Source organism: Dialister sp. i34-0019-2H8 (assembly GCF_042846925.1).
Taxonomy (GTDB): domain Bacteria; phylum Bacillota; class Negativicutes; order Veillonellales; family Dialisteraceae; genus Dialister.
Map to the genome: position 1 here is coordinate 1,104,045 of NZ_BAABYQ010000001.1, position 230,207 is coordinate 1,334,251.

General features: G+C 50.6%; 222 protein-coding genes, 2 tRNA genes, 2 other RNA genes, 1 pseudogene and 1 riboswitch (2 of these 228 cut by a window edge). Of the genes and pseudogenes, 84 read left to right on the forward strand and 143 right to left on the reverse strand.

Annotation, left to right across the window (positions count from 1 at the left end; translation table 11 throughout):
• From ACGG9R_RS04605 to ACGG9R_RS04640, 8 genes are all read left to right on the forward strand, one after another.
• On the forward strand, positions 1 to 864 hold the 3' portion of the coding sequence (locus ACGG9R_RS04605; RefSeq protein WP_390152041.1) for an Abi family protein. Its footprint begins 138 nt before the window's first position; only the last 864 of its 1,002 coding nucleotides appear in the window; its start codon lies beyond the left edge, outside the window; its stop codon occupies positions 862 to 864.
• 1,132 nt (positions 865 to 1,996) lie between these two features.
• A complete protein-coding gene (locus ACGG9R_RS04610; RefSeq protein WP_390152044.1) occupies positions 1,997 to 4,063 on the forward strand; it encodes a TonB-dependent receptor in 2,067 nt (688 codons plus the stop codon).
• Between the two features lie 16 nt (positions 4,064 to 4,079).
• On the forward strand, positions 4,080 to 5,138 hold the full coding sequence (locus ACGG9R_RS04615) for a FecCD family ABC transporter permease (protein ID WP_390152046.1): 1,059 nt from the start codon (positions 4,080 to 4,082) through the stop codon (positions 5,136 to 5,138).
• Complete coding sequence (locus tag ACGG9R_RS04620) at positions 5,135 to 5,905, forward strand: ABC transporter ATP-binding protein (RefSeq protein WP_390152049.1); 771 nt, start codon at positions 5,135 to 5,137, stop codon at positions 5,903 to 5,905. The genes ACGG9R_RS04615 and ACGG9R_RS04620 overlap by 4 nt, the downstream gene beginning before the upstream one ends.
• Positions 5,902 to 6,918, forward strand: a complete 1,017-nt coding sequence (locus tag ACGG9R_RS04625) for a FecCD family ABC transporter permease (protein WP_390152052.1) — start codon at positions 5,902 to 5,904, stop codon at positions 6,916 to 6,918. The genes ACGG9R_RS04620 and ACGG9R_RS04625 overlap by 4 nt, the downstream gene beginning before the upstream one ends.
• A complete protein-coding gene (locus ACGG9R_RS04630) occupies positions 6,915 to 7,949 on the forward strand; it encodes an ABC transporter substrate-binding protein (protein WP_390152055.1) in 1,035 nt (344 codons plus the stop codon). The genes ACGG9R_RS04625 and ACGG9R_RS04630 overlap by 4 nt, the downstream gene beginning before the upstream one ends.
• Before the next feature lie 408 nt (positions 7,950 to 8,357).
• Positions 8,358 to 8,540 (forward strand): hypothetical protein, encoded by a 183-nt coding sequence (locus tag ACGG9R_RS04635; protein WP_022106032.1) that lies wholly within the window; start codon positions 8,358 to 8,360, stop codon positions 8,538 to 8,540.
• Positions 8,541 to 8,672: 132 nt separating this feature from the next.
• Positions 8,673 to 8,792 (forward strand): helix-turn-helix domain-containing protein, encoded by a 120-nt coding sequence (locus ACGG9R_RS04640; RefSeq protein WP_390152058.1) that lies wholly within the window; start codon positions 8,673 to 8,675, stop codon positions 8,790 to 8,792.
• A 70-nt stretch (positions 8,793 to 8,862) separates the two neighbouring features.
• Here ACGG9R_RS04640 and ACGG9R_RS04645 read toward each other — a convergent pair whose 3' ends face one another.
• Complete coding sequence (locus tag ACGG9R_RS04645) at positions 8,863 to 11,214, reverse strand: heavy metal translocating P-type ATPase (protein WP_390155083.1); 2,352 nt, start codon at positions 11,212 to 11,214, stop codon at positions 8,863 to 8,865.
• A gap of 29 nt (positions 11,215 to 11,243) precedes the next feature.
• Entirely contained in the window at positions 11,244 to 11,978 is a 735-nt protein-coding gene (locus tag ACGG9R_RS04650; RefSeq protein ID WP_390152061.1) for a hypothetical protein, read from the reverse strand.
• Positions 11,979 to 12,555: 577 nt separating this feature from the next.
• Between ACGG9R_RS04650 and ACGG9R_RS04655 the strand changes: the two genes are divergently transcribed.
• The 10 genes from ACGG9R_RS04655 to ACGG9R_RS04700 all read left to right on the forward strand — a co-directional run bounded on the left by ACGG9R_RS04655 (position 12,556) and on the right by ACGG9R_RS04700 (position 21,181).
• The gene (locus tag ACGG9R_RS04655) at positions 12,556 to 13,305 is read left to right on the forward strand and encodes an amino acid ABC transporter ATP-binding protein (RefSeq protein ID WP_022106034.1); all 750 of its coding nucleotides are present in this window, start codon (positions 12,556 to 12,558) and stop codon (positions 13,303 to 13,305) included.
• A gap of 15 nt (positions 13,306 to 13,320) precedes the next feature.
• The gene (locus tag ACGG9R_RS04660) at positions 13,321 to 14,013 is read left to right on the forward strand and encodes an amino acid ABC transporter permease (protein WP_390152064.1); all 693 of its coding nucleotides are present in this window, start codon (positions 13,321 to 13,323) and stop codon (positions 14,011 to 14,013) included.
• A 247-nt stretch (positions 14,014 to 14,260) separates the two neighbouring features.
• Complete coding sequence (obgE, locus tag ACGG9R_RS04665) at positions 14,261 to 15,547, forward strand: GTPase ObgE (protein ID WP_390152067.1); 1,287 nt, start codon at positions 14,261 to 14,263, stop codon at positions 15,545 to 15,547.
• 320 nt (positions 15,548 to 15,867) lie between these two features.
• Positions 15,868 to 16,158, forward strand: coding sequence for a ribosome assembly RNA-binding protein YhbY (gene yhbY / locus ACGG9R_RS04670; RefSeq protein WP_022106037.1), 291 nt, complete (start codon positions 15,868 to 15,870; stop codon positions 16,156 to 16,158).
• Positions 16,145 to 17,287, forward strand: coding sequence for a glutamate 5-kinase (gene proB, locus ACGG9R_RS04675; protein WP_390152071.1), 1,143 nt, complete (start codon positions 16,145 to 16,147; stop codon positions 17,285 to 17,287). The genes yhbY and proB overlap by 14 nt, the downstream gene beginning before the upstream one ends.
• Positions 17,288 to 17,653: 366 nt before the next feature.
• Entirely contained in the window at positions 17,654 to 18,256 is a 603-nt protein-coding gene (gene nadD / locus ACGG9R_RS04680; RefSeq protein WP_390152074.1) for a nicotinate-nucleotide adenylyltransferase, read from the forward strand.
• Between the two features lie 34 nt (positions 18,257 to 18,290).
• Positions 18,291 to 18,875 (forward strand): bis(5'-nucleosyl)-tetraphosphatase (symmetrical) YqeK, encoded by a 585-nt coding sequence (gene yqeK, locus ACGG9R_RS04685; RefSeq protein ID WP_390152076.1) that lies wholly within the window; start codon positions 18,291 to 18,293, stop codon positions 18,873 to 18,875.
• Positions 18,876 to 19,017: 142 nt separating this feature from the next.
• Entirely contained in the window at positions 19,018 to 19,890 is an 873-nt protein-coding gene (locus tag ACGG9R_RS04690) for an LCP family protein (protein WP_390152079.1), read from the forward strand.
• Positions 19,891 to 19,939: 49 nt separating this feature from the next.
• Positions 19,940 to 20,296 (forward strand): ribosome silencing factor, encoded by a 357-nt coding sequence (gene rsfS, locus ACGG9R_RS04695; protein WP_390152081.1) that lies wholly within the window; start codon positions 19,940 to 19,942, stop codon positions 20,294 to 20,296.
• Positions 20,297 to 21,181 carry a S1 RNA-binding domain-containing protein gene (locus tag ACGG9R_RS04700; RefSeq protein ID WP_390152083.1) on the forward strand — a complete coding sequence of 295 codons (885 nt, stop codon included), beginning with the start codon at positions 20,297 to 20,299 and terminating at the stop codon, positions 21,179 to 21,181.
• A gap of 315 nt (positions 21,182 to 21,496) precedes the next feature.
• Here the strand turns inward: ACGG9R_RS04700 and ACGG9R_RS04705 are convergent, their stop codons facing one another.
• A complete protein-coding gene (locus ACGG9R_RS04705) occupies positions 21,497 to 23,230 on the reverse strand; it encodes an NFACT family protein (RefSeq protein WP_390152086.1) in 1,734 nt (577 codons plus the stop codon).
• A 480-nt stretch (positions 23,231 to 23,710) separates the two neighbouring features.
• Between ACGG9R_RS04705 and dapF the strand changes: the two genes are divergently transcribed.
• Complete coding sequence (gene dapF, locus ACGG9R_RS04710; protein WP_390152089.1) at positions 23,711 to 24,544, forward strand: diaminopimelate epimerase; 834 nt, start codon at positions 23,711 to 23,713, stop codon at positions 24,542 to 24,544.
• A gap of 89 nt (positions 24,545 to 24,633) precedes the next feature.
• Positions 24,634 to 25,527 (forward strand): YicC/YloC family endoribonuclease, encoded by an 894-nt coding sequence (locus tag ACGG9R_RS04715; protein WP_390152092.1) that lies wholly within the window; start codon positions 24,634 to 24,636, stop codon positions 25,525 to 25,527.
• Between the two features lie 66 nt (positions 25,528 to 25,593).
• Here the strand turns inward: ACGG9R_RS04715 and queF are convergent, their stop codons facing one another.
• Complete coding sequence (gene queF / locus ACGG9R_RS04720; protein WP_390152095.1) at positions 25,594 to 26,088, reverse strand: preQ(1) synthase; 495 nt, start codon at positions 26,086 to 26,088, stop codon at positions 25,594 to 25,596.
• 85 nt (positions 26,089 to 26,173) lie between these two features.
• Positions 26,174 to 27,751 (reverse strand): Ppx/GppA family phosphatase, encoded by a 1,578-nt coding sequence (locus ACGG9R_RS04725; RefSeq protein ID WP_390152098.1) that lies wholly within the window; start codon positions 27,749 to 27,751, stop codon positions 26,174 to 26,176.
• Positions 27,752 to 27,973: 222 nt separating this feature from the next.
• Here ACGG9R_RS04725 and ACGG9R_RS04730 point away from each other — a divergent pair, with 222 nt between their 5' ends.
• Both ACGG9R_RS04730 and ACGG9R_RS04735 read left to right on the forward strand, forming a co-directional pair.
• Positions 27,974 to 28,867 carry a cytochrome d ubiquinol oxidase subunit II gene (locus tag ACGG9R_RS04730; RefSeq protein ID WP_390152101.1) on the forward strand — a complete coding sequence of 298 codons (894 nt, stop codon included), beginning with the start codon at positions 27,974 to 27,976 and terminating at the stop codon, positions 28,865 to 28,867.
• A gap of 72 nt (positions 28,868 to 28,939) precedes the next feature.
• Complete coding sequence (locus tag ACGG9R_RS04735) at positions 28,940 to 29,113, forward strand: tryptophanyl-tRNA synthetase (protein WP_390152104.1); 174 nt, start codon at positions 28,940 to 28,942, stop codon at positions 29,111 to 29,113.
• 100 nt (positions 29,114 to 29,213) lie between these two features.
• Here the strand turns inward: ACGG9R_RS04735 and ACGG9R_RS04740 are convergent, their stop codons facing one another.
• A complete protein-coding gene (locus tag ACGG9R_RS04740; protein ID WP_390152106.1) occupies positions 29,214 to 29,417 on the reverse strand; it encodes a hypothetical protein in 204 nt (67 codons plus the stop codon).
• A gap of 142 nt (positions 29,418 to 29,559) precedes the next feature.
• On the opposite strand from ACGG9R_RS04740, the gene ACGG9R_RS04745 reads away from it, so the two are divergent.
• Complete coding sequence (locus tag ACGG9R_RS04745) at positions 29,560 to 29,775, forward strand: hypothetical protein (RefSeq protein WP_390152109.1); 216 nt, start codon at positions 29,560 to 29,562, stop codon at positions 29,773 to 29,775.
• A gap of 40 nt (positions 29,776 to 29,815) precedes the next feature.
• Here ACGG9R_RS04745 and ACGG9R_RS04750 read toward each other — a convergent pair whose 3' ends face one another.
• From ACGG9R_RS04750 to ACGG9R_RS04775, 6 genes are all read right to left on the reverse strand, one after another.
• Positions 29,816 to 30,070, reverse strand: a complete 255-nt coding sequence (locus ACGG9R_RS04750; RefSeq protein ID WP_322350240.1) for a pro-sigmaK processing inhibitor BofA family protein — start codon at positions 30,068 to 30,070, stop codon at positions 29,816 to 29,818.
• A gap of 146 nt (positions 30,071 to 30,216) precedes the next feature.
• Positions 30,217 to 30,807 carry a recombination mediator RecR gene (recR, locus tag ACGG9R_RS04755; protein ID WP_390152111.1) on the reverse strand — a complete coding sequence of 197 codons (591 nt, stop codon included), beginning with the start codon at positions 30,805 to 30,807 and terminating at the stop codon, positions 30,217 to 30,219.
• The gene (locus ACGG9R_RS04760; protein WP_022106053.1) at positions 30,807 to 31,133 is read right to left on the reverse strand and encodes a YbaB/EbfC family nucleoid-associated protein; all 327 of its coding nucleotides are present in this window, start codon (positions 31,131 to 31,133) and stop codon (positions 30,807 to 30,809) included. The genes recR and ACGG9R_RS04760 overlap by 1 nt, the downstream gene beginning before the upstream one ends.
• A gap of 111 nt (positions 31,134 to 31,244) precedes the next feature.
• On the reverse strand, positions 31,245 to 33,173 hold the full coding sequence (dnaX, locus tag ACGG9R_RS04765) for a DNA polymerase III subunit gamma/tau (RefSeq protein ID WP_390152115.1): 1,929 nt from the start codon (positions 33,171 to 33,173) through the stop codon (positions 31,245 to 31,247).
• A 69-nt stretch (positions 33,174 to 33,242) separates the two neighbouring features.
• Positions 33,243 to 33,483: signal recognition particle sRNA large type (gene ffs / locus ACGG9R_RS04770), an RNA gene on the reverse strand.
• Between the two features lie 12 nt (positions 33,484 to 33,495).
• Positions 33,496 to 33,843, reverse strand: coding sequence for a hypothetical protein (locus tag ACGG9R_RS04775; RefSeq protein ID WP_022106055.1), 348 nt, complete (start codon positions 33,841 to 33,843; stop codon positions 33,496 to 33,498).
• 327 nt (positions 33,844 to 34,170) lie between these two features.
• On the opposite strand from ACGG9R_RS04775, the gene cobU reads away from it, so the two are divergent.
• The 12 genes from cobU to ACGG9R_RS04835 all read left to right on the forward strand — a co-directional run bounded on the left by cobU (position 34,171) and on the right by ACGG9R_RS04835 (position 50,138).
• A complete protein-coding gene (gene cobU, locus ACGG9R_RS04780; RefSeq protein WP_390152118.1) occupies positions 34,171 to 34,761 on the forward strand; it encodes a bifunctional adenosylcobinamide kinase/adenosylcobinamide-phosphate guanylyltransferase in 591 nt (196 codons plus the stop codon).
• A gap of 8 nt (positions 34,762 to 34,769) precedes the next feature.
• Positions 34,770 to 36,293, forward strand: a complete 1,524-nt coding sequence (locus tag ACGG9R_RS04785) for a cobyric acid synthase (protein WP_390155086.1) — start codon at positions 34,770 to 34,772, stop codon at positions 36,291 to 36,293.
• Positions 36,294 to 37,274 carry an adenosylcobinamide-phosphate synthase CbiB gene (gene cbiB / locus ACGG9R_RS04790; protein ID WP_390152121.1) on the forward strand — a complete coding sequence of 327 codons (981 nt, stop codon included), beginning with the start codon at positions 36,294 to 36,296 and terminating at the stop codon, positions 37,272 to 37,274. It abuts the gene before it with no gap.
• A 4-nt stretch (positions 37,275 to 37,278) separates the two neighbouring features.
• Positions 37,279 to 38,028, forward strand: a complete 750-nt coding sequence (locus tag ACGG9R_RS04795) for an adenosylcobinamide-GDP ribazoletransferase (RefSeq protein WP_390152124.1) — start codon at positions 37,279 to 37,281, stop codon at positions 38,026 to 38,028.
• Complete coding sequence (locus tag ACGG9R_RS04800) at positions 38,016 to 38,870, forward strand: hypothetical protein (protein ID WP_022106667.1); 855 nt, start codon at positions 38,016 to 38,018, stop codon at positions 38,868 to 38,870. Before ACGG9R_RS04795 ends, ACGG9R_RS04800 begins: the two co-directional genes overlap by 13 nt.
• Positions 38,871 to 39,002: 132 nt before the next feature.
• Positions 39,003 to 40,082 carry a pyridoxal phosphate-dependent aminotransferase gene (locus ACGG9R_RS04805; RefSeq protein ID WP_390152128.1) on the forward strand — a complete coding sequence of 360 codons (1,080 nt, stop codon included), beginning with the start codon at positions 39,003 to 39,005 and terminating at the stop codon, positions 40,080 to 40,082.
• Positions 40,083 to 40,128: 46 nt separating this feature from the next.
• Positions 40,129 to 40,779: an alpha-ribazole phosphatase gene (cobC, locus tag ACGG9R_RS04810; RefSeq protein ID WP_390152131.1), complete on the forward strand. Its 651-nt coding sequence runs from the start codon at positions 40,129 to 40,131 to the stop codon at positions 40,777 to 40,779.
• Between the two features lie 255 nt (positions 40,780 to 41,034).
• Positions 41,035 to 42,063: a substrate-binding domain-containing protein gene (locus ACGG9R_RS04815; protein ID WP_390152134.1), complete on the forward strand. Its 1,029-nt coding sequence runs from the start codon at positions 41,035 to 41,037 to the stop codon at positions 42,061 to 42,063.
• 299 nt (positions 42,064 to 42,362) lie between these two features.
• Positions 42,363 to 46,076, forward strand: a complete 3,714-nt coding sequence (gene cobN / locus ACGG9R_RS04820; RefSeq protein ID WP_390152137.1) for a cobaltochelatase subunit CobN — start codon at positions 42,363 to 42,365, stop codon at positions 46,074 to 46,076.
• Positions 46,063 to 47,115 (forward strand): radical SAM protein, encoded by a 1,053-nt coding sequence (locus ACGG9R_RS04825; protein ID WP_390152140.1) that lies wholly within the window; start codon positions 46,063 to 46,065, stop codon positions 47,113 to 47,115. Before cobN ends, ACGG9R_RS04825 begins: the two co-directional genes overlap by 14 nt.
• Positions 47,116 to 47,206: 91 nt before the next feature.
• On the forward strand, positions 47,207 to 48,235 hold the full coding sequence (locus ACGG9R_RS04830) for an ATP-binding protein (protein WP_022106661.1): 1,029 nt from the start codon (positions 47,207 to 47,209) through the stop codon (positions 48,233 to 48,235).
• Entirely contained in the window at positions 48,225 to 50,138 is a 1,914-nt protein-coding gene (locus ACGG9R_RS04835) for a VWA domain-containing protein (protein ID WP_390152144.1), read from the forward strand. The genes ACGG9R_RS04830 and ACGG9R_RS04835 overlap by 11 nt, the downstream gene beginning before the upstream one ends.
• Before the next feature lie 153 nt (positions 50,139 to 50,291).
• Here the strand turns inward: ACGG9R_RS04835 and galU are convergent, their stop codons facing one another.
• The 3 genes from galU to ACGG9R_RS04850 all read right to left on the reverse strand — a co-directional run bounded on the left by galU (position 50,292) and on the right by ACGG9R_RS04850 (position 52,578).
• Positions 50,292 to 51,173 (reverse strand): UTP--glucose-1-phosphate uridylyltransferase GalU, encoded by an 882-nt coding sequence (gene galU / locus ACGG9R_RS04840; RefSeq protein WP_390152147.1) that lies wholly within the window; start codon positions 51,171 to 51,173, stop codon positions 50,292 to 50,294.
• Positions 51,174 to 51,238: 65 nt separating this feature from the next.
• On the reverse strand, positions 51,239 to 52,231 hold the full coding sequence (gene galE, locus ACGG9R_RS04845; protein WP_390152149.1) for a UDP-glucose 4-epimerase GalE: 993 nt from the start codon (positions 52,229 to 52,231) through the stop codon (positions 51,239 to 51,241).
• A 110-nt stretch (positions 52,232 to 52,341) separates the two neighbouring features.
• The gene (locus ACGG9R_RS04850; protein WP_390152152.1) at positions 52,342 to 52,578 is read right to left on the reverse strand and encodes a hypothetical protein; all 237 of its coding nucleotides are present in this window, start codon (positions 52,576 to 52,578) and stop codon (positions 52,342 to 52,344) included.
• A gap of 380 nt (positions 52,579 to 52,958) precedes the next feature.
• Here ACGG9R_RS04850 and cobI point away from each other — a divergent pair, with 380 nt between their 5' ends.
• The 18 genes from cobI (at position 52,959) to ACGG9R_RS04940 (ending at position 75,538) form a co-directional block, all read left to right on the forward strand.
• Positions 52,959 to 53,672: a precorrin-2 C(20)-methyltransferase gene (gene cobI, locus ACGG9R_RS04855; RefSeq protein WP_390152155.1), complete on the forward strand. Its 714-nt coding sequence runs from the start codon at positions 52,959 to 52,961 to the stop codon at positions 53,670 to 53,672.
• A 2-nt stretch (positions 53,673 to 53,674) separates the two neighbouring features.
• Positions 53,675 to 55,048 (forward strand): cobyrinate a,c-diamide synthase, encoded by a 1,374-nt coding sequence (locus ACGG9R_RS04860; RefSeq protein ID WP_390152158.1) that lies wholly within the window; start codon positions 53,675 to 53,677, stop codon positions 55,046 to 55,048.
• Positions 55,049 to 55,151: 103 nt separating this feature from the next.
• Complete coding sequence (cobO, locus tag ACGG9R_RS04865; protein ID WP_390152161.1) at positions 55,152 to 55,706, forward strand: cob(I)yrinic acid a,c-diamide adenosyltransferase; 555 nt, start codon at positions 55,152 to 55,154, stop codon at positions 55,704 to 55,706.
• Between the two features lie 410 nt (positions 55,707 to 56,116).
• Positions 56,117 to 56,656, forward strand: coding sequence for a ribosome hibernation-promoting factor, HPF/YfiA family (gene hpf / locus ACGG9R_RS04870; protein ID WP_022106653.1), 540 nt, complete (start codon positions 56,117 to 56,119; stop codon positions 56,654 to 56,656).
• A 227-nt stretch (positions 56,657 to 56,883) separates the two neighbouring features.
• Positions 56,884 to 59,376: a preprotein translocase subunit SecA gene (secA, locus tag ACGG9R_RS04875; protein ID WP_022106652.1), complete on the forward strand. Its 2,493-nt coding sequence runs from the start codon at positions 56,884 to 56,886 to the stop codon at positions 59,374 to 59,376.
• Positions 59,377 to 59,555: 179 nt separating this feature from the next.
• A protein-coding gene (gene prfB / locus ACGG9R_RS04880; RefSeq protein WP_390152165.1) for a peptide chain release factor 2 occupies positions 59,556 to 60,669 on the forward strand; the annotation gives its coding sequence in 2 pieces (ribosomal slippage) (positions 59,556 to 59,624 and positions 59,626 to 60,669; 1,113 coding nt in all).
• Positions 60,670 to 60,682: 13 nt separating this feature from the next.
• Positions 60,683 to 62,716 (forward strand): DUF5693 family protein, encoded by a 2,034-nt coding sequence (locus tag ACGG9R_RS04885; RefSeq protein ID WP_390152168.1) that lies wholly within the window; start codon positions 60,683 to 60,685, stop codon positions 62,714 to 62,716.
• Positions 62,703 to 63,803, forward strand: a complete 1,101-nt coding sequence (gene csaB, locus ACGG9R_RS04890; protein WP_390152171.1) for a polysaccharide pyruvyl transferase CsaB — start codon at positions 62,703 to 62,705, stop codon at positions 63,801 to 63,803. Before ACGG9R_RS04885 ends, csaB begins: the two co-directional genes overlap by 14 nt.
• Positions 63,800 to 64,633 carry a transketolase gene (locus ACGG9R_RS04895; RefSeq protein WP_022106648.1) on the forward strand — a complete coding sequence of 278 codons (834 nt, stop codon included), beginning with the start codon at positions 63,800 to 63,802 and terminating at the stop codon, positions 64,631 to 64,633. The genes csaB and ACGG9R_RS04895 overlap by 4 nt, the downstream gene beginning before the upstream one ends.
• Positions 64,633 to 65,565, forward strand: a complete 933-nt coding sequence (locus ACGG9R_RS04900; protein ID WP_390155089.1) for a transketolase family protein — start codon at positions 64,633 to 64,635, stop codon at positions 65,563 to 65,565. Before ACGG9R_RS04895 ends, ACGG9R_RS04900 begins: the two co-directional genes overlap by 1 nt.
• A gap of 7 nt (positions 65,566 to 65,572) precedes the next feature.
• Positions 65,573 to 66,259 carry a cell division ATP-binding protein FtsE gene (gene ftsE / locus ACGG9R_RS04905; RefSeq protein ID WP_022106646.1) on the forward strand — a complete coding sequence of 229 codons (687 nt, stop codon included), beginning with the start codon at positions 65,573 to 65,575 and terminating at the stop codon, positions 66,257 to 66,259.
• Positions 66,252 to 67,136: a permease-like cell division protein FtsX gene (ftsX, locus tag ACGG9R_RS04910; protein ID WP_022106645.1), complete on the forward strand. Its 885-nt coding sequence runs from the start codon at positions 66,252 to 66,254 to the stop codon at positions 67,134 to 67,136. Before ftsE ends, ftsX begins: the two co-directional genes overlap by 8 nt.
• Positions 67,137 to 67,138: 2 nt before the next feature.
• Positions 67,139 to 68,305, forward strand: coding sequence for a murein hydrolase activator EnvC (locus tag ACGG9R_RS04915; protein WP_022106644.1), 1,167 nt, complete (start codon positions 67,139 to 67,141; stop codon positions 68,303 to 68,305).
• A complete protein-coding gene (locus ACGG9R_RS04920) occupies positions 68,302 to 69,459 on the forward strand; it encodes a S41 family peptidase (RefSeq protein ID WP_390152175.1) in 1,158 nt (385 codons plus the stop codon). Before ACGG9R_RS04915 ends, ACGG9R_RS04920 begins: the two co-directional genes overlap by 4 nt.
• A gap of 86 nt (positions 69,460 to 69,545) precedes the next feature.
• Positions 69,546 to 69,911, forward strand: a complete 366-nt coding sequence (gene folB / locus ACGG9R_RS04925) for a dihydroneopterin aldolase (protein WP_390152178.1) — start codon at positions 69,546 to 69,548, stop codon at positions 69,909 to 69,911.
• Entirely contained in the window at positions 69,908 to 70,411 is a 504-nt protein-coding gene (gene folK, locus ACGG9R_RS04930) for a 2-amino-4-hydroxy-6-hydroxymethyldihydropteridine diphosphokinase (RefSeq protein ID WP_390152181.1), read from the forward strand. Before folB ends, folK begins: the two co-directional genes overlap by 4 nt.
• Complete coding sequence (gene mfd / locus ACGG9R_RS04935) at positions 70,408 to 73,770, forward strand: transcription-repair coupling factor (protein WP_390152183.1); 3,363 nt, start codon at positions 70,408 to 70,410, stop codon at positions 73,768 to 73,770. The genes folK and mfd overlap by 4 nt, the downstream gene beginning before the upstream one ends.
• Positions 73,771 to 73,936: 166 nt before the next feature.
• Entirely contained in the window at positions 73,937 to 75,538 is a 1,602-nt protein-coding gene (locus ACGG9R_RS04940; protein ID WP_022106635.1) for a polysaccharide biosynthesis protein, read from the forward strand.
• Between the two features lie 222 nt (positions 75,539 to 75,760).
• Here ACGG9R_RS04940 and lexA read toward each other — a convergent pair whose 3' ends face one another.
• On the reverse strand, positions 75,761 to 76,387 hold the full coding sequence (lexA, locus tag ACGG9R_RS04945) for a transcriptional repressor LexA (protein ID WP_022106634.1): 627 nt from the start codon (positions 76,385 to 76,387) through the stop codon (positions 75,761 to 75,763).
• A 226-nt stretch (positions 76,388 to 76,613) separates the two neighbouring features.
• On the opposite strand from lexA, the gene ACGG9R_RS04950 reads away from it, so the two are divergent.
• From ACGG9R_RS04950 to ACGG9R_RS05010, 13 genes are all read left to right on the forward strand, one after another.
• Positions 76,614 to 78,263, forward strand: a complete 1,650-nt coding sequence (locus ACGG9R_RS04950; protein ID WP_390152188.1) for a phospho-sugar mutase — start codon at positions 76,614 to 76,616, stop codon at positions 78,261 to 78,263.
• Between the two features lie 259 nt (positions 78,264 to 78,522).
• Positions 78,523 to 79,947 carry an ISLre2 family transposase gene (locus ACGG9R_RS04955; RefSeq protein WP_390151423.1) on the forward strand — a complete coding sequence of 475 codons (1,425 nt, stop codon included), beginning with the start codon at positions 78,523 to 78,525 and terminating at the stop codon, positions 79,945 to 79,947.
• A 134-nt stretch (positions 79,948 to 80,081) separates the two neighbouring features.
• A tRNA-Pro gene (locus ACGG9R_RS04960) sits at positions 80,082 to 80,158 on the forward strand.
• A 51-nt stretch (positions 80,159 to 80,209) separates the two neighbouring features.
• On the forward strand, positions 80,210 to 81,073 hold the full coding sequence (htpX, locus tag ACGG9R_RS04965; RefSeq protein ID WP_390152191.1) for a zinc metalloprotease HtpX: 864 nt from the start codon (positions 80,210 to 80,212) through the stop codon (positions 81,071 to 81,073).
• Positions 81,074 to 81,083: 10 nt separating this feature from the next.
• Positions 81,084 to 81,503, forward strand: coding sequence for a nucleoside-diphosphate kinase (gene ndk, locus ACGG9R_RS04970; protein WP_390152193.1), 420 nt, complete (start codon positions 81,084 to 81,086; stop codon positions 81,501 to 81,503).
• 362 nt (positions 81,504 to 81,865) lie between these two features.
• Positions 81,866 to 82,504 carry an amino acid ABC transporter permease gene (locus ACGG9R_RS04975; RefSeq protein WP_022106630.1) on the forward strand — a complete coding sequence of 213 codons (639 nt, stop codon included), beginning with the start codon at positions 81,866 to 81,868 and terminating at the stop codon, positions 82,502 to 82,504.
• Positions 82,505 to 83,242 carry an amino acid ABC transporter ATP-binding protein gene (locus tag ACGG9R_RS04980; protein ID WP_022106629.1) on the forward strand — a complete coding sequence of 246 codons (738 nt, stop codon included), beginning with the start codon at positions 82,505 to 82,507 and terminating at the stop codon, positions 83,240 to 83,242. It abuts the gene before it with no gap.
• 431 nt (positions 83,243 to 83,673) lie between these two features.
• A complete protein-coding gene (gatC, locus tag ACGG9R_RS04985; protein WP_022106627.1) occupies positions 83,674 to 83,958 on the forward strand; it encodes an Asp-tRNA(Asn)/Glu-tRNA(Gln) amidotransferase subunit GatC in 285 nt (94 codons plus the stop codon).
• Positions 83,959 to 83,970: 12 nt separating this feature from the next.
• Positions 83,971 to 85,428, forward strand: a complete 1,458-nt coding sequence (gene gatA / locus ACGG9R_RS04990; protein ID WP_390152199.1) for an Asp-tRNA(Asn)/Glu-tRNA(Gln) amidotransferase subunit GatA — start codon at positions 83,971 to 83,973, stop codon at positions 85,426 to 85,428.
• Entirely contained in the window at positions 85,425 to 86,870 is a 1,446-nt protein-coding gene (gene gatB / locus ACGG9R_RS04995; RefSeq protein ID WP_022106625.1) for an Asp-tRNA(Asn)/Glu-tRNA(Gln) amidotransferase subunit GatB, read from the forward strand. The genes gatA and gatB overlap by 4 nt, the downstream gene beginning before the upstream one ends.
• Positions 86,867 to 87,187 (forward strand): hypothetical protein, encoded by a 321-nt coding sequence (locus ACGG9R_RS05000; protein ID WP_022106624.1) that lies wholly within the window; start codon positions 86,867 to 86,869, stop codon positions 87,185 to 87,187. Before gatB ends, ACGG9R_RS05000 begins: the two co-directional genes overlap by 4 nt.
• Positions 87,188 to 87,546: 359 nt before the next feature.
• Positions 87,547 to 88,302 (forward strand): hypothetical protein, encoded by a 756-nt coding sequence (locus ACGG9R_RS05005; RefSeq protein ID WP_390152203.1) that lies wholly within the window; start codon positions 87,547 to 87,549, stop codon positions 88,300 to 88,302.
• A gap of 505 nt (positions 88,303 to 88,807) precedes the next feature.
• Positions 88,808 to 90,796 carry a TonB-dependent receptor plug domain-containing protein gene (locus tag ACGG9R_RS05010; RefSeq protein ID WP_390152206.1) on the forward strand — a complete coding sequence of 663 codons (1,989 nt, stop codon included), beginning with the start codon at positions 88,808 to 88,810 and terminating at the stop codon, positions 90,794 to 90,796.
• A 78-nt stretch (positions 90,797 to 90,874) separates the two neighbouring features.
• Here ACGG9R_RS05010 and ACGG9R_RS05015 read toward each other — a convergent pair whose 3' ends face one another.
• Together ACGG9R_RS05015 and ACGG9R_RS05020 are read right to left on the reverse strand one after the other, a co-directional pair.
• Positions 90,875 to 91,096, reverse strand: a complete 222-nt coding sequence (locus ACGG9R_RS05015; RefSeq protein ID WP_390152208.1) for a DUF1659 domain-containing protein — start codon at positions 91,094 to 91,096, stop codon at positions 90,875 to 90,877.
• A gap of 248 nt (positions 91,097 to 91,344) precedes the next feature.
• Positions 91,345 to 91,563 carry a DUF2922 domain-containing protein gene (locus ACGG9R_RS05020; RefSeq protein ID WP_390152211.1) on the reverse strand — a complete coding sequence of 73 codons (219 nt, stop codon included), beginning with the start codon at positions 91,561 to 91,563 and terminating at the stop codon, positions 91,345 to 91,347.
• A 1,288-nt stretch (positions 91,564 to 92,851) separates the two neighbouring features.
• On the opposite strand from ACGG9R_RS05020, the gene ACGG9R_RS05025 reads away from it, so the two are divergent.
• The 6 genes and pseudogenes from ACGG9R_RS05025 to ACGG9R_RS05050 form a co-directional block, all read left to right on the forward strand.
• Entirely contained in the window at positions 92,852 to 93,319 is a 468-nt protein-coding gene (locus ACGG9R_RS05025) for a type I restriction-modification system subunit M N-terminal domain-containing protein (RefSeq protein ID WP_390152213.1), read from the forward strand.
• A 550-nt stretch (positions 93,320 to 93,869) separates the two neighbouring features.
• A complete protein-coding gene (locus ACGG9R_RS05030) occupies positions 93,870 to 96,095 on the forward strand; it encodes a TonB-dependent receptor (RefSeq protein ID WP_390152216.1) in 2,226 nt (741 codons plus the stop codon).
• A 14-nt stretch (positions 96,096 to 96,109) separates the two neighbouring features.
• Positions 96,110 to 96,541 (forward strand): somatostatin, encoded by a 432-nt coding sequence (locus ACGG9R_RS05035; RefSeq protein ID WP_390152219.1) that lies wholly within the window; start codon positions 96,110 to 96,112, stop codon positions 96,539 to 96,541.
• Positions 96,542 to 96,677: 136 nt separating this feature from the next.
• Complete coding sequence (locus tag ACGG9R_RS05040; protein WP_390152222.1) at positions 96,678 to 98,132, forward strand: hypothetical protein; 1,455 nt, start codon at positions 96,678 to 96,680, stop codon at positions 98,130 to 98,132.
• On the forward strand, positions 98,116 to 98,349 hold the full coding sequence (locus ACGG9R_RS05045; RefSeq protein ID WP_390152225.1) for a nucleotidyltransferase family protein: 234 nt from the start codon (positions 98,116 to 98,118) through the stop codon (positions 98,347 to 98,349). Before ACGG9R_RS05040 ends, ACGG9R_RS05045 begins: the two co-directional genes overlap by 17 nt.
• Positions 98,350 to 98,367: 18 nt before the next feature.
• Positions 98,368 to 98,517: pseudogene (locus ACGG9R_RS05050) on the forward strand (antitoxin); the annotation flags it as partial.
• A 232-nt stretch (positions 98,518 to 98,749) separates the two neighbouring features.
• Here ACGG9R_RS05050 and coaBC read toward each other — a convergent pair.
• The 15 genes from coaBC to ACGG9R_RS05125 form a co-directional block, all read right to left on the reverse strand.
• Positions 98,750 to 99,949 carry a bifunctional phosphopantothenoylcysteine decarboxylase/phosphopantothenate--cysteine ligase CoaBC gene (coaBC, locus tag ACGG9R_RS05055; RefSeq protein WP_390152228.1) on the reverse strand — a complete coding sequence of 400 codons (1,200 nt, stop codon included), beginning with the start codon at positions 99,947 to 99,949 and terminating at the stop codon, positions 98,750 to 98,752.
• Positions 99,950 to 100,155: 206 nt separating this feature from the next.
• Positions 100,156 to 100,356: a DNA-directed RNA polymerase subunit omega gene (gene rpoZ, locus ACGG9R_RS05060; protein WP_022106833.1), complete on the reverse strand. Its 201-nt coding sequence runs from the start codon at positions 100,354 to 100,356 to the stop codon at positions 100,156 to 100,158.
• Complete coding sequence (gene gmk / locus ACGG9R_RS05065; protein ID WP_390152231.1) at positions 100,353 to 101,003, reverse strand: guanylate kinase; 651 nt, start codon at positions 101,001 to 101,003, stop codon at positions 100,353 to 100,355. The genes rpoZ and gmk overlap by 4 nt, the downstream gene beginning before the upstream one ends.
• Positions 101,003 to 101,278, reverse strand: a complete 276-nt coding sequence (gene remA, locus ACGG9R_RS05070) for an extracellular matrix/biofilm regulator RemA (RefSeq protein WP_022106831.1) — start codon at positions 101,276 to 101,278, stop codon at positions 101,003 to 101,005. Before remA ends, gmk begins: the two co-directional genes overlap by 1 nt.
• Before the next feature lie 95 nt (positions 101,279 to 101,373).
• Positions 101,374 to 101,532, reverse strand: coding sequence for a hypothetical protein (locus ACGG9R_RS05075; protein ID WP_390152235.1), 159 nt, complete (start codon positions 101,530 to 101,532; stop codon positions 101,374 to 101,376).
• Positions 101,533 to 101,688: 156 nt separating this feature from the next.
• Positions 101,689 to 101,970: a type II toxin-antitoxin system YafQ family toxin gene (locus ACGG9R_RS05080; RefSeq protein WP_390152238.1), complete on the reverse strand. Its 282-nt coding sequence runs from the start codon at positions 101,968 to 101,970 to the stop codon at positions 101,689 to 101,691.
• The gene (locus tag ACGG9R_RS05085; protein WP_322350589.1) at positions 101,967 to 102,239 is read right to left on the reverse strand and encodes a type II toxin-antitoxin system RelB/DinJ family antitoxin; all 273 of its coding nucleotides are present in this window, start codon (positions 102,237 to 102,239) and stop codon (positions 101,967 to 101,969) included. Before ACGG9R_RS05085 ends, ACGG9R_RS05080 begins: the two co-directional genes overlap by 4 nt.
• 85 nt (positions 102,240 to 102,324) lie before the next feature.
• Entirely contained in the window at positions 102,325 to 102,789 is a 465-nt protein-coding gene (locus tag ACGG9R_RS05090) for a hypothetical protein (RefSeq protein ID WP_390152242.1), read from the reverse strand.
• 347 nt (positions 102,790 to 103,136) lie between these two features.
• Positions 103,137 to 103,796 carry a GIY-YIG nuclease family protein gene (locus ACGG9R_RS05095; protein WP_390152245.1) on the reverse strand — a complete coding sequence of 220 codons (660 nt, stop codon included), beginning with the start codon at positions 103,794 to 103,796 and terminating at the stop codon, positions 103,137 to 103,139.
• Positions 103,797 to 104,186: 390 nt separating this feature from the next.
• Positions 104,187 to 105,044, reverse strand: a complete 858-nt coding sequence (locus tag ACGG9R_RS05100) for an EamA family transporter (protein WP_390152248.1) — start codon at positions 105,042 to 105,044, stop codon at positions 104,187 to 104,189.
• 255 nt (positions 105,045 to 105,299) lie between these two features.
• Positions 105,300 to 106,586: an amidohydrolase gene (locus tag ACGG9R_RS05105; protein ID WP_390152251.1), complete on the reverse strand. Its 1,287-nt coding sequence runs from the start codon at positions 106,584 to 106,586 to the stop codon at positions 105,300 to 105,302.
• Between the two features lie 14 nt (positions 106,587 to 106,600).
• Complete coding sequence (locus ACGG9R_RS05110; protein ID WP_022106829.1) at positions 106,601 to 107,845, reverse strand: adenosylhomocysteinase; 1,245 nt, start codon at positions 107,843 to 107,845, stop codon at positions 106,601 to 106,603.
• Between the two features lie 399 nt (positions 107,846 to 108,244).
• Positions 108,245 to 109,294 (reverse strand): S-methyl-5-thioribose-1-phosphate isomerase, encoded by a 1,050-nt coding sequence (gene mtnA / locus ACGG9R_RS05115; RefSeq protein ID WP_390155091.1) that lies wholly within the window; start codon positions 109,292 to 109,294, stop codon positions 108,245 to 108,247.
• Positions 109,295 to 109,299: 5 nt separating this feature from the next.
• A complete protein-coding gene (mtnP, locus tag ACGG9R_RS05120; RefSeq protein ID WP_390152255.1) occupies positions 109,300 to 110,094 on the reverse strand; it encodes an S-methyl-5'-thioadenosine phosphorylase in 795 nt (264 codons plus the stop codon).
• A complete protein-coding gene (locus ACGG9R_RS05125; protein WP_390152258.1) occupies positions 110,091 to 110,957 on the reverse strand; it encodes an Hsp33 family molecular chaperone HslO in 867 nt (288 codons plus the stop codon). The genes mtnP and ACGG9R_RS05125 overlap by 4 nt, the downstream gene beginning before the upstream one ends.
• A 392-nt stretch (positions 110,958 to 111,349) precedes the next feature.
• Between ACGG9R_RS05125 and ACGG9R_RS05130 the strand changes: the two genes are divergently transcribed.
• Positions 111,350 to 111,556, forward strand: a complete 207-nt coding sequence (locus tag ACGG9R_RS05130) for a cold-shock protein (RefSeq protein ID WP_269479184.1) — start codon at positions 111,350 to 111,352, stop codon at positions 111,554 to 111,556.
• A gap of 106 nt (positions 111,557 to 111,662) precedes the next feature.
• Here the strand turns inward: ACGG9R_RS05130 and floA are convergent, their stop codons facing one another.
• From floA to ACGG9R_RS05245, 23 genes are all read right to left on the reverse strand, one after another.
• Positions 111,663 to 112,628, reverse strand: a complete 966-nt coding sequence (floA, locus tag ACGG9R_RS05135) for a flotillin-like protein FloA (RefSeq protein WP_390152261.1) — start codon at positions 112,626 to 112,628, stop codon at positions 111,663 to 111,665.
• Between the two features lie 156 nt (positions 112,629 to 112,784).
• Positions 112,785 to 113,492, reverse strand: coding sequence for an NfeD family protein (locus tag ACGG9R_RS05140; RefSeq protein WP_390152264.1), 708 nt, complete (start codon positions 113,490 to 113,492; stop codon positions 112,785 to 112,787).
• 156 nt (positions 113,493 to 113,648) lie between these two features.
• Complete coding sequence (gene aspS, locus ACGG9R_RS05145; RefSeq protein ID WP_390152267.1) at positions 113,649 to 115,469, reverse strand: aspartate--tRNA ligase; 1,821 nt, start codon at positions 115,467 to 115,469, stop codon at positions 113,649 to 113,651.
• 176 nt (positions 115,470 to 115,645) lie between these two features.
• Complete coding sequence (hisS, locus tag ACGG9R_RS05150) at positions 115,646 to 116,902, reverse strand: histidine--tRNA ligase (protein ID WP_390152270.1); 1,257 nt, start codon at positions 116,900 to 116,902, stop codon at positions 115,646 to 115,648.
• 479 nt (positions 116,903 to 117,381) lie between these two features.
• Positions 117,382 to 117,843, reverse strand: a complete 462-nt coding sequence (locus tag ACGG9R_RS05155; RefSeq protein WP_055237513.1) for a Fur family transcriptional regulator — start codon at positions 117,841 to 117,843, stop codon at positions 117,382 to 117,384.
• Between the two features lie 88 nt (positions 117,844 to 117,931).
• On the reverse strand, positions 117,932 to 118,987 hold the full coding sequence (locus ACGG9R_RS05160; protein ID WP_390152273.1) for an AI-2E family transporter: 1,056 nt from the start codon (positions 118,985 to 118,987) through the stop codon (positions 117,932 to 117,934).
• A complete protein-coding gene (locus tag ACGG9R_RS05165; protein ID WP_390152276.1) occupies positions 118,984 to 119,625 on the reverse strand; it encodes an MBL fold metallo-hydrolase in 642 nt (213 codons plus the stop codon). Before ACGG9R_RS05165 ends, ACGG9R_RS05160 begins: the two co-directional genes overlap by 4 nt.
• A gap of 38 nt (positions 119,626 to 119,663) precedes the next feature.
• On the reverse strand, positions 119,664 to 120,113 hold the full coding sequence (gene dtd / locus ACGG9R_RS05170) for a D-aminoacyl-tRNA deacylase (protein WP_390152279.1): 450 nt from the start codon (positions 120,111 to 120,113) through the stop codon (positions 119,664 to 119,666).
• A gap of 156 nt (positions 120,114 to 120,269) precedes the next feature.
• Positions 120,270 to 122,492 (reverse strand): RelA/SpoT family protein, encoded by a 2,223-nt coding sequence (locus ACGG9R_RS05175; RefSeq protein ID WP_390155095.1) that lies wholly within the window; start codon positions 122,490 to 122,492, stop codon positions 120,270 to 120,272.
• A 399-nt stretch (positions 122,493 to 122,891) separates the two neighbouring features.
• Positions 122,892 to 124,889: a single-stranded-DNA-specific exonuclease RecJ gene (gene recJ / locus ACGG9R_RS05180; RefSeq protein WP_390152283.1), complete on the reverse strand. Its 1,998-nt coding sequence runs from the start codon at positions 124,887 to 124,889 to the stop codon at positions 122,892 to 122,894.
• Positions 124,890 to 125,166: 277 nt separating this feature from the next.
• Complete coding sequence (folP, locus tag ACGG9R_RS05185) at positions 125,167 to 126,030, reverse strand: dihydropteroate synthase (RefSeq protein ID WP_390152286.1); 864 nt, start codon at positions 126,028 to 126,030, stop codon at positions 125,167 to 125,169.
• Between the two features lie 374 nt (positions 126,031 to 126,404).
• Positions 126,405 to 127,010 carry a hypothetical protein gene (locus ACGG9R_RS05190; RefSeq protein ID WP_390152289.1) on the reverse strand — a complete coding sequence of 202 codons (606 nt, stop codon included), beginning with the start codon at positions 127,008 to 127,010 and terminating at the stop codon, positions 126,405 to 126,407.
• An 89-nt stretch (positions 127,011 to 127,099) separates the two neighbouring features.
• Complete coding sequence (locus ACGG9R_RS05195) at positions 127,100 to 127,765, reverse strand: metal-dependent hydrolase (protein WP_390152292.1); 666 nt, start codon at positions 127,763 to 127,765, stop codon at positions 127,100 to 127,102.
• 55 nt (positions 127,766 to 127,820) lie between these two features.
• Positions 127,821 to 128,411: an ANTAR domain-containing response regulator gene (locus tag ACGG9R_RS05200; protein ID WP_390152294.1), complete on the reverse strand. Its 591-nt coding sequence runs from the start codon at positions 128,409 to 128,411 to the stop codon at positions 127,821 to 127,823.
• A 3-nt stretch (positions 128,412 to 128,414) separates the two neighbouring features.
• Positions 128,415 to 129,833 carry a histidine kinase N-terminal domain-containing protein gene (locus ACGG9R_RS05205; RefSeq protein ID WP_390152297.1) on the reverse strand — a complete coding sequence of 473 codons (1,419 nt, stop codon included), beginning with the start codon at positions 129,831 to 129,833 and terminating at the stop codon, positions 128,415 to 128,417.
• Positions 129,834 to 129,863: 30 nt separating this feature from the next.
• Positions 129,864 to 130,886, reverse strand: coding sequence for a tRNA (adenosine(37)-N6)-threonylcarbamoyltransferase complex transferase subunit TsaD (gene tsaD / locus ACGG9R_RS05210; RefSeq protein WP_390152300.1), 1,023 nt, complete (start codon positions 130,884 to 130,886; stop codon positions 129,864 to 129,866).
• A gap of 156 nt (positions 130,887 to 131,042) precedes the next feature.
• Positions 131,043 to 131,501, reverse strand: a complete 459-nt coding sequence (gene rimI / locus ACGG9R_RS05215; protein WP_390152302.1) for a ribosomal protein S18-alanine N-acetyltransferase — start codon at positions 131,499 to 131,501, stop codon at positions 131,043 to 131,045.
• Complete coding sequence (tsaB, locus tag ACGG9R_RS05220) at positions 131,474 to 132,166, reverse strand: tRNA (adenosine(37)-N6)-threonylcarbamoyltransferase complex dimerization subunit type 1 TsaB (RefSeq protein ID WP_390152305.1); 693 nt, start codon at positions 132,164 to 132,166, stop codon at positions 131,474 to 131,476. Before tsaB ends, rimI begins: the two co-directional genes overlap by 28 nt.
• Positions 132,150 to 132,626, reverse strand: coding sequence for a tRNA (adenosine(37)-N6)-threonylcarbamoyltransferase complex ATPase subunit type 1 TsaE (gene tsaE, locus ACGG9R_RS05225; protein ID WP_390152309.1), 477 nt, complete (start codon positions 132,624 to 132,626; stop codon positions 132,150 to 132,152). Before tsaE ends, tsaB begins: the two co-directional genes overlap by 17 nt.
• Complete coding sequence (locus ACGG9R_RS05230; protein WP_390152312.1) at positions 132,616 to 133,524, reverse strand: patatin family protein; 909 nt, start codon at positions 133,522 to 133,524, stop codon at positions 132,616 to 132,618. Before ACGG9R_RS05230 ends, tsaE begins: the two co-directional genes overlap by 11 nt.
• 101 nt (positions 133,525 to 133,625) lie before the next feature.
• A complete protein-coding gene (gpmA, locus tag ACGG9R_RS05235) occupies positions 133,626 to 134,378 on the reverse strand; it encodes a 2,3-diphosphoglycerate-dependent phosphoglycerate mutase (protein WP_390152314.1) in 753 nt (250 codons plus the stop codon).
• 74 nt (positions 134,379 to 134,452) lie between these two features.
• Positions 134,453 to 135,442: a thiamine-phosphate kinase gene (thiL, locus tag ACGG9R_RS05240; protein ID WP_390152317.1), complete on the reverse strand. Its 990-nt coding sequence runs from the start codon at positions 135,440 to 135,442 to the stop codon at positions 134,453 to 134,455.
• 47 nt (positions 135,443 to 135,489) lie between these two features.
• Complete coding sequence (locus ACGG9R_RS05245) at positions 135,490 to 136,047, reverse strand: isochorismatase family protein (RefSeq protein ID WP_390152320.1); 558 nt, start codon at positions 136,045 to 136,047, stop codon at positions 135,490 to 135,492.
• An 886-nt stretch (positions 136,048 to 136,933) separates the two neighbouring features.
• Here ACGG9R_RS05245 and ACGG9R_RS05250 point away from each other — a divergent pair.
• The gene (locus tag ACGG9R_RS05250; protein WP_390152323.1) at positions 136,934 to 137,500 is read left to right on the forward strand and encodes a carbonic anhydrase; all 567 of its coding nucleotides are present in this window, start codon (positions 136,934 to 136,936) and stop codon (positions 137,498 to 137,500) included.
• Between the two features lie 86 nt (positions 137,501 to 137,586).
• On the opposite strand, the gene ACGG9R_RS05255 is transcribed toward ACGG9R_RS05250, so the two are convergent.
• The 17 genes from ACGG9R_RS05255 to ACGG9R_RS05335 all read right to left on the reverse strand — a co-directional run bounded on the left by ACGG9R_RS05255 (position 137,587) and on the right by ACGG9R_RS05335 (position 158,460).
• On the reverse strand, positions 137,587 to 138,816 hold the full coding sequence (locus ACGG9R_RS05255) for a M24 family metallopeptidase (RefSeq protein ID WP_390152326.1): 1,230 nt from the start codon (positions 138,814 to 138,816) through the stop codon (positions 137,587 to 137,589).
• A 132-nt stretch (positions 138,817 to 138,948) separates the two neighbouring features.
• Positions 138,949 to 139,731: an energy transducer TonB gene (locus ACGG9R_RS05260; RefSeq protein ID WP_390152329.1), complete on the reverse strand. Its 783-nt coding sequence runs from the start codon at positions 139,729 to 139,731 to the stop codon at positions 138,949 to 138,951.
• A 74-nt stretch (positions 139,732 to 139,805) separates the two neighbouring features.
• Complete coding sequence (locus ACGG9R_RS05265; RefSeq protein ID WP_390152332.1) at positions 139,806 to 140,165, reverse strand: ExbD/TolR family protein; 360 nt, start codon at positions 140,163 to 140,165, stop codon at positions 139,806 to 139,808.
• 41 nt (positions 140,166 to 140,206) lie between these two features.
• Positions 140,207 to 140,779, reverse strand: coding sequence for a MotA/TolQ/ExbB proton channel family protein (locus tag ACGG9R_RS05270; RefSeq protein WP_390152335.1), 573 nt, complete (start codon positions 140,777 to 140,779; stop codon positions 140,207 to 140,209).
• A gap of 142 nt (positions 140,780 to 140,921) precedes the next feature.
• Positions 140,922 to 141,515: a hypothetical protein gene (locus tag ACGG9R_RS05275; RefSeq protein ID WP_390152338.1), complete on the reverse strand. Its 594-nt coding sequence runs from the start codon at positions 141,513 to 141,515 to the stop codon at positions 140,922 to 140,924.
• Positions 141,505 to 145,353 (reverse strand): autotransporter outer membrane beta-barrel domain-containing protein, encoded by a 3,849-nt coding sequence (locus tag ACGG9R_RS05280; RefSeq protein WP_390152341.1) that lies wholly within the window; start codon positions 145,351 to 145,353, stop codon positions 141,505 to 141,507. Before ACGG9R_RS05280 ends, ACGG9R_RS05275 begins: the two co-directional genes overlap by 11 nt.
• A gap of 63 nt (positions 145,354 to 145,416) precedes the next feature.
• Complete coding sequence (locus ACGG9R_RS05285) at positions 145,417 to 148,467, reverse strand: TonB-dependent receptor plug domain-containing protein (RefSeq protein ID WP_390152344.1); 3,051 nt, start codon at positions 148,465 to 148,467, stop codon at positions 145,417 to 145,419.
• Between the two features lie 386 nt (positions 148,468 to 148,853).
• A riboswitch (cobalamin riboswitch) is annotated at positions 148,854 to 149,011 on the reverse strand.
• Between the two features lie 264 nt (positions 149,012 to 149,275).
• Entirely contained in the window at positions 149,276 to 150,049 is a 774-nt protein-coding gene (locus tag ACGG9R_RS05290; RefSeq protein ID WP_390152347.1) for a nitrilase-related carbon-nitrogen hydrolase, read from the reverse strand.
• A 117-nt stretch (positions 150,050 to 150,166) separates the two neighbouring features.
• Entirely contained in the window at positions 150,167 to 150,916 is a 750-nt protein-coding gene (locus ACGG9R_RS05295) for an NlpC/P60 family protein (RefSeq protein ID WP_390152351.1), read from the reverse strand.
• 134 nt (positions 150,917 to 151,050) lie between these two features.
• Positions 151,051 to 152,244: a cation diffusion facilitator family transporter gene (locus tag ACGG9R_RS05300; protein WP_390152354.1), complete on the reverse strand. Its 1,194-nt coding sequence runs from the start codon at positions 152,242 to 152,244 to the stop codon at positions 151,051 to 151,053.
• 344 nt (positions 152,245 to 152,588) lie between these two features.
• Positions 152,589 to 152,828 carry a YdbC family protein gene (locus ACGG9R_RS05305; protein WP_022106099.1) on the reverse strand — a complete coding sequence of 80 codons (240 nt, stop codon included), beginning with the start codon at positions 152,826 to 152,828 and terminating at the stop codon, positions 152,589 to 152,591.
• Between the two features lie 186 nt (positions 152,829 to 153,014).
• Complete coding sequence (locus tag ACGG9R_RS05310) at positions 153,015 to 153,485, reverse strand: hypothetical protein (protein ID WP_022106098.1); 471 nt, start codon at positions 153,483 to 153,485, stop codon at positions 153,015 to 153,017.
• Positions 153,486 to 153,568: 83 nt separating this feature from the next.
• On the reverse strand, positions 153,569 to 154,138 hold the full coding sequence (locus ACGG9R_RS05315; RefSeq protein WP_390152358.1) for a hypothetical protein: 570 nt from the start codon (positions 154,136 to 154,138) through the stop codon (positions 153,569 to 153,571).
• Positions 154,139 to 154,220: 82 nt separating this feature from the next.
• Positions 154,221 to 154,868: a ribulose-phosphate 3-epimerase gene (gene rpe / locus ACGG9R_RS05320; protein ID WP_390152361.1), complete on the reverse strand. Its 648-nt coding sequence runs from the start codon at positions 154,866 to 154,868 to the stop codon at positions 154,221 to 154,223.
• Complete coding sequence (gene rsgA / locus ACGG9R_RS05325; protein WP_390152364.1) at positions 154,865 to 155,740, reverse strand: ribosome small subunit-dependent GTPase A; 876 nt, start codon at positions 155,738 to 155,740, stop codon at positions 154,865 to 154,867. Before rsgA ends, rpe begins: the two co-directional genes overlap by 4 nt.
• Positions 155,740 to 157,596: a Stk1 family PASTA domain-containing Ser/Thr kinase gene (gene pknB / locus ACGG9R_RS05330; RefSeq protein WP_390152367.1), complete on the reverse strand. Its 1,857-nt coding sequence runs from the start codon at positions 157,594 to 157,596 to the stop codon at positions 155,740 to 155,742. The genes rsgA and pknB overlap by 1 nt, the downstream gene beginning before the upstream one ends.
• Positions 157,597 to 157,731: 135 nt before the next feature.
• Entirely contained in the window at positions 157,732 to 158,460 is a 729-nt protein-coding gene (locus ACGG9R_RS05335) for a Stp1/IreP family PP2C-type Ser/Thr phosphatase (protein WP_390152369.1), read from the reverse strand.
• 488 nt (positions 158,461 to 158,948) lie between these two features.
• Between ACGG9R_RS05335 and ACGG9R_RS05340 the strand changes: the two genes are divergently transcribed.
• Complete coding sequence (locus ACGG9R_RS05340) at positions 158,949 to 159,212, forward strand: LysM peptidoglycan-binding domain-containing protein (RefSeq protein ID WP_390152373.1); 264 nt, start codon at positions 158,949 to 158,951, stop codon at positions 159,210 to 159,212.
• A 118-nt stretch (positions 159,213 to 159,330) separates the two neighbouring features.
• On the opposite strand, the gene ACGG9R_RS05345 is transcribed toward ACGG9R_RS05340, so the two are convergent.
• The 7 genes from ACGG9R_RS05345 to ACGG9R_RS05375 all read right to left on the reverse strand — a co-directional run bounded on the left by ACGG9R_RS05345 (position 159,331) and on the right by ACGG9R_RS05375 (position 169,211).
• Entirely contained in the window at positions 159,331 to 159,756 is a 426-nt protein-coding gene (locus tag ACGG9R_RS05345) for a peptidylprolyl isomerase (protein ID WP_390152375.1), read from the reverse strand.
• Positions 159,757 to 160,028: 272 nt separating this feature from the next.
• Positions 160,029 to 162,026, reverse strand: coding sequence for an NAD-dependent DNA ligase LigA (gene ligA / locus ACGG9R_RS05350; RefSeq protein ID WP_390152378.1), 1,998 nt, complete (start codon positions 162,024 to 162,026; stop codon positions 160,029 to 160,031).
• Positions 162,027 to 162,250: 224 nt separating this feature from the next.
• Positions 162,251 to 164,467, reverse strand: coding sequence for a DNA helicase PcrA (gene pcrA, locus ACGG9R_RS05355; protein ID WP_390152381.1), 2,217 nt, complete (start codon positions 164,465 to 164,467; stop codon positions 162,251 to 162,253).
• A gap of 207 nt (positions 164,468 to 164,674) precedes the next feature.
• The gene (locus ACGG9R_RS05360; protein WP_390152384.1) at positions 164,675 to 165,601 is read right to left on the reverse strand and encodes a manganese-dependent inorganic pyrophosphatase; all 927 of its coding nucleotides are present in this window, start codon (positions 165,599 to 165,601) and stop codon (positions 164,675 to 164,677) included.
• A 269-nt stretch (positions 165,602 to 165,870) separates the two neighbouring features.
• Positions 165,871 to 167,127 carry a nitrogenase component 1 gene (locus ACGG9R_RS05365; protein ID WP_390152386.1) on the reverse strand — a complete coding sequence of 419 codons (1,257 nt, stop codon included), beginning with the start codon at positions 167,125 to 167,127 and terminating at the stop codon, positions 165,871 to 165,873.
• Positions 167,114 to 168,409, reverse strand: a complete 1,296-nt coding sequence (locus tag ACGG9R_RS05370) for a nitrogenase component 1 (RefSeq protein WP_390152389.1) — start codon at positions 168,407 to 168,409, stop codon at positions 167,114 to 167,116. Before ACGG9R_RS05370 ends, ACGG9R_RS05365 begins: the two co-directional genes overlap by 14 nt.
• Positions 168,393 to 169,211, reverse strand: a complete 819-nt coding sequence (locus ACGG9R_RS05375) for an AAA family ATPase (RefSeq protein ID WP_390152391.1) — start codon at positions 169,209 to 169,211, stop codon at positions 168,393 to 168,395. Before ACGG9R_RS05375 ends, ACGG9R_RS05370 begins: the two co-directional genes overlap by 17 nt.
• A 421-nt stretch (positions 169,212 to 169,632) precedes the next feature.
• On the opposite strand from ACGG9R_RS05375, the gene ACGG9R_RS05380 reads away from it, so the two are divergent.
• Together ACGG9R_RS05380 and ACGG9R_RS05385 are read left to right on the forward strand one after the other, a co-directional pair.
• Positions 169,633 to 170,622, forward strand: a complete 990-nt coding sequence (locus ACGG9R_RS05380) for a sirohydrochlorin cobaltochelatase (RefSeq protein WP_390152394.1) — start codon at positions 169,633 to 169,635, stop codon at positions 170,620 to 170,622.
• A 124-nt stretch (positions 170,623 to 170,746) separates the two neighbouring features.
• Complete coding sequence (locus ACGG9R_RS05385) at positions 170,747 to 171,676, forward strand: ABC transporter substrate-binding protein (RefSeq protein ID WP_390152397.1); 930 nt, start codon at positions 170,747 to 170,749, stop codon at positions 171,674 to 171,676.
• A 507-nt stretch (positions 171,677 to 172,183) separates the two neighbouring features.
• Here ACGG9R_RS05385 and ispG read toward each other — a convergent pair.
• The 57 genes from ispG to ACGG9R_RS05670 all read right to left on the reverse strand — a co-directional run bounded on the left by ispG (position 172,184) and on the right by ACGG9R_RS05670 (position 218,370).
• Positions 172,184 to 173,275 (reverse strand): flavodoxin-dependent (E)-4-hydroxy-3-methylbut-2-enyl-diphosphate synthase, encoded by a 1,092-nt coding sequence (ispG, locus tag ACGG9R_RS05390; RefSeq protein WP_390155098.1) that lies wholly within the window; start codon positions 173,273 to 173,275, stop codon positions 172,184 to 172,186.
• A 118-nt stretch (positions 173,276 to 173,393) separates the two neighbouring features.
• Positions 173,394 to 174,416, reverse strand: coding sequence for an RIP metalloprotease RseP (gene rseP / locus ACGG9R_RS05395; RefSeq protein WP_390152400.1), 1,023 nt, complete (start codon positions 174,414 to 174,416; stop codon positions 173,394 to 173,396).
• Positions 174,413 to 175,573 (reverse strand): 1-deoxy-D-xylulose-5-phosphate reductoisomerase, encoded by a 1,161-nt coding sequence (gene dxr / locus ACGG9R_RS05400; protein ID WP_390152402.1) that lies wholly within the window; start codon positions 175,571 to 175,573, stop codon positions 174,413 to 174,415. The genes rseP and dxr overlap by 4 nt, the downstream gene beginning before the upstream one ends.
• Positions 175,574 to 175,722: 149 nt before the next feature.
• Entirely contained in the window at positions 175,723 to 176,532 is an 810-nt protein-coding gene (locus tag ACGG9R_RS05405; RefSeq protein WP_390152405.1) for a phosphatidate cytidylyltransferase, read from the reverse strand.
• Positions 176,529 to 177,254 (reverse strand): isoprenyl transferase, encoded by a 726-nt coding sequence (locus ACGG9R_RS05410; protein WP_390152407.1) that lies wholly within the window; start codon positions 177,252 to 177,254, stop codon positions 176,529 to 176,531. Before ACGG9R_RS05410 ends, ACGG9R_RS05405 begins: the two co-directional genes overlap by 4 nt.
• Before the next feature lie 157 nt (positions 177,255 to 177,411).
• Positions 177,412 to 177,633, reverse strand: coding sequence for a hypothetical protein (locus tag ACGG9R_RS05415; protein WP_390152410.1), 222 nt, complete (start codon positions 177,631 to 177,633; stop codon positions 177,412 to 177,414).
• Entirely contained in the window at positions 177,630 to 178,187 is a 558-nt protein-coding gene (frr, locus tag ACGG9R_RS05420; RefSeq protein WP_390152413.1) for a ribosome recycling factor, read from the reverse strand. The genes ACGG9R_RS05415 and frr overlap by 4 nt, the downstream gene beginning before the upstream one ends.
• 2 nt (positions 178,188 to 178,189) lie before the next feature.
• Complete coding sequence (gene pyrH, locus ACGG9R_RS05425) at positions 178,190 to 178,918, reverse strand: UMP kinase (RefSeq protein WP_390152416.1); 729 nt, start codon at positions 178,916 to 178,918, stop codon at positions 178,190 to 178,192.
• A 216-nt stretch (positions 178,919 to 179,134) separates the two neighbouring features.
• The gene (gene tsf / locus ACGG9R_RS05430; protein ID WP_022106072.1) at positions 179,135 to 180,013 is read right to left on the reverse strand and encodes a translation elongation factor Ts; all 879 of its coding nucleotides are present in this window, start codon (positions 180,011 to 180,013) and stop codon (positions 179,135 to 179,137) included.
• Between the two features lie 104 nt (positions 180,014 to 180,117).
• Positions 180,118 to 180,873 carry a 30S ribosomal protein S2 gene (gene rpsB, locus ACGG9R_RS05435; RefSeq protein WP_022106071.1) on the reverse strand — a complete coding sequence of 252 codons (756 nt, stop codon included), beginning with the start codon at positions 180,871 to 180,873 and terminating at the stop codon, positions 180,118 to 180,120.
• 460 nt (positions 180,874 to 181,333) lie between these two features.
• Positions 181,334 to 181,679: RNase P RNA component class A (gene rnpB, locus ACGG9R_RS05440), an RNA gene on the reverse strand.
• Positions 181,680 to 181,786: 107 nt separating this feature from the next.
• Entirely contained in the window at positions 181,787 to 182,833 is a 1,047-nt protein-coding gene (locus tag ACGG9R_RS05445) for a Nif3-like dinuclear metal center hexameric protein (protein ID WP_390152419.1), read from the reverse strand.
• The gene (locus ACGG9R_RS05450) at positions 182,830 to 183,510 is read right to left on the reverse strand and encodes a tRNA (adenine(22)-N(1))-methyltransferase (protein WP_390152422.1); all 681 of its coding nucleotides are present in this window, start codon (positions 183,508 to 183,510) and stop codon (positions 182,830 to 182,832) included. The genes ACGG9R_RS05445 and ACGG9R_RS05450 overlap by 4 nt, the downstream gene beginning before the upstream one ends.
• A 112-nt stretch (positions 183,511 to 183,622) precedes the next feature.
• Positions 183,623 to 183,699: transfer RNA gene (locus tag ACGG9R_RS05455), tRNA-Ile, on the reverse strand.
• A gap of 187 nt (positions 183,700 to 183,886) precedes the next feature.
• A complete protein-coding gene (locus ACGG9R_RS05460; protein ID WP_390152425.1) occupies positions 183,887 to 184,297 on the reverse strand; it encodes a hypothetical protein in 411 nt (136 codons plus the stop codon).
• Between the two features lie 11 nt (positions 184,298 to 184,308).
• Entirely contained in the window at positions 184,309 to 184,887 is a 579-nt protein-coding gene (locus ACGG9R_RS05465) for a GH25 family lysozyme (protein WP_390152427.1), read from the reverse strand.
• A complete protein-coding gene (locus tag ACGG9R_RS05470) occupies positions 184,884 to 185,393 on the reverse strand; it encodes a phage holin family protein (protein ID WP_390152430.1) in 510 nt (169 codons plus the stop codon). The genes ACGG9R_RS05465 and ACGG9R_RS05470 overlap by 4 nt, the downstream gene beginning before the upstream one ends.
• A gap of 45 nt (positions 185,394 to 185,438) precedes the next feature.
• On the reverse strand, positions 185,439 to 185,855 hold the full coding sequence (locus ACGG9R_RS05475) for a hypothetical protein (RefSeq protein WP_390152433.1): 417 nt from the start codon (positions 185,853 to 185,855) through the stop codon (positions 185,439 to 185,441).
• 21 nt (positions 185,856 to 185,876) lie between these two features.
• A complete protein-coding gene (locus ACGG9R_RS05480; protein ID WP_390152435.1) occupies positions 185,877 to 186,653 on the reverse strand; it encodes a hypothetical protein in 777 nt (258 codons plus the stop codon).
• Between the two features lie 9 nt (positions 186,654 to 186,662).
• Positions 186,663 to 186,875 (reverse strand): hypothetical protein, encoded by a 213-nt coding sequence (locus ACGG9R_RS05485; protein WP_390152437.1) that lies wholly within the window; start codon positions 186,873 to 186,875, stop codon positions 186,663 to 186,665.
• Positions 186,863 to 187,123: a hypothetical protein gene (locus ACGG9R_RS05490; RefSeq protein WP_390152440.1), complete on the reverse strand. Its 261-nt coding sequence runs from the start codon at positions 187,121 to 187,123 to the stop codon at positions 186,863 to 186,865. The genes ACGG9R_RS05485 and ACGG9R_RS05490 overlap by 13 nt, the downstream gene beginning before the upstream one ends.
• Positions 187,124 to 187,125: 2 nt before the next feature.
• Positions 187,126 to 187,359, reverse strand: coding sequence for a hypothetical protein (locus tag ACGG9R_RS05495; protein ID WP_390152442.1), 234 nt, complete (start codon positions 187,357 to 187,359; stop codon positions 187,126 to 187,128).
• Positions 187,360 to 187,366: 7 nt separating this feature from the next.
• Positions 187,367 to 187,591 (reverse strand): hypothetical protein, encoded by a 225-nt coding sequence (locus tag ACGG9R_RS05500; RefSeq protein WP_390152445.1) that lies wholly within the window; start codon positions 187,589 to 187,591, stop codon positions 187,367 to 187,369.
• A gap of 8 nt (positions 187,592 to 187,599) precedes the next feature.
• On the reverse strand, positions 187,600 to 188,106 hold the full coding sequence (locus ACGG9R_RS05505) for a hypothetical protein (protein WP_390152448.1): 507 nt from the start codon (positions 188,104 to 188,106) through the stop codon (positions 187,600 to 187,602).
• Between the two features lie 11 nt (positions 188,107 to 188,117).
• Complete coding sequence (locus ACGG9R_RS05510; protein ID WP_390152451.1) at positions 188,118 to 188,351, reverse strand: hypothetical protein; 234 nt, start codon at positions 188,349 to 188,351, stop codon at positions 188,118 to 188,120.
• Positions 188,351 to 188,677: a hypothetical protein gene (locus ACGG9R_RS05515; RefSeq protein ID WP_390152454.1), complete on the reverse strand. Its 327-nt coding sequence runs from the start codon at positions 188,675 to 188,677 to the stop codon at positions 188,351 to 188,353. Before ACGG9R_RS05515 ends, ACGG9R_RS05510 begins: the two co-directional genes overlap by 1 nt.
• A gap of 9 nt (positions 188,678 to 188,686) precedes the next feature.
• On the reverse strand, positions 188,687 to 189,586 hold the full coding sequence (locus ACGG9R_RS05520; protein WP_390152457.1) for a hypothetical protein: 900 nt from the start codon (positions 189,584 to 189,586) through the stop codon (positions 188,687 to 188,689).
• A 78-nt stretch (positions 189,587 to 189,664) separates the two neighbouring features.
• The gene (locus tag ACGG9R_RS05525) at positions 189,665 to 199,780 is read right to left on the reverse strand and encodes a hypothetical protein (RefSeq protein WP_390152460.1); all 10,116 of its coding nucleotides are present in this window, start codon (positions 199,778 to 199,780) and stop codon (positions 189,665 to 189,667) included.
• Positions 199,781 to 199,791: 11 nt separating this feature from the next.
• Positions 199,792 to 202,047 (reverse strand): hypothetical protein, encoded by a 2,256-nt coding sequence (locus ACGG9R_RS05530; protein WP_390152463.1) that lies wholly within the window; start codon positions 202,045 to 202,047, stop codon positions 199,792 to 199,794.
• A 3-nt stretch (positions 202,048 to 202,050) separates the two neighbouring features.
• Positions 202,051 to 202,737: a hypothetical protein gene (locus ACGG9R_RS05535; protein ID WP_390152466.1), complete on the reverse strand. Its 687-nt coding sequence runs from the start codon at positions 202,735 to 202,737 to the stop codon at positions 202,051 to 202,053.
• A gap of 2 nt (positions 202,738 to 202,739) precedes the next feature.
• Positions 202,740 to 203,210, reverse strand: coding sequence for a phage protein Gp13 family protein (locus ACGG9R_RS05540; RefSeq protein WP_390152469.1), 471 nt, complete (start codon positions 203,208 to 203,210; stop codon positions 202,740 to 202,742).
• Entirely contained in the window at positions 203,203 to 205,917 is a 2,715-nt protein-coding gene (locus ACGG9R_RS05545; RefSeq protein ID WP_390152472.1) for a hypothetical protein, read from the reverse strand. The genes ACGG9R_RS05540 and ACGG9R_RS05545 overlap by 8 nt, the downstream gene beginning before the upstream one ends.
• Before the next feature lie 2 nt (positions 205,918 to 205,919).
• Positions 205,920 to 206,531 (reverse strand): hypothetical protein, encoded by a 612-nt coding sequence (locus tag ACGG9R_RS05550; RefSeq protein WP_390152475.1) that lies wholly within the window; start codon positions 206,529 to 206,531, stop codon positions 205,920 to 205,922.
• Positions 206,532 to 206,539: 8 nt separating this feature from the next.
• Positions 206,540 to 206,692 carry a hypothetical protein gene (locus ACGG9R_RS05555; protein WP_390152478.1) on the reverse strand — a complete coding sequence of 51 codons (153 nt, stop codon included), beginning with the start codon at positions 206,690 to 206,692 and terminating at the stop codon, positions 206,540 to 206,542.
• Entirely contained in the window at positions 206,689 to 207,030 is a 342-nt protein-coding gene (locus tag ACGG9R_RS05560; protein WP_390152481.1) for a hypothetical protein, read from the reverse strand. The genes ACGG9R_RS05555 and ACGG9R_RS05560 overlap by 4 nt, the downstream gene beginning before the upstream one ends.
• A 10-nt stretch (positions 207,031 to 207,040) precedes the next feature.
• Entirely contained in the window at positions 207,041 to 208,057 is a 1,017-nt protein-coding gene (locus ACGG9R_RS05565) for a major capsid protein (protein ID WP_390152483.1), read from the reverse strand.
• Between the two features lie 11 nt (positions 208,058 to 208,068).
• Positions 208,069 to 208,725: a hypothetical protein gene (locus tag ACGG9R_RS05570; RefSeq protein WP_390152486.1), complete on the reverse strand. Its 657-nt coding sequence runs from the start codon at positions 208,723 to 208,725 to the stop codon at positions 208,069 to 208,071.
• Between the two features lie 2 nt (positions 208,726 to 208,727).
• Positions 208,728 to 209,078, reverse strand: coding sequence for a hypothetical protein (locus tag ACGG9R_RS05575; RefSeq protein ID WP_390152489.1), 351 nt, complete (start codon positions 209,076 to 209,078; stop codon positions 208,728 to 208,730).
• Positions 209,075 to 210,853: a portal protein gene (locus tag ACGG9R_RS05580; RefSeq protein WP_390152492.1), complete on the reverse strand. Its 1,779-nt coding sequence runs from the start codon at positions 210,851 to 210,853 to the stop codon at positions 209,075 to 209,077. Before ACGG9R_RS05580 ends, ACGG9R_RS05575 begins: the two co-directional genes overlap by 4 nt.
• The gene (locus tag ACGG9R_RS05585; protein ID WP_390152495.1) at positions 210,850 to 211,050 is read right to left on the reverse strand and encodes a hypothetical protein; all 201 of its coding nucleotides are present in this window, start codon (positions 211,048 to 211,050) and stop codon (positions 210,850 to 210,852) included. Before ACGG9R_RS05585 ends, ACGG9R_RS05580 begins: the two co-directional genes overlap by 4 nt.
• An 11-nt stretch (positions 211,051 to 211,061) precedes the next feature.
• Positions 211,062 to 212,477, reverse strand: coding sequence for a terminase (locus ACGG9R_RS05590; RefSeq protein WP_390152498.1), 1,416 nt, complete (start codon positions 212,475 to 212,477; stop codon positions 211,062 to 211,064).
• Positions 212,455 to 212,928 (reverse strand): helix-turn-helix domain-containing protein, encoded by a 474-nt coding sequence (locus ACGG9R_RS05595; protein WP_390152501.1) that lies wholly within the window; start codon positions 212,926 to 212,928, stop codon positions 212,455 to 212,457. The genes ACGG9R_RS05590 and ACGG9R_RS05595 overlap by 23 nt, the downstream gene beginning before the upstream one ends.
• A 125-nt stretch (positions 212,929 to 213,053) precedes the next feature.
• Entirely contained in the window at positions 213,054 to 213,299 is a 246-nt protein-coding gene (locus tag ACGG9R_RS05600) for a hypothetical protein (RefSeq protein WP_390152504.1), read from the reverse strand.
• Positions 213,296 to 213,586 (reverse strand): hypothetical protein, encoded by a 291-nt coding sequence (locus tag ACGG9R_RS05605; protein WP_390152507.1) that lies wholly within the window; start codon positions 213,584 to 213,586, stop codon positions 213,296 to 213,298. The genes ACGG9R_RS05600 and ACGG9R_RS05605 overlap by 4 nt, the downstream gene beginning before the upstream one ends.
• A gap of 105 nt (positions 213,587 to 213,691) precedes the next feature.
• Positions 213,692 to 214,192: a single-stranded DNA-binding protein gene (locus ACGG9R_RS05610; RefSeq protein WP_390152510.1), complete on the reverse strand. Its 501-nt coding sequence runs from the start codon at positions 214,190 to 214,192 to the stop codon at positions 213,692 to 213,694.
• Between the two features lie 59 nt (positions 214,193 to 214,251).
• Positions 214,252 to 214,692, reverse strand: a complete 441-nt coding sequence (locus ACGG9R_RS05615) for a hypothetical protein (RefSeq protein WP_390152513.1) — start codon at positions 214,690 to 214,692, stop codon at positions 214,252 to 214,254.
• A gap of 125 nt (positions 214,693 to 214,817) precedes the next feature.
• Positions 214,818 to 215,063 carry a hypothetical protein gene (locus tag ACGG9R_RS05620; protein ID WP_390152516.1) on the reverse strand — a complete coding sequence of 82 codons (246 nt, stop codon included), beginning with the start codon at positions 215,061 to 215,063 and terminating at the stop codon, positions 214,818 to 214,820.
• A 114-nt stretch (positions 215,064 to 215,177) separates the two neighbouring features.
• On the reverse strand, positions 215,178 to 215,918 hold the full coding sequence (locus tag ACGG9R_RS05625) for a hypothetical protein (protein WP_390152519.1): 741 nt from the start codon (positions 215,916 to 215,918) through the stop codon (positions 215,178 to 215,180).
• Between the two features lie 318 nt (positions 215,919 to 216,236).
• Positions 216,237 to 216,644 (reverse strand): HNH endonuclease, encoded by a 408-nt coding sequence (locus ACGG9R_RS05630; protein WP_390152522.1) that lies wholly within the window; start codon positions 216,642 to 216,644, stop codon positions 216,237 to 216,239.
• A 66-nt stretch (positions 216,645 to 216,710) separates the two neighbouring features.
• Positions 216,711 to 216,914 (reverse strand): hypothetical protein, encoded by a 204-nt coding sequence (locus tag ACGG9R_RS05635; protein ID WP_390152525.1) that lies wholly within the window; start codon positions 216,912 to 216,914, stop codon positions 216,711 to 216,713.
• Entirely contained in the window at positions 216,914 to 217,093 is a 180-nt protein-coding gene (locus ACGG9R_RS05640) for a hypothetical protein (RefSeq protein WP_390152528.1), read from the reverse strand. The genes ACGG9R_RS05635 and ACGG9R_RS05640 overlap by 1 nt, the downstream gene beginning before the upstream one ends.
• Positions 217,060 to 217,302: a hypothetical protein gene (locus ACGG9R_RS05645; RefSeq protein ID WP_390152531.1), complete on the reverse strand. Its 243-nt coding sequence runs from the start codon at positions 217,300 to 217,302 to the stop codon at positions 217,060 to 217,062. Before ACGG9R_RS05645 ends, ACGG9R_RS05640 begins: the two co-directional genes overlap by 34 nt.
• Positions 217,295 to 217,492, reverse strand: coding sequence for a hypothetical protein (locus tag ACGG9R_RS05650; protein ID WP_390152534.1), 198 nt, complete (start codon positions 217,490 to 217,492; stop codon positions 217,295 to 217,297). The genes ACGG9R_RS05645 and ACGG9R_RS05650 overlap by 8 nt, the downstream gene beginning before the upstream one ends.
• Positions 217,473 to 217,715, reverse strand: coding sequence for a hypothetical protein (locus ACGG9R_RS05655; RefSeq protein ID WP_390152537.1), 243 nt, complete (start codon positions 217,713 to 217,715; stop codon positions 217,473 to 217,475). Before ACGG9R_RS05655 ends, ACGG9R_RS05650 begins: the two co-directional genes overlap by 20 nt.
• Positions 217,712 to 217,924, reverse strand: a complete 213-nt coding sequence (locus tag ACGG9R_RS05660) for a hypothetical protein (protein ID WP_390152539.1) — start codon at positions 217,922 to 217,924, stop codon at positions 217,712 to 217,714. The genes ACGG9R_RS05655 and ACGG9R_RS05660 overlap by 4 nt, the downstream gene beginning before the upstream one ends.
• A 12-nt stretch (positions 217,925 to 217,936) precedes the next feature.
• Positions 217,937 to 218,134 (reverse strand): hypothetical protein, encoded by a 198-nt coding sequence (locus ACGG9R_RS05665; RefSeq protein ID WP_390152542.1) that lies wholly within the window; start codon positions 218,132 to 218,134, stop codon positions 217,937 to 217,939.
• Complete coding sequence (locus ACGG9R_RS05670) at positions 218,131 to 218,370, reverse strand: hypothetical protein (RefSeq protein ID WP_390152545.1); 240 nt, start codon at positions 218,368 to 218,370, stop codon at positions 218,131 to 218,133. The genes ACGG9R_RS05665 and ACGG9R_RS05670 overlap by 4 nt, the downstream gene beginning before the upstream one ends.
• 43 nt (positions 218,371 to 218,413) lie before the next feature.
• Between ACGG9R_RS05670 and ACGG9R_RS05675 the strand changes: the two genes are divergently transcribed.
• Both ACGG9R_RS05675 and ACGG9R_RS05680 read left to right on the forward strand, forming a co-directional pair.
• A complete protein-coding gene (locus tag ACGG9R_RS05675) occupies positions 218,414 to 218,749 on the forward strand; it encodes a hypothetical protein (protein WP_390152548.1) in 336 nt (111 codons plus the stop codon).
• A gap of 419 nt (positions 218,750 to 219,168) precedes the next feature.
• Entirely contained in the window at positions 219,169 to 219,372 is a 204-nt protein-coding gene (locus ACGG9R_RS05680; protein ID WP_390152551.1) for a hypothetical protein, read from the forward strand.
• Here ACGG9R_RS05680 and ACGG9R_RS05685 read toward each other — a convergent pair.
• The 3 genes from ACGG9R_RS05685 to ACGG9R_RS05695 all read right to left on the reverse strand — a co-directional run bounded on the left by ACGG9R_RS05685 (position 219,335) and on the right by ACGG9R_RS05695 (position 220,222).
• On the reverse strand, positions 219,335 to 219,628 hold the full coding sequence (locus ACGG9R_RS05685; protein WP_390152554.1) for a hypothetical protein: 294 nt from the start codon (positions 219,626 to 219,628) through the stop codon (positions 219,335 to 219,337). The two genes, ACGG9R_RS05680 and ACGG9R_RS05685, sit on opposite strands and share 38 nt — an antisense overlap.
• On the reverse strand, positions 219,621 to 219,950 hold the full coding sequence (locus ACGG9R_RS05690) for a hypothetical protein (RefSeq protein ID WP_390152557.1): 330 nt from the start codon (positions 219,948 to 219,950) through the stop codon (positions 219,621 to 219,623). The genes ACGG9R_RS05685 and ACGG9R_RS05690 overlap by 8 nt, the downstream gene beginning before the upstream one ends.
• Positions 219,951 to 220,018: 68 nt before the next feature.
• Entirely contained in the window at positions 220,019 to 220,222 is a 204-nt protein-coding gene (locus tag ACGG9R_RS05695) for an XRE family transcriptional regulator (RefSeq protein WP_390152560.1), read from the reverse strand.
• A 135-nt stretch (positions 220,223 to 220,357) separates the two neighbouring features.
• Between ACGG9R_RS05695 and ACGG9R_RS05700 the strand changes: the two genes are divergently transcribed.
• The 5 genes from ACGG9R_RS05700 to ACGG9R_RS05720 all read left to right on the forward strand — a co-directional run bounded on the left by ACGG9R_RS05700 (position 220,358) and on the right by ACGG9R_RS05720 (position 224,738).
• Entirely contained in the window at positions 220,358 to 220,723 is a 366-nt protein-coding gene (locus ACGG9R_RS05700; RefSeq protein ID WP_390152564.1) for a helix-turn-helix domain-containing protein, read from the forward strand.
• 249 nt (positions 220,724 to 220,972) lie between these two features.
• Positions 220,973 to 221,959, forward strand: a complete 987-nt coding sequence (locus tag ACGG9R_RS05705) for an Abi family protein (protein WP_390152567.1) — start codon at positions 220,973 to 220,975, stop codon at positions 221,957 to 221,959.
• A 199-nt stretch (positions 221,960 to 222,158) separates the two neighbouring features.
• A complete protein-coding gene (gene dinD, locus ACGG9R_RS05710) occupies positions 222,159 to 223,010 on the forward strand; it encodes a DNA damage-inducible protein D (RefSeq protein ID WP_390152570.1) in 852 nt (283 codons plus the stop codon).
• A 190-nt stretch (positions 223,011 to 223,200) separates the two neighbouring features.
• Positions 223,201 to 223,461, forward strand: a complete 261-nt coding sequence (locus ACGG9R_RS05715; RefSeq protein WP_390152573.1) for a hypothetical protein — start codon at positions 223,201 to 223,203, stop codon at positions 223,459 to 223,461.
• Positions 223,462 to 223,646: 185 nt separating this feature from the next.
• On the forward strand, positions 223,647 to 224,738 hold the full coding sequence (locus ACGG9R_RS05720) for a tyrosine-type recombinase/integrase (protein WP_390152576.1): 1,092 nt from the start codon (positions 223,647 to 223,649) through the stop codon (positions 224,736 to 224,738).
• A 678-nt stretch (positions 224,739 to 225,416) separates the two neighbouring features.
• On the opposite strand, the gene ACGG9R_RS05725 is transcribed toward ACGG9R_RS05720, so the two are convergent.
• The 3 genes from ACGG9R_RS05725 to ACGG9R_RS05735 form a co-directional block, all read right to left on the reverse strand.
• Positions 225,417 to 226,088 (reverse strand): hypothetical protein, encoded by a 672-nt coding sequence (locus tag ACGG9R_RS05725; RefSeq protein WP_390152579.1) that lies wholly within the window; start codon positions 226,086 to 226,088, stop codon positions 225,417 to 225,419.
• Between the two features lie 361 nt (positions 226,089 to 226,449).
• Entirely contained in the window at positions 226,450 to 228,918 is a 2,469-nt protein-coding gene (gene leuS / locus ACGG9R_RS05730) for a leucine--tRNA ligase (protein ID WP_390152582.1), read from the reverse strand.
• Positions 228,919 to 229,225: 307 nt separating this feature from the next.
• Positions 229,226 to 230,207, reverse strand: the 3' portion of a protein-coding gene (locus ACGG9R_RS05735) for an FAD-dependent oxidoreductase (protein ID WP_390152585.1). Its footprint extends 623 nt past the window's final position; the window shows 982 of its 1,605 coding nt (coding positions 624–1,605); the start codon falls outside the window, past its right edge; it ends in the stop codon at positions 229,226 to 229,228.

The window sequence follows — 230,207 nt, forward strand, 5'->3', positions numbered from 1 at the left end:
CAGAAAAAGCGATTGCCTTTTACCTCGTTTCATGAGATCTACGAATTATTTCAGTATGACGCTGCATTGAAAGCATTGATGTACAGCCAGGTTATGTTTATTGAAAGTGCAGTAAAGAATGTCTCTATCAACTGCATTCTGGAAGCAACAAATTCAGAAAGCATACAAACTATGATGGACAATATTGTACTTTCTTTCCGAAATGCGCCGATTTCCTCCACTTTGGATCAGAGAAAAAGATTCCAGCAAAATAAACTGAATTTACAGAAATCGATTCAAACGGATCTTGCAAGAGCTTATAGAATGAACAACCCCAAAATTACTCATTTCTATAATCATATTGGCTATTCCGGCGTACCAGTTTGGGCACTTTTTGAAATCATCATGATGGGAGATCTGGGATTTCTTTTATCGTGCTTGACCAGAGAAGTACGGGAAAGTATTTCCAGAGCTATTGGCTTTAATTTGGCTAGCGATACCAATCGGGAATTGGTCTATAAGTATATCTATACATTGAAGGACTTACGAAATGCAATAGCGCACAATTCAGTCGTTTTTGATGCGCGCTTTCGAAACATAGATCCCTCATCGGCCATGAAACAGTGCCTTATGCAGGATGTTAAATTACCCTATATCAACTTTAAAACGATTGGGGATTATGTGATTTTGATTTGTTATTATCTTGTTGGTTTAGCCATAGAAAAAGAAGAGGTCTTAGCTTTTATAGACAACTTCATCAATGCAACAACTTGCTTTCAGTCTTCTGTCAGTGCGAGTGTATCATCAATGGTCGTACATCCTGATTTAATGAAGCGAATGTCTATCTTGAAGAGTTTTGTTGAAAAAGCGTATGTAAGGCCTTGAAAAAGAGCTGCGAAGATGATACAATCTGAACATGAATTGGGGTATATGTTTGCGGACATATACTTGGAGAGCCGAAGAAATTTGGCTCTCTTTTATTTTGTCTGAATACGCAAATGTATGTTGAAAATTGAAAAAACCCGCCGTATAGCAGGGGGTTGAGGTAGCAAAAAACATCCGGGAAACGCTTTCTGCCTTTACCCAAATGCAGGCGGGACACGGAATCGGCGCCGGTGTGGTTAAATGTACCAAAGTACGAACGTCCTGGCTGTCGTCGGTGCTCGGCCTCGCAGGGGGCAGGGAAGCGTGGAAAGCATGGATTTCCCGGATATTTTTTGTTTGTCTTACATTTTCAGCCTTAGACAGGTGGGGGAAAAAGACTGACATTTCCGTGCCCTGTCCGATGAGCCGGAGCGCAAAGCAAGATCTTCCTTTCGTAAGGCTGCTCTCTGTCGTATTTCTTAGCGCTAATGAATTCTGGAAATCAGAGAACAGCCGCGAAAAGGTGCACACACGATGCGCCCTTGGCTTCATGTCTGTATTGTATACCTTCTTTATGAAAATTGCAAGTCTGCGTCTTACGAGTATCTCACAAGAAATGGTGGATCACTAAAATTTATCAGTTGATAAACGCATATATATAGAATCATATGCCATTCACGAGTTCTTTTATTCACATGGCGGATTATGTCGTGATAAGGAGATATCGGCAGATCGGTCCATGAGAGGGCGTTTCTTATTTTTGCTGAGAAAATGAGATGATCGGGGAACCCATTGCGGATAGCCACCCTTTTACGGGGAATACACCTTATCATATGAAAATTAGAAACAAGAGATACAAGGTTAACAGAAATAAAATTGGATTAAAAACTATTGGACAAAATAAGTAGTTTATGATAGTCTCTTAAAAGGTCATCACTGATCAGGGAATAGGTGATGAGGATTTTCATCTTTGCCGTGGAAACTCGGACACACTGGCTCTTGATGGAGATCATTTTCTTCCCGCTCATTTTACATTTTGAAAAGAGGAGAATGGTTATGAAAAAAGAAATGTATAAGGTGCTCACTGCTGCCCTCATGCTCACAATTTCGGGGGGGGGTAGTAGGTAGTGCCGCTGATACTGTACTAGATACAGTGTATGTATATGGAGATAGAGAACAGGCGGAACTCCAGCCGCTTGGCTCTCTTGCGTATCAGACGCAGAATGTAGGGCTCTTAGGAAATAAAGATGCTCTCGATACGCCATTTACCAGTATGTCGGTAAGTCGTAAATCTATAGATACTTTTGCATCCCCCATGAATGGTGTCATGGATGCATTAGCATTAAATCCATCGGTCAGACCTGTGGGCGCTGGAATTGCGAACGAAGTTTCCATCCGCGGCTTTAAGGTGTCTGACCATTCTTTGTACGTCAATGGCATCCCGGGGCTTTTGAATCAGCAGAAGTTAACAGATGTATATATTGAAAATGCCAATGTCATTTCCGGACCTAATATCGGCGTAGCTGCGACGAGTGCGAATCAGGCGGTTTCCGGTACGATTGATTTCCAGTCCAAGCGTGCACAGTCTACACCGAATACAGATCTAAAACTGACTTATCGCGGCGGATCTTCTTTCCAGCAGATGGTCGATGTAGGCAAACGATTTGGCGATAAGCAGCGCTGGGGTGTTCGTGTCATGGCGGACAACATCGATGGAGAAACAGCGGTAAAAGGGGAAAAGCTGACACAGAGAGACGTCTTCGTTAATATTGACCAGAAAACCACAAATAGCAAGACAAATATTTTGGCTGGCTATAACTATAATAAACAGCAGGGGATGGTTTCATATGGGGTAGGGTTTGATTCTTCCCTTACCTCTTTGCCAAAGCCTTTGGATGGTAGCAAGACTTATGGAACTGACTGGACTTTTAATGAATATGATAACTGGATTTTAGGAATCAATCATGAGCAAAAATTAAATGCGCACATGACTGCTTTCATGAATGCCGGATATCATAGAGAAGATTGGTACGGCTACTTGGATGGCGATCCAAAAATATTAAATGCAAATGGTGATTATAAGGTTTCTGTGGATGTGTATCCACTGGCTGTTACTAGAAAATACATCGCGCTCGGCTTGAAAGGTAAATTTAAAATTGGTGCAAGTGAACATGAATATGTCGCCAGTGTAGATAGAAACTGGGCAACAAGCTATGGCGGAGAATGGAAAAATGCCTTTGGTATAAATACACCCTATTACTCAATACAGGGGAATACGAATCATCCATCTGCAGGTGTTGCGCCAAATACCAATCCATATGCCGCACCATGTCCGAAATACAGAGAAGTAACCATTAATGGCTGGCATCTTTCTGATACCGTTTCTTTCGACAATGGGAAGTACCAGTTTATTGGCGGGCTTCATGGACAGACGTTAAAAAAGCATAGTGTTTCTAATGGCATCAATGGGCCGGAAGCTAAATATGATGCCGTAAGTCCAACATTGGCTTTTTTATATAAACCAACTGATAACTTTAGTGTATATGTGGCTCATACGGAAAACTTCTTCGAAGGTTCTATGGTAAGCACCAAAGTAAGCTCTATGTATGATGCGTATTATGAAAACGCAGGGCAATATTTGGATCCTTATAAATACAAGCAGAACGAAATTGGCTTTAAACTCAAGTCTGGCAACTTACTTCATACGTTAAGTGCGTTTAAAATTGAAAAACCAAATTATGGTGATGTATGGAAAGACGGAAAACTCTACTATGCTGAATTTGGTAAGCAGAAGAACAAGGGGATCGAATACTCCTTTGCAGGTTCTGCAGGAAGCAAATTTGACATTGTGGGCGGGTTTACCTATTTGAATACGAAACAGGCTACCCAGGATGCTAATAATGGCAAATGGGTCAATGGTGTGCCGCAGTGGTCCGCTACTGCAGGCGTAGTTTTCAAGCCGAGCGAGAATGTCCATTATATGGCAAGAGCGCGCTACATGGGGCATTCCTATATTCAGAATGAAAAGCTCAAAGTCCCCTCTTTCTTCCTGTTTGATGTCGGTGCTGACTACACGACAAAGTTGAATGAAACACCTGTGACCTTTAAAGCCATGGTTTACAATTTGTTCGATAAGAAATATTGGAACCCAATGAATAGTAACAGCCTTGCAATTGGTATGCCAAGAACATTCACTCTGTCTGCAGAATTCCGTTTCTAATCCAAAGGAGAAATCTATGAGCAGAACTATCCGCCGGATGCCTCTGGCGATTCTTACGACCATTCTCACCGTTCTGCTCCTCTTCTCCTGTCTCCTCGGACTGAAGCTCGGGTATCTTTCTGTGTCCTTGTCGGGGATCGTATCGATCCTTGCTTCACATCTTTTGGGAAGTGCGCTTCCTTCGGATATTGCGATGGGCATTGCGGATGCGGTCTGGGATCTTCGGCTCCCGCGCATCCTGCTCGCGCTGGCGGTCGGGATGGGGCTTTCGCTGTCCGGCATGGTGATGCAGGCAATGTTTCGCAATCCGATGTCAGACCCTTACATCATGGGCGTGTCCTCCGGGGCATCGCTGGGGGCGGCTTCTGCCGTTTTCTTTGGCGCGGGGGCGGCTTTCGGGGTATCTGCGATCGGATGCGGGGCATTTCTCGGTGCCTTGGCGTTGTCGCTCATTCTCGCCATCGCGGCAGGCCGTGTGGCACCGGGGGATTCATCCTATCTCCTGATCTTTGGTGCGGCGCTGGCGGCAGTCTGCGGCGGGATCACGAGTGTGCTGGTGTATATCGGATCCAATGCGACGGGGATGGATGTGACGCTGTACTGGCTGATGGGCTCTGTTTCCTTCGCGAAACTCCTGCCGACGCTCTCTGTGCTAGCCATCGTGCTTGCTTTCATCATTTTTTTCTCTACACAGGCAAGGATCCTGAATCTGATGCTGGAAGGGGAGGAAACTGCTGTCCCGCTGGGGCGGCAGCTCCTCCCTTTTCGGCGTCTCTATCTGGTGATGAATGCACTCCTGATGGGAAGTCTGGTGACGCAGGCGGGACTGATCGGCTTCGTAGGTCTTCTGGTGCCGCATGGCTGCCGGATGGTCATGGGGGCGTATCACAGGAAGCTCCTGCCTGTATCCGTTCTTTCGGGAGGACTGATGACGGTCTGGGCAGATATCTTAGGACGGATACTGATCCACGGTGTGGATATTCCTTTGGGTGTCAGCTTATCTCTGATCGGTGCGCCTGTATTTCTGGGGATGCTCATCCGGCGTTCGTATCATTTTGGAGGAGAAGGGGCATGAATATTTCAGTCAATCATGTATCTGCCGGTTATGGGGGAAAGCAGGTGCTGAAGGATGTGTCGATTTCCTTCGAAAGCGGACAGCTGACGGGCATCATCGGGCCGAATGGGTGCGGGAAGAGTACGCTTTTGAAGTGCATTTACCGTCTGCTTTCGCCTTGGTCCGGGGATATCCGGATCGGTGATACGGTTTTGAAGGATCTGCCGTATCGTGAAAGTGCGAAGCGCGTCGCGGTACTGGCGCAGCACCACGCAGCCGGCTTTGACTTTGATGTCGAAGAAGTCGTGCTGATGGGGCGCACGCCTTACAAAGGCATTACGGAGGGAAACAATCGCGAGGATCGTGATATCGCGCATCGGGCGATGCAGGAAACAGGCGTGGAAACATTAGCGGAGCAGAGCTTTTCTTTTCTCTCCGGCGGGGAGCAGCAGCGCGTAATGCTCGCGCGGGCTCTCACGCAGGAGACACCTTGTCTCATCCTGGATGAACCGACGAATCATCTGGATATCACCTACCAGCTGCAGATCATGGATCTGGTGAGCTCGCGCCATTTGACGGTGCTTGCGGCCATTCATGACCTGAATATCGCAGCCATGTATTGTGACAAGATCGCAGCGATGAAGCATGGAGAGCTGGTCGCCTTCGGCAGACCTGAAGAGGTCTTGACGGAGGAGCGGATCTGGGAGCTGTATCATGTGAAGGCTGAGGTTTTTCCGCGAAAAGATGGAAGGCCGGCTGTGATTTTTGAAAGAGGGGCCATCGTATGAAGCCGGTCTATCGTGTGATGCTCATCAGCTTTCTCTGCCTGCTCCTGACGCTCTTCTCATTGGGGGTGGGAGAGATCTCCCTTTCACCGGCAGAGACTTGTCATTATTTGTATCTGGCGCTGACTTCGCCGGAAGGAAGTGGAATGGTCGAGCAGGATGTGCTGCAGTTCATCCGTCTGCCGCATCTGGTACTGTCTTTCTTCATCGGGGCAGGACTCGCCGTCTGCGGGGCAGTGATGCAGGCGGTGATGAAGAATCCGCTGGCAGATCCGTATCTATTGGGGATTTCCTCTGGTGCAAGTCTGGGCGCGGTGCTGGCGATCGCACTCGGTATCGGGATGATCGGGAGCTTTGATGGGATCGGCGCCGCGGCTTTTCTTGGCGCCGGACTTGTTTCCCTTCTGATTCTTCTTATTTCTTCGATCAGCGGTAAAGGAGAGGGATTGACACTGCTTCTGGCAGGTTTTGCACTCAATGCAGCCTGCTCGGCTGCTGTGAGCTTCTTTGTCACCGTGGTGGCGGATACGTCGAAGACGCGGTCTATCCAGTTCTGGATGATGGGGAATATCCGTGCTGACTCCTGGATGGCGATCGGCATTTTGGCGATTCTAGTGACGGCTGGATGTTTCTACTTCTTCTCCCAAAGGCGCATCCTCGACCTGATGCTCATGGGGGATGACCTCTCTTTAACCATGGGGCAAAAACTTTCGACGTATCGAAAAGTGTATATCGCCGTCATGGCGCTTCTTGTCGGAGCGGTGGTGTACATGTCGGGTATGATCGGATTCGTCGGGCTCATCATCCCGCACGGCGTACGTCTCCTCGTGGGGAGCAGCCATGGACGTCTTCTTCCGCTGGCGGCGCTTACGGGAGGGACATTTCTCTGCTGGGCGGATATTCTGGGAAGAAATGCGATCTCCGGACTGGAGCTGCCTGTGGGCGTCATGGCCGCACTGGCAGGTTCGCCCTTTTTCCTGTGGATGCTGATATCCAGAAAGCAGGTGAGAAGATGAAGAAGGCTTGGCTTCTCTCGCTCCTTCTGCCGCTCTGCCTATCAGGCTGTCAGTTGCAGAAGTCTCCTCCTGCCGAGGAATATTCGCGCCCCTTTGTGGAGAATATTAAGGTAGAGAACTACTATGAGACGGGGGTGAATCGCGAGTACCTGTCGGATGTGCCGCAGCGCGTGATCGTCATCGGTGCGAATGAAACGGAGACGCTGCTGGATCTTGGTGTCGAAGATGCCATCCTCGCGGCAGATGATGGACAGAACAGTCAGTGGTATGGCATCAAGGCATCGAATGAAAAGGCCTTTCAGTGGCTGCCTCGCATCGGCCGCAGCACGATTCAGGCGGAGCATTTCCTGGAGATGCATCCTGATATGATCATCGCAGAGCAGCAATTCTTCTCGAAAACCCGTCTTGGCAGTACGGACTACTGGAACAGCAAGGGCATCCTCACTATGGTGCCGCTGAATACCACATCGCCGGGCAAGCTGAATCAGGTGGAAACCGTAGAGAAGGAAATGAAATTCATTCGTGATCTGGGGATCATTTTTCACAAAGAGGAAGAAGCAGAGAAAATCGTGAGCGCAACGGAAAACCGGATTCACGATATAGCGAAAACTGTGGAATATCATAAGAAACCGAAAGTCATGATTCTCGATCGTATGAGCATCCTCGCTTCTTATGGGCGAAAGAAGATCGCAGGGGATATGGCTACCTCTATCGGTGGCATTGTCCCGGATACCACGGCGGCGGTCAGTGATGAGATGATGATGAAGCTGGACCCGGATGTCGTCTTTCTCGTCGTGTATCGCGATGAGGAGAAGGAGCTGGCATGGCTCCGAAATAGGCCTGCTTTCCGAAATCTGAATTTCATAAAAAATAACCGTCTCTATGGCATACCGCTGAAATATGTGTATGGCCCGCAGACGCGGACTATCGATGCGATTGGCTATATGGCAGAGCGCATGTATCCGGGTATGTTTGATTTCCCGAAGGAATATGACTTCCATCCGTGTTTCCCTGGCCACTCGTCGCAATGATTTCTTTGAAGTGAGAGGAGCAGGCGAAGCAAATCGTTTTTCCATCGCTTTTTCCCTTGCCTTTTGTTACAATACAAGTAGAAAGGCGGTGGTGCCATGGGACGACTCAAACAGTGGGAAGAACTCACCTGCACCTTCGATTCCTTCGGAAAAAATCTTCCGATGTACACCTTCTGTTGTCTATTGACAACATCGCGGTCATGACGGACAGTCCGATCCCTTATGTGAAAGAAGTAGCCCGCGAAGTGGGATATTCTGTTTGACAAAAAAGAAGCAACGAGCTGAAGGGTTGGGTGCTTCTTTTTTGTCATATGGATATAGGAAAGCAGAAGACCCCTGCTCGTGAGAAATCAAGCGAGCAAAGAAAATGCGGGATGAGTATGTGAATCGCAGCAGGAGGAGAAAGAAATGGATGATTTCGATAGATATCTCAATGAGCAGATGAAGGATCCCGATTTCAAAAAAGAATGGGTTGAGAATGAAGCGCGCTATCAGCTGATGATGATGGTTCTTCGCGCACGGAATGAAGAACACTTGACGCATTTGAGCTGGCGGAGCGCACAGGGCTTCGGCAGTCTAGGGAAACACTGATTCAATCGTTGTTCGATTTTACTCTTGTATTTTCATGTAGCGCAAGGAAGAGCCCTCCTTAAATAGCGAGCTATTTAAGGAGGGCTCTGACGAAGCGTTGTATGAAAATATATGTGAAATCGAATTCTGCGATTGAATCAGCGTTTCCCTAATATCAGCCGCATTGAGAAAGGTCAGTCAATGCCTTCCATTGCTACACTTGCGAAGATTGCGCAGGGACTTGGAAAACGGCTCGAAATCCGTTTTGTATAGTTTTACGCGCAAGCAAAACCCCCGATTTGCCAAAAGGCAAATCGGGGGTTTTCATTTATGTACCCATGAATCAGAACTTCACTCTGAGCAGTCTTACGGCATAGAGGATACAGAGGATGGTGACGCCGGTATCTGCGAAGACGGCGACCCACATATTGGCATAGCCTAGGAGGCCCATGATCATGACGGCGATCTTCACGATGAGGGCGAAGGCGACATTTTCCCAAGCGGTCTTGATGACTTTTCTGGCCACGCGGACGGCTTTGGAGATCGCGTCGACATTCGAATTCAGGAAGACGACGTCAGCGGCTTCGATGGCAGCATCTGCGCCGCTGCCCATAGCGGCGCCTACATCAGCACCGGCGAGGACAGGAGCGTCATTGATGCCGTCGCCTACGAAGAGGACGGAGCCGATCTCTTTTCTGACTTTCTGCATTTCAGAGAGCTTGTCTTCCGGGAGAAGGCCGGCGTGGATGTTTTCGATGCCGACGAGGCTGCCGATGGCTTTCGCGCTCTTTTCGTTGTCACCGGTCAGCATGACGGGGGTGATGTCGAGGGCTTTCAGGTCTTTGATGCCTTCGATGGTGTCGGACTTGATGGCATCGGAGATGGTGATGCGGCCGAGGAGGGTCTTGCCTTTGGCGACATAGACGTCGGTGCCGACTTCTTTGTTTTCCGGAAGGGTTGGGACAGAGATGCCGGAAAGGGCGAGGAGCTTTTCATTTCCGACATAGATGTCTTCGCCGTTCAGGTTGGCTTTGACGCCGTGTCCGGCGATTTCCTGCATGGAGGTGAGCTTGGGAAGAGAGAGACCTTTTTCATTTGCGCAGGTAACGATGGACTGGGCGATGGGGTGGGTGGAGTAGATCTCAGCGGCAGCTGCGAGGGCAAGGATCTCGTCTTCGCTCTTGCCAGCGGTCTTCACGATGCTTCTGACTTTGAATTTTCCTTCGGTCAGAGTGCCGGTCTTATCGAGGACAGCGGCTTTGGTATTCGAGAGGGCTTCCATGACGGTGCCGCCCTTGAAGAGGATGCCTTCTTTCGATGCGGCGCCGATGCCGGCAAAGAAGGAGAGCGGGACGGAGATGACAAGCGCGCAGGGGCAGCTGATGACGAGGAAGGTGAGAGCGGTGTAGATGCATTTATCCCAGTCGGCGCCGAAGAGGAGCGGCGGGAGGACTGCGACGGCGATCGCGACGAAGACGACGATCGGGGTGTACACGCGGGAGAAGCGGGTGATGAAACGGTCAATCTTTGGCTTGCTGGCGACGGCATTCTCGACGGAGTCGAGGATACGGGTGACCATGGATTCTGCGAGGACTTTTTCGACCTGGATGCGGATGGTGCCGGTCATATTGACGCAGCCGGAGTCTACGGGGTCGCCGACGGCTGCGAGGACAGGCTTCGGTTCACCGGTGACGGCGGAGGTGTCGATCTGGGTCTCGCCTTCGGAAATGATGCCGTCAAGCGGAATGCGGTCGCCGGGGCGGATGAGAAGGATATCGCCGACTTCGGCTTCTTCGGCCGGGATGGTCTCAGTGCCGCTTGCGGTCACGCGCTGGACGACTTCCGGGCGCAGGTCGACGGCGTCCATGATCTGGTCGCGGCTGCGGTCGGCAGCGAGGTCCTGGAAATATTCACCGATGCGGTAGAAGAGCATGACGCCGACAGCTTCTGGGTATTCGTGGATCGCGAAGGCGCCGACGGTTGCAACGGTCATAAGGAAGGTCTCATCGAAGAATTCCCCATGGGTGATGTTTTTGAGGGCGGTGTAGACGATGGGACCGCCTAAGATGAGGTAGGAGACGAAGAAGAAATAGTCTCCGATGGAGGCAAGTCCTGCGAAGAGGCCGGCCGGCTGGTAGTGCATCAGCATGCCGATGACGAAGAGGAGGCCGCCGATGGTGAGTTGGCTTTTTTCGCTTTTCAGGCGTTCAAGGAAGGACGCTTCTTTTTTTGCCGCTGACTTTTTCTGCGCTTTGGTCGGGCGCTGTTTCTTTCGGATCTCGGTCGGACTTTCGACCTCGTTGCATTTTCTGGTCAGCTCGGGGATGAGGCTGTCCGGATCTTTGGCGGTGAGTTTCATCGTCTTGGTGGCGAAGGAGATCGAGGCGGAGAGGACGCCGGGCTGGCGGTTCACGAGCTTTTCGAGCTTGACGGCGCAGGCTGCACAGTCAAGGGTGGGGATCTCATAGATCTCTGTCTTGAAATCGCCCTTGTCAGAGGGCGGTACGATGCCGATATTTTCATCGACGGTGCGGCAGACGGAGAGTAGCTGCGGGATGAGATTGTCCGGATTTTCTTTGGAAATGACGCGGAGCTCTTTCTTTGTGAAGGAGACCGAGGCGAAGAAGACGGATGGCATTTCGCGGATCTTCCCTTCCATTTTCGCGGCGCATTCCATGCAGTCGAGGTGCTCCATGTGATAGAGACCGCGTTTGTATTCCTTTCCTAAGAAATCGCACTGGCAGGAGGCAAGGTCTTTGCCGCAGTAGTCGCAGTCTTCTTCGTCGATGCAGTCATGGCAGTGACAGTCGTTCTTGTGCCCGTCATGATGGTGGACGCCCTTGTCATGGAAATGACCGAAGGCGCGCCTTTCATCGATCGCAATGTCGGCATCGCTCTCCATGACATCGATCTTATTGTCCTTGTATTTTGCCATTTCAGGGTCATTCGAGTGGTCATGGCTCTCTTCCGGGATCTCTTCGCAACAGCCACAGCCGCATCCGTGCTCATGGGAGTGGCCTTCGTGGTCATGGTCATGCCCGCAACCGCATCCGTGCTCGTGGGAGTGGCCTTCGTGGTCATGGTCATGCCCGCAACCGCATCCGTGTTCATGGGAGTGGCCTTCGTGGTCATGGTCATGCCCGCAGCCGCATTCGTGTTCATGGGAGTGGCCTTCGTGGTCATGGTCATGCCCGCAGCCACATCCGTGCTCATGGGAGTGGCCTTCGTGGTCATGGTCATGCCCGCAACCGCATCCGTGCTCGTGGGAGTGGCCTTCGTGGTCATGGTCATGCCCGCAGCCACATCCGTGCTCATGAGAGTGGCCTTCGTGGTCATCCCCGCAGCCGCAGCTGTGATTTTCTTCATCTTCTTCGTGGTGTGCATGCTCTTCGGTGCGATGGACGGCTTCCTGTGCCTGATGGCAGTGGCCGCATCCGCAGTGATGTACATGCTTTTCATCGTGTTTTTCCATGGTATATCTCCTTAGCCATAATGGAAGCGTTGCTTCCTGAGCGGTATGATTCTATGGTGCTATTTTAGCATTCTCCAGTTCCAACGTAAACGGAACATGAGAAACACTTTAATATTTCAAGTAGGGGAGAGGGAAACGATAGGTTTAGATAGGACTAAAAAAGAATGAGTTCGAGAGGGGGTAATAAAAATAAGAAAAGAAATGAGAAACGAGAAATGCGAAATGGCGGTGCGGCGCATAAAAAGCAGAAGCGCCGCGGAGTATAAATGAGACAATGTTTGAAAGTGAGTGGGGAGCGGGTTTCCCGTTTGGGAGTTCCAAACATCGTCCGCCTGACCGCGAATGACAAAGATTTCTCGCTTACGCTCGAAATGACGATACGGGGGAGTCTTAAGTCTCCTAGTTTCCTAGTCTCCAGCTGCTCGAGATCCCTAATCCCTAATCCCTAGATACTAGTCCCTCGCTATCAGTCACTAGTCACCTCTAATTGACCCGTAGCTTTTTTATTGACATGCCTGTATATTTATGCTACTATCTTGAATAAATAAGAAGGGTGTGAGGACTATGTCAGATAAAAAAGTCATTTATGAAGTCAAACATTTGCAGAAATCATTCGGCAAGGTCGAAGTACTGAGAGATATCAATATGAAGATCGAGAACGGAGAAGTGTGTACCATTATCGGTCCGTCCGGGAGCGGGAAGAGTACCTTTCTGCGTTGCCTGAATCTGCTGGAAACGCCGACCGGGGGCGAGCTGTGGTTCGAAGGGAAAAAGGTCAATGAAAAAACTGATGTGAAGATGCTGCGCCGCGATGTCGGCATGGTTTTCCAGTCGTTCAACCTGTTCCCGATGTTCTCCGCGGTAGAGAATGTCATGTATGCGCCGGTACATATCAAGAAGCTGCCGAAAGCGGAAGCGAAAGAGGAAGCGATGGAGCTTCTCTCCCGTGTAGGTCTTGCCGAGCGTGCGGATTATTATCCGGGCGAGCTTTCCGGCGGGCAGCAGCAGCGTGTCGCTATCGCCAGAGCGCTTGCGATGAAGCCGAAGATGCTGCTCTTCGATGAACCGACTTCTGCGCTTGATCCCGAGCTTGTCGGCGATGTACTGACCGTCATGAAGGAAGTCGCCTTAGCCGGCATGACCATGGCCGTCGTCACGCACGAGATGCAGTTTGCGAGAAGCGTTTCCAATCACGTCATTTTCATGGATAAGGGCTATATCGTGGAGGAAGGAAATCCCGAAGATATCTTCACCCATCCACAGGAAGAACGGACGCAGACATTCCTGAAGCGTCTGCTCCATGCTGATATTTAAGGAGATGATGCGATTATGGATATGATATTAGATACAGCTGTCAAATATAATGACATTTTCATGTCAGGTGTGAAGATCACCATCATTATTTCTCTTCTGTCCTGCTTCTTTGGTCTCCTTCTCGGGATCATTCTGGCATTCATGAAGATCTCGGGCATCAAGGTCCTCCAGTGGATCTCGACGGCCTATGTAGAAATCATCCGCGGTACGCCGGTCTTGGTACAGATCTCTCTCGTGTTTTTCGGGCTGCCGTTCCTCGGCATCCATTTTCCCAGCTTCCAGATCATGGGCGTCGACTTTGAGAGACTTTCCGCTGGTGTCCTTGCACTGATCCTGAATTCCGGTGCGTATGAGTGTGAGATCGTCCGCTCTGGTATCCAGTCCATCCCGAAGGGACAGCTCGAAGGTGCGATGTCGCTTGGCTTCTCGAAGTGGGAGTCTATGGTGCGCATCATCATCCCGCAGGCGATTCGCAACATCCTGCCCGTCATCGGGAATGAATTCGTCACCCTCATCAAAGAGTCCTCTCAGGTCTCTGTCATCGGTATGGCCGATCTGATGTATACGGCGACCACCATTCAGGGCATCAGCTTCCAGCCATTCCCGCCGCTCGTCATCGTAGCGATCTACTACTTCATCATGACCTTCTTCGTCTCCATGTGCCTGCGCGTCCTCGAGCGCCGCATGAAGGTGAAGAGTGTGAGATAGCAGGAAATTGGAAAACGGTTCTTCGAAAGGAGAACCGTTTTTGATTTTTTGGGGGGTGAGCAGCCCTCTCGCAGCTATACCATGGCATTTGGATGACAGAATCGCCATTTCGCTGTATAATAAAATAGAATTTTTATGTACAGATGGAAAGCGTGAGGCGCTCCGGAAGAAAGCGGGGAATACGGTATTCTTGTATCGCAGCCGGGCTCTTGCGCACCTTCCTTCTATTTCTCAAACGAGGTACTCCATGTTTATCGATAGAGCAAAGATTATTGTAGTCTCCGGTGCGGGCGGGGACGGGATGGTTTCCTTCCGCCGTGAGAAGTATGTACCGCGCGGCGGCCCGTCGGGCGGTGATGGCGGCAAGGGCGGCTCGGTCTTCATCAAAGCGAATAGCGACCTGAATACGCTGATCAATTTCCGCCGTCATAGAAAATTCGCAGCCAAAGCCGGTGCCAATGGCGGCGCCAAAGAAATGTTCGGCAAAAATGCAGAGGACGTCTTCGTCGAGGTGCCGCTCGGAACGATGGTCTATGACAATAAGACCGGCGAACTTCTGGCGGATATGACGCAGAATGGACAGGAAGCCCTCATCGTCAAAGGCGGGCATGGCGGCCGCGGAAATTCCCATTTCGCGACATCGGCTGTCCGTGCGCCTCTTTATGCGGAAAAAGGCGAGCCGGGTGAAGAAAAGGAGCTGCGCCTCGAGCTGAAGGTGCTGGCGGATGTCGGCCTTCTGGGATTCCCGAGCGTAGGGAAGTCCTCTCTCATCCGCAAGGTATCCGGTGCGAAGCCGGAAGTGGCGGCGTACCATTTCACGACGCTGAATCCGATCCTCGGTGTGGTGAATCTGGACTATGAGAGAAGCTTCGTCATGGCAGATATCCCGGGCCTGATCGAAGGCGCAAGTCAGGGGACCGGTCTTGGGGACGAATTTCTCCGCCATGTTGAGCGTACGAAGGTCCTCATCCATGTGCTTGATGCGGCGGGCAGCGAAGGCCGAGATCCATTGAATGATTTCCATATCATTAATAATGAGCTCGAGCTGTATAGCCCGGAGCTTCGTCAGAAGAAGCAGATCGTCGCAGCGAATAAGACCGATCTCATCGATGACCCGAAGAGGCTGGAAGAGCTGAAGGAGGCTATCGAGAAGGAAGGCTATGACTTCTATCCCATCTGCACGCTTTCCGGAGAAGGCACTCGTCCGCTCATGGAAGCCGTGTGGAAGCTTCTGCAGGAGATCCCCGATGTATCCTTCGAATCTCCGGAAAAGGCCATTGTATATGAAGCGAACAAGCAGGAATTCGAGATCGAGTGCAAGAATGATGTGTACTATATCAAGGGCAAGCGCGTGGAAAAGCTGGTCGGCATGACCGACTTCGAGGACTATGTTTCCCTGCGCCGCTTCGACAGAGCTTGGAGATTCATGGGCCTTGACAAACTCCTCCGCAAGGCAGGCTGCCAGGAAGGCGATACGGTCAATCTGTATGGCGTAGAATTCACCTGGTCGGAGAATCATAGTGAAGAGGAATAGCCGGTGACGGGGAGACTAGGAGACATCAGCCTCTCGTATCGTCATTTCGAGCGAAGCGAGAAATCTTTGTCATTTGCGGCCGAGTGGTTGATGTGTGGAAACCCCAAATGGGAAGCCTGTCATCAAGAGACCTTCGGGCATCGCCGCCATCTATACTCTGCGGCGCTTCTGATTGTTATGCGCAGCACCAGCCCCTTTTGAACCCATAGAACCCATAGAACTCGCTCCCCTTCTTTCGAGCGCAATCAAAAGGCGTTACGCCCCAGAGGCTAACCCAGAACCATAAACCCATAAATCATTTTAACCAAGGAGTTTTTTCCATGCTTACAGGAAAACAGAAACAATACTTAAAAGCTCTTGCTGTGCAGCTGCCGGCGGTCGTACAGATCGGTAAAGACGGCATGAGTGAGACGGTCATCCAGAGTGTGGATGACGTCTTGACGGCACGCGAACTGATCAAAGTGAAGATCAATCAGAATTCGGACGAAGATATCAAGAGCACCGCGCTCTACCTTGCAGGGCATCTCTCCTGCGAGATCGTGCAGATCATCGGCAGAAACTGTGTTCTTTTCAAGAAAAAAGAAAAGAAGTCGCACTATGAATTACCTTAAGACCGGAGATCGCGAAGCGATTCTGAAGAAAAAGCGTGTGGTCGTGAAGGTCGGTACCAGCTCGATCACCTATGAAAATGGGAAAGTGAATTTTCGCTACCTGGATCATCTGACGCGGCAGCTTGCTGACCTCAAGAACCGTGGTCTTGATGTGGTACTCGTCACTTCGGGGGCGATTGGCGTGGGACTGCCCATGCTGGGATTTCATAAGAAGCCGGATTTCCTGCCCTACAAACAGGCAGCGGCGGCCGTGGGGCAGGGCGCGCTCATGAATACCTATGAGCATCTCTTCCATGAATACGGGCAGGCCGTTGGACAGCTCCTTTTCACGAAGGGCGATGCGGTGAATTCGAAGCGCTATCTCTACATGCGAGGTACCATTCAGGCACTTCTTGAACTTGGAGCAATCCCGATCGTGAATGAAAATGATGCGGTATCCGCAGATGAGATCAAGATCGGCGACAATGACACGCTGTCTGCCATCGTCGCAAGCGTGGCAGAAGCCGACCTTTTGATTATTCTTTCCGACATTCAGGGCCTGTATACGAAGGATCCGAAGAGTCATCCGGATGCAGAGCTGATCCATGAAGTCCCTGCCTTCTCCCGCGAGCTTTTTGCCATTGCCGGCGGCGCGGGTACAGCGCGCGGTACGGGCGGCATGTATACGAAGATCCAGGCAGCGGAGATCTGCGTGCATTCTGGCATTGATATGATCATTGCGAAAAGCGATGAGAAGGAAGTCCTGCTGCGCATCATGGATGGGGAGGAGATCGGGACACTCTTCCGCGGTGAAAATGTGCATCCGCAGCTGAAGAAGCGGGATATCATCATCGGTACGGCGGTCAAAGGCAAGATCTTCGTCGATGAGGGATGCAGGAAGGCGCTTCTTGAGAAGGGCTCTTCACTCCTTCCTGTCGGTATCATCGATGTAGAAGGCGCTTTCAGTGATGGGGATACGGTGGCCGTGTACTTTGAGGATCAAGAACTGGCCCGCGGCATTTCTCACTACAGCAGTGAAGATGTACAGAAGATCATGGGACATCGCACCGAAGGGCTTTCCGAGGCTCTCGGCATGGCAGCGCCCTATGATACGGTCATCCACAGAGACAATCTCTTGGTGATGAGATAAAGGGTCCACCGGTCTTATGGAGCGGTGCGCCAGGGAAACACTGATTCAATCGTTATTCGATTTTACTCTTGTATTTTCATGCGATGCGAGGAATATTCCGACGCGAATAGCGAGCTATTTAAGGAGGAGTATGACGAAGCATTGTATGAAAATACATGTGAAATCGAATTCTGCGATCGAATCAGCGTTTCCCTAGGGAGTTATGCGATTTCTGTTGGCAGACAAAATGAAATTTTCAGAAAAATTATACTGGATGGCATACTACTATACCCGCCATCCGAAGGGAAGATTTGAACTGTCCCATATCCTGCAGCTTTTGGCTTTTTGGGCAGTCTGTATTTTAGTGTGCGAAATGGTGCTGTATCTATGGCTGAACGGATAGGTATTTTTGGCGGCTCTTTTAATCCCATTCATGTAGGACATTTGGTGATCGCAGAAGCGGCATGGCAGGAATTTTCGCTGCGCAAAGTCCTTTTTATTCCTTCCGGTGATACACCGAATAAGGATATGCATCACATTGACAAGAATATCCGCTATGCGATGGTGGAAAAAGCCATCGAAGGGAATGGGCATTTCATGATCTCACCCATTGAGCGTGACCGCCAAGGTCCTTCCTATACGGTGGATACCATCCGTATCCTCCAGCGCGAGTTTGGCGATGATTATGAATTCTACTTCATCTGCGGCACCGATGCCGTGGCGGATCTGCCGACGTGGAAATACAACAGGGAGCTTCTTTCTGCCTGTCATTTCATCTGCGCGAGCCGCCCGGGGAATGAAATTGAGATACAGAAGTCCATCGATTACTTTGGGGAACTGGGGAGGAAAAAGATCCATTTCCTAAAGACGCCGGAGCTGGCGATCTCCTCTACGATCCTCCGAGACTGGATCGCCGAGAAGAGATCCGTGCGCTACCTGATCCCGGATGCGGTGATCGATATGATCCGTAGCAATAAATTGTATGAATGAGGCGCGGGGAACACCACCACCTACTGAGGCTGTTATGAAACTGGAAAAAATAGAAAAAGAACTGGAAAAGACATTGTCGCCGAAGCGGTTCCGTCATTCGGCGGGCGTCGCAGAGATGGCCCGTCATTTGGCGCATCTGTATGGGGCATCAGAAGAAAAGGCATACCTTGCCGGCTGGATCCATGACTGTGCGAAGGAGATGACACTCTCCGAAATGCAGCATGTTGTGAAGAAAGCACATCTGACATTTGATGATGCAAAGCATATGCTTGGGAGCCGTGCGTTGCTGCATGGCCCGGCAGGGAGCGTCCTTGCCAAAACGGCATTTGGCATCGATGATGAAGAGATCCGGGGAGCGATCTATTATCATACGACGGGGCGCGTCGGCATGACGCTTCTCGAAAAGATCGTATTCCTCGCAGACTATATCGAGCCAAACCGCGATTTTCCCGGCGTCGAAGACCTGCGGCTCCTCGCAGAGAAAGACTTGGACGAAGCCGTACTTGCGGCGTATGATTCTACGATTTCCCATCTCATCGATCAGGAAGCGTACATTTATGGCCTCACTTTCTTAGGCCGCAATGATATGGTGGAAAAGCGGGAGAAGACCGGTCGGTAATCGGAGACCCTTCTGCTCGAAAGAGAAATGCCTCTTGCGGTGTGAGTGCCGTGAAAGTCCATATCCTTCTTTTTACAGCGCTGCTTTGGGCAGCAGGGTTTTCTGTGGAGAGGATACATGAAGGAGGTTTTACCTCGAAGGTATGATGAAAACGAAAAAAGGAAAGACAAGGATTAAGCTAAAAAAGCTTTTTCTTTTCCTGCTGATGGTGGTTTTGGCGATCGCGCTGCTCGTCTTGGGCACAGAAAAAATCGTGCACTTTGCTACGGGGCGCATGCATGCCGATGAAGCAAAGCCGACCTACTACCTCTTCATCGGAGAGGATGAGACGGCAGGAAGCGAGGCGGATGCCATGCTGCTTCTAGCGGATAATGATAAGAAAAAAGAAATGACCTTCATTTCTATTCCGCCGAATACCAAGGTCATCCGTCAGGAAAAGACAAATCTTCTTTTGAAGGATACGTTCAAAGAAGGTGGCGCAGAGGAAACAAAGTCAGCGGTGGAGAATCTGCTCCACATCCGCATCGACAAGTATGCGGTCGTGAACTATGCCGATTTTCGGGAGAATGTGTCGAAAGCCGGGCTCATTTCTCTCTATGTAGAAAAATATATGGAGCATCTCGATCGGGATGGATCCTTTGATATCGGACTGAATCAGGGCTACCAGCCGCTTGACAGCGAGCAGGCACTCGGCTATGTCCGCTACGTGGATAAGGAGGATGGAGAGATCGGCCGTATCCAGCGACAGGAACGATTCCTCAAGATCTTCCTCTTGCATCTTCAAAGTCGCATGGCACTGCGGAACTGGCTGACCGTCCGCTATGGCTTTCGTGCGGTCGAGAGTGATATCACGCCGTCTGAGGCGGCCTCTTTGGCATATCGGCTGACCGGCTATCCGCCGGAAGGATGCAAATTCATTATTTTCCCGGGCGAAATGCAGACCATCGGGAAAGTCAGGACTTGGGTGGTGAATCCGGTGGAAGCACAGAAGGTGCTTTCTCTGACGATGGAATAGACGGGGCGCACCCAGGCATCACCTATTAGAATAAAAAAGGAGCATATGTATGGAAAACAATCTTCAGACCATTTGTGAAGCATTATCGAATAAGAAAAGCGTACTCATTAAAGTACTGAATGTCCGTGATCTCACTTCGATCGCAGATTATTTCGTCCTCTGCTCGACCAGAAATCAGAAGCAGTCTCAGGCCGCGGCGGATGAAGTGGAAGAAAAGATGGCAGAACTCGGCGTGAAAGCGACCCGAAAAGAAGGCTACCGCGAAGGGGACTGGATCCTTCTCGACTTCGGCGATGTGATCGTTCACATTTTCACCGATGAAGAAAGACGTCATTACGATTTCGATACCCTCTGGAAAGAAGCGCCGGCAGAAGAATACCACGACGAGGGAGAAACGGAGAAATAAATGGAAGAGACCAGGATTCCTGCCAAACAGGAAAGTATATATAAAGAAAACTCCATCGCAGAGCTCCCGGTCGTCCGTGTCTCCGGCTTTGGTGCCTTTTTGGACGGAGGTACAGGAAATTCGAAGGATGATATCCTCCTTCACAAAGGGCAGCAGACCCACGAGGTGAAGGAAGGGGAGAGGGTCAAGGTCTTCCTTTACCACGACCCGCATCACCGTCTGACGGCCAGTATGCGCCTGCCGCAGATCGCCATCGGCGGCATCGGCTATGCGCCGGTACTTTTGACGACTCGTTTCGGCGCATTCGTCGACGTGGGGACGGAGCGAGGCATTTTCCTGCCCTTCTCTCAGATGATAGAGAATGTCACCGAAGGACAGCAGATCTGGGTCAAGCTTTACGAAGACAAGACTGGCCGTCTCGCTGTCACCATGCATGTCGATGAAGAAATGCGCGCCATCGCGCTGCCTTTCAAGGAGGCAAAGCTCGGGGACACGGTGACTGGCAGCGTGTATAATGAAACCGGAGAGGGCCTTTTCCTTGTGACAAGAGACCGCCACCTCGCGTTCATTCACAAGACAGAGCTTGCAAGATCCGTGCGCCTTGGGGAAGAGGTGACGGGACGTATTTCTTACATCCGAAGTGACGGTCGTGTGAATCTTGCGCTCCGCCCGCAGAAGGAAAAAGCGATGGAAGGGGATATGGCTCTTCTCATCAGCTGTATGGAGCGCCATGGCGGTCTCCTTCCGCTTACCGACAAAAGCGATGCCGATCTCATTAAGAGTACCCTTGGCATCAGTAAGTCCGCTTTCAAAAGAGCGGTAGGCCATCTTTTGAAGGAACGGAAGATCACCATCACGGAAGGAAAGATCCGCTTGAAAGAGTAGCGAGACGTTTTACTCCGCACCTTTGGTGAATGCATGAAAATGAAAACGCGCCGATGAGCATATGGCTCATCGGCGCGTTTTTCATTTTGAGTAGCTAGGGATTAGTAGTTAGGGATTAGGATTCTCGAGTAACTCGTGACTGGTAGACATCAGACTCTCTCGTATCGTCATTTCGAGCGGAGCGAGAAATCTGTTTCGTTCGCGGTCAAACGGACGATGATAGGAAGGTCGAAACGGGAAATCTGGGATCAAGCCCCTCATATATTCGCGGCGAAGCCGCCACCCTAATCCCTGGTCCCTGGTCACCAGTCACCACTATTCATCCTTTATTTCCGTTGGAATGGCTGCGATCGTCTTCTGATGTGTATAATTCACAAGGCCTGGTGGACCATTCGGGATCTTCTTGACGTAGCGGATGAGTGTGTAGTCCACATCCACCTTGCCGGAGTCTTTTCCCTTGCTGTTCCATGCGGCCAGGGCAGCAGCTTTTTCGATGGTTGCGAGGGGGACGGTCAAGCCTTCTGTCTCGATCACGACGTGCGAGCCGGGGATCTGCCGCGCGTGCAGCCACAGATCCGTCTTGGCGGCTTTTTTGAGCGTGAGGAATTCATTCTGGGTATTGTTCTTCCCCATGAGGACGCGGAAGCCGTCGATGGTGAGTGTGGTCAGGAGAGGTTCATTTTTACGCTTGCGATTCACCGGTTTCTGTTTCCGCCCACCGATGCGTTCGATGCCGGTATCTTTCAGCTCTTCCTTCAAAGCATCCAGATCCTTTTTGGTTTTGACCTCCGTCGCAAAATACAGCACATCTTCAAGGTAGCCGATCTTTTCATGACATTCGTCCAGCTTTTCACGTCCGATGATAAGGCGCGTTTTCATTTTATTGTATTTTTTGAAATAGAGCTGGCTGTTTGCGGTGACAGAAAGAAGCGGATCGACAGGGATCGTTTCTTTCGTAGGGGGATCATTGAAAAGGTTCTCGACGGTGAGCGCTTTTCTTCCATTGATCTTTTCATAGGCGTAGATCGCAAGCAGATTGCCCCAGAGCTTGTATTGCTCCGTCTTGGAGGTCTCCTTCATTTCTCCTTCGATCTTCTGGATCTTTCGCTCTTCCCTTTTGATGAGGGTGTGGATCTTCTTCTGGTAGTCAGAGAGCTGTGCGGCCATGGTACCGCCGGAAGATTCGGCTTCCCTTTCGAGCCACGGGACGATGGGGCTGCATTCGATCTCCTCGCCGAGGAAGGGCAGGGCGATCGGACTGACCATCGGCTTCCCCTTGGCATTCTGATAGATGTGAAGGGCATCCGAGGTCATGATATCCTCTTTGAGGAGAAGTATGGCAGAGAGCAGGGAGTCCTCCTCGGCCTCTGTCAGGGAGGCGAGGGTGGATGTCATCAAGACCTTGCTCAGATGGCCCAGCTCATCGACGAGGAAACGGGAGAAGCCGTTGAAGGTATGGAAGAGCCATTCTTCGATCGTACTCTCTGTTCCCTTACCGTAGTCGAGTATATTTTTCAGTTCCTCTTTGGAGAACTGCATGAAATTCATACGCGCGCTGTTTGTCGGAAGATGGTACACTTCCCCGGGGACGAGCAGGCGGTCGCCCTTCCTGCCGCGAAGACAAGCATCGATGATCGTATCCCCTTCCGTCAGGACAAGATTCGGTGAGGAGGGGAGAAGCTCGGCCCAGAGCGTTTTGGTGACGATCTCTCCGGCGGCCTCGATGCGGTCAAAGGAAAAGGCCAGGATGCGGTCCATGTCGATCTGCCGTACTTCCGAGAGACGGCTTCCTTCCAGATGCTTGCGCAGTGTCATGCAGAAGGTCTGTGACGGGGTATACTGATTTTGCACCTTGCTCTTCGATGTGAGGTATACGACAGGCGGCGTGTGGGTATTCGCGATCATGTGGACAGGCTTTGCATTCGGGCAGAACAGTTCGATGTCCATGATGCGGTTGTCGATCTGATGGATCTGCCGCACTTGTGCAGGGATGAGGAGCTTTTGCAGCTCTTTGACGAAAAGATATAAAGAGGCACTGTCGATTTGCATGGGAGACTCCTTTTGAGGGAAAAGATTATGGGGGACAAGGTTCGGGGTTCAGGGTTAGCCCACGGGGCGTACCGTCCCTGAATGCGTACGAAAGAGGGGTAGTGGGTTCTACAGGTTCAGCGGGTTCAGAGGAGGCAGAGGGGGCAGCGGGGGTGGTGCGGCGCATTTCGTCATCCTGAGCGGAGAAAAACGTCGTATGTTAAAAATGGCTTATCTGAAAATATGAGAACTGAGTCGAAGGATCTAAGCGCCGCGGAGATTTGGGACTAGCGGTTTTCTCATATCGTAAACCTAATCCCTAGCTACCAGTCACTAGTCACTTCTACTCCCTATTCCCTGCTTAATCGCAAAGCCTATGAAATACTTCTATAAGTATATCACGAAAGTGAAAGCGTGCGGGAAATATGGTAAAATAACAATGATAGTTAGATATTTGATCTGTGTTTCTCTAGACTGTCATATAGAAAGGATGAAACCACTATGCACTTTACCAAATGGCATGGCTGCGGCAATGATTATGTATTTGTGAATGGTTTTGAAGAAAATTTCGATGACGTATACAGCAAGATCGTCGCCATCAGTGATCGACACTTCGGCGTAGGCTCTGACGGCGTGATCTTCCTCCTGCCTTCGGACAAGGCAGATATTCGTATGCGTATGTTTAACAATGATGCTTCGGAAGGCGAGATGTGCGGGAATGGCATCCGCTGTCTTTCGCGCTGGGCGTATGAGCTGGGACTGGTGAAAAAGAAGCGCTTCTCCGTCGAAACGGGGGCAGGCATCCTTTATCCGGAGATTCTCGAAGATGGGAATGTACGCGTCGATATGGGCAGACCGCATCTTCTGGCGGATGAGATCCCGGTCATGGGCTATGGCAAAGGACCTGTCATCGCACAGCCGCTCACCAATGAAGCGAATGGCAAGACCTATACCGTCACCTGTGTTTCCATGGGAAATCCGCACTGTGTCATCTTCGTGGATGATATCAAAGACGTCGATCTCACCGGGGAAGGCCCGCATCTGGAGGTGGATGCCCATTTCCCGAAAAAAACGAATACGGAATTTGTAGAGCAGCTTGGCGAGCATCATTTCCGTATGCGTGTGTGGGAAAGAGGTACAGGGATCACCATGGCCTGCGGCACCGGCACCTGTGCGACTGTCGTCGCAGCGATCCTGAATGGCCGTACCAAAGACTATGCTGACGTCGATCTCGACGGCGGCGTGCTCCATATCGAGTGGGACGGAAAGCCGGAAAGTCACGTCTTCATGACCGGGCCGGCAGTCAAAGTCTTTGAAGGAGATTATTTCGGATAAGAAGGATGCGTGACCACGCATCCGATGTAAGGGAAACGCTGATTCCATCGCGGGATCCGTGTTTCCTTTACTATTTCATAAGGAGAACTATGATGAACAGCATGACTGGTTTTGGCCGAGGGATCGGCGAAAGCGAGATCGGCAGCGTGACCGCAGAGATCAAAGCGGTGAACAGCCGGTTTTTAGAGATCAATATCAGAAGTGATCATTTTTTCGGCAGTCTGGAAGAGATCGCCCGCGCGGCGGCCAAGAAAACACTTTCGCGCGGAAAGTTAAATATTTTTCTGTCTTTTACACCGACGGCTTCGGCGAAAGCGACGCGCGTCGAGGTGGATGAAGGTCTGCTCTCTGCCTACCTTTCTGCGTTAGCCGATATCAGCGGAAGAAAAGGTGTGAAGAAGGGGAAGGTGCATGTATCTGACCTGCTCTCTTTGCCGGAACCGTTTCTCACGATCAGAAAAGAGACTGCGACTGAGGAAGAGATGGCACCGCTTGTAAAAGCGGCGATGGAGGGGGCGCTTGTCTCGCTCATCGAAATGCGCCAGCGTGAGGGTCATAACCTGAAAGTCGACCTGAAGCAGCGTCTGGCATTTCTTCGGGAAAGGCTTGCCTTCCTGCTCTCCCGGCAGGATCTCGCAGCCAAAGCCTATGAAGAACGCCTGCGCCAGCGCATGGAGAAGATCCTAGAACAGATGAACTTCGAGGTCGATGAAGGCCGTATTCTGGAAGAGGTTGCTCTTTTCTCCGAAAAAACGGACTACACAGAAGAGGTCGTCCGTTTTGCAAGCCATCTGGATCAGTTCGATGCCATGCTCGAGAGCGAAGAACCCATCGGACGCAAGCTCGACTTCCTTCTCCAGGAGATCAATCGGGAAGCAAATACTACCGCTTCCAAGGCGAGCGATGCGGAAGTCATCGATACCGTCATCCAGGTAAAGACCGAGCTTGAGAAGATCCGCGAGCAGGTACAGAATATTGAATGATCGGTGAGCGGGGATCAGGAAAGCATCAAAAAAGCAGCGAACGGGTCGCTGCTTTTTTGATGCCTCTTATCTGTTATTCACCATTTCCGGATTCATATCATGATGCAGGAGACGGAAGCGGGCAAAGTCTTTCCATTCGGTATCCGGTGTGCCGTAGTTGCAGTACGGGTCGATGGAGAGCCCGCCGCGGGGGAGAAATTTGCCCCATACTTCGATATAGCGGGGATGGAGAAGCTCGATGAGGTCACTCATGATGATATTCACGCAGTCCTCGTGGAAATCGCCGTGATTGCGGAAGCTGAAAAGATAGAGCTTCAGGGACTTGCTTTCCACCATGTACTGATCGGGGATGTAGGAGATATAAATGGTCGCAAAGTCCGGCTGTCCTGTCTTCGGGCAGAGGCTGGTGAATTCTGGGCAGTTGAACTTGATGAAATAGTCACGATCTGCGTGCTTATTGGGGATGCGTTCCAGAAGTGAAGGATCGTAATCATAGGTATACTTGGTATTCTGGCTTCCCAGCTGCTTGAGCTGGTCCAAGCCTTCACGTGTATTTGGCATGGGGATATGCTCCTTTATAAAAAATGAGAAAAATGCGTGTCGATTTCAGAGAAAACTCGTGTTTTTCCGATCCACGGGCTTATTTTCACAGCTTTTGTGCTGCTTCGACGAGCTCATTCCTGTGGCTGCTTCCGGGGAACCACTGGATGCGGAAGGGAAGATGGAATGTTTTTTCAAAGTCTTTAACCAAAGACGCTGTCGCGTGAGCAGGGACATCAAAATTTTCCCGATCCGTATAGACGCGAAGATCCATCGCAGCCTTGTAGGAGGTACAGATGACACGGGTGATGCAGTGCTCCTGACTTTCATCGAGGCCTTCCGCCATGGCAAGGAAGAGGGAGAGGATGCGGACCTGACGCATCTGTGCAGCCGTCAGGATATGTGCCTGCCCATTCGCTTTGAGGTACTTTCCGGAGTATCCATGGTGAAAAGCACAGATCAGAGCGCACATCACTTGTTCACTGTGTGTCCAGCCGAAGATATGCGCATTCGCTGTCATGTAGCAGCTGTGGCGGGCGTGGCTGTAGTAATTGATCAGATTTCCTATGTCATGCAGGCGGGCTGCCGCGGCGAGAATATCACGCATGCGCGGGTCGAGCTTGTGGACCTTCTGCCACTGATCGAACATGGCGAGTGCGGTCGCGGTGACATACTTGGTGTGGAAATCATAGGTTATCGGAAGGGTATCGAGATAATTCTGCACCGAGCAGCGGAGCATGTCGTGCTGCTTTTCTCCGTTTTTGTCGTAGATGGGATCATAGTAGTGGAAGAATAGCCCTTCACGCAGACCGCAGCCGGAGATCGTGAGATACGACGCCTTCGCTTTCCGCAGGATTTCCTGAATGACGAGCGCACCTGCGATGATGATGTCGGCGCGCTCGGAAGAGAGCCCGCTGATCTTCTGCCGCTCCTCATAGGATTTTCCCGTGATCATGCGGACTTCTTCGAAGACATCCTCGACGGTGAAACGATAGTTGTGGAGCTTCGGCAGCGGATAATTCACTGCGCGCTGGTGGATCTTGGCGAGATTTCGGACAGTACCGCCGATGCCGATGACCGGCAGAGGCTCGCTGGGAAACCACTCGACTTTGGAAAGCACATTCTGGATGAAGCGCTGTATGGTCTCGATCTTATCCTGATTCACCTCGCGGGAGGATTGAAACATCTCCGTCAGCGTCACCGCACCGATCGGGATGCTGATAGAATGGATGCGTTTTTTGTTTTTGACGAGAGAGATCTCTACGCTCGCCCCGCCCAGATCGAAGAGGAGGAAATCCTTCTGATCGATGGTATGGCTGACACCGGAAAAGCCAAGCGCAGCCTCGGCCTTGCCACTGATGATCGTCATGGGGATGCCGGTCGACATGCGGACGCGCTTCAAGAAAGAAGCCCCATTGATGGCATTTCTGACGGCTGCTGTCGCGACAGCGAGTACCTTTTTGATCTTTTGCACTTCGATGATATGGGAGTAGACAGCAAGACAGTTGAGGGCCCGTTGCTGCGCTTCCTCTGTCAGAAGGCGAGAGGTGAGCGTCATCCCCTCCGCCAGGCGGATAGATTTCTTTTCCTGATAGATCAATTTATAAGCGCCATGCTCTCCGATCTGCATGATGATGAAGCGGATGGAGTTCGAGCCTAAGTCAATGATCGCGATGCGTTCCATGGAGTCTCCTTAAAAAATAAGAAATGGAAAAGCCGGAGGAGAGATGCTTCCTCTTTTTTAAGTCATTTCTCTCTATGATTTTATTGCGGTTCTTTTCTATTCTACAACATTCGCGAAATGCTGAAAAGGGGCGCGATGGTCGCGAATTTCCGCTTATTGTGATATACTTTTGTAGAAAAGTGCTTCCATTATTGTTGATAGAAGGAGGATAAGGAGGATTATATGAATTCCGTTACACCCATTTGGCCCGCTGTCTTTTTAGGCATGTATCTGTTTCTGGAATTGCTGGACTGGGGGCTGTCACTCGCTGCCCCCTTTGTAGCAAGGAATCAGGAGGAGAACAAAGCGGTGCTCTCTCTTTTAAAACCGGGTATCGATCTCAATGAAGCCTGGCTGATCTTTGGCCTGTCGCTCGTCGCATCGGCGATGCCTGCGGCTGCGGGAGATACGATGCATGACTCCGTCATGGCGGTGCTTTCCGTGGCCGTCGTGGGCGGCGCGCTTCGCATCCTCGCGGCTTTCTTCAAAAATGTGTTCGGAAGTGCGCTGATCATGAAAGGGATGAGTCTTTATTCCGCTCTTGCTCTGTTTGTAATCGGACTTTCCTGCGGTTCTATGGTGACAGGCGGAGATCTGATGTCCGGGGTGGGGATCGTGATCTCACTCTGGCTCATTCTGGCCGCTTTCGAGCTCGCTGCTCTCTATGGCGCGGTAAAGATCATGAACCCGCTCGGCGAGCGCTGCCGCGCGGCCTTCCTAGTATCGAGCATTCTCCAGCTGCTCTTCTTCCTCGGCATGGCATTCCTGCTGAAAGGGGACATCGCAGACGGTCCGCTCTCCGGTTTCTTCTGGATTGGTCTTGCCGTATCGTCCGTTTTGAGCATCGCCGCCTTCGTCCTCGCCCGCATGCGCCGCACGATGGTCGCTCTGGCTGCACTGTATATTGCGATATTCTTCTCCGTCAGTCTGTATGCGGCCGGGCTTTCGTCCAAACTGCAGGGCGCATCGACGCCGGATCCCATGGTCATGGCGGTCATCACCGGATGGACTATCGCTGTTCTCCTGTGGCGTCTCTATCGGAAGAGAGTGGCCTATGAGTGGAAGGATCATATCTAAAGAAAACGCGGATCAGCATATGGCTTTTGATGGTTATCCATCAAAGGTCCCCGCAGAAACGAGGTGAATCACATGGGTGAATTATATAAGACACAGCATACCATCGATGAAATGCTTGACCGCATGGGCGTGAAGATCGTCCTTGACTCGGAGCATCTTTCTGAAGAAGATCGGTTTGAAGCGGAAAAGCAGGGAGATTCCGTCGTACTGAAGAAAGTATCCGATAAAGAAAAAGAGAAAGAGTAACTGGCTTACCTGCTTTTCAGGCCATAAAAAGGGGCTGTGAAGAAATGAATCCTCATTTCTTCACAGTCCCCTTTTTAATTTACTATTTATCGTCTTATCGTCAATCTTTCTTTACCCATTTCGCTTTGTACCCTAGCGCTTCCATGATTTTAAGCACTTCAAGATATTTCAAAGATCCATTTTTTATGCGCTTGTTAAATGTGGATTGCGTGATGCCGATCATTTCCGCGGCCTGTCCTTCCGTCACTCCGCCCGCCTCAATGAATTTTGTTTTTAAAAATACGTATAATTCTTTTTCTGTCATGCTTATCACCTCGCAATGATTATATCATACAACGATGAAAAAAGTCAAATAATGAATAAAAAACGCTTGACATGAATATATATTGTGTATAATATAGTCATAAAACGAATAATAAAGTTATGAAAAGAGAGGAAGAAAGAAAATGAAAGAGGCAATGAAGGAAGATATTAAGGATTTCGCAAAAGTGTATGGCCCAATGATTGCATTTATGCTTCTGCTCGCTGGCCTGGAAGCAATAGGCGGGCACGCAAGCGGAGCCGCTGCGTGCGCAGGCATTGCAACGATTTTCGCCGCAATGTATGCCGCCACAATCGTAACGACGGCGGCGATCGAATTAGTAGCAGCAGTTAAAAGATAGCTTCTGGGGGCTGTGCTAAACAGCCCCTTTTTGCTTGCTCTCAATGACCGATCACATCCAGAATGGCCAGGATGAGCGTGCCGGGGACACCGAAAATAGCGACCACGATGCCATGCATCGTATTCCATACCATGTGGGTGATGCCGAGCGTATTCAAAAGCCAGAAGAGTACACCGCCCATGATGATATTTCCGATGATTTTTTTTACAAATTTGGCAAAGAGCAGGAATGCCACGACGACCATGAGGACGCTGGCAATGCCGTACCCGCCAAGTCCGCCTAACGATTCAAGCATATGTGTCTCCTATAAAAATGCCGGAGGAGCAGGGGCTCTTCTGATGAAGCGTGGAAAAATGCTTGTGGGATCGAACTCTGCGATCGCACAAGCGTTTTCGGATACCTCTTCAGGAGCGGATACCCCGTCCACCTTTGACAAGCTGCTTAGACTTCTTTTCTGTTTTCCACCGCGCCGGCAAGGGTCATGCTGTCAGCGAAGCCGATATCGCCGCCGACAGGGATACCGCGGCCGATGCGTGTGACCTTGATGCCGGACGGCTTGATGAGGCGGGTGAGATAGAAAGCCGTGGCCTCGCCTTCCGTATCGGGGTCCGTTGCAAGGATGACTTCCTTCACCGTCTCATCCTTCAAGCGTTCCAGAAGCTCTTTGATCTTGAGATCTTCCGGGCCGATACCATCCAGCGGGGAGAGTGCGCCATGCAGTACGTGATACAGACCATGATACTCATGGCTCTGCTCGAGTGCCATGACATCCTGCGGCTGTTCGACGACAAGGATGACCGAATGGTCACGGCGCGCATCACTGCAAATATCGCAGGGATCGCTCGTGGAAAGATTGCAGCACACCGAGCAATAGCAGATCTTGCTCCTGGCTTCTTCGATGACATGAAGAAAATCGCGGACCTCGCTTTCCGGACGCTCCATCATGAAGTAGGCCAGGCGGCGAGCGCTCTTAACGCCGATGCCAGGAAGTTTTCTGAATTGCTCAGCGACCAGCTCAAGCTCCTGATTCATTAGAACATGCCGCCAGGAAGCCCCAGGCCGCCTGTCACTTCGCTCATGCCCTTCTGTACCATTTCATCCGCCTTCTTGCTGGCTTCGTTGAAAGCGGTGGTGATGAGGTCTTCGAGCATTTCCGGATCTTCCGGGTCGATCGCATCTTTTGCGATTTTCAGGGAAACGACCTGTTTGTCTCCATTCAGGGTGAGAGCAATAGCACCGCCGCCAACGGAGACGTCGACGGTCTGCTGCTTCAGTTCTTCCTGCTTTTTCTGCAGGTCTTCCTGCATTTTACGTGCTTTTTTCAGCATATTCTGCATCTGGGCTTTATTTCCGAACATAATGAGATCCTCCTTTAGGAATCTTTTGAATAAAATATGGACTGCTTCTTGAAATAGACAAGAACATGGCAGGGGGCGCGGGTTTGCCGATAGCTCCCTTACCGCTTAGAACTATTCCGTAACCTTTTCATATATATCACAGTCAGGCAGGATTTTCAAGGCTTCTTTAAAAGACGGGTCATCCCGATCAGGAGCTTTGATATCCTTTTCCGTTACCAGCTGGTAGCCATCTCGCAAAACCGCCTTCCTTCCGGGCGCTGCCTCTCTTGCTGGGGATGCAGGCGGATCCGCTTCCCTTACCTGCTTGGCTGCGGACAGCAGTGCGAGGGCATCCGCCTCTTCCGTGCTTCCTTTCAAGACGACATGAAGCTCGACGGAAGAGCCGATGATTTTTTGAAAAGCCTCGGCAGCCATCTTCTGGTACGATTTGTTGTTTCCGGCGGATACCAGCCACTGCTGCGGAGAAGAAATGACGGCGCGCTGCGGCGTGAGATAGAGGAGTACGCCTTTCTGATAACAGGTCAGCATATCGATGCGGCAAATGTCGTGGAAATAACCGAGCACCTTCTGCCAAATAGCAGGATAGGTCGCAGGGTCAAGCAGAGTGGCATTGGCGTTATTCTCTGCTTTGGGCGTCGCTTTTACCGGCAAGGTTTCCGCAGGTTGAGACGGCGCGGGAGACGGTGGCTCTCTTCTCCCTGCCGGCTTTGGTTTAGGAGAAGGCGCAAAGGCAGGCTCTTCAGTAGGAAGCGGCTGAGACTCCGGTAAAGGCGGGGGCGGCGGCATCATAGATGCCGGCTCGCTCTTCACCGCAGACACCACGATCGGGGTGGGCGGCTCGAAAGAGGGAGCCGCAGCAGGCGTCTGCCCGGAGGCGCTTCCTTTTTTCAAGGCATCGATCTCTTTTTCCAGCGCGCTGATCCGTTCTGCCAGACTGTCTACGGCAGCAGAGCCCTTCAGACGGCAGAGATGAAGAAGCCCCATCTCCGCACTCATGCGAGGTGACGAGCTTCTTCGCGTCTCATTCAGTGACTGGTGGAGATAGTCGAAAAGACTGTCCAGATAGGCTTCTGAGATCTTGGCAGCATCATCCCTCAAAAGACCGATATTTTTTCCATAGGCAGAAAGTTCCGGCGCATTTGGCTCAATGCGGCAGATCATCAGATTTCTGAAATGCTCCAAAAGGTCACGGAGAATGGCTGCCGGCTCTTTGCCGCTTTGCAGAATGCGGTAGAAGAGGGTCAGTGTTTCACCACTTTCTCCGTTAAAAATATGATGAGACAATGTAATGATCTGGTCTTTTCCTGTCAATCCGAGAAGGTCGTAGACTTCTGCAGCGTCGAGCGTCGCAGCTTCGGTTGCAGACGAGCACTGGTCAAGGAGGGAGAGCGCATCTCTGAGACTGCCATCAGCGCGGACAGCGATGAGGTCAGCGGCATCTTCTGTGAGCGGCATGTCGCTTTCTTTGGCGATATAGAGAAGGTGCTGCTTAATGTCTTCCACGGAAATGCGGTGAAATTCGTAGCGCTGGCAGCGGGAGAGAATGGTGAGCGGGATTTTTTCCGGCTCGGTGGTTGCCAGGATAAAAAGCACGTGGCTCGGCGGTTCTTCCAATGTTTTCAGGAGAGCATTGAAGGCTTCCTTCGTCAGCATGTGTACTTCATCGATGATGTACACTTTCTTGCGGCAGGCGGCGGGAAGCGTCCTGACAGACTCCTTCAACGCACGGATCTCCTCGATGCCCCTGTTTGATGCGGCATCGATCTCATAGACATCGAGACTCGCGCCCGCATTGATTTCCCGGCAGATCTCGCAGCTGTTGCAGGGATTGCCTTCTTCGAGATGTTCACAATTCACGGCTTTTGCGAGAATTTTTGCCATACTGGTCTTTCCCGTACCGCGCGGACCAGAGAAGAGATAGGCGTGCGCCAGCCGATCCTGCTCGATGGCACGCTGGAGCGGGATGGAAATATGCTTCTGCCCGACTACTTCACTGAAAGTGCGGGGACGCCATTTTCTATAAAGTGCGAGATAGGCCATAAGAACGGATGCCTCCTCATAGTAAAGAAAAAAATAAAAGGGGAAAGATGCCGGGATGAACGAGGCAGTCGGTGCAATAAAAAAGACTTATGCAAGCGTGATTTATGACAGCCTCCAGGATGCACCGTGGCACATGGAAAGAGCCACTTATTGCTGCTTCCTCTCGGACCTGACAAGATTCATGGGATCCCATTGCACGGGACCCGGAGACTGCCATAAATCACGACTGCATAAGTCGATACGGCTATTATACTATATGAAGATCGTTTTGTAAATGTGAATTTAAGAAAACGCTGATTGGGCCGCACCGCGGCGCTTCTTTTTATTTCGTCTCTGCGCCTTCTGCCGGGCTTGGGTAGAAATAAACGATGCGATCCGGGGTGAAGACATTGCTGGCGAGCTTTTTGGCAAGGATCGGAGTCATTGCTTCTTCGAATGCAACGACTTCGATCGGCTTCAGTACCGTATCTTCGACAAGGACGAAAATCATCGGATCGACGACCGGTGCATTTTCCGGGACCTCTTCACGATCGAGCGGAATGCTGAAGATCAGGCGTACTGTCGCTACATACGAGTCTCTGTAATCAAAAATCGTGCCTCTGAAGTTGTTTTCCCAAAGGGTACGCATCATTTCGATGCGATAAGGATCCTGCTTTTCTAAATCTTCCATGGTTGACCTCCTGGTGTGTTTTCTTGAAACATTCTGTATCAGTTCTCATTGTACCCCATGAGGAATGAGGAAAGCAAGAGGGATAGGATGCGGCTGTCAGGGGAGGAGAGGCAGACAGCGGATACAAACTCCCTTTGTGATAGACTGAGGTATGGCAAACATTGATCGCATGAGAGATGAACAGTTAAAAAATGAAAAGGACGAGGCAGAAGACTCGTCTTTTTTCTACCGTCAGACCCGCTCACGTAATTGGCTATCTAGTCTCAACTATGGTAAAATATAACGGTAAATGCCCGTCAAGGGACGAAAAAATGAGGTGATGAGGAAATGAAGAATCAAATTTTTCTGGTTCTGGGCGGCGCACGCAGCGGAAAAAGCGAATTTGCGGAGAAGCTGATGTATCATTCCACAGGGAAAAGGAAGGGATATATCGCCACCAGCCAGATCTTTGATGATGAGATGAAGTATCGGGTGATGCTTCATCGCGAGAGACGGCCGGCCGACTGGGAGACCTTTGAGGTCATGCATGAGGCAGGGCCGATGATGGATGAGATCCTCGCAGGCGCTGATGACATTCTTTTCGACTGTCTGACCATGTATGTGAATAACCTTCTGATGGATCATATGAAGGGGATCACGGTGGAGACATTGGGTGTGGAAGATCTGACGACGCTCCAGAAAGCACTGGAGAAGGATCTGGATCGTATGTTTGATTCGATTTCCAAAGTCACTGATAAAGAGATCATTTTTGTTTCCGATGAGCTAGGCATGGGCATCGTTCCTGCCAATGCCATGAGTCGGGTATACAGGGATCTTGTCGGTCTGGCGAATCAGTATATCGCCAAGCGTGCTGACAAGGTATATCTGTCCGTGGCAGGGATTACCATTGAACTCAAAGAAAGAGGAGTGGAGTTATGATGACAAAGATCGCAAAAAGAGTCATGTTTCAGGGGACCAGTTCTCATGTAGGGAAAAGCATCCTGTGTACCGCGTTTTGCCGCATTCTGACGCAGGATGGATATAATACAGCTCCATTCAAAGCGCAGAACATGGCGCTGAATTCCTATGTCACCCGTTCCGGCGGCGAAATTGGACGTTCGACGGTCGCGCAGGCGGAAGCAGCAGGTGCGGATCCGATCGTACAGATGAACCCAGTCCTTTTAAAACCGACGGGCAATTCCTGCTCTCAGGTCATTCTTTTGGGGCAGTCGGTCGGTAACTATAGTGCTTCCGATTACCAGAACAAGTACAGCCAGCAGGCATGGGCGAGCGTGAAGGAAGCCCTGGCCTATATGGAAACGCATTATGATGCGCTCGTCATCGAAGGGGCCGGCAGTCCGGCGGAAGTGAATCTGAAGAAAAATGATATCGTCAACATGCGTATCGCGAAGGAATGCCACGCGCCTGTCTTCCTTATCGCCGACATTGATCGCGGCGGTGCGCTTGCTTCGATCGTCGGTACGCTGATGCTGCTCGATGAGGATGAGAGAGCTCTCGTGAAAGGGCTCATCATCAATAAGTTCAGGGGCGATATTACCCTGCTTGAACCGGCGCTCTCCTTCCTCAAAGAAAGGACAGGCGTCCCGGTCTTGGGTGTTATCCCCTACCTGGACAAACTGGGTATCGATGATGAGGACTCAGTATCCCTGCAGGATATGCCGAGCGATCACGTGATGAGAGATATTCACATCGCTGTCATGCAGACTCCGAAGATCTCGAATTTTACCGACTTCGATGCGTTGAATCATGAACCGGATGTGAATGTCCGCTTCGTACAGCAGGGGGATATGATCGGACATCCGGACCTCATCATGCTGCCGGGCAGTAAGAATACGACCGAAGATCTGCTGTACCTGAAGCGACAGGGCTATGCGAAGGAAATCTGTGAGCTGGCAGAAGAGGGTGTACCTGTCATCGGCATCTGCGGCGGCTACCAGATGCTCGGGGAAAAAGTCTGTGACCCGCTTCACGTGGAAAGTGAAAATGATGAAGTCGAAGGACTCGGCCTTCTGCCATATGAAACTTCGATGCATGGCAAAAAGAATACCTATCAGGTGCTCTTTGACTGCGAGGAGCTTCCTTTCCTCGATATGAAATTCTCCGCCAAAGGCATGCGTGGGTATGAGATCCATATGGGCGAGACGACGCTCACCAAAGAGGCACAGGCTCTCTTCCATATCACACAGCGAAGCGAATCGCCGGTCGACCTCATGGACGGATTCATCAATGAAAAACACAATGTTTTCGGTACCTATTGCCATGGCATATTCGATAATGATGAGATCCGCCGTGCCGTCATCAATGCGCTCCGCCGGAGAAAAGGACTCGAAGATCTGCCGATCCAGTTCCGCTACAGAAAGTATAAGGAGTCGGAATTCGATCGTCTGGCGAATACTGTCAGGAAGAACTTCGACATGGACGCCTTCTATAAGATTCTGGAGAATGAATAAGTGAGCGGGCTTCTTACTTCCATCACAGAGGCGGCGATCCCTTTCGCGGCTCTCGTGGTGGATACGGTCTATGGCGATCCGCGCTCGAAGTGGCATCCGGTGGTACTTATCGGAAATCTGATCTCCTTCTACGAGAGCCACCTGTATCCGGAGAAAAAGACGTCCGATGGAAATATGTTTCTTCGCGGGATGATGACGGTGCTGCTCGTGCTGCTTACCGTAGGTCTTCTGACGGCTTTTCTGATTTGCCTTGGACATCTTGGCGGACTGTGGCTCTATGCAGCCATCAGTACCATTGTCCTTTATTTCACGATGACGCCACGCTCGCTTGCCAGAGACGGTCTGGAAATCTACCATCTTCTGAAAGATGATAAGGATCTCGTGACAGCCAGAAAGCGACTGAGCTGGATCGTCGGTCGGGATACAGAGAATCTGGATGAAAGCAATATAGCGCGCGGCACGATCGAGACCATCGCAGAGAATACGACGGATGGGATCATTTCTCCGCTCTTCTATTTTCTGCTTTTCGGTCCGGTAGGAGCGATGGTCTATCGCGCAGGAAATACGATGGACTCCATGCTCGGCTATAAAAATGACCGCTATCTCTTTTTCGGACGCTTTGCGGCACGCCTCGATGATGTACTGAATTATATCCCGGCTCGTATCACCTTTCTGCTCTTTGTGGCAGCGGCGTTCCTTTTGCGCCTGGACTGGCGTCATGCCGTGGAGATTTGCCTGCGTGATGCGAAGAAGCATCCGAGTCCCAATGGCGGCTATGCGGAAGCGACGGTCGCCGGTGCGATGCATGTGCAGCTCGGCGGGTATAACTACTATGAAGGGAAACCGGAATTCCGTGAATACATGGGGGATGCCGAGACACCCCTGAAGTCGGACCATATCATGACCTCGATCATGATGATGTACGGTGCGACGATTCTTTTCATTGCGCTTGAGACGGTGCTGATTTATATCTTCTGGTGATTTCATGAATGCATTTTTAGTGGGTCTGCAGTTTTTGACCCGTATCCATATTTCCGACCGCACCGTATGGAATGATGAGGAATTCGGGAAAAGCGTCACTTGGTTTCCTGTGATAGGATGGATCATTGGCGCTTTTATGTGCCTTATCTATTTCTTGATGAAGCCGCTCGGTGTACCGCTCTTGACGGGATTCCTTCTGGTGGTGGGAGAGCTTTTCCTCACCGGGGGGACACTCGCCGATGGGCTGATGGATTCTTCGGACGGCCTGTTTTCCGGCCGCTCAAAGGAGCGCTGTCTGGAGATCATGAAGGATAGCCTTATCGGTTCTTTCGGTATGCTGTCCATTCTGATCTTTGTGCTGGTGGAAACGCTCTCGCTGGGCTCGGCGGATGCGCCGCTCTATCTGGTTCTTATGGCGATGCCGACGTTGGGGCGGCTCAATATGGTGATCTCTATCTGCGAGTATCCCTATGCCCGGCCATACGGCATGGGGAAAGCGTTTGCCGCTTATCGTGAGAAGTATGCACTGGAGAAAGCCTTTGTGCTGGCATTGCTGCCTGCCCTCTTCTTCGGATGGACCTACCTTTTGCTGGCGGGCGCTGCCATCGTACTCGGGCTGCAGTTGAACCGCTGGATCGTCAAGAAGATCGGTGGCACGACAGGCGATACATATGGATTTGTCACCGAGCTCACAGAAGCCTTTCTGGCTCTGCTTTTCGTCATTCTTACAAGGGGGCAGGTATGGCATATGTAGTTAGCTCGCCAGGTTCCTGCGGCGAATTCATACAGGGCTATGCAGAGGGGGCTTCCTTCATGGTGACCTGCCCTATCAACCGCTATGCGATGGCTCTGGTGGATGAAAAGGCAGAGGATGCACTTCCCGATAAAGCAGAGGAAGCGCTGAGAAAGACGCTGGCTTACCTTGGCGAGACGGATCGGCCGTCCGTGCGCCTTATCTCCTCGATACCGAAAGGAAAGGGACTTGCTTCGAGTACGGCGGATATCAGTGCTGTTGCAGAGGCCGTTGCACTTTCCTTTGGACGGAAGCTGTCGATGGAGGAGATCGCTCACATTGCGCTCTCTATAGAGCCAAGCGATGCGACCTTCTTCGAGGGGATCGTGCAATTTGACTACAGGGAAGGGAAAGCGATTCGTTCTCTCGGGCTCTCACCGGCGATGGATATTCTCATCTATGACTGTGGGGGAGAGATCGACACAATGTCTTTCAATTCGCGGGAAGATCTTATCGCTCTGCAGAAAAGCAATGAAAAGGATATCGCACATGCTCTTCGTCTCTTCGAAAAAGGCATCGCTGAAAAATCCATCGACCTCATAGGTGAGGCTGCCTCTATCTCTGCATTCTGCAACCAGAAGATCCTGTATAAAAAGCAGCTTGCCGATTTTCATCGGATCGGCCTTTCTCTTGGTGGGAAAGGGGTCATCTGTGCGCACAGCGGGACAGTCCTTGGACTTATTCTGCCGCCGGGCATGGAGGCCTTGCCTCTTCGGGAAAAGCTGGAGGACACTGTCGAAGGCATCACCTTCCTCGATCTTGTGAGCCTCACCAATCGTGGTATGCAGGTAGAAAAAATCTAATTGATACATTATAATGAAAGCACGGACTCGGTAGAGTTCGTGCTTTTGTGTATTTAAGAAAATGCAGATGAGATCGGATAACGATGTAATCCGTGCTTTTTAAGAAAAATCCATTGATAAAGGACTTTCACTATGTCTATCAAATCATCCCGCCATGGGGGCGATGTCTTTGGACTCTCCGAAGAGGAGCAGGACAAAGTCTTCGATTTCAGTATCAATATCAATCCGCTCGGCCTGTCTTCTAAGGGAAGGGCCGCACTGCTTGCGCACTGGGAAAAAGAGACTCTCCGCTATCCGGATGTGGAGTGTCGTGCGCTGAAGAAAAGCCTTTCCATCCGTTATGGGATCCCGGAAGAGTCGATGGCACTCGGAAATGGTGCGACCGAGCTCATGTACAAACTCCTCGAGCTTCTTCATCCGAAGAAAGTGATCGTTCCGGCACCATCCTTTTCGGAGTACCGCCTTTCTGCTGAGGCGGCAGGCTGCCCGGTGGACAGCTTTCTTCTCAAGGCGGATCAGGGATTTGCACTTCCTTTAGAGGAGATCGAGAAGAAACTCCTCCCGCATTCTTTGATCTATCTCGGCCATCCCAATAATCCTGACGGACAGATGCTTTCTCCATCGGACTTCGAGGCCGTTCTCCGTTTGGCAAAGAAAAAAGAGAGCTTCCTCATCATTGATGAATCCTTCATTGATTTTGTGGGGGATGATGTATCCTATCGGCATGTTCTTGTGAATGAAACCTGCGGAGCGGTTGTGATGTCTCTCACAAAATTCTATGCAGTGCCGGGACTTCGCATAGGTGCTGCTTATCTTCACCCCGCGCTGGCGGAGAGATTGCAGGATACGCTGATTCCGTGGAATGTGAATGGCCTTGCGCAGTCCTACATGACGGCAGCAGCGCAAGACATAGATTATATCAGGAATAGCAGGGTGTACTGTCAAGCGGAAAGAGAAAAACTTTCGGCTGCACTTGATGCTCTTGATTTCCTCAAGGTGCTGCCCGGTTCTGTGAATTTCATTCTCTGCCAGCTCATAGGAAGATATCAGACGGCGGAGGAGCTGCAGGAGGTACTGATACCGTATCATATATTGATTCGGCAGTGTGGAAATTATGAAGGACTCGATGAGACTTACTTCCGTGTCGCGGTGCGAACAGAAGAAGAAAATCGGATTCTCATGGAGGCACTGCGCGCCGTGGAAAAAGATTGATCTGAAGGACAGACGTTCTCAGAGATCAGACAAGGAGACTACAGCTATGATTACACTATATCTTATCCGCCATGGAGAGACAGAATGGAATAAATCAGGGCGTTATCAGGGTTCGACGGACGTTGCGCTCTCCGATATGGGGATGGCGCAGGCGAAGAAAGTAGCGTCCTATTTCAAGGATATTCCTCTTGACGGCGTGATCACGAGCCCCTTACAGCGGGCACGTATTACGGCGGAGGGCATCGCCAAGTCACATGGCATGGAGCTTGAAATTGTGCCTGCGCTGCAGGAGCTCTGTTTTGGTGACTGGGAGGGGAAGACCTTCAGCGAGATCGATCGGCTCTGGCCGGGCATGATCAGTGAGATGTATCATCATCCTGACCAGCTGCGGCTCCCTCACGGAGAGTCTTTCCTCGACTGCCAGGTACGTACAATGACATTCATGAAGGAGCTTCTATCCCGCGGGGATCATAAAAGCTATGCCATCGTCAGTCATGGTGCAGCCCTTCGCACGATCATCTGTGCGATGATCGACATTCCGCTCTCACGTTCATGGAATATGGGCCTATCCAATGCCAGCATCACGGAGATCCGCCATTTTGTCGGGGAAAACAACATGAATGATATGAATATGCTTTTTTCTTTGAATCAGATCGCGCATCTGGCAGATACTGCGACATCGCATCTGCCTAAATAAAAGTCTTTTGAAAGCTTTGTTTTTTTGATGCATTGATTTTTACAATTTTATACTTGTAAATGCTGCATGAGTTGATGCTCATGCAGCGTTTTTGCGTCTTAATCAGCTCTTGATATTTTCAAGTTGATAATTCATGCAATAGCATATAAAATAAATCTATAATTTAATGATGGAAGCGATCATGGTGGCCGCCTGTGAAGGATATGTTAGATTTCTTTTCCACGATGATGCTTCTGTGGAAAAGGAGCAATCGATATGAAAAAAATGTGGGCACTTCTTATTTCTGCATGTATTCTGGCAGGTGGGGTCGCTGGGTGTGGCAGTCAGGCCGAGCCGCAGGGAACGGTGACGCAGAAGGTCGCTGAAGCACCTGCGAAACAGGATTTCAAAGCAGTCACCACTGTGAAAAGCGGACAGAAGAATGTCTATGCTGTCGTGAAAGCTATGAATGGCAACTATTGGAAAAAAGTGATTGCAGGCATGAAAAAAGCAGGGGAGGAGAATGGGGTCAATGTCTATGTAGGCGGCGTCAACAAGGATGGCAATTGGGAGCTGCAGCGCGCTATGCTGATCGATGCGCAGGCGAAGAAGGCAGACTCCATCATTCTCGGCGCGGCTGACAGCATGCGTCTGACCGAGACTACGAAGAATCTTCGTGCGGATAAGCTGCCGGTCGTCCTTGTTGATACGATGATGAATACGGAAGACTATGATGCGTCCTACATGACAAATAACCTGGCAGCTGGTGCAGAAGTGGCGAAGAAGATGGTGGAGCTGCTGAAGGAAAGCGGCGTATCGGAAGACGAGGAAATCACCGTCGTCATGCATGTTAGCAACCTGGCAAGCCGCACGATCTCGGAACGTTTGGATTCTACCATTGCCAACTGGTACAATCTGGCACCGAAGAAATGGAAGATTTCCAAAGCATATCTGATCAATTACGGAGATGAGCAGACGGCGGGTGAACTGGTGGAAAAGACCCTTCAGGATAAGAGCGTGAAGGGGATCATTGCCTGCAACAACAGCTCTACGAAGGCGACCATTGCTGCAGTCATGAAGGAAGGTCGCAAGGATCTAGCTGTCATGGGCTTTGACCTTTCAGAACCGGCTGTGGCAGCCTTAAAAGATGGCAGCTATCACTTTGCTACCATCGCACAGAATCCGGAGAAGATGGGGTACGAAGCAGTGAAGGCAGCTGCTGCACTTGCTAATGGGAAGGCGGTCTCTGAAAGAGATGTAAATACTGGGATCACGATCATGGATGCAAAGAATTTTAAGGGCTGATGATGGCAGTGGTTCACTCAGCAAGTGATCATTAAGGAGATACAGCATTTCTCAGTTTAGAAATTTCATTATGACAGGATAACGAAGCGAGGCAACCATTTTTGAATGGCTGCCTCGCTTTTATTTAAATAAGTTAAAATTTCGATTATAATTGTCATCAAAATGATTTAAAAATATGCAGATGTGTAGTATAATGACTAAGTAAACCATAGTTTTCTATGAAGAGAGTCATTAGATTTCTTAGGGAAGCTAAAAGTTTCCGTACGTATTTTTAGAACAGACCGTGAGAAAGGCGAGCTATGGAACCAAAAATTCTATATATGACGAACCATGACAGGCGGTATGCCTCCATGAAGAAAGCCTGTGAGGCGCTTCAGGAGAAGAGGCTGATCTCTGACCTGTCTATTTCTGTGCGCGTGGAACGCACGAGTGACTGGAGCAGGAACTGGGAGCGTAAAGTTTCCGGCGCCTCTCTGGTCATGATCCACTTGATGAAGAATGCACTGGAGTCTTCCTTTTGGAAAGACTGTAAAAATTTTCTGGATCAGAATCACATCGCTTACTTTGTTGATGCCATTGATGGGGATATGGCAGAGCACAGTGCTTCTATAGATGGCGATGTGCTTGAGACATTCCGCAAGTACTGCTTGTATGGCGGTCTCAGCAATTTCAAAAATCTGTGGCTGTATGCAAATGGACTCTTTGATAATAAGGCAGAAAAAGCTGCACCGCCGGAGAAGTACAGCTGGGCAGGGATCTATGATCCGGGCGCAGAGAGTCGTTTTCAGAAGACGCTCTCGGATTTCGAGGCAGCGCATCCCTATGGAGATCGGCCGGTGCTGGGGCTGCTTTTTTACCGAGATGAGTGGATCTGGGATGATACCGCGTATGTGAAGGCCTTTCTGGAGGAAGCGGAAAAAGAAGGCTATGCGGTGCTCCCCGTCTTTGCGAATGGATTCATCGATGAATCGGCAGGTATGCCATCTTTATCGGAGGTGCTGGAAACTTATTTCATGAAGGACGGACAGCCTGTTATCGATGCGCTGGTGTCCACGATGAAATTTTCTATGCTTGGCGCAGGAAAGACGAGCCTTCCCGTCTTGAAGAAGCTTGGCGTGCCTATCCTTTCTGCCTACACACTTCTCACATCGGAGGCTGACTGGCGCAAGAATCCGGAGGGCATGAATGCGGTGGAAACATCTATCGCGGTCGCGCTTCCTGAACTGGATGGCGCGATTGCCGGTCTGCCGATCGCAGGTCGAAAAAAAGATGTCGATGGCAGTGTCTCCTATGTGCCGATTCCTGAGCGTGTGACGCAGATGGTCAAAAAGGCAGGGAAATGGGCGAGCCTTCATCAGATGAAGAATGAAAACAAAAAAATCGCTATCATTTTCCATAATTATCCGGCGAAGAATTCGAATATCGGGAGTGCTTCCGGTCTGGATACGATGGAGAGTACCATCCGTCTCATGAAGGAAATGAAGAAAGCGGGCTATCAGATGGATTTCATCCCGGAAACATCGGATGATTTCATCCGGCTCATGACATCCCATGCGACGAATGATATTTCCATGATGACCGAAGAGCAGGCGGAGTCCTGTCAGAAGCTTTCCTGCCGCGAGTATCTGGATTTCTTCCGCCGTCTGGGAAAAGAAGCGAAGGCGTCCATGGAGGATACCTGGGGAGAGGCACCGGGCGATGTCATGATTTCGGAAAAAGGCGATATTCTCGTCCCGGGTACGATGGACGGACATCTTTTCCTTACGGTACAGCCATCGCGTCAGTACGGGATGGATCCTTCGAAGGCGTATCATGACCCGAAGATCCCGCCGACGCATCAGTATCTCGCTTTTTACTACTGGCTGCGTCACGTGTGGAAAGCGGATGCTGTCATTCATATGGGAACGCATGGAAATCTTGAGTGGCTTCCGGGGAAAGGTGTCGGACTTGATGAAGAAAGCTATCCGGACATTGCGCTTGGGGACATCCCGAATATCTATCCATACCATATGACGATCACTGGCGAAGGCATGATCGCCAAGCGGCGTGCTTCTGCCTGCCTTGTGAGTTACATGCCGGCGCCGGTCGCCGATGCAGGTGCCTATGATGAAATCGCCGAGCTTGAGAAAACGATCGATGAGTATGCTGCTCTCAAGGGAAATGGGAGTGACGTTTCTGCCATGGAGGAGCCTATTCGCAAACTGGCAGTGAAAGCCAAACTGGATGAAGAGATTCCCTATCATGAAAAAAAGCCATTTGCGGACTATGTCGCTTCGCTTCATGACTATATCGAAGAGCTGAAAGACAGCGAAGTCCACGTGGGACTGCATATCCTGGGGCAGCCGCTGACCGGCACTCTTCTTGTAGACGGCATTCTTCAGATGCTGCGTCTTTCGAATGGAGACATGCCTTCTATTTATGATTTGTTTGCAGAAAAATACGGCGTTACATTAGATGATATCCAGCAGCATGCGGGAGACATGGTGGAAGCGCAAGGCATCACCGGCGGTCAGCTGATGGATAAAATCCGAAAGGAAGCGAAGAAGGTCATCGAAACGCTGGCTTCTGGCAACTTTACGGCAGAAGCGATCACTTCTGCTATGGCGCTTTCGGAGGCTCATGGCAGTGATGCATGGAGGGCGACGCTGAAGAAACTGCTCCTGTTTGTGAAAGAGGAGATGGTACCGCGTATTCAGGGAGCGAAGGAGGAGCTCACGCATACGATGGATGCACTGGCAGGCCGCTATGTGGAGCCGGGGCCTTCCGGTTCACCGAATGCCGGCGGCGTTTCGCTCCTTCCATCGGGGCGCAATTTCTATGGTACTGATCCCCGTACTATGCCATCTCCAACAGGATGGCAGCTCGGGGTGAAGCTGGGCGATCGCATGATAGAAAAATTCATCGCTGACCAGGGTAAGTATCCTGAAAATATCGGTATGGTACTGTGGTCCGGACCGAATATGCGCTCCTCGGGACAGGATATCGCTGAATTCCTCTACCTTCTGGGCGTCCGTCCCGTTTGGCAGAAGGGAAGCCTTCGTGTGACAGGGCTTGAGGTGATCCCCCTTACCGAACTCAAACGGCCGCGCATTGATGTGACGGGACGTATCTCCGGACTTTTCCGCGATACACTTCCGCAGCTTGCTGAACTGATGGATAAGGCGGTACTTCTCGTAGCCTCACTGGATGAATCTGAAGAGGATAATTTTATCCGTAAGCATGTGAGAGAAGATGCCAGATCCATGGAGGATGCCGGAGTCGATGGAGATGAGGCATGGAGAAATGCTGCTTTCCGCATTTTCGGAGATGCGCCCGGTACCTATGGTGCAGGTGTCAATACTGTGCTTGATGCGAAGAACTGGCAGACGGAAGAGGATCTGGCAAATGTTTATGTCCGCTGGGGCGGGCATGTCTTTGGCGGCGGAAAACGCGGCGTATTCCATCCGGAGCTGTTTAAGAAGCGCCTGGCTTCTCTCGATCTTACGGTAAAGAATGAGGAAAACCATGAGAGCAATATCCTCTCATCTGATGATTACAATGCGTTCCATGGCGGGATGATCGCGGCAGTCAAGAGCCTTGGCGGGAAAGCACCTGTTTCCTATGTGGGGGACAGTACGAATCGTTCTTCCGTCGGCGTAAAGACGGTACAGGAAGAAATGAAGCGTGTCTTCCGTGCAGAATCTATGAATCCGAAGTATATCGAAGGGCTCATGAAACACGGCTACAAAGGTGCGACAGATCTTGCAAACCGTCTTTCGATTTCCTTCCAGTGGGATGCGACAAGCGGTGTCATGGACGACTGGATGTATGAACAGTATGCGCAGAAATACGCTTTGGATCCTGCGATGCAAAAATGGATGAAGAAGGTCAATCCATGGGCTCTTCAGAGCATGGCAGAGACTCTTCTTGAGGCGAACCAGCGTGACATGTGGCATGCGAGCGATGAGATGAAAGAGGAACTGCAGGAGCTTTACCTCTCTGTCGAAGGGGAACTCGAAGATGATGACGACTGACCTTTCGCCGATCCGTATGCTGGTCCTCACGCTGACCGGCCGCTGCAACTTTGCCTGCCGGTATTGTTATGCAGCAGACGCGGATCAGGTGGATATGAAGGAGGAGACGGCCATTGCGGCATTGCACCTTGCCGGAAGGGGAGGAAATCGCTTTCTCCTGCAGTTTTCCGGCGGGGAGCCGCTGCTTCGATTTCCGCTCATACGTAAACTGGTAGAAATCGCCGAGAGGAATCACTATGATGCGCAGATGCAGATACAGACGAATGGTTCACTCCTCACCAAGGATATAGGTACATGGCTCTACCGGCATGGAGTGGGGATCGGCATTTCCTGCGACGGACGCAAGGATCTCATGGACCGCACGCGCCGGAGAAAAGACGGCGGCTCGTCCTTTCAGGCTGCGTCAGAAGGCTTTAAGAATCTGGCGTCTGCCGGTATCGGTACGGGTATTACCTGCGTCGTGACAGAGGATATGACGGACGATCTTCCCGGCATTGCGGACATGGCGCATTTCTATGGAAATGTTCACCAGGTCGGCTTTGATATCTTGCGTGAGCAGGGGCGCGGCGCTGCTCTTCATGCGCCTTCCGCAGAGGCGATGACAAAAGCGCTCGAAAAGACGGCGGCGCGCATGGACCTTTTGGAACAGATGACGGGACGGCATATCCACTTCACGCAGGAGGATCGAGCTGCTCGTCTCGAAAAAACCAAAGATTACGATTTCCCTCAGTGCTATGCCATGCACGGTGAAGCGGCTTTCGTCGATGTGCATGGAAATATCTATGCCTGCTCCTCGCTGATGGGAAGAGAGCGCTATCTTCTGGGCAATGTCCACGAAGGGCGTGATCCTGAAAGAGTGAGAACCGTCGCCGCTTTTGTCGAGCAGTCCATGGCGGAGTGCCGCGACTGCTCCTACTTCCCTCTATGCGGCGGTGGCTGCTTCTCCCGCTGGCTTCGCGCAGACGGTCAGGTGAAAAAGTCTGAAGCAGAATGTGCGATGAAACAGTTTTTTATAAAAAGATATGTGAGGAAACGCTGATTCGAGCAAAGCATCCGTGTTTACTTACAACTGATTACATTTTTTATTTTTCATATCGATAGAACCGATTGATTTCAAGGAGGATATATCAATGAAAAGACAGGGGACATTTCCATTCACAGCCATCATCGGGCAGGATACGATGAAAAGAGCACTTGTGCTGAATGTCGTCAATCCAAAACTGGGCGGAGTACTGATTCAGGGCGAGAAAGGGACGGCAAAGTCGACCGCTGTGCGCGCTCTTGCTGACCTTCTTCCGCCGCGCCGCTGCATCAAGGGATGCCGTTTCCATGATGATCCGGATGACAAGGCAAACTGGTGTGATGAATGCCATGAAAAATACGACCATGCAGAACCGGAAGTAGAGATGCTGCCGATGAAAGTGGTCGAGCTTCCAGTCAGTGCGACGGAAGACCGTGTCGTCGGGACGCTGGATATCGAAGCCGCTATCCGTGAAGGCAAGCGTTCCTTCGAAACAGGTATTCTCGCAGATGCGAACCGAAACATTCTCTATGTCGATGAGATCAATCTGCTGGATGACCATGTCGTCGATGTACTTCTTGACTCGGCCGCTATGGGGATCAATACCGTAGAGCGTGAAGGAATTTCCTACTCTCATCCGGCACGCTTCTCCCTGGTCGGCACGATGAACCCGGAAGAAGGGGACATCCGTCCGCAGCTCCTTGACCGTTTCGCTCTTTCTGTCAAGGTCGTTGGCGAACAGGATCCGGAAAAGAGGGCAGAAATCATCAAACGTCGTCTGGCTTATGAAGCGGATCCGCAGCCGTTCCTCGATGCATGGAAGGATGAGCAGGAGAAAGAAGTCCGCCGCATCGAGCGTGCGATGAAGCTGCTCCCGCAGGTCACGGTCTCGAATGACATTCTGCTGCTGGCTGCCAAGATCTCTATCACGCTCGGCGTCGATGGCCATCGTGCAGACATCACGCTGATCAAGACGGCAGAAACCATCGCGGCAGTAGAAGGGCACACCGAGGTCACGAAGGAAGACATTCGTGAGGCTTCCCGTCTGGCTCTCCCGCACCGTATGAGACGCCGTCCTTTCGAAGAACAGACTCTGGACTGGTCTGAAGTGGATAAGGTCATCGACAATGAAGCGTAACGGATTTCCTTTCGCTGCCATCTGTGGTGCAGAAAATGCGAAGGAAGCGATCCTCCTCACCCTGATAAACCCGCATGCCGGAGGACTTCTCCTGTCTGGCGAAAAGGGAACAGGGAAATCCACACTCGTCCGAAGCGCCAGAGAGCTTCTGGACGCCCCGTGGGTAGAGGTGCCGATCAGCATCACAGAAGACCGGCTCTTCGGGGCTATCGATGCCGAAGAGGCCATTCGGAGCGGACACAAAAAGCTCCTGCCTGGTCTTATCGATGAAGCCAATGACGGACTGCTCTACATTGATGATGCGAATCTGCTGCGCGATGACCTGCTTTCTGCCATTCTGAATATTCGCGAGGCAGGCGGCTACCGACTTGAGCGTGACGGTCTCTCCGAGCAGAGAGAGTCCCGATTTACGGTACTTTCTGTCATGAATCCAGAAAGTGGTACGCTCTCTTCCTCTTCGCTCGACCGTTTCGGACTCTTTGCACAGGTAGAGCCTGCAACAGATGAAAAGACCAGGATCGAAATCATTCGACGTGTACTGGATTTCGAAAAAGACGGACTTGCCTTCCGTAAGAAATGGGAGCAGGAAACAGAAGCGCTGAAAGATCAGATCGCAAAAGCCAGAGAGAGACTTAAAGAGGTCGAAGTGTCCCCAGCCATGATCCAGCTGGCTGCCGTCTATACACTGAAGGCGCATGTAGCGGGTCATCGTGCTGATATTTATCTCATCGAAGCTGCCAGAGCCGAAGCGGCATTGGCTGGCAGAAAATATGTCCTTCCGAAAGATCTTGAAAAGGCGGCTGTATTTATACTGCCTCACCGCATGAGAAAAGCGGAAGAAGAGGAAAGCAGGCGAGAGGATACAGAAAATCCGCCGCCTCAGCCGCCGGATAACGTGGAATCGCCGAAGCATCAGCCACAGGACCCTTCACAAAGTGAACAAGATTTTACAAGACCGGAGCAGCCGCAGCCTGAGCAGACGGATACGGAAGACAGCAAGGGCAATGAGGATCAAAATGATACCAATGCTCAGATGTCGAATCCGAAGGGAGCTTCCCGTGAACGTGTCGATGCGGCAAATCTCCATGTCAATCTGCCTCCGATGTGGATCGAGCCTGCCAAGGACAGAAAGCCAAGGAAAGGGAGCGGCAAGCGCAGCCTTACCATGACTGACCTTATGCAGGGGCGTTATGTACGTGCGGAAATCCCAAAAGCAAAGACAAGCGACATTGCTTTCGATGCCACGCTGCGTGCGGCGGCCCCGTATCAAAAGGCCCGTCCGTCGAATGGATGTGCTGTCGTCATCAGAAAAGATGACCTTCGCAGCAAAGTGCGTGAAAAACGTACGGGGAATATTTTCCTTTTCGTTGTCGATGCCTCTGGTTCCATGGGTGCTCGGGAACGTATGAAAACGGTCAAAGGTGTCATCTTCAAGATCCTTCTCGATGCGTATCAGAAACGTGATCGTGTCGGCATGATCGCTTTCCGTAAGAAACAGGCTGAGGTCCTTCTCCCTGTCACAAGAAGCGTGGATTTCGCACAGAAGAAACTTGCCTCTATGCCGACCGGCGGTAAGACGCCGCTTGCCAAAGGTCTTCTCAAAGCGGAGGATGTACTCGATATGCTCTATCAACAGGATCCGGCGCAGGATCCCGTCGTCATTCTCATCACCGATGGCCGTGCGACCAGCCCGCTCAATGAAGGGACTGATCCCGTGACCGATGCCATGGATGAAGCGAAACGTATAGGACGCCGCCATCTTCCTGTGGCCGTCATCGATACGGAGGCTGGCTTTATCCGTCTCGGTCTTGCGAAAAAGATCGCAAAAGCTATGGGAGCATCCTATTTCCAGGTCGATAAAATGACAGAAGACCAGCTTCTCCATATTTGGCGTTGTATGTAAATGAAGAGAAGACGTGGCATGCGCTATATCTAATGATAGGTGTCTCTTCTTTGATGAAGCATCAAAAAATCCGACTGTTTACATTTGTAAACAGTCGGATTTTTACGTGTATGGAGAGAAAAGGAGGGAGACAACGATCGAATCGATGCGTCCTTAGTCCATGTTTGCGACCAGTGTTTTTAAATAGTTCTTGAAATCTTCTCCAAGGTCTTTCCTGCGAAGAGCGAATTCAACGGTCGCCTTGAGGTAGCCGAGCTTATTTCCGGTGTCATAACGCTTACCGGTGAAATTGTAGGCATAGACATGACCGTCATGTGCCATGACGCGGAGGGCGTCGGTGAGCTGGATCTCTCCGCCCTTCCCGGGCTTCGTCTGTTCCAGAATTCCAAAAATATCCGGCGTGATGACGTAACGGCCGAGCGCTGCGAATTGGCTCGGTGCTTCCTCTATAGACGGTTTCTCGATCATATCCTTAACGTGAACCAGATTCGGATCTTTTGTTGGTACGCCGTTCACGATGCCATAAGAGGAGACCGCGCTTTTGGGGACGATCTGGCAGCCGATGATGGTGGCACCTGTCTTTTGGTACTGGTCCATAAGCTGCTTCAGTGCCGGGGTTTCATTGCCATTGTACACGACATCATCACCAAGAATGACGCCGAATGGTTCATCATCAATGAAATCCTTCGCGCAGAGTATGGCGTCGCCGAGGCCTCTCATATATGGCTGACGGGTGTAGTGGATCTTGACGGAAGCGACCTTGCGGACTTCTTTCAGAAGATCCATTTTGCCGGATTCATAAAGATGCTCTTCGAGTTCAGGGGAGGAGTCGAAGTGGTCTTCGATAGCCCTCTTGGCGTGACCGGAAATGATCAGGATCTGCTCAATGCCGCTTGCTTTGATCTCTTCGACGATATACTGGATGGTGGGTTTGTCGACAATAGGCAGCATTTCCTTCGGCATGGCTTTTGTTTCCGGCAGGAAACGAGTGCCAAAGCCGGCGGCCGGAATGACGGCTTTTCTGATTTTCTGCATGATAACTCTCCTTCTTATGAATTGTATACTTGAGGTGCGTAGAAGAATAAAAAGGGGATCATTTCCTACTTTTTATATCCATAGGGATGCGATTTATGCCATTTCCAGGCGGAAGCAATGATTTCCCTTGTATCAGAATGGGTGGGATGCCAGCCGAGGACAGCCTTACACTTTCTGGAAGAGGCGATAAGTACAGCGGGATCGCCGCTGCGGCGCGCTTCTTCTGTCACTTTGAAATCAATGCCCGTCACTTCTTTGGTGGTGTCGATGATATCGCGGACAGAGAAGCCGTTTTCACTGCCAAGATTGAAATAGGTACTTTCGCCGCCCCGTAAGAGGTACTGCATGGCAAGTATGTGTGCATCCGCAAGATCCACGACATGGATATAGTCACGAATGCAAGTTCCGTCTGGCGTCGGGTAGTCCGTGCCGTAGATTGCGATGTGGTCGCGCACCCCCTGTGCGGTTTTCAGAATGAGAGGGATCAGGTGAGACTCCGGATTGTGATCCTCCCCGATCGTGCCGTCCAGCGCAGCACCGGCAGCATTGAAGTAGCGCAGAGCCACATAAGAGAGACCGTAAGCATTCGTAAAGTCGCGCATCATATGCTCTATGACGAGCTTTGTGCGTCCATAGACATTGGTCGGATTATGCGGGAAATCTTCTTCAATCGGCGTTTTTTCGGGTTCGCCGTATACCGCGGCCGTGGAAGAGAATACGATCTTGGAGACGCCTGCTTTCTGCATGCCAAGAAGCAGGTGGAGCGTCCCTTCGACGTTATTTGTATAATACTTGGCAGGATCCACCATGGATTCTCCGACAAGTGAATAGGCTGCGAAATGGATGACACCGTCGATTTTATATGTTTCGAGGGTTTTAGCGACGAAATCAATGTCGTGTATGTCACCTTTGACGAGTGTCACACTTTCAGGCACGGACTCTGCATGTCCTGTGGAGAGATTATCGAAAACCACTGGCGTCAGTCCTTCAGCAGCTGCCAGTGCGCGGACCGTGTGGGAACCGATATAGCCGGCACCACCGGTGACAAGAATATTCATAAAGGCCTCCTTATTCTTTTGATTTTAAAATACCTTACTAGTATAACATATGGGATAAAGGGTCAAGAGAGAGCATGCTCATAGGCGCATTTTCTGTCCACATGCCTGTATCATCTTTTTTCATTCCAGAAGAGCAGATCGATGAGCATGACACCGGTAAAGCAGAAGGGCGCGACGCTGTCTGCGTGAAGAACCTGCAGAAAGGCATAAAGACTGAAAAAGAGAATCGCGTATAGCAGAAGAATGGCTGCGAAGGGGGATTTCTTTTTCAAAAAAGAAATCCCGTAGCCGATGGCAACAAAAAGAAGGCACAGCAGCGGGTACCAGTTGATAAGAAAAGCTGTCATAGAAAGCTCCTTTGCGTGCGGCTATGAAGTGCCGCGCTTTGACGAATTTCATGTTTTCTTCATGGTAACAGTTTTGAATGCCATGTACAATAGTTTTTCTTCATAAATAATATATATAATATAATATATAAATATAATACTTGTTTTTTCATTTATATCACTTTCTGTAAATGGAGATTTCCGCGATATCATGACGATATACAAGCGGAATCGGGCAGTCATGAAGTTTCAATATTCTGCAGAACTTAACAATTCGCGAGCCTCTGTGCGCTTTCATATCAATTTCTAACAAAATATGGTACAATAAAATAGTGTATAACAGCAATTTTTAAGGGAACCCCTTTCCCTATAACTGTTTCATAATCATTTTGAGGAGGTTTATGATGAAAAAAGGTAAATTATATGGCATTGGTGTAGGTCCGGGAGATTCAAAACTTCTGACTGTCAAGGCGGTCGAAGCTATCGAGCATGCAGATATGATCATCACACCAAAGACGGAGAAAAAGGAAGGGTCTGTTGCTTTTAATATCGCAAAGCCCTATATCCCGGATACCGTTGAAATTTTCCCGATGGTCTTCCAGATGAATACTGACATGGAGGCTGTGAATAAGCAGTGGGAAATCAACCGCAAGCTGATTCAGGAAAAATTGGATGAAGGGAAGAATCTGGTTTTCCTGACTCTGGGTGATCCGATGCTCTACAGCACATATATGTATATTTTCAATGAGTTCAAAGACTCTGAAGAATATGAAGTCGAGACGATTCCGGGGATCCCTGCTTTTCTCGGCATTGCATCCTATATCGGGCTGCCTGTGACAGAATGGGAGGAAAATGTTCTCATCATTCCGGCGACCTGTGACCCGAAGAAATTTGATCAGGCACTGGCTGCCTGCGATAATGCGGTGATCATGAAAGTATACAAGAGCTTTGCTTTCGTGCAGGAAGAGCTTAGAAAGCATCACATGCTTGAGCGTTCTGTCATGGTATCGCGCGCAGGACTTCCTGATGAGATCGTCATTCGTGATATCGGCGGACTTCCGGCAGATTATAAGCCCAATTATCTGTCTACCATCATTGCCAAAAAGGATAAATAAATATGGAATCTATCGCTCGTCCAAGGATTGTGATCGCCGGTACGAACAGCGGTGTCGGAAAGACGACCATCGTGACCGGACTCTTAGCTTATTTTCATTCCAAGGGATATGCTGTACAGCCTTTCAAAGTAGGTCCAGACTATATTGATCCCGGATTTCATGGAAAGGCGGCCGGGCGAAATTCCTATAATTTGGATACCTGGATGACACCGCCGGACCGATTGGTGCCTACATTTGCCTCGTTGTCGAAAGGGGCGGATATTTCCATTATCGAAGGAGTCATGGGGCTCTATGATGGTGGTGCGAATGGCATCAGCTCGACTGCGGATATCGCAAAGAAACTCAAGGCACCTGTGGTGCTGGTACTCGACTGCAAATCGGTTGGTTACAGCATCGCTGCGACGGCGCTTGGCTTTAGGGAATATGATCCGAATGTCCATATCGCAGGGGTCATCCTGAATCGTCTGGGCACAGACCGACATGAAGCGATGGTGCGCGAGGTCATGGAGAAGATCCATATGCCTGTACTGGGGGCTTTCCACCGGGACGATGCATTGCAGACACCGGAGCGTCATTTGGGCCTTACTCCCGTGACGGAAATTGAAACGCAGGCGCTCATTGAGCACATGGGGGAAGCTGCTGGAAAATGGGTAGATACAGAGGCAGTCTTGAACGTGGCAAGGCAGGCTCCTCTGCTGGAAGTCGAGGAAAGCGAAACAAAACTCAAGGTTAAAAATGTACGCATCGGCGTGGCGCGGGATGAAGCTTTTTCTTTTTATTATCCGGCCAGTCTCGAAGCGCTCGAACGGCAAGGCGCAGAGCTTGTTGATTTTAGTCCGCTCCGGGATTCCAGCATTCCTGACGTCGATGGTCTGATCTTCGGCGGTGGTTTTCCAGAGATGTTTCTTCATGAGTTGGTCGGAAACACGGCTATGAAAGCATCTATTCGGGAAGCGGCTGCATGCGGCATGCCAATCTATGCAGAATGCGGCGGGTTGATGTATCTTTGCGAGAAGATCCAAGACTTTGACGGAGACTCCTATGAGATGGTCGGCCTTGTCCCCGGAGTTTGCGAGATGCAGAAGAAACTCCAGCGTGTGGGCTATGTGACTGGCAAGGCTCTTAGAAAGAGCGTTATCGCAGATCAAGGGGATCTCCTGAAGGGGCATGAGTTTCATTTCTCTACCCTTTCCTGCGGAGAGGATTTCCCTTGGGCATATACTCTTCAGGGGACACGTCAGAAGGCGGGGCACATCGAGGGCTATGCAAAGGACAATGTACTGGCAAGCTATCTGCACCTTTCCTTTGATGGAAATCCAACAGCTGCAGAAAAATGGATCGCATCGTGTGAGGCCTTTAATAAGAGCCGCAAATAGAATGGTTTCATCGAGAAGTACGCAGTTTACGATTGGGCATGGTACTTTTCGGTGGAACCGCAGACGCTGATGCATCATGTATGCTTTTTATGAGGGCGAATCTATGACTGTACAAAAAGGACTGGTTCTGATCAATACAGGGACCGGTAAAGGAAAAACTACGGCGGCCCTGGGGACAGCGATCCGCGCCTGGGGAGATGGCCAGAAGGTGCTGATCCTTCAATTCATCAAGGGAGCCTGGAAGTATGGTGAGCTGAAAGCCGTTGAAACTTTGGGTGAGGGAAATGACCGCATCCAGATTCGGCCGATGGGGGACGGCTTCATCTTCCATAATAAGGATAAAGAAAGTGAAGAAGAATTCCGGCGGAAAACGGAACTGGCTAAGGAAGCCTGGCAGATGGTCGAAAAAGAAGTCATGAGTGATGCATGGGATCTGATTGTTTTAGATGAGATCAATTATGCCATTCACTTTGGCATGATTTCTGCAGGTGAAGTAGCGGAGCTCATTCAGAAAAGACCGGAGCGCCTCAATATGATTCTGACGGGACGCTATGCTGAGCAGCAGCTTATCGATCTTGCAGATACAGTGACTGAGATGACGCTTGTGAAGCATGCTTTCCAGAAAGGCATCCGTGCAAGAAAAGGAATAGAGTTTTAAGGAAACGCGGATAACGATTTGAACAGTGCTTCCTCAATAAAAAGCAGTACCCCATGGGAATGGGGTGCTGCTTTTTAAATGATTGCAAGGTTTACTAATGAAGATTAGGGCTTTGAGATGTACGAGGGGGAAATCGGTGAATGTTGTATCTTTGCAGCCGGTTGGATCTGCCTCTGCTTTGCGCCTGAAGGATTCTGACTTTTCCGCTTTTCTGACGATCGTCGCCAGATCCGGATCTCGAATTTTCCCTTTTATACACATTATTCACACGTTCGTATAAACCCTATTCTGTCAATCCATGACTTTTCGTCGAGTCCTATAGAATTTTTTGATTTGATAAAAATGAGATATCATGTATAATATACATAGAAGGATAAGCAAGAGCTTATTCACGAAAGGAGGATTTCATTATGGAATTAACAGTTAGAGGCAAGAATCTTGAAATGACTGATGCGCTGCATTCCTATGTAGAAAAGCATACAGGTAAGATCCAGAGGTACTTCGATAAACCGATAAAGATTAATGTATTACTCCGTATTTCCAATATGACCAAAACTTGTGAAACTACAGTTTTCGTAGACGGCGTCATTCTTCGTGGTGTCGAAAAATCTGATGATATGTACAAATCTATCGATCTCGTTTTCGACAAGGTGGAACGTCAGATTCATAAATATAAGACTCGTCTGGCAAAGAAATTCAAAGAAAAGAATACATTGTCCCGTCAGTTTGTTCTGGAAAAAGAACCGATCGCTGCACAGGCGGATGCTGATTTTGAGATCGTGAAGACGAAACACTTCAATATCAGCCCAATGTCGCCGGAAGAAGCCATTCTGCAGATGAATCTTCTGGGACACAACTTCTTCATGTTCTTCAATTCGGATACGGAAGCGATGGCTGTCGTATATCGCAGAGATGATGGCAAATATGGCCTGATCGATGCTGAAAAATAAGAAAAGCTGATTTTTTATAAAAAAGGAGCGGAAATTTCCGCTCCTTTTTTGACTATAGCCTACGAGTTTGTTAAAATGAAATAGTATGTAGGTATAGAATTACTGATGGTATAAAAAGAAATGAATATTCTTGTGAGTTTACTCGGTCATGCTTGTATCGGGGTCTCCTTCCTGATTTCTTTTACCATCACTTTTACAACGCTTGTACTATAAAAGGAGCTGTGTCCATGTTTGATAAGTTTTTTGACAGACTCTTCAATGGATCCAATGAGAAGGAAATCAAAAAGATCCGTAAAATTGTAGAGCAACAGATCAATCCTTTGGAGGATGGTCTGAAGAAGCTGAGCGATTCTTCTCTGGCGAACAAAACCAATGAATTCAAAGCACGTCTTGCCAAGGGTGAGACACTGGATGATATCCTACCGGAGGCTTTTGCGGTCATTCGTGAAGCCTCTCGCCGCGTGCTGGGGATGCGTCACTTCGATACCCAGCTGATTGGCGGTATTATTCTGCATCGTGGAAACATCGCTGAGATGTGTACCGGTGAAGGCAAGACGCTGGTTGCTACAGCACCGGTCTATCTGAATGCGCTGGAAGGAAAGGGCGTCCACGTTATTACCGTCAATGATTATCTGGCGAAACGAGACAGCGAATGGATGGGACAGGTATACAAATTTCTGGGTCTCTCCGTCGGCCTTATTATTCATGATCTGGATTTCAACCAGAGAAAAATCGCATACAATTCGGATATCACCTACGGAACAAATAATGAATTCGGTTTTGATTACCTGCGTGATAACATGGTCACTTCCCTCGATCAGATGGTACAGCGCCCGCTACACTATTGCCTGATCGATGAGGTGGACTCCATCCTGATCGATGAAGCTCGTACACCGCTGATCATTTCCGGTCCGGGGCAGAAATCGACAGATGACTACTACACCGTCGCCAAACTCGTCCCACAGCTGAAAAAAGAGGAAGACTACACCATCGATGAGAAGCAGAAGACGGTAGCACCGACCGAAGCCGGTGTGGCAAAGATGGAAAAGCTGCTGCATGTAGAGAACCTCTATGATGCAGAGAATCTGGAGCTGAATCATCTCTTTGTCCAGGCACTCCGTGCACAGACCATGATGACCCGCGATAAAGACTATGTAGTCAAGGACGGGGAAGTCGTTATCGTTGATGAATTTACCGGCCGTCTCATGTATGGCCGCCGCTATTCCGATGGTCTGCATCAGGCGATCGAAGCCAAGGAAGGGCTTGAAGTACAGCGTGAAAGCCAGACGCTAGCGACGATCACTTTCCAGAACTATTTCCGTATGTATGACAAGCTGGCAGGTATGACCGGTACGGCGAAGACGGAAGAGCAGGAATTCATTAAAATTTATGGGCTGCCAGTCCTTCAGGTACCGACGAACAAGCCGATCCAGCGTAAGGATCTGCCGGATGTCATTTTCAAGAACAAACGCGGTAAGTATAAAGCGGTCGTCAGAGAAGTAGAGCGCCGTCATGCGACGGGGCAGCCAATACTGATCGGCACGACATCTATCGAGCAGTCTGAAGAACTTTCGCATATGCTTGATCAGGCGAACATTCCGCACTCTGTCCTGAATGCGAAGTACCATGAACGAGAAGCTGCCATTGTTGCGCTGGCTGGTCAGAAGGGCGCGGTCACGATCGCGACGAACATGGCAGGCCGAGGCACCGATATTTCTCTGGGTGAAGGCGTCGCAGAACTTGGCGGGCTTGCCATTATCGGTACGGAACGACATGAAAGCCGCCGTATCGATAACCAGCTCCGTGGACGTGCCGGCCGTCAGGGGGATCCGGGTTCCAGCCAGTTCTTCCTGTCTTTGGAAGATGACCTGCTTCGTATCTTTGGCGGGGATAACATCAAGAGCTTTATGGAAAAGATGGGCCTTGAAGAAGATGAACCGATCAACAGCCGCATGGTTTCAAATGCCATTCAGAAAGCACAGAAACGTGTCGAAGCACGCAACTTTGATATTCGTAAATACGTCCTGGAATACGATGATGTCATGAACCAGCAGCGTAAAGTCGTCTATGACCAGCGCAGAAAGATCCTTGAAGGCGAAGACATGAAAGACCAGATCCTTTCTATGGTGGATAACATCATCGAGAAGGGGATGGAGACCTATGCTGATCCGAAGCTGTATCCGGAAGAATGGGATTTCGCTGGCCTGTTGAAGTATGCGGAAAAATATTTCCTGGCTCCGGGCGACCTGAAGCTTGAAGAAATCGAAGACATGAGTCGTGAAGAAGTCGAAGATAAGCTGAAAACCATGGCTCATGAGACATACAATGCAAGAGAAGAATCCATTGGGTCTCCTATGATGCGCGAACTTGAAAAAGCGGTCATGCTGAAGGTCGTCGATTCTAAGTGGATGGAACACTTAGATGACATGGATATGCTTAAGGAAGGCATCAGCCTGCGTTCCTATGGTCAGAGAAATCCGATCGTAGAATACAAGGTTGAAGCGTTCGACATTTTCGAAGAAATGCAGCAGGCCATGATGGAAACCATCATCCTTTACCTCTATCACATCCAGATCCGCTTTACAACAGATCCGGAAGAAGGGGCGCACCTTGAAAAACCGGAAGCTCCGGCAGCTGAGGATCATTTGAAGGAAGCCGAAGAGCACTATGTCGACGACAATGGAGATGCGGAGACAGAAGCGGCTGAAGAGAAAAAATAAGCACGAATAGCAGTTTTTCTATGATCGAGGATATGACCTTGATCAGGATCCGCTATATTTAGTTTGTGTAATCCAGCAAATGTTATTCATCAGTCTGCCACCTGGCAGCCTGATGATTTGCTGTTTTATTTTATAGTATTAAAAAATAATCACAAAACAGAAAGCGAGATGACTATCAGATGTTGGAAGATTTGAAAAAAACCTTGACAGACCTGCTGAATCATGAAAAAGAAATAAGGGATTCACTTTGACTTACCTCAGCTGAAAGAAAGAATTGCAAGTTACGATATTCAGATGAGTGATCCGACATTCTGGGATGATGCAGATAAAGCCCGTGAGATCTCACAGGCAGCAACAGAAGCCAAGGATGCCTATGATACATACACCCGCCTCTTTGACAGAGCAGAAAGCCTGAAGGATCTTCTGGATCTTGCCATCGAGGAAGATGATCAGGGGATGGAGCCGGAAATTAAGGCAGAGCTTGATGAGCTGAAAGAGATCCTTGATAAAAAGGAAATCGAGCTTCTTCTGAGCGAACCCTATGATGCGAACAATGCCATCATCACGTTCCATGCCGGGGCAGGCGGTACCGAAGCCCAGGACTGGACCGAGATGCTGATCCGAATGTATATCAAATGGGCAGAAGCGGAAGGCTTTGCTATCGAGGAGCTGAATATGCTTCCTGGCGATGAAGCCGGTATCAAGAGTGCGGAATACATGGTCAAAGGCAAGTACGCCTACGGATTCCTGAAATCCGAAAAAGGGGTCCACCGTCTTGTCCGTATTTCTCCTTTTGATGCGGCGAAACGTCGTCATACGTCTTTCTCCGCCGTGGATGTCATGCCGGAAATCAGTGATGATGTCGAAGTCGATCTGAACATGGCAGATGTCCGTGTGGATTATTATCGTTCCAGCGGTGCCGGCGGACAGCATATCAATAAGACGAGCTCGGCTGTCCGAATGACTCATATTCCTACGGGGATCGTCGCTGCCTGCCAGAATGAACGCTCCCAGTTCCAGAATAAGGAACAGTGTCTTCGTCTTCTCCGTGCCAAGCTGTATGAACTCGAGCTGAAGAAACGCGAACAGATGACCAAAGACATCGAAGGCGAGCAGCAGGCGATCGAATGGGGCAGCCAGATCCGTTCCTATGTATTCCAGCCGTATACCCTTGTCAAGGATAACCGGACGGGCATTGAAACGGGCAATATCCAGGGCGTCATGGATGGGGATCTGAATCCTTTCATTGAAGGCTTCCTGAAACAGAACAAATTCAACATCAAAGCAAAGTAAAAGGATGGATAGAATGAAAGGTTTACAACAGACCGTCTTCAAACTGCTAGCCGTTCTGATTCTGATCGGAGCCATGGCGGGAGCCTGGATTTCCTGGCAGCGTTACCATGTAGAAGCGGCTGCCCAGACCGTTGAAATGGTCTACGATTATAACAATATCCTGGATAGTGCAGCTGTTGAGCGAACCACCACAGATGCGCTTTTTGAGCTGTATCGTAAAAATGGTGTGACTTCGCTTGCGGTCTATGATGAAACCCCGGAAAAGCTCGTAAATCACAATTTCATTCGTGTATATCGTGGTTATGAATTTCAGGCGCGGCATCCGGAGATTTCGGGCATCCTGCCGGATAAGATCTATATCCAGCCGGTGGATACAGCGGATGGAAGCACCTATTTTAAGGAAATGGCTGACCATCTCTCGCTTCTTTACAGCAGGGATGAGGTCAAGGCGATTTCAGAAAATGGGGTTGAAGCTCTTGAAGTCTCTGGCGTCTATGATAAATTCATGACGATGCCGCTTGGCATTTTCACAAATACGGTCAAACGCGCCGGATCGCATGGCTTTTATGTTGTCCTTCGTCCGGCTAATGTGGCGCATGCGCCCAAGGCCTTCATCGATGATTTTTTCCACGCGGTCGATGCTTCGGATAAAGTCAGCGGTGTCATTTTCCAGGGAAAAGAAGTTTTCGGCTACAAGGAATATCAGAAGGAAGTCACTGAGGGGCTCAACCAGCGGCGCATCCCGATCGTCATGATCGAAGCGCAGAGTCAGCTCGGCTTTGAACCGCAGGCAGGGCTGCTGGATATGGCGCGTCATTCGGATTACCATCTGGTGCGTCTCTATGCGATGTCCAAGGATGAGCTGATCAAGCTGAATCAGAAAGAAGCAGCGGCTCGATTCTACATTTCAGATATTGAAAGAAATATCCGTATGAATCTTTTCCCATCGTATAAGTTTGCACTGGATGGAAAAACGCTCTCTGAGACGAATGCGGCATACATCGCCGGCGTCAGGGATCGTCTGGAAAATCATGGCTTTTCTGTCGGTAAAGCCTCTGTGATGGATGCCTATTTCCCGGAGAAACCGCTTCGCGCTGTCGCTATGGCAGGTGCGGTATCTCTTATCGTGCTAACCTTGCTTTTACTCATTCCGCAGCTTTCCCGGTATGGAATGGCAATAGAAGTGGTGGGGGTCATCGGGGCAGAAGTGCTTTACTGGATCCTCCATGTGAATATCCTTCTGCAGCTTCTGGCACTTGGTGCGGCGGTCTGCACGCCTGTTGTCGTTGTGTCTCTCTTCCTTCAGTATTGCTTAAAAAAGAAAGACACGGCTTTTTCAGAAGTCGGCTGGGGACGTCTCTTCGGCGAGTCAGTCATGATCCTTTGGGGCTGCGGGGTCCTTTCGTTGATCGGAGCCTGCTTCGTCAGCGGTCTTCTGAGCGATATCCGTTTCTTTCTGGAAATGGAATATTTCCGTGGCGTCAAAGCGACTTTTGTGTTGCCGCTGGTTCTGATTTCCGTTGTCTACATCCAGAAATTCCCATTCTTTGGAAAAACTGTGACATCCGATAAGGATTTTGTTTCTTTTGTCAAGAAATTCTGCTCGATCCAGATTCGTCTGGGACTTCTTGCAGGACTTGGCGTTCTGGCCATTGTCGGCCTTGTCTTTATCGGGCGTAGTGGTAACAATGGGGCTCCTGTTCCGCAGTTTGAGATCGCGCTTCGCCGTTTCCTCGAAGATGTGATGTATGCACGCCCCAGAGAGAAGGAATTCCTCTTCGGACATCCTGCTGTGCTTGTCTCTCTTGCTGCGCTCTATCGGAAATGGCCGCAGCTCCTGCACTATTTCCTGATCGTCGCCGTGACGATTGGGCAGGGATCTATGGTGGAAACTTTCGCACACATGAGGAGTCCGTTTATTCTTAGCTTTATTCGTGGACTGGATGGTCTGGCCGCCGGTACGCTCTCTATGGTGGGCGCACTTCTTGCAGTCATGATCCTTGTCCGTCTGACGAAGTTCTTTGGAGAACGATATGGCAAAGTATAATATTGTGATCTCCGGTTATTATGGATTTCATAATGCCGGGGATGAAGCGATGCTGCTTGCCATACTACAGGCGCTTCGGAAGACCTTCAACGCGCCCTCTATCACTGTGATCTCGGGAAATCCTTCGGATACGGCAAGAACATTCGGAGTGAAGGCTGTGCCTCGCTTCGGCATTCTGCCGATCCTCTCATCTCTTTTTCGGACAGATCTCCTGATCAGTGGCGGCGGGAGCCTGCTGCAGGATGTGACCAGCTGGAAAAGCATGATCTATTATCTCACCATCATCATTGTTGGTGTGCTTTTCCGGAAACAGGTCTTCCTCTATTCGCAGGGGATCGGTCCTGTGCGTTACCGGATCATCCGTATTATACTGAAGCATGTATTAAACCATGTGGATGCCATCACGGTGCGTGACAGTGAGTCGAAGGGATTTCTTCAGCGACTCGGGGTACATCGCACCATTTATACGACGGCGGACGCTGTACTTTCTCTTGATCCTGTTTCTTTGGAGAAAGGGAAGGAAATCCTCGCAAGGAATCATGTGGACCCTTCGAAGAAACGGGTCGGTATCGCCATACGCAGCTGGGCGGATACTTCTCGCTGGATGAAGCCGCTTCGTGCCTATATCGAGCGGCTCACCCGGGAGAAGGACTGCTCGGTCGTCTTGATTCCGATGCAGTTTCCGGAAGACAAGCGCGCAGCGGAAGCAGAGATCGAAGAGAGCGACCGAGTCCATGTGCTAAAAGAATCCTACAGCATTGAAGAGTTGATTTCACTCATGGGAAATATGGATGTCGTCGTGGGTATGCGGCTGCATGCCATGATCTTCTCTGCTTTGATGCATGTCCCTTTTCTGGGTATCTCTTATGATCCGAAAATCGATAATTTCTTGGCACTGATTCATAGAAAAGCATCCTGCTCGATTCATCATATGGATGCTGAAACATTGTACAAGGATACTTGCCGTTTCCTGGATGCGCCGGCCTCGCTAGAAGAATGGAAGCAGGTCGACGAGCTGAGAAAACAGGCTTGTGAGAATGTAAAAATATTGAAATCTTTAGTGAATCACAAGGAGGAAAACAAATGAGTCAGCTGACAGCAGAAGAGCTTACTGCTCTCAAAAGCAAGGCAAAAGATGTACGCATCGACATTTTGAAAATGATCACCAAAGCCAACTCTGGCCATACGGGTGGTTCTCTTTCCGCCGCGGACATCCTGACCTTACTGTTTTTCCATGAAATGAAGGTAGATCCCAAAGATCCGAAGAAGGCTGACCGTGACCGTCTGGTCCTCTCCAAAGGCCATGCAGCACCGGCCCTCTATGCCGTACTGGCTGAAAAAGGATATTTCCCCAAAGAAGAGCTGGATACCCTTCGTCAGGCAGGTCATATGCTGCAGGGGCATCCGGATATGAAACATACACCGGGAGTCGACATGACGACCGGCTCTCTGGGACAGGGCATCAGCGCTGCCTGCGGTATGGCGCTTGCTTCCAAGATGAACAAGGCTGACTGGAGAGTGTATGCGATCCTGGGGGATGGCGAACTCGAAGAAGGACAGGTCTGGGAGGCAGCCATGTATGCGGCGCATTACAAGCTCGACCATCTGACGGCTTTCGTAGATAACAACGGGCTGCAGATCGATGGACCGATCACAGAGGTCATGTCCTCACTTCCTATCGGAGAAAAATTCCAGGCTTTTGGCTGGCATGTCATTGAAACCGATGGGCATGATATGGAAAAACTTCATGAAGCCATTGAAGAGGCAAAGACCATTTCCGGCAAACCGACCATGATCGTCATGAAGACGGTCAAGGGCAAAGGCGTACCGGAAATTGAAAATCAGGTCGGCTGGCATGGCAAGGCACCAAGCAAAGAAGAATGTGAAAGATTTATTAAAGCAGTGGAGGCAGAATGATGGGTAAGGCAACTCGTGACGCATACGGTGAAGCACTGAAAGAACTCGGTGCTGTAAATCCTGATATCGTAGTTTTGGATGCTGACCTCTCTGCATCCACCAAGACGCAGGTTTTTGCCAAAGCATATCCGGATCGTTTCTTCGATACTGGCATTGCTGAAGGGAATATGATGGGCGTGGCAGCGGGTCTTGCTGCGGCTGGCAAGATCCCATTCGCTTCGACATTTGCTGTTTTCGGTGCGGGCAGAGCGTATGAACAGATCAGAAACTCCATCTGCTACCCGAAACTGAATGTCAAAGTGGCGGTCACTCATTCCGGCCTGACGGTCGGTGAAGATGGTGCGACCCACCAGATGCTCGAAGACATTACACTCATGCGTGCGCTGCCGAATATGACGGTTGTCGTTCCGGCTGATGCCGCTGAGACGAAAGCTGTGATCAAGTGGGCAGCGGACTACCATGGTCCGGTGTATATCCGTATGGGCCGCGCGAAATGCGATGATATCTGTCCAGAGGATTATACCTTCACTCCGGGCGTTTCTTATGAAGCGATTTCCGGCAGTGATGTGACCATCATCGCCTGCGGTATCATGGTCGCTAAAGCCGTGAAAGCAGCAGAGCTTTTGAAAGAAAAAGGAATTTCTGCGCGTGTGATCAACATGAGCTCCATCAAACCGATCGATGAGAAAGCCATCCTGAAAGCGGCAGAAGAGACTGGTGCGATTCTGACCTGTGAAGAACATACGGTAAAAGGTGGGCTTGGCGGCGCTGTCGCTGAGGTACTTTGTCTCCATAAACCGGTACCGATGTCTATGATCGGAACGGAAGACACCTTCGGTGAATCCGGCAAGGCTGATGATCTGCTTGAAAAATATGGTCTCACCGCAGAACACATTGCGGAAGAAGCAGCCGCATTGATCGCCAGGAAGTGAGGATTTAATGATTACGTTTGATCAGGTGTCCCTGCAGTACGATGCAAAACACACCGCGCTCAGTAACATTAATATTCATATCGACAAAGGGGAGTTCGTTTTTATCGTGGGCCCTTCCGGCGCCGGTAAATCGACATTTGTTAAAATTTTGACGCATGAGCTGGTGCCGGAACAGGGCACAGTCGTTGTCAATGGTCTTACGATCAATAAGCTGAAATCCAGTAAGATCCCATACTATCGGCGTACGCTGGGGATTGTATTTCAGGATTTCAGACTGCTCTCCGAAAAGACCGTATACGAAAATATTGCCTTTGTTCTTCGCGTTACGGGGGCAAAGAGCCGTGAGATCAAGCCGAAGGTACAGCGTGTGCTGGATCTGGTCGGACTGCGCGGAAAGGAGAAGGAGCTTCCTTCCAAGCTCTCGGGTGGTGAACAGCAGCGCGTGGCGATTGCCCGTGCTCTGGTGAACCAGCCGATCCTTCTCATCGCGGACGAACCGACAGGAAATCTGGATCCGAATACGTCGGAAGATATCATGAAGCTGTTCAACGAGATCAATCACATGGGGACGACCATCATCATGGTCACTCATAACAAGGATCTGGTCAATGCGATGCATAAACGTGTCGTCATGATCGAAGAAGGGCATATCGTGAATGATGTTAAAAAGGGAGGCTATGACCTGAATGTTTAGTTCATTATCCTATTTCTGGGGTGAAACATTCCGTTCCCTTTTCAGAAATCGCTTCATGGCCATCGCTTCCGTCCTGACCGTGACATTATCTATGTTTATCTTGGGCGTCTTTCTTTCAGCCGTGCTGAATATCAACCACATGGCGTCTTACCTTGAAAATCAGGTCGAGATGACGGTTTATCTGAAGGACGGACTCACGACCGATCAGGTCATGGGTATCGGCAAGTATCTGAAAGCGCAGCCCGGCATGAAGGAGATCAAATTCACGAACAAAGACCAGGCGATGAAGGATTTCCGTGAACGCATGGGGGATCAGCAGGGGCTTCTCGATGCTATCAATGGCAATCCTCTCCCCGCATCGTACCAGATGTCCTTCCAGACGCCGGAGCAGCTGAAAACAGCGGCGGAAGTTGTCGCCAAGTATCAGGGTGTCGAGACTGTCCAGTATGGGAAGGATATTATCGAACAGCTTTATAAAGTTGCACAGGTCATCCGTCTCTCGGGGATCGTACTCATCATCTTCCTGGCCGGTGCCGAGCTCTTTATCATTTCTAATACCATCCGCCTTACGGTTTTTGCCAGAAGAAGAGAGATCCAGATCATGAAGTACGTCGGTGCCTCCAATGGCTTCATTCGCTGGCCGTTCCTTTTCGAAGGCATGGTCATCGGGTTTTTAGGATCCGGATTTGCTTCGCTCATTCTGTGGGAAGGCTATAAAACGGTCGTCTCCGAAATGGCAGCAGCTGGTCTTGTCTTCATTCCGATGATTCCGCTATGGCCATTTATGGGATATACCACTCTCATTATTTTGGCGGCCGGCATTGTGATCGGTGTCATGGGGAGTGCCATTTCGCTCCGTAAGTATATGAAGGTGTAATTATGAAAACACATCAGAAGATACTTTCGGCAGCGATCGCCTCTTTGCTGCTGACAGGGGCGGTGGTTCCCTCGATCGCAGACGATCTGGAGGATGAGCTGCAGGATATTCAGGGGCAGATCGATGAGTCGCGTTCTTCGCAGGAGAGCTGGCAGCAGGTCATCGAAGATGTCGCTGTCAAGTTGAAAGCCATTCAGGCAGACCTTGATGCGGCGAATGCCCGTCTGAAGAGCATTCAGGACGAGCAGGCGAAAGTGAATGCGGAGATCCGCCAGACGGAGGAAGAGATCCGCAAAGCGCAGGCCTATCTGGAGCAGCGCCAAAAGGTGCTGAACCTTCGTGTGCGTTCGATCTATAAATTTGGTCAGCTGAATTATCTGGAAGTCATTATGGGGGCGAAAAGCTTCAGCGATTTTGCGAACCGACTGGAACTTTTGAAACGCATCATCCAGTCTGACTATAGCCTGATTCTGGAGATCCAGGATCAGAAGGCAAAAATCGAAGCAAAGAAAGCCGAATTGGAGCAGGATCGGGCACGGCTCGATGCATTGGCAGAAGAAGCGAAGAAGGTACAGGCAGAGGTCGCGAAGAAGAAAGCCGAGCAGCAGAGAGTCCTCGATAATGCGAAAGCCAATAAGGCGGCAGCAGCACAGATGGAGCAGGATCTCATTGCCCGTTCCAATGCGGTCAAAGACCTCATTCAGGAGCGCATCCGTCAGGCTGAAGCCGCAAGGCAGGCGCAGCAGGAAGAAAGCGGCGGCAGTGATGATAACTATGTGCAGGGCACGGGACAGCTTTCCTGGCCATGCAGCGGTGTCATCACGTCTCCCTACGGATATCGTACCCATCCGATTTTCGGGCGTACCATCTATCACTCGGGGATGGATATCGGTGTCGACTATGGTACGCCGATCCATGCAGCAGACAGCGGGACTGTCATTTATTCCGGTTGGATCAGCGGCTACGGCAATGCCGTCATCATTGATCATGGCGGCGGTATGCAGACGCTGTATGGGCACAACCAGTCTCTCAATGTATCGGAAGGGCAGTCCGTGTCAAAAGGAGACGTCATTGCCTTTGCCGGCTCGACCGGAAACTCGACGGGGCCGCACTGCCATTTCGAAGTGGAAATCAATGGGCAGGCTGTCGATCCTATGGGATATTTATGATGAAAAAACAAATCTGGCATTCTTTCAAAAACTATGCGCCCGGCTTTGTGCTGGGGGTGGTATGTACCGCATCTTTGGCTGGAGGTGCGGTATTCCACTTTACGGATGATCCGAAGGCACTCATTACTTTCCTGCTGGATTTTCAGGAGATCAAGCAGAACTACTTCCGTCCGATAGAGGATAAGACGCTCTTTGCCGGAGCATCGCAGGGGATGTTTGCCTCTGTCGGCGATCCTTATACCATGGTACTTTCCGGAGATGCGTATGAATCCTTCATGCAGAGCGCTACGGGAGAATATGGCGGGATCGGCGTCGTCATGGGGCAGGGAGAGGGCAGCAGGCCGGTCATTTTGAAGGTTTTCGACCATGGTACAGCGCATGATGCGGGGCTTGCTGCCGGAGATGTACTTCTTGCTATCGATGGCAAGGAAACGGATGCGCTCGGGCTTACAGGGACGGCATCGGCTGTCCGCGGAGAAAAAGGAACGTCGGTAGAGATGGATGTCGAACGCAATGGCGAAGCCTTGCATTTTACCGTGGAACGGTCAGAGATCTCCATGCCGACGGTGCAGAGTGCGATGGCCGGTGACGATATTGGCTACATTCATATTTTCTCCTTCGGGAAGCACACCGCCGATGATTTCCGTGACCAGCTCGCTTCTTTGAAGATCGCCGGAGCCAAAAAACTGATCATTGACGTTCGCATGAATCCGGGCGGGATGATCTATGCAGTGACTGATGTGGCGAATCAGATACTCACCAAGGGAACGGTCGTGAGCTATCACACCAAGAATGGCGAGTCAGAGTCCTATGATATCGAGGGAATAGAGGATCCTTTGCCGATGGTTGTCCTGATCGATAAGAATAGTGCCAGTGCTTCTGAGATTCTGGCTGGTGCGGTGCAGGATAAACAGGAAGGAACCATCATTGGGGAAAATTCCTATGGCAAAGGGACGGTGCAGGCGGTCTTTGATGCCGGTGAGCAGAAGGCACTCAAGATTTCTATCGCAGAGTATCGGACGCCTTCTGGGAAGACGATCGACAAGGTGGGCATCCATCCGGATATTGAAGTCTCGCAGACAGGATTTCCTTTCGATCCCTCCACTGACTCTGTCTATCAGAAGGCGATCGAAGTACTGTCCGACGGGAACTGACGTGTTTCCTTGGGGCATCGCTCCCGGGGAGGGCGTGATGTCTCTACTGCTGGGCATTGATCTTTTATAACGAATGAGGGATACGCATGGATACAATCAAACTGACTCGCATGGCCTTTTTCGGCTATCACGGTGATGAGCCGGAGGAGACGAAATTAGGACAGCGTTTTTATATTGATGTGGAGCTGCATCTTGATTTATCCAAGGTCGGAGAGACGGACTGTCTCGAAGACTCTGTGAATTATGTAGCGGTGTACCAGATGGTGAAAGAACGGGCGGAGGGCGGCCCTTACAAGCTGCTGGAACGCCTCGCCGGCGTCATCAATGCAGATGTTCTTGCTGCTTTTCCGCTGGTAGATGAGATTACGACCACGGTTCACAAACCAGGTTCTCCCATTCCCGGGATTCTGGACGATGTATCAGTGACACTGACCAAAAAGAGAGAAAAATGAATCAAAAATATATCATTTCCCTTGGGTCCAATCAGGGGAATTCACTGGCCATTCTGAGGCAGGCGGCTGTAACGCTTGAGGCGGCAGAGGGACTTCATATCGAGAAGAAGTCTGCCATCTATGAGACGCTGCCTTGGGGCAAAACCGACCAGCCCGTCTTTCTGAATGCTGTCATGGAGATCAGCTGGGAAGGGCCTGCCGAAGATTTGATGGCGCTTTTGCTGTCTGTCGAAAAACAGTTCGGACGCACCCGCGATGTGCATTGGGGGCCGAGGACGCTGGATCTGGATCTGATTTACAGTGACGGCATCCAGAGTGATACCCCATTTCTTCATTTGCCGCATCCCTATTTCTGGGAGCGGCCTTTTGTGCTGGTCCCGATGGCGGATGTCTGCCCGGATTTCATGTATCAGGGGACATCCATCCTATCTCGTATCTGGACGCTTCATGGAGAGAAAGAGGTCAAGCGGACAGCGTATGGCTGGGAGGGAGAAGAATGACTGAAAAGATCCCGATGATCGCAGATGTGCGTGCGGCGGCTGCTGCGGCAGCGCTTCCGCCTTTTGTGATGGATACCGCGATGGGGCCGCAGCTTGCGAAAGAGTGCGCGGCGCGGCTGTCTCATTCCTGGGAGATGGATCCCGCTTCTTCTCCGACAGTCCTGATGGGGATCACAAGTTCGCAGAAGGCGCTGGCACTCTCGGCGGCCATGCAGTCTTTCGGGACGGCCATCGTTGTCGTGCCGGAGCAGAGGGATATTTTCCGCTGGGAGGAAGACCTTGCTTTTTTTCTGCCGGAGACACCCATTTATTCCTTTCCACTTGTCGAAGAGACCGGCTTTCAGGTGACATTCTCCGGTTCGGAGCGTTTGCGTGACCGAATGCGGACATTGGGAGCCATGCTGACAGGAAGACCTGGCATCATCCTTGCTACGGCCGTGGAAGCGGCGCAGAAGGTGGTCAGCCCATCGCAGCTGGAGGAGAGTGCATTTCAGGTCTCTGTCGGAGAGGAGATCGGATGGAACGCTTTGCAGGAGAAGCTGACGTCTGCCGGCTATGAACGGGTGGATCAGGTCGAGCGCTGCGGTCATTTTGCGGTGCGCGGCGACATCATCGACATTTTCCCTATCAATGAAGAGCATCCTGTCCGCATCGAGCTTTTCGATGATGAAGTCGACAGCGTGCGGCTTTTTGATGAGGATACGCAGCGCTCTATCGATGACAGAAAATCGCAGCTTTTCCTGCCGCTTGACGAACAGGGCGGGGGAGAGGCGCTTGTTTTCTCGTACCTTTCGAAGGCTCTTGTCTTTTATGATGAACCGCAGCGGTGCGAAGAATCGCTGAAACGATACTTCAAGGAGGATGCCGCGCATAAAAAAGCGGCGCTATCCTGGAAAGAGGTCATCGGACAGGCGCGCAAGGCGAAGAATAAGGAAATCGTATGCACTCTGCTCAAGCGAAAACTGACAGGCTTTGATACGGAGCGGGATGTGGCATGGCAAGGTCACACCATGACGAACTACCAGCGGCAGATCCCGATCTTCATGGAGGATCTCAAAAATCTGCTCGCAAAGGGATGGAAAGTCCTCTCTCTCGCTCCCCGGCCCTCGGAGGAAAGGGAGCTTTCCGCGCTTTTTTCTGATTTTCACATCCCACAGAGCCGCACGCTGGAGGCGGGGAAGGTCACGCTGATCCATGGCCTTCTGTCGGAAGGCTTTGAGCTTACCGATGATACACTGGCTGTCATTACAGCGGGAGATGTACTGGGGAAGCAGAAGGTGCGCCGCGTGCGTTCTGGTCCGAAGGGGAAGCAGATCCGCTATTTCTCAGATCTGAATCCCGGCGACTATGTCGTGCAGGCCACGCATGGTATCGGCAAGTACCTCGGGATCCGTACCATCGAGCTTTCCGGCATTCACAGGGATTATATCACGATCCAGTATGCGGGAAATGACAAGCTCTATCTTCCCGTCGAAAAGATTTCTTCGCTGGAAAAATATATCGGCCCGGAAGGGGAAACGCCGAAGCTCCATGACATGGGGAGCAGCGCGTGGACGAAGGCGCGGGCGAAGGCCAAAAAGTCCATCGAGGAACTGGCAGAAAAGCTGCTTGCCGTCTATGCGAAGCGTGAGATCACGCAGGGGATCGCTTTTGCCCCGGATACGGCTGAGCAGCGTGAATTCGAAGACACATTCCCCTATGTGGAAACGACAGATCAGCTCCTCGCGATCGATGCCATCAAAAAAGCCATGGAAAAACCGATGCCGATGGATATGCTCCTATGCGGAGATGTGGGCTTTGGAAAAACGGAAGTCGCGATGCGAGCTGTCTTCAAATGCATCATGTCCGGCTATCAGGCATTCGTCCTTTGCCCGACGACGGTCCTCGCGGAGCAGCATTATAAGAATTTCAAGGAACGGATGGAAAGCTTCGGCGTCCGTCTGGCAGTACTGAACCGTTTCACGACAGCCAAGGAAAAGAACCGCATCTATCAGGAGATGGAAAGCGGCACGCTGGATGTGGTCATCGGTACCCATGCGGTCCTGAATAAGAAGGTGCATCCGAAGAAGCTAGGGCTTCTCGTCGTCGATGAAGAGCAGCGCTTCGGTGTCGTGCAGAAGGAGAAGTGGAAATCTCTGGTATCCGGCATCGATGTGCTGACACTGTCTGCGACACCGATACCTCGTACCCTTCACATGAGTCTCACCGGCGTCCGCGATATGGTGACGATCACGACGCCGCCATCGAATCGCCATGCGATCCAGACGTATGTGACGGAGTACGATGACCATATCGTTAAAGATGCCATTCTCCATGAGAAAGAGCGAGGCGGGCAGACGTTCTTCGTCTACAACCGCATCGAAACAATCGGAGCGATGGCTGACCATTTGCGAAGCATTCTTCCCGAAGATGTGACCATCGGCATCGCCTATGGGCGCATGGAAGGGCGGCAGCTCGAAAAAGTCATGCTCGATTTCTATCAGGGAAAGTATGATGTCCTTCTCTGCACGACGCTCATCGAGAATGGTCTGGACCAGCCGAATGCGAATACCATGCTTGTCTATGATGCTGACCGCCTGGGGCTTTCACAGATCTATCAGATGCGAGGGCGCGTCGGTCGTTCTGAAAAGATCGCGCGGGCGTGGTTCTTCTACCGGCGGGGGAAGGTGCTTTCCGAGGTGGCAGAAAAACGACTGGATACGATCCGTGAATTCACCGAGCTCGGAAGCGGCTTCAAAGTCGCCATGCGGGATCTGGAGATCCGCGGTGCCGGGAATCTTCTCGGGAGAGAGCAGCATGGTAATATCGCCAGCATCGGCTTTGCGGCATACTGCTCCATGCTTGAAGAAGCGGTGGAGCGACTGCGCGCCGTCCGTGAGAACCGGCCTGTACCGAAGAAGCTGCCGAATACCACGATCGAGTTCCGTCAGGATGCGTATCTTGACAGCGGATATATCGCAAATCAGGAACAGAAGATGGAGATCTATCGACGCCTTGCGGCGATAGAAGATGAGAAAACACTCACCGATCTCATCGATGAGGTGATCGATCGCTTCGGTACGCCAAGCCAGCCGGCGGAGAAGCTCTTCCGTATCTCGGAAATCCGTGTGAAAGCACGTCATCTGGGGATCGGAAGCATCATCGACGAGGGGGACAGCCTCCTTGTCACCTGGGCTGATGAAAGCTTCATGCATGGGTGGGATCCGATGAAGCTTCCAAAGACATGGCTCCCGTATCTGAAATTCCTTCCGGGATCTCCAGCCAAGCTCCATATCCATAAGGCACTTATCAAAGGGACAATGACAGACTGGATGGCTGACTTTATGGATGAGCTGAAAAGGGAAACAGGGAAACAATGACCATGACCGGATCTGTTTCGCTGACGTCTTTCACACAGCTTTGTCTCGGAACACATTCCGTGAAACAAATTGACCTTTACAATTTCGCTTAAATCTGATATGACTATATAGTAACGCCTGCGAGAGTCGATCTCGCAGGGAGTCATATGTTGCAAAAAGGTGAAACATGCGTAAAAATTCTTTTATTCAAGGGGCATTGATCCTGACCATTGCCGGGATCATTGTCAAATTCATCGGTGCTTTCAGCCGCATTTACCTCTCGCGCCTGCTCGGCGGGGAAGGGATCGGACTGTATCAGATGGCATATCCGATCTATCTGCTCTGTCTTTCTGTTTCTTCTGCGGGACTGCCGGTCGCGATCTCCATCATGGTCGCAGAAAGAAATGCGGTGAACGACTATTTCGGCGGACAGAAGGTCTTCCGTATTTCCATGATCGCACTCATCATGACGGGAGTCCTCTTCAGCGGACTGCTCTTCTTCGGCGCACAGTGGCTGGTCGATACCGGCATCGTGCGTGACCAGAGAGCGTACTGGTCGCTCTTGGCCCTCTCTCCGGCGGTTTTCTGCGCGACGCTGCTCGCGACGCTGCGCGGGTATTTCCAAGGGCTGCAACTGATGACGCCGACGGCGGTCTCGCAGATCTTAGAGCAGGTCGTCCGTGTCGTGACGATGATCGCTTTCGCGGTCATCCTGCTGCCGTATGGTCTGGAGTTCGGTGCTGCGGGTGCTACGCTGGGGGCAGCACCGGGTGCTTTTATGGGGATCCTTGTCCTGATCGGGTTCTATTACATGACAAGAAACTGGCGTAAGGAGCTGGCCTCTGAACAGGATACCTCTATCAAGCCGCAGAGTGCGATGTCGATCATCAAAAGACTGCTGGTCCTTGCCATTCCGGTTTCTCTGGCGAATATCATGCTGCCGATCGTTTCGAATATCGATCTGCTGATCGTGCCGCGTCGTCTGGAAGTGGCAGGATTTGCTGTCGAAGAAGCGACGACACTCTTCGGCTATCTGACAGGCATGGCGACGGCACTCGTCAATATGCCGACTATCGTGACGGCGTCTTTGGCGGCCAGTCTGGTGCCTGTCATTTCGGAAGCCATCGCGCAGAAGAAGGATGATGTCGTCATGACGCGTACAGACACGGCGATGCGTCTGGCCAATCTCATCACGATACCTGCTTTCATCGGGATGTGTGTTATCGCGACTCCGATCTCCGATATGCTGTACGCGACCCGCGATGCAGGCCCGTGTATCGCCGTCATGAGCTTCGGCGTATTCCTGCTCGGTGTGCAGCAGGTCACGACAGGCGTGCTGCAGGGGATGGGTAAGACCGCGATCCCGTTCCTGAACATGGTTGTTTCGGCGTGTGTGAAGGTCTTCCTCTCCTGGAATCTCACCGCCATCCCGGCGTGGGGCGTGCTCGGCGCAGCATGGGCGACGAATGCGGACTTCGGTGTGGCGGCTGTTCTGAATCTGATTTTCCTCTATAAATACAGACGCTATACGATGGATATTCTCCATACCGTGAAGCTTTTCATCGCAGCAGGTATCATGGGCGCAGTCGTGCTCGGTGTGTATCATGCGGTGTTTACCCTGATCCACAGCAATACCCTTTCGACACTCGCCTCCATTGCTGTCGGCGGCGTGGTCTACCTCGTAGCCATCGTCGTCATCCGTGCAGTAAAGCCGGAAGACGTACAGGGCGTGCCGAAGATCGGCCCTAAGCTCGCAGCGATGGTTTCCCGCATGAGCTTTGGGAAATGACTAGTGGCTAGGGACTGGTAGCTAGTGGCTAGGGATTAGGATCTCACATTCTGCTTTTTTCGAAATCAAAAAGGCCATGGATTGTATCGCATTGCGATATTCTCCATGGCTTTTTTGTAATGAAAACAAATTGAGACTAGCTGTCCAGTGGGAAAAATTTCTAATCCCTAGCTACTTCCTGAATACTAATTTCAGTGACTAGTCACTAGTCACTAAACAAAATCACATATGCCGGTAGAGGCCGATGACTTTGCCGCGGATAATGACTTCTTTGGCAATGATCGGCTGGTACTCATCATTTTCCGGCTGCAGACGGATGTGATCTTCCTCTTTGTAGAAGCGCTTGACGGTCGCATCTTCATTGCCAATGAGTGCGACTACGATGTCGCCATCCTGCGCGTCATCCTGCTCGGAAACGATGAGGTAGTCGCCTTCATGGATGCCTGCATTGATCATGCTGTCGCCGCGGACGATGAGCATGAAGCAGTTGTTATCCTTGCCGATGAGTTCGGCCGGCAGGGGATAGACGGACTCCGTGTGTTCATCTGCGGTGATCGGTTCGCCTGCACGGACGGCTCCGACGAGCGGCATCGGGATCATCTTCTTGCGGCGCCAGGTATCGGCCACGACTTCGATCGCGCGCGAAGAGTCAGGATTCTTACGGATCGCGCCCTTAAGTTCCAGACGCTTCAGATAATTGTGCACGGTGGATGTCGAGCGCAGACCGACCGCCTCTCCGATCTCGCGGACAGTCGGGGGGAAGCCGCTGTCCCAGATCTTCTGACGGATAAATTCAAGGATCGATTTTTCGCGTGTGGTCAGTTCATTCGGATTGTTTTTTTTTCTCATGGGAAGGTCCTTTCTTTGATTTCTTGCTCTCAACTTGTCTCTATTATACCTTATTCGAGAGAAAATAGAAACATTTGTTTATCAGAATCCTTGTTTGTAAAAAATACTGCATTCTTTTATAACAAAACCAATGAGCGGTTTCTAATATCTCCGTTGGAAATCCATTTCGGTATCCATTATAATAATGAAAATATGACTTCACCGATTTCTATGAAGGAGGATACGAATGAGCTATCAAGAAACATATAAAGACTGGCTGACGTGGGCGGATGAAGAAACGAAGGAAGAGCTCCTGCGCCTGACGGACGAAAAAGAGATCGAAGACCGTTTTTATAAGGATCTGGAATTTGGTACAGCCGGGCTGCGCGGTATCATGGGCGCGGGCACGAACCGCATGAATCGCTATACGGTCGCCAAAGCGACAAGAGGGCTTGCTGATTATCTGAAAAAGGAGCATCCGGAGACTTTTTCACAGGGCGTGGTCATTGCCTATGATTCCAGAAATCATTCCGATGACTTTGCGAAAGAAGCCGCTCGTGTGTTGACATCGGCCGGGATCCCCGTCCGCATTTTCGAAGAACTCGAACCGATTCCTGTCCTTTCTTTTGCGGTCAAATATTTCCATGCCGCGGCTGGTGTGGTCGTGACAGCGAGCCACAATCCGGCAGAATATAATGGATACAAGGTCTATGGTGCCAATGGCGCGCAGCTGGTGCCGAAGGATGCAGACGTCCTGACGGCTTATGTCGAAGCGGTGACAGATCTTTCGCATATCGAAGATGAGGGAAATGATGCCCTCATGAACTGGCTGGGACATAAAACTGTCACCCGCTTTCTGACCGCGATCTTCCGGCAGTCCCTGTATCAGGGAAATCCGCCGCCGCTCTCCATCGTCTACACACCGCTTCACGGCAGCGGGGCAAAGCCAGTCCGGGCCATTCTGGCGGAAGCCGGTTTCACCAATGTGCATATCGTGAAGGAGCAGGAGCTGCCGGATGGCGACTTCCCGACCGTCTCTGCGCCGAATCCGGAGAATGAAGATGCTCTCTCGATGGGAATCGCCCTCGCAAAAAAAGTGGGCGCAGATATCGTCATCGGGACTGACCCGGACAGTGACCGTATCGGCAGCGCGGTACGAAAAGGGGATGACTTTGTCCTGATTTCCGGAAATCAGATGGGCGCACTCCTGACATACTTCCTCTGCCTCACCCGAAAAGAGACGCTGACACCGGCATCCACCATGGTAAAAACGGTCGTGACCGGCGAGCTTGGTGCAGAAATCGGACGCCGCTATGGCCTGAAGGTCGTAGAAACACTGACCGGCTTCAAGTATATCGGAGAAAAGATCTCCCAGTGGGAAAAGGATTCCGCGCATGACTACTTCTTCGGCTATGAAGAAAGCTACGGCTATCTTGCCGGGACGCACGCACAGGATAAAGATGCGGTCGTTTCTGCCATGCTTATCTGTGAAATGGCGGCTTACTTCAAGAATGAGGGAAAGACGCTTTCCGATGTGCTCGATGAACTCTATACCGACTTCGGCTACTACTACGACAAGACCACATCCTATACCCTGAAAGGGATCGAAGGCCTTGCAAAGATCCGCGGCATCATGAAGCATCTCAGGGACATCGATGTGAAGGAGATATTCCCAGAGATCGACTCCGTCATTGACTTTGAAGCCGGTATCGGTGATCTGCCGAAGGAAAATGTCCTGAAATATAAGGTAAAGACAGGCGGCTGGATGGCCGTACGCCCGAGCGGCACGGAGCCGAAGATCAAGATCTACTATTCCCTCAAAGGAAAAGACGAGAAAGAGGCTCTGGATGCATTTGCCGACTTCAAGGCAAGATGGGAGAGGGCACTGGGATTGTAGGCCGCCGACGGTGGGAGATCACGCTTGCGGTATTCTTCTTTCGAAGCCTTCCCCGGCGGAGAAGGCGGATGAGGAGAGATGTGTCATTTGAAGAACGCAGGACATCTCCCAAGAGGCAAGCCTTGAACCTCTCATCCCTTAGTGTAAAATTTTACTCGGTAGGGGAATTTTTCCAGAAACAATAAAAGAGGAAAGCCTCCCTTTGAGTGGAAATGTTATAATTTCCGTGCACAAATAAAACAAAGAAAGGGCTTTCCTCATGGATATTATAACAAAAACTGGAGAAATTTGGAGTGAAAATGCAATTGGTGCAGTCATTTCTCTCATTAAGAAATCTGATGACTCTATCGAGGCTGAAAGGAAGCTAACTCATTGGCTCACTGAAATGAACTGTCAGCTTATAGCTATGGCTCTGGCGCGTATTGACACTGAGCTGTATCAGATTTACAAGGTACAGGGGTGGCGTGTGGCACGCCGGGACCCTAGGACGATTTGCTGCCGCTATGGAGAGCTGACCTATACCCGAAGACTTCTGCAGAAAGAAGGGAAGAGCTTCTATCCCCTGGACTGCAAAATGGGCTTTGAGTCCAGAAAGCACTACAGCCTGGGAATGATTGAGCGGATTGTCGAGTCTGTCGCAATTACGACATCCCGCAGTGCCAGTGAACTCCTGCAAAACCTGGCAGGGATTACCATCTCCCATCAGTCCGTTATCTCACTTAAGAATTATGCCGGTAAGAAGGCAAAGGCTTACGAAAAAGCATTCGTAGAAGAGAAGAAGGATAAAAAGCCAGTACAGCCGGAGATTATAGCGATTGAAGGGGATGGAATCATCCTCAAAAACAAGAAGAAAGGCGAGGTCTCGGAGGTGCATCGCCTCCAGGTATACGAAGGAGTCAGGAAAAATGGCAACAGGACAGAACTGGTAGGACTTCGCTGTTTTGCGTCCACCAGCAGGAAAGAACTTTTTGCAATGGCAGCAAGCTATCTGCATGGGCACTATGACCTGTCTAAGACCACGGTGCTATCGAATGGGGATGGAGGGTCCGGGTACCAGTTTCAGGACTTTGAGCAAATGGTAGAAGGCTGCCTGGATCACCAGCACTTCCGTGACTGCTATCATGTACATGAAAAGATCCGGACCCGGCTCAGCTTCTGCAAGAGGGAACTGGTAGACCGTATGATCCGAGAGTTTCACCAGACCGACGATATTATGAAACGGATTCCCGTATGGATGGACACTGCCCGGAGCTGCGCCCGAACAGAGGCGGATTTGGAGGAGGTAAACAAACTGCAAAGCTATCTGGAAAGAAATGCTCCCTATATCCCAAGCCTGAGCCAGCGCGGCATCCATACAGAAATCCACTTGGGTACTGCAGAAACGAATCACCGGTTCTACAGCTATCGCATGAAACGGCAGGGGCGGAGCTGGTCCAGCGAAGGAATGGAGTGCATGGTCTGGGTACTGACCGCCCGGAAGAATAAGACGCTTACGCAAGCCCTCTTGTACCATGCTAATGGGAAGAGCTACAAAAAGATGGATAGAGCCATGCACAAAGCCGTGGTGCAGGCAGAGCGCAGAATGAGAAACTATAGGCCAGGATGCCTGGAAGGGCGTATAGGCATTTATGGAGCTTCTTCTTCCCCCATGGGAAGACTTGCCAGAGCAATACAGAAATACTGATTAAACCGAAGCCACGGAGATAGTAATTATCGACAGTCAAATGAATTACCGAGGAAAACTTGACACTTATCTCTCATCCCGTCCACCTTGACAAATCCGTCCAAATTGTGTATCCTATTTCATGTAGTAAGCGTCGGGACGTAGCTCAGTTTGGTAGAGCGCTACCTTGGGGTGGTAGAGGTCGCATGTTCGAATCATGTCGTTCCGACCATTTTTTATTTTCACGTACATTCATAAAATTCTATAAAGTGAGGTCTTCTGTATGAACAGAGTCAAATCAGTCATGCTTCTGACACTGCTCAGCTTGATCCTGATGGCTATCGGCGGTGTCGTAGGTGGTCAGAACGGCGCGATGACCATGTTTCTCATTTCTCTGGCAATCAATTTCTACACATACTGGAATTCAGACAAGATGGCGCTTCGCGCTTACAATGCCCAGCCTTTGGCCGAATCGCAGGTACCCGAGCTCTATGAGCTGGTGCGAGAACTTTGCCGGAAGGCGGAGCTTCCGATGCCGCGTCTCTATGTCATTCCGACCGATGTGCCGAATGCTTTTGCTACGGGACGAGACCCGGAACATGCGGCTGTTGCAGTGACGGAGGGCATCCTTTCCATGCTGAACCGCGATGAGTTAGCCGGGGTCATCAGCCACGAATTATCCCATGTCAAACATCGTGATACGCTCATCATGACCCTGTCGGCGTCGATAGCGACCGCGATCTCCTACATCGCAAATATAGCGCAGTGGGCAGCGATCTTTGGTACGGCCAGAGATGAAGACGGCAACCGTTCGAATCCGATCGCCCTCATCGTGACCATCGTCATCGCGCCGCTTGCAGCTTCTCTCATCCAGTTCGCCCTGTCGCGTTCCCGCGAATACATGGCGGATGCTTCAGGTGCAAGGATCTGCGGGAAGCCTCTGGCTCTTGCCAGCGCACTCTTGAAGCTCGATGACTATGCCCATCATCGTGTCATCCCCGATGCAAAGCCGGCGACCAGCGGTCTTTTTATCATCAATCCGCTTGCCGGAGTCGGCGGCGTGGCCAATCTGTTTTCTACGCATCCTTCTACGGAGGAGCGTGTAAAAAAGCTGCGTGAAATCGCAGCAGAAATGCATTCTTTTTAAGGAGGCTATTATGGCTAACATTGAAAAAACTCTCGTACTCGTAAAGCCGGACGGCGTGAAGAAACACATCTGCGGCGAAGTGATCTCCCGCTTTGAAAGAAAAGGTCTGTCCATTCATGCGATCAAAATGATTCAGGTCCCGGCAGAACTCGCTGAAGAACACTATGCTGAACACAAAGGCAAAGGCTTCTTCAAAGCTCTCATCGACTTCATCACCTCCGGTCCGGTACTGGCTATGGTCATCGAAGGTGAAAACGCTGTCGCAGCTGTTCGTCAGATCAACGGCGCCACCAACCCGCTCGAAGCTGTTCCTGGCTCCATCCGCGGCGACTTCGCTACTTCCATCGATGAAAATGTTGTCCATGCTTCCGATGCAGTAGAAACCGCAGAGAGAGAGATCGGTCTCTGGTTCCCAGAACTGTCCAAATAATCCGGCATAGGAAGGCGCTGCGAGAAATCGCGGCGTCTTTTTTGCTGCGTGCATGGCTTGAGGGGCGAAGGTGGGTGAACAGGGAAGGCGGAATGACATCAGACATCTGATATGTCTCCATCGTATCCCTTTTCTGCCTTTCCGACATACATGAAGCCAACCCCATCTCGCTTCGATCGCCTGCCCTCCAAGGGAAGGGACTAGCGGTTACAGCGCACGGATGCCCGATTTCCTGCTTCTAGTTTTTGTATTTTTATACAATAAAATCCGGCTTCCTATTGACTATTCTCTCCGTAAAATTGTACAATAAAATGAAATCGAAGCATGCATGACGCATGTATATATAGTAAGGAGAATGAAACATGGATTTTGAACTTATCGAAAAAGCACTGCCTATCCTTCTCTTGGGCGCGGGCGTCACTATCGAGATCACGGCGGTCAGTGTTTTCATCGGCTTCTGCATCGGCCTTTTCGTCGGTATCGCGCGTATCTGCAAGGTGAAGGTGCTGCGCATCCTGGCTGCGATCTATGCAGACTGTATCCGTGGTACGCCGCTTCTGGTACAGATCTTCCTGATCTATTTCGCTCTCCCGATCGTGACGGGGCATCGCGTGGAGCCATTCGTGGCGGCTGTCGCTGCCTGCGGGATCAATAGCGGCGCGTATGTATCTGAAATTTTCCGCGCCGGCATCCAGGCGATCGATGTGGGGCAGATGGAAGCGGGTCGTTCGCTCGGCCTTTCCTGGTGGCAGACCATGTATTATATCATCCTGCCGCAGGCTGTACGAAATATCCTGCCGCCGCTCGGCAATGAATTCATCGCAATGCTGAAGGATTCCTCGCTGGTTTCCGTCATCGGCTTCGAAGAACTGACCCGTCGCGGACAGCTCATCATCGCGCAGACCTATGGCTCCTTTGAGATATGGTCCACCGTCGCTGTCCTGTACCTCATCATGACGCTGGCGATTTCCAGAGTGGTAGCAATGTTGGAGAAAAAATAAATGGCAGAAGAAAAGAATCTGATAGAAATCACCCACATCAGCAAAAAATTCGGCGATCTGACGGTCTTGAAAGATATCAGCGTCAAAGTCAAGGAGAAGGAAGTCGTCGTCATCATCGGACCTTCCGGCTCGGGGAAGAGTACGCTGCTGCGTTGCATCAATGGGCTTGAAACACCGACGACGGGATCCATCACATTCGACGGGGTGCCTGTCAATGGAGAAAAGAATATCAATGAAGTCCGCACGGAAGTCGGCATGGTCTTTCAGCGATTCAACCTTTTTCCGCATATGACTGTCATTCAGAATCTGATGCTCGCGCCGATGAAGGTCAGAAAGATCTCCAAGAAGGAAGCCTATGACCGCGGTATGCAGCTCCTCAAAAAAGTCGGGCTGGAAGACAAGGCAGACTACAAGCCTCCGCAGCTTTCCGGTGGGCAGCAGCAGCGTGTCGCTATCGCCCGCGCGCTCGCGATGAAGCCGAAAGCGCTCCTCTTCGATGAACCGACCTCGGCGCTCGACCCGGAAATGGTGCATGAAGTCTTGGATGTCATGCGTGAAGTCGCAGAAGAGGGCATGACCATGGTCGTCGTGACACATGAAATGGGATTCGCCAGAGAAGTCGGCTCCCGCGTCCTCTTCATTGATGGCGGCGTCATCGTCGAAGAAGGTCGCCCGTTGGATGTCTTCGAGCATACGAAAGAGGAACGCACGAAAGCTTTCCTTTCGCAGGTATTGTAATAGGAAAAATGAAAAGCAGCCATCGGGCTGCTTTTTTTGTTGGGGCTGGAGACTAAGAGACTGGGAGATGTCAGACGTCAGATTTTTTGTACGACCTGCTTTCCGCTTATTCAACATACGCGAGGCCAACCCCGTCTCGCTGCGCTCGCCTGCCCCTTCCAGAGGAAGGGGCTAGTGGGGCGGCCTTCTCTCGTATCGTCATTTCGAGCGAAGTCGAGAAATCTTCCTTGCAGAGCGATAAACGACTAAGAGACTAGGAGACATCAGACATCTGACATCTGATTTCTGATGTCTAACGTCTAATCCCTAATCCCTAGCTACTAATCCCTAGTCACCAGTCACCCGATTTCTTCTGCAAAGCTCGCTTCATTTGTGTTATAATCTGATAAGGATTCTCTATTATCCATCAATTTGAGTAAGGAAGTGTATCTATGAAAATCACGACAGAAGAAGCTCAGAAGATCGCTCTTCTTTCCCGTCTGTCCTTTGCGGACGAAGACCTGGAAAAGATGAGAGACTCCATGAACAGCATCCTCACCTACATGGAAGAACTGAACCAGTATGATACGACTGATGTAGCGCCGACCGTGCATGCCGTCGAGCAGTACAATGTCATGCGCGAAGACGTCCCGCATCAGTCTTTTACGAATGAAGAAGCACTCATGAATGCGCCGGAAAAGGAAGACGGCTATTTCAAAGTGCCGAAGATTATTTAAGGAGGCAGCCGAGTGAAATACACGATTCATGATCTCCATGAACAGCTGGTGAAAAAGGAAATCTCCGCTGTCGAACTCACAAAGAAAATCATCGCGCATCGTGACAGTGTAGAAGGGGACATCCATGCTTACCTTTCTACCTCTGATGAGAGTGCGCTCTCTGTCGCAGCAAAGGTCGATGCGAAGATTGCCGCCGGAGAAGAGATCTCCGATCTTGCCGGTATCCCGGGCGCGATCAAAGATAATATGTGCATCAAAGGCGAGACCTGCACCGCGGCCTCCCGCATGCTTGAACACTGGGTATCCCCGTATGATGCGACTGTCATCGAAAAGCTGAAAGGGGAAGACTATATTTCTCTGGGCAAGACGAATATGGATGAATTCGCCATGGGCTCTTCGACCGAGCGCTCCGCATTCGGACCTTCCCGCAATCCGTGGAATACGGACTATGTACCGGGCGGCTCCTCTGGTGGCTCTGCGGCAGCTGTCGCGGCGAATGAAGCCATCTGGTCCCTCGGTTCGGACACGGGCGGATCTATCCGTCAGCCGGCGTCCTTCAATGGCATCGTCGGTCTGAAACCGACCTATGGTCTTGTTTCCCGTTACGGCCTTCTGGCTTTCGCATCCTCCCTTGACCAGATCGGGCCGCTCGTCAAAGACGTCACCGATGCTGCGATCGTTCTCAATGCGATCGCCGGCCATGATCCGCGCGACTCCACGTCCATCCCGCAGGAAAAGAAGGACTACAAGAAAGCCCTCGTCCGCGATGTCAAGGGCATGAAGATCGGCGTACCGAAGGAATTCTTCGGCGAAGGCATCAAGGAAGAGACCAAGGCAGCGATCGATGCGGCTCTTGATTTCTACAAAAAGGAAGGCGCGGAGATCGTCCCCGTCTCCATTCCGCATATCAATAGCGGTGTCTCTGTCTACTACATCATCGCACCGGCAGAAGCCAGCTCGAACCTCGCCCGCTATGACGGCGTCAGCTACGGCTTCCGTGCACCGGGTGAAGATATCATCGATATGTATATCAAGACCAGAAGCCAGGGCTTCGGTGAAGAAGTGAAGCGCCGCATCATGCTCGGGAACTACGTCCTCTCTGCAGGCTACTATGATGCGTACTATCTGAAAGCTCTCAAAGTCCGCACCCTCCTGAAACAGGAATTCGACGAAGCTTTCAAGCTCTGCGACGTCATCGCAGCACCGTCGGCTTCCGGTACTTCGTTCAAATTCGGAGCCTTCTCCGATCCGCTGTCCCTCTACATGGAAGATATCTGCACCGTACCGGTGAACCTCATCGGCGCACCGTCCATTTCCATTCCGGTCGGTTTCAAGGACGCCATGCCGCTCGGCATGCAGCTCATCGGCAAGACGCTCGCCGAAGAAACCATCCTGCAGGCAGCCTACACCTTCGAACAGGCTCATCCTGAATTCACCAAAACCGCGCCAAAAGGAGAGATCAAGGAATGAAATATGAAGTAGTCATCGGCCTTGAAGTCCATACTGAGCTTCAGACCACCACCAAAATCTTCTGCAGCTGCAAGACATCCTTCGGCGCAGATCCGAATACCAATGTATGTCCTGTCTGCCTCGGCCTGCCGGGCGTGCTGCCGGTCCTGAATAAGAAAGTCCTCGAATACGCTGTCCGCGCCGGTCTTGCTCTGAACTGCGAGATCTCCCGCTTCAGCAAATTCGACCGTAAAAACTATTACTACCCCGATCTTCCGAAGAATTTCCAGACCTCGCAGTTCGACCTGCCGATCTGTGAACACGGCTACCTCGATGTCGAAGTCGACGGCGAAGTGAAGCGCCTGCGCATCACCCGTGCCCATATGGAAGAAGATGCCGGGAAACTCGTCCATCACGGCACCTCCATCACCGATTCCGATTATTCGCTGGTCGACTATAACCGTACCGGTACGCCGCTTCTGGAAATCGTATCCGAGCCGGATATGCGTTCTGCCAAAGAAGCTGTCGCTTACATGGAAAAGATGCGCGCGATCCTGCAGTACGTCGGCATTTCCGACTGCCGCATGGAAGAAGGAAGCCTGCGCTGCGATGCGAATGTCTCTGTCCGTCCTGTCGGTCAGAAGGAACTCGGTACCAAGACAGAGATCAAGAACATCAACTCCTTCAAGGGTGTGGAACGCGCCATAGAATACGAAGCGATGCGTCAGGCTGAGCTTCTCGAAGAAGGCGGCAAGGTCGTCCAAGAAACAAGAACCTGGGACGAAAAAGAAGGCGTCACTAAGTCCATGCGTACCAAGGAAGAAGCGAATGATTACCGCTACTTCCCGGAACCGGACCTCGTCCCCTTCACCGTCTCTGATGAATACATCGAAGAGATCAGAAAATCTCTGCCGGAGCTGCCGGATGCCAGAAAAGCGCGCTATATGAAAGACTTCGGTATCTCAGATGCCGATGCTGTCTTCATGACGAATGACAAAGCTACCGCTGACTACTTCGAAGCCTGCGTCGCTTGCGGCGCAGAGCCGAAGGCTGCTGTCAACTGGCTGATGGGCGAATTTGCCAGCCAGCTCTCTACCGATGGCATCGAGATCTCCGCGGCTCCTGTCAAGGCAGAAGACCTCGCAGGCCTCCTCACCTTGATCTCCAAAGGCACCATCTCCGGCAAGATCGCGAAGAAAGTCTTCGCCACCATGTGGAAGGAAGGCGGCAAGGCAGAAGACATCGTCAAAGCCCAGGGTCTCGTACAGATCTCGGATACTGGCGCCCTGCAGGAACTGGTCGACAAAGTCGTTTCTGAAAACCCGAAAGCCGTAGAGGACTTCAAAGCCGGCAAGAAGAAAGCCGTCGGCGCTCTCGTAGGTCAGATCATGAAAGCCACGAAGGGCAAGGCGAATCCGAAGGTCATCAATGAGCTTTTGAATAAAAAACTTGCATCCTTATGAGTGAAGATAAGAAATCAGACTACACGGAAGTCCATGAAGAGCCCAGACGCATGTCCGAAGAGGATGTGAAGGACTACCATGGACTTACCCTGAATGAACAGGGGGAAGAATATCGAAAGGAAGCGCCGCAGGGCGGGATCCATATCGAATTCATCGATGTGAAGGCCATCCCGTGGTGGAAAAAGGCCCTCTACATCGCAGGCATCATCGCATTCCTCGCGATCGTGCTTGCAGTTGCTTGGTTCTTCCTGGTATGGGGCGCTGTGATCTTCCTCGCCGGCGTCATCGTGTATTTCTTGAAAAAATATCTGTTTTGAAAAGATTCCGTCTGCTTGTAGGCAGGCGGGATCTTTTTGCGTGGAGAAAGATGTCTTCTGCCTCCGTATCCCTCTATATCATGAACGTGATTTTTTCATAACATTTTGATATAGTAAGGGTAGAAGGAAACCACGTCCTTACGCGATGATACCCGTCTGCCGCCTCACCACCTACAAGGACGTACCTTACACCTTCCTCTTCATGAATTGTATCCGCACGCCGAAAGAAAAAGACAGAGACCCCGCAGCAGGCAGTAGCCACGGCGGGGGAGAAAGACACTTCCGAAAAGCAGAGGCATGCCGGAGAAATCACGAATCACTTGACAGACACCATTACGAAAGAAAAGGAGACGATCCCCATGTGGAAACATACCTGCAAATGCCTGATCCTGCTCGCTCTCGCATCCCTGCCATGCGCGCATCCCACACAGGCCGCCATGATGGTAAAGGATGCAGAAGAGCAGATCCATCTCATCACGGATGCCCGTGATATCTGGGATCTCTCAGAGCCCGGTATGGACACCGTCGGCTATATGTGCAGCGATCTTGACGGGAATGGCCGCCTGGAGATCCTTGTAGCAGAGGAGGGAGGTACCGGGCTTCATACATATACAAAGATCTACGAAGTGAATGAAGCGAAAGATGCACTCGTCCCATGTGGGAGATCATGGCCCGATACAAGCTCCGAAGCCGACATCATGATGACGAACTACGTACCGATGAGCGTGAATGGCATCGATGGCATACAGTGGTATTCCTTCACAGATGAATACCGCGACGGCGCAGAATATGGGACGGCGAATCTCGCTCTCTCCCTGCAGGACGGGACGCTCCATGCGAAAACCATCGCCACGACGCACACCTTCTACGATGACGCCGGCCGTCCGCATGTATCCTACGAAAATGCAGCTGGCGCTTCCATTTCCGAAAAAGCCTATCACAAGACATTGGAGAACGTTTTCGCCCATTCGGAAACCACCCTTATCTCCTTCCCATGGCTCATCTATCACAGGGATACCTTTCACGAGTGGAAAGAGAAAAGCCCGACAGACATCTATACCATGCTCCTCGACACCTATCTGAATTTCAGTGGAGAAAAAGAGGGGATGGGGTGATGCTTCGCGGTATTCCCCGAGCCGTCATCCAGAGCGGTCGATAACAGTCTATGTGAAATAATCTTCGCCAGAAAAGAAGAGGAGTGAGACGAAGGATCTCCTCGCAAAGCCGCTGCGGGCAATTTGTTCCCAGATTCTTCGACTCATGCCCTGTGTGCCTTTCATACCGCTAGAACCCTATCCGGCTCGCTATGCTCGCCGCCTTCCCCACGAGGGGAAGGCGTTTCGATATAAGGCTATCGTTTTTCTCTGATCCCTTATTCGGATAAGAATGACATGGGTCGCTTATTTTATAAAATTATAAAATATAGCTATTCAAATTATTAAACGTATAGCGTTTTAATTGAAACCATTAACCTCATATGATAGAATAATCACAGTTGATCATAGATACACCTGCTTTTCAGTAAGGAGATAAGAAGAACGATCATTTATCGTGATGAGTGGTCTTGCAATTCTTGTTTCCGCTGTATGGCAGGTGTGTTTTTTGAGAGAGGAGCATGCTATGTCAAGAAAAAAGTTAGCCACGGCTATCGCCTGCGCGGTTTTCACCGGAGCAGCATGTGTTTCCGGGGGGGGGGTCAGTGCAGCAGAGGTCTATGAGCTGAATCCGGTGCTTGTCACTGCCCAGCGCAGTGTGACGAAGGATATGGAGACACCGGCGGCGATCGAGGTACTTCATGCGGATGACCTGCAGAAGACAGGAGCGACCAGTGTACAGGAAGCGCTGAAATTCTCTACGGGCATCATTACCCACGGACAGGGACCACGTAATATTTCTCAAGGGACCATGACCAGCAAGGCTGTCATCCGTGGTGTCGAAAAAGGGACACTAGTGCTCGTAGATGGCGTGCCGATCAATCAGGGCGGACGGTACAATCTCGAGGATATCCCGGTCGAATCGATCGACCGCGTCGAAGTCGTCCGCGGCGGGGGCGCTGTCCTGTATGGCTCGGAGGCAAATGGCGGCGTCATCAATATCATCACCAAGGGCAAGCGTGCGAATATGGTCAAGGCTGGATTTGGCAATTATGGCATCCAGAATTATGCGGCTTCCTTCCAGGCAGGGAAGCTGGGATTCACTGCTACATATGATCATACGGGGAAGATCGATCATATTTCTGCGCCCACAGAAACGACTAGTAAAAGAAGCGGGGCGCCGAGAGGCTTGTATTACAATATCAAACGCGGGGAGCATGCGAATTTCAATGCCCGCTATGATTTCAATGATGACCTGTATGTCACCCATACCTATGGAAGAAACAGTGATCACTATGTGTACAAGTACACCGGCATTGACAATCCGGACAATGCAGGTAAGGAATATAAAAATGTCATCCATAGTACAGAAGAAAATCTGACGGCTCTTCATTATACGAAAAATAATTTCTCAGTAAATGCTTTTTATAACAGACGCGATCAGGAAACGGAAAATGCTTCCGCCAAGATCAATAAAAAATTTCCTCAAAACTTCGATTCATCGAGCATTTCTCATGATAAGACCAGTTATCTTGATCAGACCGTAGGGATCAACTTCCAGAATCGTTGGAATTTCCACAAGGGCTCTTTCATGCTCGGATATGAATTCCAAAGGGATATGCAGGATAAAACGATCAACAAAGGCACATCTGTCACGGGAAATTTCTATAGTAGAAATGCGCATTCTTTGTTCGGACAGGTGGCTTATGATTTCACCCAAGCGACCCAGGCGAATCTGAATTTCCGCCAGACCTGGACCGAAGCCGATGATGCAGGCAATAAATATGATAAATTCACGCCTGAATTTGTTCTGATGCATCATTTGGATGAAAGCACCATGGTGTACGGGAAAGTTGGTCAGTCCTTCATGCTTCCTACCTTTACTCAGCTTTATGGCGGCGGAAATATCGTAGGCGTCCCGGATCTGAAACCAGAAAAGGGCATGCACTATGAATTGGGCGCCAAGAAATCCATCGGTAAGAATGCATACCGTGTAGCTCTCTATTCTTACAAGATCGAAGACTTCATTGATGCTGATACCAAGGACTGGCCAGAGGTCTCCTACAAAAACAGCGACGTCAAGAATACAGGGATCGAAATCGACTGGACCAGAAATCAAAATGAAAATCTTTCCTACCGTCTTGGACTGACATACAGCCACCCGCAGAAGCAAGAAGGCAAAATCGATAAGCACGGTGTGGAAACCAAAGGGGAATGGCACGATTACTACGGCAAATTGGGCTTCAACGCCGGGATCGACTATACACGTGGTAAGCTGACCACGGCGTTCCATATCAGCTACCTTGGCGACAGAACGCGTGATGCGTCTCCCTATGCATCTATGAAAGCCCAGCTCTTCTCTGATATCAATTTCTCCTATCAGGCGAACGATAATGCGCGCTTCTTCCTGAACATTGACAACCTTTTTAACCGACATGACATCATCTCTACGTCGACCTCCAGTTTCTACAACTTGGGCAGAAACTTTATGGCAGGAGTAGAATATAAGTTTTAATAGCCTCTTCCAGGCAAAGTAAAAGCACCCCGCGCCTTCCGTCAAGGGAAAGCGCGGGGTGTTTTTGTCATCGCAGTGCTAGATAGCGTCAGCCAGATCGCCGGTCGCCACCGTGCGGATGCCCGACAGCGGACGCGACTGCAGCGCGGCGATCGCATTCGCTGCCGCATACAGCTCATCATTTGTCGCCGCACACTTGATGCGTGTGAAGTTCAGATTCTTCACCTTTGTTTCTCCCGTAGAAGTATCTTCCACACGGATCTGCAGTTTCATATCGACAAGTTTATTCTGAATAGCCATAGTCGTATTCTCCTTATAAGAAATAAAAATGGGTGCAGAGATAGAGCAAGGGGCGTGCTGCCCCTTGCTCATGAAAGAAAGTTCTGCTCGAATGAGGAATGGGGAATGAAGGTGACGGTTTCACCGAGATCCTTCGGCTCAGGTCGCAGCTGTTCTGGCATTCATTATTTCACATATGACGTTTCTCTCCGCTCAGGATGACGAAACGGGGCGATGCCCGAAGGCGGTATACCAGTCACTCCGAATCCCTATTCCAGCACGGTAGCGCTGGTTTCTACGATCTTCGCACTTTTCAGCGAAGTGACGGGAGCGCCGGAGGAAGACTCCAGCACCGGGATGATGAGAGCCGCTTTCTCCTTCACCGTAGCCAGAGTGAGATCCTCCTTCGGAGAAGGAATAGAAAGTATCATAGAACGTCCGCCTTCGACGTTGAAAGTCAGTTCAAGCATTTTTGTATTGGTCGCCATAGTAGGTCTCCTTATCGTGTAAGTCCATAGCAGGCAGTGCCAGCCAAAGAGAGGAATATTCATGAAATGTTTCGGAAAGAATAGGATGGCCCTCTGCGATCGACGTCTCGAGTGAGAGATGCCTCCTCTGATAAGAAATGGTATAGCGCACCGCGGAGAAACGCTATATATAGGAAGAAGTCGCACAAAAAAACACCCGGAAAGACCGCCCGCCTTTACTGAAATGTAGGGGATGCTCGGAATCGGTGCCGGCGGCGTCAAGTGTACCGAAGTACGAACGTCTTGGCTATCGTCGGGGCACGCCCTCCCATGCAGCAGGGAAGTGTGCGGTCAAATTGGATTTCTCCGGGGTTATGGGGTTGACATGGATTGGGCCTTGAGCAGGCTTCGAAAGAAAGGTCCACATCATCTCGGCCTGCCCGATGGCCTTGGATCTTTCTGCAGATCTATCCTCACCATCAGTCGGCTCTCCGTATGATTCCTTGCGCATTAGAATTCCGAAATCGGAGTCGCCGCCCGGCTTGGATTTGCAAACAGATGCATCCTCAGCTCATGACTTTATTCTACAACTATGCTCTAAAAAATGCAAGTCGCAAAGTGCTTTCAAAATACAACCTTTTGATTGATAAATTGTCACCCCCCCACCATCTAGCGTTTTGTATAATTGCTCGGCCTTGTTTTTTCTCCGGAAATATGATACAATAGCGCACTTTTTTTCACAAAGTCTCGTTTGACTTTTTGAGACCCCGTTTTTCTATCTTTTTGGGGTAAAATCCATGCGCTGATGGAGGAAAATAGTCGAATCCGCCTTCCAGATCGCCGGATACAGCAGCTGCATGTAAAAATAAATCAGGCGAGAATATTTTCGGTGTCTCCATCAAAAGTAGCGGCTTTGCGAGGAGATCCTTCGACTCACTCCTCTTCTTTTCTGGAGAAGATTATTTCACATAGACTGTTATCGACCGCTCAGGATGACGGGTCGGGGAAAAATCGAAAAGCCTTCCCCGCATGGGGAAGGTGGCGAGCATAGCGAGCCGGATAGGGTTCCAGCCGTATGAAAATCACACGGGGCATGAGTCGAAGAATCTGGGAACAAATTGCCCGTACCTGTACTTAGAGGGGGAATCGGTGAAACGCTCATACGATACCATGATAAATTTCGGAGAAATAAGGTAAACCTGGATAAAATAAGGTAAAATAAGAGAGTAAGAAAACGGCATCGCTAAAAATTTTGCATATATAGAGAATCCAATGGGATAGCTTGCATATGGGTATAGGAGGATTTCAAATGACTCATGAGCAGAAGATCGATATACTTTGGGATGACAATCCAGTAGATATCAGCGAAGAAGCCAATTTCATCTGGAGCATTGCCAATAAGCTGCGTGGCACCTATATGCCGGATAAGTATGGTGATGTCATTATCCCTATGACGATCATACGTCGATTTGAGTGCGCTTTGGCAAAGACAAAGGCTGATGTCGTAGCCAAATACAAAGAAAATCCCAATTACCCTGCGAAGGGCATGTACAAAATTTCCGGCTATCGGTTTTATAACGTCAGTGAGTTCACGCTGCAGGAGCTGTGCAACGATGCCGACCACATTGCGGAAAACTTCAAGGCGTACATTCAAGGCTTTTCCAATCATATCAAGGATATCTTGAATAACCTTGACATGGAAGCCCATATCAAGAAGATGGACGAAGGCGGCTGCTTGTTCAATACGGTCAAAGCGTTCTCAGAAGCGGTATGCTGAATTGAATTAATGATATAATCATGTTTAAAATAAATGTAATCTATTACAAGCGTACTTGGCATAAATTAAGGCAAGAAGGATTGTGTGTTTGGCAGCATTTCCTATGTTCCATGTGCACAGCACACGGTATTCCCGCTTGTCAATAATTTCTTTGGTCGGGAAGATTACACTACGGTGACAGCGCCAAGTGATGATACGTTTGCTTATATTTCGCAGGGCAGAAACTACATGCTCGGGTATGAATATAAATTCTAAAGTTTGGTAAAAAAGACTGCTATGTAATACATCGCATAGCAGTCTTTTCATTTTGGGGGCAGTTTTAGTGGGAATGCATAAAGTGCTGTGAACTATTAGTGCAAAGAAAGAATTGATTGAAGAATAGATGATAAAATGATATAATCACTTTATCTATTCATGAGCGCTTATTACATGATCAAGGTGATAATAGGAAGAGTTGTAGTCTTGCCGAAAAGGAAGAATAATAATTTGTGCTTTTTCGGTCTTCTCGTTCATGCTAGTGGGCGCGTTTTGTATTGAGAGGAGAAATATGATGTCAGGGAAATTATTAACAACCTCCGTTTTATGTGCTCTTTTGACTGGAGCAAACATGATTTCGGGGGGGGTAAATGCTGAGTCCGTTTACGAGCTTACTCCAGTTATTGTCACTGCAACTAAAACGGCAGAGTCAGCGGAAAAAGTTCCGGCTTCTGTCAGTGTGGTAACCGCTAAAGAAATTGCGGCTCACAATTATTCTTCTACGGCTCAGGCATTGGGCCAGCTTCCGGGTGTGTATCTGAGCCCTGTAGGCGATGGTGGCATTTCTATGCGAGGCTTTGGTTCCGCAGATATTCTAGTCATGGTCGATGGGCAGCCTGTCAATAATGGATGGAGCGGCGCCGTAGACTGGAGCATGATTCCGATACAAAATATCGAACGCATTGAAGTCGTTCGTGGGGCAGCATCCTCTTTATATGGCGGTCGCGCGGTTGGCGGTGTTATTCAGATTATAACGAAAAAATCTAAAGATGAAGGGCTGCATGGTGACGTCCTTCTTTCTACGGGTAGCAATAGTACCACGAAACAGACCTATGATGCGAAATTCAAGAAAGACAAATGGGATGTTGAAATCGGATATGAAAAACGCAAGACGGATGGATGGAGAGGCTATTTTATTGAAGAAAGAACAGGGAAAACTGAAATCGGCGATCCGAAGATAGAGTATGATGCTGATACATCGGCAAGGAATCGATATATTGTTGGTGGAAGAGGCCGAAAAGCCTTTGATACCGAGACCTACCATATCAAGACTGCTTACAATTTTGATGAAGATAAATCTTTGACATATTCCTATTTCCATACCAATTATACATATACTTATAACGATCCATTTAGCTTCATCAAAGATGCTAATGGAAATGAAGTCTTCTATGGCTCTGTGAAGCTCCCCAATGGAAAGGGCTTTGATATTTATCCGGGGGATTTCCTTGGCTATGTCGGAAAGAAGGAATGGGCAGTCCATAACCTTGCTTATGATGATAAAAAGAATCAATTTCATGCTAGAATCGGCGTAACAGATATTAAAAAGGACGGCTATTCTTCTACTGGCGGACCGGAAGAGACTATTTCAGCGGGGGATCTCCAAAAATGGAATGGACAAGGGTCGTTGTCCTTCTACCCGAGCAAGACCAAGGATTTTGACATGCATAAAGCATGGGATATCGGCAAGCACACACTCCTGGCCGGTATGGCTTACAGAAGTGAATCCTTCGATCAAACCAGGTATACTTTGGATCAATGGAGAAATCTGGATACAGGTAAACGAGCTTTTGAACTCCACGGCGGCAAAGACGAATCCTGGTCTGGCTACCTGCAGGATAAATGGCAGGCTACTGATCGCTTAGCGGTCTATGCTGGTATTCGTTTTGACAGATATAAAAAATATGATGGCTATGGTGCTTATTTGGAAACTGGTGTCAACCGTACTTATGAAGATGGTACATACACCGAGTGGAGCCCAAAACTTTCACTGGAGTATGCGCTTCCAAATGACACGACCCTCTTTGCAAGTTATGGACATTCTTTCACTCCGCCGATTCTCTATCAGGTCTATCGTGATGAGGGCGCGGAAATTAAGAATATCAATGGACAGCTTACCGTAGATAAAAGAGGGTCATTGTCCAATCCTGACTTAAAGCCGGAAACTGCGGATACATATGAGATCGGTGTCAAGAAAAAATGGGGCGATAAAACTTCCGCTAGTATGACGTTCTATAGAGCGGAAACGAAGGATGCTGTTAGGTATTTCTCTGCTCCTTCTGAGACCATTATGAATGGCATTTTGTATAAAAAGGGCTTTACTCAGTATAGAAACCTTGGAGAGGCATCCAAGAAAGGGATTGAAATCGAAGCTAAGCATAAGTTTAATGACGCATGGAGCTCCTATGTCAACTATGCCTGGGAATCTGAAGATATAGACGGAGAGCACAACTACGATCTGCCAAAACATCTGCTTCATTTTGGCGTAGAATACCAGAGAAATAAATGGGATATTCTTGCCGATGCCCAGTACGTAAGTGCGCGTCAGTCTCCTGATGTTGATACTGGGAAATATTATTCTGAAGACGCTTTCTTTATCACAAATCTAGCCTTCAATTACAATGTAACCCCGGAGGCAAAACTGCAGTTTACCGTATATAACCTCTTTGATAAGACTTTCTATGCGACAGAAGCTGCTAGTGAAAGAACGTATACCGTTTCTCTGCAGTATTCCTTCTAAGATAGGAGACAATGATGCGTATTCCGGTTCCGTTTTTAGCTTTAAGCATGCTTTTCTTTTCTGTTGCTTGTAACATTTCTGAAGCTCGTATGCCTGAGCCTGCATCTATGCCTTACTCCCTTCGTGGTGGAGAGCCGCATAATCCACGTGTTGCTAAATACTATTTGGAAGAGCTGGTGTCTGAAGGTAAAATGACCAAAGAAGAGGCGGAACGCACGGAAGTCTATATGATTTTCCGCAATGCCCGACGGATGCAGGATCTCAAAGACGTCAAAGGACTATCTAAGGAAGATCGCCGAGCCGTTATGGCGCACAAGCGGGAAATTAGAGGAAATCCTTTGATAGAGTATGCAAACTATTGTGGGCTAACTCTTGAGCGTGCCAAGGAATTGATGAATTTAATGCATGGATCGGATAAAGGTACTAAGTACTATCAGAAGGTATAACAAAAGAAGTAGAACGCCTGACGCCCCAATCCCGCTTTCCTTATAGGAAGGCGGGATTTTTTTTCATATAGGCGCTTTTCGCATGTTTTCTTTGATCGGAACATGCTACAATAGGCATAGAATAGAAAGGAGCGGCATGATGAAGAAGGCACTCAAAGAGCTTCGTAAGGGAAAGCGTTGGTCACGATATTTTCTCATGATCTTCGGTCTGCTGCTCGCTCTTCTCTGTCTGCTGCTTCTGATAGCGAAAATCATGAGCTATGGAGCGGCAGAGCTTTTCAACTATGCGGCTTCTCGGCAGGAGATGCTTCGGGGGACGATCACGGTGGAGTCGATCACCGCGAATATCCATGGCGGTGTCACTTTCGAGAAGCTGGCGTGGGATGATCCGGCGGGGAATCCGATCCTGCGTGTGCCGTCTGGATCTTTCAAGGTGGATCCTTGGGATGTGCTCAGGATGCGCTTCGTCTCTACGACCATCCGGGAGATCACGCTGGAGAGCCCGGCCTTTGCGGTGTATTTCGATGAGGCGATGAATGTGGACTTCATCAACCGTCGGCAGGGGGAGATCGAGCAGGAAAAGGCGCGGGATGCGAAGGAAAAGCTGGAGGATCGGATCTCGAATTTCAATCGTGAGGGAAAGCCTCTGGATGTCACGATCACGGTGCATAATGGCCGAATGGCGGCTTTCTATCGGCAGCGTCGCTATCTTGTCTCGCGCGTATCGCTGAATGGGCATATCGACACGCGCGGCGTGAGTGATCTCCACATCAAGACGGGGGAATTTGGCGGGACGATGGTGGGGAATGGCATCGAGGCGGACTGCGAGATTGATTTCAAAGAAAAGAATCTTCCCTCGATCGTCTCTGTCACGGCGAAGGGGGTGATCCCTTCTTCCATGGGGCTGGGGGATGATATCCATGACAAGATGACTTTGACTGCTTCCGGACGCGGGCCTCTGTCTCATCTCATCTGTGAGGGGACGGTCACCATGCCGGAGCTTCATGTGCCGGCGCTGGATTTCTATGATGTGAAGGGGGATATCCACTACGATGACGGGGCGATGACGTTCTCGGACGTGAAGGCGCGAGTCTACGGCGGCATCGTGACGGCGCGCGGGGACTATAATGTCGATAGCCGCGTGTATAATATCTATCTCCACGGGGAGGGACTGGATAGCCGTATCCCGACCAAGGAGTCGAGGTTCTACTGTCTGGTCACGCTGGATGGGGAGATCCACTGTGATGGGAATGTGAAGGATCTCGTAGCTTTCGGCAGTTTCTCTTCCAACGGCGGTTTCTACAGTCTTATCCCATTCCGTGGCATCACTGGTACGTTTCATAACCGCTATCGGGCGCTGGATTTCTATGATGTCACGATCGATACGGATTTCGGCCTCATTCATACGGATGCCTTCCATATCATCGATGGGAAGCTCCACTTGGGGAAGATAGAGCTGGTGGATAAGGAGAGCGGGGAGTCGATGAGTATCACGGATGCGCGCGATCGGAAAGGCCCAGGAAGGGTCATCAGCCAGATCCGGGAGGATATCAAGGAAATCAAGGAACGAGTGAGTGGGCTCACGCCATAGAGATATTTCCCGAACGGTAGTTCTTTTGGCCTCACTGCTTGCCCAAAAGAAAACATGTTTGCTGTTTTCGCTTTTTGCCCTATTGGTACGACCGCTCGCGAAAAAATATCATGTGAAGGAAATCTATCTCTTCGGCTCCTATGCAAGGGGCGAGGCCAGATGCCCAAAGCGATCTGGATTTTCTTATTTTTGGCGGAGATGGATTTCGCCTCACTGAGATCCTCTTCAGTCTTATGCGGCATCGCATCATCTGATCGTTTCTTCCTTCATCAGGGATCTCGTCCTTGACCAGCTTGAAGAGGCCGGAGAGCTGGAGGAAGCGCGTATTTTGAAAGCACTGGAACTTTCGTATAAAGAAGTCTATGATCTGGAGGAAATGCTATAAAATAAAAACGGATAAGCGGGGCAATTTGCCTATGTTTTCCAGAAAATAGTTACTTTCGATAATTCAATGTTATCTATTCTAAAAGTAAATGATCCCCTGCTGGAAAGGGACGGGCATTCCGTATGGGACTCTATATATGGAAAAACACCTAAAAAACGCTGCGTGGCAATGTTCCACGCAGCGTTTTTCGTATAGACAGGGAAAGATGGGGGTCTATTCCATCATCTTCTGTTTATTTCATCAGCTCTGCCATTTTTTCGATAATGATATGGCCCAGCTCGTCCTTGCTCATCTTCGGATACTGTTCCATATGTCCGTCCTTGTACAGGAGCGATGCGATGTTTGTCGTGCCGTTGAAGCCGGCACCCGGCATGGCGACGTCATTGGCGACAAGCATATCCAGGTTCTTTCTTTTGAGCTTCGATTTACCGTGTTCGATGACGTCCTGGGTCTCTGCGGCGAAGCCTACGAGGAACTGTCCCCTCTTCTTCTGGCCGAGTCCATAGAGGATATCCGGATTCTGTGTAAGGTCGATGTGCAGGGAGTCGAAGTCTTCCTTCTTGATCTTCTGGTCGGCCTGCACGGTCGGGCGGTAGTCTGAGACGGCTGCTGCCATGATCGCAGCATCACAGCTGTCGTATTCCGCATTCATGGCTTTTTCAAGCTCGCGGGCATCCTGGACGTAGACCATTTTAACGCCATAGGGCGTGGGAAGTGCCGTGGTACAGGAAACGAGTGTCACGTCTGCTCCTTCCATCCATGCGGCTTTGGCGATGGCATAGCCTTGTCGGCCGCTGGAGCGGTTGCTGATGAAGCGGACTGGATCGATCTTTTCCTGGGTGCCGCCGGCGGAGACGATGATTTTCTTCCCTTTCAGGAGTTCGCGGCCATAGATGCATTTTTCCGCGCAGTCCATGATGGTCGTAAGCGCCGGGAAACGGCCTTTGCCGGAGGTGTTGCAGGCGAGATGACCGCTTTCCGGTTCGACAAATTCATAGCCGAAGGATCTCAGCTTTTCCATATTCGCCTGCACGATGGGGTTTTCGTACATGTTTGTATTCATGGACGGTACGAAGAGGACTTTCGCCTTCGTCGCCATGATGGTGGTCGAGAGCATATCGTCAGCGATGCCGTTTGCGACTTTGCCGATGATGTCAGCGGTCGCAGGTGCTACGACGAAAAGGTCGGCGAGCTTGGCAAGGGCGATGTGTTCGACATCCCATTTGCTGATATTCGCGAACATATCGACAGTGACATCATTGCCAGACAGTTCGCCGAAGGTGATCGGTGTCACGAGCTTGGCGGCGTTTGCCGTCATGATGCAGTGGACCTCAGCCCCTTTCTGGCGGAGCTGGCTCACGAGACCGGCTGCTTTGAAAGCGGCGATCCCGCCGCTGATTCCTACGACAATGTGCTTATTTTCAAACATCATGCATGAGTTCCTTTACTAAAAAATGGATGGAAGGTTCAGGGGTCAACGGATTCAGAAGGTTCTAAGGGGTCAATGGGTTCAGGTGGCGGCTTCGCCGCAAATACATAGGGGGCGATGCCCGAAAGTCGTTTGTAAGTCACCAGTCACTAGTCACCCTGAACGTACAAAAAGTCAGGCAGCCTTTCTTGGACTGCCTGACCTTATTTTTATTTGCTGAAGGAGTAGGTGATCTTGCCTTCATAGATCTCTTCGAGAGCGATGGTCGCTGGTTTCTTGCCTTCTGCGTGAGCGATGAGCGGGGTCTGTCCGTCCGTCAGTTCACGGGCGCGAAGAGCGGCGAGGGTCACGAGGGTGTACTTGGAGTCCACCTTTTTGACAAGGCTGTCGATAGAAGGATAACACATCATTTTAAGGGTACCTCCTTATTGATATACTGTTTGAAAATGGTCTCGATCTGCCCTTCATTGCGGGACAGCTTGCAGCGTTCGGCTTCCAGGATGGAGCTGGTCTTTCTCACTGCATCTTCGAGTTTGTCATTGACGATGATATAGTCATACTGGTGTGCCATAGCGAGTTCACTGGTGATCTGTGCGAGGCGCTTTTGGATGGTCTCTTCAGAGTCTGTACCGCGTCCGTAGAGACGATCGGACAGGATCTCCAAAGACGGTGGGACGATGTAGATGAAGACGCCTTTCGGATAGCGTTTCTTGACCTGCATGGCGCCCTGGATGTCGATCTCAAGCAGTACGGATTTCCCGTCACTGATCATGTCGAGAGCGCGCTTTTTCGGCGTGCCGTAGTAGTGGTCATAGACCTTGGCATATTCGAGGAAGGCATCTTCTTCGATGAGCTTCTCGAACTGTTCATTGGTGCGGAAGAAATAGCTCTCCCCCTCCACTTCCCCTTTTCGGGGGTCTCTTGTCGTCATCGAGACGGAATACTGGAGATCCGGAAATTTCTCTCGGATGGCATTGCAGATGGTCCCCTTCCCCGCACCGCTCGGGCCGGAGACGACCAGAAGAATGCCTTCATCTTTTTTCGCTGTCTGTGCCATCAGTTTTCATCCATTCCTTCAGAAGTGATCACATCTTTATTCATCAGTCTGTGAGAAATCGTTTCCGGCTGTACGGCGGAAAGAATGATCTGCCCGCTGTCCATGATGAGGACGGCTCTCGTCTTTCTGCCGTAGGTGGCATCGATGAGATCCCCTTTGTCACGGGAGTCCTGGATCATACGTTTCACCGGTGCAGACTCCGGGCTGATGATCGCCATCACGCGCGCTGCAGCTGCCATATTGCCAAAACCGATATTAATCAAAGAAAAACCCACTTTTACGTCTCTCCTTACTCTATACTGACTAGACTTGCGTCTCTTTGTCTGTAAGGTTAATTATATCACAAAATGACGGCCGCTTCACGGATTTCTTATGAAATAGCGGGCCGCAGGCTTTTGATCAAAGGCTTTCCTTTTCCTACGAGGATATTTCTTTCATTTTTCAGGAAAAGTTTGCGTCCTCCAGCAACTCCTTGACCGGCCTTTCTCGCTCTGAGTGGATTTCCAGACGCTGCATAAATAGCAAACAAATAGCGAACAAGCTTTCTTTTGAGGATCATTGATGCTTAAAAGAAAGCTTGTTCGCTGATGTTTCCGCGGAAACATTTTGAGGATGGCACGAAGAGTGACCCGACGGTCAAGACCTTTGGTTATACCCAAAGCTTTCCTCAATTTCCGATTTGTACTTACTTCTTAAACAGCTCAGAATGTGAACCAAGCCGATAAAGCATCAAAACAAGCACATCTCCACGAATCTCATAAATAAGTAGCCAGTCCGGTTCAATGTGACATTCACGAGTACCTTTGTAGTTTCCTGTGAGATCATGATCCCTGTATTTCGCATCCAGCGTACCGCCATCCGCCAAAATATCGATGACCTCAAACAATGTATCCAGATTTTTGTTTTGCTTCTTTGCAAGCTTCAAATCTTTCTTAAACTGATTGGTAAACTGCACATCATATTTCATACTTCAAGTGCCGTCTTCAGAGCATCCATGCTGGAATATCTCGGAGCAGAAGGATCCTTCATCATTTTTCTGCCTTCCTCAATGGCAGCGGCTGTCGTATCATTCGGTACTTCCAATTTTAATTCAAAAGGAATACCATGCTCACGGATAGCGGTTCTCAGGAACATATTCACAGCAGTTGTCATATTCAGACCAAGCTCGTTGAAAATTTCTTCTGCCTGATCTTTGATGGCTCTATCTGTTCTGATATTCAAATTTGTTGTTGCCATATAGAACACCTCCATTCAAGTACAGTATATGCAGAAATTCGGTTAATGTCAATACATTGTCATTATGTAATCTGTGAATTGTCTATTAAAATACATCGAAATACCTCTGCGTAGTGATCTGCGCATAGCTTTTATATTCATTATTTCCGCTTTCTGCGTACATATTATTCACCAGCCCAAGCGTAAGAAGATTCAGATTCCGGATGGAGATGCCGAGCTGTACGCAGCGAAGCAGAAACAAGGGGGCGGTCATCAGGCGGTCAGTTGCGTGAAGTTTTTTAGACTCCACAGTCGTCTGGACATTCAGCCACCACAGCTCGATAATCTTCGGAAGCATCTGGTCAATGGAAAAGGTGCTGAACTCATCCATCCACTCCTCAGGACTATCTGGGATGGAAGAATCTGCGTGCTTCGCCATGATGTAGGCGATGTTTTCGAACATCTCAAGAGAGAACATATCGAGGTGCGAGGAATCCTCATCCCCGTTTCCCACGGCTCTTCCAAGAGCATCGAGGTCCTTATGGATTTCAAGACGCTCGATAAACAGCAAGCAAATAGCAAACAAGTTTTCTTTTGAGGACCATTGATGCTTAAAAGAAAACTTGTTTGCAGATATTTCGTCGGAAACGTTTTGAGGATGGGCACGAAGAGTGACCCGCCGGTCAAGACCATTGGCTATACCCAAAGCCTTCCTCAAACGGCGGTGCGACTAAGGGATTTGAAAAAAACAGCTTTTTAATCGAACGCCTTCATACAGAGGGAAACAGAATGACCACACCAGAGAGCTGTAATTCAAACTACTTTCCCTTGCAGACGTGAGATCATGTGCATTGGTAAAAGACAAGCTCCAATAATTACGTCATTCCACATGATGCGCTCTCTTTCTATATGGTGCCTTTATACTCCTAGCCGATGGCGGATGTCATTCAACCATTCGCCCTTATACTTGAAGAACTTAGGACCGGCGATAGAGTACTTTTTCCCGGACAGTAGCTTTGCCAGCGCGGTCAAGGACATGACTTCACCGTTGTACCTTACGTTGCGATCATCGACTACTTCAGCGGTAATGTCAGGGGTTTCACAGTATTCGATCAGCTCACCGACTGGGATCTGGCACTTGCTAAATGAAAAATTGGATGCTCGTTCAGTACTTTCGGTATCGATTTCCTGGGCGGTTTCCTCCGCAGCCTTGTCCTCCGCCGATACAGTGGCCAGATGCAGTTTGTCAGTGCAGCCGTGGATTTCTGCTATGGCCTCAAGGATAGAGTAAGCATCTTCGGGGCTCATAGCGTAGAATTCACGCACACGCTGTTTACCGTTGAAGCTCTCCACAGAGCGCAGGTTAGGATTCAGCTTGTCAATGATCGAATGGATCTTTAGGTCAGACAGCCGGGAGCTTACCTCATAAGTGGCATAGACGCGAAATGCAAACGGAATACTCTCGCTTCTGTTTAACTGTTGCAGGCGTCGATTGATATCGTTTGCATACCCGATTTTTACATACTCAGGAAATGATGGATTCGTTAAAATGTAGATTACGCCTTGCTTTTCATTCATTTCGGCACTCCTTTACTACATCTTTGATTTAGTATACCTCATTATAACGCTATTCTCAGTTATATGTAAAAACATATTGTAAAAGGCGTAAGTGTCAAGTTTTTCTCGATAAAATATTTGACCTCCGATTCAATGGGGAATCCCCTTTGCCCATCTCGATGTAGGCCAAAGGTGCACCTTCCGCACCCGTCAAAGAAGTAAAAGCGAAAATCAGCAGAATAATGGGGAAACATAGCCCTACGCCTGACAGGGCGATCTTCCTGATCCCCTCGATGTGCCCAATATAAATACGGTCCACAATGTTATACAGTATTTTGACAAGCTGTGCAATGACCGTTGGGACAGCAAGGCGAACCATCAAAGCGGATACTTTACCACTTATTATCGTATTTATAGAATCATTATCAGTGTACCGATCACAATCAGAAGAAGTCCGGTTGTTGATTTCTTTGTCAGTTTCTCCTTGAACACAAAGAAAGAGAACGCAATCGTCACAAGAATGCTGAGTTTGTCTATTGGCACAACAACACTTGCAGGTCCATCCTGCAATGCTTTGTAATAGCAGAGCCATGATGCGCCTGTGGCAAGTCCTGACAGGGAAATAAACCCAAGCTCTTTTTTCTCCATATGATGTATTTCGTTCTGTTTGCCTGTTACAAAAACCATGATCCAAGCCATAACAAGCACAACACCGGTTCGTAGGGCTGTTCCGAGATTGGACTCCACGCCCGAAATACCTATCTTACCAAGGATTGCGGTCAGGCTTGCAAATACGGCAGAGCCGACAGCATACAAAAACCAGCTCTTGCTCTTTTTGTCGGTCTGAACAACATCCTTTTTCTCAATTATAAGAGAAGTACCTATGGCGATAAGCGTGATGCCTGCTGCGCCAAGCCATGTAAATTCGGAGAAAAAGATGGCCGCCAAAATGAATGTCAGAACGGTGCTTGACTTATCAATCGGCACGACTTTATTGATATCACCAAGCTGCAAGGCTTTGAAATAGCAAAGCCACGATGCGCCTGTGGCTAGCCCCGACAGTACAAGAAATACAAGCGTTTTTGCTTCTATGACTGTCATTGCTGACTGCGATCCCACAACAAATACCATGATCCACGAAAACAACAGCACAATGATCGTGCGAATGGCTGTTGCCACATTGGAATCTGTTTTCTTAATGCCGCACTTTGCAAGAATAGATGTGACTCCGGCAAAAAACGCGGATAGAAATGCAAATAGGATCCACATAGCAAGCTCCTTCCAATTCTCTAAAATTCATCGTTTAGCCTCGTTATTTTACCCAATAAGATATGGTATCACAAAGAACACTCGGTTTCAAAAAGAAAAACGGCATAGCCGGATTTCTCCGAAACTATGCCGTATTTTTCAAAGGATAAAAATCCCCTGCTTGCCCTCTTGAAAGAGAAAGGCTTTTTATCATAGGCTGTGAAGCAGAAAAAAGTGACAGGCGCATACAAGGGGCGCGCCTATCCTTCTTTATCCTTATTTCTTGCTGAAAGCATAGAGCTTTTCTGTCACGCGGTCGACTTCGTCATAGAGTTTTTCTGTGTCGATGGTCGTCATCTCCTTGTGACGCATGACGGTCTTGCCATTGATGATGACGGTGTCGACGTCCATGGAGTTTCCGGCATAGACGGCAAGGGAGATGCTGTCGAAGCGCGGGTGCCAGTGATAGCCGCTTCTGTCCACGAGGATGATATCGGCGAGTGCGCCCTTTTCCAGCTTGCCGAGGTCATCATAGCCGAGGCATTTGGCGCCATCGACGGTCGCCATTTCCATGGCTTCGGTCGCAGTGATGGCGAAGGGATCGTAGGTATTCGCTTTATGGATGAGGGAGGCGAGGCGCATTTCTGCGAACATGTCGAGCTTATTATTGGAGGACGCGCCATCGGTACCAAGGCCGACGGTGACGCCGGCTTTTCTCATCTTGACGATGGGTGCGATGCCGGAGGCGAGCTTCAGGTTGCTGCCCGGATTATGTGCGACGCGGACGTGCTTTTCTTGCATGATGGCGATGTCTTCGTCGGTCACATGGACGCAGTGGGCTGCGAGTGTCGGCAGCTCGAAGAGACCGAGGTCATTCATGAGGGCGATCGGTGTCTTGCCATATTCCTTGAGGCAGTTTTCTACCTCCCCTTTTGTTTCGGAGAGATGGATGTGGATCGGGATGCCGCGCTTCATCGCTTCGTCGCGCACCTGCCGAATGTAGTCCGGTGGGCAGGTGTAGGGAGCGTGCGGTCCGAGCATGACATGGAAGCGTCCGTCTCCGGCGCCTTCCCATTTCTCGAAGAGCTCGATATTCTCCTGAAGGCCGCTTTGTGCATTGGGGCTGATGCCTGCGAGGCCGCGTGCCAGATTTCCGCGGATACCGGCTTTGTCAGCTGCCTTCGCGCAGGAGTCCATGAACATGTACATGTCGCAGAAGGCGGTGGTGCCGCCGCGGATCATTTCTGCGAAAGCAAGCATGCTTCCCCAGTAGACGATGTCGTCGTCGAGGTGGTCTTCAGCCGGCCAGATCTTGTTCTGCAGCCAGTCCATCAGTTCCATATCGTCGGCGTAGGAGCGGAACAGTGTCATCGCAACGTGGGTGTGGGTATTCACAAGCCCGGGCATGGCCAGCATGCCTTTCCCATCGATGACTTCCGTATAGTCTTCGTCTTTTGGGTTTTCCGGGAAATCTTTGATATATTTCCCGTCTAAAGAAATATTCTGGTTTTCGGTGACTTTGCCATTCCGGTAAAGTCCGATGTTTTTGATCAGTGTGGTCATATCGATGCTCCTTCTTAGTCGAGTCCCAGGTACTTTCTCTGTGCTTCTGTCAGGGTATCGATCTGGTATCCCATGGCAGCGAGCTTGATGGAGGCGATCTTGGTATCCAGTTCATGCGGAAGGGTGTAGACGGCCGGCTTCATGTCCTTGCCGTGCTGGAGGAGATAGCGGGCTGCGAGGGTCTGCATTGCGAAGGAGAGGTCCATGATCTCTGCCGGATGGCCATCCCCTGCTGCAAGGTTCACGAGGCGGCCTTCAGCCATGAGGAATACGGTCTTGCCGTTTGGCAGGACATAGCCTTCGATGTTCTTGCGGGCTTCGTAGTGAGAGACGGCGATGCGTTCCAGATCCTTGCGGCTGACTTCGCAGTCGAAGTGGCCAGCATTCGCACAGATGGCGCCGTCCTTCATCGCGAGGAAATGCGGCTCGGTGATGATGTCGATGTCGCCGGTGACGGTGAGGAAAATGTCACCGTGCTTAGCAGCTTCTGCCATCGGCATGACTTCGAATCCATCCATCACGGCTTCGATGGCTTTGATGGGATCGACTTCTGTCACGATGACATGGGCGCCGAGGCCTTTCGCACGCATCGCACAGCCTTTGCCGCACCAGCCATAGCCGGCGATGACAGCGGTTTTGCCGGTGACGGTGAGATTCGTGCTGCGGATGATGCCGTCCCAGGCAGACTGGCCGGTGCCGTAGCGGTTATCAAAAAGGTACTTGCAGTAGGAATCATTGACTGCGATCATCGGGAATTCCAGCTTGTTTTCCTTTTCAAGGATCTTCAGGCGATATACGCCTGTGGTGGTCTCTTCGGAGCCGCCGATGAGGTTCTTCTGGCACTCTTTTCTGGTGGTATGGAGCAGGTGTACGAGGTCGCCGCCGTCGTCGATGATGATGTCGGGCATGTGGTCGAGGGCCTTGTTCAGGAACATGAAATATTCCTCTTCGGTGCAGGCATGCCATGCATAGACGGTGATGCCGCTCTTGACGAGGCCGGCTGCGATCGGATCCTGCGTGGAGAGCGGATTGCTGCCGGTGCAGATGACATTCGCACCCGCTGCTTTCAGCGTGAGCGCAAGGTAGGCGGTCTTCGCTTCGAGATGGATGGACATGACGATGGTCTTGCCTTTGAAGATCTGCTCTTTGACGAATTCTTCACGCAGTGTATTCAGTGCGGGCATGAATTTTTCGACCCAGGAAATACGCTGCAGGCCTTCGTCGGCCAAGGAAATATCACGAATCATGGATTCAGACATGAGAGACTCCTTTCGGAAAACAGTAAAGGTTCAGGGTTCAAGGTTGTGGTAGCGGCTTCGCCGCAGTATAAATCTGGCGATTCTCGAAGGTCCGCGATGGCAGGTTTCCCTCGTATCGTCAGCCTTCCCCTCGAGGGGAAGGTGCCCCGAAGAGGCGGATAGGGCACAGGCGGTATGAAAGATAGATGAGGAAAGCGGAAAAGTGCGCGGCACATGTAGGGAAAGAGTGAACCCCTGATCGCCGCTGATGCAGCCCCTTCCCTGCGGATTACAGGCTTCCCGTTTTCGGATTTTCTGCCATTGACCGCCTGACCGCGAATGACAAAGATTTCTCGCTTCGCTCGAAATGACAGTACAAGAAAGACCGATGGTCCCTAGTCACTAGCTCCTAGCTACTAGTCACCAGTTACTTTTTAATTTTGAAAGCTCTTTCTTGTACCGCGCGATCGCCGCTTCATACGGCGCTTTCAGCACGCCCTTTTCCGTGATGATACCGGCAATGAGAGAGGACGGCGTGACATCGAAGGCGGGATTATAGACAGGGACGTCTTTCGGCGCGCTGTAGACGCCGGCAAATTTCCGCACTTCGTCCGGATATCTTTCTTCAATGACGATCTCCTTGCCGGAGGCGATGGAGAAGTCAAATGTCGAGAACGGGGCAGCGATGTAGAATGGGATATGGTGGTAGGCTGCCATGACGGCAAGGCCGTAGGTGCCGATCTTATTGGCGGTATCGCCATTCGCCGCGATGCGGTCTGCACCGACGATGACGGCGTCTATTTTCTTGTCGCGCATGACGGAAGCGGACATCGTATCGGAAATGAGGCAGCACGGGATATGCCCTTCCATGAGCTCAGTCGCGGTGAGGCGGCTCCCCTGCAGGAGCGGACGTGTCTCATCCGCATACACGCACTCGATCGCTCCACGCTCATGAAGGACGGAGAGGACGCCGAAAGCCGTGCCGATGCCTGCCGTCGCCAATGCTCCCGTATTGCAGTGGGTCAGGATGCGGAGACCCTTTCTTCCTTGGAAAAGATCTGCGCCATTTTCACCGATGGACCGGCAGGTGTGAATATCTTCCGCTTCGATATCACGGGCCTTTGCAAGGAGAGCATCTCCCGCTTCTTTGGCAGGATATCGATCGAAGACCTTCTCCATCTCGGAAACGGCCCAAGACAGATTCACGGCAGTCGGACGCGCCGCGCTGATCTCTTGGCAGGCGTGGTGAAAGGCAGCCGATACATCAGAGGACAAAAGGCACTCTCTATAGGCGAGGACGACGGCATAGGCGGCCGCGACACCGATCGCAGGAGCTCCGCGCACCGCAAGGATGCGGATGGCATCGGCTACCTCACGGTAGTCCCTGCAGCGTAGATAGGTGATCTCTGTAGGGAGCTTCGTCTGGTCAAGAAGGCGGAGGCTCTCACCTTCCCAGGCAAGCGAGCGCAGCGCACTCATACGTGAAATCCTCCGAAGGCTTCTGCGGCGTGGCGGCAGTGGCAGTCCTTCTCTACATCATACGTCTCGAAGACGTCGGTCACGATGCGGTACATGTTGCGGCTGTTTTCTGCCATGCAGTCGAGGACTTCCTGATGGCTCAGCTCCTCTTTTGTGATGCCGGCAGCGAAATTCGTGACCATGGAAATGCTTGCGTAGCAGATCTCCGCTTCACGAGCGAGCTGGCACTCCGGTACATTCGTCATGCCGACTACGTCAGCGCCCCACATGCGGTATGCCTTGATCTCTGCCGGGGTCTCGAAACGCGGCCCTTCCGTGCAGATGTAGGTTCCCTGCGGGTGTAGAGTGATGCCTTCCTTTCTTCCGGCGGCAAGGATCGCTTCCCGAAGCGATGCACAGTACGGATGGCTCATGTCGAGATGGGCAACGCCATAGCGCTCGCCATCATAGAAGGTCCCTTCGCGAGCTTTCGTCATATCGATGAACTGGTCGAGAAGCACCAGCTCACCCGGCTTGTAGTCCGGATTCAGTGAGCCGACGGCCGTCGTGCTGATGACGGCTGCGACGTCAAGCATCTTCAGGGCAAACATATTGGCACGGTAATTGATCTTGTGCGGTGGGATCGTGTGATGCGCCCCATGACGGGAGAGATGGATGATCTCCCTGCCTTCAAAGAAACCGGCTTCATACTTCGCTTCGCCATAGGGCGTCTCGATGATATGCTCGGTCACGTCCTTCAGCAGGACAGAATTTTCCGCCCCGGTGCCGCCGATGAAAGCGATTTTTTTCATTGTACATGATCTCCTTCCATGAACCATTTAGAAAGTGTATCTCGATCGATCGTATATTTCTTATCACAATACGGGCAGACGATCTCGATGGAGGGATCGGCAAGCAGGCTCTGCTTCTCCGCCTCCGGGAGAGACTTCAGTGTCCCTTTGATGCGTTCCTCCGAGCAGGTGCATCGGAAGGTCAAAGGGCCGTCTTTGAGCAGTTCGAACCGACCCTCGACCAAAAGTTTTTCCAGAGAGCCTTCTTCCTTGGCATCCTTCGTTAGGTCCCAATGATCCAGCTCACGGAAAAGCTCTGCGAATCTTCCCATATTTCCTTTTGGCAGGAGCTGCGCCATGAAGCCCGCCGAGCGCAGGATATCGCCCTTTTCGGTCATGGAGATATCCAGCTTCACGGCCGACAGCGTCTGCTCAGATGTATTCATATACTCTGTGAGGCACGCCGAAATGTCTCCGTGAGACAGGTTCACCGTACTCGTATATGGGAGCTTCAGGAGCGAGTAGCGCGTCACGAAGAGCTGTCCCTTTGCTGCTGCCAGCGCGGCCTCATGCACATCGTCACAAGGCACGCCTTCTCCGGCTTCCGGATGGTCCAGGAAACCGCGGACAAAGCGCCCGTCATAGGCATCGACGTGGATCGCGCCCAAAGGGCTTCCTGTCATCCAGCGGATGGAGATCCCTTCATGATTTTTGAAATCATTGATGAGGATCGCCGCACCTGTCATCGCCTTCGCGAGGATCCTCGCAGACGCCGGGGGCAGATGATGGATTGCTTCCGCTTCGAGGGATACATTCGATGTATCCGCGACAGTCAGACGGATGCCGTCCGCACTCAGATAATGCTGTATCGTATTCGTATTCATAGTCAAAACCTCTGGTACACATGAAATTTTCGCCGGAGAGAATGGCTCTTCCAGCAGCACAAATCGCATATATTATAGCATAATAGAACGGGGAATGGTGAGGTTTATGGGGACGGCCCGTGGGGCGTCACCCTTTAGCTCTGTTTCAAAGTCCCGTTTGAATGGAGAAATTAGAAATGAGAAATGCGAAATGGTGGTGCCCGAAGGCAGTATTTAGCCACCAGTCACTCCTAATCCCTAGCTACTAGTCCCCAGTCCCTCCCATTGCATAAACTCTGAAAATACCGTATATTCTCTGCATTTTCTCATGTTTTTGGTTGACTGAACTATGAATTTATGGTATTGTTGAATCATGCTCAATACGAGCAGTGTAAGTCATTTTTTTAGGAGGAATTTCCATGAAAGGTACAGTTAAGTGGTTCAGTGCAGAAAAAGGCTACGGCTTTATTGAAAGAGAAGAAGGCGGCGACGTTTTCGTTCATTTCTCTGCTATTCAGGCTGATGGCTTCAAAACACTGAATGAAGGCCAGAAGGTCGATTTCGAAATTATTGATGGTGCAAGAGGACCTCAGGCTGCTAACGTTAAAGTTGAAGGCTGATCACTGAACTGACTGCTATATAGCGTAAGTTTGTAACCAAAGATAAAAAGAGAGCCGTGAATCATTGGATTCGCGGCTCTCTTTTTTATGCTTGCTTGGCAACCCTCTATGCTTTCTTTCCGGAGATATTCTCTCTCATCTCGGTATCGGCTGCAATATTTTTCATTTGATAGTAATCCATGACACCCAGATTTCCCTTCTGGAGGGCTTCTGCCATAGCCTTTGGCACTTCGGCCTGGGCTTCGACGACCTTCGCCTGCATTTCCTGGGTATAGGCGCGCATTTCCTGTTCCTTGGCGACAGCCATGGCACGGCGTTCTTCGGCTCTTGCCTGTGCAATCTGCTTATCTGCTTCTGCCTGATCGGTCTGGAGCTGGGCGCCGATATTTCTGCCTACATCGACATCGGCGATATCGATGGAGAGGATCTCAAAAGCTGTCCCCGAGTCGAGACCTTTGCCGAGGACCGTACGGGAAATGTGATCCGGATTCTCCAGTACGTCGGTGTGCTTTTCGGAGGAGCCGACGGTCGTGACGATGCCTTCGCCGACACGGGCGATGATGGTCGCTTCCCCTGCCCCGCCGACGAGGCGATCGATATTCGCACGGACGGTGACACGTGCGCGGACCTTGAGCTCGATGCCGTTTTTCGCGACCGCAGAAATGGTCGGGGTCTCGATGACCTTCGGATTGACGCTCATCTGGACGGCTTCGAGGACATTGCGTCCTGCCAAGTCGATGGCGGCTGCCTGCTCGAAGGAGAGATCGATCTGTGCGCGGTGCGCGGCGATCAGGGCATCGACGACATTATCCACATTGCCGCCCGCCAGGTAGTGCGCTTCGAGCTGGTTCACGCTGAGGGAAAGTCCCGCCTTCGTGCCTTTGATGAGCGGCAGCACGATCATCTGCGGAGAGACGCGGCGGATCCGCATCCCCACCAGATTGAAGAGGGAGATATTCACATCCGCGGCGAGTGCGGAGATCCAGAGTCCGATCGGCACGAAGTGCAGCAGGACGGACAGAGCTGCGATGGCGATGAAAAAGATGATCACCGGAAAGAATAAAAGTTCCATACATGCCTCCTTTTTATAATTAGGAATCAATGAGAGTCCGCTTGGCAGGATTCTCAGTTTACGGCTTCGGAAAGGGTATGCCGGAGCCATGGGTCAAAGGGTCAGAGGATCTGCTTCTGCGATAGGATCGACGCTGGCAATCCTATCGCACCTGCTCTAGCGGGCATCCGCTTTTTTCACGACAAGATAGCTTCCTTCTGCCTTGATGACGATGACCTTCTTCCCCTTCTCTATGAAGTCACCGCGAGAGACGGCGTCCAGGATATGGCCTTCGATGTCCACTTTGCCGGACGGGCGAAGGACAGAGTCCGTCATCCCCTCTTTCCCGACATAGGCTGACAGATCAGCAGCGGAAGACTTGAAGCCCTTCTGACCGGTGAGGGAATCACGCAATGTGACTTTCTGCCACAGTCGGCTTTGTGAAAGGTGATCGAGCAAGAAATAGAAACCGATCCCGGCGAGAAGTACGCCACCCGACAGGATATAGAGAGCCGTCATATCTCCGCCGAAGGTGAAGAAAAGCCCGGAGAGAAGGAGGACGAGGCCTATGACAGCCGCTACGCCTGTCATGAGTGCCAGGATGTCCAGAATGACCAGCGCCAGCCCGCCGAAGTACAAGACAGCTTCGAGCATCTGATCGCCTTCTGACCAGTTCGCTCCGATCAGAAGACAGCCAGCGATCGCCGCTGCCAGTGCCCCGCCCGAGAATCCGGCGATCTTGATCTCCGCCAGCAGCGAGATAAGGATGACGGCGGATAAGAGACCTTCTACGATCGGGTGCCTAAAAACGTCTGCCATAGGCATGGCATCGGCTGCCAGCACCTGCATGGGAAAGAATAGCAGGAGAAATAGGAATTTCTTCATTTTTGATGGGATGCCTCCTTTCGCGCCATGATTCCTATTTATTATACACTTACAGAAAAAGTTTTTCCTGTATTTTTTCCACCTTCCCCTGCCATTGCAGATGCACAAAAAAAGGAACCCCGAAGGCAGGCTTCGGGGTTCCTTTTTGTATGGGGATCAGTCGACCGGTTTTGCGAAGAGGTCTTTTTCTTTCTCTTTCTTGAGAGCGGTCTTGATGTGCAGTTCTTTCAGCTGCTTATCAGCGACTACAGACGGTGCCTGGGTGAGCGGATCGATCGCGCTCTGGGTCTTCGGGAAGGCGATGACATCGCGGATGGAGTCGAGGTGGAGCATCAGCATGACGAGACGGTCAAGACCGAGGGCAATGCCTGCATGCGGCGGAGCGCCGTACTTGAATGCATCAAGCAGGAAACCGAATTTCTGCTCTGCTTCTTCCTGAGAGATACCGATGGCTTCGAATACTTTTTCCTGCAGATCCTGCTGGTAGATACGAAGGGAGCCGCCGCCGGCTTCGACACCGTTCAGGACCATATCATAGGCTTTCGCATAGACCTTGGACGGATCGGTGAGGAGGTACTGTACATCTTCATCTCTTGGTGCGGTGAATGGATGATGTTCAGCGACGTAGCGTTTTTCTTCTTCGCTGTATTCGAACATCGGGAAGTCGGTGACCCAGCGGAAGCAGAATTCATTCGGGTCGATGAGGCCCATGCGGCGAGCCATTTCGAGACGGAGTTCGCCCAGAGCCTGTGCGACGACCTTCGGCTTGTCAGCAATGATGAGGACGAGGTCGCCTTTTTCCGCTTCGCAGACTTTGCCGATCTCACGGATCTTGTCTTCGCCGAGGAATTTGGTGATCTGGCACTTCAGGCTGCCGTCTTCATTGAAGCCGATCCAAGCCAGACCTTTGGCACCATAGTGGCCGACGTATTCGACGAGGCCGTCGAGTTCACGACGCGGAATGCCGGCATCGCCTTTGACGGTGATGGCTTTCACACAGCCGCCATTATCGAGGACGGAGCGGAATACTTTGAAGCCGGTGTCACGGAGCAGGTCGGATACATCATAGAAATGCATATCGAAACGAAGGTCCGGTTTGTCGGAACCATAGAGAGCCATGGCGTCATCCCATTTGATCCTCTTGAACGGGATCTGGATATCGACATTGAGGACTTTCTTGAAGACTCTCTGCATCATGTGTTCCATGAGGTCCAGAATGAAGTCCTGGTCTTCGAAGGAGAGCTCCATATCCAGCTGGGTGAATTCCGGCTGGCGATCGGCACGCAGGTCTTCATCGCGGAAGCAGCGAGCGACCTGGAAGTAGCGTTCTAGACCGGAAACCATGAGCAGCTGTTTGAAGAGCTGTGGGGACTGCGGCAGAGCGTAGAATTTGCCCGGGTTCACACGGGAGGGGACGAGGTAGTCGCGTGCGCCTTCCGGGGTACTCTTGGTGAGCATCGGGGTCTCGATTTCGAGGAAATTGTGTTCATCGAGGAAGGTTCTCATCTCATGTACGATCTTATGGCGCATGATGAGGTGGTTCTGCATTTCCGGACGGCGCAGATCGATGTAGCGGTATTTCAGACGGACGTTTTCATCGACATCGATGCCGTCTTCGACGTAGAATGGCGGAGTCTTCGCTTTATTCAGGATGCGAAGCTCGGAAACGACGACTTCCACCTTGCCGGTCTTCATCTTCGGGTTAACAGTTTCTTCGCTTCTCTCTCTGACCTTGCCTTTGACAGCGAGGACGAATTCACTGCGGCAGGCTTCCGCCTTGTGGAATGCTTCTTCCCCGTACTGTGGGCTCATGACGAGCTGTACAATACCGCTTCTGTCGCGAAGGTCGATGAAAATGAGACCGCCATGGTCACGACGGGTATTCACCCAGCCTGCCAGTGTCAGTTCTTTGCCGCAGTCATTTTCTGTTACCAGACCGCATCCGCAGGATCTATGCATCCCTGCCATTGTTTCCATATTAGAGCACCTCTTTATAAAAATGTTGACGCTGTGAGAGATCGTAAGGAGATCCCGTCAGCGAAAATAAATGATATGTTAGCTTGCTTGTTGGTGTGTATTGACGGATAAAGCCGGAGGATCACGCATGATTTCATCTCGGCTTTGCCTGCCGGCAGAGGCCGGTCACCAAATGGCTATTTCTCAAACTTTGCAATATACCCGGCGACTTCGGCGAATGGGATCTCCTCCTGCGTGCCTTCTGCCATGTTTTTCACCATGGCTTTGCCGGAAGACAGCTCATTGCTGCCGATGATGACGGTGAAGTCGGCCTTTGTCTTGCCTGATTGCTTCATCTGGCCTTTGAGGCTTCTGCCCTGAAGGTCCATATCTGTGATGACGCCGTCCTGACGCAGCGCGAACTGGATCTTCACGCCTTCGGCCTGCGCCTCTTCGCCGAGAGCGGCGATGTAGACGTGTTTATCTGCTTTCGGCTCGGGGATCAGATGCTGCATTTCCAAAGCGAGCAGGAGACGTTCAAGACCGATCGCAAAGCCGATGCCCGGTGTGGAAGGACCGCCGACCTCTTCGACGAGGCCGTCATAGCGGCCGCCGCCGCAGACTGCGCTCTGCGCTCCGAGCAGTGGATACTGGATCTCGAAAGCGGTATTCGTATAGTAGTCGAGCCCGCGCACGAGCTTCGGGTCGATGGTGTAGGAGATCCCAAGAGCTGTGAGGTAGGATTTCAGAGCTTCGAATTTCCGGTGGCAACTCTCGCAGAGATAGTCCGTGATGACCGGCGCACCGACAGCCGCCGCTTTGCAGCCCTCTTCCTTGCAGTCGAGAAGACGAAGCGGATTCTTGTGAAGTCTGGCCTTGCAGTCTTCACAGAGCTGGCTCTCCTTGGGTTCGAAGAATTCGATGAGCTTCTGTCTGTACTGCGGACGGCAGTTCGCATCGCCGATGGAGTTCAGATGGAGATCGAGATCTTTCAGTCCGAGCTTATGGAAAATCTCACAAGCCATCGCGATGACTTCCGCATCCGCAAGCGGAGAGGACGCACCGAGGACTTCCAGACCGAACTGGTGGAATTCACGGTAACGGCCGGCCTGCGGACGGTCATAGCGGAACATGGAGCCGATGTAGAACATCTTATGCACCTGCTGGTCTCCATACATTTTATGTTCCAGGTACGCGCGGACAGCAGAGGCTGTATTTTCCGGGCGCAGGGTGACAGAGCGATTGCCTCTGTCCTTGAAGGTATACATTTCCTTCGTCACGACGTCGGTGGTATCGCCGATGCCGCGCTGAAATAATTCTGTCGCTTCAATGATCGGGGTACGGATCTCTTTGTATCCGTAGCGCGCACATACGTCACGAATGACGCCTTCCATGTAATCCCACTTGTAGACTTCGTCCGGCAGGATATCATGGGTTCCTTTTAATGCCTGCATTGTGACACCTCTTTACTTGATTTGACAGACATTTCGAAGGAGCAGAAGCTTCAACGCCCCTCCTCTGTCTATCAAAGACATTAACAAACTAAATTGTACCATTTCTACAGGGGAAATGGCAAATGAAAAATGGGATTGAGGATTGAGGGTTTAGGGTTAACCTTTGGTCGAGCTGTCCCTTGATTTCTCGCAAAAGAGGTTCAGCAGGTTCTACGGGTTCAAAGGGATTGCCGTGGCGCATAAAAATATAGAAGCGCCGCAGAGGTTTGAAATTAGCGATTTTCTCGTATCGCAAACCTAATCCCTAGCTACTCATCTTTCACACATGCACCATTGCCAGAGGCTGCAAGGAAGATTTCTCGCTTCGCTCGAAATGACGACATGGGAGTCTGAAGTCTTCTAGTCTTCCAGTCTCCCAGTCTTTTAGTCACCAGTCACTAGTTACTTCTAATCCCTAATCCCTAGCCACTCATCTTAAGTTACTCATCTCTCTCTTTCTTTGCGCAGTCTTTGCAATAGCCGTAGAATTTCAGCTGGTAGTCGACCACGTGGAATCCGCTATCTTTCTGGATCTTGTCTTTCACATCGGAAAGAAATAATTCATGGGAAAATTCGATCACTTTCCCGCAGCCAAGACAGATGAGATGGTAATGGGAATGATTCAGTGAATGATCATTCAGCTCATAGCGACTGCGTCCATCACCGAAGTCGAGCTTTTTGAGAAGCTCCAGCGATGTGAATAATTCCAGCGAGCGGTAGACCGTCGCAAGCCCGATGTCCGGATTCTCATCCCGTACCATCGCATACAGGTCTTCTGCACTCAAGTGTTTTTCTTTGCTGTCAAGGAAGGCCTGCAGAATGACCTGACGCTGCGAAGTGAATTTATATTTGTGCTCACGGATTTTTTTTCGCAGGGTATTCATAACCGTGGACTTTTTCATGAAAATGCCTCCACTTTTAAATTAGGAATGAGGAATCAGAAAGGGGAAGTCGGAGAAGCCGATATTTCCCGGAAGCTGCCAGCGCCCCCTATTTTCTCATCTTGTACTTATCATAAAACCACATATGCCGCAGGATGACCTGCAGGACGGCGACCAGCGGGACGGAGATCATCATGCCGACGATGCCGAAAAGCTGTCCGCCGATGAGGACTCCTGCAATGATCGCGACGGGATGTACATCGATGATGCTGCCCATGAGCTTGGGCATGAAGAAATGACCGTCGAGCTGCTGGACGATGATGTAGAATATGATGACTTTCGCCATGACGCCTGTCCCCTGAAGCAGAGCGAGGAAAACGGGCGGGATCGCTCCGATGATCGGTCCGATGAGAGGGATCATTTCCACGACGCCTGCCAGAAGTCCGATGACCAGAGGATAGGGAATATTCATGGACCACATGCCGAGGAAAACGACAAAGGCCATGATGACGGAAAGAAGCAGCTGCCCGCGCAGGTAGGCATTCAGCATGAAGTGGATCTCCTTGAAGATCGTCTCGAGATGATGATGGAAACGGTCAGGAAAGAAACCGATGAAGACATGCACGAAATAGCTGCCTCTCTTCATCATGTAGAATGTGATGAAGGGTACGACGATGAGCTCGACCACCGTACTTGCAAAAGAGAAGATCGCGGACAGGCTGAACTGTGCGACCTTCAGCGTATACTCGCCGACATCCTGAATGATGCGGGAAATGAAATTTTTCGCTTCCGGCGGCATCAGGGAGAGCTGGTACTGCCGCTCGATCTCCGGGATCGCCTGCTGCACCGCTGTCACCATATCGGGGATGCCTTTCACGAAGGCACGGAATTCTCCGATGAACGGCACGACGATGTGGACAATGATCATATATACAATGCCGATAAAGATGGCAAAGGAGATCAGGATCGCGATATCATAGGGCATCTTCGCCATCCCGCGGCAGACGCGGATATGTTCATGGATGAATTTCGCCAGCGGATTCAAAAGGATCGCGAGCACCAGCGAGACGGTGAAAGGGAAGAGGATCATGGGGGCCGCGACCACCAGTCCGAAGAAAAAGAGCGCAATGCCGATGCGCATCCAGAATTCAGCGCCCCATCTCATAGGCCGCCTCCCACCAGGAAGGGATTCGTCTTCTTTTCTTGGCCAATGGTCGTCGGATCACCATGTCCGGAAAGCACGGTTACGGTATCTGGCAGGCAGAAAAGATTCTTCCGGATGGCGGTCACGAGCGTCGTCATACTGCCTCCGGGGAAATCGGTGCGCCCGATGGAGCCATGGAAAAGAGAGTCTCCCGTGAAGACGATGCCCTCCTTCGCTTCATAGAAGGAGATCCCGCCCGGTGTATGCCCCGGAGTATCGATCACGGTAAAGTCCAGTCCGCAGGTCTTGATAGTGTCTCCCCCTTTCACCCAGTGCTCCGGATCCTCTACGAGTACGTGGTCGGGGAATTCATAGGATAAATTCTTGGAGGGGTCTTTCAGATACGAGGCGTCTCCGCGGCTCATATAGAGCTCAGCTTTCGGGAAACGGGCGCGCAGCGCATTCATGCCGGCCATATGGTCCACATGGGCATGTGTCAGAAAAATGGATCTCAGCTCGATCTGATCCTGCAGGATGGCATGGATGTAGTGTTCCGGTGTAAAGGAGGGATCTACGACCAGCCCTTCCATGGTCTTTTCATTGTACACGATATAGGTGTTTGTCATAAAAGGACCGAGTACTGTGTATTTGATTTTCATAACAAATCCTCCTTTGATTCACGTTTTTGCGGCAGCGGCTAAAAATTCTTATCGCTGTCGAGAAGCAGCGTCACGGGGCCGTCATTTTCGAGGGCCATCTTCATATGGGTGCGGAAACGGCCGGTCCCAACAGAGACACCGGCTTTACGGCAGATGTCAACGACATATTCATAAAGCGCATTCGCCCGTTCCGGAAGCTCCGCCTGTGAAAAGCTGGGGCGGCGCCCCTTTCTGGCGTCTCCATAGAGAGTAAACTGGGAAACGATCGCAAGCTCCCCTTTCACGTCCAAGAGAGACAGGTTCAGTTTATCATTTTCATCCTCGAAGATGCGAAGGTGCAGGATCTTGTCTGCGATGTACTCTGCCTCTTTCTCGGTATCGCCTTTTTTGACACCCAGAAGAACGACAAAGCCTTTGGAAATGGAAGCCGTTTCTTCACCTTCGGAATCCACCTTGCACCAGTTGCATTTTTGAACGACAGCACGCATTAATAGGTCTCCTTTATAAAATGGTTCAGGGTTCGGGGTCAGCCCGTGGGGCGTGCCCGCCCTTTGATTGTTTGCGAAAGAGGTTCAGCAGGTTCTATAGGTTCTATGGGGGTGGTGCCCGAAAGTGGTATGCAAGTCACCACTCACCCCTTCTTACTAATTTTCCCCCTTCGACGACTGCATTCTTCTGACTGAATGGACGCCCTTGATGCGGCGGATCTTGGTCATGATGAAGTCGAGCTGCGCCAGATCCTTGATCTGGATTCCAAGATTCATGACAGCCATGCCATTGTTCTCGACCTTGACATTCGCCGCAGAGACGGAGAGCTTCATCTCGGTCAGCACAGCCAGGATGTCCGCCATGAGACCGGTGCGGTCGTAGCAGATGACTTCGATCGTGACGAGGAACATGCCGCCGGTCTCTTCTTCCCATGACACATCGATCATGCGGTCTTTGTCCGGGAAATTGATGGCATTCGGACAGTCCGCACAATGGACTGAGACGCCGCGGCCGCGCGTCACGAAGCCGACGATGGAGTCACCCGGCACCGGGGTGCAGCACTTAGCGAGATGCACCTCGAGTCCCACTTCCCCGCGGACGAGGATGCCGGAGGACGAGCGCGCTTTCATGCTGCGCATCTTGAGATTCTCCAGATCCTTTGCGGTCTTTTGAAGTACGGGCTTTTGGAGAGCAAGCTCCTTCTTGTATCTTTCTGTGAGCTTCACCATCGTGCTCTTCACGGGGATACCGCCGAAGCCGATGGAGGCAAGAAGGTCATCGGTGGTCGGACAGTTGAAGGTTTTCGCGACCTCGAGCAGGCGGTCTTTTCCGATGAGCTTCTTCCATTCATAGCCAAGACGGTCTGTTTCCTCAAGCAGGAGCTGCTGCCCGCGTGCTATATTTTCTTCTCTGTTTTCTTTCTTGAACCAGCTGCGGATCTTCGCCTTACTGTCAGCCGCGCCGACCATATTGATCCAGTCATAGCTCGGCTTGCCATTTTTCGAAGTGATGACAGAGACGATATCCCCATTCTTCAGCTTCGTATCGAGCGGGACGATCTTATTATTCACCTTCGCACCGATGCAGCGGTTGCCGACTTCGGTATGGATGCGGTAAGCAAAGTCGATCGGGATCGAGCCCTTCGGCAGGTTGATGACATCGCCCTTCGGTGTGAAGACGAAGACTTCATCCGAGAAGACATCGAGCTTCAGGGCATTCATGAATTCTTTCGGGTTGCTGGTATCCTGCCATTCCAGGATGCGGCGCAGCCAGGAGATCTTCGCATCGAAGTCCTTGCCGCCAGCATGTCTGCCTTCCTTGTAGCGCCAGTGAGCGGCGACACCGTATTCGGAAATATGGTGCATTTCCCACGTGCGGATCTGGATCTCTACCGGCTGCCCCTTCGTCCCGATGACGGTCGTATGGAGCGACTGGTACATATTCGGCTTCGGGACGGCGATGTAGTCCTTGAAGCGGTTCGGAAGAGGTCTCCAGAGAGAGTGTGCGATGCCGAGGATCGCATAGCACTGCGGGATGGTATCCACGATGACACGCACCGCATAGAGGTCATAGATCTGGGATAAGTCTTTGTTATCCCTTTTCATTTTCTTGTAAATGCTGTAGAAATGCTTCGGACGTCCCGTGATGGTCGCCTTGATCCCCGCTTCCTCGATGTGTTCGTGGAGCACGCGCATGGTATCATCGACGATCTCCTCACGCGCCTTGCGCTTCTGCTTCATCTGGCGCACGAGGTCAGCATATTCCTCCGGATGCAGGTAGTGGAAGCAGAGATCCTCCAGTTCCCACTTGATGTTATAGATCCCCAAGCGGTGTGCCAGCGGAGCATAGATCTCGATCGTTTCGCGTGCGATGCGGATCTGCTTTTCCCGCCGGAAGATGCCTAGGGTACGCATATTGTGCAGGCGGTCTGCCAGCTTGATGACAACGACGCGGATATCCTTGGCCATTGCGAGGAACATTTTGCGGAAATTCTCAAGCTGCTGGTCCTCTTTGTCCTTGTAGTGGAATTGGGAGAGCTTCGTCACGCCATCGACCAGGAAGGCGACTTCTTCGCCAAAGAGCATTTTGAGATCTTCCAGCGTATAGCCGGTATCCTCGACGACATCATGCAGGAGTGCTGCCATGACGCCTTCCTTATCCATTTCCAGCTCCGCCAGAATGTAGGCCACGGAGACGGGATGGATGATGTATGGCTCGCCCGTCTGCCTGGTCTGTCCCGCATGCGCTTTTTCTGCCAGCTCGTAGGCTTCTTCGATGAGGTCGAGCGATTTCTCATCATGCATGTACGTTTTCAGCTTGTCGAAGAGCTTTTTATGCTCTTCTTCTTTTTCTCCGGCAAAATCCTGCTGCTCTTTCATGCGTTCTACATATTCATCCTGATGGATCAGAAATTCGGCCAGCGTCGAGGCGGAGGCATCCGTATGGATGGTCTCTTCATTGAGATTGCGATTGAATACGCTTGGTGCTGGAAGGGCATTCGTTTCTACCGGTACTTCTGTTTTTTTGTTTTCTGTATCATTCATAGCGGTGCCTCCTTACAGCATCAAAATTAAGGACTTCGGGTGCAAGCTCCGGAAGGCAGTGCCGGAAGCTCCCTCATGAAAATGGCACTGCCCGCTCTCTGATTTCTACGTTCCAAGGAATGGAGGTGTATCATCACCTGTGAAAGGAGAGCCGGTATCAGGCATGACTGGTAAAGTGAGAGGATATCTTCAGGCATCCCGAAGGATTGCGGCGAAGCTGTCACGACCTCGAACCTAAAACATTCTATGCTTCCTATACACTTCAGACTCCATGAGATCCAGCTTTTTCGTTGCGATACGGCGCTGGTAAAATTCTTCCCCGTTTCTGGAAAAGCGTGAGAGGAGCTCAAGCTCTTCAAAAACGGCAAGTCCCATGCTGAGGCTGACTTTTTCGAAGCCGCCCTGCGTCATGAGGCAGCTCTGTACCTCCTTCACAGGTCGTGGCTGGTCCTTCAGGAAAACGGTGAGCTTCTTGTAGATGTCTACCAGCAGATCGCGGGAGAGCAGCTTCTCATTTTCCTCTCGGATATCGCGGCAGATGAGCTGTACATGCTCGCCATACCATTCATGGACTTCCGGTTCGAAAACTAGATCGACCACATCCCCTGCGCGGCAGGGATCGATATCCCCCACGCCCCAGAAGATCGCATCGATAAGCTCCTTCCCGGCAGACAGCTGGCATTTGAAATGCCGTCTGTCCTGTCCGATGCGGCGCGCCGTTTCCACGAATGCCTGCCGCGTAGCAAAGATGGGCTTCGGATTGTCACAGCCGCAGGGCTCTAAAAGGTCGAGCGAGTGAATGAAATCGATGGATACATCGGAGAGCGGCAGGCACTCCTCTACCTCAAGGACAGGGATACAGTCTTCGGGAGTGAGCCTTGCTTTCGCATAGGCATTGAGCCGTTTTCGAAATTCGGGGATCTTGTCTGCCTCGATAGAAAAGCCGGCTGCCATTTTGTGTCCGCCATACTGGAGCAAGAGATCCTTCTGAGCTGCCAGGGCTTCATAGATATTGAAAGCAGGGATGGAGCGACAGGAGCCTTTCCCGACCCCGTCTCGGACTGTCAGCACCAGTACCGGACGATGGTAGATCTCCAGGATGCGCGACGCTACGATGCCGATGACGCCGGGATGCCAGTCCTGCCCGTCCACGACAAGGGCCATGTCCTTTTCGATAGCGAGCTCGGCGATGCGCTTCTGCGCTTCCTCGAAGATATTCCGCTCGATCTGCTGGCGCGTCACATTCGTATCACAGAGCTGACTGGCGAGGCGCTCCGCCTCTTCACTGGACTCTGTCGTCATCAGCTGTACGCCTTCTTTGGCATGGGCAATGCGTCCGGCTGCATTCAGACGGGGCGCCAGACCGAAGGACACCTGATCCGCATGCGTGATCGCTTTCGTATCCTCATGAACGATGCCCGATGCGATCAGGAGCGAAGAAAGCCCCTTGATGGAGGTCGTAAGGAAACGCTTCATCCCCTCCCGTACCAGGATACGGTTTTCTCCGGTCAGAGATACCACGTCTGCGATCGTCCCCAGTGCGGCGAGCTCTACATTGTCTGTGAAATCGACACCATCCCGCGAGAGATGCAGTGCTCTGGCCACCATGAAAGCGACGCCGCAGCCCGCAAGCTCCTTGTACGGATACGGGCAGTCCTTCTGGTGAGGATTGATCACGGCGATGCATGCCGGCAGCTGCTCGGGCGGTGTGTGATGGTCCGTCACGATGATATCCAGACCCTCGGGTTTTCTTGCGATCAGCTTTGCCGAGCTGATACCGCAGTCCACCGTGATGAGGAGCGTATAGCCCTCTTTCCGGAGGGAAAGCAAAGCCTTCTCATTCAGCCCATATCCTTCCGTTTCTCTCCGGGGGATGTAGTATCCGACATCCGCGCCCATGCCCTTCAGACAGCGCACGAGGATCGAAGTCGATGTGATGCCGTCTACGTCATAGTCTCCGTAGACTACGATCTTCTCTTTGCGATCGATCGCAGAAAGAAGACGGGTGACGCCCTCCTTCATCCCCTTCATCAAGAAAGGATCTGACAGATCCGACAGGTCATCGTATAAAAAATGGGATAATTTGTCTTCTGTATCCAGTCCGCGCCGCATCAGGATACGCGCAAGACCATCTGTGACCGAATGCCTGCGGAAAAACGCAGGGATCTCTTTTGTTTCGTTTTCGCCTGCCCGGATATGCCAGCGGCAGGCGGTTCGTCCTTGTGTCATCATGCCCTCGATTTCTGGAGATGGATGGAAGCTTTGATGTACGCGTCTTTCCGGTCTTACAAAATACCGGGTGCGTCCTTCTGCTGTGCAGTTTTGCTATCATGTCTGTGATATGTTCTCGATCATCCATCCATCGTCCGTAAAAGATGTAATTTGCAACAATTATACCATTTTTGATTCTCAATAGCTATGCCGTATTATCATTCTCAATTAAAAAGAGAGCGCCAAAGCGCTCTCTTTTTAATAAATGGATGCTCACAACGATCCCTTCGGTCAACAGTCACTTTCCCCCATGCTGCAGGCGCGCCTGTTTTCTGAGCGCATCCCACATCTTCACTTCTCTCGCTGTCGTCTTCACATCATGAACACGGAAGAGGGTGCAGCCCTTTTCGATGCCCCAAAGGTTCACGGCTGCTGTCCCCTCGTCTCTTTCTTCTGCCGGAAGGTCAAGGATCGTGCCGATGAACCGCTTGCGGCTGACGCCGAGAAGCCATGGATACGGATATGCCTGTGTGAGTTCATCCAGGCGGGCGAGTACCTCCATATTCTGCTCGCCGGTCTTTCCAAAGCCGATGCCCGGATCAAGGATGATGTTCTCTTCTTTCACACCGGCGGCAAAGGCGATGGAAAGTGTCCGGTCAAAGAAGGACTTCATCGAGGAGATGATATCTCCCTCATACACGGTATCGTTCTGGTTGTGCATCAGGATGGCAGGGACGCCATGGGCTGCCGTAACGGCGGCCATGCTGCCGTCATCGTACTGAAAGCCCCAGACATCATTCACCATATGCGCTCCGGCAGACAGGGCTTTTTCCATCGTCTCATAGTGGTAGGAGTCGATAGAGATCGGGACGCTGCTTTCGTCTAGCAGCAGAGGAAGAAGCTGCATGAGACGTGCTGTCTCTTCCTCTGCCGTCAACTCTGTGTGTCCCGGCCTTGTCGACTCTGCACCGACATCGATCATAGCAGCACCGTCTGCTGCCATGTCTTTCATATGAGACATCGCATGTTCTTTGGTATTCCACAAACCTCCATCGGAGAAGGAGTCAGGCGTCACGTTCAGGATGCCCATGACAAGGGAAACATCTCCAAGGGATAGCGTTTTCCCATCCTTCCATTTGTAATTGCGCACCGGTCTGGTCATATGTATCTCCTTTTGCATCGCTGCAGGAAAAAATATCGTAAAGATCAAGGGAAGCGGCTGCTGAATATCTTCCAAATTATACCATAAAAGGGCAACAAAAAAAGCGGCGTAAGCCGCTTTCCTGTGCGAACGAATCATTGAGGAGTATGATTCAGACGCAGCCGAATTGATAATCAGGGAAATAATCATCAATTGGACAAGCAGAACAACTCTGCTGCATGGCATTTCCTCCATGTACTTCTATTATACATGATATTTGAGAAATTTCCAGTGGGAAGCATCGAAACTTGAAATATTAAAGGGACTATCTGCCAAAAAGGGGCAAATGGCAGGGGCGATCTTTCGTTTGGCATGGGATCCGCGCCCTGCTGTGCTTATGCCTCTTCGATGAGCCGCTGCAGAAGCTCTGCTTTTCGATTCACGGCAGAGAGGAAACGGGAGAGATCTGTTACGGCATCCTTCCAGTAGATGAGAGCGACGGCATCTTCTCCGTTGTACAGGAAACGAAGAAGTGCAAAGCTCTCCTTTTCCCCGCGTTCCTGATAGGCAGCGATGCGATGCAGGCGCGCTTCCATCTTCAAGCGGTTTCCCTCCGTATCTTCCATATAGCGGAGGATCTTTTGCCATTCTGTGGCTGCCCCGCCGGAGAGTTCCACGAGGGCAAGGATTTCCTCCGGTACGGGCAGGTCAGTCCGCAGCAGAGAGAGACGTCCGATCTCTTTCAGCACGTCGAAAGCCTTCGCGGCTTCTAGCAGAAAAGCCGCCGCATACGACTGGCGGCTTCCTTTCCATGTCTTGGAGAGCTTCAGCGTCATCTCCTCTTGAAGGGCTGCCATATGACGAAAGGCGGTGAGAAATGCGCTGTATGTCTCCGGCGACATGTTCTTTGTCCACAGGACTGTCAAAAGATCAGAAGCTGCCTGCCAGTCTTTTTCAGACGCACGAACGGCGCCCCAGAATTTTTCTTCCTTATTTGTCATGGATACTCCTCATACCAGGAAATCGCTGATCCTGTCTCATCGGGACAGAATCAGCATTCCTCTTTTTTTCTGCCTGTATGCTTTACCGCTTACAGTTCGATACTCTCTCCGGGCTTCACGACGATGACGTCTATGCCCTCTTCCCTGCCCTTTTCCGCAAAAGCCGCCGGATCCTGCGCGATGACGGGCCAGGTATTGTAGTGAAGGGGGATCACATGCTTTGCTTTCAGGAATTTCGCAGCGAGGAGCGCATCCTCCGGCCCCATCGTGTAGTTATCCCCGATCGGAAGGATGGCATAGTCGATATCATACATCTCGCCGAAGAGCTTCATATCGCCAAAGAGCGCCGTATCGCCTGCGTAGTAGACGGTCGGTCCCTCTTTGAAAGAAATGATAAATCCGCATGGGATACCGCCCGGCACGCCGCAGCTGTGCAGCGCCTGTACCATTTTGATCGTGCCGAAGTCTGTCTTGTACTGGCCGCCTAAATTCATCGGTGCAAAGTTTAAGACCGTCTTCGGGAAAAGACCGATGACTTCAGGGATGGCAACGACCGTAGCACCCGTGCGGCGGGCGATTTCTACAGAGTCACCGAAATGATCGCTGTGCGCATGGGAAAGCAGGATGTAGTCGCATTTCACCCGATTCGGAGATACGGCGGCATCTCCATTTCCCGTGAGGAAGGAATCAAAAAGCAGCTTCTCCTTGCCGGTGTCCAGACGAAAGCAGGCATGTCCGAAAAATGTGTACTTCATAAAAATCGCTCCTTTCGAAACTCATAAAATGGTATGGATGGATTGGAATGTATCGCTATTTATTCTTTCGCGCCATGATCTCCTTGACGATCTTCTGTGCTACATCAGCGAGGGCGATGCCGCGCTTCATGCTGGTCTGCTGCATACGTCGGTAGGCATCTTCTTCGCTGATATGGTAGTAATCCATCAGAAGCCCTTTGGCGCGGTCGATAATCTTTCTGGCGGCAAATTCACGCTCCATGTCCTTCACCCGATCTACGATCTCGCTCTTCTGCCTAAACTGAGACACTGCGATCTGGATGGCGGGGAACAGATTTCTCTCATCGACAGGCTTCATGACATAGCCGAAGACCATGGACTTCTTCGCTTTTTCGATGATGTCTTCATCACCGAAAGCCGTCAGGAGAACCACGGGCGCTGCATTGTCATGGGCGATCATCTTTGCTGCCTGGATGCCGTCAAGGCGCGGCATTTTCACATCGAGGATGACGAGATCCGGCTTTTTTTCTTTGACAAGATCCAAAGCCTCCACCCCATCTGAGCCGACGCCGACGACTGTGTGTCCGGCTTCTTCGAGCATTTCTCTTAAATCCATGCAGATGAGCGCTTCATCATCTGCTATGACGATTCTATATTTTTCTGCCATTTTTTATGCCTCCATCAAAGCCAGCGGGCAATAAATATCTGCCACGACCATAGAATCCTCATTTTTTAAGCCAAACTCGCCCTTGAGTTCGATCTCTGCGAGATTTCTGACGATTTGAAGCCCCAGATCAAATGTCCTTGTACTGAAATCTTCCGGCAGCGGGTGTCCATTATTTTTGATAGATACATGCAGGCGTCCATGATCGATCTCCGTGCCGACCACCAGCGTGCCGCGCGGCATCTTATGAAATCCGTGGTCGATCGCATTATGAATGAGTTCATTCGTTGCGATCGCAAGCGGTACGGCTTTTTCGGAATTCACGATCAAAGGCCGCCTTCCTTTTTCGCGCACCACATCGACGGCGCAGAGTGCGAGACTGTCGACAGAGAGCTTGCAGATCTTATCGAGAAGCACGTCCATATCGACCTGATCCCCACTCTGGTTCGCCAAAATGTCGTGGATCTTGGAGATCCCAAGTATTCGGCTGACGGCTCTCTTCAGTGCTTCTTTTGTATCTTCATCCTTTGAGCGCCGCGCCTGCATGCGAAGCATCCCCGCAATGGTATTCAAACTGTTTTTGACGCGGTGATGGATCTCTTTGATGACGGAGTCCTTGACAAGGATCTGCCGTTCTTTTTCACGGATGGCTGTCACGTCGGTCAAAACGATCACCGTCCGCGTCACCCGGCCGCCGGAAATGATCGGGAGCCCCCAGGCGGAGAGCGTCATATTTTCAGACACTTCATCGCTGAATGCAGGGCGGCCTGTCTTCATGACTTCATCGACCAGCGGGAAGTGGACGATGGTGTGTCCGATGATGTCACGCTGCTCGATCGCCTCCTTGTCCAGCACGAGATAAAGATCGTCGGCCATGTCATTGGCATACATGATGCGTCCGGCGGCATCGAGTATGATGACGCCGTCCTGCGGACGGATGCTGTAGTAGTCTTTGCCGGCAAATGGTACCTGCAGCGCCAGATTCGCCGTATCGGTCAGCACCTGCTGCTGGGACAGGGACACGGAGGCAAAGCAGACGACGGCAAAGGGCCGCCCTGCATTATCAACGATCGGATACGCTGTGACGGCGATCTCCCGTCCTTGATCCAGCTCCTTCCTGCCGACGACCTTGCGCCCTGTCTGGAAGACATTGTCGACGATCGCCAGATCATCCACCAGAAAGGTGTCTCCAGCATGGAAAAATGTCGAGCCATGGGTGTAGGATGGCTTCACGGCTGTCAGTATGACAGAGATGTCTTCATTCTTCCCTCGGGCACAGAGGTAGACCTGGCTCTTAGAAATATCGGAAGCGCACTGCAGAGCCACCTGCATGTGATCTAAGATTTTTGCCTGTACGCCAGTCAGATTGGTCGTATCCCGGACTAGGGTATAGAGCTGACTGACTTCGATTCCTCGGGTCTGCATCGCGTTTCATCCTCTTTTCGTTCGCAAAGTTTAGAGCTTCACCTGATCTGCCAGGAAAGGCAGACGGGGATCTGCATTGAGTGTCAGAGGAGCATAGTCCCCCGCCTGTGCCATGTAGTAGGCACGGCAGCCGATCATGGCTCCATTGTCTGTGCAGAGGACGGGATCAGGACGGCACATGCGGATGCCGCGTTTGTCACAGGCTGCCTTCAAGGCCTTGCGAAGACCGCTGTTGGCAGCGACACCGCCGGCAAGGGCAATGGTCGAAAGACCTGTCGCATCGACGGCGCGCATGGCTTTCTCGACCAGTACATCGACGACGGCTTTCTGGAAGGAGGCTGCCACATCATTCGGATGGACCTCCTCTTTCTTCATTTTGGCCGTATTGAGGTAATTGATGACCGCTGATTTGAGTCCGCTGAAGGAGAAATCATAGGTGTGCTCTTTTCCAAGCCCCATCGGGAAATGGATGGCATTCGGATCTCCTTCCTGTGCCAGACGGTCGATGTGAGGACCGCCCGGATAGGGATAGCCCATCACACGGGCGATCTTATCGAAGGCTTCTCCGGCCGCATCATCGCGCGTCTGTCCCAAAAGCTCGAAGGTGTTGTAATCCTTCACGATGACGATCATCGTGTGACCGCCGGAGACGACAAGCGCAAGGAATGGCGGTTCCAGATCCGGATACTGAAGAAGATTTGCAAAGATATGCCCTTCCATATGGTTGACTGCGATCAGCGGTTTTCCGAGTGCCCATGCCGCGGATTTCGCCGCGGCGACACCGACCAGCAGTGCGCCCACGAGCCCCGGTCCCTGCGTCACGGCGATGGCATCTATATCCTGCCAGCCTAGATGCGCTTCTTCAAGGGCTTCGATGGCAACAGGAAGGACATCCTCGATATGGTGGCGGGATGCGATCTCCGGCACGACACCGCCGAATTTCTTATGGATCGGCACCTGCGTGGAGATCACATCGGATAAGATATGACGCCCATCTTCGATGACTGCGCAGGAAGTCTCATCGCAGCTCGATTCAAAGGCTAGTATTTTCATGTTGACTCCTTATTTAGTGTTGAATAGATCCCCGGACATAGGGGTCAGGGGAATGAGAAAAGGCCTTCTTCCCCTGAGAAAGGGGCGCGGCTTTTCCGCCGGGCAAAGACGGACAAGGCGTAAGCCCCTCTCTTTGTCTTTACGTTTCCGGTCCGGTCACAATGCTCTTTCCATCACATACCCATCCTCGATGGGCAGATCGTAGACCTTCTTTCGGAGACCCAGATTTTTGAATCCGAAGGTCTCATACATCTTCTGCGCGGACAGATTGCTCACGCGGACTTCGAGAAACATCGTCTGCATACCACGTCCCCGAGCTTCTTCGATGCCTTTTTGAAGGAGCATACGTCCGATGCCCTGACGCCGGCAGCATGGGCGGACGCCGATATTCACAAGTTGTGCTTCGCCCGCTATGAACCAGAAACAGCCATAGCCTGTGATAAACCCGTCCTCTTCGGCCACAAGGTAGAAACTATGCTCATTCTCCATGAGGTCATGATGCACCGTCTCCTTGCGCCACGCATCGGAAAAGCAGAGGCAGCCGATATCATAAATGGCAGACACATCCTTTTCCTCCGCTTCGCGGATCAGGATTTCCCGTGCAGTTTTTCCCATAAGACCTCTGCCTCACTGCGGCGAATGTAATTTGGAAGAAGGGAGAGCGGATCATCCTTTTCGCCCTTTTCCAGCCTTGCCCAAGCTGCTCTTGCGACACTGCCGGCTCTGGCAAGGCGGCTGTGTGGCGCTGCCACGCGGATACCGGCGGATACCAGCTTTTCCTTATACGTATCGGCACATTCACCGACCGCGATGACAGGGCCTCCATGACGGAGGGCCGCCGCAATGACATCATCAATGGGCGCCGCCTCTTCCGGTGCTTCCTTCCAGAATTCGTCAAAAGCCCCGTAGAGCGCCGCATAGACATGGCCCCTCTGGGCATCCTCGAGCGGCAGGATGAAAGCCTCGGCCCCCTCCATATTCCGCGCCAGTGACTCCAGCGTATCGACCCCGACGATCGGTACTTTCCAGATATAGGCTGCCATCTTCGCTGTCGCAAGGCCGATGCGCAGTCCGGTGAATGAACCGGGCCCGATGGAGACGGCGATGGCCGTGATGTCTTCCTTAGATACGCCTGCCTCCTTCATCATGGCATCCAGATGCGGAATGAGCTGCTCGGAATGGGTCAGTCTTTTCTGCACCGTCCATTCTGCGACGAGCCGGTCTTTTTCCGCCAGCGCGCACGACAGCACAAGGGAAGAGGTATCAATGGCTAGAAGCATAGTGTGTAATCTCCTTTACGATCGCATCCGGAGCAGCGTCGCTCCATGTGATGCGGATTTCTCTTTCTGTTTCCGAGAGGACACGGATGTCTATATGGATCGCTTCCGGTGGCACGACATCAGGAAACATGTCTGCCCACTCAGCGACCGTCACGCCGCCCATGCTGTATTCCTCCCACCCGATATCATAGAGCTCTTCTTCTCGATGCAGGCGGTAGAAATCAAAGTGTTTCAGGGGAAGCGCGCCCTCGTAATAATTCATGATCGTGAATGTCGGGCTCCCGATAACGCCGGAAATTCCCATGCCGGCAGCGAGTCCCTGCACGAAATGGGTCTTGCCGGCACCCAGATCTCCGGATAGAGCGATGAATTCATCATTCACCGCTGCTGTTCCGAGAAATCGTCCAAGCGCCATCGTTTCATCCACGCTCTTTGTATGTAGTACTACCTCATGTTTCATGGAGCCACCTCATCAGATCTTCATGGCAGGCAAGACCTGCCTCATAGCCCTCTCGGTGGAGCAAGCGGAGCTTCTCCACATTCTTCTCCGTCCGTGATACGACGACGGGCTTCTTCGGACGGATGACAAAGACGCGCCCTTCTTTTTCCAAAGAAAGGAGCTTTTCTACTTTTTTATTATATATCGCAGGGATGGCGCACATTTCCTCGACCACCCGCGGATAGTCCTTCCCATAGAACATAGAGAGCAGCGCATGAAATCCGGCAGGCACCGGCCTTTTGCGATAGTCTCTATCGCGCGTTAAGATGTACACTGGCTTTCGGCAGCACATAGGAAGCTCCTCGGGCAGCGGCACAAAAGGCATGCCGATCCCGCCGTCTACATAGATGCCGTCCTTCAAAGGGACAGGCTTTGAGAAAAGCGGGATCGAGCAGCTGGCTTCCGAGATCTTGAAAAATTCCTTCACCGTACACGAGCGGCTCGACACGTAGACCGGTTGACCCGTGAAAGCATCCGTCATGATGATATAGAGCGTCTCCTTCGACTTTTCCGCCGCCTCAAAATCGTAGGGATCGATCGACTCCGAAAGCTCGCCAAAGATGAAGTGGAAATTGAAATAACTCCCCCGCTTCACCAGATGCCGCAGTCCCATATAGCGCGGATCCTTCGCAAATCGGGTATTCATCCGAAGACTTCTCCCGCTCTGATGCGCCAGGTAGCACAGCCCCTGCATGGAACCGGCTGAGATCCCCATAGAGCATGGAAAATACAGTCCTTCCTCCATGAAGGCGTCCAGCACGCCGGCCGTAAAGAGCCCGCGCATCGCACCGCCTTCCATGATGAGCAGGCTCTCTTGCGCTCCATGGATCTCGCTTTCTGTATTCCACGCTTTCATCATGAGTGAATGGAATGCCTCCTTTGGAATAGTACCGGGGAATCGGATGGTCTCATCGAAGGGGCGCACCCTTCGGTGAAACCATCTCCCGTGAAGCCGTTTTTTTACTTAGAACCCTTCGACTGATTCTTGACTGCATTGATCTTCGCCGCGATGGCATCCTGATCTCCTAAGTAGCTTACATCATGCACCGTGAAGTCTTCATTCAGATGATACACGAGCGGCACACCGGTCGGTACATTCATGCCGGCGATCTCTTCATTCGAGATCCCTTCGAGGTGCTTTCGGAGCGCGCGGATGGAATTCCCATGGGCTGCGATCAGGATCTTCTCTCCCTTTGCGATTTCCGGACGGATCACGTCTTCGAAGTACGGAGCCACACGTGCGACCGTATCCTTCAGGCATTCTGTCAAAGGAAGCTGTACTTCATCCTTGAATTTCTGATACGGCGCCTGGTTCTCCGGGCATCTTGGATCATCTGCCGAAAGAGCCGGCGGACGGACGTCATAGGAACGACGCCACAGATGAACCTGCTCGGCACCGTATTTATCCGTGGTCTCTGTCTTGTTGAGTCCCTGCAGCGCCCCGTAGTGACGCTCATTCAGGTGATAATTCTTCTCGACAGGGATCCAGGTGAGATCCATCTCATCGAGCACCGTGTATGCCGTATGAATGGCACGCTTCAGTACAGATGTATAGCATTTGTCGAAGGTAAATCCCTCTTTAGCGAGCAGGCGGCCTGCCTCACGCGCTTCGCTGTAGCCTTTCTCCGTCAGCTCGACATCCGTCCAGCCGCAGAATAAATTCTTCTGATTCCATTCACTTTCTCCATGACGAATGACTACCAGTGTGTACATCGTTTTTCTCCTTTTTACAATACCTATTGTAAATCCCATATATTCTACTATATACTGCCTTGTCTGATCATCGGTCATGAATCACCAAAATGATCATACCCTTTGGCGAAAAGCCTCTTGCGCCCGTCTCGATCCGTCAGATACACGATGCCTGTGCCTTCCTGCGTGACCCTTCCGATCACAGAGACAGGCAGCAGCGGATCGAGCTTTTGAAGGTCTTCTTCTGAGATCGTCCCGATGAGTTCATAGTCCTCACCACCCGTGAGTGCCCAGTCCAGCGGATCCTTGGAGAGACGCGCGCCCAATTTTCCGGCTTCTTCGGAAATCGGGATCTTCTCGCGAAAAAGCTCGATCTCTACATGGCTTGCTTTGGCGATCTCATTGATCTCTGAGGAAAGACCATCCGAGACATCATTCAAAGATGTCGCTCCGGCTGCTCTGAGTGCGCTGCCGAGCTTGATCTGCGGACGCGGCCGCTGATGGCGCTTACATAGAGAGGGATACTCTTCCGAAAGCCCCGCAAGCAGCGCGGAGAGTCCGGCGGCTGAGTCACCCAGTGTCTCCGTCGCAAAGACGAGATCGCCAAAGCGCGCCCCGCCTCGCGTGACTGCACGTCCTTTGGGCACCATACCGACCACCGTCCCTGTCAGGATGACACCACAGGGAGAGCCCGTGACATCGCCGCCCAGAAGATTCACGCGATAGGATGAGCAGCACTCGCGGATCCCCTCATAGAGGGATTCCACCCAGGATACCGGCAGCTGCTCCGGGAGCGCCGCCGAAATGACGAATCCGATCGCATCCGCTCCCATCGCGGCCATATCACTGAAATTTGAAGCACAGAGCTTGTATCCGACATCGGAAGGGCGCATCGTCTTCTTGATAAAATGGATCCCTTCCACCATCGTATCGGTGGAGATCACCTGATCATAGCCGGCCGGCACCCTATACACCGCCCCATCATCGCCAGGGCCGATCACGACCAGCTCCGGCCGATAGATGAGATCCTTCGCTATGCGATCGATCAGACCGAATTCACCGACATCTTTCACAGTCTCTTCCATGAAAATCCTCCTTCGAAGCGGCCTTTGCAGCTGCTTTCTTGCGAAGATCAGGCTTCCACCAGCAGGGCCCCGAGACCTTTCAGATCTGCGAGCGCTTTTTTATGATCCTCTTCAGCGACCCAGCCCAGCCCCGGGACGAGAAGCGTCACGCTCCGCCCTGACTGCAAAAGAGACAGGACCGTCTCCTTCACGCAGTACTCCGAAGCGATACCGCCCACATAGACATGAGAAGACGCGACATCATGCAGCGCCTTCCCTTCCGAGTTCATCCCATGGAAAGCAGAGTATTCTTCGACATCATCCCGCAGACCTTTGAGAAAGAGATTTTCCTTCGATGGACGATTGGCCGACCGCTTGATATCCCGTGCAAAAGAGGGATCCAGCGCCGCCCCTTCGGAGCCGGCCACACAATGGACCGGCCAGATGCCGCCATTCTTTTTGAAAGAACCATTCGTCTCACTGTGCCAGTCAGACGTATACAGCGCACGCACTTCGTGTGTATTGATAAAATCGACCAGCCATGCCACCGCCTCATGGCTGTGAGCGCAAGCCAGCGTACCATCGATAAAATCATATTGACAGTCTACTATGATCAGATCATCCATGTGATGAGCCTCCTGTATGCAAAATGGAAATGTTTTTCCCTCTGCCATCTTATTTTAACATATCCGAAGAAAGATGCATAAAAAAAGTGCGCTGTGCATGAAACATCATGCATAGCGCGCCCTCTCTGATGGCAGATGAAAGCTCTGCTTAAATTAGGAATTAGGAATGAAGGTGGCGGCTTCGCCGCGAGTATATATGGGGCGATGCCCGAAAGCATTATCAAGTCACTAGTCACTTGAGGCTCCTAATCTCTGGTTGCTTTAAGACGCCAGTCACCAACAGTCAAACAGTATACATCATCTAAACCTCTGTATTTACTGTAAGAATGGTATATTTGATATTGTTGTAAACCATAAAACAAACTACATCTTGCGTCACACTTCTTTCCCCACTTGCATTTTTCTTTAGAACGTAGTACCATATAGTCATGAAGCATAGACATATTTGAACATGTTCCCCAGATGGACGGTTTCTCCGATTTCCAGAATTCTCTAAGCGCTACGAGATCACAGGGAGGGCCGCACCGGAAGGGGCAGATCTGCCATATGCATGCGTCATCGGATGGGTCAGCGGAAGCGTACAGCCTGCTGCCGATGCCCATTTTAGGCTGACAAGTAAGAAAAATGAATATCCGGAAGCATGGCTTTTCCACTTCCCTGTCCTCTGCGAGGCCGGGTTCCGACGATAGCACAGGCCCTCCCGCACTTCGGTGCTCATGGACGACCGTCACCGATTCCGAGCTCCGCCTGCATCGGGTATAGGTGGGAAGCCTTTTCCGGATGTTTTTTTATGCCTTTTTTTGCACGGCTGGTTCTGCCGCTTCCTTTGCATGCCGGATAAAAAGGTGTAGTATATAAGCATGTAGTCAAGGACAAGGAGGCAGCTGTGCATACATCAGAAATTGTTTTGCAAACACTCAAAGAAGGAAACGCCGCGTATGTAAAGAGCGGTGCTTTTGCCGGAGACATCTCCCCGGAGAAACGTCTCGCCCTGACCGGTGGGCAGTCTCCTCGCGCTGTGATCATCACCTGTGCGGATTCCCGCGTCATCCCCGAAGTCATCTTCTCCTGTGGTCTAGGTGAACTTTTCACCATCCGCATCGCTGGAAATGTGATCGACGCCCACCAGCTCGGCTCCATCGAGTATGCCGTATCCCATTTGAAAACGCCCCTCGTCGTCATCCTTGGCCATACCGGCTGCGGCGCCGTGCAGGCCGCGCTCCATGGCGAAGCCGACGGACACATCCGCTACATCGTAGATACCATCCGGGAAGCCATCGGTGAAGAAAAAGACCCTCGTGCGGCCTGCCGTCTGAATGTCCTCTGCGCCGGCAAGGAGATTCGCGCCGCCTTTTCCGCGGAAGAGGATCCTCTGCTCCAAGAGGAGCAGGTCGCCTGCGCTGTATACGATATAGAAACAGGCAAGGTCGAGTGGCTGGATGAGGATGACTAAGAGAATACGGCTTTCAATAAAAACGCCATGCAGATCCCGACGGATCCGCATGGCATTTTTTATGGGAAATTCAAAAGGATCCCGGCTCAGCTGTGGATTTCTCTCAAAGGATACGACCGCCCCGTGAGAGAGCGTGCTCCCTTTTCTGTGATGACATAGGTGTTTTCCGTCCCGACCATGCCGAGCCCTGGGAGCGCGATTTTCGGTTCGACCGCAAACGTCATACCGGGCTCGAGCACCTCCTTGAAGCCCTTTGCCAGAGCAGGCGCTTCATCCATCACGAGTCCGATGCTGTGTCCGAGGAATTTGCCCCCGTTCATGAAGTCATCCCCATATATATTTTGAAACTTTTCCATCGGTTTTAGATACAGATTCTCGATCGATTCCCCCGGCTTCATCAAAGAGACGACCTCCTCCTCCAGACGAAGACACTCCTCCTGCGCCTTGAGAATGGCATCCGCCTCCGGATTCTTCGCCAGTTCCCCGAAGTAGTAGACCACCGTCTTATCTGTATGATAGCCATCAAAGCCGCAGGGAATATCGAGATAGACGAGCCGTCCCTCTTTCAAGCGGCGGAAAGCATTCCCGATGGACTGCACCGCGATGCAGGTCCCATCCGTACCTCCCGGGCCGTCAAACCCCGTGCGGACAAGACCACTCTTACCGAAGGACGCCAGCCCGACGGCCTCTTCCCCCAGAGACTGATTGAAGCGCGCCGTACCATGAGAACCGCGGATCACCATTTCCTTGTAGATCTCGATGGCAAGCTCTGCCTCACTGATGCCCGCATGGATGAGCTTCGGTGCGATGACATCCAAGACCGTCTCATGGATACTTCCCGAACGCTCCATCTGCATGATTTCATAGGCACTTTTCCGAAGACGCAGATCCTGCATGATATCATCCAGCGGCAGCGCCGTCTCAAAAGGAAAATGCTTATGGAAGAGCTTCATCCAGTCCAGTGTCGTCTTCTTTGTTTCTACATAGATCCCCTGAGGGACATGTGAATAAAAAGCCGCCGCCTCGCGGAAGCTTCGCATCGGGCGGATATCACTGAAGTGAGACTCATTCGAAGCGCGCACGAAATTTCTCCGCACCCACAGGACCGCATCCGCCGGACGGATGATGAGTGCTCCTTCCTGCATCGTCCCCGTGAAATAGTACATCGCTACCTTGTGACTGATGACCGCCATCTCCCAGTCCGGATGACGCGCATCCATGAGTTTCCGAAATTTTTCCAGCCGCTGTTCCAGCTCCTTTGCCGGGACCGGACGGATAGCATCCGTCAGAACGGACGCCTGCTCCAAAATTGCCATATTAGCTCCTTTATGTCTGACCAATCCACATCTAATGAATCTACTACGATTGTAGCAAAGATGATGTATCCCTGCAATGAAAAAGCCGGCGCGCATGTGGGACATGACACGCCAGCTTTTAGGAAACATAGATCATCGTATCTTAAAATTCACCGGCAGATAGATCGTGCAAGCCATAGGCTGGCCATGCGTATCCAAAGCAGGCGAAAAAGTCCAGCGATAGACTGCCTCGACCGCCGCCCGGTCCAAAGCCGCACTGCCGGAACTGCCAGATACGGAGACCGCATCGACTCCGCCGGAAGCATTGACGGTGATCCGCACCTGCACGACCCCGGACGTACCATCCAGCATGGCTCGTCCGGGATAATCCGGCTCCACATAGGATACAACCGACGGAGGCGTGACAGGGACGCCGCTCTGAGAACCAGATCCCTCACCATCACCCTGTCCGCTGCCTTCCCCTTCGTCAGCTCCCTGCCCCGTCGCATCGCCTTCCCCGCTTCCCGATCCACTTCCTGCCCCAGATAGAGAAGCAGCCATTTCAGTGCCCGAAGCTGAGGACGAAGCCTTCGTGTCAGGCAAGGTCGTGCGGTGAAAGACTTCCTCTACTACAGGATCCTCGTGCTTTTCCATGATAGGGAAATCTTCTGTCACATCCTCTGCCGTGGGTTCTTCCTCTTGTGTCGATAGAGATGGATGATCCATCTCCGCCGTTTCTTCTACCGGGGAAGGAAGCGCCTTTTGTCCACCGCCAGCCTGCCCTCCCCCCGTATTTAGGACGATTTCTATCGGCTCTTGAGAAACAGGCGGTTTCAGAAATAGAAATCCAGCCATCCCCAGCCACAGGGCTACCCCCGCATGACACAGGACAGTGACAGACAGACTGATGCCATACCGCTTCGTTTGCTGATCCAACGCGCGTCCCTCCCTTCATTGTTATGGCCCATGTTTTCACACAACAACCGTCAGAAAATAGGAATGACTATCCTCTATCGATCAGTGGCCAAAGAGAAGCGGGTCACACCAGCGCCCTTGCATGCATCCAGCAGATGCATGATGATATCATAAGATGCCTCTTTCTCTCCGCGGAGCATGACAGAAAAATCCGGATCATTCGCTGCCGCCTGCCGCATCCGCTCCAGCAGAAGCGGCTCTGTGATCCTCTCATCCGCCAGATACAGCGTCCCATCCGCTTTGACAGTGACAGTCCATCCACTCTTCTTTACATGTTCACTATGTTCCGCCTTGGGAAGGACGACGGGGATCGTTTGTATATTTGACATATACATGGTACTGACGACAAAGAAAACGAGCAGCAGAAAAATGAGATCGATCATCGGACTCAGCATCAACCCCGGCGCCGTGGAAAGATTCCTTTTTCTCCGTCTCATCATGATCCCCCGCCTTCTTTAAGCCTAGCAGCCAGTACGTCCGCGATGGTATCCAGATTCAGCGAAGCATTCCTGCAGCGATGAGACAGATACGCGTGGACACAAGTCCCTGCTATCGCAATGATCAGCCCGAAAATGGTGGTAATCAGCGCTTCAGCCAGCCCCGAAGTGACACCCGCCGTATTCGTCATCTGGCCCGCCATCGAGGCGAAAGTCCCCATCATCCCCGTGATCGTCCCCAAAAGCCCCAGCATCGGCGAAAGACCTATGACCACGCTGAGATAGTCCAGATGACTTTCCAGACGCTCGACAGCGCGATCCGCCAATTCATAGGTGACCGATTCCACTGCTTCTCCATAAAGACCCGCATCATCGATGATCCGGCAGGCCAGAGAAGCCGCATCCCCGCGCACAACGCCCGCCATATCGCGGGCTTCCTTCCTTTTCCCCGCATTCATCAGCTGACAAAACTGTAAGACAAAGGCCTCTGGAGAAATCACCTTCCGATAATAGAGAATCCGCTCTACCGCGATAAAGACCACAGCCATAGAGCAAAGGAGTAAAGGCCACATACACGGCCCGCCTCGGACAAAATATTGTATAGTCATATCAAACATGGCACACCTACTTCCTTTGTGGTAGACAGTAAACAATTGGCAGTTAACAAGATCCCAAATACCATCTTGCATCTTGATAAGCACGGGTATCAGATCACTAGTTCGTCTCCTTTGCTATTTTATTAGTTTTTTGCCTATGCATCTTCATGAAGTCAATATACGTTTGACATACTTTATACATCGATTCTGCAAAAGATTTATTCGGTATTTTCTGATATATCGGCTTTCTTATTGCTTCAGTTACAAGGTCATGCATCTGATCATAGATAGCTATAGAAGTGATAGCATACTGATTTTCTTTCATTCGAATATGAAGTTCCATAATGCTATAAGCAGGCACTCTATGGTCATCTTTCAACTTGTCAGCATATTGCTTCTTTAGTTTTTCCATGAGTGGCTTGTTATTATATATTGCCTTTACAGTCACAATGATCTCGTCTGCATCTTTTTCATTGTAATGCATCGACTCTGCATCAAAGCTATATAGCGCAATATCATTGCCATCTATCTCTATCCATCGCATTAACTCTTTTTCCTCAGCCGTCAATTTCGGCCTCGGATTCAATTCATAGATCACACCCTCTGAGGCATTTTCCCCCGTAGGGGATTCTTCTGCATCCAGCCCAAAGAGCGGACACAGAAGAAATACTGAAAACACAGGGGCTAGTATCCAACAAGCCTTAGAATGCATAGCGGATGCCTGCATTCAGTTTCCACTGCATTTCATAGTCGCCGCCAAAGCTGCGGGTGATATCTGCATAGAAGAGGGAGGAGCCGCCAATCTTCCAGGTACCGCCGAGCGCGAGTTCAGCCCAGGTATCACCGAAATCCTGTTTAATGGTGGTTGGAGTGCCGTTGCTTTCGCTGGTATAAGTCGCGGAGGTATCCCCATCAAATTCATGGAGGACACTTGCCTTCAGGTAATAGGAACTCCGGTCAGTTGTCTTACCCGCCGCAATGCCCAAGCGGCCGATGAAGCTATCCATGCCATCCTGATGAATGAACATTTTTTCATTGCCCGCAAAATTGCTGCTTCCTGTGTAATCATCGCTTCCCAGCTTGGAATAAGACAGCTGGATCTGCGGTTCCACATAGCCATGGCTGCTTCCAAAGCGTTTTCCATATTCTAAGGAAAGACCATATCCATTGGCACTATACTTCCCATCCAGTTTCTTTCCATCGACATTGTAGACGGAGTAGTCATTTTGCGTATGGCCAAATTTCCCTACGATGTCCAGATACTGCCCGTCCTCAAAAGTTTTCGTGCCATAAAGACTTCCCAGATACTGCTTCGGATCTCCGCTGCCGCCATAGCGGTAGGATGCGTCACCATCGTTGTAGTCAAAAGCCGCCCCGATGTGCCAGCCGGAAGCCAGCGCATGATCAGCGCCGACCTGCGCGCCCCAGAAGCTGTTGCTGGTGTACGCATGGTCTTTGTCGTACTTCGCTTTCCCTCCATACGTTCTCGCCCAGATACCATCGGATGCACCCATGCGAATATCTCCCATACGCTGCATCATATCCGTCATGCCGCTTCTCCATGCCAGCATCGAAGTCGTCATAGCCGACTTGACACTCTTCATCATGCTGGTTTCCGTCGAGCCTACCGTGGTTCGTGTCCCATCTTCACGGGTATACGTAGTACTGCCATCTGCATGATTTTCTACCGTCATGGCCGGCATCGCAAACATAGCTTTGGGCCGAGCCATGGCTCTTGCCAAAGCTCTCCCCTGTCCCAGAGAACCAGCCCCTGTGGATGCATCGAAGGAAATCGTACCCGTACGAGCCACGGACCGCGTCGTCAGTCCTTCATTGACCTTCACCGTGCCTGTCAGATTCCGTTCCCCTTCAGCGTACCCTGTATACGTCAGCTTCTTCGCCAAAGTTTCCATCGCTTCCCTATCGGAAAGACCTGCTCGATCCCCGCTGACGGTTATTGCCGACTGCGGAGCAGCTGCGCTGATCGTCACGCCCGCTCCATTCTTCGTCATAGTACCATAGTTCACCGTAGCATGACCACTATAGTTATCGATGGCGATCGCTTGATCCGACTTCTGGTTGATGATGCCCGCATTTGCTGCCGTGCTGCCGCCTACGAACTTAGTAATGTGGCTAGCCCCATTGGAGCCCACATCTTCATTATCTTCTGCATAGCGGGTATTCCGGGCTTCGTTGGTCCATGTTGCGCCATTCTGCAGCCACATATTGACCGTGCCGCCATTGTCCACGATCCCATGGAGATAGGAGTCGGATGTCGTCAGAGCCATATTGATATGGGCTCCAGAGCGGGCAAAGACATCCCCATTCAGCTGTACCTTCTGTGTGCCGGGGGCGGTACCTGCTGTACCGGTATTCACGTTAATGGTGCCCTGGTAAGCTCCCAAAGTATAGTACCCGTAGTTTCTGCCAGATGGTACATGGATCGTGCCGCCACCGATAGATACTTTGCTTCCTGCTGCATTGACCGTGATGCCATTGCCATAGACATCCATATTCGCCAGGCCTTTGACCTCGACCTCACTATTCTTGACACTGGTCAGTATCCCCGCATTATTGAAACGGGAATATACATTTTCTGGATTTAAGCCGATACCCCAGGTCGCACTGTCTGCGCCTTTGATATTCAGATTCCCATCCAGTGTGATTTTATTCGTCCCGGCAGCTGCATCACTGGCTTCTCCCCAGCGATCCGTCTTCTGGATAGCGATACCATTGCCGCCATAGCCTCCGGTCATAGCAATGTTCGTCGTCGGTGCATGGATCGTAATGCTGCTTGCCCCGTTGGCCGGCGCGTCGAGCCAGATGCCATTCGTGAGAGAATTGCCACCGGTCATGCCAGAGGTGATGATGTTCAGCTTACCTGCCGTGACAGTCACATTTTTCTTGTTTCCTGCATAGATGCCGGAAGGACTGCCGATCGTATGAGAAGACTGCAGCTGTAAAGAATAACCATCTGCATCAATTTCTACATCGTTTCCTTCGTGAGCATCAACTGCTGCCAATACATTAGTAGTTAAATCACCAGTAGCATATGTATTACCAGCCTGAATTACAGTATCCTCCATGAACATATATGACTGGTAATCTTCAGTATTTTCATTATTATAATAAGCAGTATCCTTGTTTGTGCCTGTTATTTGTGTTGTATAAGTAGGATGCGCAAATCCAGCATCCGGATTTATCGTTGCTGTTACAGAAACAGATGGCGTCGTCAATCCTTCTGCCTTGACCGCAGTCAAAGTCGCTTCATCCCCGTAAACGGTATCTGGCTGGAGCATGGCCATGAAATTGTACTGTGACATGCTGCTTTTACCAAAATCCTTAGCCGCCCAGGAATACTTCGGAGAAGTATCTCCGTCGGTATATACAAGAAGATTCTGTCCCGCTTCCACCCACAGTCTATGGGTATACATTTCGGCATTGAGCTTGCCGAACCAGCCATCATAGGTCCCCGAATGGACTACGGTCCAGTCCTTCGGATTTGTCGCATACAAATTGGATACCGTCGTCTGATAAATTGTAGTATCAATACCGCCAGCACTTCCCAGATTATAAGTCATCACGTAAGCGGTCCCATTCGGTAAGATTTTCAAATCTCTGAAGTCCTGACCAGTTGCTTGTACGCTGGTAGGCACCGTAATACTTTTTGTTTTTTCTTTACTCACTGCCCCGTTTGTTAATGTGGCTGCTGTAATGGAAGTTTCAGCATTTCCGGCCCCATAGTTCTGCATGCCACCGATCGCAGAGACGAAAATATGGTCATTGTACATATTCACTCTGGATTCATCCGTGTTTTTGCCGATGCGTGCATAGTCTTTATATTCCAATGTCCCATCAGACTTGATCGCATAGTGCAGCAAGTATCCTTCATCATAGTTGGAATATGTCCCATCCTTGTTTACGCTGGCGATCGCATACAGATCATTTCCTCTTATAGCAATACCTTCCCCATGCGCCTTGGTTTGAGTTGTATATTCCTTTGTAGAATCATCTTTAGTTGCCTTAATGTCATTCAACAAATCTACAGGTGTATTTTTATTAATTTCAGTAAGTGTTGTCCCGTTAATTCTGCTAATAGAAATTCTACCCAAATCATATCCTGTAGCATATACATAATTACCATTTGCTGCCACACCATGCGGATTTGCAGCGTTTATCAATTTTCCGGAAGCATTGGCTATATTAAAATCTCCGTCTGCATCCAGGATTTCATTCGCTTTCAGTGACCCTTCGCTCGTGCTGTAGGTATACTGCCGTAAAAAGATTTTGCTCTGTCCTTGCACGTTAATATTGAATACGCCCGGATCGCCATTCAAATTCTTAGTGCGCACAGCTTGGGGTGTACCATCGACCGTCGTAGTTACACGAGAACCTGTGATTGTACCCATGATACTACTGGAATAGTTAGAAGGAATGGTTACCATCAAATTGGCTGCATCTACAGGCATTTCTGGCACGAAAAACATACCGGTCAAAATACCTGCCACATAAAAAGCTCTACGAATTTTCTGAGAATGTACATGAGACATAAGTCATTCTTCCTTTCTCTGATTTGAATCAGATACCAAAAACATAGAAACTACAATCAACCATTAAAACTCATAACGAATGCTAGCATAATACGTTCGGCCCTGCAGTGGATATTGCGAATTTACATATAGATTATCTCCTACTGAGATTTTCATTTTGGGGTTGCGATTGAATATATCATTACATCCAAACACCAGCTGCCAGGAGTTGTTTGGCTTCAACTTGATACCTGCATTTACCACAGTAACCGATGGTGTCGGACATCCCAAGTCCATATCCATGTAGGTATCATATGAATCTGTATAGTGCGCCTCACCAAATATAGTAAACTTTGGACTTGGGAAATATGACAATCTCAAATTGCTTTCCCATTTTGGCTGATAGGTAGCATTGACATCAAACCATTCTCCGTCACCTCCTGGAATGTGTGAATCAATTTTCTGCTGGGCTTTGATCTTTGTATAGGTGGCATCTAAATCCAGACTGACGTGCTTCCATTTCAGACCGCTTTGCAATTCAATCCCATGTACCTTACCCCGACTATCATTGGTATAGCACCAAAAATCCTTCGATTTTCTACGAAGCTGAAGCATACGGTCTGTATCTCTCCAGAAATAGGTCAGCGTTGCATATGCATCCGATTTCAAAAATTTACCATTCCACAACGTACTGAAGTCAAACTGCTTTCCGTATTCCGGACGAGGAAAGGAAGCCTTTTCCCAGGTATCTGTCGGCATTGGCAGAATGCCTGCGCCATCCCCTGCAATTTCATACATATTGAGTAAACGATAGTAAGTACCGCCAGTCATACGGAAAGTCAGGTTATCGTTGACATTCTTCTTTAATGCCAGCTGCCATGTTCCTTTTCGATCCCGCTGGCTGTCCCTTGGATGGAACCAGCGAAATGCGTGAGAAGAACCATCTGGCTTTTCATAAAAGTTTGGCGAATCGCTATGTCCAATAATGGTAGAAGAATTAAATCGCCAAGATGGTGTCAAGAACCAGGTTGCTTTTTTGTCCAGCGTAATCGTGTCCTGTACCTGCAAATTCAATATTTTCTGCTCGAATTGATTTCGGATTTGCCAACTTGTCCATAAGCCAAAACTTTCTTCTGTGAAGTTTTTTAAAACAGCAGCCATATTAGAACCATCAATATTCAGTTTTTCATAGGAATAGTTGGCTTGAAATTCTAAGATTTGTCGATCGGATAACTTATAACTCCCATCCATTTGTAAATTATATTTGTTTGATGTGTATTCACTCCACGCCCTGAGTACAGAGTACATCCAAAAATTATCGGAAGCACTATTGCCCCAGTTCACATAATTTCCTTCTTCATCCCAAGGGTAATTGAGCTTGTTTTCTGCTCGATATTTTTTCTTCTGATGCTGGTAATCCACAAACCAGCCCCATTCCAGACGTCCGTTCTGCTGGCGGTTTTGCAGCATCATATTATAAGTATCTAATGTCTGCTTTTTGCTATCCGCCCACACTGAATCAAAGGTATCTGTTCCGATCCCTATATCATGTCCATTATCAGCGACAGACTCCAGCCCCCAGGTCGAGTCAGGAAGGTGTCTATTGATATGATCATAGGAAGCCTTCACCATCCAATTGTCATTCTGCCACTTAATTAAACTACTAATATTCTTCCTGTCGTTATATTTACGATGTCGTTCTGCTTTTTCTTTTTCCAGTCTTTTAAAGTTCTCTAAAGTGCGCTTCTTAGTATCCAAGTCATTCTTCTTTTTTTCATATTCTCCAGAAGTTTCTGGATCGAGGTCCTTCTTCGTATTATTCAATACATCGGCTTCACTTTTTATTTCATCAATTTTTTGATTTAGCTTATCTTTATATTCAGGATCAGTAGCTAATTTATCTTCAACTAATTTGGATACTTGTTTTTTTTCTGTGGCAAAATGTGAATCTTCAAAATACCCAGTTTTATTATCCCAGGAATCTTGCAAATTATATAATACTAAATTAGCTTGCGCCTCTTTATTTCGTTGAATAGTTTTTTTTGCTAGCTTAATTTGCCTTTCCGTCTTATATTTTCCCGAATCTATATTACTTTGCAATTTTTCAATATTTTTAGTATAGTTATCATACTCACGTTTAAAACGTTCGTCCGAATTATAATAATAAACCGTTGCAGAAGACTTTAGATTCTCATCAGCAAAAGAATTATCCCATTTAGAATACGTATCCCTTAATTCATCTTTTGCCTTTTGGGTATTCACTTCGATATATGAATTAATTAATCCACCATTCCGCACATAACCCAACCATCCTTCATTATCTACTTTCCCTGCACTATCAATATATTGATTCCTTACATTCTCAGATATATCGCCTCTTTTATACAAATCTTCTATATTATTTTTATTCCAATTATCTAATGTCAGACTATTCTCAATACTTTCGATCACGCTCGGATACTCATCTAAAACTCGTTGCACCTCTTTCTGATTTTTCGGATCATCATAGGAGTAATTATGATACGGAAAATCCCCTTTGGCTGCTTCATAGTTCAGGCCCACGAGTAAGCTGCCAGAGGCGAGCGGACTCACCACTTCCAGGCTGGCGCTCTTTCCCCCGAAAGAGGCTTTGCCGAGTTCTGCCGAGATATTCGCCTTTGTCGGTTTCTTTGTCACCACGTTAATGACACCGCCGATGAAGGTCCCGCCAAAACGAGCCGGGATATATCCGCGGTAAACTTCGATACGTTCAACATTTTTGACCGGAATGGTGGAGATATCGACAGCTGCATCACCGCCGAGGTTCGTCATGACACCATCGACAAAGACGCCGACCTGTGCTGCGGTAGAACCACGAACAGTGACGACGGTATATTGTCCCTTGCCATTCACTTCACGCACATGCACGCCTGGGACCATTTTCAGTAAATCAGGAAGATCCTTCTGCTCACCCTTATATTCTTCAGGACGAATGACCGTGACGGTACCTGGAGAGAGTTTGGATTCCCAATCCGGGCGTTTCGCTTCGACAGTGATTCCTGCCAGTTCAAATTCCGGAGCATCGGAAGCAGACAACGCCTCTGCTGCACCTACCCCCCCCCGAAAAATTGTTTGCGATGCTGCACAGCGTCGCAAACACGGCCGTACCTAAGATGTGTAAATAGTGTTTCCTATTCATCATATGTACCTCTCTTCCCTGAAGAAACGGTGCTTTCTCCTCATCACCGTCTCTCCGACCGATACAAAAAAGCCGCAGAAAAACAGGCTGTGCTGTGTACTCATTTCATGGCATCACAAAGCACGCTCTGTATCTGCGGCTATTCATTCGATAGCTTTTCGATTTTCAGGAAAATCATAGGTCTGATCTCGCAAAGAGGCTCTGCTGCGTGGTTTCTCCCAAGCGGTGCTCTTTTGAAGCCGTACATTCTTTTCATTTCTTTGTGAGGCGCTGCGCCTTTCACACGTTTTGCAAGCACGGCTTCGAGCAGTCAACCCATGTCCCTGACTTTGAACGAGCCAGGTTTCCTGCAGTAGAAACAGGCAGGCACTCTGACTGAGTTCCTCGCTTCTCATGTCCTCGTGACGGACTTGCCATGAGAGAGCTCCCCATACAGTTGCGGAACAGTGCCGGATTCTCACCGGCTTCCCCTGTCCTGTTTCCTATGTAGTTGTCGAATTATGTATCAGAAAATATAAGTGTGAGCTTTATCGTATCTTATAAAACACAAGTCAGCTCTTTTATCATTATAATGATACGACTAATAAAATGCAAGTGCACTCTAATAACTAAATAATAAATTATGTTTATAGCATTAATTTCAAGCGTGCTTTGTCTCTCTTTTATATCATCGCGCAAGCCTGACGCAGGAGCCTATGAAGACGCATAAAAAAACATCCGTATTTCTATAAAAGAAGTGCGGATGTTTTTCATGCCGGAAGTCTTTCATTGTTTCCCATATACAACGCCGGAAACGACGGAGAGCTTTTTCCCGAGATCTTTATATTTTTCCTCGTCATACTCGGCATAGCAGATCTCCTCGCCCTCGCCCGCCTCAGCGAGGACATGCCCCAGGGGATCGATGAAGCGGGAGTGGCCGCCTAGGACGACATCCTTATAGGTACCTGCCATATTGACGGCGCAGATGCAGATGCCGTTCTCGATGGCACGGGCAGCGGAAAGGACACGCCACTGGAGGATATGCTTCTTCGGCCAGGAAGCGGGCGCGAGGACGAGGGTCGTCCCGGCCTTTGCCATTTTTCTCCACATCTTTGGGAAATAGAACTCATAGCAGACAGCCATCCCCGTCTGGATGCCATGGATCCTTGTCTGCATGAGCGCATCCCCCGGATGAAAGAGCTGCGCTTCGAGGTATCCTTGGAAAAGATGCCGCTTGCTGTACTCTGCAATGCACTTTCCATCCGGTGCAAAGAGGAAGCCTGTATTCCGTATGATAGCACCGTGACGGATAGGAAGTGTCCCCGGAGAGAGCGTCACACGGTGCGTCCTTGCAAAGTCAGAGAGCTTTTCGAGAAGCAGAGCATGGCGGGAAAGGATATGCTCTTCGAAGTGATGAAAATTATAGCCGATCGTCCACAGCTCGGGGAGTACAAGAAGATCACTCTTTTCTGCCGCTTCTTCCATCATGGAAAAAGCACGACTGATATTTCTCTCCACGTCACCGGAAGCGGATGCCATCTGGATCATTGCGATACGCATGGAATACTCCTTAAAAACGAAAGAGGAGGCAGAGAAGGAGCCCTGCCGTATCAAAAAGGCTGTGAAGCCATCCTTCACAGCCTTTTGTAAGTCAAATGTAAGGGAAATGCCCGCCGATCACAGCACGCGATTGGCTCCCATGTAGCGATCATGCCAGTAACCGCTCTTCATGGTCGCGACCGCGACGCCCTGGCTGCTCGTGGCACTGATGAAGTAACCGTCACCGAGATAGAGCCCGGAATGAGAGATGCCTTCGGCATAGGTCTGGAAATAGACAAGATCCCCGGGCTTCAGTGCGTTGACAGATACCTTGCGGCCCGCACTATACTGTTCATCCGCTCCGCGGGGAAGAACGATGCCCTTCCGGTTGAATACGTACTGGATGAAGCCGGAGCAGTCGAAGCCTCTGGGTGTCGTGCCGCCAAACTGGTACGGTACGCCGACATATTTCTTTGCTTCTTCCATGATGGCTTTCACTGTCGAAGACATCGCGTTTTCATGGTGCCACTGAACGGTCGCATCATCGATGCCCATAAAAGCCTTGTGATTCGCCTCGTGTCCGGCCTTGCGTGTCGATTTCTCCGGCGCCCAGCTCATTGCCTTTCCCATCAGGGCTTTGTATGTCGCAGGCCCCACGATCCCATCGACATCCAAATGCTTTTTGAACTGGAATTTCTTGACCGCAGCCGAGGTCTGGCTGTTATAGTTACCGTCCGCTTTCAGGCGGTAGCCATTGGAGATCAGCCGACGCTGAATGTTCTGCACTTCCGGTCCTCTGGAACCCACCATGTAGTCTGCCATCGAAATCTGCCCCGCCCCGAAAGCAAGAAATCCTGCTAGGAGCAGTGCGCTGCACTTTTTCTTCATACGCTACACTTCCTTCATCCTATTTTCTTCTATCGCTATCCGTCTATTCGATTGTCAGTCTCAATTTCCTTTCTATTGTAACATAATTGTAAGAAATCGAAAAGGGGAAAACAGGAGAGGTCGGGCCTTCCCCGTCAATTCTTCTCTCCCTTGTCAAAGAGATCCTCACGGCTTTCTCCGTACACTTTTCCGCTGATGAAGTTCCGATCCACCATCATCTCGATGTGATAATGCGGATTGATCGAGAGAAGCTCTTTCTGGAGTGCCTGGTAGATTTCCCGATCTGTCTTTCGGCATGCGCCCTTGAGCTGGACTTCGAAGGAGATATGAATGGTATCTCCCTGTTCTTCGGCGAAGAAATCATGGTAGGACAAAGGCAGGCCGGAGCGGTAAATGGCTGCTTCCAGATCGCGCTGGTACTCGCCTTCCTTCGGATTCGATACGGCTTTCGGGTCTGCATGAATGGTCGCCTGCACCTTGAGCTTCTCGCGAAGGGTGGTCATGACATTTTCAGCCAGCTCATGGCTCTCGACGAGACTCAGATCGCTGTCTAGCTCGACATGGGCCGTGGCAAAATGGTTCTCCGGCCCATAGTCATGGACAATGAGGTCATGGACACCATAAACGCCCGGACACTGAAGGATCGTATCCTTGATCTCCTTGTACAGCTCTGCATCCGGTGTCGACCCTAAGATATCATTCACCGCCTGCTTCATGATGCCATAGCCGGTCCAAAGGATGAAGAGGGACATGATGACGCCCATCACACCATCGATGTGCCAGCCGAAGAAATATTCTACGAGCGTCGCGACAAGGACACCTGCCGTAGAAAGCATATCCGAGAGGGAGTCAGCGCTGTAGGCCAGAAACGAATCCGAGGAAAGCCTTTGGCTGGCTCTTTTATACCACCATGCCAGGAAGAGCTTCCCAATGAGGCCGAAGACCAGAATGCCGGCGACAAGCGGCGTAAAGTGGGTATCTTCCGGATGCAGGATCTTCTCGATGGATTCCCTTCCGAGTGTGATCCCCACATAGAGGATGACCGCTGCCATCACGGTCGAATTGATATACTCCAGACGCCCATGTCCGAAAGGATGCTCTGTGTCAGATGGTTTCGCGGCATAGTAGAAGGTCATCATGAGCAGGAGCACCGAGCCCATATCAGTGATGTTATTGAAGCCATCCCCCATGACAGAGAGGAAACCGCTCTGCCAGCCGATGAATACCTTCACACCGCCAAGGACAAAGTTCACGGCCAGACCGACAAGCCCGACAAGGATCGCCTGCTGTGTACGCGATGCCTTGCCATCAGTAGAAAGGATTTGCATAGATCGTAATCTCCTATAAAAAAACAAATGTGACATACCAAGCTGTGAAGTCAGCAAAAACAATAGAAATGGAGCGCGTAATGCCTACGAGGATATCGGCATCCCTCGCTTTCGCTTGAAATGACAGAAGCGGGGAAAGCGGCATTCTCATTGAGTCGCTAGCTGCTTTCACTCGTGTGTTTTCCATGTCCGATTCTAATATAAATGAAAAGCCCCCTCATATATGCCGATGCATGTACTCCTACCCCCTATTCGACGGACTGCCTAAAAATTCCCCATATACGCCAAAAGGCTCTCCATAGGGAGAGCCTTTTTCCATTCTGGAAAAGCGCGAGGACGGATCCTCATGAGTTATATTTGTCAAAGTCAATGTCATTCAGGATGTCGCGAAGCTTCATCAGTTCATCCTTCGTCAGCGTCAGACCTTTGGTCATTGCGGTGTGTTCTTCATTCCAGGAACGCAGATCGAACTTTTCGCCTCTATTATTCCAGCTGGTATAGGTCAGCTGTTTTTTCCATCCATTGGAAGCCGTGGAGAGATCCCCGAGCTCTTCTTGAATCGTATACGTAATCTTTGCAGCCATTTTTTCACCTCATCAATCATGATCAAGGAAGTTATTCTTCCACACTAGCGCTATGGTAACATAATGAGACAAGCGTTGCAAGGGGAAACGCAGAGGATGAGAAAGACGGTGAGAAAAATGTTCTTTGCATCGGTATCTAATGTCAAAAAAATCAACAAAAAAGAGCCGGAGGGCCAGCTCTTTTTCTTATTCACACTGTTTGCTTTCGACCCAGTTCTGGAAATCATACTTGCCATCTCTGGAAACATAGGCGAGCTGTACAGGAAGAGAGACAAGTCCGCCCTCTTCTCTGCCGCCGATATACAAATGATTCCACCGGCTTGAGACGCCTGCCACATCCTTGTACGCCACCGGCATGTAGAGCGCACGAAACGTGATGTAGTAGTCAAACGTGAAAAAGGACCAAGGGACTGCCACGAGCAACTTCTTTTCGCAAATGAGCGCGACCGGGTGATGCACGCGGTTGATCCGCCACAGACAGAAGAAGATCACGACCACCGCCAGAACGTAGAAAAGGAATTGATCCTCATCCATCGCCCAGATCACCGCAGCGGCCCCGAGCAGCACATACATCAGTGAAAGCGTGACGATGTAAACTTTCGATCGATAACATTCCCACAGCACTTTCCCGTAAATCTCTTCATTAAACCTATCCATCGTCTCACCTTCCTTCTAAAACCTATTCTTTTATCACCACGGAATATGCCTAATTGTACCGAAACAAAGGACAAAATGCAAACTCATCGCCTTCCGATCGGCTGCCATGGCGACCTCGATCGAGGAGATCCGAAGATCGCATCATAGCGCACCCATTCTCTGGCATCCTTTTCCGTCCATTCTCTGGAAGAAGGCACGGACTTTTCTTCCGTCGGAAGCGTCCCTTCTCGATGTTCACACTTCTCTTTCACCGGCACCGGTTTCTCTCTGACATAGGCCTGCATTTGTTCCAGGCGTGCTCTTTCCTGCATCGAGAGATCCTGCGCTGTCGTCACTTTCTTCTTCTTTATTGTAGCAGAAAGAGGGGGCTTTGGTAAAGGTTTTTCATGATAGACCGGCTTTTCCATTTCGTCCGGCAGATCCAGCTCTTTTCCCTCTTCCTGCTTGCCCCAGGTGGTGAGGATCTTCTTGCGAAGCGCTTGGTAGTCATACTCGCCATCCGTATCAGCAGCAGAAGGCGGCACGCTTTTTTCCTCATGCGGAATATCCGGCGGCATATTCACCGGCGGCCTCTTTCGCCTTCTAAAGAGTGCCTTGTAGAGGAAGAACCCCCAGATCAGGAAAAAAATAAGATGGAAAGGCTCGAATGACATACCATCACCTCCCTGAAAAAAACGGAGGAAGCCCTTTCTGCGACTTCCTCCTTATACGGTCTCTCGGAAGAGAGATCCCCGATCAGCGTTTCTTTAAAGCCTCGATCGCTGCTTTGCGATCCGGCTTTCCGAAGACGGATGAGCCTGCGACAGAAATGGTGACACCAGCTTCTCCGAGTGCGAGGATATTATCCGGTGTGACACCGCCATCGACTTCGATATCGAGCTCATCCCGATGCATGGCCTTCGCCATGTCCTTTAATCTGCGGATCTTATCGAGTGAGTAGGAAATGAATTTCTGTCCGCCAAAGCCGGGATTGACAGACATGATGAGAACGAAGTCCAGGATGGGCAGCAGCTCTTCGATCATAGAGAGCGGCGTCCCCGGATTCAGCGCGATGCCGGCCTTCATCCCCTTTTCCTGAATGGCATGGACGAGGCGGTCATGATGGACGGCCGCTTCCGCATGGAAGGAGACCATCGCTGCACCCGCCTTGGAAAGATCATCGAAGTAGACTTCCGGATGCTCTACCATGAGATGCACATCGAAGGGAAGTGTCGTATGTTTTCGGAGCGCTTTGATGATGGGGCATCCGAAAGTCAGATTCGGCACAAAGTGACCGTCCATGACGTCCAGATGGACAAGATCCGCGCCGCCCCTTTCGATATCCTTCAGTTCGGATGCAAGATTGGCAAAATCAGCGGATAAAAGAGATGGTGCGATTTTCATAAAAACCTCCTCGCTTCAGATTCTTTGATTTCTTCTAACAGATGGAGATAGGACAGATACCGTTTTTCCTGGATATCGCCGCGTTTGACGGCATCCCGGACGGCACAGTCCGGTTCCTTCGCATGCATACAATTGCGGAAACGGCATTTCCCGAGAAAAGGACGAAATTCGCGGTAGAGATAAGCAAGATCGTCCGCTTTGACATGAAGCACATCCAGAAGCGTATAGCCCGGGGTATCCATCAGGAAATGACCATTCTCAGTCCGGACGAGCTCAGCGTGTCGGGTCGTAGTGCGGCCGCGGCCGGTGTGCCGGCTGACAGCACCTGCCTCGAAATGGGTACAATCCAGGAAGTGATTCAGCAGACTGGATTTCCCGACGCCCGAAGGCCCTGAGAAGGCAATGATGGGTCCCTGAAAGGCAGCCTTGAGCGTCTCCAGCCCCTCACCGGTCACCAGCGATGTCAGGATGCAGGAATAGCCCGCTTTTTCATAAAGAGCCTGCACCTCTTTGGCGGCGTCCCTGGCCAGATCGCATTTATTGATCACGAGCAGCGGCTCGATGTCCTCATTTTCTGCCATGAGGATCATTTTGTCGAGGATAGCAAGCGAGAGATCCGGCGTGCGGATGGCACTCACCAAGACGAGTTGGTCGACATTCGCGACGGGCGGACGATGCAGGGCATTTTTTCGGGGATACACCTTCGTGATGACGCCTTCACTGCCGAGCCCTGTCTCATATTCGACAGCGTCCCCTACGAGGATATCGGTTTTCCGTTTCAGCCTTCCCCTCGAACGGCAAAGAGTAAGCTGCTCCCCCTCTCCCGCGATCGAGAAATAGCCGTTCTGGTTCTTAAGAATGATTCCTTTCATCAAAGCTCCCTGTCCTGTACGACGGAGCCGTCGATAACGACCTGTACGCGCACGCTGCCGCTACCGGAGACGTCCTTGCTGACGGTGCTCCCCGGATTTGCCTTGGCGCTGTATACCGTATGGCGGCCATTGTCATCGGTCACAAGGATGTCGACCTGCCGCGGATTTCCGCCTTTCGGGATAGAAATATTCACCGTCCCGTTCTTCTTCGCCTTCTGCTTGGCGGCGACAGTCAGGTTCACGACCGTATCAGACTTTGTCTCACCGGCCGCCGGGTCCTGCGAGACGACCACCGCACTCGCATCATCGATCGAGCTGCCATCGCTCGACGTGATGGTGCCGACAGCCAATTTCAGAGAAGAAAGTGTATTCTTCGCATCTGAAAGCGTCATGCCGACGACACTTGGAATGCTGACCTTCTGCTTCATATTGATGACGATATTGACACGCGTCCCTTTCGTCGTCTTGCTGCCCGGCTCCGGACTCTGGGAAATGATGATCTCCGACGGCTTATCAGGATCATTGCCATTTTCGACAGCTCCGATCGTGAGTCCGAGCTTATCGAGACGCTCCTTTGCCTGAGAAAGAGTGAGTCCCTTGAGGTCAGGGATCAGCATCGTAGAACCGCCCTTGCTGACCGTAAGGTGGATGATGCGCTTTGCCTTGACATTTGTCCCTGCGATCGGCGTCTGAGAAATGACCTCCCCCGCAGGGACGTCATCACTGGCGATCTCATCGACAGATACCTTGAGATCGAGCTTCTTGAGCGTCGTCTGTGCGACCTCGACAGGCTTGCCGACGACATTGGGCACGGTGACATTCTGGCTGCTCCAGAAGCTGCCGAAGGAGAAGAAGGCCCATGCAAAGCAGCAGACGAAAAGGAGCGCCATGCTGATCCAGATGTATTTCTGCGGCATGTTGCCGATGTAGTTCAGGATCTTGCTTTCTTTGGATATTTTTTTCGGCTTCCGTTCCGCCTTGTGGATCGGGCGCGTCATCGCTGTAAAGTCATGCGAAGCCGGCTTGTAGATGGTCGTGGTGAAGCCCTGCGCGATTTTCAGCTCGGAAATAAAATCCCCCACCGTATCATAGCGTTTGTTCGGGTCTTTCTGCAGCGCCGTCAGAAGGCACTCTTCGAGCATGGGAGAGATCGCCGGATTGTACTTCGTCGGACGCGGCACATCCCCCTGCATATGCTTGAGCGCGATGGAGACAGCGGTTTCTCCTTCGAAGGGCAGATGATGTGTCAGCATTTCATAGAGCACGATACCAAGAGAGTAAATATCCGTCTTTTCCGTGATCTTATCTCCGGCCGCCTGCTCCGGAGAGAGGTAGTGTACCGAGCCTAAGATGGACTGCTTGTCGATGACGGTCGAAGAATTGATGGCGCGTGCGATGCCGAAGTCAGTGACCTTCACCTTGCCATCTCCCGTGAGAAGGATATTGTGCGGCTTGATATCACAGTGGATGATGCCATTATCATGCGCTTCTTCGAGCGCATTTCCGATGTCGATCGCGATACGGACTGCCGTATCGATCGGAATGCTCGGATGTGACTGGATGTACTGCTTCAGGGTCTGACCTTCCACATACTCCATGACGATATAGTGGATATCGCCATCACAGCCGACATCATAGATGCCGACGATATTCGGATGCGTGAGCTTGCCTGCGGACTGTGCTTCATGGCGGAAACGCAGGACGAAGTCTTCGTCTTCTGCAAAATTGCCGTGCAGGATCTTCACCGCTACGACACGATCCAAAAGGATGTCCTTGGCCATATAGACATCAGCCATACCGCCAGAGCCGATCTTTTTGATCAGCTCATATCGTTCGTCAAGAATCTTTCCTATCATTGTTTGCTCCGTCTCTTGCTTATTGTTATTGGTCACGGAAATCTGAGAAATCGCCGATTCCACTATGGGATCAGTAGTTCCCTGAAGGGAGCAGCCCAGAAAAAACACGGCCGCTTTGCATCCGTTCCTCAGTTCTCATTCAAAAAGTGCCAGAATGACCGACACATTATCCCTTGCACCGGCGGCATAGACAAGCTCCATCAGCCTATGACCCAGCGCGTCTATGTCCGTCTGCTCTTTACGGGGGCTCTCTCCGATCACACGAGAGAGAGTATCATCCTCGATCATGCCGGAAAGACCGTCGCTGCAGAGGAGGATCAGCGTCCCCTTACTCACCGGAAAGCATCCCGTATCCACGGAAAGCGGCCGCTCGATACCGACCGCACGTGTGATCTCATTCTTTCTGGGATGCAGACGCATTTCCTCTTTAGAGATCTTACCTTCTGCTACCAGCTGCATCACGAAGGAGTGATCCACCGTCACTTGGGAGAGACTGCCATCCTGCCAGACATAAAGGCGGCTGTCTCCCACATGCGCCCAGAAGACCTGTCCCTCCGAAAAGGCGCACACGACCATCGTCGTCCCCATCGAAGAGAGGGCTGGCGTCTTCGTCTTTTCAGAGAGGATCGCATCATTCGCCGCCAGTACGGCTTCTTTCATGAGCGCTTCCGATACCGGTTCTTCGCATTTTCTCCGGAAAAAATCCTCTGCGGCAGAGACGGCAAGACGGCTGGCAAGCTGCCCGCCATCATAACCGCCCATACCATCGGCCAGAAGATATACATCTGGTACAGAGAGCGAGATCGCATCCTCATTGACCTTCCGCACCAGACCGACTTTTGATTCCCCGTAAGTAAGTATCATACCCTGCCTGTCTTATCCAGGGAAATACAGACTCCGATCGGGCATCGATCCGATCCGTATTTCCCTTGGAAGGCACAGCGTGATGAAGAACTCCATCCCTGTGTCTTCCTTTAAATCCTCTTTACTGCTTCCAAAGACGCAACAAAGAGAGTGAAATAAGATTTGTACTAATACTAGCATTTTGCAGGAACATAGTCAATTTGGATTGATGACCAAGTGGGAAAATCATGGCTGCTTTCCCGCGAAGGCCGCCCACCAGTGGGAATTTTCATCGGGTATACCGCGCCGAGTGGGAATGAAGCGAAGCACGGAAGCGGTATCATCTCCCGATGCCTCTTTGCTGCCTCTGAAAGCTCGGCATGAACCCCCAAATATATGCTCCCCGAATTTCTAATCTGGTGTTCTCTTGTTCGCCCCTTTGCCGTGAAGTAATATAATTTCAGAGATGAGAGCGACGAAAAGACCGATGGAATGGAGGATTGATGTCCATGAGAAAAGCCGTAATGATTCTGATCGCAGCCATTCTTTTATGTGGCTGGAATGTCAATGCAGACAGCATGGCCGGCGAAGAGACGTATGAGATCGTGACTATACAGGACAATGATACACTCTGGGATATAGCAGCAAAGAAAGTCGATGATCGGATGGATGTACGAAAATACATCTACGAGGTGCAGCAGCTGAATCATCTGGGCGATGCATGCATACTGACGCCGGGAAGCAAGCTGAAGCTCCCTGCCGTCAAAGAGTGATCCGCCAGAAAAGCGGTCAAGATCTAGGGAAACGCTGATTCAATCGCAGCCAATCAAAAAGCCAGTGGGTGTGAAAAAGTATTCACAGCCACTGGCTTTTTTGATTGGCATAGAAAAATCAGCCGACAGAAACGAGCTCGATCTTGAAATTCAGCTCCTTGCCTGCCATTTCATGATTCGCATCGAAAGTGATGGTCGTATCGGTCTTGGCAGTGACCTTGACAGGGAAACGCTGCCCCATCGGGCCGGAAAGGTACACTTTTTCTCCGACTTCCAGCTCTTCGGATCCCGGCATCTGCTTCTGCTCGATGGTCAGGATGTTGTCCGGATCCGGCATGCCGTAGGCTTCCTCCGGCATCAGGTGGATATTCTTGATCTCTCCGACTACCATATCCTTGACCGCTTCATCGAAGCCTTTGATCATCTGGCCAGCACCGCAGAGGAATTCGATCGGATCTCCTCTGTCATACGAGGAATCAAACTTGGTGCCGTCGTTAAAGGTACCTTCGTAGTGGACTTTGACTTTTTTGTTCGTGTTGCTCATGATGGTTCTCCTTGTAGATAAATAAATGTAAATGAACAGCGCAGCGTTTATTCCGTGCCACCTCCAAAGGAAGGGGGGAGCGCGGAAGGGTGCTGCCTCATTTCTTGGGAAACACTGATTAAATCGTTGTCAGATTATACTCTTGAATTTTTATGCATAGCGAGGAATAACCTGACGCGAATAGCGAGCTATTTAAGGAAGGTTATGACGAAGCTATGTATAAAAATTCTTGTAGAATCTGACTCTGCGATTTAATCAGCGTTTCCCTTGTTTTACCGTCCTGCTCGTTTTAGAAATTCGTCTTCATCGATGACAGGGATGCCTTTGGCTCTGGCTTTTTCCAGCTTACTGCCGGCATCCTCTCCGGCAACGACAAGCGTGGTCTTGTTCGTGACAGAGCTCTGGGTATCACCGCCCTGCTGCTTGATGAGATCCGAAGCTTCACGGCGGCCCATGCGGGTAAGCTTGCCGGTCAGTACGACCATCTCGCCCTCGAAAGCGCCGCCCGTATGTTCTTCTTCGATTTCCTCCATCGAGACGCCGGCATTGCGAAGCTTGTCGATGATCATGAGATGCTTCATGTCATGAAGATAATCGAAAAGGCTGCCTGCGATGACTTTGCCGATGCCTTCCGTCTCCTGTATATCGCTCGCGTCGGCCTCCATGAGCGCGCTCATGGTATGGTAACGCTTCGCGATGAGCTCGGCCCCTTTTTCACCGAGGAAACGGACACCCAGTCCGAAGAGGAGCTTTGCAAGGCCGCGCCCCTTGCTGTCCGCGATGGCGGCGATGAGATTCTGTGCGCTCTTTTCCCCCATACGCTCGATCTGTTCGATATCTTCCTGCTTCAGGGTATAGAAATCAGAGGGATCATTCACGAGATGGTAAGCGATCAGGCTGTCCACAACGGAGGGTCCCATGCCGTCGATATTCATCGCATCACGCGAAGCAAAGTGAATGAGCTTCTCACGGACGACACCGCCGCATTCAGGATTCGTGCAGCGGAAAGCCGCTTCGCCTTCGATGCGACTGACCGCGCCGCCGCAGACAGGACAGACCGCAGGCATTTCGAATGGCAGCTCTGTGCCGTTTCGCTTCTCCTTCAGGACCTTTGCGACCTCCGGAATGATCTCTCCGGCCTTGTAGATGAGGACATAGTCTCCCTCACGGATGTCTTTCTCCCGGATGAAGTCCAGATTGTGCAGCGTCGCACGCTTCACGGTCGTCCCCGCAAGATGCACCGGCGTAAGGTCGGCCGATGGTGTCAGCACGCCTGTCCGCCCCATCGTGACGACGATCTTCTCTATGCGCGTCTCGGCTTCTTCCGGCGGATATTTGTAAGCCATCGCCCACTTCGGATCTTTGACGGTCGCTCCCAGCGCACGCTGCTCGCTGAAATCATTCACCTTGATGACCATGCCATCGGTATCATAGCCCAGGTCATGTCGCTTTACTTCCCACTCATTCACCCCTTCGATGACTCCTTCGATGGAGCTCCATTTCCGATAGTTCGGATTCACCTGAAAGTGGAAATCGGAAAGCTTCTTCAGCAGTTCCTCCTGACTTTTGATCTCCATGCCTTCGATGTCTCCGAGCGCATAGGCAAAAAAGGCCAGATTCCTTGACGCCGTCACATGGGGATCGAGCTGACGCAGAGAGCCTGCCGCCGCATTGCGGCAATTCGCAAAGGGCATGATGCCCGCCTCATCGCGCGCTTCATTCAGTGCGATGAAGGATCTCCGCGGCATGTACACCTCGCCGCGCACCTCCAGATAGGGCGGCGCATTCTCGATATAGAGAGGAATGGTGTGAATGGTCTTTACATTCGCGGTCACATCTTCCCCCACGCGGCCATCCCCTCGTGTCAGACCCTGGATGAGACTGCCGTTCTCATAGATGAGATTCATGGAAAGTCCGTCGATCTTCAGCTCCGTGATGTACTCCACATGGTCTGCGCCAAGCCCTGCCTTCACGCGGCGGTCAAAGTCCCGAAGCTCGTCCGCATTGAATGCATTCGCCAGCGAGAGCATGGGCTTTCTGAAGCGCACCTTCCGGAAATCATCGGACGCCTTCCCGCCGACACGCTGCGTCGGAGAGTCCGGTGTCACCAGCTCAGGATATGCTTTTTCCAGATCCACCAGCTTCCGGTACATATGGTCGAATTCAAAATCCGAGATCTCCGGCCGGTCCAGCACATAGTACAGGTAGCTGTGATGGCGGAGCTCTTTTTTTAGTTTCTCTGCTTGTTCTTTGATGTCTTCCGGTACCATAGATATTTCCTCGTATACAAATACAGCACAAAAGTTGTCGGGGTCAGGTTTAGCCTTCGGGGCGTATCGCCATTTGATTGCGCCCTAAAGAGGTTCAGCAGGTTCAATGGGTTCAACGGGTGATGTGGCGGCTTCGCCGCAAGTATATATGGAGCGATGCCCGAAAGTGAAATTCAAGTCACTAGTCACTCAAGGTTCCTAATCCCTAGCTTACTAGCAACTAGTCACTCATTTCCCTTCGTGATTGGTGCAAAAGCGACCATCAGCGAACGCATCTTATTTCCCGGAAATTCGATTTTCAGGATCATATTTTTCCCGCTGCCCGTGACAGAGACGACCTTGCCCTTGCCCCACATGGTATGGACAGCGGTATCACCGACCTGCCAGTCATAGCGCGCGCTCACTGCCTTCGGCTTCAGCTTCTTGACGGGAGAGGCGGCTTCTGAGAGGGCGAAACGGCTCGCTCTTTCATTGCGGCTTCTTTCCTGGAAATGCACGCGTTCACGATCTTCCTCCGTGATGACCTTATCCACAAGATCCGGCGGGATTTCCTCGATGAAACGGCTCGGCATGTACGAATTGATCTTGCCGTACATGGTACGCATGTGTGCATTGGACATATAGAGCTCTTCCTTCGCACGCGTGATCGCCACGTAGCAGAGGCGGCGCTCTTCTTCAAGAGCCGCAGGCTCCATGAAGGAACGGACACCCGGAAAAATGCCTTCATCCATGCCCGGCAGGAAGACGAGCGGGAATTCCAGCCCCTTCGCACTATGGATGGTCATCAGGGTGACGCGGTCGTCTTCCCCTTCATAGGAGTCGACATCGTTTACGAGAGCGACTTTTTCAAGGAATTCTGCAAGTCCGCCTTCCGGCTGCTCGGTGATGAAGTCTTTCGCGACAGAAAGCAGCTCGCCCAGATTTTCCTCACGGCTCTGCGCCTGCGGATCCTTGCTCTCCTGCAGCTGCGCGAGATACTTCGTATCTGTCATGACCTTCTGAATCAGCTCGAAAACATTCATTTCCGTGGACGCATTCAGAAAATCAAAAATCATCGCAGAGAAATTCGTAAGCTTGCGCTGCGTAGCAGAAGAAAGCCCACTGCCCTCGATGCCCATGATGCCCTCGAACATCGACATGCCGCCGGCATTCGCATAGTCCAATAGCTTCTCGACCGTCGTCCCTCCGATGCCGCGCTTGGGTGTATTGATGATGCGGGCCAGGCTGATATTATCCTTGAAATTATTGATGACCTTCAGATAGGCTAGCATGTCGCGGATTTCCGCGCGGTCATAGAAGCGTGTCCCGCCGACCATCGTATAGCCGATGCCGCGTCTGACGAGCGCTTCTTCGATGACACGCGACTGCGCATTCATGCGGTAAAGGACTGCCATATCGCCATAGGGGCGATGCTTTTCCATATGCTCTTTCTGCATCGTTTCGATGATGAAATTTGCTTCCGCATGTTCATCAATCGCGGTGTAATGCTTGAGATGCGTACCGGCATTATTCTCTGTCCACAGACGCTTCGACGGGCGATCCGGATTGTTCTGTATCACCGCATTTGCCGCGTCCAGGATCGTCTGCGTCGAGCGGTAGTTCTGCTCGAGCTTGATGAGCTTCGCCTTCGGATAGTCCTTCTGGAAATCCATGATATTCCGTAGGTCCGCGCCGCGCCAGGAATAAATGCTCTGATCCGCATCACCGACCGCACAGATATTCTGCGTATCCCCTGCGATGTACTTCGCCATCAGGTACTGCGCATGGTTCGTATCCTGATATTCGTCAATCAGGATATAGTGAAATCTGTCCTGCCAGCGCTTGCGGATGGTCTCGATGGAGAGCAGCTTCGTCGTGATATATAAGAGATCATCGAAGTCGAGCGCATTGTTCTCCTTCATGTGCTTGTCATAGAGCTCATATACATCCGCCGCTTTCTGGTTGAAGAAATTGCTTCCTGCCAGCTCTCTGTACTTCTTCGGATCGATCAGCTGGTTCTTCGCAGAGGAGATCCGGTTCTGCATCGCATTCGGCTGATACTGCTTATCATCCAGATTCAGCTCCTTCAGGCAGTTTTTCACCAGCGTCTTCGAGTCATCCGAGTCATAAATGGTGAACCTGTCCGTATAAGGCGGATAGGAAGCGATCTCACGCCGAAGGAAGCGCGCACCAAAGGAGTGAAAGGTATACATCCAGATGCGGTCCGCAGCAGGTCCCACCAGATTGTGTACACGTTCTCTCATTTCCTGCGCCGCCTTGTTCGTGAAGGTGATCGCGAGGATTTCATTCGGATAGATCCCCTGCTCAAGCATGTATGCGATGCGGCAGGTCAGAGCTTTCGTCTTGCCGGATCCGGCGCCTGCCATGATGAGTACAGGCCCTTTCACCGTCTCGACCGCCTCCCGCTGCCGGGGATTTAATGTATTTAGATAGTTGTTCATGAGTCGTCCTTTTCATAGTAGACAGGGATTGGGGAATAAGGTTCAGCGAGTTCTATAGGTTCTGTGATTTTCAGCAGGATATGTTTGCCTTGCGGAAAGCGCAAACCAGCCTCCTTCTAAAGGAGGGAGGGAGAACCACACCTCCATCCCTCATTAAGAAAAGCCCATATGACTTTCGTCGTATGGGCTTTTATGCACTCGATCTCCTTATTCAGCGTAAGCCTTCAGAAGGAACGGAGCGACCTGTTTCTTACGGGACATGACTTTCGGCAGATATACAGCGCCGTCTTCTGCTTTTTTGCCGAATGCCTTTTCTGCGGTCTCTTCTGCGCCGGAGGTGAACCACAGATAGGTATCTTCTGCGAGGATATCCGTCACCATGAGGTAGGAAGCCGCATAGCCTTTGGCAGCCTTGGTGGCTTCCAGAGCGGCCATGATGTCCGCCTTCTTCGCATTGATCGGAGCGAGATCCATGACGGAAATCTGTCCGCAGCTGAAGGTCTTACCAGCGGATTCGAATTCCTTGGTATCGTTGCCGGCGAGTTTTTCCGCCGAGTAGTCAGAAATGTCTGCGCCTGCTTTCAGCATATCCATGCCGTACTTTTCATAGTTGACACCGGCGATTTCTGCAAGTTCTCTAACTGCGGTCTTATCTTCTTCGGTCGTGGTCGGGGAACGGAAGAGAACGGTATCGGAGATGATCGCAGAAAGCATCATGCCGGCGACAGCCTGAGAAGGTTTTACGCCAGCAGCCTTGTAGAGCCCCCAGATGACGGTATTCACGCAGCCCACCGGACGGACGAGGATGAAGATCGGATTCGTGGTTACGAAGTCACCGATGCGATGATGGTCAATGAGTTCCAGTACATCGGCCGCTTTGGCCCCGTCGACGCACTGCTTGGATTCATTGTGATCGACGAGGATGAGCTTCGTGCCGGTTTCGACTTTTTCGAGGTATTCCGGTGCTTCTACCTTGAAATAGTCCAGTGCGTAGCAGGTTTCTTTGTTCGGTTCGCCCGCTCTGGCAGCGACGGCTTCCACGCCCTGCTGCTGCTTCAGGTAGGAATAAGAAATCGCAGCCGCAATGCTGTCGGTATCTGGGGATTTATGTCCGATGACGTAAATTTTGCTCATGATTGAAATGCTCCTTTACCATGCAAAATGCAATAAAATTCCTTCCCATTATAGCATGATTGACCATCTGCGTATAGAGAGAATGCAGGAGCAAAAGACTAGGCGGCAGGAGATCAGATGCGACTGGTGACTAAAGATCTCAAGTGCTTAGGGTGTGGCAGCGGAAAGTCCGACGATTTGCGCCGTATAACTATATCTCATTTCTGCTCCCTGATGCTTTTCGCCCTCTAAGACCCCATAGAAAGAGCGAAACCTGTCATCCTTCCCCATCACTTTCTCAGCTTTGCATTCCACAGCTGCTCGTAGAGATACCCTGCCCCGCGAAGACCACACTGCGGGAGATCGGAAAAATGAACCTCGTCATGTGACGGAAGTGCGATATGGAAGCCGGTGAATGATCTTCCCATACGCCGGAGCAGGTGCGTCTCGTGGGAAGACGAGAGGACAAGTCCTCCCTGCCAGTCTTCGTAATCCTTGGCGATCTCCTTTTCATTTTTCATGACGACACGGATCGCATCTGCTGCCGGCGTTGATTTCTTTGTCTCACACTGGGCATGGATCACGAGACGCGCGGTATCGATCCATTCGCTGCGGATCGTTTCAGCAATGCCAAGTGCTTCCGACGGCGGCGCTGAAATGAGGACGGCATCAAACCAGAGCGGTCCCCAGAGAGACTCCAGATTATTGCCTTTTCGAAGCAAAAATTCTTTCAGCTTCGCCGCCTCATGCGAGGCGCGTGTCAATTCGCCCGCCCTCAGCTTTTCGATGATTTCCGAGAGCCAGGCCATCGTACCGTCCGTCCCGTAAGGAAGGCCGCAGGACATATACGGCGTCCCGAAATCCTGCTCCATCTGTTTGGCGAGCGAGAGCCCCAGTTCATCTCTCACGACGATGTTGAGAGATGCCGAAGGAGCACCCATGATGTCGTCCCAATTGCTTCCGCCGCCCGGCATAGAAATCACGCGGATGCCGCACAGAGAAAGCAGCCGCCGGATTTCTTCTGCATCCTCCCGTCCCTTCATATGAACGGTAGAGAGCCCAAGCACATTGACGGAGGCAGGGATCTTCTCCTTCGTTTTCATTTCCTTTTCGATGCGAAGAGAGGCTGCGGAATACCCTGCCTCAAAGCTTCCTTTCATGCCGCCGCTGTCCATCGCATAGACCGGCCATGGGAGATCCATCTGGTCGGCGATGCCCTGCACATCGTCACCGACAAGACTGACGCTGCAGTTGTTCAGGGCAAAGACACGCTCGGGCTTCGCATAGGTCTCTATACTGGAAAGCCCCTTACACAGATCATCCTCCGTCCCGTAAACAAGAGAATTCGGGCCCACCTGTGTACAGGAAAAGCGCATGGACGCCATCGGATTCTCATTATCCACATATTTCATCGCATAAAAATAGCACCAGAGCGGGCCATTCACCACCGTGAAGCTCCCTGGGATAGAGTCAAAGAATGCCGCTGATCCCGTCAGCGCACAGGTACTGCCGTGGTGGCAGGCTGCTTCCCACTCAGACCGTGACATAGGCGACGCCCCCTTTCTTCCCATAGCGACAAAGCAGCCGATACATCGCGCGAAGCTCTGCGATCTCCCCCTCCGTGCCAGTCAATGGCACCATCGGGATGAAGAGCTGCCGCGCTTTCGTATTGTAGATCTCATTCGTTGTAAGGAGGATGTCACAGGCATCCATCACCGCCTGTCCCTCCCGGCTGTCATAGATCGGGATGTCTCCCACAGCAGCGATTTCCTCCCGCAGGATCTTTTTGTCGTCCTCCGTCAGATTATCGAAGAAGACGATCCCCGAGCAGGCAAGGTGCAGGCGCTCGATGCGGGCGAGGGTCTCCCGCGGATGATACCAGCGCGGACCGCGGCCGATCCCGATGACTGCTTTCTTTCCCTCCGTGACAGGCAGGAAAGACGAGGTCGCATGATCGATGCGTGCCTCTTCTTCTCTGATGATTTCCTCTCCCCGTTCCTTTTCATGGAGGAAATCAGCCAGCGCGCAGATCCAGTCCTTCGTTCGCTCCCAGCCGACCGGGTATACGTCTCCGAGTGTCGGCACATCATAGGTATCCTTTAAGAGCTTGGCGATCTTCATCATGCCGCCAAGCTGTCCCACTGTTCCTAAAAGGATGGAAAAGTCAGCCGAAGGAATATCCTTCCACTCCTCAAAAGGCACATACCCGGGAAACTGCCACTTCACCGTAAGACCGAAACGGGAGAGCAGCCGCTTCACTTCACGTACATACTGCCCTTCCGGACCCATCTGATCCCCGAGAAGCAGCACGCGCCCTTTTACGCGCTTCTCTTTCCGGAAGAAACGGCGAATCATCATCTCTGTTGTCTGATAGTAGGCATCGGAGTACTCCCCGCCCAGAAATCCTGCAAACGGCATGGGAATGACAGGAATGCCATAAGAGGCTTCTGCCGCTGCCGCTTCCTGCTCGATATCATCCCCGATGACCCCTGCCACACAGGAGGAAACGATCCATACGCACTTCGGGTGATAGGTATCCATCACATAGGAAATACAATCAGAGAGGCGATCGATCCCACCAAAAATGCCATCTTTTTCCCGCAGATGAGAAGACACGAGCGGGATCGTCTCACGGTTTTCCTTTCCTCCGTCCGCCATGACACGGAAGCCGGACCCCAGATCCATGGTGGAAGCCACATGTGCACAGCCGATCGGGCCATGAAAAATGACGACCACGCCGGGGCAGAAGGCGAGCGAGCGGTAGACGCCGACCAGCGTGCAGCTGCACGATTTTGATTTCGACAAAAGCCATTTAGTCTTGAGTGCCATAGGTACCTGCCAATTTCTCCAGCTCATCAAATGTCATCGGAGTCGGGATGGAAAGCTCCGTGTTCTCCCAGATGGTCTTCGCAAGAGCTCTATATACATCCGCCTGAGAAGACTCCGGAGCATATGATAGCACCGTCTGCTTATGATTCTCCGCCAGATTCACGATCTTATCCCGCGGAATGAAAGCGACGAGGCGGGTATTCAGCTTCTTGCAGAATTCGGTCAGAAGTTCCTTTTCGCCGGGCACATTGCGACTGTTTCCGATGATACCTGCGAGACGCACCTCTCCCCTTGCCGCAAAGCGGCGAATGCCCTTGGCGATGTTATTCGCCGCATAGAGAGACATCAGCTCGCCGGAGGAAACGATATAGATCTCCTTCGCGTATCCTTCACGGATCGGCATGGAAAAACCTCCACAGACGACATCCCCGAGGACATCGTAGAGCGTTACATCCATATCAGGGATGGCTTTCATTTTGTCCAGAAGCTGCAGTGCGACGATGATGCCGCGTCCCGCACAGCCCACCCCCGGCTCAGGCCCGCCTGCTTCGACACAGATGATATCATGAAATCCTGTATGTACGATATCCTCCTTGCAGATCTCATCAGGATCCTTTCTCCGCACCTGATCCAGCACGGTCTCTTTACAAATATGTCCTAAAAGAAGACGCGTCGAGTCATTCTTCGGGTCGCACCCGATCTGGCAGACCTTCTTCCCCATGAGGGAGAGTGCCGCTGACACATTGGAAGCCGTCGTGGACTTTCCGATACCACCTTTTCCGTAAAAAGCAATTTTTTTCATAGGATTCACTCTCTTTACTCAGGAAACACGGATCCGATCTCTGGCAGAAAAAGCCGCATTCCCATAAAACCTGCCGGCACAAGGCCAGCTGCTATCAACCTTTATATTATTATAACAACATTAAGAAAGATTAAGCAAGGTGGAGGACATAAAAAAACAAGAAAGAGCTGACAGCGATCTCATCATGATCCTCTTAATTCTAAACCGCAATTTCCAAAATACTCCGCTTTCCGCGCTAATTTCCAAAAAATATTTTCAATAAAAAGGTAAAATTCATTTGACTTTATCTTAACGTTGTACTAAACTAGGGTCATGCGAAATACAGATGAAAGAAAGGAAATCGAGTGCATGGGAAATACTCGACTCACCTCTTCTCTGTATGAATCCCGACAATCGGGAATTTTTAAAGGAGTGATTTTTCATGAAAAAAAGTCTGAAAACTGTTCTGTCTGCATCTATGGCAGCTCTGTGTGTATTTGGTTTCGGCATGTCCGCCAATGCATATGAACTGAATCCGGAAGTCAAGGATGTAACCCCGGCTCTTCGCGAAGCTTCCACCGTCGGTGTATGGACTGCAGAAAACCCGGCTATGAAGAATGCACCAAACAAAGATGCTGTCCTCGTCATGACCTTCGGTACCACCTTCACCGATACCAGAGCTAAAACTATCGATGCTGTAGAAGCAGCCATCCAGAAAGCTCATCCGAATGTACCGGTATTCGAAGCATACACTTCCCATATCATTATCGACCGTGTCAAAGCCAATGAAGGCATCCAGAAAATGACCCCGGAAGAAGCTTTCAAGAAACTGCAGGATGAAGGCTACACCCGTGTTGCTGTTGTTTCCCTCGACGTCATCCCAGGCATGGAATATTCCTATGACTCCGTCGTCACCAAGATGCAGGTTCCGCATTTCAAGAAGATCTCCCTCGCTACCCCGCTGATGTACTTCCAGGGCACCGAAGGTGAACCGGATCAGGTCGTTGACTTCCTGAAAGCTCTGTCCTCCCAGTTCCCGAAGATGGGTAAACAGGACGCTACCCTGATCATGGCTCACGGCACTCCACATCCGGGCAACGCTTACTACAGCGTCATCCAGGATCGTCTGCATGAACTCGGCATGAACAATGTCTTCGTTTACTCTGTCGAAGGCCGTCCGAATCTGGAAGATGTCATCCCGAAGCTGAAAGCACAGGGCTACAAACATGTCACACTGATGCCGATCATGATGGTTGCTGGCGATCATGCAAACAATGATATGGCTGGTGATGAACCGGACTCCCATAAGAGCATCCTGAAAGCAGAAGGCTTCACCGTTGACACCTATATCCATGGTCTTGGCGAAAACGCAAACGTTCGCGGCCTGTATGTAGATCGTGCAACCGAAGCTATTGAAGCTCTGCAGAAATAATGAAATGTGCTATACTAATGCAGAGATGATGTCTCTTCATTAAAAAAACGCTCTTACGTCATCTCGGCGTAAGAGCGTTTTAGTATGTTTTCGCTATTCCCCATTATCTCCAAGGAGTCTTCTTATGAAAAAAATTCTTGCATCTATCGCAGCGGCTGCCCTCTGCCTCTCCCTTTCTGCCTGCGGCGGCAGCGGTCAGCCTGCTTCCTCCTCCGCCCTCTCTTACACCTATAAAGACCAGACCATCAGCATGAAGGCCGCTCCTTCGCGCATTGTCACATTGTCTGCGCCACTCATCAATATGGCCTATGCTGTCGGAGGCACCTCCATCGCGCGCCCAGAGACCACGAGCCCGATCCCGGAAGAGGCAAAATCCCTCCCCACCATCGGGCATGTGCAGAATATCAATATGGAATTTCTGGTCGGCATGAAGCCAGACCTCGTCATCGGAGAAAAGACGCAAAACAGCAAGCTCGAGTCTCTTCTGAAATCGAGCCAGATCCCCTACGTCCTTATCCAGTACGACGGCATCCATGACAATGTGCCGCTTTTGAAATTCATGGGTGAACTCTATGGTAAAACAGACAAAGCCAAAGAAGTGATCGACACCTACGAAAAAGGTGTCAAAGCAGTCATGGATAAAGCGGCCGCTGAAAAGACCCCGGCGAAAGTTGCTGTCCTTCGCGCTACAGGGAAATCTGTCACAGCAGAAACTCCGAAGTCCATCTGCGCTTCCATGGTGGATATGCTGAAAATGAATAATATCATCACCGCCCACAAGGACCTGAAGCTCGACAGCAAGACTGTTCCCTATTCCTTAGAGCAGCTTTCCGCTGACGATCCAGATGTCATCTTCATTGTCACCATGGGCAAGCAGGATGAGATCAACAAATCTCTCGATGACTCGATGAGAAACAATCCTGCATGGGCACACCTCAAAGCCGTACAGGAGAATCACGTCTACTTCTTAGAGCCAAACCTTTTCCTCATGAATCCGGGAATCAAGACCCCGGAAGCACTGGAAAAGCTGTACCAGCTGACCTATGGGAAATAGTGGGAGCTAAAGGAAACGCTGGTTAAATCGCAGAGTCAGATTCTACAAGATTTTATACATAGCTTCGTCATAACCTTCCTTAAATAGCTCGCTATTCGCGTCAGGTTATTTCTTGCATGCATAAAAATCCTAGAGTAAAATCTGACAACGATTTAATCAGTGCTTCCTTAGGGAGTAGGGATGTCGTCATTCCCTTTATTCTCCTTCCGGATAGAAAGAGGATAAAGGGATAGTTCTGCCTTCTCCTTCTTTCAACATAAAAAACGCCGAGAAATCGCTATACGATTTCTCGGCGTTTTTTTTCTAATCCCCAGCTGCTGATTCCCAGTCACCCGTCCTCCCCCAGATTTCAGGCATCACTCTTGCTAGATTTTAATCTGTTACACGCCGGTACATTATATCATAAATGTATGAACCGCTCCTGTGAAAAACAAAAATGAATGCCTGGGCATAGTCACTCATCTCATCATACAAAAAGCAGCGCCTACACACTGCTTTTTGTATATTTTATTCCTCTTCTTCATACGCTCTGATCTCTTCCATCAGGGCATCAATGAGCTGGTCTTCCGGGACGGATCGGAGGATCTTTCCTTTGCGGAAGACCAGGCCACTGCCTTTTCCGCCGGCGATGCCGAAATCTGCCTCCCTGGCTTCGCCCGGACCATTCACGGCGCAACCCATGACGGCGACTTTGATGGGTTTCTTAAAGTGAGAGATCTTCTCCTCCACTTCTTTAGCCATCTCGATGAGATTCACCTGTGTGCGACCGCATGTCGGACAGGAAATGAGGACTGGGCCATACTGCTGCATGCCCACGGAGCTCAGGATTTCCTTCGCTGCTTTTACTTCCTTCATCGGATCATCGGTCAAAGATACGCGAATGGTATCGCCAATGCCGTCTAAGAGCAGGCTGCCGATCCCAATGGCTGACTTGATCGTCCCGCGATAGAGCGTCCCGGCCTCCGTCACACCGAGGTGCAGCGGATAGTCCACTTTTTCAGAAAGAAGGCGGTTTGCCTTCACCATCATCGGGACATCTGAAGACTTCACAGAAATCACGATATCATAGAATCCTTCCGCTTCGAGGATGCGGACATGAGAGAGTGCGCCTTCCACCATGCCTTCCGCGGTCGGATGTCCGCCATGTGACGCAAGGATGTCTTCCGGAAGGGAGCCTGCATTGATACCGATACGAATGGGGATATGCTTTTCTTTCGCCATATCCACCACCTTCACAACGTTTTCCCGCTTACCGATATTTCCCGGATTGATGCGAAGAGCATCGATCCCCTGCTCCATCGCCGTGAGTGCAAGACGGTAGTCAAAATGAATGTCTGCGACCAGCGGTACATCCACTTTCGCTCGGAGTGCGCCCAAAGCTTCTGCTGCCTTTTTATCCGGCACGGCGATTCGGATGATATCTGCGCCCGCCTGATGCAGGGCCTGGATCTGCGAGGCAGCGACGTCCGTATCGAGCGGACTGAACGTACTCATCGACTGGATCGCAATGGGCGCGCCCCCACCAATCTTGACACCGCCGACAACGACCTGTCTGGTATTTCCCATTTGAATCTCCTTTTCGTAGTGGTTTACATGAATATATGGTTTAGAGTCAGGTTTACCTTCCTAAAAACGTCCTGTCCTTATCAGCGCCGAATGGAATGAAAGTCGTGCGAGAAGCCTACGATAAGAGCATATCCCTCTGAATCCGCTTTTCCTACATCAGCGCGCTGATATCATGGAAGAGTGCATAGAAGAAAATCGCCCCCAGTATGGCGATCCCGACCGATTGAATATAAATCAGCGCTTTCTCCGGCAGCTGCCGCCCGAGAATGGCCTCCAAAAGAATAAGGATCAAATGTCCGCCATCAAGAAGCGGGACGGGAAGTATATTGAGAAGTCCCAGATTCAGACTAAGAAGGGCGATAAACATGAAGAGCGGCATGACCCCGTAAGATGCCACCTCCCCTGACATGCGAGCGATTCCGATCGGACCGGATACTTCCGCACGCCCCGTGCCCGTTACCATATCATAAAGCCCCGCCGTCATCATATGCAGCAGATCAGCGGCGCGTCCCAACCCCATGGCAATGGCTTCTGTCATCGTGGTTTCGTGGTGTTCCACATAAGGGGTGATCCCCATGATGGCACGGCCATCGGGCTGCACCTCGGGGATGATCGTCACCTGTCTCATCGTACCCTCGTGGTCGATTTCCATGGAAACCACCCGATTTCCCTTCTCTTTCAGGGCTTCTCCGATATCCGTCCATTTCACCATAGCCTTCCCTTCGATGGAAAGAATGGTATCTCCGGGCGAAAGATGCTGCTTCTCTGCCGAACTCCCCGCAAGTACGGTACCGACTTTGGGTAAATTCGGGAAAGTATTATAACCTTCAATCTTGAAAGCAGAGATGAAGATCAAAAGGGCGAGAAGAACATTGAAGAGCGCGCCCCCCACGATGACAAGCAGCTTTGCCCATGTCGGGCGCTGGTTGAAAGCGCGTGGGTCATCCTTATTCTGATCATCCATGCCGGCGATCTTATTAAATCCCCCCAGCGGAATCAGACGAAGGGAATAGAGCGTCTCTCCCCATTTCTTTGAAACGATCACAGGGCCGAAACCGACAGCAAACTCGATGACCTTCATACCCGTCCACTTCGCCATGAGGAAGTGCCCGCCCTCATGGACGATGACAACAACGGCAAAGACAAAGATCGGAGCCAGTATCGATGAAATCATAGGCATTTCCTCGAAATGAATGCATCTGCCAGCGCGCGAGCCTTACGATCCGATGAGAGTACACTGTCATAAGAAACGACAGGCTCTGCACTCCAGTGCGAGAGCGTATCTTCCACCACATCGAAAATGGAAAGGAAGGAAATCTTCCCAGCGATAAAGGCGCGGATGGCCTCCTCATTGGATGCGTTGAAAGCGACGCCGCCGTCTCCCCCCATTTCTCCTGCTTCGTAAGCCAGCTTCAGCGAACGGAAGACTTTCATATCGGGCTTAGCGATCAGGATCTGCGCGATTTCATTCCAGTCCACGAAAGCATGCGATGGCGAAGGCAGGCGGTCCGGATATGTCAGGGCGAACTGGATCGGAAGCCGCATATCCGGCAAACCGATCTGTGCCATGATGGTACCATCGACATACTCGACCATCGAGTGGATCAGGCTCTGCGGCTGGACAATGACTTCAATATCCTGATAGTCTACGCCGAAGAGCCAGTGCGCCTCTATGACCTCAAGCCCTTTGTTAAACATGGTCGCAGAATCGAGCGTCACTTTCGTCCCCATGTTCCATGTCGGGTGCTTCATGGCATCTGCAACCGTCACCTGTGCGAGCTCTTCTCTTGTCCTGCCGCGGAAAGGACCGCCAGAAGCTGTGAGAAGGATTTTATGAATGCCTTTCTGATCCTGCCCGATCATACTCTGGAAGATGGCAGAATGCTCACTGTCCACCGGACGGATCAGCGTATGATTCTTTTTCGCTTCCTCAAGAACAAGCGCACCGCCTGCGACCAGCGTCTCTTTGTTTGCAAGAGCCAGCTCCTTCCCCGCGCGAATCGCTTCAAGCGTCGGAAGAAGTCCTGTAATGCCGACGACTGCTACAAGGACAAGGTCGACATCGTCTCGCTTCACGACCTCAGAAAGAGCTGCCTCGCCGATCAGCACATCCGCATCGCCATTATAGGTTTCCAGAAATTTTTTCCCCGCATCCTCATCAGTGATGACGATGGCATACGGATGAAAGAGCGCAGCCTGCTCCTGTAATTTATCGATACTCTTGTGCGCAGCAATGACGGCCGCATGAAAAAGATCCGAATGGAGACGGATCACGTCCATCGTCTGGGTTCCAATGGAACCCGTGCTGCCCAATACAGCGATTTCTTTCATAGAAGACTCCTTTCGGGGAAATATGAGTGACAGTTTGACTGTGGAGCAGAAGTGAGACTGGAAGATATTAGAAATCAAAGCCAGTGGGGCTTACCATCTCTACGTCTCCCATTGATAACCAGGCGCAATGCCGCATCTTCATTTCTCATTCATCTCAGCAGCGCAAGCACCGCGACAAGGCTCGGGGCTACGAAGAGAAGGCTGTCGAAACGGTCCATCATCCCGCCATGCCCCGGTAGAATATTTCCGGAGTCTTTGATATCACAGGCGCGCTTTACATAGGACTCGAAGAGATCCCCCATGGGCGCCATGATCGCCGCCATGACGGAAAGGATGCATCCTTCCAAAAGATCAAAACCCGCACAGAAGGAAACAAGGACACCGAGAATGACGCAGCCGACTGCGCCACCGACAAGACCTTCGACCGTTTTATTCGGGCTGATATGCGGCGCCATCTTATGACGACCGCAGGCCTTTCCCGTCAGGTAAGCGAAAGAATCACTCGCCCAGGTACAAATGAGTGCGAGAAGAATGAGGAAAATCCCTGGCTCCATGGAAACTGCCACCGGCGAGAGCAGCTCATGACTGCCGCGAAGGACCGCCAGACTGCCAAAGCCCACGCCAAAATAGACGGCACCGAAAGCAGAATAAATAAGCCCGGTCATATTTTCCTTCTTAATGCCCAGAATCAGGTAGAGAAGCAGTACAAAGGCAAGAAAAATCGCAGCCAGAAAGGCTTTCAGCGAATAAAAACCGGATGCCAGTACCATGACGGCAGTAGCAATGGCTGTGGCTTTCAGATAGATGTGAACACCGAAATGTTTCAGCATCTTATCATATTCAAGAAGGGCCAGCAAGGAGACGAGGAAAATGGCTCCCGTCAGAAACCAACCTCCCAGATATACCAGCCCAAGGACAGCGATGATACCAATAATCGCTGTGATCACACGCACTTTCATTTTTTATCCTCCGTGAGTCCGCCGAAGCGACGGTCTCTTCCGGTAAACCAGTCGATCGCTTTCGAAAGCTCCTCCTCAGTGAACTCCGGCCACAGGACAGGCGTGAAGTACAGCTCCCCATAAGAGATCTGCCAAAGAAGGAAATTCGAAATGCGCGACTCTCCGCCCGTACGGATCATCAGATCCACATCCTGGGCATCCGATGGATAGAGATGGGCAGAAATCGTTTCTTCCGTAATGGATTCCGCATCAAGAGAGCCGCTCTTCACTTCGCGTGCGATCTGCTGCACCGCCTGCACGATCTCCATGCGTCCGCCATAGTTGATAGCCACATTCAGGATCATGCCGTTACACTTCGCTGTATCTTTTTCGCAGGCAGCGATATCCTTGCGAAGATCATCCGACAATGCTGACGGTTCGCCTACAATGTGCACCTGCACATTATCCTCCACCAGCTCACGCAGTTGACTGATCAGGTAGCTCTTGAAAAGCTTCATCAGGAAACGGACTTCGATGGGCGGACGCTTCCAGTTCTCTGTAGAGAATGCATAGAGCGTCAGCACTTTCACTCCCATATGACCCGCCGCACGTACGATGGTCTTCACGTTTGCCGCGCCGACCTGATGACCATAGGTTCTCTCTCTTCCTCTTTCTTTCGCCCAGCGGCCATTCCCATCAAGAATGATGGCCACATGCTCAGGAAATGATTTTTTATCAGACATAAATGGAATCTCCCATAATCAAAATAGGATGGAGTTTAGATAGTTTAAGGTGCCTTGAAGAGGCGGAGGTTGGGCTGCGATTTCTTCTATACAAACATGATGGGCAACCCCGACTCGCTACGCGAGTCTGCCCCTTCCAAAGAGAGGGACAAGAAGATTATTCTCGCCGCCTCACGACTTTTTCCACACTCTCACTATACTTCATTCGTGGCATGACAACAGCCTTTTCTCCGATTCGGACAAGGTAAAGCGCGTCCTCTTCGAGCTGCGCTTCCCGCCCATGAGTGAAAGAAATCGTACCACTCGGATACGATTTCTCTACACACTGTCTCAATTTTTCAGTAAACGGCTGTCCTGCAAAAAGAACATCCTCACTCATACAGACATGATCTCTTTAATTTTCTTTTCGGTGGCAGCTTCCAGCTCTTTGATTTTCTTGTCCGTCAGCTTCTGGACTTTATCTTCAGTTTCTTTGATGACATCCTTGGAAACATCGCTATTCTTTGCTTCCTTTTTCAGGAAATCATTGCCATCACGACGAATATTTCTGATAGCGACCTTGCCCTCTTCCGCTTTCTTATTGACAACCTTGACGAGTTCCTTGCGGCGGTCTTCAGTCAGCTGCGGGATGGCCATACGGATCAGGTTGCCATCATTCATCGGTACGAGGCCGAGGTCAGACTGCAGGATGGCTTTTTCGATATCTTTCAGAAGACCCTTGTCCCATGGCTGGACAACGAGCAGACGAGCTTCCGGTACAGTCACAGAAGCGACCTGAGTGATCGGAGTACGGCTGCCGTAATACTCAACAAATACGCGATCGAGCAGGCTGGCATTCGCCTGACCCGTACGGATGCTGGTGAATTCATTCTTGAGAGCAACGATGGATTTATCCATCTTGTCAGACAGTTTCTTCAGTTCTTCTTCGTACATGATTATTTCCCTTCGATTAATGTGCCCAGGGTATCTCCCTTGCAGGCCTTGACAATGTTGCCAGGAACGTCGATATTGAATACTTTGATCGGAATTTCGTTATTCATGCAGAGAGTAATGGCCGTATTGTCCATGACAGCCAGCTCTTTCTGCAGCACTTCACTATAGGTGAGATGAGTGAACATTTTTGCATCGGGATGGAACTTTGGATCTGCATCGTACACACCATCGGTCTGCTTCTTCGCCATCAGCATGATATCAGCTTCGATTTCTGCACTGCGCAGAGCTGCCGTGGTATCCGTTGTGAAATAAGGATTGCCCGTACCAGCGCCAAAAATCACGACTCTGCCCTTCTCAAGATGGCGGATCGCACGGCGGCGAATGTAAGGCTCTGCGACTTGCTGCATTTCGATGGCTGTCTGTACGCGGGTGGAGACGCCAAGTTTTTCAAGCGCATCCTGCAGAGCGACGGAATTGATGACAGTCGCGAGCATACCCATGTAGTCAGCCGACGCACGATCCATTCCGCCCTGGCTGCCCTTGAGACCTCTCCAGATATTGCCGCCACCTACAACGACAGCGATCTCGATACCGGCATCGCTGGCTTCCTTGATCTCGCCAGCCAGTCGATATACGACCTCCGGATCGATACCAAATCCTTTGTCGCTGGCCATCGCTTCACCAGACAATTTCAGCATGACTCTCTTATACTTCTTGTTTTCTGTTGCCATTGTACACCCCCGTAAAAATCAGTGATACATCTATATTATTATATAGTATTTCAGAAATAGCTGCCATAAGAATTTTGAGAGATGAGCCTTGGAAACTACAGTCTTTAGACTTTAGACATCTGACTTCCTCACTTCCAGGCTTCCATCCAATCCCTGAAAAAGACCATAAAATAAGAGAACACCAAAGATGATGTTCTCTTATTCCTATTTTATAGATTACTGATTCAGCTGTTTAGCGACTTCAGCAGCCAGATCGTCCTGTTTCTTTTCGATGCCTTCGCCGAGCTGGAAACGAGCGAAGCGAACAACTTCTGCATTCTTGGATTTCAGGAGTTTCGCAATGGTCAGATCGCCATCTTTAATGAATTCCTGATCTACGAGGCAGACTTCCTTGTAGTACTTGTTGATACGGCCGAGAACCATCTTTTCGATGATCTTTTCTGGTTTGCCTTCATTTCTCGCTTCGACAGCCAGAACTTCTTTTTCGTGTTCGATTTCAGCCTGCGGTACCTGAGTACGGTCGAGGTAGGAAGGATTTGCTGCAGCGACCTGCATAGCGACATCTTTGCCGAGTTCAGCGTCTGCGCCCTTCATTTCGACGAGAACGCCGATCTTGCCGCCGCCGTGGATGTAGCTGTAGACAGCGCCTTCTGCACTTTCATAGCGAACAAAGCGACGAACAGAAATGTTTTCGCCGATCTTAGCTACAGCTTCGGTGACCTGATCTTTGACAGCCTTGCCGTCCATTTCAGAAGCAAGCAGAGCTTCTACATCAGCCGGATTTACAGCGATGATCTGCTGTGCGATACGAGCAGCCAGTGCTCTGAAGTCATCATTGCTACCTACGAAGTCGGTTTCGCAGTTGACTTCTACGATGGTGCCGACTTTGCCATCAGCGGAAATAGCGGAAACGACAGCACCTTCAGCAGCTACACGGCTTGCTTTCTTCGCAGCCTGAGACAGTCCCTTTTCACGGAGAATATCTACTGCTTTTTCCATATCGCCTTCAGCTTCTACGAGTGCTTTTTTGCAGTCCATCATGCCTGCGCCAGTCTTTGTACGCAGATCTTTGACCATGCTAGCGGTAATTGCCATCTTTATGACCTCCATCATAAAACCGTAAGGTGTTTGTAAAAATTTCTCAAAAAAAGGAAATCCCCAGCCTGCGCAAAGCGCAGGCCGAATTTCCTATACAGCCATTATTCCTGTTCAGCAGCTTCTTCAGCCGGAGCTTCTTCAGCTTCTGCTTCTTTAGCAGCTTCAGCTTCCTGCTGACCCTGACGGCCTTCGAGGACAGCGTCAGCCATCTTGGAAGCAAGCAGTCTTACAGCACGGATAGCATCATCGTTTGCCGGGATCGGGAAATCAACAACATCCGGATCGCAGTTGGTATCAACGGTAGCGATAACCGGAATGTGCAGCTTGTGAGCTTCGGCAATAGCGATTTCTTCTTTCTTGGAGTCAATGATGAAGAGTGCGCCCGGGATCTTCTTCATGTCTTTGATTCCGCCCAGGTTCTTTTCCAGTTTTTCCAGTTCGCGTTTCATCAGGATGACTTCCTTCTTCGGATACTGGTCTGTGGTGCCTTCTTCAAACATTTTTTCCAGTTCTTTCAGACGAGCGATACGGGTCTGAATGGTACGGAAATTGGTGAGCATGCCGCCCAGCCAACGTTCATTGACATAGAACTGATTGCAACGGGTAGCTTCTTCCTTCACGGAATTCTGCGCCTGTTTCTTGGTGCCGACGAAAAGGATCGGAGCGCCGGTAGCTGCGACTTCACGCAGGAAAGCGTATGCTTCTTCTACTTTCTTTACAGTCTTCTGCAGGTCGATAATGTAGATGCCGTTTCTTTCCGTGAAAATGAAACGTGCCATTTTCGGGTTCCAACGACGGGTCTGATGACCAAAGTGAACGCCTGCTTCGAGTAACTGTTTCATGGATACAACTGCCATAATAAAAACCTCCTGTTTTTAACCTCTGTCCGTTTCCTCCCCTGCAGCCACTTCGGGAATGTGTAAAATGAAATTTTTCCCGCAAGCACAGATGCAGAGTCCGCCAGACATGTGTACTCATGCGTTATTTATTCTACCAAAAGAAAAAGTGGAAAGCAAGGGGATGGGAAAATATTTTTTAGGTTTAAGGTTCAAGGTTCAAGGTTCAGGGTTGTGGTAGCGGCTTCGCCGCAAGTATTATATGAGGCGATGCCCGAAGGTCTCTTGACAGCAGATTTATCTTGTTTCGTCAGCCCCCTTGCCGGGAAGGTGTCCCGTAGAGGCGGATAGGGCACAGGCGGCGGGAAAGACAGATGAGAAAAGCGGAGAAGTGCGCGGTACATGTGGCGAAAGCGTGAGGCCCTCGCCGCGAATGACAAACAAAAAAGACGCCGTGACCATGTCACAGCGTCATTCTTTCAAGGCGAGCATTCAATAAGCCGAGTTCTGTCCCACTTGCGTGGTGATGATTATCTGTCTAGTCAGCCGATTGCTCGACTGCTCAAGCGACGCAACCCGGAAGGTCAGCGGGCAACCTCAACCCTTCCCTATTCGGTCTTGCTTCGGATGGGGTTTACCAAGCCAGCCGGTCTCCCGACTGCTGGTGCGCTCTTACCGCACCTTTCCACCCTTACCACTTGCGTGGCGGTTTCCTTTTCTATGGCACTTTCCCTAGGATCACTCCCGCCGGACGTTATCCGGCATCCTGCCCTGCGAAGCTCGGACTTTCCTCACGCCTTACGGCCCGCAATCATCTTTCCTGCTCGCGTGCTACAGTATAGCATGGAGACGGAATTTTTTCAAGAGAAAGATTAAAATCAGGTTCAGAGTCAAGGGGCGGCACGCCCCTTAGGCTAACCACGAACCTGGTTTTCTACATTTCCCCGAAAATATCCTCTGCCCTGCTGTCTTCGATGACCTCGATCTCCCAGCCATGCTCTGCGGCATACGTCCGAAGGCGCTTTGCCAAAGCAGGAACGATGACGCGCTCGGTATAGAAATGGCCGCCATCTGCGATGAGAAGACCGAGGCGGGAAGCGTCCTGCGCTTCATGGTACTTGAGGTCGCCCGTCAGGTAGAGATCTGCTCCCTTTGCTTTTGCAAGCGCAGCAAATTCACTGCCGGCACCGCCCAGAACAGCCACGCGGGAAATGGTGGTATCAGGATTTCCTGCATAACGAAGGACGGGAATGCCGAGCTTCTCCTTTATATAGGAGAGAGCTTCTTTTCCGCTCATGGGCGCAGGCAGATTTCCGATCCGCCCCATGTACTCCTTGTACCCATGGCTTTCCAGCGTATATACATCATAGTGAATATCTCCACAGATTTCCTGTACTTTCGCAAGGACAGAAGCAAGCAGCGCGGTGGGTACATTACATTCGAGCTTCGCCTTATCCGTCGCATCATCCTCATCATCCAAAAGATAGAAATGATTTACGGCATCCCCATAGATTTCTGAAAGCGTATGTCGGAGTACCTTCGCGGTGACAGGCTTCACATAAAGTGCAAGCTTCCTCTCTTTCGTTTCCTGCTCGAAGACCAGTCCTTCCATATCAGAAAGGGAGAGCGCAGCTGCCAGAGCATCATTCACGCCGCCTTTGGCTGTATCCAAATTCGTGTGAGCTGCAAAAGACAGAATATCATGCTTCACGAGCTTCTCGATCACGCGCCCCTTATACGTCCGAAGGTCAAGTTCACGGATGGCCTTGAAAAGAAAGGGATGATGGGAAATCACCATCTCAGCGCCTTCACGGACGGCAAGATCCACATTCTCTTCCGTGAGGTCGAGGGAAATCAGTACCTTCGTGACCCTGCGGCGAGGATCCCCCACCTGAAGCCCCGGGTGATCCCATGACTCTGCAAGACTTCTCGGTGCCCACGACTCCATCCATCCGATCAAATCATTTCCTGTGACTTTCATAAGAGTTCCTCCAATATACTTACTTCTTCCAGTGCCTTTTCTCTGGACAGGCGATGCCGCTCACTCTTCGAATCCTTTGCCCCTTCGATCACAAAGCGCCGTCTCCGGATGAGCCGCTCGATATGCGTCTTGAAAAGAGGATCCTTCCGATATGCCGCCGTCGCACCGATTTCCGCCTGCAGCATCGAAAGCTCCTCCATCTCGCCGGGACGAACGAGCATCAATTCATACAGCTTCCCGCCATCCAGTGAAAGCACCTCTTTTTCAATGCGGAAATGATGCCTGCCAAGAAACTGCCGGAGCTCCGCCACATGTCCCTGCGGCTGCAGCACCAGCCATGAGAGCGCCTGCGCCTTTTCCTCATTCTCCACAAGAATATCCCGCATTAAAAGGCCGCCCATCCCGCAGATGGTGACACCGTCCACCTCTCCTTTACCAAGCGGCGCAAGTCCTCCGCCCAGACGCAAAAGGATCTGGCGTGAAAATCCGGAAGAAATTACATCCTCCCTGGCGCGTGTAAGAGGGCCGTCATTCACATCGCAGGCGATCGCCCGCCTGGCGCGCCCCTCTTGCACGAGGTAAATGGGAAGGTAGCCATGGTCTGTACCAATATCGGCCATACTCTTACAGACAGGCACCAGATCGGCTGCCGCCTGTAGACGATTCGTCAGTTTCATAGATGGATCCTTTCAGCAATGACTTTCCATGCAGGACTATCCTACAGCCATTCCTTTTCTCTATCAAAAAAACGTATCCAAATCACTGAAATCAGCACGGATACGTTCATTGTGGTGGGCCCACCAGGACTCGAACCTGGGACGGGGCGGTTATGAGCCGCCTGCTCTAACCAACTGAGCTATAGGCCCGCAATATCGACATATGTTATTTTAGCATAAGTGGGGCCATTTGTACATAAGTTTCCAACTTTTTTCTTTCCTCGATAAAATCTAGCAAATCTGGTTTTTCATCATTCGCCGTATAACCCCCTTCCGTGCAATTCCAACTCTATTTTCTGAAAGTTTTTGACGGATTTTTGACGAATTTGAAATCCCGTTACTTGGAGATGCAAGCATAAAGAGCTCCTCCCGCGATAATAATCCACAGATTGCGCTGCCTAGCCTTCACCTGTACCTTGCGGGCGGCCTCTTTCTCTAACTCGGTCAAGGATTGATTGGCTTTCTCTAATGATCTCTGCGTCGCTTCGTTCAAGCTCTTGGACGCGGTCAGCTCTTTCTTCACTGTCTCTAATTGCTGATTGGCTTCTGTCAGCTGCGTTTGCTGCTCGATCAAGAGCTGCTGCTTGGTCTCGTTGTTCTTCGCGAGCTGATTCGAGTTCGCTTCGAGTCTCGTCAGCTCGCTTTCCGATATCTGATACATCTCCTCTGCCTGCGAAGAAGTACCAGCCGCCAGCCAAAGCAAGGAGCAGAAGGCAAAGAACAATAGCCTTTTTGTAATTCTGCACATCGTCCCTCCATTTAATACCATTCGCTCATATCGTAATTGCGTCCGTCAATTTCGAATGCATCCGTGAATTGCCAGTCCTGCAGAATGCGTCCAGGGAAATAGTCATGGAAATTGCATTCATCGTTATACTGGGCGCACCAGGTGGGCACATAATCAGCTAGATCATTCAGATTCAGGCAGTCGGTCAAGGTAGACAGGCTCGCATAGATGCCCGCAGAGTATCCCGCCGCGTTGCATGTGGAAATAAAGGCACTACAGATGGCGGTCACATCTTCCCTATCCTGTCCGATAGTCCCTGGGGCTTCTACATCGATCCAAATTCCCAAGGGCGGCGCTCCGTATCCCAGCGCATTTAAAGCCTCAATCACCCTATCAGCTTCTTCCTCTGCTCGTGCTGTTGTTTGTGCATGAGTGTAGCAGTAAACGCCCCATGAAAGGCCGCGGACGCTGGCTGCCGAGATGTGCTTCCCATGAAGTTCGGAAAGCGTGCGCCCTTCGCTGATTTTTACGATAACCCCCTCTACCCCTTCATCAATCATGTGTGACCAGTTGACATGATCATTCCAGTCTGAGATATCTATGACTTTCATGACTGCCCCTTTCTTTTCACTAAAGCCGCTAAATTATGTACCGCAGAAATGCCAGCGTCATCCAAGTTTTCGATAATGCTCAAAAATTCAGACGCCGCTAAGTAAGATACGCAAAGCGGCATAACTAAACCGAAACGGTGTACCTGTTCCGTCATGGTATCCATGATAGAGCCAGCCATGACTACGATGACATAGACTATGATCTTCCCGCAAAACTGCACTTTCATCGCCTTGCTGGATATAACGCCCATGCGATGGGCCTGCGGAATTGCCTTGATGCTTTCTACAAGGCTAGGCGTATAATCATCAGTCTTGATTGTGTTATGCGCCAGTTCTATCCACTTTGTGACCAAATCTATGACAATGAGTATCACGAACAGGGACACAAGCTCAAGATGAAATTGTGCAGCAGCTAGCATCCCACTCGCTATGACTTTTACCTCCCAGTAGTTTCCAAGACGGCTGGCCGCTTTGCTGATGGCTTCTGAAAACTGATCAAATTCCATGTTTTCCCTCCAAATCCATGATTTCCCCTTCTTTCTATGCTGCTCTTAATAATCAGTGACATCTGGTGTGTGCGTATTGATTTCAGGAGACCATGAAATGGTAAATTTAAGGTTGTCACTTTCGTTTAGGTCATTCGGAAAACTCCCGATCCAGCATACCCAGTTCTCACTATTACATAAGAGTGGGTCCTGATAAAACTTTTCTGTTTGTTCCTCCGAATATTCATATGGCCAAAGTCCTTGGAGTCTATACTTTTTGCCAGGAGTCACCGCTACAAACTTAGTTATATCGGTTTTATTACCGTAGTCATCCATCCCGTACAATCTCGCCTTGACAACATGTACCGCAGTAGGGATGGTAAGTTCACCGGTGTACAAAAAATCAGCAGAGTTCGTAGGCACATTAACTTGTGCCGCTGATGCCGTAAACGATGTATTGCTTGTAAATGTTCCTGTTTCCATAAAATCACCTTTCATACACAACTAATAATCTGTAATGTTAGGAGTGTGGGCGTTTATCTCTGTACTCCAAAAAATAGTGAAGGTAACTTCCCTCGTATCTGGTGAATCCTGCGGCGATGCACCATACCAATAGCGCGAAGTATGTACATTACGCAAAAAACAATCACCATAATTCTCATTGGTGTGATGATCGAAGGGTTGCCATCCTGTTAGGGTATATTCTTTATTAGGTGTTACACCAATGTAGTTGCCCCCTAAATTAACCACCCTAACATTATTAGGGATGGTGAGGAACCCGTAGCTGCCATAATTAACATGTATTGTTTTACTCCCAGCAGGTATCTCTACGCTTGCTCCACTCGCACTAAATGTCATATTGCTATTGATCCTCCCCCCCGCATTGACATTTAATGTCCCTGCGGTATAGCCATCAGCAGGGATAACTTCTGCTTCATAGGATGTACCCTTTGGGATAGTAAAGGACGATGTGTGATCTGTACCCCCGCTCTTTTGCGGCGTGTATACGTGGATCGTCTGATTGGCACTTTGTGTAATTGTTACATTGACATAGGTCACGGCTTCTTTCCATGCAGCATAGATCACACCGTCTTTTTCTACTCTTAAATGGGTCGCATTGGCATCTGTAGTACTTCCTAGCTTTACATACCCTTTTGCTCCGTCAACCTCAAGAGCGAGGTAAGGACTGCCGCCTACTTCTTCGGCTGTTGTATAAATATTACAGGTCTCTTCCGTTCCGCCTGTTTTGAGAATGTGAAGTTTTTTTGTAAGTGTCCCCATCGTGTCCTCCTAGTCCACCCATATTTTTTTACCGTCAATATCCAACACTGTATCACGATTAACGGCTTTCAGCTTGTCTAATTCTGCATTTACCTCTGCTAGCTCCTGCTCGTTCGCCTTCAGATCTGCATACAGACGGTCGCGCTGAAGTTCGACGGTGTGCTTTTCTTCAGCAGTACATCCGCCTAACCAATGTATGATGGCGTTTTTTATTCTATCCATACTTTACCTCCGGGGATGGTTAAGGATTTGGATACCGTAACATTAACGGCCGTTACTGCCCCTGTAAAGGTGGGGGATTCTTTCGGCGCATAAGTTTTTAAAACCTCATTTTTATCGATCGCGCTTTTAGCCCCCGCTTCGATAGCGGCAGCAAGTCCTACCACCTGGGAAACTTCCGTCTCTGGATGCGATGTTTCGTATTGCTTTGTCGTCTCGTTGTAAGACTGCCACGTTTCTTTTAATGCCATTGTTATACTCCTTTCGTCCACACGTCGGCGCCCTCCGGTTTGTCCTTGGAGGAAACAATGGACCAAACTGGTTTGTTTGTCCCATCTGCTTTCTTGATAATAAACTTCGGTCTTAGTTTAATTGATTTGATTTCTTCGGCCATGTCCGCAACTTTAATCGTTGCTGTTTTCCCAGTTTTCTCGCGAATTGCGTTCCCTATGGCTTTAAGATTGGTATCTGATACTAACCCTTTCATGTTTCACCTAGAATTCTTTCTCATCGAAACTTTCGTAATCAGCAGCCGTGCCTGTCCCTGTAGCGAAAGTCCCGTCGGCTTGATAGAATGTCTTGCCTGCTTTGACGTCCGCTGCTGTGGCACTGGTATCTGAAATCTCGACGTACCTTGCTATACCTCCCGTTGTTGTAGGAATAATCACGGAAGGTACACCTGAATATGCAGCTCCGGCTATCTTCACGTTTTGTTTCATAGCGTCTCCTATTTGATGGTGAGTGCTTTAGTGATTGCGTCCTGTGTGACGGAAATCAATGAGAGTGCGCCGGTTATTTTTGAACCGTTTACATAGGCCGTCTTCCCTTTAATGATTTCTCCTGCGGTCGCTGTCCCATCTTTGGTTTCTACTACGCTGCTGGAGCCGCTCACTCCTAATACGGTGACACCCGCTTTGATATTTCCGGAAATCAGCTTGGCCTGCTCGGCTGCATCGATGATGACTGTACCAGCGCCGTTGTGATAGCCCGCCGGAACGATATACTTTCCATCCTTGGTGCCAATAGATCCGGTGACTGCACCATTATTTGGCATGGAGCCGGTAACCAGGCCGACTGCATTGTGACTTGTTTTCCCGATTAGAATGTCACCGGCGACTGCTGTGTCTGATGACGTGTCGTAGAAATCTGCATTCCCTTCGCCCTTGGCTAATGGGATGGATACTTTCGGCACGTTTTCGTAGGTCGCGCCGTTGATTTTTACACTTTTACTCATGTTCTTTCTCCTTATTCGACAATCAGTGCTTCTCCGTTGTAAGAAATTTTCCCGTAGTTCTGAGGGATTTTTCTGACGATCACTTTAGAAAGGCAGCCTCTCACTCCTTCGGGCGTGATGATCTGATCCTTGGCTGAAGGAATGACTTCTCTTTCCTGGTATGACATTTCTTCTCTGGAACCAAACGAGAGAAACTCTCCTTGAATCTGAGGTTCTGCAGTGAAGATTCCTTTAAGCGCTCCCATCAGAACGTCACCTCTTCGCAGATCTTCAGAATATGCGGAGGGATAATGGTTCTTACTGTCCCGTATTGCTTCGTAAGCTGCACGTCATAGCAGTATCTTCCGTATGGAAGGGCCTTCGTGTCTTCAGGCATGAGAGACAACATCCCGTTGGTGATTTCTTTTTGAAAAAGTGCTTTGCCGTCTGTTGTCTTTTTCTTGACGGTAAAAATGACTTTGTCTCCCTCTTCGAAGTTGTACTCTGTATCATCCATGTACGTGACTTTTAAAGGGAATACGGCAGTGTCTCCCCTTGTCAGGTACAGGTTGTTCTGTATGACTTTGTACATAGCTACCTCCTAGAATGATTTGTCATCAAATTCAAGGATCATGGAAATGGCATCCTGAATTTTCTGTGAGGTTTCGTCTTTGGTGTAGTAGCGCTCAGGATCGAACCCAGCCGCTTCTTTAGCGATTTCCGAATAATGTTTTGCACTCTCTACCAATGTAAGAAGTTCCTCCTTGATATTCGTTCCGTAGGTATCAAGACTTTCCAGTAGTTTTCTGGTATAGTCCTTAAGATCCGTTTCGGATCCGTCTTCAAGTTCCATGACGAAGTCTTGCAGCTCTTTCTTCTTAACTTCGAAAATTTTCAAAGTTTCCTTGGCATTGATCTCGCTGGCTTCTGCACGATCGGCGCTCTGCGCTGCTGCATTTGCAGATTTCTTTGCCTGATCTATGTACTGCCCTATGGCATTCTGGTAGTCTTCGTTGACGAGCTTCCCGCCTCTCCAAACGATGACATTCCCCTCTTTGGGATAAGGGAAATTCGTACGGTAAGCATCCGGATCAGCCGATTCCGGGATCTGAATGGAGCGTTTCTGCTTCTCATTCAAGTCCTGGATGATCATGGTGATTTTGTCCAGTGCATCTTCGATGACATCGAACGGCCATACATTTCCTAATGAAGACTCTTGGTTAATCTTGATGCTGCGATAAATCAGAAGGCGCTCGCCATTCTGAAGGATTTGTGGCCTTTCTTCTTCTGGCTTTTCTTCCCCCGGAGGATAGCCAGGGAAATGAACCGTCCTTGATGTGTCGTCGATGAAGTAGTCTCCCTTGAGCTCTGTGGTTTCATTATCTTTGCTGACCCGCGCTACCGTAATATCTTTTTTGTCCAGGAAAGGGAACGATATGGGAAATGCGGTATTCGTCCCGTCCCCTTTGTACAGTACGCGGTTGACGCTTGTATTGATCATGTAATCCCTCCTTTCTAAATGAATCGCTGACACACTTCTACGGATGGCAACCAATCAGCCGATAATAAAATCGTTCGATCATTTTTTCTTCTCCTTGAGTGTTTTGTCCCAAAGGGATTTCCTGAACCAATCCCACATGGTGAATTCAGTATCTGTGCAGGCCATTCGCATGAAGTTCCAGAAGGCATCTGTGATGGTATCCGGGACGGGTATGGATGTCCTTGTGATGGCTTTGGTGGCTCCTCTCCCCATCTCGATCAGGTCGCCTTTCTTGGCCGCTTTGATGAAGTTTTCCATATGCTTTAGGGTGTCGAAGAAGGGAGCGTCTGGGGCTGCGGATCCGAAGGATTTCCCGGTAAAGAAATCTACTGTCCACGGGACGGCTTCTCTTGCAAGAGGGACGCCGCCAATGGGGCCGCCGGAGGCGATGACATGAAGGAATTTCTTCTTCCACTTCTCTTCGTCATCGGAGTCATCGCCGCTTTCTCTCAGTACGGTTTCTACTAAGGCTCCTAAGATCCACCAATACCACGTGGCAGCTATCAGCGGTTTTATGTCTTTCTTGTCGTAGAAGGTGTACCCTGCGCGGATAAACTGGTTCGTGACAAGGTTCGTGTAGCTATAGAAGGTGGTCATCTGTGCAAGAATTCCGTTCTTCCTAATAAAGCTGGTCTGGTCTTTGGTCTCATTGGATCCGAAAGTCTCTCTCACGGCTTTGTCGGCAAGTCTCACGGCTTCTGCGTCCATCTCGTCTCTATTGAGCTTGCCTTCGATTTCCATAGCGGCCATGGCTCTCTTGTAAGTGAATAACCATTCTGGCAAGGAAAACATTTCATCTGTCGCCTGGATCAGCCAGTAGGCCTTGGAGTTTAAGGTATCGACCCCATACTTCCCGTGCTCGATCTTGGAGCGGAACTCGGACTCGTTCTTCCCTACCGGCAATCTGTCCTGCATGTACATATCCCTATCGATGGTGGCCTGACGGTCTCTCATCATGGTGGACTTGCTTTGAATAAATCGCCGCTGCTCTACGATGTTTCCATGGAAATAGAAATCTCCGACGGCCTTTAGGGCATTGGCTGCTCCCATCCGTTCCATCATGCCGGTGATGTTCCCGATATTCAGTAAAGCCGTGGAGAATCTGAAGCCCATGGTAGCGAAGTTGAAACGCCGCCGGGCTCTTCCCAAAGCGGAGTCCCATTCGCTCATATCCTTGATCGATGAGTGCCAGCAGTCCTTGGCCCATCCCTGCAGCAGAGAAAGGGTTTCCGGGCCTGCGGTGTTTTCGATCGCGGTGACGACTTCTTTCCTGTTGAGGAGTTTGTAGACGTCTACGGTGGCTTCTCGCATGGCGATGTGCTGCATGGCTTCATTGACAGCCTCTACATATACGTCGAGGTCGAGGCGGAGCTTCTGCCCGCCGGAAGCTCCCGCACGTTGCTTGGTGCTCCCCATACCTAAGGAGAAGGAGGAAATGTTCTGCATGTCTATCTTTGCGATGTCAGTCGTGGTGAAGTTGCTGGTCTTCGTGCTGCTTAATGGATCGTACTTGATTCTATAGTACGCGCCATGGATGACACGTCCCGACTTCAGCGTGAAATCTTCGCCCTGAACTTTCCCTAGGGGCGTGCCGTAGAGATCATTCTGGACTTTGTTTCTCTCGCCCCAGTAAGAATTAAGGTGCTCCCATACGCTTTCTACGAAGTCCCAGTCCTTATCAGTGAGGTTCTTATCGAGCATATCAAGGACGGTTTTCTCATCGGTGTTCAAGGTATCGCTCAACCATAATGTCTCTATGAGCCGTTCCCTGTTGGACTTGGTGCCAAAGTTTAAAGCCATGGCGAGGAGCTGCTCCTTGGTGTAGGAAACGGGTTTACCGCGCTCGTCGAGACCTACAGTGTATAGCTTCTTGCTTCGGATCGTTGTCCATTCTTTTCTGGAGTAGATCGCGAAATTCTTTCTGAAGGTGACTCTGGCTTCGCTCTTCAACTCTCTCAAGTGGGCGGCCGCCTTGTCTATGGGTTTATAGAAATACTCGGCAGCAGACTTTCCCAGTCGTTCGATCAGAATTTCAGGAAGTGTGATGTCCTTGATGAGGCTGTGGATTTTTGTCCCCAGCCTGTCCAGGCTAGTGGCTGTCTGGTTCTTGAGCCCCGGAGTGGCCACGCGGTGCGTCCAGTTGTCTAAAATCTCATCGTGGATCTTTTGTGCCGCGTCATCGAAAGAGGTGCCTAATGTATTCCCTTCGTATTCTCTTCGGCCCAATTTGTAGACAGCCTTCATGACTTTAGCCATTTCTCGGAACTGATCCATGGTGAGGTCTTTCAGCTTCATAGGACTTGAACCGTCGAAGGCGCTTCTCATCCATCCCGGGATGATGTCTTCAGCGAAGTAGCTTTCATTGTCCATGGCCTGCATCGGATTCATCTCGATGGCCAGCCAGCGCCAGTTGAATGGTCTCTCCTGCCCGCTCTCGTCAATAGGCAAGATGCCGTCTTTCTTCGTGAGGCCTAAGACGTATGCCATGTGCTGCACGAAGTAACGGGCATCGTCTTTCATCAGGACTGGTTTATCCGTCCTTGAGATGCGGTTCAGAATACCCAAGATCCCATAGCGTTCCATGCCGTTTTCGTTGAGGAGGGAGGTGGTGACTTTCCCGCCTCCGCCATGAAGGGTGCGACGGATTTCTTCTTCGTTTGCCCTAGCGAACTTGGCCATGGTGAGGCACTGCGCCTGCTCACGTTTCCAATAAGCAGCGCCTTCCCAGTCATTGCCTGCGGCCGCTTTCATGGCGCGGGCTTCTGCAATCTGCGCCTTATTCTCCCACCATCGCCAGCTGGTGGCGTGAGAGAGTTTCTCGCCGCCTAATGTATTTCTGGCATCCTCTTTGATTTCCTTCATGTTGAAGCGCATAGCATCCCTAGATTCTTTGAGCCCGTCTACCATAGTCTGGAGTTGCACCGCAAGATCAGCAGCGGTGAGTTCTGCGTCTTTTGTGGTGCTGTCGGCCTTTGCTCTTTGGGCGCGTTCCTTCTCAAGCTCGGCCTCAAGGGCTCGCATGTTTCCTTCCAGAATGGTCTGTGATTCCTTTCTTGACTGGTTCTCGCCCTTGGCTGCTGCAGCTTCTGCTTTCGCTTTTTCAAGCTGCTCTTTTAGCAGCTTCTTCTGTTTCTCCAGCTTTGCGATCTTATCTTCCGACTTGGCAATCACATCTGTCTGCTTGTCGACCTCTGTTGTTTCTTTTTCGGAAACAAGTCCCAATCGCTTGCGAATTTCTCTCGCGGTCTTTTTCTTGTCTTTGGACCGTTTGAGTTCCATCTGCATAGAATTGACGAGATGGATGTAAGCAGAAACTTTCTTTTCAAGCAGCATGGCTTCGATGCGAGACTTCTTGGCCATGCCTTCCGGGGATCGAAGAATTTCTTCGGCCATGCCCTTGATGGCTTCCGGGTTTAATGCTTCTTCCCGATAGTGCTGCACCATCTCTTCGATGTGCTTGGTCCACCGTTCTTCCGTAGTTCCGCCAGCAGCTCTCAGCTTCTCTTTCAGATCTTTTTCTGTGAACCCGGCCATTTGGAGAAATTCGTCACGGTCTTTCTTTGTAGGGAATGTGTCGGAGTTGTAAATGGTCTCGATCTGATAGATCTCATTCTCTTCTCCCAGAGACTCGATGAAGCTGGTTCTCTCTTCTTCAGAAGAAATGGAGGCTTTGAAGTTTTCGATGGCTTCTTCTCTCACCATATGAAGGTAGTAACTCATGGCTTTCTCCAGAGCTTTGTCCTTGACGCTCTCAGCCCATGCCTTGAGGTTGCCCAGTTCGGACTGGTTCACGTTGACGGTCTTGTCGATGGCTTCGAGCTTTCGCTGCGCTGCCCATGCGTTGATCTCGTCTTCTGTGGAAATCATGCGATCGAAGATGTCTTTGATTTCAGGTGTAAGCTCTACGTTTCCTAAATTCTTTGTTGTCTTGTAGATGTCGGTCAGCCATTTCTTGAACCGCCGGAAGACGCCCCTCATTTCTTTGGTGGGGGCGCTCCCTTCCATGAGGTATTTCTCAAATCCCCTGGCAAAGCGTTCCTGCATCCAGCGTTCCATGGCGCCGGCCTTCCCCGCTCTGATGTCTTCGGCATACTTGGTGAATTCCTTCTCTAAAATAGTCCCCTTGTACTCAGAGAGGTGATCTTCGGAAAAGGCGGCCCATGAACGAATGGTAGAGAGATCGCCCTGCATGCTCTTCAATGCAGCGCGTGCTTTCGCCGTATCCCCGTTGAAGTAGGTGGCGACATTCTCTTCGCTCATCTGACTCATGTTCTCAAGCATAGAAAGGAACATATGAGCGCCTTCATGGATGACTGTAGATTCATTCGCACCGTCGAAAAGCTCAATGACGTTGGCGTTTCTGTCGTAGGAGCCCTGGTATTTGTTTTGGAAATATACGTTCAGCAGCTGCCCTAATTCTTTCGTTTTGGCATCTCGATCGCCTTCGACGTCTGGATCGTATTCCGCAACTTCGATTCCCTGCGCTTTTAGAAAATCCACGGTTCCTTTCGGTGTGTCCTTCGGTATAACGGCCCCGGAGAATTCGTCGAACGTCACCTTCCTAGCTGGCTTGGCTTCGAAGTAGTCCGTCGTTACCTTGTCCGCTTCTCTCAGAAAATCTTCGATGTGCTGAAGGAATTTCTTATCTTCCGGAAATCCGTGCAGTTCTTTCTTCCCATCTCTCGTGTCCTTCATGAGCTCAGCCAGATCCATGTCTAAATCCATGCCGTAACTGCCGCGGAGCTCAGCTGCTTCGTCTATCAGGCGATTGTACATGTCTTCCGCCTTCTTGTACCTGGCGAGTTCTTTCTTGTTCGGCGCAAGGAGTGATTCATGGTTTTTGATATCCCTAATTGACGTGAACTTTTTGGAAAGGAAAGCAAGCAAGCTGTTGAAACCGTAGTTAATACCGCCTGGTCCTTCGTTGTTTGTGCCGCGGTATTTTTTCATCAGCTTGACAATATTGTCAATGTTGAACGCGTATTTCTTCCCGTTGTCCCAAAGATACCTGTCTTTATAGAGGCTATCGAATTCGGAACGGACGAACGCCGTGAATCTCTCTATGCCTGCCTCTTCGATGGTCTTACGTAAATCCTTTACGAAATCTTGTCTGTCCACCTCTTTGTAGGGTTTCTTTTTCTTATCTTCCTCGTATGCAGAAAGCCGTAAAAGGAGCTCTTTTACTCCCTCCTCATTGATATTTCCGTTCGTCGTCCACTTAGCCAATACTCGCTTAGAGCGTCCCACTAGTCCCTTTCCCATGGCGATATCTTGTCTCATTTCGTCAAAGTACGGTCGAGCCGCTTGGTCTACTTCCGAAAAATCACCTTTCTTTACCTTAGAAGATTTAAGCGCATGAATAAGTTCTGGATACTCCTTGAAAATCCTTTCACCTCTTACTGGAGGCGTGACTGTCCGCTCTTTTATCGGGATGTCTTTCTTTAAAACGTTCTTAACGTAGTAGTATTTAATTGCAATATTATTTTCCATTGCCGCAAGAGACTCTTCCCCATGGTAGAAGGAAAAGTTAATTTCGCCTACGTCAATACTATTCTTTTTGAGGAACTTTCTTGTCTCTTCGTACTTCTTGTGAAAAGTATCGATATCTATCTTCGCCGGTTCTTCATAACTCACCACCGGTTTTCTCACGGTATAGGCATCTCTGGAAAAGACTTCGTTCGCCCTAGACTTCCGTGGGTCTACCATGCCCTTATCCCCGATCAGCGTGATCTCCCCAAAGTCCCCGAATGAGATATCCCTCTTCGTGATGGCGAGGGACGGCATCGGGAGCCCGCCCAGCTTGATGGCTTCTCTCAATTTGCCAGTAGAAACATTGTGATAGACGACGAGGTCTTTGTCTGCAGCTGTCTGGTAGTAGGTGGGATTTTCGCTTTTCAGCTTGACAAGGTCTTCTTCATTTGCTACATTAGGAGCAGATAAAAGGTTATCGACTTTTTCTTCGGGTATGGGCCAATTAGGGCTTCTCTGGAGAATTTCGTTGATAGCCTTTTTTCTATTGGCATAGAGCAAGTTTCCATTTTCTAATTGTCTGCCAAACCATTCATAGGATGGCGTTCTCGTCCTCTTCCCCGTTTTCCCGTATACGCTTGCTATCCGATTTACGATATACCGTCTTTCTGTATTCGTTGCCTTGAGTTCAAAAGGAACGACGATGGTCGCCCCGTTGTTATCTTTGAGGTCTACCACCACCACTCGGCGTTCCTCTCCGTTCGGTCCTGTATATGACTTAAAGATCATGATTGGATTTGTAAGCGCCCTCGGCAGCTGCTTCATGATCTCCGGTGTCATGTCTCCTGCATGCTTTCCGTTCAGGATTTTCTCAAGATCTGTCTTGGCGATTTCCACAGGAAGGACTTCAGCTCCGGTTAGTTTCAGCACGAGAGGCGTTGTCATCACGCGAACCATGGGCGACTTTTCTTTACCGGCAATGAAACGATCTACGCTATCTGCGAAGGATTTCTCATCTGCGTCCAGCTGTCGCTCGGCCATGCCCTTCTTTGTCAACTTGCCCGATAGAACGTCATGGGCATATTCTTCAGCCATTTGGTGATAGGTGCTGCTCTCTTCGAAGTCGTTTACAACACTCGGCAGGACTTCTCCATTTCCCCCGATTTTATCGGTAGTTTCTTTGACTTTTACCAGCCATTCCTGTATACTATGAGTAAAGAGAACTCCCTCAGACTGTACCCCGTTTTTGGAATCGGGACCCCCAGTCTGGGCGGGGTTCTTTTTTATTTCCGTAATGTCTCCATCATAGAAATACTTTCTCCCATTGGCCTCTTCTCTTACTACGATTCTTGCAAAGCATTCTTTTCCATCGAGCTTAATTTTCATCCCATAGTATCTGTATGAAACAGTGCTCTGATTTAGCTTTTTGACTCTGTCTGGATCTTTTGCATCTTCATACAGGAATACAGACTTGGCGATTAGCTCTTTTAGATTCGGTATGAGCTGCAGTGTGCTATTTTGAGCTGAATGCCTCACTAATTCTTTGGCAGCGCTGACCGGCATTCTAATGTATTCCCCATCTCTGTTTCTAATAACAGCAGGCTCGTCCCGCTTGCCGCCTGCTCTTGAGACAGGGAATAGGGCTCTATACAATTCTTTTGCGGCTTTTCCGATTTCTTTGGCAGATGCCCCTCTGAATGTTGTTCTATTGCACTCTACAGGTTTGCTATGTATTAGTCTGTTGTATTTCTCTACCGTTCCCCAATTCCCAAACCATTTCTTGAAAGTTTCGCTATGGGCAATCAGCCACTGGTGCTCGGTCAGCTTTGTCGGTGTACCATCTGGGGCTTTCATCCATTCATCAGTATTCCAGTATTTCTCTTTCACAAGCTGCAGTTCGTTCTCGATGGCGGACTGGTTCAGCTGATGCGCGGTCTCCGGACTGACTTCACCAGCGGCAATCATGGCCAATTTCAATGGCACGCCGTAGTTCTTATGGAAGTTCTCTGCGAGCTTTGCCAGGATTAAAGCGGAGTCTCTCGCGGCTTTGGTGACAGCGCCGTTTCCCGCTGCCTTGATTTCTTCAAGAAGCGGCTTGTAGGCTTCTTCATAGGTCTCGGGATCCAGCAGTGTCTGGGCGATGAGATCTTCTTTGTTTAAGGATTTCAGCGTCTCACTCACTCTCTCGATGGACTCGACTCTCTTCTTGGCTTCTTCGATCTCTGCAATGGCAGCTTTCGATTCGTCATCACCTTTATCATTCTCGGCAATGATTTTCTCTTGGGCGATATCATAGAGTTCACGCTGGTTTGGTGCTCTTCCGTATGCCCCGTAAAAATCCTGATACCAATCTGGGTTCTTGGAAACTCTGAGATGTACCCGATCTTTCCCTTCCCCGACGTCGAACATATCGACGCCTTTTTCATTGGATGTGTTGGCGTCCTGTGTCTTTCTCCGTTCCATGTAGTCCTGGAGTTCTTTGACGCCGGTCAGCTTTCCCCATGCGTCTTTGGCTTCCTGGAGGATGGTCTTGCATGTGTCTTCGATATGATCTAAGCCGCCGGAAAGAATTTCTCTTGCGGTGTCCCTATCTTCTCTTCCAATATCGGTATCATCGGAGAAGTGGTCGTTCAAGATTTTTTCTGCAGCGGCCGCTTCTCTTTTTTCGCGTGTCATGGTGACAATGTCGATCATGTCTTTCATGCGCTGGCGTTCTTCCCGGATGGCATGGATCGTTTTTTCTCCTTTGTCCATGGTGGTGTAGTCGGAAAGGGCTTCATGGGTTTCGGGGGCGGCGGTCTGCATGTATTTCCCGGTTTCTACCTCTAAGGGCTTGCCTGTCTTGATGGCGTCATCTAATTCTTTAGCGGTGATCGTGCCATCTTCTACGAGCTTGTTCAAGGCATCGTGGGTCTTTTCGTTTTCGGCCGCTGCCTGTGCGTCAATGTAAAGCGTGCCGGATCCGGTATGATCGAGCTGGCTCTGCAGTGTCTTTCGGTAGGTTTCGGGCGCTTTTTTATAAAGGGAAGATTCGGAACGAAGATCCAGCAGCTTCTGCAGCATGGATTTTTCCTTCTCGCGCTTGAATTCCACGACTGCTTCTTTCATTTCTGACAGGCCGCTAATTCTCTTCATGGCTCTATGAGCCCCTGCACCTGCCAAGGCAGCCCCGCCGATGGACATGCCGACGACGGAAGGGACGGCTTCTATCATGGCTTCTACGGCATTCCCCATCATTTCTCTTACGGGGACTTTTTCTTTTCCGAAGAAACGTGTGTCGAGATCGGAAGAGAGGGACTGCAGCCCTTCTTCTGCAATCTCAGGCGCCGCTACTTTAGCGAACTGTTTCGCCCCATATCCAATGGCTTTGGCTCCTACGGCAGCTCTCCCTGCTCCGATCAGTTTCTTCATAGCGGCTTCGTTCTTGATCACGGCTTTGGCTGCGTCGTTCCCCCAGACTCTGGTGATGCCCTTGAGGGCGAGCTCCCATGCGCCGGTTTCAATGGCTGCATTGATCACGCCGACTCTCTTGGCGTGACCGATGGCCTGCTCTCGGGTATAAACAGATTTTCCGTTTTTATCCTTTTTGGTGCGCCAATCCCAATACGCCTGTCCGGCTTCTGCCCGGTAGGTGCCCACGAATACGGAGGCTGTTCCTAAGGTAAGAAGGCCTGCCAGTGCGGCCGCTCCTGTGACGGCGGCTCCTGCCACAGCGCCTGTCGCTCCCACGGCAGTAGCCGCGGATGCAGCGCCTAAGGTGGCAACCTGCGGCAGGTTCGTTTTTGTGGCAGCAAAGATGGGCTGCGCCACTGGGGCGATCGGCGCGAGGATTTCTGCTGCGCCGCGCATGATCATATTCTTCTGCATGGAAAGCTGGGAAATGGTTTCCCCTACAATCTTGGCCACGTAGGAGTCCCCGATTTCTGCGTTATATGCTTTCTGCGCATTCATGAGTCCAGGGATGGCTTTCTCTACTTCTTCATCAGAGATTTCCCCGATGGAAGCTTTGTACATGAGTTCGCTCTGTGCGTCGAGTGCCTGCCCGGCTTCGTAGGCGGTGCTCGCAAAATGGGTACCGGTGTCATAGAGATAGCCGATGACATTTGAAATGTCGTTCAGCTTGCTTTCCGGCATGGCATAAACCGCCACGCCTTGCGCCGCTGCTTCTCGGTTCTTTAGGATGTTGGTATAGTCCTTCAGGGCGATGGTGGTGGCCACGGGGTCTTCCGTGTCGAGTTCCGGGTACAGTTCATTCAGGGTTTTGGCAGAAAACGGCTGGTTGTTCAGCGCGGCCGCGTTCCTCTGTCTCTCATAGGTGGTAACAGCTGCCTTGTACATGTCCGGATCGGAGGCGATCAGTTGCGGGGCGATGCCTAGCACGCTTCCTAATTTCTCAGACTGTTCGAGGCGGTTATCATCCGGTGCGCTGTTTCCGAAAAGGTTCTTGTATACGTCGGTGGATCTGACGAGATCTTTGGCAGATTCCCACTGGGCTTCTACGGTGTCAGTGAAGCCGCCTAAGGGCAGGATCTCTCCATCCTTGACGGATTCCATATTATCCTTCTTGGCCTGCTGCTCTTCAGTCAGCTGAATGCCGCCAAACTCCGGTGTCGGTCTCACCTGGATAGGTGTGTAGTCCTTGGGCTTGATCCCACGCAGCACGCTTCCTAAAATTTCTTCGTCCATTGTGATTCCTCTCAAATATCGAATACGCTTAATTCTCCATTGGAAATCTGTCTCATCTGTTCGTCAGATACCCACTTGGTCTCGCTCTTTCCGTTCCCGTAGTCCACGTCAATGTAGAAACCATTCGGATTTCCATCTTCGTCTACGGCCTGCGACGTTTCCCTGATGTGATCGTTGTAGGCCTGTGCTTTGCTCATGGTTGGAGCTTCGTAGTCGTCCCCGAAAAGGTTTACACCGAAAATGTTAATCCCGCCGATTTTCGTTTTACCAGTGCTGTCGAGGCCTTCTTTCCCGATCACATCGTAGTAGATGGTGCGGAGTTCGTCATTGTCAGGATCTCTCCCCTGCTCGTTTTTGAAATCCATGATTTCTCTCTTAATGAGCATTTTCGCTGTCGAGGTGACGGCGGAGGTATTGGTGTAGCACATGGCCGCAATGGTGGCATCATCGTCCGGGATCTTGACGGCAAAGGTCCCCACGCCGTTTCCGCAGTCGATGACATCTTTCCGAATCTTGGCGTCCTGTTCTGCTGTGAGGTAGACGCCTTCTTCCTGCAGGTCTTTGATGGTGTTGTCTAGGTCTTCGATGGAATTGATCTTCGTCCCGATAAATCCTTCTAAGGCGTTGAACCCTTTCTCCTTCAGGCAGCCGCTGGTATCAAGTCCTCTGCCTACATTGGCAGCTCTGTTCTGTGATTTTTCATAGGTCCTCTTCTGATTCATCAGACGGCCTAAGAGTGTAATCCCCGCCGAAGAGTCTTTCAGCAAGGGATCGTTGTTCACAATATCCGCGGCGTACTCATACGCCTGGCCGGGTGTGGAGCCGTTCTGCTCCATTTCCAGTATGCCTTTGGTGATGTTCCGCACCTGACTCTGGATGTAGGCCACCTGGTTGGAACGGATCTCAGCGTACTGCTGCTTTAAGGCGGCGTCGCTCTTGTCCTGCAGCTCGGCGCGTTCTTCATTTGACATGTCGTCAGGGGCTTCTCCTCTGGCTTCTGCCACGGATCCATAGCCGATCGGTTTCCCGAACCATTCATTCCACTCGCCCATGCTCCCGATGTGAATACCGCCGGAGGAGTTTCTGGCCATGTACTGGCCGTTTCCTAAATAAATGCCGACGTGCTTTTCCCCGTCAATGAAGTCCCCGGGCTGTGGTTCATAGCCGTCGCCCGCTTCATGGTAGGCTTTCCCGAAGTCGGCGCCGTGTGTGATCGTCCCGTCCGGGAAAAGGCCTGTTTTGGCGTAGACGTCGGCGGTCCAGGAATCGCACTGGATCGTGGGATCTTTGGTGACGCTGCCCATCCACTGATCGCCTTCGGTGTAGTTGTTTCTGGCAAATTCCGCGATCTGATTTCCCGTGACGCTGCCTTTCCCTTGAGGGACCGGCGTCGGGTGGTCTTTCCTCCATGCATCCCGGAACTGTTTCCATGTCATGGTAGTGAGGTTCAGTCCGTTTCCTTTGACGTAGTCTTCGGCGCTGCTTTTAATTTCTCGCGTCATTTTCTTCTGAAGGAACTGGTCTTTGTAAGCCTTGAGTGTCGGTTCGTCTATTCCCTGTGATTTCATGTAGGCGATGGCATTGAGGCCCGCGCTGTAGTCACCAGTGGTGAGATAGGACTGCATGATCTCTTTGGCTTTATCGTCCTTCAGCGCTTTCATTTTGACGTCAATAGCTGCGCTATCCATGCTGAGGCCTGCCAGAATGGCAGTGGTATTCTTCTCCCAGCTTCCGAAGTTCGTGATGAGGGAGTCGGGGTCTTTGACAGACTGGTTCACCATGTTGCTGGTCATCAAGGAAATCTGATTTCCTGCGTAGTCTTCCATCTGCTTTCGCTGGTACTTGTCGATCATGCGAAGGTTAGAGGTTTGCGACTGGGCTCTCTGCTCCCCAAAGGCTCTGACTGCATAGTCGGAGGAGAGGCCGTGGTCTTGTAATACCTGCTGATAAATCTTCTGTTCCTGGTCGGTGTAGTCTTTCTGCAGGTTCTCGGCAGCCTTGCCCTGATGGGTATTGAAAAGGCCGGTGTTCTCATCGTCCATAAGGGAATTGATGCGCTGCTCGTAGTCGTTCTTGGCGTCAAAGATTTTATCATTCTGGTCTTTCAGCCATACCTTTCCCAGCATGTCCGATACGGCACCTGCAGCCTTCCCTAAGGTGGTAAGTCCTGCGGTATTCCCTCCTGCGCTTTCTAGTGTCGTGGTCGGGATGATCTTCCCTTGCATGATGTTCTTATTGATATCCCCTGAAAATTGAGAGAGTTTCATGCTTTACCTCCCGATCTTGAAGCCACCGCCTAGCCATGAGTAGGGACTCTTGGTCAAGGAAAGTTTCTGCGGCTTGTACTGATTCATGGCATATACCTGATCTGTCATGGTCTCCGGCATTCCGCTCATAGCCGCCTGGTGGTGAAGTCCGCCGGAGGCTGACTGTTTAGCTGCCGTCGCATTCCCGTAGGTCTTGGCTGCGCCGTAGATGGAAGCAGCCGTGGAAAGAAGTGTGCCAAACATGGCCTGCTTCCCCTGCTGCCTTGCATTGTAGGCAGCAGCTCTTGCGCTGTTTGCCTGATTGATATAGTTCACTTGATTGATGTAGGCGCTCTTGGTGTCATTTCTCTGATTGCCTAAAAGATTCATGGATGAATTTCTCCATTTGTCGATAGCTGATGCGTCCATGTCCTGCACGGATCCGGAGCTTGTGAGGCCGCTTGCTCCTGCTTCTGCCGCATGCTGGCCAATGACTAATCGTCTTCTGGCGTCAAGCTGCTGCTGCTTCTGCAGGTACTGGTCAGAAATCTGCTCTCTCTGTTTGTCTGCGATTCTCGCGTTCTGCTCTGCGGCTTCTGCCTGAGAATTGTAATAAGCAGACTGTGCTTTGGCCTGCTGATGGGCAGAGGCCATGGATGTGATGCCCTGCGCGGCGGTTAAGCCGATCAGGGCGGCGGATACGCTGCACATAGTTACTCCTTTAATGTGAAGCGGACGAAGGTTTTCCCGCCCGTTTCTACTTCTTCCCCAAAGGCGGCTCCCATCTTTTTAATGACACGGAGGGCTTTGGTGTTGTCTTTGGAAATGTAATTGGTAAGGACTTTGTATTTCTTCAAGCTGTCCTTGATGTAGTCTTGCATGCAGGCGACCAGGGCTTTCTTGTGGCGCTCGCACATAGTAGTTCCGAGCATCCAGATGGAGCATCCCTCCGGGCATAGGCCGATTCCGAAGGCAGCGAGCGGCATGTTCTCATGAATGGCATAGTAGGCTTCTATGGAAGTTGTCATGCTTTCATAGAGGCCGCCATAAGGCATGCGCCCCTGGGCTTCTAATTCTTCTCTGTCTTCTTTTCGCATGTTTCCCGCGAGGATCTGGGATAAAAGGTCGGCCATGGCAAGGCTGTCGATGGTGCGGATGTCCACGCCGTAGTAGCTGTTATTCACTGACGATCACTCCTCTGATCAATGCTGCCAGATAGAAAGGGTAGGGATCGGAAGAGGTGATGATGACTCGCCCGTTCTTCTCTACGCCCTGGTTGGGTATGGTGATTTCTTTATCTCCTGTGTAGAGGCGGATCTTCTGATCGGAGAGCTCCTCGTACTTGATGGTGTCATTTCTTCCTACGCCGTTTCCGATACTGCCGCCTAAGGTGTGCAGCAGTCTTAGGGAAACGGTGCGGACGTTTTTATATCTTCCCTGCATGGTGCCGTTCTGTGCCTGGATTTCTACGTTAGGCAGTTCGATGGTCATCCGGTAGGGGTAGCCGATGATCATGTAGGAAACTTTTGTGGGAAGTGTCACTGTTCCTTCTTTGATTTCTACGTCTTCGAAGAATTTCCCGTCTGCCAATACGGAAACTGTCCCGGTGATCCAGTCTACTGACGCTGCATCGTCAGGCTCATCAAAGGTGAGGACTTTAGAGCAGTCGGTCATGATGTAGTCTTTCGGATCTTGGGAGTCTTTGTCTGTTTCCATCTTCTCGATATAGGTTTTACCGTTTCTTTCGACGGCGGTGTAGACTTCGTCGGTCTCTTCGGCTGCCACGGTGCAGACGGAAAGATACTTCCCTTTTGTGATGATATGGGACCATGCATAGACTTTCTGCTCATTGATGTAGGCGAGGCAGATGATTTCCCCGTCGGAACGGACGAAATACAGTCTGGAGTCGGGATCCTGCATGTAGGCAGCGTCTACGATGGTCTTTCCTCTCAAAAGGTGCTTGGCCAAAAGGGTAAGGTCCATGCCGTCGTAGGAATCGGTCTCGAAAGAGTAGGCCATGTCTCGCACGGTCTGGGACCGTTTCTGCACGTAGATCAGACGGCTTCCGATGGAGATAGGTTCGACTTCCGTGCATCCGCGGAAGGTCTGTGCCTTGTTGGTGCATTTGGACGGTGTGACGGTGCTGCCGCCGGAAACGATCCATTCATTGGAGTCGGTCAAGACGAAGAGGTCGCTTGCCGGGCAGATGTGCTTGATCTCCGCCTGCTGACGGGAAATAAAGGAAAGGCAGATGGCACTGTCGTCTGTCACGGTGCCGGAGGCTTTTTCGACGGAGAAATTGTTGTAGTCTCCCGTCTTGCTCATCCATAGGACGTATGGCTGCGTCTTCGTCCCGGCAAAAATCAATCTATCTTGGAAGAATCCCACGGTCCTTGGATAGCCGTATTTTTCATTCCATGCGCCGAAGGAGTAGCTGTCGACTTTCCCCGCCTGACCAATGACTTTTTTCACAAGGCATGTGGCGCTGGTTGCTGAATTCACAGTTTCGATCTGAATGATACCGGACTTGGTGTAGGCGGTCGATGTGAGATCGGCTTTACCGGCAGTGGTGACAAGTCTCATTCTGACATTGTCTGCTTCATCGACGGTGCCGGATTCGCTGACGTTGTTGTCGTCATTTGATTTGTAGGTTCTGAAGTCTTTCCATTCGCCGCCATTCGTGGATTTCTGGATGACCACCTGCCCCGTCCATGTGCCATGGGTGATGATCTTCCATCCGTTTCCTACCGGTATGGGATCTGTGGTCATGGCCCCGCTGGCGGTGACGGACTTGGAAGCGATGTCTTGAGAAATCTTTATCCACATGCCTTTCATATCAGAGGAAAAGAATGATTTGTCGGACGAAAGAGTGACTTCTCCAGATATTCCGGAGACAGTCAGGGTGGGCTCATCCATGGATTTGACGGCCACCCATCCTGGATTCCCTTTGTTATGACTTCCCTGCCCGCCATTGCCGTAGGAGATGCCTGCTTCACCCGCATGCCCCGTATATACGGTGTAGTGTTTGTGCGGTCTTCCTGTTACCCTAGCTTGGCCGGTGAATGTACCCAGTTGTCCCCCGCCGCCCCCCTGCGCGGTGAGTCCGAAGGCTGTGGAATTTCCGCCGGAATTTCCCGGGGATCCTTTTCCTCCCCCGTCCCCTACGGTGATGGTGTAAGTGGTATTTTCTTTGAGGTAGACAGTCTGTGATACAGCAGCACCATTCCCGCCGATACCGCCGGCAGCTGCTACCATACTTCCGTCCTCTTTGTGTCTGCTGTCTCTGTAGTGGCTCACGGTATTGGCTCCGCCGCCACCGCCGCCCGCTACGGTCACAGCATAGTTCCCTGTCTTGTGGCATTCCCATGCGTATGTTCCGGCTTTATTCCATATCTGGTCTACCACGTTGTTACTAACGGTTAAGGACTCATCGAAGTACTGACTATTCATCACCATTTCTTCGAAGCGCCAGTCGATGTCAGAATAGTGTTTGAGCTGCATGACGGGATGGGTGCCGGAGGCGATGTACATGATGTCGGCGCTCTGACAGGTGCGGAGCTTAGGAAGTTCGGATTCCTGGTAAGGGGTCACGATTTCCTGATTGGTAAATTTTCCGTCCTTCCAGATGCGGATATACCCTTCTCCTACTTCTAGGAGAAAGGCATGGTTCACAGTAGACTTGAATTCAATCAGACGAACTTTATTCTTCTTGGCCATGCCGCAATAGATCGATCCGGGCCTTTTGTATACAGCGCCATAAGGTCTGATATAGCAGTTCTCAGCCTGCATCAAAGCGGCCTGGTATTTCTCCATATCTATGCGGCTGGCAACTTCAGGGGAAACTTCGCCGGTTGCAAAGGATGACTGCATGAGATAGATGGTTTCTTTCATCGTTACCTCCTTGCGTCAAAGTACTTGGTGGGGTAAGAAGGCTTGTGGTGGTTCTGGATCGCAGAGGTGTACATGGCCTGCTGGATGGCAATCTGGTAGAGCTGGTACTGTGACTGTGCCATGTTCTGGCTGCCGCTTAATGGCATGGCAATGTGACTTGCTAATTTGTGGACCAGGGCTTCGGCAAAGGAGGAATCGAAAAGTTCAGCGTTTGTGATATCTGCGGTGTAGTCCATCCACGCATCTTCGATGTCTGCCATGATGATCCTCTGACTCTCGTTCATGAGAGCGATCTGAAACTCGTGATAGGTATCATCTTTGGCAGATTCATCCGTTTCAATGATGTCGCCGGTCTTGTTGTAGAGCTGGCGGACGACTAGGCATTTCTCTGGCAGTGCATAGGCAAATTCCCATTTCGGGACGGTGGTGTCTACTAGTGCGAGTTTTCCCGATCTTTCCGCGAAGCCCCAGCGGAATGAAGAAAGAAGGTTTTTTCTTGTGAGTTCATAGTAGAGTTTGCACTGGCGCGCCGCCTCGCTGTCTTCGTCAATAGAGTCGATGCGCCCCTGTCCAATTGAGGAGAGGGCGATGTTGCAGATATCTGTGCTGTACATGATTTCTCCTAATGTTTCTTGATGAGATCGATGAGCTGTTTCTTGGTCTTTATGTCCCCTTTGAGCTCTATGCCCTCTTTCCAGCAGAGGGCGCGGAGCTCATTGGGCGAAAGGTCTTCGAGCTTTCCTTTCCCGATCTCGTTAATATGTATCTCTTTCATTCAAGCTCGCTGTCCAGTGTGAGGGCGATGGTACACTTGCCGCTGGTAGGGCCGGTAACGGAGATGCCGTAGAATTTCTTTGCACCGTAGGGGACTCTGATAAATCCTTTCTGTGCACCTACCGGGATGGTCAGTGTGCAGAGGGTGGCCGCACTATCCAAAGCGGCGCTGTCTGCCGTCTTCAGTGTGATCACGGCGGCCGCCGTAAGTGGAGAGGCGAATTTGGCAGCGAGGAAGAGTTCATCGCCTGCGTTCCCTCCCATGCCGTTTGTGATGACGTCCGGCGTGGTGGATACGTCTTTATCGAAAATGAATGCGTTTTCTTTGTCGTAGATCATGGTGTCCTCCTTATGCTTCTGTAATGAGGGATTCGGTATCCTTCAGGGCGTCTTCCTTGTATACCGGGATGCCGAAGAGGGCGAGTACAGAGGTGCCGTTTGCGAAGTCCTGACGGGTAACGTGAACGTGGTTCTTGTCCATGAGGTAGGATTCGAGGAAGTCGTAGACTTTCTCGGATACGTAGATACCCAGCTTCATGTTTTCGCCCTGGATTCTTCTGAGGGAGTTCTTCGCATAAATGAGCTGATCCATGAAGCTCTTCTTCTGCGCGTCGGTGGCTTTGAGGAGAGTAGCGGTATCGATGTTTCTGACGGCTGCTACCATGCGGGGATCCGCCACCATGAGGCCCGGCTTCCATGTGAATAGGGATTCTAACGCCTGATAGGATCCACCGTCTGCATCTTCTACCGTTCGTTCGCCAAGGTCTCTCATCTTAAGGCCTGCGTAGCCGTACTTCGGGTAAATGCCGGAAACGCTGTTGCTCCATCCGATAAGCCAGACGGAGGAAAGTGCGCCATCGGTCTTGCCGCCTGCGTCTCTGACCTGGTAGGAGTATTCTCCTTTTTTACCGCCAAAGTGGTCGTAGCGTTTCGCGAAGCCGTTGAATTCGTCGAGGTTCTTGTCGGAGTCGCCGTAGAAGATCATGCTGGCGACTTTTTCAGAAAAGCCTTCGATATGCGCGTCGTCTTCAGAGCGGCGGAATGCCTGCGGATCGGGTTCGAGCTGAAGGAGTTCGATGTCGACGCGGGAGCGGGCTTCCAAAATGCAGCAGGTGTCTCTTACCTGTTTGGTGCTGGACTTGGTCGGCTGCACGCCTTTATTGATGGCGCGGAGGGACGGTGTCGGGATGGAGGTTCTCTGCGTGGTCTGGTTGCCGGTCGGCAGATTGCCCTGTTTCCACTTGATGTCGTCCATGATGGGGTTGGACTGTTTTAATACTTCGATGATGTGATCAATGGTGCCGTCTGGTGCCTGACGCTTTCGGAGGTCATTGAAATTGAGTGCAAGGTTTCCAATGGTTGCCATGGTTTATCTCCTTATCTTTTTAACGATTCCCAATCGGTATTGGGGTATGGATTGTCTTCTTTGGTGGCGGCTGCTGTATTGGTCTTGATTCCGCCGTCTTCGGAAATCAGATCGCCAAGGAGGGCGAAGGCTTTCAGCATGGGAAGGGATGAGAATACAGCGGATCCTGCGAAGGAGTCTCGGATGCCGGGGATCTGCCTTTCAAGGTAGTTCATGAGGACCCCGGCTCTTGCGACTGTGGGTTCAAAGTCTTTGCCCAGTTCTTTCATGGCTGCAGCGGCGTTAGCGTCTGCCTCTTCCTGCTGCGCCTTCTGGTAGGCTTCCCCGACTTTGCCCGCCCAGTCATAGCCAAATTTGGCCAGTTCGTTTGCCTGGTCATTGGTGAGGTTCATGCCTCGTGCGAGTTCGCCGAAGGAGTCGGCGGTGTCCTGGTCGAGTTCCATCCCATCCGGAAGGGATGCAGTAAAGTCATAGGTGTCCGGAGCACCTGTGGCTTTCCCTGCTCCTGATAACAGGGTGCCGCCGGATGGATTGTTGTCCTGCGGTGTCTGCTGGTTCTGGTTTCCCTGGGCTTCTGCGCCCTGTGGGTTCTGCTGATTGTCTGTCGGTGTGTTCTGTGGTGTCTGCTGATCGGTTCCAGTGTTCATGTTATTGTTCTGGGTATCCATATTCAGTCCTCCTTGTTGAATATCCGGTTCTGCCGGATCTTGAAGTCTATGAAATCTTTGTCAATCGCCTGCAGCGACTTATGTCCTTCTTCAAGGCCTAGGGTGTCAAGGATCAGGTTGGTGATTTCGATGCCGACTTCTCTTCTTCCTTCGCGGAAATAGGTCTCGGCATTCCCTGTGTAGGAGCTGGTGTTGAGTCCGCTCATGTTTAGGATCCTGGAAAGGATCCACCTTCCTTCTTCGGTCTTGACGACTTTCTGGATGGCGTCTTTATCTTTGTCTTTCTGGCACTGCTGAAAGTATTTCTGCCAGCGGGCGTCTCTGGAATTTGGATCTATGATGGCGTGTTTCATAATACGGATGGTCCTCCTGGCCCGTTGACGCCCAATAAGTTCTGCAGAGCGGGGTTCCCGTTCTGCGCGGCGTCAGATAGGTTCTTGGCTGCCTGTGCGACAGGGGCCAGTGCCTGCGCCTGTGCGAGCTGTTTCTGCTCTTCTTCCTGCTGCATCATGGCCTGCTGTTCCTGCTGGATCAGCTGCTGGGCTTCTTCTGTGCTTCTCTGCATGGCCGCCGGAGCGCCTAAGAGTTCGAAGTATTTCTTGACGGTGCCTAAGGGATCTACCATCTTCAGGGACTCTGGATAGAGCTGCGCCATTTGTCCTACGAAGGCGAGGGCCTGTTCAATGTTCACAAGGCCACTCATCTTCTGTGCCTGGGCAAGCGGAGAAATGTATTCAATCTTCACGTCGGCTTCGGAGAGTTCGGCTGCGAGCTCATCCGGAATGGGTGGGAAGATGTTGTTTCTCTCAAGGATGTTGTAAACCCGTTCGATGATGGGTGTTAAGAATTCATCCTGGAGCCTTTCGACGACAGGACCTAACTGCTGCAGCTTTTCCTGCTGGCGTTCCATGACTTCTCTCGCTGTCATCTGCGGGGTATCGATGGATTCGAGCATGAGGAAGAGGTCGGCGCTATAGGTCCTCTTGATGGTGTCTTCAAGTCTCTGGATTTCCTGTGCCATCCATTGCAGGTTGGTTGGCGCCTGGAACAGGGGAACGACGCCCTGCCCTCCCATCTGGGTATTGGTGACGGTGACGCCGCCCGGATAGCAGTTGACGCCGCTCTGATAGGTGCTGGCATCCATGGTCAAAGGCGGCTTGACGGTAAGTTCAATCGCAGTCAAGAAGTCTTTCTTCATGATCTGCAGGGACTTGGCATCGCCTTCGGCGTACCATCCGGGCCCTTTCCCGTAGGAGTCGTTTCCTGTGACCTGGTATCTGGCCACCAATACGGGGCATTCTTCAAAGCCGCCGGTATAGAGGAAGCCGCCGTTTTCATTGGGGTCCTGCCCGTCTACCCAGTAGAGAGAGACAAATGGCATGTCCTTATTCGATGGGCCATTCCTTTTGCTGTCATTAGGCATGACGAGCCACCACACGTCGAAGGCCATATCATAGCGCCTTGATGGGGTGCTGAAAGCGTCTTGTACGTTCCTTGGCAAATGGTCTTTCCCAAACTGCTGCACGATCTGGTCGGCGTTCATTTTGATTTTCCGGGCAAATGTATTGATGCGGTTCCCTGCTGATGTATCGATGTAGTAGGAACCAATGGTGAATGCCTGGAAGCGGACGCCGCTCTCTGGTGATGGGAATACAGCGATAGGCGCCTGCCCGAAGGGAAGCTCTGTGTAGCAGGCGTGGATGGTGTTGTAGAAGTTGGATCTGTGCAGCACGGCTTCTACGATGGCCTGCCGTTCATCAAGAAGTCTCTCAGCTTCTATGTTTTCCTGATCCGAGGAGAAACCGAACTTGAACCACTGCCGGGAAGGCGGTGTAAGCCCTGACATGATACCGGCTGCGAAGGCCTGATTGGCGAGCCATGCAACGCCGTTGCTGATAGCAAGGTCGCGTCTTCTGCCTTTATCTGTTTCGTCGTTGGTATCGTCGAATTCTCCTAAGAAGGGGAGCTCGTAGTCTCTGATGGCTTTCCATCGTTCGATATAGGGGTTTCTTTTGTTCTTCAGGAGCTTGATTCGTGACAGGGCGGCGTGCTTGTCCGGTGCTCTGATGTTCTGTCCATCCGCCGGAAGGGTTTCCGGTGGCATGGCGCTGGCTAAGATGGTATTCATCCTAAGGTGTCCTTGCTTCCTGCATTACTCAGCAGCGTCGCTAGACGTGTGGCTGCGAATCCCTGCCTTTTCTTTCTCTTGCTGGCTTCGGTGTCCCCGTCGTTGTCTGATACCTGAGAATTGGTTACGTCGGTGACGGTCGGATCGACTTTCTGCGCCGCCGGAACTTTTGGGGATTTAAATGGGTTTCCGCACATGGTGTCTCCTTTCAGAATAACTGGTAGTTGGTGTTGGCTTTTCCGTTCCTTTTCCGGTTGACGACAGGGACGGCAAAGGTCAGTGCTAAGGCGTCGGCGTCATTTGGCGACGGGATGCCTTCTTTTTTCATTTCGTCTTTGGACCTGAGCTGAATGCGGCCGTCCATTGTTGGTTTGATTTCCACATGGGTGAGGTCGTCTATTAAAGTCTGGTCGGCTTCGATGACGCCGCCGGTCTGGAACCATTTCTTCATAGCAAACCACATGTAGGCACGCATGTTGACGCATGACGGATCGGGGGAGGAACCCGCAAAGGAGATAAGGTTCCAAGCTCTCCCCATGGTGGTGCCAGCGGAGTAGATGCCGGTCCCGTATCCTAAATCGATATTGACGGCTGCTGCGTGATACTGATCTTCGAAACGGGCGATCATGTTGGCTATGGTCATGTCGTTGGTGTTCTTGAGGATCCTCGCCAGTTTCTTGGTGTAGAGCCCCTGACGTAGGTAGATGGAGGTGGCGTCGCCGCCGGACCATGCGGGGTCTACGCCTATGACACAGGGGGCGAATTTGTATTGCCCCTCATGCAGGTTCCTTTGCGCTGCTTTCTTGACGAGGCCTAATGGGATGAACTGTAAATCGGAGGCGTCCGGGAATTCGCCGGTGACTCGGACTTTGAAGAAGTCGCTGTCCGCTCCATAGGCTTCTTCCCATTGGGAGATCTTTGCTTTGTCTGAAAATCTGACGGATCTGGAATCTACCTGCATGGTATGCCAGTAGGGACGGAATTTGTGGAAGCAGTCGTAGAATCTTCCGGTGTTTCTCGTCGGGTTTCCGAAGGCGCACCAAAGTCTTTCTGTATTAGCGTCGTTTAGTGCGCCTTCCGCGACTTCCCAGATTTTATCGTCTATAGCAGAGGCTTCGTCGAAGATGAGAATGGTCCTATTTCCTTGGTTGTGCAAGCCCGCGAAGGCTTCCGGGTTGGCTACGGACCACGGGATGGCGTCGATACGCCAGTTCTTTTCTTTGCCGTCTTCGGCTGCGAATATGGAAGTGGCGGTGACTTTGAATAAATCTCTTGCGAGGAACATGGCATGCCACTTCATGAGTTCCGGCCATGTCTTCGTGAGGAGCTGTGTCTCGGTGTTGGCGGTGACGACGCCGCGGGTATTCTCATGGGTGGAGATCGCCCATAGGATCAGCCATGATACCAAAGCAGATTTCCCGATACCGTGGCCTGAGGCGACGGCTTCCTGAATGACTTTGTCCGGGGATACGTTTTCGCCTATATGGCCCAGTATTTCCTTCTGCCAGGCTTCGGGGCCGTCCTGATGGGTAAGGAGTCCTTCACCCCATGGGAAAGCCCAGTAGACGAAACTGAGGGGGTCTTTCGCCAGTCCGGCAAGGTCACTTACTATTTCGGTGTTCATTCACTCGTTCCCTCGCTTTCTTCAGCGCGTCTGTCATGCCTACGTTTCCGGAAAGCTCGACTTCCTGCTTGTCTCTCCAGTCTTTCGGTTTCCGGTTCTTCAGCCAGAAGATCCCGGCCGTTGTATCCGGAGGCAGCTCTCTTTCCACTATTCTCTCTGTTTCTGTGACTGTGCCGTCCGGGTTTTTGATTTTGGAGATGACTTTCTCCTTGACGGTGCAGCCGATCGCTTTTTTGAAGAGGGCATTCTCTACCCGGATATCGGCTATTGCCTTATTAGTATTTAGGGTGGCCGATATGGCCGGAATCTTTTTCTTCCACTCTTTCAGGGTGGAGCGGGAAATGCCAATGTTGTGCGCTATGTCTTCGTCGGTCAGCCCATCACGTGCCCACGCGCCTAAAATCAAGAGCTGATCCGGCTCTGTCCACTTCTCCCATTTCCCTTTGGCCATGCTCTCCCCCCCTAAAAACGCAAAAAGGAGCCGGTATCTTTTATCGTTGCCCGCGAGATATATGCGGGTAAAAGGTACCGGCTCCTTACGGATGCCGAAAATCTGCTGGAGATTTCATGACTATCTTACGATGATTTGGAAGAATTGTCAAATTCTTCATCGTGGAAGTTTGTCACAATGCGCTTCATGGATATGTGCTTTCCACGGCAGCGCATGAAGTATCTCACAAGGATCCCACGTTCTCCTGCTTCGAAGACTAGCGTCTTGCCCTGGCATCTTTTGCGTAGTGATCTCTTTTTCACTGTTTCCGGAATATTCAGTTGATTGAAATCTTTCCTTGCCAGGGCTTCCGCTCTCTCTTCGATGGTCATCTCTTGATTTCTTCTGCCTCCCATCCTTTGATTTTGACTCCTGCTTCGTCCTTAAGCAGCTTGGCAAGCTCCTCTAAGCCGACGTATCCCTCTTCATAGCACTTGTACTGCTCCATGCAGAGGTCTACGAACTTTTCCACTCTGCCATCTTTTTTCATCAGGCTTCCGAACTTGTCATGGATGACCATAGCCGGAATAGCAAGCATCAAGTTAAAGGCCAGCTCGCAGCCTTTCTTGGTGGCTTCTTGTTTCATTGCATTAACGTCTGATTGTTTGATGGAAACCATGGGATCCTTCTTTTTGACGCCTAGCCTTCTTCTTTCCTGCCTATTCACTTTGATCCCCCTCTAATACTTACCACTTATGGATTTTCTTCAATCATTCTCCTTTACCTAAAATGGTATGTCTTCCTGCGGCCCTTTCGCAGGGAACATGCTCTCTTCTCGCTGCTCCGGTTTGGAAGGACCAAACTGGTTAAACCCGCCGGAATTGTTTCCATAGCCATTGGAAGCGCCGCCGGATCCCTTGCTATATCCGCCGGAATAGCTTCCTCCGGATGACGCTGCGCCCTCTCCCCATTTCGGATCGGCTACGATGTCTGCTACGACTTCCATGATCCAGTGCCTCTGGCCGCTGTCGTCATCGTAGGATCTGGTATTCAGGCTGCCATGGACGTAGACGAAGGTTCCCTTCTTACAGAAGTTGGCCACTCTTTCCGCGATGGCTCCCCAGGCAACGACATTGATCCATGCGGTCTGTTCCTTTTGCTCGCCATTCTGCGAAACATAGAGGCGACTGGAGGCGACGGTAAATGATGCCACAGCTCTCCCTGTCTTGGTGGATCTGACGACTGGGTCTCTTGCGAGGTTCCCGGATATTTCTACGCTGTTCAATTTTTTCTCCTTTCAATCCAATTCAATTTAATTCAATTCGCGGAAAATCGAAAAATCTATCATTCTTCATTTGCCCGCTCATCGCTTGACTCCTGCTCACCATCCCGGCTCGTTTTAAAAAGGTTTTCTTCTCTCCGCTCGCCGCTGATGTAAAGCGCTGCTTCATCATAGATTTTCCTCATGATGCGGAGCACGTTATCGGTCGGAGTGATGTCTTCGATCGTGCTGAACCGCTGCGTGGCAGCGCTATCCTTGATGTGGAACCTCCCGCTCAGCCGAACCCCTTTCAGCGCCCCGGATTTCTTATCCCGCTTCGGTACTACTTTGTCCACCGCGAAAAATGCCTGCAGCGGCATCCGCACTCCGTAGTTTTCTGCCATGTCGGAATAATAAAAGCTCATTGCCTGCATGGCTATCCTGAACTCTTCTCTGGGCTGCTCATCGCATGTGAGCGTTTTCTCACCCGTGGCATCGACGTACCCGATAGAGATACTATTCATGCTTGCTTGAACGCTTCGGAACTAAATGGATCCTTCCCACAGGTTTCTGCCCTCTTTACTCTCGAGCAGGTTTTGAATTTGGTTTCTTAGGCGCTTGTCTAGCTCTCTCAGATTCTCTTCTTCTGTCATTCTGCTTTCTCTCTTTCTTCGGCTTCTTTGAATACTTGTTCCCAGAAGTATCCGCTATGCAGGCAGAGATACCACCCGGTCCAAAATTCGATCTCGATTTTCCGTCTTTGGTTGATGGGTTCTCTCCTGCACCAGTAGAGATGGTGCTCCGGATGGTCTTTCCTTTTTGTCTCAAGTTCCTTGGCTTTGAAGGCTTTCCTGGTGCCTCGAAATGCTCCGGCTACGATTCTTTGAATGATCATGCGTGCATCGTGCTTTCTCATTCGATCCCCCATGTGACTCCCTTTTTCATGCATGTTTTGCAATATTTTTCTCCTCCTTTCGCTCGGAAGATGGCACCGCACCCGGGACAGATCTTACTCATTTTTTCTCCCTCGCTTTTTCTCCTTGGGAATTTCTACATACCTTGCGATCTGCATGGGATATCCCCACTCGGTGTAGGTGTTCGTGACGTCTATCAGGGTGAAGCCTTTTTTAGCGGTTGGTCTTTCTCTCCACTTTTTTGACTGGATCGTCTGATAACGGACTTCTGGCTTCTTAAGGTTTCTGGAGGCGACGTATCTCACTTTCTGCTTTCCTTCCCTTACCGTGATATTGGACTCTTTCGTGAAGTAGGCGGAAAGTTTCTTGGCGTCTCTTTCTTCTCCTTGGTATTCGATGATGTCATAGGCGCTTAGTTTGGAGTGTCCCCATGCATTTCGAAGTTCCTGCTGTTCCAGGACTTTGTTCACAAGGATGTGGTGATGAATTCTTTTTCCCCTGTATTCCGTGGTGTAGATGTAGCGCAGCTCCTGTCCGGCTTTCTGGTAGCGTCTCCGGAGTCTCTTGATGTAGTTCGTGAGATAGCGGATGGCCTCCTCATAGTCTTTGGGTTCTTTGGCATAGGTCAAGGTGATGTACTGGTCTCCCTGCTTGAAATTGGTGAGGATCAATTCCTTCAGGTGCCTCACTGCTCTTCTTGCATTCACTTTGGCCACGGCTTCCGGGGTCTTGTTGAAATTCTTGATCCGGGTCTTCTTCCCTCCCAGACGGCAGGTGTAATACTTCTCTTCTACCCTTCCTCCCGGGTAGGTGAAAATACGTTTTCGATACGGCATCGGTCCTCCAAATAATAGCCTTAACAAGGGGGCAAAGGGGACGGAAAATCCCCTTTGTGCCTTGCTTTTCTTGACTTTTTATGAAGGGCGTGATATACTCTCATATAGAAAAATGTGAATTTATCTTTCACCCTTCGCCGCCTGTTCCCGCAGGCGGCTTTTTCGTGTACAAACATTTCCCGTTGCTGGCCGCTGTCATTGGCACATGGTATTCACACGTTTCACAATGTTCTTCACAGACGGCTGCTTTTTCTTTGGGGCAATGACGGGTGTGCTTCATACTCCTATGACATACAGGGCAGATGGTATTGTCTTCTCTTAGTATTTGAAGCCTGGTCTTTTCTCTGGCAAGCAGTTCTTCCGGATCTTCTTGATACGGGTAGCTTCTGCAGTCTGGTATAGGGCTGTCAAACTTGCTTCTCTTTCTTCGTGCCACGCCCTGACCTCCTTGCTCGCTAGATACTTCTGGGCGATTGTCTGCCATTCTTTATCCACACTCCCGAATCCGTTGTGGAATATGTAAAAATGGGTCTTCGGGTCTAATGTGATGAGGTTCTCTGCGATGTCTTCCCCGCCGGAAGCTACGGGAATAACATGGTGGACGTGGGTTCTCCCCATCGGACACGGGACGCCCAGCATTCTTTCATAGACATCCCAGAGGGCTCTATCCCGGAGACGGACGATCTCAAAGAGCTTGTACCTATTATTTTTCGACAGACGGATCATCTTCTGCCTCCGGCTTCCTCTTTGATCTCTCTGATCTTTCTGTCGATGTATCCTTTGATTTCTTTCTCAGTCATTTCTACCCTTCATCTTTCTACGAAGTTCGTTCCCCGGTCCTTTGTCCAGGGCTTCGTGAATCATCTGGTCTAATGTCTTCTTGCTGTATCTTTCGCGGCAGTCCATGTGGGTCGGCACCAGGCGGCCGCCCATCTTTTCCATCATTTCTTTTCCTCGCGGGATGGGTTTCCCGCAGCGGGCACAGTAGTAGATCATCAGAGTGCCCCCGCCTCTGTCAGAGCAATCAGCTCCTTCAGTAAAGAGACACGGGCTCTATGCCACTCGGCACCCGCATCTCGTCCCTCCTTCATGTAATCGTTCGCAAGATCCATCTCCCGTCTTTTCATCGCCTCGAATATTTCTACAAGCTCTCCTTTTGTGTATGTGTCCTGCATGTGCCTTCCTCCTTCCCATAAACACCGGTGATGCCGGTAGTCCTTTCAATTTCTTTCAGGGTTTCTTTCAGAGCACTGATGTAGCCTGCATGCCAGAAGTAATCTTTGGTCCTTCCTTCATGATCTGCATTGTCCGCTCTGGCCTGTTCTTCACAAAGCTGCCTTTTGATGTGCTTCATGAATTCAATAATGATGCCTTCGTCAATCATGTTTCTTCTCCAACATTCGGGCGATATGCTCCGCTGCCATAGCAGGGGACAGCCCGGTTTCTTTACAATATTCCTTGATGAGTGCGGCAGCTGCCATGATGGTCCACTTGGGGTCTTGGTCCGACTGGTCAATGGACACATGACACAGCTGCTCTCCAATCATCCAGAGCTTAACCCAGCAGCCTCTCATTGGCTTTCACCTCGATCTCGATGGTCGGCACGATGCCGTAGTTTGGATCTTTCGTATCAGTATCATTCCCATAAAGCCCGCCGACGATCAGCTCTTCGCCTTCTTCGCTGAGCTCCAGATTCCCTTTGAATCCTTCATAGTATTCGTTTCCCTCTGTATCGAAGACGTAGATCCACTGGTCTTCCATGGGAATGAGTGCCAAGATATCGTTCAGCGTTGTCATTGTGCCACCGCCATAAGGAGGGTGTATGCCGCGGCGCACAACAGCGTCAGCGGATAGATCGCCACTTCCTTCCAGAAGGCGCGGCGTGCGGCGCTAGGATCGTATTTCTTCGCGTCTACTTGAGAGGCGAGAGCCGCGGTTCTCGCTTCTTCTTGCTCACGGGCCTCCATCATTCGATGGACTGTCCCGACTGCTTCTGCGTTGGTCATGGTTCCCTCCTATCAGCCTTTCCATACGGCGATCCCTGCCGCGAATGCCAGGATCATGATGATGGCGAGCTCTGCCAGCATGTACCCCGCCATTCTCTTCGCGGCTGCTCTCTGCTCTTTCATCTTCTCCTCAATGTCTCGGCACTGGCGGCGGAGCATGTCCGCTTTCAGGGCAAGCTCTCCCAATGTCTTTGCTTCTTCGTCTGTCAAAATGGTTCTCTCTCCTCTACATTGAGATCAATGTTCTCGATCTTCAGGTTATGCCGCAGGTATGTCCGGCATCCAACCAACACATTGACGGCTTCCTCATAGGTGAGGTCGCTGTCAGCCAAAACAGTCAGCACTTCCTTGATGGCTGTATTCCTCTTCTTCCTCCAGGCTTCGAAGGACTTTTCGAACTCCTCTGCCGTCTCGTTCATCTGCCTTTTTAATTCTTCCTTATCCATGACTTCTCCTTTTCTTGCTATACTGTTATCAGGAGGTGTTACTATGATTGAATCTAAAGATGTAATTGATGTTCTTGCCGAATTCCAGAAGAGTGAAGGTATTATCTCCAGAGACAACCTGCCTTCCGTTATGTCTAAAGACATGCGGGGTTATTTAGAACGCTCCGGTTTGATTGAAGGCATTGATCCTGTGATTCCTGGCCTCGATACATGCCTGTTTTGGCAGATTACCGAAAAGGGGAAACGGGCTGTTGCTTCTTACGAGAAGGATCAGAATAAAATCCGCGCTTTGTTCAGCAATGAAAGAAACACGAGAATTACGATCCTGATTTCCTTTTTCAATCTTCTGGTTACTCTGTATGTTGCTATTTGCAAATGATAATAAATACATTCACGGCGGCTGCCGCCAAGTTAAGCAAGCAGACGACAAAAAGCATGTCATTCAGCTTTCGCTGTCTTTCGTACTCGTTCATGATAGCCTCACATTCTCATAAGTCTCTTACGGCTTAAGACCTTACGGATCGCGGTGATAATAGTGTCACCATGAATGTTCACACGTGCTAACCCTCCGTCTCTGAAGTGGATCCATGCGACGTCCTCGCCTTCCTTGTTCTTCTCTACTTCGATATCGAAGATCTATGCATCACCCTCATTGAGGGCGCACACAAGCTGCTTAAAGGCGAGATCTCTTCTCGCTTCAAAATCCCTTCTCTGTTCTTCTTGCAATTCTTCGTCTGTCATCTTTCCTCCACACTCCTCCTTCCTGCTATACTGATAAGCGGAAAGGAGGTGATATGTATGAAATCAAAAGAATATAACTTTCCGCGCATGAGCCTCATTGAAGCCGTCATTTGTGTAAAAGCTCTGAACTATTACCTTCAGCACGTCTTGAGCGAAGAAGAATTATCTGGCGATGACTACTCCTCTTATGACGTGATGGCGGCGAGGTCTGCGGTGAAAAAGATCACAAAGACGATCGATGACTTGGATGCCGGTCTCTGACCTGCTTCTTCCACAAATCAATCAGCATCTCGTATTCATCGCGTTCAATGACTACATACCTGCCGGGGTCATCTTTCTCGTTGCGGGTCGTATCTTTTGTGACCACCATCTTCTTTGTTCCCGGATCGTATTCCAGTGCGATCCGGGACTTTTCATTTTCAGAAATCAACTGCAGCAGCTCTCCGATCACAAAGGCTGCATCCTGAAAAAGGCTCGCGTCTACGATCAGACGACTTTCTTTTCTGACTTCATCCACTCTTCTCACCTCTATTCATCATCTTCTTCACTCTTTCCATGGCGTCCGAAAGGAAATAGAACTGATCTTCATAGCCGGATACTTTCTTCTCCAGCTCTCTGATTCTTTTTTCGAGACGCCTTCTTTCAAAAGGGCTCATGGGGCTCTCGTCCCCTTCCAGACCTTCTGCCCTTTCGATAGAATCCCGGGTGTACCATACTCCCGGGATGGCGATCGCTCTCTTGATCACGCCGTCTTTCTCTCGGCGGGCGATGGTTGATGTGTCACATCCCCATCTCTTTGCCACTTCCTTTTGGGAAAACAGGTTTTCACTGTGTGGCATGGCTTCCTCCTTCCCCCCCCAGCGGGTTTTCATGGCCGCCGGAAATATCAATAAAACGATATATCGTTTTATTTGTGCATAAAAAGAACTTCTAGCGGCATTTCGCTATGTAATGCGTGCTTAATCGCTAAGCATTCATCGAATTTAAACTGGGACTCTCCTCTAACTTTCCCCACCAGTGTCTGGTATTTAATTCCTGTTTTCTTCGACAGCTGCAGGATATTACATTTATTCCTTACCATCTCAATATTCAAGTTTTCGTACATTTTCATCACCCCTTTAGAAACGATATATCGTTTTCTTGCTTTTATGATAAACTGATCTATCGTTTTTGTCAATCGTTTTTTCGTCTTGAATATTGTTATTTCGTTTTGACTGTGATATTCTATGGCAAGAGGTGATTTTACATGACTCGTGAATACTATTTAAGGTCTCTTATTTCTGACAACGGTTCATTGAAAGATTTTGCAAAAACGATTGGCATGCCGTACAGTACGCTTCTTTCTATTCTAAAAAACGTCGGTGGGGCTGCTTGCGATAATGTTTTCAAAATCTGCCAAGGACTTGGTATTTCTGCAGATAGCCTTTCTCTCCTTGAAAGAATTCCGACTGACTCAATCATTTTAGAAGTTACTCCCGCGGAGCAGCAGCACATCAAGAAGTACCGCAAGCTCTCCCCCGCCGGAAAGGAAGAGGTGGATCACTACCTCGACTTCCGTCTCTCCGCTGAAACGCCCCGGGTTGAAAAAGATGCGGAAATATCATCTTCGTAAAATTCAGAAGATTCTAACAGGTGATGATAAATCCCCACCATTTTCGTGAGGTCACGGAAATGGTCTAGGTGTGAGTTGCGGTGGCGAAGTATTCGCGGATCAAGCAGTAAGTTTATATTCAAAATTGACATTAAGATCATTTTCGTGTAGTATATACACAGATATGAGCCGTGGCGTATTGCACAAAGCGGACCGAAAAAGGATCTTAATGTTCATGCATTAAGATCCTTTTTCTTTTTGGAGGTATTTATGAATATCCCTGCAACAACGATTCAGGAGCAACTTTCTATTTTAAAAAACAGAAATGTAAGGCTTGATGAAAACTCTGCCGGTATATTGCTTCAATATGGATATTACAATTTAATCAATGGATATAAAGACGCATTCATTGATAAAAAACGATCGAATTTGCGTCATTCTGATTTTTATACAGAAGGAACTACTCTTGAGCAAATTGTCACACTGTACCTCTTTGATGCCAATTTGAGGCGTAATGTTTTGAACTGTGTCACTATTATAGAAACTCAAATGAAATCACTGATTTCCCTTCATTTCTCCTCTCGTTTTGGTACCAATCACTGGAATTATTTGCGTCCCAATTCTTTTACACGGAGCCCCAAAGAAAGGCAACATGTAAATTCTCTTCTCTACAAGTTGAACAAATGTATCAAGACATTTTCGACAAGAAAACCGCATCCTGCTATCTGCCATTTCATAAAAAAATATAATCAGGTTCCCTTATGGGTTTTGAACACGGTGATTTCGTTCGGTACGATGGCTAACTTCTATGATTTGCTGCCCGACGACATGAAGAAGGACATCGCTCATACAGTAAATCCAAAACTGGCTCCAAAAACACTTAGCTCTATACTCTATTATTTAACAGATATCCGAAATAAATGTGCTCACAATAACCGATTATACACGCACAAGATTGACCAGCGTTCTACGCGTGTTGCTACAATTCCCCAACTGGATATTCACAAACAGCTTAATCTCCCAATATCAGGCCCCGGTGCTATTTACACTTATGGCCAGGATGATATTCTAGCTGCACTAATTTGTATCGCTGTCTTCTTCGGCCAAAATCATGTGTACCAAGTGAATTACGAGGGGATTGATAGTTCCTTGGCCTTCTTGTCAGAGAATATTTCTCCTTCCGTGGAAAGCTTTGTCCGTGATATTACTGGTTTGAAACATAAATATATAACTAAATTAGAAGATATTTCAATATAGTTATAGCAGTCGCGAAGTATTCGCTGATCAAACAGTAGAATTTCACGTTTTGCGTTTTTAGTGCCGTGTTTTGCATTCTGGAGGGTTTTGCTATAGTTGATTGCATTGCTATAGCAAAAACAGCACTTTTGCTATAGTTGAATGCACGAGAAAAGCAATGTGAATTTTCTTCACATCGCAAGTTAGGAAGGAGATTATTATGGTTAAAGATATCAACACAATAAATGAATCTCTCTTTGAATCTATTAAACATATCAATGAATATGGTATGGAATATTGGACAGCGAGAGAATTATTAAAAGTTCTTCAGTATGGCGAATACAGATTTTTCTCTAAAGTAATAGATAAGGCAATAGATGCATGTATTGCTAGTAAAAACGATGTTCGTGACCATTTCGTGCACGTGCACGATATGGTTAACATTGGCAGTTCTGCTAAACGACGATTAGATGATTATCATCTTTCCCGTTATGCCTGCTATCTTATTGCTATGAATGGCGATCCAAGAAAAGAGGCTGTTGCATTGGCACAGACTTATTTCGCTGTGAAAACTCGCCAGCAGGAACTTTCAGAGAATTTCGAAAGGCTATCAGAAGAGCAGAAGCGACTGGCTATTCGTGGAGAATTGAAACATCATAATAAGTCTCTCGCCGATGCCGCCCATGAGGCAGGGGTAGAGACTTCTCGCGACTATGCTATATTTCAAAACTTCGGCTATATGGGATTATATGGCGGTCTCAAGGCACAGGATATCGCTAAACGCAAAGGGCTGAAGAAAGGACAGGCTATCCTTGACCATATGGGCAGCACGGAACTGGCTGCGAATCTCTTCCGCGCCACTCAGACAGACGAAAAACTGCGACGTGATCATGTGCATGGGAAAGAGAATGCTAATAAAACTCATTACGCTGTCGGTGCAAAGGTCAGACAGACCATCAAAGAACTGGGCGGCACAATGCCTGAAGATTTGTCAACGCCCGAAAAGAGCATCAAGCAGATTGAGCGAGAGCAGAAAAAGCTATTAAAGAAAGGCACTCTCAATAAAAAATAACCATTTTCGCGAGGTTACGAAAATGGTCTACACATCGGCTGGCAACTGTTGCAAATTCTGCAACGGTTCCCTCCATTTTGCCGATGTTGGCAAAATGATATAATGGAGAGGTAGGAGTGCTGGTATCTCTACGGGGACCAGTGCGGCGCCTTCTCCATGTGGGAAGGCGTTTTTTGTTGGAGAAAATCATATGGACAATTTCATTATTTATAACACCGATGATGGACAGGCTAAGGTCAGCCTGCTTGCTAAGGATTGGACTGTGTGGTGTACGCAGGCGCAGATGGCGGAATTGTTTGGCCGTAGCGTTTCTACCATTTCCAGACACATTGCAAATATTCTCAAAGAAAACGAGCTAAACGAGAAAAGCAATTTGCATTTTTTGCAAATTGCAAATTCTGATAAACCGGTTGCCTTGTATAGCCTTGACGTTATACTAGCCGTTTCGTAAATTTCAAAAGATTCTAACTCTCTTCTTCCATGTTAAAAAGCCGTACCCATACATTCGTATGGATACGGCTGTGCCGATGGAGATGGCAGTCTCCCGTTGGCGTGTAATGTCCCATGCAATGAGGCGGATTACAACTGTATTATACCATGTACCGCCTCTGTTTCCAATGAATGGAGGTTTTTCTAATGGAACTGAATTACAAATTTATCATCCGCAAGCGAGCGAAGACGAATGGCGGGGCGAGCTACCAGCTGATCCTCTCCTACCGGGATCGGGATGGGAAGTGGAAGCAGAAGTCCAAGGGAGGCTATGCCCTGCGCTCTCTAGCGGCTTCTGATAAGGAGAAGGAAAAGCTGCTCGCGGCGGTCAAGAAGACGGGAAACATCGATCCGGTGAATGAGGGCATGACGCTTCGCGATTTTTCTGCGCTCTATATCTCATGGCGGAAAGAGTTAGCTCCCAATACGCTGCTTATCTATGAGTGGCTGGCTGATATCGCTGGTCCTCTTCTGGATAAGCCCATGACAGATATCACATATGCGGATATCTTTACGCGACTCCAGACTCTCCCATACGGCGAACGTACAAAGGTAAGCTGGGCACGTTATATGAAGCACCTCTTTCGGGAAGCGGTCCGTTATCGTGTCATTGGAGTATCCCCTATCGCAGACCTTATCTATAAGCCACGCATGGACACTGCAGGGGGAGCACGGCTGCGGACTATGACGCATGAGGAAATTTCCCATCTCTTAGATACCTTGCATGCGCGGAACCTGGAACTATGGATTCTCATGTACATTGCCGCATACACAGGCGCCCGTGTCGGGGAAGTGCTGGCTCTCACTATGGGGGATATCGATTTCAAGTCCCATCAAATCACATTCAATAAGCAGCTCTCCCGTGTCGGGAAGAATGAGCTCGGTATCCGTAGGATGAAATCGAAGAACTCCTGCCGCACAGTTCCTGCTCCGCCCTGCCTCCTTCGTGCCTTGGATGAATACCGCGAACATCGCATCTTGTACTTCCATGGCCGACTCACGCGATACCGGCACGGTGAAATGCTCACAGCCATCGTGAGGAAGATCCTACCAAATCACACCATGCACGACTTCCGCCATACCTACGCCACCAGGCTCTTATCTTCCGGTATGGATATCAAGACGGTAGCTAGCCTTCTCGGCGATACCATCTCTACTGTTGAAAGAGTATATATCCATTACACCGATGAAATGCGAGAAAAGGCGGCGGATGATATCAATAAAATATTCGGATCTTAAAAAGGGTGCACCCGCTCATGCGGGTACACCCTTTTGGATTTTTGACGAATTTTTGACGGGAGCGAAAAAGTTGTCCGATATTATCGGTAGTTTTGATGGAATATCTGTTACTTTAGCAATAAATGAGAGAAAAAGCAAGAAAAAGTCGCACATGTAAAAAAGACAAGGAAGGGCATCCAGGTTCTGTGTGGAATCATCGTATCCCTGTCATCGACAATACGAGAAAAAAATGACCCTCTTTTCGAAAAAGGGTCACTTCCATCACAAAAGCGCAGCAGAGTTTTATAAGTATCCATGGAGGCATTCCCTGCAATCTGGCACCAGCGCATTTCACGGTTCATGTCGTACAAGTACGGCTAAACTTCGCTCTAGAGTTTGCCCGCGAGGCGAATCCTGCATGAGATCTTTTGACCTGCTGCGTCTTTCTATGATTTGTGTTTCTTACGCTCTCCAGCGGCTAGCACGCTTTCGAGCGAGAGAATGGAAATCGGATCCGCCGTCTGCCCTCTCTGCGCTCCTTTCCTATAGGTCTGTGCACGAAGGAGTGCGGAGAAAGCTTTGGGCTCCCGGGAAGATTTCCCTCTCCGAGAAATACCATCGTGGAAATTCCAGATTTTACACGATTTTCTTTTCATAAAATAAAAAATCTGAACATTCTACGATTGAGTCCGTGTTTCCTTAATTTCTCTCAGGATGATAGCCGGGGAGTGTGTTTGCGGGAATGCTAAGTTCCAGATCATAGTCGCGCAAGGGATCGATGTTGCTGGCTACTGCACGCTGGTAGTCTCCCATGGAGGCTCTCGACTGCATCGACTGATAATCTCCATATTCTGCCGCATCACAGTACCTTTCGATCGCTCTCACGCGGACATGAATTTCGTCCATTAGCTCGGTGTAGCGGATTTCGTCCGGCTCGATGGTACCAAGGCCATTTTGTTTCGCGTAGGCACGCCATTGGATCATACTTTCATACTCTGCGACGAGGCGTGCATTTGTCATTATCCAAGACTGCGTGCGGTTGTCGAACCAGTCCGGGCGTGCGGAGAGTTCATCCGGCGGCCATGGATCGAGCGTGCCTTCAAAGGCAGTGGGATTCGTGCCATCGGGACTTTCTATCCGTTTCACGCCATATTTTTCCGCTTCGCGTTCGCTTTTCTTCTGTTTCTCGCTCTTTGGCTGGGACTGTTTCACCGGTTTCTTTTTGGCGGAAGAACCAAAAACGCTTCCGATGGCTTTATCCGCTGCTTTGCCCGCGATGTCTCCCCAGCCGAATGCCTCTGCTTCTCCGGTAAGGCCGAAAAGCAGGGCAGCGGTGAGCCCGATAGCAAGAATAGATTTCTTTTTCATCATGACCGCCTCCTTTGAAACTATAACCGCATTATAACATAAGTATATAGGAAATCAAAATAATTCAGAATGACGATACGGGAAGACAAATTCTCCCCTGTCCATCATTCTGAGCGAAGGGGTACAGGCAAATGGGGAACAGCAGTATAAAAACCACTTGGGACATGAGTCGAAGAATCTAGCGCACCTGTCCATTTTTCGCATAGATCCATTGTCACAGTCCCCACTTGTTCTGACAGCGGCCATCTCACGGACGTCCTTTCCGTCCGCTCAGGTTGACGGTGCGTCTTTATCACCCTTCTACGCAGGACTACGTGTTTCAACAAAAAAGAGAAGCCTCGCGGCTTCTCTTTTCGCTTGCTTATTATTTGACGACGATATTGACGATTCTCTTCGGTACGACGATGACTTTCACGATGGTCTTGCCTTCGGTGAATTTCTGGATTTCCGGAAGAGCCTGGGCTTTTTCGCCGATTTCTTCGCGCGCCATAGCAACCGGGACGGAGATTGTCGCACGAACCTTGCCGTTAACCTGGACAGCGAGTTCGACTTCGTCGACGACGAGGGCAGATTCATCGCAAGCCGGCCAAGCAGCCAGATGAATGCTTTCTTCCTTCTGTCCGGCACCCTGCCATAGTTCTTCGGTCATATGCGGAACGAATGGCGCGAGGAGGATGAGGAGGTTTCTGACGAGCTCGCCGGAAAGGCTCGCTTCGATGGTATCATGGGCTTCGATGAAGCGGTACATATCGTTTACGAGTTCCATGATGGCAGAGATCGCAGTATTGAAAGCAAATTTCCCATCCAGATCTTCGGTGACTTTCTTGATGGTCTGGTGCAGTTTTCTTCTGAGAGCGAATTCCTCAGAGGAGAGTTTGCCTTTTTCTTCAGTCTGAATATCTTCGTACTTGCCGACAATGTTCCAGACGCGTTTCAGGAAACGGTAGGAGCCTTCGACGCCCTGATCGGACCATTCGAGGTCTTTTTCCGGCGGAGCGGCAAAGAGGATGAAGAGGCGAGCGGTATCAGCGCCGTATTTCCCGACAATTTCTTCCGGGGAAACGACGTTGCCGACAGACTTACTCATCTTGCCGCCATCTTTCAGAACCATGCCCTGACAGAGCAGGTTCGTGAATGGTTCCGGATAGTCGACCATGCCCTCATCCTGAAGGACTTTCATGAAGAAACGGGAATACAGCAGGTGAAGGATGGCGTGTTCAATGCCGCCGATGTACTGGTCGACGGGCATCCAGTAGTTTGCCTTATCCTTTGCGAATGGTTCTTCAGTATTGTGCGGATCGCAGTAACGCAGGAAGTACCAGGAAGAATCGATGAAGGTATCCATAGTGTCGGTTTCTCTCGTAGCATCCGCACCGCACTGTGGACATTTGCAGTGAAGGAAGGCTTCACTGGTTTCGAGCGGAGAGGTCGCACCTGCGACAAAGTTGACGTCTTCCGGCAGTTTGACCGGGAGATCTTTTTCCGGGACAAGGACATTGCCGCAATGCGGGCAGTGAATGATCGGGATCGGGCAGCCCCAGTAGCGCTGGCGGGAAATCAGCCAGTCACGCAGACGGTAGTTCACTTTGCCTTCGCCGATACCCATATCTTCGAATTTCTTGGTGATGGCTTCACGGGCTTCTCCGGATTTCAGACCATCAAATTCCGCAGAGTTCACAAGGACGCCGTCAGCGTCATAGGCTTTATCCATCTCGGCAAGAGAAAGGGAGCCGGCTTTATTCTGGACGACGAGTTTCATCGGGAGACTGTATTTCTTAGCGAAATCCCAGTCGCGCTGGTCGTGGGTTGGTACAGCCATGACGGCACCGGTGCCGTATTCGTAGAGGACGTAGTTTGCGATCCAGATCGGCACGCGTTCGCCGGTCAGCGGATGGATCGCATAGCTGCCGGTAAACATGCCGAGCTTCGGTGCATCTTCCGCGGTGCGGACGATGTCGTTTTCATTTCTCATCTTTTCGATGAATGCTTCAAGTTTTGCCTTTTCCGGGTTATTCGCGATGAGTTTTTCGACGAGCGGGTGTTCCGGAGCAAGGACCATGTAGGTGACGCCGTAGACGGTGTCGACACGGGTGGTATAGACCGGGATCTGATCATCCATGCCTTCGACCTTAAAGGAGAACTGGGTACCGGTGGATCGACCGATCCAGTTTCTCTGCATGGTCTTGACGCGTTCCGGCCAACCGGGCATATGGTCGAGATCCGCAAGGAGGCGGTCTGCATAGTCGGTGATCTTCAAGAACCACTGAGAGAGGTCTTTCTTGACGACTTCATTCTTGCAGCGCCAGCAACGTCCTTCTTCAACCTGTTCGTTTGCAAGGACGGTGTGGCAGCTTTCGCACCAGTTGACCTTTGCTTCCTTCTTATAAGCGAGACCTCTCTTGTAGAAGATCTCAAAGAGTTTCTGGGTGTGCTTGTAGTAATCTTCACGGCAGGTCAGGACTTTTCTGTCCCAGTCATAGGAAAGACCGAGTTCTTTCTGCTGACGGGTCATGTTGTCGATATTGGAATAGGTCCATTCCGCTGGTGGAATGCCGTGCTTGATAGCCGCATTTTCGGCCGGCATGCCGAAGGCATCAAAGCCCATCGGATGAATGACATTGAATCCCTGCATCGTCTTGAAACGAGCGACAACGTCGCCGATGGAGTAGTTTCTGACATGCCCCATATGGAGATTGCCAGACGGGTACGGGAACATTTCCAGTACATAGTATTTCTTTCTGCCCGGGTCAGAATGAGTTTCAAATGCTTTGGTGTCCTCCCAGATTTTCTGCCATTTCTTTTCGATCTGCTGAGGTACGTACTTTTCGTGCATAGTTTCACCTTCCAAATTTTTCGTTACTGTCGACATTTTTGATAAAACAGTTCTTTCTATTATAGAGCCTGCCGTGGGTAGCGTCAAATAGATTTTCGTTTGTGAAGAGGGTTGATTTCCGTGATTTAAATCAACAGTTGTTAGTTGATAATAGATAATACTTGACATTGTTTGTTTTTTATGCTTTTAAAGAAATTCAAATTAAGTCCGAATATATCTTCTAACCAGCGATAAAGACAACGTAAAAAAGGATGCGTCAAAATGCCTGTGCATTTTGACGCATCCCTTTAAGCAATGTTTCCTTCTTTTATCTTATGATCTGCAGGAGCTCCTCAAGGCTCTTTTTCCCAAAATACGTCTTTCCATCCATGATCAAACAGGGGACGCTCATAATGTTGTATTTCTTCTGCATGTCCGGATAGTGTGCGAGGTCATACACATCGACAGAGACATGGTCATTATCCGCAGCGATCCGTTCGGCAGCGGCAACGAGATCAGGACACATGGTACAAGAGAGAGAGACCGCAATATCTATGTGAATATCGCGAGAAATCCCTTCTATACGCTGCTGCAGGGTTTCTCCCACATCCTGCCCGGGACCTGCTGCATTGTAGAGTGCCAGAATAAAGGAATTAAATTCATGCCCGCCGGGAACACCGTGAAAACGGAGTCCCAGATCCTTTCCTTCCGCGCTGCAGATAGAAATGGTGACATCCGGATTCCCCTCTCTCACCACTTCATAGGACAGTGTATCTGAAAGGCCGGCAAGTTCCCGTACCAGACTTTCTGCTTCGTCTGCAAGCGGAGTGCCGTCACTCGATACTCTGAGGAGAAGAGGCTTCTCAAAGCGGGCAAGAACAGGCGATAAAGCTTCACGCATCGCATCATCAAGAAAAGCTCCTGCCACAGCTTTGGGAGCCGTCTTTTCCTCTTTGACGACTTTCTTTCGCGCATAGATACGACGAAGGCCGAGACGTCGATACAGATTCCCCAGATACCGTTCCAGCGAAGTAGCAGCGACCGCACCATCGCTGACAGCCGTCACGACCTGACGGAGCTGCTTCACACAGATATCGCCCGCTGCATATACGCCGGGCAGATTCGTCTGCTGCTCACGATCTGTCACCACGTAGCCTGCAGGATCCAGCTCGACCTGTCCTTTCAGAAGTCCGCTCTCTGGCGCGTATCCAACGAAGACAAAGACACCGAAATAATCACCATCTTTGGCTTCTACAAGACGCTCTTCTCCGCTCTTCCGATCTTTAAGGACGAGGCAGCGGACAGCGTTG

Excerpts from the sequence above, each read along its gene's own strand:
- ACGG9R_RS05315 (WP_390152358.1), bottom strand. The coding sequence starts at position 154,138 with ATGTCATTCGAGCCTTTCCATCTTATTTTTTTCCTGATCTGGGGGTTC.
- ACGG9R_RS04800 (WP_022106667.1), top strand. The coding sequence starts at position 38,016 with ATGGCATATGTAGTTAGCTCGCCAGGTTCCTGCGGCGAATTCATACAG.
- ACGG9R_RS05415 (WP_390152410.1), bottom strand. The coding sequence starts at position 177,633 with ATGAGTGAGGATGTTCTTTTTGCAGGACAGCCGTTTACTGAAAAATTG.
- coaBC (WP_390152228.1), bottom strand. The coding sequence starts at position 99,949 with ATGATGTTTGAAAATAAGCACATTGTCGTAGGAATCAGCGGCGGGATC.
- ACGG9R_RS05385 (WP_390152397.1), top strand. The coding sequence starts at position 170,747 with ATGAAAAAAATTCTTGCATCTATCGCAGCGGCTGCCCTCTGCCTCTCC.
- ACGG9R_RS05510 (WP_390152451.1), bottom strand. The coding sequence starts at position 188,351 with ATGGGAGCGCTTAAAGGAATCTTCACTGCAGAACCTCAGATTCAAGGA.
- ACGG9R_RS05140 (WP_390152264.1), bottom strand. The coding sequence starts at position 113,492 with ATGAAGAAATTCCTATTTCTCCTGCTATTCTTTCCCATGCAGGTGCTG.
- ACGG9R_RS05700 (WP_390152564.1), top strand. The coding sequence starts at position 220,358 with ATGACTCGTGAATACTATTTAAGGTCTCTTATTTCTGACAACGGTTCA.
- folP (WP_390152286.1), bottom strand. The coding sequence starts at position 126,030 with ATGACCAGACCGGTGCGCAATTACAAATGGAAGGATGGGAAAACGCTA.
- ACGG9R_RS04950 (WP_390152188.1), top strand. The coding sequence starts at position 76,614 with ATGAGCTATCAAGAAACATATAAAGACTGGCTGACGTGGGCGGATGAA.
- ACGG9R_RS05500 (WP_390152445.1), bottom strand. The coding sequence starts at position 187,591 with ATGAAACAAAACGTGAAGATAGCCGGAGCTGCATATTCAGGTGTACCT.
- ACGG9R_RS05380 (WP_390152394.1), top strand. The coding sequence starts at position 169,633 with ATGAAAAAAAGTCTGAAAACTGTTCTGTCTGCATCTATGGCAGCTCTG.
- queF (WP_390152095.1), bottom strand. The coding sequence starts at position 26,088 with ATGCCAAATACACGTGAAGGCTTGGACCAGCTCAAGCAGCTGGGAAGC.
- ACGG9R_RS05310 (WP_022106098.1), bottom strand. The coding sequence starts at position 153,485 with ATGGATAGGTTTAATGAAGAGATTTACGGGAAAGTGCTGTGGGAATGT.
- ACGG9R_RS05650 (WP_390152534.1), bottom strand. The coding sequence starts at position 217,492 with ATGAGAGGCTGCTGGGTTAAGCTCTGGATGATTGGAGAGCAGCTGTGT.
- ACGG9R_RS05445 (WP_390152419.1), bottom strand. The coding sequence starts at position 182,833 with ATGAAAGTCACAGGAAATGATTTGATCGGATGGATGGAGTCGTGGGCA.
- ACGG9R_RS04650 (WP_390152061.1), bottom strand. The coding sequence starts at position 11,978 with ATGAAAAGCATGTACATCACTGCGGATGCGGCCACTGCCATCAGGCAC.
- ligA (WP_390152378.1), bottom strand. The coding sequence starts at position 162,026 with ATGGTACCGGAAGACATCAAAGAACAAGCAGAGAAACTAAAAAAAGAG.
- ACGG9R_RS05295 (WP_390152351.1), bottom strand. The coding sequence starts at position 150,916 with ATGAAGAAAAAGTGCAGCGCACTGCTCCTAGCAGGATTTCTTGCTTTC.
- ACGG9R_RS05270 (WP_390152335.1), bottom strand. The coding sequence starts at position 140,779 with ATGTGGCCTTTACTCCTTTGCTCTATGGCTGTGGTCTTTATCGCGGTA.
- dxr (WP_390152402.1), bottom strand. The coding sequence starts at position 175,573 with ATGAAAGAAATCGCTGTATTGGGCAGCACGGGTTCCATTGGAACCCAG.
- ACGG9R_RS05605 (WP_390152507.1), bottom strand. The coding sequence starts at position 213,586 with ATGGTTTCCATCAAACAATCAGACGTTAATGCAATGAAACAAGAAGCC.
- ACGG9R_RS05365 (WP_390152386.1), bottom strand. The coding sequence starts at position 167,127 with ATGTCACGGTCTGAGTGGGAAGCAGCCTGCCACCACGGCAGTACCTGT.
- ACGG9R_RS05040 (WP_390152222.1), top strand. The coding sequence starts at position 96,678 with ATGATGAAGAAGGCACTCAAAGAGCTTCGTAAGGGAAAGCGTTGGTCA.
- mfd (WP_390152183.1), top strand. The coding sequence starts at position 70,408 with ATGACTGAAAAGATCCCGATGATCGCAGATGTGCGTGCGGCGGCTGCT.
- ACGG9R_RS04835 (WP_390152144.1), top strand. The coding sequence starts at position 48,225 with ATGAAGCGTAACGGATTTCCTTTCGCTGCCATCTGTGGTGCAGAAAAT.
- ACGG9R_RS05670 (WP_390152545.1), bottom strand. The coding sequence starts at position 218,370 with ATGGATAAGGAAGAATTAAAAAGGCAGATGAACGAGACGGCAGAGGAG.
- ACGG9R_RS05635 (WP_390152525.1), bottom strand. The coding sequence starts at position 216,914 with ATGATCTACTACTGTGCCCGCTGCGGGAAACCCATCCCGCGAGGAAAA.
- rpoZ (WP_022106833.1), bottom strand. The coding sequence starts at position 100,356 with ATGATGTGTTATCCTTCTATCGACAGCCTTGTCAAAAAGGTGGACTCC.
- ACGG9R_RS04645 (WP_390155083.1), bottom strand. The coding sequence starts at position 11,214 with ATGGAGCACCTCGACTGCATGGAATGCGCCGCGAAAATGGAAGGGAAG.
- cobC (WP_390152131.1), top strand. The coding sequence starts at position 40,129 with ATGATTACACTATATCTTATCCGCCATGGAGAGACAGAATGGAATAAA.
- ACGG9R_RS04660 (WP_390152064.1), top strand. The coding sequence starts at position 13,321 with ATGGATATGATATTAGATACAGCTGTCAAATATAATGACATTTTCATG.
- ACGG9R_RS05490 (WP_390152440.1), bottom strand. The coding sequence starts at position 187,123 with ATGGCATTAAAAGAAACGTGGCAGTCTTACAACGAGACGACAAAGCAA.
- ACGG9R_RS04795 (WP_390152124.1), top strand. The coding sequence starts at position 37,279 with ATGAATGCATTTTTAGTGGGTCTGCAGTTTTTGACCCGTATCCATATT.
- ACGG9R_RS04730 (WP_390152101.1), top strand. The coding sequence starts at position 27,974 with ATGAATTCCGTTACACCCATTTGGCCCGCTGTCTTTTTAGGCATGTAT.
- ACGG9R_RS05680 (WP_390152551.1), top strand. The coding sequence starts at position 219,169 with ATGAAATCAAAAGAATATAACTTTCCGCGCATGAGCCTCATTGAAGCC.
- rsgA (WP_390152364.1), bottom strand. The coding sequence starts at position 155,740 with ATGAAAGGAATCATTCTTAAGAACCAGAACGGCTATTTCTCGATCGCG.
- cobO (WP_390152161.1), top strand. The coding sequence starts at position 55,152 with ATGACTGTACAAAAAGGACTGGTTCTGATCAATACAGGGACCGGTAAA.
- ACGG9R_RS05555 (WP_390152478.1), bottom strand. The coding sequence starts at position 206,692 with ATGAAAGAGATACATATTAACGAGATCGGGAAAGGAAAGCTCGAAGAC.
- ftsX (WP_022106645.1), top strand. The coding sequence starts at position 66,252 with ATGTTTAGTTCATTATCCTATTTCTGGGGTGAAACATTCCGTTCCCTT.
- ACGG9R_RS05105 (WP_390152251.1), bottom strand. The coding sequence starts at position 106,586 with ATGACCACACTGATCAAAAACATCGGACTTTACCGGAATGGCAAAGTC.
- frr (WP_390152413.1), bottom strand. The coding sequence starts at position 178,187 with ATGTACGAAGAAGAACTGAAGAAACTGTCTGACAAGATGGATAAATCC.
- rsfS (WP_390152081.1), top strand. The coding sequence starts at position 19,940 with ATGGAAAACAATCTTCAGACCATTTGTGAAGCATTATCGAATAAGAAA.
- ACGG9R_RS05290 (WP_390152347.1), bottom strand. The coding sequence starts at position 150,049 with ATGCGTATCGCAATGATCCAGATGGCATCCGCTTCCGGTGACGTGGAG.
- ACGG9R_RS04850 (WP_390152152.1), bottom strand. The coding sequence starts at position 52,578 with ATGACAGCTTTTCTTATCAACTGGTACCCGCTGCTGTGCCTTCTTTTT.
- ACGG9R_RS04725 (WP_390152098.1), bottom strand. The coding sequence starts at position 27,751 with ATGGAACGCATCGCGATCATTGACTTAGGCTCGAACTCCATCCGCTTC.
- dtd (WP_390152279.1), bottom strand. The coding sequence starts at position 120,113 with ATGCGTGCTGTCGTTCAAAAATGCAACTGGTGCAAGGTGGATTCCGAA.
- ACGG9R_RS05095 (WP_390152245.1), bottom strand. The coding sequence starts at position 103,796 with ATGAATGAAAAGCAAGGCGTAATCTACATTTTAACGAATCCATCATTT.
- cobU (WP_390152118.1), top strand. The coding sequence starts at position 34,171 with ATGAAGAATCAAATTTTTCTGGTTCTGGGCGGCGCACGCAGCGGAAAA.
- cobI (WP_390152155.1), top strand. The coding sequence starts at position 52,959 with ATGATGAAAAAAGGTAAATTATATGGCATTGGTGTAGGTCCGGGAGAT.
- ACGG9R_RS04915 (WP_022106644.1), top strand. The coding sequence starts at position 67,139 with ATGAAAACACATCAGAAGATACTTTCGGCAGCGATCGCCTCTTTGCTG.
- ACGG9R_RS04900 (WP_390155089.1), top strand. The coding sequence starts at position 64,633 with ATGGGTAAGGCAACTCGTGACGCATACGGTGAAGCACTGAAAGAACTC.
- dnaX (WP_390152115.1), bottom strand. The coding sequence starts at position 33,173 with ATGGCCTATCTCGCACTTTATAGAAAATGGCGTCCCCGCACTTTCAGT.
- ACGG9R_RS05345 (WP_390152375.1), bottom strand. The coding sequence starts at position 159,756 with ATGAGCAACACGAACAAAAAAGTCAAAGTCCACTACGAAGGTACCTTT.
- ACGG9R_RS04805 (WP_390152128.1), top strand. The coding sequence starts at position 39,003 with ATGTCTATCAAATCATCCCGCCATGGGGGCGATGTCTTTGGACTCTCC.
- ACGG9R_RS05505 (WP_390152448.1), bottom strand. The coding sequence starts at position 188,106 with ATGAGTAAAAGTGTAAAAATCAACGGCGCGACCTACGAAAACGTGCCG.
- ACGG9R_RS05590 (WP_390152498.1), bottom strand. The coding sequence starts at position 212,477 with ATGAACACCGAAATAGTAAGTGACCTTGCCGGACTGGCGAAAGACCCC.
- galE (WP_390152149.1), bottom strand. The coding sequence starts at position 52,231 with ATGAATATTCTTGTCACCGGTGGTGCCGGCTATATCGGTTCCCACACG.
- ACGG9R_RS05560 (WP_390152481.1), bottom strand. The coding sequence starts at position 207,030 with ATGATCTACGACAAAGAAAACGCATTCATTTTCGATAAAGACGTATCC.
- rpsB (WP_022106071.1), bottom strand. The coding sequence starts at position 180,873 with ATGGCAGTTGTATCCATGAAACAGTTACTCGAAGCAGGCGTTCACTTT.
- recR (WP_390152111.1), bottom strand. The coding sequence starts at position 30,807 with ATGAATCAGGAGCTTGAGCTGGTCGCTGAGCAATTCAGAAAACTTCCT.
- ACGG9R_RS05625 (WP_390152519.1), bottom strand. The coding sequence starts at position 215,918 with ATGCCGTATCGAAAACGTATTTTCACCTACCCGGGAGGAAGGGTAGAA.
- ACGG9R_RS05230 (WP_390152312.1), bottom strand. The coding sequence starts at position 133,524 with ATGATGAAAGCGTGGAATACAGAAAGCGAGATCCATGGAGCGCAAGAG.
- ndk (WP_390152193.1), top strand. The coding sequence starts at position 81,084 with ATGGCTAACATTGAAAAAACTCTCGTACTCGTAAAGCCGGACGGCGTG.
- ACGG9R_RS05475 (WP_390152433.1), bottom strand. The coding sequence starts at position 185,855 with ATGGAAACAGGAACATTTACAAGCAATACATCGTTTACGGCATCAGCG.
- gmk (WP_390152231.1), bottom strand. The coding sequence starts at position 101,003 with ATGGCACAGACAGCGAAAAAAGATGAAGGCATTCTTCTGGTCGTCTCC.
- ACGG9R_RS05085 (WP_322350589.1), bottom strand. The coding sequence starts at position 102,239 with ATGGCAACAACAAATTTGAATATCAGAACAGATAGAGCCATCAAAGAT.
- ACGG9R_RS05575 (WP_390152489.1), bottom strand. The coding sequence starts at position 209,078 with ATGAAACACGCCATCATAGATCCAAATTCCAGAGACGCCCGCTGGCAG.
- ACGG9R_RS05470 (WP_390152430.1), bottom strand. The coding sequence starts at position 185,393 with ATGGAATTTGATCAGTTTTCAGAAGCCATCAGCAAAGCGGCCAGCCGT.
- aspS (WP_390152267.1), bottom strand. The coding sequence starts at position 115,469 with ATGGAAACAATGGCAGGGATGCATAGATCCTGCGGATGCGGTCTGGTA.
- tsf (WP_022106072.1), bottom strand. The coding sequence starts at position 180,013 with ATGGCAATTACCGCTAGCATGGTCAAAGATCTGCGTACAAAGACTGGC.
- ACGG9R_RS05495 (WP_390152442.1), bottom strand. The coding sequence starts at position 187,359 with ATGAAAGGGTTAGTATCAGATACCAATCTTAAAGCCATAGGGAACGCA.
- lexA (WP_022106634.1), bottom strand. The coding sequence starts at position 76,387 with ATGAGAAAAAAAAACAATCCGAATGAACTGACCACACGCGAAAAATCG.
- rimI (WP_390152302.1), bottom strand. The coding sequence starts at position 131,501 with ATGGGAAAAACTGCACGGGAAATCCTGATCCGCGAAGCGGAGGAAAAG.
- ACGG9R_RS05000 (WP_022106624.1), top strand. The coding sequence starts at position 86,867 with ATGAGTGAAGATAAGAAATCAGACTACACGGAAGTCCATGAAGAGCCC.
- ACGG9R_RS05660 (WP_390152539.1), bottom strand. The coding sequence starts at position 217,924 with ATGACCAACGCAGAAGCAGTCGGGACAGTCCATCGAATGATGGAGGCC.
- pknB (WP_390152367.1), bottom strand. The coding sequence starts at position 157,596 with ATGATAGGAAAGATTCTTGACGAACGATATGAGCTGATCAAAAAGATC.
- ACGG9R_RS05460 (WP_390152425.1), bottom strand. The coding sequence starts at position 184,297 with ATGTGCAGAATTACAAAAAGGCTATTGTTCTTTGCCTTCTGCTCCTTG.
- ACGG9R_RS05595 (WP_390152501.1), bottom strand. The coding sequence starts at position 212,928 with ATGGCCAAAGGGAAATGGGAGAAGTGGACAGAGCCGGATCAGCTCTTG.
- ACGG9R_RS05600 (WP_390152504.1), bottom strand. The coding sequence starts at position 213,299 with ATGACCATCGAAGAGAGAGCGGAAGCCCTGGCAAGGAAAGATTTCAAT.
- tsaE (WP_390152309.1), bottom strand. The coding sequence starts at position 132,626 with ATGAAACATGAGGTAGTACTACATACAAAGAGCGTGGATGAAACGATG.
- ACGG9R_RS05550 (WP_390152475.1), bottom strand. The coding sequence starts at position 206,531 with ATGTACAGCACAGATATCTGCAACATCGCCCTCTCCTCAATTGGACAG.
- ACGG9R_RS05410 (WP_390152407.1), bottom strand. The coding sequence starts at position 177,254 with ATGTCTGATAAAAAATCATTTCCTGAGCATGTGGCCATCATTCTTGAT.
- ACGG9R_RS04825 (WP_390152140.1), top strand. The coding sequence starts at position 46,063 with ATGATGACGACTGACCTTTCGCCGATCCGTATGCTGGTCCTCACGCTG.
- ACGG9R_RS04615 (WP_390152046.1), top strand. The coding sequence starts at position 4,080 with ATGAGCAGAACTATCCGCCGGATGCCTCTGGCGATTCTTACGACCATT.
- ACGG9R_RS05245 (WP_390152320.1), bottom strand. The coding sequence starts at position 136,047 with ATGGATGATCTGATCATAGTAGACTGTCAATATGATTTTATCGATGGT.
- ACGG9R_RS04690 (WP_390152079.1), top strand. The coding sequence starts at position 19,018 with ATGATGAAAACGAAAAAAGGAAAGACAAGGATTAAGCTAAAAAAGCTT.
- ACGG9R_RS04860 (WP_390152158.1), top strand. The coding sequence starts at position 53,675 with ATGGAATCTATCGCTCGTCCAAGGATTGTGATCGCCGGTACGAACAGC.
- ACGG9R_RS04980 (WP_022106629.1), top strand. The coding sequence starts at position 82,505 with ATGGCAGAAGAAAAGAATCTGATAGAAATCACCCACATCAGCAAAAAA.
- ACGG9R_RS05280 (WP_390152341.1), bottom strand. The coding sequence starts at position 145,353 with ATGTCTCATGTACATTCTCAGAAAATTCGTAGAGCTTTTTATGTGGCA.
- thiL (WP_390152317.1), bottom strand. The coding sequence starts at position 135,442 with ATGGAAGAGACTGTGAAAGATGTCGGTGAATTCGGTCTGATCGATCGC.
- proB (WP_390152071.1), top strand. The coding sequence starts at position 16,145 with ATGAATTACCTTAAGACCGGAGATCGCGAAGCGATTCTGAAGAAAAAG.
- ACGG9R_RS05615 (WP_390152513.1), bottom strand. The coding sequence starts at position 214,692 with ATGAATAGTATCTCTATCGGGTACGTCGATGCCACGGGTGAGAAAACG.
- floA (WP_390152261.1), bottom strand. The coding sequence starts at position 112,628 with ATGGAACTTTTATTCTTTCCGGTGATCATCTTTTTCATCGCCATCGCA.
- ACGG9R_RS04745 (WP_390152109.1), top strand. The coding sequence starts at position 29,560 with ATGAAAGAGGCAATGAAGGAAGATATTAAGGATTTCGCAAAAGTGTAT.
- ACGG9R_RS05030 (WP_390152216.1), top strand. The coding sequence starts at position 93,870 with ATGTCAGGGAAATTATTAACAACCTCCGTTTTATGTGCTCTTTTGACT.
- ACGG9R_RS04940 (WP_022106635.1), top strand. The coding sequence starts at position 73,937 with ATGCGTAAAAATTCTTTTATTCAAGGGGCATTGATCCTGACCATTGCC.
- ACGG9R_RS05165 (WP_390152276.1), bottom strand. The coding sequence starts at position 119,625 with ATGAAAATCAAATACACAGTACTCGGTCCTTTTATGACAAACACCTAT.
- ACGG9R_RS05200 (WP_390152294.1), bottom strand. The coding sequence starts at position 128,411 with ATGGCAGAAAAATATAGAATCGTCATAGCAGATGATGAAGCGCTCATC.
- ACGG9R_RS04830 (WP_022106661.1), top strand. The coding sequence starts at position 47,207 with ATGAAAAGACAGGGGACATTTCCATTCACAGCCATCATCGGGCAGGAT.
- ACGG9R_RS05195 (WP_390152292.1), bottom strand. The coding sequence starts at position 127,765 with ATGAAGTACACATTTTTCGGACATGCCTGCTTTCGTCTGGACACCGGC.
- ACGG9R_RS05485 (WP_390152437.1), bottom strand. The coding sequence starts at position 186,875 with ATGGATAGAATAAAAAACGCCATCATACATTGGTTAGGCGGATGTACT.
- ACGG9R_RS05565 (WP_390152483.1), bottom strand. The coding sequence starts at position 208,057 with ATGGCAACCATTGGAAACCTTGCACTCAATTTCAATGACCTCCGAAAG.
- ACGG9R_RS05465 (WP_390152427.1), bottom strand. The coding sequence starts at position 184,887 with ATGAAAGTCATAGATATCTCAGACTGGAATGATCATGTCAACTGGTCA.
- ACGG9R_RS04750 (WP_322350240.1), bottom strand. The coding sequence starts at position 30,070 with ATGCTTGAATCGTTAGGCGGACTTGGCGGGTACGGCATTGCCAGCGTC.
- mtnP (WP_390152255.1), bottom strand. The coding sequence starts at position 110,094 with ATGAAAAAAATCGCTTTCATCGGCGGCACCGGGGCGGAAAATTCTGTC.
- ACGG9R_RS04760 (WP_022106053.1), bottom strand. The coding sequence starts at position 31,133 with ATGTTCGGAAATAAAGCCCAGATGCAGAATATGCTGAAAAAAGCACGT.
- ACGG9R_RS05100 (WP_390152248.1), bottom strand. The coding sequence starts at position 105,044 with ATGTGGATCCTATTTGCATTTCTATCCGCGTTTTTTGCCGGAGTCACA.
- ACGG9R_RS05265 (WP_390152332.1), bottom strand. The coding sequence starts at position 140,165 with ATGCTGAGTCCGATGATCGATCTCATTTTTCTGCTGCTCGTTTTCTTT.
- ACGG9R_RS04635 (WP_022106032.1), top strand. The coding sequence starts at position 8,358 with ATGGATGATTTCGATAGATATCTCAATGAGCAGATGAAGGATCCCGAT.
- ACGG9R_RS05010 (WP_390152206.1), top strand. The coding sequence starts at position 88,808 with ATGTCAAGAAAAAAGTTAGCCACGGCTATCGCCTGCGCGGTTTTCACC.
- folK (WP_390152181.1), top strand. The coding sequence starts at position 69,908 with ATGAATCAAAAATATATCATTTCCCTTGGGTCCAATCAGGGGAATTCA.
- ACGG9R_RS05585 (WP_390152495.1), bottom strand. The coding sequence starts at position 211,050 with ATGTGCGGAAACCCATTTAAATCCCCAAAAGTTCCGGCGGCGCAGAAA.
- ACGG9R_RS05110 (WP_022106829.1), bottom strand. The coding sequence starts at position 107,845 with ATGTCTGAATCCATGATTCGTGATATTTCCTTGGCCGACGAAGGCCTG.
- ACGG9R_RS05370 (WP_390152389.1), bottom strand. The coding sequence starts at position 168,409 with ATGGCACTCAAGACTAAATGGCTTTTGTCGAAATCAAAATCGTGCAGC.
- rseP (WP_390152400.1), bottom strand. The coding sequence starts at position 174,416 with ATGATTTCATCGATACTGGCTCCGATCTTTGTCTTTGCCGTTGTTGTC.
- hpf (WP_022106653.1), top strand. The coding sequence starts at position 56,117 with ATGGAATTAACAGTTAGAGGCAAGAATCTTGAAATGACTGATGCGCTG.
- ACGG9R_RS05570 (WP_390152486.1), bottom strand. The coding sequence starts at position 208,725 with ATGGATACCCAGAACAATAACATGAACACTGGAACCGATCAGCAGACA.
- ACGG9R_RS04815 (WP_390152134.1), top strand. The coding sequence starts at position 41,035 with ATGAAAAAAATGTGGGCACTTCTTATTTCTGCATGTATTCTGGCAGGT.
- ACGG9R_RS05525 (WP_390152460.1), bottom strand. The coding sequence starts at position 199,780 with ATGGACGAAGAAATTTTAGGAAGCGTGCTGCGTGGGATCAAGCCCAAG.
- ACGG9R_RS05375 (WP_390152391.1), bottom strand. The coding sequence starts at position 169,211 with ATGAAAAAAATTGCTTTTTACGGAAAAGGTGGTATCGGAAAGTCCACG.
- ACGG9R_RS05515 (WP_390152454.1), bottom strand. The coding sequence starts at position 188,677 with ATGTACAAAGTCATACAGAACAACCTGTACCTGACAAGGGGAGACACT.
- ACGG9R_RS05530 (WP_390152463.1), bottom strand. The coding sequence starts at position 202,047 with ATGAAACTCTCTCAATTTTCAGGGGATATCAATAAGAACATCATGCAA.
- csaB (WP_390152171.1), top strand. The coding sequence starts at position 62,703 with ATGGCAAAGTATAATATTGTGATCTCCGGTTATTATGGATTTCATAAT.
- ACGG9R_RS05645 (WP_390152531.1), bottom strand. The coding sequence starts at position 217,302 with ATGATTGACGAAGGCATCATTATTGAATTCATGAAGCACATCAAAAGG.
- recJ (WP_390152283.1), bottom strand. The coding sequence starts at position 124,889 with ATGATGACACAAGGACGAACCGCCTGCCGCTGGCATATCCGGGCAGGC.
- ACGG9R_RS04955 (WP_390151423.1), top strand. The coding sequence starts at position 78,523 with ATGGATATTATAACAAAAACTGGAGAAATTTGGAGTGAAAATGCAATT.
- ACGG9R_RS05675 (WP_390152548.1), top strand. The coding sequence starts at position 218,414 with ATGATTGAATCTAAAGATGTAATTGATGTTCTTGCCGAATTCCAGAAG.
- gatB (WP_022106625.1), top strand. The coding sequence starts at position 85,425 with ATGAAATATGAAGTAGTCATCGGCCTTGAAGTCCATACTGAGCTTCAG.
- ACGG9R_RS05125 (WP_390152258.1), bottom strand. The coding sequence starts at position 110,957 with ATGAATACGAATACGATACAGCATTATCTGAGTGCGGACGGCATCCGT.
- ACGG9R_RS05520 (WP_390152457.1), bottom strand. The coding sequence starts at position 189,586 with ATGATCAATACAAGCGTCAACCGCGTACTGTACAAAGGGGACGGGACG.
- ACGG9R_RS05480 (WP_390152435.1), bottom strand. The coding sequence starts at position 186,653 with ATGGGGACACTTACAAAAAAACTTCACATTCTCAAAACAGGCGGAACG.
- pcrA (WP_390152381.1), bottom strand. The coding sequence starts at position 164,467 with ATGAACAACTATCTAAATACATTAAATCCCCGGCAGCGGGAGGCGGTC.
- ACGG9R_RS05015 (WP_390152208.1), bottom strand. The coding sequence starts at position 91,096 with ATGGCTATTCAGAATAAACTTGTCGATATGAAACTGCAGATCCGTGTG.
- ACGG9R_RS05305 (WP_022106099.1), bottom strand. The coding sequence starts at position 152,828 with ATGGCTGCAAAGATTACGTATACGATTCAAGAAGAGCTCGGGGATCTC.
- rpe (WP_390152361.1), bottom strand. The coding sequence starts at position 154,868 with ATGAAAATCGCACCATCTCTTTTATCCGCTGATTTTGCCAATCTTGCA.
- ACGG9R_RS04700 (WP_390152083.1), top strand. The coding sequence starts at position 20,297 with ATGGAAGAGACCAGGATTCCTGCCAAACAGGAAAGTATATATAAAGAA.
- gpmA (WP_390152314.1), bottom strand. The coding sequence starts at position 134,378 with ATGTACACACTGGTAGTCATTCGTCATGGAGAAAGTGAATGGAATCAG.
- folB (WP_390152178.1), top strand. The coding sequence starts at position 69,546 with ATGGATACAATCAAACTGACTCGCATGGCCTTTTTCGGCTATCACGGT.
- ACGG9R_RS05545 (WP_390152472.1), bottom strand. The coding sequence starts at position 205,917 with ATGAAAGAAACCATCTATCTCATGCAGTCATCCTTTGCAACCGGCGAA.
- ACGG9R_RS05360 (WP_390152384.1), bottom strand. The coding sequence starts at position 165,601 with ATGAGCAAAATTTACGTCATCGGACATAAATCCCCAGATACCGACAGC.
- ACGG9R_RS05275 (WP_390152338.1), bottom strand. The coding sequence starts at position 141,515 with ATGCATTCTAAGGCTTGTTGGATACTAGCCCCTGTGTTTTCAGTATTT.
- ACGG9R_RS05705 (WP_390152567.1), top strand. The coding sequence starts at position 220,973 with ATGAATATCCCTGCAACAACGATTCAGGAGCAACTTTCTATTTTAAAA.
- ACGG9R_RS05005 (WP_390152203.1), top strand. The coding sequence starts at position 87,547 with ATGTGGAAACATACCTGCAAATGCCTGATCCTGCTCGCTCTCGCATCC.
- cobN (WP_390152137.1), top strand. The coding sequence starts at position 42,363 with ATGGAACCAAAAATTCTATATATGACGAACCATGACAGGCGGTATGCC.
- ACGG9R_RS05035 (WP_390152219.1), top strand. The coding sequence starts at position 96,110 with ATGCGTATTCCGGTTCCGTTTTTAGCTTTAAGCATGCTTTTCTTTTCT.
- gatC (WP_022106627.1), top strand. The coding sequence starts at position 83,674 with ATGAAAATCACGACAGAAGAAGCTCAGAAGATCGCTCTTCTTTCCCGT.
- ACGG9R_RS05340 (WP_390152373.1), top strand. The coding sequence starts at position 158,949 with ATGAGAAAAGCCGTAATGATTCTGATCGCAGCCATTCTTTTATGTGGC.
- dapF (WP_390152089.1), top strand. The coding sequence starts at position 23,711 with ATGCACTTTACCAAATGGCATGGCTGCGGCAATGATTATGTATTTGTG.
- galU (WP_390152147.1), bottom strand. The coding sequence starts at position 51,173 with ATGCAGAAAATCAGAAAAGCCGTCATTCCGGCCGCCGGCTTTGGCACT.
- nadD (WP_390152074.1), top strand. The coding sequence starts at position 17,654 with ATGGCTGAACGGATAGGTATTTTTGGCGGCTCTTTTAATCCCATTCAT.
- ACGG9R_RS04885 (WP_390152168.1), top strand. The coding sequence starts at position 60,683 with ATGAAAGGTTTACAACAGACCGTCTTCAAACTGCTAGCCGTTCTGATT.
- ACGG9R_RS04920 (WP_390152175.1), top strand. The coding sequence starts at position 68,302 with ATGATGAAAAAACAAATCTGGCATTCTTTCAAAAACTATGCGCCCGGC.
- ACGG9R_RS05190 (WP_390152289.1), bottom strand. The coding sequence starts at position 127,010 with ATGACAAATAAGGAAGAAAAATTCTGGGGCGCCGTTCGTGCGTCTGAA.
- ACGG9R_RS05720 (WP_390152576.1), top strand. The coding sequence starts at position 223,647 with ATGGAACTGAATTACAAATTTATCATCCGCAAGCGAGCGAAGACGAAT.
- leuS (WP_390152582.1), bottom strand. The coding sequence starts at position 228,918 with ATGCACGAAAAGTACGTACCTCAGCAGATCGAAAAGAAATGGCAGAAA.
- ACGG9R_RS05535 (WP_390152466.1), bottom strand. The coding sequence starts at position 202,737 with ATGTGCAGCGTATCCGCCGCCCTGATCGGCTTAACCGCCGCGCAGGGC.
- ACGG9R_RS05450 (WP_390152422.1), bottom strand. The coding sequence starts at position 183,510 with ATGAAACTGACGAATCGTCTACAGGCGGCAGCCGATCTGGTGCCTGTC.
- ACGG9R_RS05205 (WP_390152297.1), bottom strand. The coding sequence starts at position 129,833 with ATGCAGACCCGAGGAATCGAAGTCAGTCAGCTCTATACCCTAGTCCGG.
- ACGG9R_RS05620 (WP_390152516.1), bottom strand. The coding sequence starts at position 215,063 with ATGATCATTCAAAGAATCGTAGCCGGAGCATTTCGAGGCACCAGGAAA.
- pyrH (WP_390152416.1), bottom strand. The coding sequence starts at position 178,918 with ATGGCAACAGAAAACAAGAAGTATAAGAGAGTCATGCTGAAATTGTCT.
- ACGG9R_RS05725 (WP_390152579.1), bottom strand. The coding sequence starts at position 226,088 with ATGATGAAAAAGAAATCTATTCTTGCTATCGGGCTCACCGCTGCCCTG.
- ACGG9R_RS05255 (WP_390152326.1), bottom strand. The coding sequence starts at position 138,816 with ATGGCAATTTTGGAGCAGGCGTCCGTTCTGACGGATGCTATCCGTCCG.
- ACGG9R_RS05405 (WP_390152405.1), bottom strand. The coding sequence starts at position 176,532 with ATGAAAGTGCGTGTGATCACAGCGATTATTGGTATCATCGCTGTCCTT.
- tsaB (WP_390152305.1), bottom strand. The coding sequence starts at position 132,166 with ATGCTTCTAGCCATTGATACCTCTTCCCTTGTGCTGTCGTGCGCGCTG.
- dinD (WP_390152570.1), top strand. The coding sequence starts at position 222,159 with ATGGTTAAAGATATCAACACAATAAATGAATCTCTCTTTGAATCTATT.
- ACGG9R_RS04740 (WP_390152106.1), bottom strand. The coding sequence starts at position 29,417 with ATGACAGAAAAAGAATTATACGTATTTTTAAAAACAAAATTCATTGAG.
- hisS (WP_390152270.1), bottom strand. The coding sequence starts at position 116,902 with ATGCAGGCATTAAAAGGAACCCATGATATCCTGCCGGACGAAGTCTAC.
- secA (WP_022106652.1), top strand. The coding sequence starts at position 56,884 with ATGTTTGATAAGTTTTTTGACAGACTCTTCAATGGATCCAATGAGAAG.
- ACGG9R_RS04620 (WP_390152049.1), top strand. The coding sequence starts at position 5,135 with ATGAATATTTCAGTCAATCATGTATCTGCCGGTTATGGGGGAAAGCAG.
- ftsE (WP_022106646.1), top strand. The coding sequence starts at position 65,573 with ATGATTACGTTTGATCAGGTGTCCCTGCAGTACGATGCAAAACACACC.
- ACGG9R_RS05175 (WP_390155095.1), bottom strand. The coding sequence starts at position 122,492 with ATGAAAGAGCAGCAGGATTTTGCCGGAGAAAAAGAAGAAGAGCATAAA.
- ACGG9R_RS05655 (WP_390152537.1), bottom strand. The coding sequence starts at position 217,715 with ATGACAACGCTGAACGATATCTTGGCACTCATTCCCATGGAAGACCAG.
- ACGG9R_RS05630 (WP_390152522.1), bottom strand. The coding sequence starts at position 216,644 with ATGATCCGTCTGTCGAAAAATAATAGGTACAAGCTCTTTGAGATCGTC.
- htpX (WP_390152191.1), top strand. The coding sequence starts at position 80,210 with ATGAACAGAGTCAAATCAGTCATGCTTCTGACACTGCTCAGCTTGATC.
- ACGG9R_RS05160 (WP_390152273.1), bottom strand. The coding sequence starts at position 118,987 with ATGAGATGGGGCGCTGAATTCTGGATGCGCATCGGCATTGCGCTCTTT.
- ACGG9R_RS04895 (WP_022106648.1), top strand. The coding sequence starts at position 63,800 with ATGAGTCAGCTGACAGCAGAAGAGCTTACTGCTCTCAAAAGCAAGGCA.
- ACGG9R_RS04655 (WP_022106034.1), top strand. The coding sequence starts at position 12,556 with ATGTCAGATAAAAAAGTCATTTATGAAGTCAAACATTTGCAGAAATCA.
- ACGG9R_RS04735 (WP_390152104.1), top strand. The coding sequence starts at position 28,940 with ATGGGTGAATTATATAAGACACAGCATACCATCGATGAAATGCTTGAC.
- ACGG9R_RS04625 (WP_390152052.1), top strand. The coding sequence starts at position 5,902 with ATGAAGCCGGTCTATCGTGTGATGCTCATCAGCTTTCTCTGCCTGCTC.
- yqeK (WP_390152076.1), top strand. The coding sequence starts at position 18,291 with ATGAAACTGGAAAAAATAGAAAAAGAACTGGAAAAGACATTGTCGCCG.
- ACGG9R_RS04775 (WP_022106055.1), bottom strand. The coding sequence starts at position 33,843 with ATGGAAGATTTAGAAAAGCAGGATCCTTATCGCATCGAAATGATGCGT.
- ACGG9R_RS05025 (WP_390152213.1), top strand. The coding sequence starts at position 92,852 with ATGACTCATGAGCAGAAGATCGATATACTTTGGGATGACAATCCAGTA.
- tsaD (WP_390152300.1), bottom strand. The coding sequence starts at position 130,886 with ATGAAAATACTAGCCTTTGAATCGAGCTGCGATGAGACTTCCTGCGCA.
- ACGG9R_RS05020 (WP_390152211.1), bottom strand. The coding sequence starts at position 91,563 with ATGGCGACCAATACAAAAATGCTTGAACTGACTTTCAACGTCGAAGGC.
- ACGG9R_RS05080 (WP_390152238.1), bottom strand. The coding sequence starts at position 101,970 with ATGAAATATGATGTGCAGTTTACCAATCAGTTTAAGAAAGATTTGAAG.
- ACGG9R_RS04715 (WP_390152092.1), top strand. The coding sequence starts at position 24,634 with ATGATGAACAGCATGACTGGTTTTGGCCGAGGGATCGGCGAAAGCGAG.
- ACGG9R_RS04975 (WP_022106630.1), top strand. The coding sequence starts at position 81,866 with ATGGATTTTGAACTTATCGAAAAAGCACTGCCTATCCTTCTCTTGGGC.
- ACGG9R_RS05715 (WP_390152573.1), top strand. The coding sequence starts at position 223,201 with ATGGACAATTTCATTATTTATAACACCGATGATGGACAGGCTAAGGTC.
- ACGG9R_RS05695 (WP_390152560.1), bottom strand. The coding sequence starts at position 220,222 with ATGAAAATGTACGAAAACTTGAATATTGAGATGGTAAGGAATAAATGT.
- ACGG9R_RS05300 (WP_390152354.1), bottom strand. The coding sequence starts at position 152,244 with ATGCAAATCCTTTCTACTGATGGCAAGGCATCGCGTACACAGCAGGCG.
- ACGG9R_RS05580 (WP_390152492.1), bottom strand. The coding sequence starts at position 210,853 with ATGAATACCATCTTAGCCAGCGCCATGCCACCGGAAACCCTTCCGGCG.
- ACGG9R_RS05690 (WP_390152557.1), bottom strand. The coding sequence starts at position 219,950 with ATGCCACACAGTGAAAACCTGTTTTCCCAAAAGGAAGTGGCAAAGAGA.
- ACGG9R_RS04630 (WP_390152055.1), top strand. The coding sequence starts at position 6,915 with ATGAAGAAGGCTTGGCTTCTCTCGCTCCTTCTGCCGCTCTGCCTATCA.
- ACGG9R_RS04705 (WP_390152086.1), bottom strand. The coding sequence starts at position 23,230 with ATGCAAATCGACAGTGCCTCTTTATATCTTTTCGTCAAAGAGCTGCAA.
- ACGG9R_RS05155 (WP_055237513.1), bottom strand. The coding sequence starts at position 117,843 with ATGAAAAAGTCCACGGTTATGAATACCCTGCGAAAAAAAATCCGTGAG.
- ACGG9R_RS05335 (WP_390152369.1), bottom strand. The coding sequence starts at position 158,460 with ATGATACTTACTTACGGGGAATCAAAAGTCGGTCTGGTGCGGAAGGTC.
- obgE (WP_390152067.1), top strand. The coding sequence starts at position 14,261 with ATGTTTATCGATAGAGCAAAGATTATTGTAGTCTCCGGTGCGGGCGGG.
- yhbY (WP_022106037.1), top strand. The coding sequence starts at position 15,868 with ATGCTTACAGGAAAACAGAAACAATACTTAAAAGCTCTTGCTGTGCAG.
- ACGG9R_RS05640 (WP_390152528.1), bottom strand. The coding sequence starts at position 217,093 with ATGCAGGACACATACACAAAAGGAGAGCTTGTAGAAATATTCGAGGCG.